This is a genomic window from Nocardia sp. CDC153 (assembly GCF_035818515.1).
GTDB lineage: Bacteria > Actinomycetota > Actinomycetes > Mycobacteriales > Mycobacteriaceae > Nocardia.
On sequence record NZ_JAYKYU010000002.1, the window covers coordinates 1,355,933 to 1,586,618 of the forward strand.

A 230,686-nucleotide genomic window follows, 5' to 3' on the forward strand; every position below is an offset into this window, starting at 1 on the left:
TTCCGCCCGCCGAGTGATTGCCGTCCTCGTCGGTGGCCTGGACGGTGATCTCGATGCGGGGGCGGCCCTCGATCAGCACGCGGTGCGCGCCCGCGCCGCTGGGCGGCTGCGGCCAGTCCGGTGCGCAGCTGGCGTGAATGCGGGTGACGTGTTCGATCACGATGCGCGGGCTGCCGTCGACAATGCCCTGCACCTCGAAGCGGACCGCGCCCTGGGTGCCCGCCTCGAAGGCGCCCATGCGTTCGGTCTCGACGGTGTCGTCGAGGGCGCGCCGCTCGACCACCTCGCGAATATCGGTGAGCGGCACACCGAGCCCGCGGGCGATGAGGCGAATCTGCCCGCCCCACACCATGGTTGGAATGGTGGGCGCGAGCATGGGCGGCTGATAGTCCATGGGCTGGCCCATGCCGACCAGGTAGCGCACCGAATCGGGCTGGTCGTAGGTGGTGTAGTCGAAGATCTCCTGGCAGCGCAGGACGTCGATGGTGCTGCCGAGTCCGCTCATGAGCAGCGGCATGATGTCGTTGCCCCACCCCGGGTCGATGCCGGAGACGAACAGTGCGCCGCCGCTGTCCAGGGCGGCCTTCTCGACGCGGTCGCGCAGTTCGGCTGGGGCGCTGCGGTGGTCGTAGAGCGCGTAGAGGGCGGGGGTGACGACGACGGCTCCCGCGCTCAGGGCGCGTTCGATATCGGCGAGGGCGTCGTCGGGGCGGATGTCACCGGAGGCGGCGTAGACGACCGCGCGCGGGCCCGCGGCCAAGGCCGCGTCGATGTCGGCGGTGGCGGTGATTCCCAATTCGGTGTCCAGACCGGCCAATTCACCGGCATCGCGCCCGACCTTGGCCGGATTGTGGACCAGGACGCCGGTCAGCGCCAGCCCGGGATGGGCGGCGACGGCCCGGATAGCGGCACGGCCGACATTGCCCGTACCCCAGACCAGGGTGGAAATCATGCCGCGAACGTAGCAAATGCTTGGTAGGTACGGGTCCGATTCGGTTACATTGCGGTGATGGATTTCGAAGCACTCGAGGCGATTCGCCAACTCAAGCACCGCTACCTGCGGGGCCTGGACCTCAAGCAGTGGGACGTCTACGGCGACACCATGTGCGAGGACATCGTCGGCAAGTACGGCTCGCCCTCGGGTGGACTGCCCGCCGAGTTCCACGGCCGCGATCAGATCGTCGACTTCATGCGCAATTCGCTGGACGGCAAGAACATCATCAGCGTGCACGTCGCCAACCACCCCGAGATCACCGTCGACGGCGACACCGCAAGCGGCAGTTGGTGTCTCGAGGACACCATCATCGCCGCGGACTACGGGCTGCTGATTCGGGGCGCGGCGTACTACAACGACACCTATCGTCGCGAGGACGGCGTGTGGCGCATTGCCACCACCGGCTACGAGCGCCTGTACGAATACACCATGTCCACCGCCGACCTGCCCAGCTTCCAGCTGACCGCCAACCGGTGGGCCGATCTCGCCGCCGGTTCCGCGCACTGAGCAGGGCGATCGGAAGTTCCTGCGCCCCAGCGGATCCCCACGGTTAACGCGTTGCCGAAACCTGTCGATCATGAGTGCGACAACGGCGCTTGCACCTAAACCCTGACGGGTGCGCGCGCCATTTCGCTCAACGCTAGGAACAACATGCGCAAGACTCTGTTCGCCCTGACCGGCCTCGCCTTCGCCACCGCCGCCGCGGTGCTGCCCACCGCCCCGGCGCAGGCCGCGCCCGCGTCGTGGGGCGCGATCGCGGTGTCGGACAACGGCGATCTGGGCTGGGCCTGGAACTACGACACCGAGGGCGAGGCCAGCCAGGCCGCCGTCGACAAGTGCGGCCGCGCCAGCTGCTCCACCATCACCACCTTCACCGGCTGCGGTGCGGCGGCATTCTCGAACTCGATGAACAAGTACACCGGCGGCTACGGCGCGACCCCGTCCGAGGCGGAGAGCTCCGCGCTGTGGTACCCCGACTCGTACCTGGTGCGCGCCGCCATCTGCAACGACTGACGAGACGGGCCGGGCGACGGCCCTGACACCATCGCCCGGCCCGAATATCTCTGCCCCGCAATCTCTTCAGAAGATGATTCAGCGTTCGGCGGACTCGACCAGTTTGCGGATGGTGTCGGCGTTGACCGGTGCGCCGTCGTGTTCGTAGAACGGTTCGGCGGCACCGTATGGGGTGGCGTAGACCGGGGTGTTGGGTTGGGTGCGCCAGCTGTCGGCGAGTGCGCCGATATCGACGGTGTCGTAGCCGAGGGCGTTGATCAGTTCCGCCGCGGCCTTTTTCGCCTCGGTGTCATCGCCCGCGATGGGCAGGGCGGTGCGGTCGGCGGCACCGGCCGGACGGCCCAGGGTGGCCAGGTGCTTGAAGAAGATGTTGTTGAACGCCTTCACGACCCGGGAGCGCGGCAAATGCCGTTGCAGCAGTTCGGAACTCGTGACACCGCCCGCTTCCAGCTCACCGATCTCGCCGTCGCGCCCCGGATAGTAGTTGTTGGTGTCGATGACCACCTTGCCGACCAACGGCTCGACCGGCACCTGCTGATACGCCTTCAACGGCACGGTCACCACGACGATGTCGCCCGCCGCGGCGGCCTCGGCGGGCGTAGCTGCCCGGGCCCTGTCCCCCAGCTCGGCCACCAGGTCCGCCAATGTCTCCGGCCCGCGCGAGTTGCTGAGCACCACATCGATCCCCGCGGCGACGGCCAATCTGGCCAGCGTGCCGCCGATATTCCCACTCCCGATCAATCCAAGCGTCGTCATGCCCGCTCCCAACACGATGCGGCCAACCGATGTTCCCGGCGTCGGACCGACAGGGGGCGAATTCAGGTCAGGGTGAAGGAGAGACCCGGCACCCGAGGCGTCATACCCCCTGAGGCAGGGCCGAGGCGGCGCTCAGGGCGGCGTCGAGGACGCCGGGGAAGCGGGTGTTCAGGTCGTCGCGGCGGAGGCTGACGAAGCGGTTGCGACCGTCCTGGCGGGTGGAGATGAGGCCGGATTCGCGCAGGACCCGGAAGTGGTGGGACATGGTGGATTTGTGGACTTCGATGCCCTCGGCCGCCGCGGCGCAGGCGTGTTCCTGGTCGTCGGAGAGGCGGTCCAGCAGGCGCAGGCGCACCTGGTCGGACAGGGCGTGCATGACGGCGACGAATTCGATGTCGCCGGTGGCGGGTTGGGGCAGGTACCGCATGGCATCACCGTAGCAACTGTTGGATTGTTTGACATCTATCGAACCGTCTTCATAGTATGACGATCGTCAAACCAATGCGGATTCCCGCTCACCCTCCACGAGGAGACTCGGGTGAACTCTCGACTGATTACCTTGGCGCTGGGGACATTTACCATCGGTATCGACGCCTTCGTCACCGCCGGACTGGTCACGCCCGTGTCCAAAGACCTCGGCGTATCGACCTCGGCGGCCGGGCAACTCGTCACCGTCTTCGCGCTGTCCTACGCGATCCTGTCGCCGGTCCTGGCCACCGCGACCGCCCGGCTGTCCCGGAAAAGGGTGCTGCTCATCGCGCTTTCGCTGTTCGTGCTCGGCAATGTGGTGACCGCGCTGGCCGGGGCCTTCGGGCTGGTGCTGGCCTCGCGGGTGATCGCGGCCGCGGGCGCGTCGATGTACACGCCGAACGCCACGGCCGTGGCCGCCGCGCTCACTGCGCCCGAGCGGCGCGGGCGGGCCATCTCGGTGGTGATCGGCGGACTCACCGTGGCCACCGCCCTGGGCGTGCCCATCGGCTCCTGGATCGGCGGCTCCTTCAGCTGGCGGGCCACCCTGTGGCTGGTGGCGGCGCTGGGCGCGGTGGCGTTGATCAGCGTCGCGGCGATCGTCCCGGCGGTCCACCTGCCCGCTCCGGCACGCCTGCGCGATCGCTTGATGCCCTTGCGCGACACGACGATTGCCACCGGCCTGCTCCACGCGGTCCTGCTCTTCGGCGGCATGTTCACCGTCTACACCTATCTCGCGGCGGCCATGCACCCCGCCACCGGTGACAGCACGGGCCGCTTCACCATCCTGCTGTGGGTCTACGGCTTCACCGCGGTGGTCGGCAGCACCCTCGGCGGCCGTCTCGTCGACCGCCTGGGTTCCCGAAAGATCATGCCTTTCACCCTGATCGGCGCGATCGTCGTGCTGGCCCTGGTCCAAGCGTCCGGCCAGCACTTCCCCACCGCCATCGCCTGGTGCATCGCCTTCGGCATCCCCGGTTGGATCTGGGCCGTGGCACAGCAGCACCGCCTGGTGGAACTCTCACCCCAGGGTTCCCCACTCCTGTTGGGCCTCAACGCCTCCGCCCAGTACTTCGGCATCGCCCTCGGCGGCGCGGCGGGCGGCCTCGGCGTGCAGTGGTGGGGAGCGGGCTCACTGGGCTGGATCGGCGCGATCCTGGTGGTCGTGTCCCTCGGCCTCCTCACCCTCAGCTTCCACGACTCGGCGCGTGGAACCGCGGGTGCCGCAGCGGATATCGCGCTGACCCGCGCTGAGGCCGCCTAGCCGCCGCGACCGACTCCCCGACCGCCGGACCCACGCTTTTCGTCATTCCGGCATGCTTTTGGCCGGAATTCGCTGCCGGGGGGTGGATCCCGGTCAAAAGCACGCCGGGATGACGAGGGGCACTGCCGGGATTGGCGAGGAGATCGCCCCCACGGCCGCCGATGCTACGACGGCCGTGGGAACTCGCCCGGTGGACTGGGGGTCGCCAGACTTGTTGGCGAGGTTGATGTTTCAGCCGAGGGTGATGGCGTCGAGGCGGGTGCGGAGGAAGTCGGCGGAGATGACCGGGGGGAGGTTCTCGACGCGGCCGATGGGTGGGGCGAGGGGTGTCACCTGGGCGTCGTGGTCGAGTTCGTAGAAGTAGATGAGGGAGACGAGGTCTTCCTCAGGGGCGGATTCCTGGGGCGGGAGGACGCGGTGGCGGCCCGCGGGCCAGCGTTGGGCGCTCCAATAGGCCAGCAGGTCACCGATATTGACGGTGAGGGCGGCGGGGTCGTAGGGAGCGTCCTCCCAGCCGCCGTCGTCGGTGTAGACCTGCAGGCCGCCCGCGCCGGGTTCGCGGTCGAGGATGGTCACCGTGCCGAAGTCGGTGTGGGGACCGATGCGGAACTGGCCGGGCTCGGGTGGGCCCACCTCGGTCAGGGGTGGGTACCAGTTGATGTTGCAGGTCCAGGTGGGGCGGCTCGCCAAGCCTTGGAAAGGGTTGTGGGGCAGGGCCAATGCCGCGGCGAACAGGGCCAGCAGTTCGTCGGAGAGCACGCGCATGGCGTCGGTGTAGGTGAGGAACAGCTCGCGCAGTTCGGTCACCTCGGCGGGCCAGACATTGTCGAGGAACCAGACGTCGTCGACGAGGGCGTCGCCGGTGCGGGTGTCCGCGCCGATGGCGAAGGTCTCCTTGAGATCCGGTGGGGTTTCGGTGCCTTCGGCGTAGCCGTTGGCCTCGAGCCCGGGTCCGATCCACCCGCGCCCGCCCACCGACACCGCGTAGCGCTGTTTGACCGCCTCCGGCAGCGCGAAGAACCGGCGGGCCGCCGCACGCAGGGCGGCCGGAAGTCCTTCGGGCACACCGTGTCCGCGCACCAGCAGGAATCCGGCCCGCTGCATGCCCTCGTCCACCTCGCGCAGCACGGCCGCGGCGGACTCGCCGCCCGCGCGCCAGCGGTCCAGGTCCACGGTCGCGATCGGGGTCATTCCGCCACTCCAATATCCTCGTTCCATAGCTCCGGCCGTTCCGCGATGAAGCGGGTCATCATGTCCACGCATTCCGCGTCGTCCAGCACGGTGACCGAAACCCCGTGCGCGGCAAGCCAATCGTGTCCACCGGTGAAGGTGCGCGATTCGCCCACGATCACCGCGCCGATCCCGAACTGCCGCACCAGACCGCTGCAATACCAGCAGGGCGAGAGCGTCGTGACCATGATGGTGTCGCGGTAATCGCGCCGTCGCCCCGCATTGCGGAAGGCGTCGGTCTCGGCGTGCACGCTCGGATCGTCGTTCTGGACGCGCCGATTGTGCCCGCGGCCGAGCAGGTTCCCGCTCGCGTCGAACAGCGCCGCGCCGATGGGAATCCCGCCCTCGCGCAGTCCGAGCTGTGCCTCTTCATAGGCGGTGACCAGCAGATCCTGTGCATTGATCATGCCGATCATGCTGCCACCGCGGCGCGGGAAATCCGGGAGCGCACCAGGATCAGATAGGCCGCGCCGGAGAGCAGGAAGCCGACGAAGAACGTGATGTCGCCCAGCTGCGGCACCGCCTTGGCGATGGGTCCGACGAATTTCTCCTGGTTGGAGAACAGCACCACCGACACGACCAGCCCGATCAGGAATGCCGCCACCCCGCCCCAGTTGGCGTAGGACCGGTCGTAGAGCAGATGGTCGATGCGCTGGCCGCGCCGCAGGTACTCGTCGGCGAACACCACACCCAGCCACGGCCCGATCCAGTACGCCACGATCAGCAGGAAGCCCTCGTAGCTGGCCGCCGCGTCCGGCAGCGCCCACCAGGCGACCAGGAATCCGATCACGCCGAACGCCACCGACACCACCGCCCGCTGCGCGCGCACCGAGAACCTGAAGCCCATGGTGACGAAAGCCATTGCGCCCGAATACACATTGAGCGCGTTGGCCGCCACCGCGCCGACCGCGATGGCCAGCAGCGTCAGATCCTTCAGGAAGGGGGGCAGGTTGGCGGTGAACACATCGGTGGGGCTGCCCTGCGCGGTGCTCGCCACGGTAGCCGACGCCGCGCCGACCACGGACAGCCAGAAGCAGGACAGGAACAGTCCGGCCGAGGCATAGCCGCCGGTCGCGGTCTTGGAGGCCGAGGCGGGCAGGTAGCGGGAGTAGTCCGCCGCGTAGGGATTCCAGCCCGCGCCGTAGCCGAAGGCGGTGCCGACGGTCAGCAGGAAGCCACCCATGCCGCCCATGCCCCCGGCGGGTGCGGGTGCGCCCAGCGATGCCTTGCTGAAGATCACCACGGTCACCAGCGCGAACACGATGGCCAACAGCGGGAAGGCGATTCGCTCGAAGGCCTGCACCAGATTGTGGCCGAAGAACGCGAAGGCCGTCTGCGCCACCACGATCACCAGCAGCGCGGGCACCTTCGGCAGCCCGGTCAGCGAGTTGAGTGCGAACGCGCCGCTCACCGAGTTGGTGGCGAACCAGCCGACACCGCACATGATCGACATGAACGCGGCCGGAAGGGTATTGCCGCGGTATCCGAAGGCCAAGCGGCCCAACACCATTTGCGGAACCCCGTGCAGCGGACCGCGCACCGACAGCAAATAGTGCGCCGCCGCGCCGAGCCCCAACCCGATCGCCAGGCCCAGGCTCGCCTGCCAGAAGTTCATGCCGTAGGCGGTGACGGCGAGCACGCCGACGAACACCGTCGCGAATTCCATGTTCGGAGACATCCACGTCCAGAACAGTTTTCGCGGCGTGCCGTGCCGGGCATCCTCGGGAATGTAATCGTCGCCGCCGGGCTCTACGGCGATCACCTTGTCACCGTAGGCCGACCGGGCTTGCGTGTCGGTCATGGGAGGAATTGTGCGGTTTCGATTGTTGCCTCGATATGAATTGGGGTTACCAGCAGATACCAACCATCCTGGCTTCAGTTCGCTGAACTCAGTCGCTAGGGTGGGCGTATGGACAACGCGTTCGCCCGCGACATGTGGCGCGTGCTGGAGCCGCTGCATGCCGTCTCCTATTTCGCCGCCGACTGCATTGCCGCCAACAAGGCCGTCGGGCTCCGGGGATTCTGGATGGGGTATTTCGCATCGCGTTCGGCGCCTTTGGGCACGGTCGGTCCGTCGGTGGTGGAGGCCACGTTCTACAACTTCCATCCGGCCATGGTTCGGCGGGCCATTCCGGACGCCTGGGGTTTCGCCACACCGGACGCGGTGATCGCGACCCGGACCATCGCGGCGGCCGCGGTGCTGCGCAACGTGGTGCCCGACATCACCACCATTGCCGCCCGCGCGGTCCCCCACCTGTACGAGGCGATTGCCGCCGCGCCCGCGCCGGGCCGCCCGCTCTTCGCCGCCAATCGTGATCTGCCGACACCGGGCGATGCGGTGCACGCGCTCTGGCAGGCGGCCACGGCGCTGCGTGAGCATCGCGGTGACGGGCATGTGGCGTGTCTGTTGAGCGAGGGCATCGACGGGTGCGAGGCGCATGCGCTGTTCTCGGCGGCGACCGGGACGCCCGAGCAGCTGTGGCGCGACAATCGGGGCTGGAGCGAAACCGATTGGCAGGCAGCGCGAGAGCGGCTGCGGGGACGTGGGCTCCTGGACGCCGATGGCATCACCGACGCCGGGCGGGCGCTGCGGCAGCACATCGAGGCCCGCACCGACGCCCTGGCCATGACGGCCTATCGCGACGTCCCCGGCATGGTCGAAACCCTCTCGGTGCTGACCCCCGCCGCTCGCGCGGTCGTGCGCAGCGGCGAGGTGCCCTACCCGAATCCGATGGGGGCCGATCCCGCCTAGTACACGCCGGGGACCAGGCGCTTGGTGGCCATGCGGTAGGTCTCGTACGGTGCGCCGAGCGTCGCGACGAGGGTCTTCTCCTCCAGATTTATGCGGCGGAGGAAGGCGTAGGTGGGGACGACTGCGGTCAGCAGTAGCGACGGGAAGGTCGCGGTGGCGATGCCGAAGCCGACGGTGATGAGCAGCACGCCGGTATAGGAGGGGTGACGGACCCAGCGATAGGGCCCGTGGCTGATGACCGGCTGGTCGGCGTCGACCTCGACGGTGGTGCGGAAGTGCTTGCCCAGCACCGCGATTGCCCACGTCCGAATCACCAGGCCGAGCCACATGAGGGCGACGCCGAGCACCTGCCACGGTACGGCGGGGCCCGGGAAACGCAGCGGGCTGTCGGACGGCAGGAAGATGGCCACCACGTTCGCGAGCGTCATGGCCGCCGCCACCAGCAGCATGATGGCCAGGCGGGTATGACCGTCACCGGCCGTGGATCCGGTCCCGCGCACGCGATCCCGCACGCGCAGGGCGATTTCGAAGGCCAGCCACACCCAGGTGGTCACTACGGCGATGTTCACGGGCGACGGTCCTTTCGCGGTTCGAGCCGAATGTCTCGAGAGTCCCATCGAACGGCATTCGCGCACATCGGGGATCCACCCGGAGACCGAAAACCCCCGACCCCGGGTACGACCCGGGGTCGACCTCGGGGGTCGCTCAGTACGTCCGCAGTCGAACGGCGTTGGCGGCCTTCTCGATCGGCTTGATGATGGGGCGCAGCGCCAGACCCTTCCACGGCAGGTAGCGCAGCATCTTCAACATGGTGGTCTGCATGCGCAGGGCCTTGGCGTCACCGGCGACCATCTGGGTGGCATTGTTCCAGCCCAGGGTCAGGTTGGCGTCGATGTATTCGCGCAGCCGGTCCTGGTAGGCGGCGAAGGCGACGCGGTGATCGCCCGCGGCGGCCCGCAGTTCACCGGCGAGCACGTACGCGCCGACCAGCGCCATGCTGGTGCCCTGCCCCGACAGCGGGGACGGGCAATAGGCGGCGTCACCGAGGAGGGCGACGCGGCCGCGCGACCAGTGCTCCAGGTGGATCTGGCTCACCGTATCGAAGTAGAAGTCCGGCGAATCCGGCATGGCGCGCAGGAGATTCGCGACCTCCCAGCCGCCGTCGGCGAACACCTCGGCCACCAGGCGCTGCTGGGCGGCGATATCGCGGCGGTCGGGCAGCTGCTCGGGGGCGGGGAAGATGAACTGCGCCTTGGCCGATGCCTGCTGGGTGCTGTAGACCTGCACCATCTTGCCGGGTGTCGCGTGCAGCAACTCCCAGTGATCGAGGTCGAGGTAGTTGGGCACCGAGATGACGCAGGCGGCCATGCCGGTGTGGCGGGCGAACCGCTCCTCCGGGCCGAAAACGCTGCGGCGCACGGTGGAATGCATGCCGTCCGCGCCGATCACCAGATCGAAGACGCGGGGCGCGGCAGTGCGGAAGTGCACCTCGACGCCGTCGGCGTGCTCGACCAGCCCGGTGATGGAATCCCCGAAGCGGTATTCGACGCCATTCTTGCTGGCGTCGAACAGGATTCGCGCCAGGTCCCCGCGCAGCACCTCGTCGTCACCGGGCGAGCGCAGGCCGATCAGATCTGGGCCGAGGGTGGCCAGCGGCTTCCCGTTCGCATCGACCCAGGCCCCGCCCCGCATATCGGTCGAGGCCTTGCGGATCTCGTTCGACAGCCCCATCCGGTCGATGACCTCCATGGCGACACCACGAATATCGACCTTGTACCCGCCCTCCCGCAGCGCGGGAGCCTGCTCCACGACGGTCACGGTGAACCCGTACTCCCGCAGCCAGAAGGCAAGCGCCGGGCCGGCGACGCTGGCCCCGGAGATCAGAACGGTCTTGTTGGCGAACTGCTGTGTGTTGGTCATGCACAAACCTTCGCCAACACCCCTCACCAAACCTTCACCATCGCCTCACCGCCCCTCACCAACCGCCTGACTTGCGATTACACGAAGCCCGCGACCGCTGATCACGCCTCGTCGAGTAGGGCGAGTCCGCGGCGTGCGGCCTCGTGCGCCGCGGCGAGGGTGGGCGAGCCGTCGACCGGGATGTCCAGTACGGCCGCGTAATACGTGTGCGCGGCGGGGGAATGCTGGATTCGGGCCGCATCGCCCAAGCCGCGCAGGGCGTTGGCGTGCATGTCGGTCGCGCCGTGGGTGCGGGCCAGTTCGGCCGCACGCTCGTAGTCCGCCCGGGCCGCCTCGATATCGCGGTGCTCGCCCTCGCCGCCGAGGCGGATATCGCCGCGCTGGGTCAGGAGCTCGGCCGTGTCGGCGACCCAACCCAGTTCGGTGTTCACCGCGATCGCCTCGTCGATCAATGCCAGTGCGGTCGTTCGGTCGCCCTGCCGCTCGGCTACCGCGGCCAGTTTGTCGAGGCTCGCGGCGATGGCCCACCGGTCCCCCGTCGCCCGGAAACCCGCTAGCGCCGCGGCGAATTCGGGTTCGGACTCCACGATCTTGCCCGACATGAACAGGCCGAGGCCGTCGCCCAACCGCAGGAAGGCCTGCGACCAGGCGTCGGATCCGAACAACCGCCGCAGCGTCGCGGGCTCGCCGGGCACCATGCCACCGGCCAGGGCGAGCAGGAGGATCACATGCGGTTGCCGCAGTGGCTCTTTCAGCGCCGCGAGCCCCGCTGCGGCGCGCTCGACCTCCGAACCGAAATCCACCCGGCCCCGCGCCGCGACCGCGACGCACAACGCATACCGCTCCACGTCGAGCTCGACCTGGCGCGCCGCGTCGGTCTCGACTTGGCACTCAGGTCCGCCGAAACTCGAATCCAGTTGGGGCAGTATCTTCCTGGCCAATTCGGGACCGTCTCCGGGGCGGCCGGTGAGCCACCAGAACCAGGCCTGGGCGGCGATGAGGCGCGCGGCGAGGGCGGGGTCGGCCGCGGCGGACCAGTGCAGGGCCGATTGGAGGTTGTCGTGGTCGGCGGCCAGGCGGGTGAGGTGGTCGAGTTGGGATGGGCCGCGCAGCAAGGGATCCGAGGTCTCGGCGAGGGTTGTGAAGTATTCGGCGTGGGCGCGCTGAGTGCGTTCGTGGTCGCCGGATTCGAGGGACCGCCGCCGGGCGAATTCGCGAATGGTTTCGAGCATTCGGTAGCGTCCCTGGCCGACGTTCAGCAGCGATTTGTCGACCAGGTCGGCCAACAGGTCGTCGATATCGTCGAGACCGCAGACTTGCCGGGCGGCCGCCGCGGTCGCACCGCCCGCGAACACCGAGAAGCGTTGAGCCAGTTGCCGTTCACTCGAATCCAGCAGGTCCCAGCTCCAGGCGACCACGGCCTGCAGGGTCTGATGGCGGGGTTCGGCGGTGCGGTCGCCCCGGGCGAGCAGGCGGAAGCGATCGGACAGCCGCGCATCGATCTCCGGAAGCTCGAGGGTCCGCAGCCGCGCGGCCGCCAGTTCGATCGCCAGCGGCAAACCGTCCAGGCGGGCACAGATTCTGGCGACCATGCCGATGGTGCCCGCGTCAACGGTGAAGCCGGGACGAACGGCGGACGCGCGATCCGCGAACAGCCGCACGGCCGGTCCGGAAAGCTGATCGGCCAGTGGCGAATCCGGTTTGGCGAGCGGCAACTGCGGTACGACGAACACGGATTCGCCGGTAATCCGCAAGGCCTCGCGACTGGTGGCCAGCACCCGTACCCCCGGACAGTCCACCAGCAGCCGATGAACGAACCGCGCCGCCTCCAGCACCACCTGCTCACAGTTGTCCAGAATGAGCACGATCCGCCGATCGGCCAGCATGGTCCGCAACCGCCGCTCGACCTCGCCGCCGGCGGTCGCGCCGAGGGCGGCGGCTACGGCCTGGGGGATCTGGTGTCCGTCGGTGAGAGGGGCCAAGTCGATGAAGCGGACTTCGCCGCGTAGGCGGGAGGCCGCCGCGAGAGCCAGGCGGGTTTTGCCGGTGCCGCCGGGGCCCACCAGGGTGACGAGGCGGGATTGAGCCAGGAGGGGAAGTAGTTCGGAGAGTTCGGTTTCGCGGCCTATGAAGCTGGTGAGCGGGGTGGGGAGGCGGCGGTCCGAGGCCGGGGCGAGCTCGTCCGCGCGAAGGATCGCGAGGTGAGCGGCCATGAGTTCGGCGGAGGGGTCGGTGCCGAGTTCGTCGGCGAGCAGGCGGCGGCCGCGTTCGAAGCAGTCCAGGGCTTCGGCCTGGCGACCCGCCGCGTAGAGGGCCCGCATGAGCAGGGCGCGGGCCCGTTCCCGAAGTGGATGGGCGGCAACCAATTCCGATAGCGCACCCAGGACGGCGTCCGGCTCACCGACGGCCAGGGCGGCCTCGGCCCGGTCCTCCTCGGCGGCCAATCGCGCCTCGTCCAGGCGGGCGGCCTGCGCCTGCGCGAACGGCGCATCACGCACATCGGCCAGAGCGGGCCCGCGCCACAACGCCAATGCCTGCTCCAGCAGCGGCAGCGCGGCGGCGGGATCATTGTCCCGCAACGCTTTCCGACCCAGCCCCGCCAACCGGGCGAAGCGGTGCGCATCAACCGCCTCCGCCGGGGCGGCCAATCGATAACCCGCACCGGCCGATTCGACGAACTCCCCCTCCCCCAGCCCACTCCTCAGCGCCCGCCGCAACCGAGAGACCTGCGACTGCAACGCATGCCCCACATCCCCCGCCGCCTGCTCCCCATACAGCTCGTCGATCAGCCGCTCCCGCCCTACGACCCGCCCGGCCTCCAACGCCAGCACCGCCAATAGCGCCCGCACCTGCGGCCCCCCAATCGGAAACGGCGTCCCATCCCCCCGCCAAGCCTCCACCGCCCCCAAAATCCCGAACTCCACGCCAGCAGTATGCCCCGCCCCCACTCTCACCCCACGAGCATGCAATTCGGCAGGGGTCTTCTCGGCCGATGCCTGCTGGATTGCATGCTCGTGGGTCAGCGGGGGGCGGGGAGGAGGTCGCGGATGAGGAGGGCGGTGTGGAGGGAGGTGCGGGTTTCGCCGTTGTCCAGGTCTATGGCGAGGATTCGTTCTATGCGGGAGAGACGGTCGTAGAGGGTGGGGCGGCTGATGTTGAGGCGTTTGGCTAGTTCGGTTTTGTTGCCGGCCAGGTCCAGGAAGTTGCGGAGGGTGGAGGTCAGGTCGGTGGAGTTGCGGATGTCGTGGCGGAGGAGGGCGGAGAGTTCGGTTTCGGCGAAGCGTTGGACGCCGGGCTCGTCGCGGATGAGGGAGAGCAGGCCGCGCAGGCGGATGTCGCCGCTGCGGTAGAAGGGGCGGGGGGTCGAGGGGGCCAGGGAGAGGGCGACTTCGGCGACGTGGGCGGCCTGGGCCAGTTCGCGCGCGGTGTCGAGGAGGGAGTCGGATTCGGCGGCCGTGCCGATGACGGCGCGGTCCACGCCGGGGACGCGGCGGATTTCGGCGAGGATGGCGGAACAGGCCGCGGTGAGGGCGGTGTCGAGGTCGCCGCTGCGAGAGATGGCCAGTACCAGGGTGATTCGCGTGCCGTGGTCGGGGGCGGCGAGGGCGGTCGCCTTCGCGAGGGCGACACCGTGCAGGGTGGCGTCGAGCAGGGCGGCCGTACGGCGTTGCTGGGCAACGGGATCCGATTCCGCGGTCGCGGCGATATCCACGGCGAGCGGGACATAACGGGCACGACGGGACAGACCGAGAGCCGCGGCCAGCGCGATCGCGTCGCGCTCATCGGTGATGCGGCCGGTGACCATATCGTCGATGAGCCCGGTCTGCGCCTGGCGGTGCAGGCCGAAGCGATCGCGTTCGACCATGCGGTGCAGAGTCAGCGTCTGGGCGGCACGTTCGAGGACCATGCGAGCGCGGGCATCGGCACCTTCGGGAGCGCGGAGGATGAGGCGGCCCCAGGCCTGCGTATGTGGCCCCACCGGAACGACATTGGGGTCGGTGTCGGGGAGGAGGCGGGAGGTGGTTTCCCAGTGGTCGAGGAGGGCGGGGGTGTTGGTGTGGCGGGCGGTCAGGGCGAGGACGCGGTGGGTGAGGTCTTCGAGGACGACCGAGGCGTCCAGCATTTCGGCAGCTGTCTTCACGATTTCGGCCAGGGCGGCGCGGCGGACGCTGAGGGCGGTGAAGGTTTCGTGGACGGTGCGGGCGAATTCCAGTTCGGCGTATTGGTCGGCCACGATCACCCGGTGCACCGCCTCGGTGATCTCCACGAAGCGCACCACGCCGTGCAGCGCGATCACCGGCAGGCCCAGGCGATCGGCCGTGCGCACCACCACCGGCGGCAATCTCCGCACGTAAGTGCCCAATTCGACGACCAGCCCCGAAACCCCGGCGGCCGCCAGGGATTCCAGATAGGCCACGGTCGCCGCGTCGGATCCGGCCAGCGCCTGCCCGGTCGTGAGAATCAATTCCCGCCCGACCAAGAGCTCGGCCACCTCCGGCAGCTCGCTCACGTGCACCCACCGCACCGGCCGGTCCAGGCTCCCGCCGCCCGCGTGCTCGGGCTGCCCGGCCTGGACAACGGGCATGGCTACGACGTCGGCAACGGTGAGGTGCATCGACGAAGTGTAAAACGAAACGGGAAACCACGGACATTATGTCGGGCATCAACCGGCGGGTAATGCCGCAGAGTAGGGACGGCAGCACAGCATCAGAGGAATCGAGGACACATGCAGACCATCGCCCACTGGCTCGACGGCAAACCCTTCGCCGGTTCCTCCACGGCGAGCGCGCCCGTCACCAATCCCGCGACCGGCGTGGTGACCGGACAGGTCGCCCTGGCCTCCGCCGCCGACGTCCGCACGGTGGTCGACGCCGCCGTGGCCGCCTTCCCGGCCTGGCGCGACGCCTCCCTGGCCAAGCGCACCCAGGTCCTGTTCCGCTTCCGCGAACTGCTCAACGAGCGCAAGGAAGAGCTGGCCGCGTTGATCACCGCCGAACACGGCAAGGTGCTCAGCGACGCCCTCGGCGAGGTGACCCGCGGCCTGGAGATCGTCGAATTCGCCTGCGGCATACCGCATCTGCTCAAGGGCGGCTACACCGAGAACGCCTCCACCAAGGTCGACATCTTCTCGGTGCGCCAGGCCCTGGGCCCGGTGGCGATCATCTCGCCGTTCAACTTCCCGGCCATGGTGCCCATGTGGTTCTTCCCCGTCGCCATCGCGGCCGGGAACACGGTGGTGCTCAAGCCCAGCGAGAAGGACCCGTCACCGTCGCTGTGGATGGCGGAGCTGTGGCAGGAGGCCGGACTGCCCGACGGCGTGTTCAATGTGGTGCAGGGCGACAAGGTGGCCGTGGACGAGCTGCTGGAAAACCCTGCCATCAAGGCGATCTCGTTCGTCGGATCCACCCCGATCGCCAAGTACGTCTACCAGAACGGCACCGCCAACGGGAAGCGCGTGCAGGCGCTCGGCGGGGCCAAGAACCACATGGTGGTGCTGCCCGACGCCGATCTGGACCTGGCCGCCGACGCCGCGGTGAACGCGGGCTTCGGCTCGGCCGGTGAGCGCTGCATGGCGATCAGCGCATTGGTGGCGGTCGGCTCCATCGCCGACGACCTGGTGTCCCGAATCGCCGAGCGCGCCAAGACGATTCGCACCGGCGACGGCACCCGCGGCACCGACATGGGCCCGCTGGTGACCCAGGCGCACCGCGACAAGGTGGCCTCCTACGTGGCGGCGGGCGAATCCGCCGGGGCCACGGTCGTGCTCGACGGCCGCGCGGTGGACGCCGACGGCGCGGCCGAGGGATTCTGGCTCGGCCCAACGATTCTCGACCACGTCACCACCGATATGACCGTCTACACCGACGAGATCTTCGGCCCCGTCCTGTCGGTGGTCCGCGTCGAGAGCTACGACGACGCCCTGGCCCTCATCAACGCCAACCCCTACGGCAATGGCACCGCCCTGTTCACCAATGACGGCGGCGCGGCCCGGCGCTTCCACAACGAGGTGGAGGTCGGCATGGTCGGCATCAATGTCCCGATCCCGGTTCCCATGGCCTACTACAGTTTCGGCGGCTGGAAGAACTCCCTGTTCGGCGACTCGCACGCGCACGGCACCGACGGCGTGCACTTCTTCACCCGCACCAAGGCGGTCACCACCCGCTGGCTCGACCCCAGCCACGGCGGCCTGAACCTCGGCTTCCCCCAGAACCACTGACGCTGACTCCTCGAAGGACATCGCCATGACACTGCCCAATGGCTTGACCCCCGACGCGGCGCGGGAAAAAGCCGCCCGCGCCTATGAATTGGATCGCGCGCACGTCTTCCATTCGTGGTCGGCGCAGAAGTCGTTGAATCCCATGGTGATCACCGCCGCCCAAGGCTGTTACGTATGGGACGGCGAGGGGAATCGACTCCTGGATTTCTCCTCGCAAATGGTGAATACCAATATCGGACACCAGCATCCGAAGGTGGTGGCCGCGATTCAGGAGCAGGCGGCCACGCTGTGCACCATCGGCCCGGCCTTCGTGAACGACGCCCGCTCCGAGGCCGCGCGGCTCATCGCCGAACGCACACCGGGCGAGCTGAACCGGATCTTCTTCACCAATGGCGGGGCGGACGCGGTCGAGCACGCGGTGCGCATGGCACGGCTGCACACCGGCCGCTACAAGGTGCTCTCGCGCTACCGGTCCTATCACGGCGGCACCGAGACCGCGGTGAACCTCACCGGCGACCCCCGGCGCTGGCCCAATGACCACGGCAATGCCGGGGTCGTGCACTTCTTCGGACCGTTCCTGTACCGCTCGCAATTCCATGCCGGCACCGAGGCCGAGGAAACCGAACGCGCGCTGCAGCACCTCGAGCAGACCATCGTGTTCGAGGGACCGAGCACCATCGCGGCCATCATTCTCGAATCCATTCCGGGCACGGCCGGAATCATGGTTCCGCCACCGGGATACCTGGCCGGGGTTCGCGAACTGTGCGACCGCTACGGCATCGTGTTCATCGCCGACGAGGTGATGTCCGGATTCGGGCGCACCGGCAAATGGTTCGCCATCGAGCACGCGGGCGATGTCGTGCCGGATCTGCTGACCTTCGCCAAGGGCGTCAACTCCGGGTATGTGCCGCTCGGCGGCGTGGCCATCGCGCCGCACATCGCGGCCACCTTCGATGATCGGCCGTATCCGGGCGGGCTCACCTACTCCGGGCATCCGCTCGCCACGGCCGCCGCGGTCGCGACCATCAACGCCATGCGGGACGAGGGGATCGTCGAGAACGCGGCCGATATCGGCGAGCGGGTCATCGGCCCGACCCTGCGCGAATTGGCCGGGCGGCACCCGAGCATCGGCGAGGTCCGCGGCAAGGGCGTGTTCTGGGCGGTCGAGCTGGTCCTCGATCGCGCCACCCGCGAACCGCTGGCACCCTACGGCGGCAGCAGCCCGGCCATGGCCGAGACCGTGGCCGCCGCCAAGGCCGCCGGACTGCTGCTGTTCGTGAATTTCAATCGCCTGCACGTGGTCCCGCCGTGCATCATTTCCGAAGCCGAGGCCAAGGAGGGACTCGCGATTCTCGACCAGGCACTGACCATCGCCGACGGGCACACCGTCTGATGGCATAACGGCGGCGACACGGTTACGCCCGCTGCGCGTAATCGCTTCGGGTTTGCGCTATCCTCACGGCACACATCACATTCCGAGGTGGTCGACCGTGGAAACCCGCACCGCCGGGTTGGACCCGAGGCTGCGACACGCAGCCATGAATATCGCCGGGCAGCTGCGCATGCGCCGCCGCTGCGACGATCGCGCCGCCACCAGCTGAATTCTTCGAAGGCCGCCGACTGGTCACCTCGCGTGACCATCGGCGGCTTTCGCGCATCCCGAACCGCCCGTCGACCCGACGCATCGCGGTTCCGGACAGCCCCCAATCCATCCTCGAGAGTCGAGGTGTGCCGTCGCGTACGGCAGGAACGAAGGAGTTGATCGGCCATGTCGGCCAAAGGAAGCAAACTGTGGGCGTCGGCCCTGAAAGACGCAGCGCCGACGCCGTACTGGACCGACCGGCCCGAGCGGCCGGCCCCCACCGACCCTCTCACCACCGCGACCGACGCGGATCTGGCCGTCATCGGCGGCGGCTACAGCGGGCTCTGGACCGCGCTGCTGGCCAAGGAACGCAATCCCGGCACCGATGTGGTGCTGCTGGAATCCGGTCTCTGCGGACACGCGGCCTCGGGCCGCAATGGCGGATTCTGTTCCGCCAGCCTGACTCACGGCCTCGCCAATGGCATGGAACGCTTCCCCGACGAGATCGGGGAGCTGGAACGCCTCGGCCGCTCCAACCTCGACGATATCGAGAAGGCGATCCTGCGCTACGGCATCGACTGCGATTTCGAACGCACCGGTGAGATGGAGGTCGCCACCGCGCCGCACGAGGTCGAATGGCTGCGGGAAAGCCACGACGCGGCCGAATCCCTTGGCTACCGCACCGAATTGCTGGACGCGGCGCAGGTGCAGGGCATGGTGCACTCGCCCACCTACCTGGGCGGCTGGTGGGATCGCGACGGTGTCGCCATGCTGGATCCGGCGCGGCTGGCCTGGGGATTGCGGCGCGCCTGCCTGGAATCGGGGGTGCGGATCTACGAAGGCACTCCCGTGCAACGGATTTCGAAATCCTGCGGCGGGACGTTGACGCTGCACACCCCGCACGGGGAAGTGCGCGCACCCCGAGTTGCCTTGTGCACCAGTGCGTTCGCGGGACCGGTGCCCAAGGTGTCACGGCATGTGGTGCCGGTCTACGACTACGCGCTGATGACCGAACCGCTCACCCGTGAACAGCTCGACAGCATCGGCTGGCACACCCGCATGGGCCTGGGCGACGCCTCCTACCGCTTCCACTACTACCGCCTGACCAGCGACAACCGCATTCTGTTCGGCGGCTATGACGCCATCTACCACTTCGGCAACCGCATCGCGCCGAACCTGGAATACAACGAGGCCACCTTCGAAACCCTGGCCCAACACTTCTTCCAGACCTTCCCCCAACTCGACGGCCTGCGCTTCACCCACCGGTGGGGCGGCGTCATCGACACCTGCGGCCGCTTCTGCGCCTTCTTCGGCTCCGCCTACAAGGGCAAACTCGTCTACGCCGCGGGCTACACCGGCCTGGGCGTCGGCGCGACCCGCTTCGGCGCGGAAGTCATGCTCGACCAACTCTGGAACGAGGACACCGAACGCACCCGCCTCCGCCTGGTCCGCTCCCGCCCCCTCCCCCTCCCCCCAGAACCCTTGCGCTCCGCCGGAATCCACCTCACCCGCTGGTCCCTGGCAAGAGCCGACTCCCACCAGGGCCGCCGCAACCTGTGGCTCAAAACCCTCGACTACACGGGCTTGGGCTTCGACAGCTGAGCGCCGCGGCCGCCCCACCCACCGAGGCGCGGTGGCCGCAACCCCCCGTCATCCCGGCGCGCTTTTGGCCGGAATCCACCACGGCAGGATGGATCCCGGCCAAGAACATGCCGGGATGACGAGGGGGCTCGGGCCGGATTGAGGGGCTCAGGCCGGATTGCCGAGAGGCTCGGGCCGGGAGGACGAGGCGGCGATGTCGAATCAGGAGGGTAGTGCTGCCGGTTGTATCGGGGTGCGGAGGATAAGGACGGTGATTTCGCTGGGGGCGAAGAGGCGGAGTTGGGGGCCCCAGAAGCCGGTGCCTCGGCTGGTGTAGAGCTGGGTGTGGGTGCCGTGTCGGGAGAGGCCCGAGACGACCGGCTGGTCGAGGCGGACCAGGTAGCGGAAGGGCCAGATCTGGCCGCCGTGGGTGTGGCCCGAAATCTGGAGGGCCACACCGGCGGACACGGCGTCGGTGACCTGCTTCGGCTGATGGGCCAGCAGGATCACCGGGAGCGCGGGGTCGGCTCCTGTCAAGGCGGTCTTGATGTCGGGGCCGTGGCCGGGGAGCGAAACACCGGTCGGGTCGTCGATGCCCGCGAGGACGAGGCTGTCGCCATTGCGGGTGATGATCTCGTGCGCGTTGCGCAGGGGCTGCCAGCCCAGGCCGGACATGTGGTCGATCCACCCCGGTGCGTCGCCGAAGTACTCGTGGTTGCCGGTGATGTAGAAACGCCCGTACTCGGCTTCGACCTTGCCCAGCGGGTCGACCTGCGCCCGGCGCGCGGCCACCGAGCCGTCGGCGAGATCGCCCGCATGGCAGGCGATATCGGGGCGCTGCGCGTTCACCTCCTCGACCACCCGCTCCGACCAGCGCAGGCGGTCGGTGGCCGCGTAGTGGGTGTCGGTGACGACCACCATTCGCAGACCGTCCAAACCCGCACCGAGACCGGGGATCTCGACCTCCAGGGTCCGCACCCGCGGCACGCGCCGCGCCTCGTAGATCGCCCAGGCGCTCAATCCGATCCAGATCGCGAGCACGCCGAGCGCCACGATCCGCGACCGCGCCGGATCGTCCACACCCGCCACCCCCAGCCCGGCCCGCACGACCGCGCCGATCACCGACCAGGTGAACAGGACCCACATCACACCCAGCAGCGTGTCGCCGACCAGCGACGCCGCATCCGACTGCCGGGGTCCGTGGCCGAGCAGCATGCCCGCGGGCAGCGCCAGATAGCCGAGCAGGAAAGCCGCCGAGCCCAGCCAGAACCCGGGCCCGGATAGGGTGGTGTAAACCAGCAGCCACCACGGCAGGGCGAACAGAAGCGCGGGAATGCCGAGGAACAGAACCGCGCGCGGAACGTACTTCACGGGAGATCATCCTTGTCGGACCGAAGGCCGCCGGATCCGGCGTGCTATCCAACGTACCGTGCGCATCGGGAAGGATGATCTCGCGTGACCGACCAGACCTCCGGCCGGGGAGCTCCGCACCTCGACGACATCTCCAAGCGGATCATCGCCCAACTCCAGGAGGACGGCCGCCGCGCCTACGCCTCCATCGGCAAGGCGGTCGGCCTCTCCGAGGCGGCCGTGCGCCAGCGCGTGCAGAAACTGGCCGACGCCGGGGTGATCCAGATCGTCGCCGTCACCGACCCCCTCCAGGTCGGGCTGTTCCGCCAGGCCATGATCGCCATCACCGTCGACGGCCCGGTCCAACCGGTCGCCGACACCCTGGCCGCCATCGAGGAAATCAACTACGTGGTGGTCTGCGCGGGCCGCTACGACATCCTCTGCGAAGCCGTCTGCCCCGACGACGAAGCCCTCCTCGACCTCGTCTCCAACCGCATCCGCGCCCTGGCGGGCGTCCGCCACGCGGAAATCATGATGTACCTGAAACTCCGCAAGCAGACCTACAAATACGGCACCCGCTGACCTAATCGCTTGTGAGCGTTGCCAATTCGGCGGCCAGATTGGCTCGGGCGGCGGATTCGTAGCGGGTGCGGGCGGTGGGGGTGCGGAAGAGGGCGGGTTGGTCGGCCAGGGCGGTGAGGACGGCGGCGCGGCCCGTGCGGAAGAGTTCGTCGGGGACGTGGGCGTATTCGGCTCGGACCGCCGCGGTGTAGGCGGCGTAGGTCTCGGGGTCGGCGGCGAGGATGGCCAGGTCGGCGTCGCAGAGGACGGCCCCGTTGCGGTCGGTGGGGTCGGGGTGGTGGCCGCCGGTGAGACGGACCAGGCGGGCCACCTCGGCGACGGTGTCCGGGTCGACTCCCAGTGCGGGGAGGGTGGTTTCGGCGAGGCGGGCGCTGGCCTCCTCGTTGTCGCCGCCGTCCATGGCGTAGACGGCGTCGTGGAAGAAGGCGGCGTAGCGGACCGCGTCCAGGTCGGCGGCGTCGGCGGCCAGATCGTCGATGACGGCCAGCATGGCGGCCAGATGCTCGACCGTGTGATAGCGGCGGTGCGGCTCGCTGTAGCGGCGGACCAGGTCCTCCCCCACCGCCCGCGCCCGCGGTCCGGCCAATTTCGTCCAGCGGTCCAGCAGATCCGCGTGCGGGCTCATCCCCATCGAGGCAGTGTGACCGAAGTTCCGCGCGGAGAAAAGGCCTCGGGCACGGTGGTTTTCACCACTGCGCGAATGGGTTCACCGCTGGCCGAGGGTGAGGTAACGCTGCACGGTCGGACCGATGTCGGCGACGATCTGCTCATGGGTCAGCGCCACCACCGGCGGCAGCTTCAGCACATAACGGCACAGGGCGAGGCCCAGAATTTGCGTGGCGATCAAGCCCGCGCGATGCGGTGCATCCGACGGATCGCCGAACCGCAGGACCGCGGGCATGAGCTGCTGGGCGAAGATCCGCTGCGTGCGCTCGACCACCATGTCGTCGCCGAGCGCCGATCGCATGAGGGTGAGCAGGATTTCACTGGTCGGCGGCTGCTCCCACAGCTCGAGAAAGCGGCCCGCGACCAGCGCCCCGAGCGAATCCGGTGCGGCCGCGGCCAGATCCGGCAGCTCCAGGTCGATATCCAGTGCGGCGTCGAACAATCCGTCCTTGTTGCCGTAGTACCGCATGACCATCGAGGGATCGATCCCGGCATCGGCGGCAATCGCGCGAATGGTTGCCTTCCGATAGCCGTCCTCGGCGAAGCGGCGCCGCGCGGCCTCCAGAATGGCGGCCTTGGTGGCGTCCGAGCGCCGGGGAGTCGTCTCCACATTCATGCCCACAAGTGTAGGCCAACATCTGTTGACACCCAAGTGTCGCCCGTCCCGGGGTTGAATGAGGCCATGTCTCTACAGCCTCGGCGCTGGCAGCCTCCCAAGGCCACGCCACGCGCGCGCGAAAACCACAGCGAACCACCGATGCCCGCGCTACAGCGGCTCGAAGTGCCCGGCGAGGGGCCGGAGGATGTGGTGGTCGCGGCCGACGGCAGAGTGGTCGCGGGGCTCGCGGACGGTGCGCTGGTGGCGGTGGACCCGGGCACCGGGACGGTGGAGAGGATCGGGCACACCGGCGGCCGGCCGTTGGGACTACACGCCAATTCCGATGGTTCGCTGTTGATTTGCGATGCCGAACGCGGACTGCTGCGGCTCGACAAGCCCGGCGGGCAGATCGAGGTGCTGGTCGACGAGATCGGGGGCGTGCCCTTGAACTTCACCAGCAATGTGTTCGCCGACGGGGACACCGTCTACTTCACCGAATCCACCCGGCACTGGAAACTCGACGAGTACATGGGCGACATGCTCGAGCACTCCGAAACTGGGCGGCTGCTGCGCCGCCATCCGGACGGCCGCGTCGAAACCCTGGTCGGCGAGCTGAAATTCGCGAACGGCATTGTGCTGGCCCCGGACCGCTCGTGCGTCCTGGTCGCCGAGACGGGTGGGTACAGCATCACCCGCTACTGGTTGTCCGGAGACAAGGTGGGCACGCACGACTACTTCGTGGAGAACCTGCCCGGCTTCCCCGACAATATGGGACTGGGCAGCGACGGACTGGTCTGGGTCGCTCTCGTCACGCCGCGAAATCCACTGCTGGACATGCTGCTTCCGCTGCCCGGCCTGCTACGGCGGCTGGTGTGGGCGATTCCCCAACGCCTGCAACCGAAACCGGCGCGCACGGTGTGGGTGCAGGCGTTCGACTTCGAGGGGAACCTGGTGCACGATCTGCAGCGGGAGGGCACCGACTACGCCATGGTCACCGGGGTCGCGGAACAGGACGGGGTGATCTACCTCGGCAGTCTCACCGAGACCGCCATCGGCGTGACGCGCGTGCCCTGATTCGCCTGCGCGTCAGTTCTTCTGCGCCTCGTCCTGCGCGTGCTGCGCCTGCGCCAACTGCGCGGGCGTGTAGCGCAGCGTCAAGGCGAGCAAACCCATGATCGCGGTGCCGATGGCGCACACCAGCAGGACGAAGGTGTACCCGTTGCCCAGCGCGTCGATCTGATGCTGCGACATCTCGCTCACCTTGCCCGTCGCGCCCTTGTCCAACGACAGGGTGCGTGACAGGGCGACCGGGCTCAGCACGCCCACCGCGAACGGCGTACCCATGTTCATGAACATCTGCCCGACCGCCGACAGCGGGCCGATATGCGCCATGTCCACGCCGACCAGCACACACAGCGGCAGAATCACGATGGCCATGCCGATGCAGAAGCCCACGATGGACATCATGACCAGCAGCGTCGGGAAGTAGTCGGCCGAACTGTCCAGCGTGGAGCCGAAATACAGCGCACCGGCCAGCACCGCCGCGGCGCCCAGCAGCAGCCAGCGCGCCCGAATGTACATGCACGCCTTGGACGCCACCGCCGTGCCGACACCCGCGCCGAGGGTGAACGGGATGCTGGCCAGACCGGCCTGCAAAGGGCTGTAGCGCAAGACGTTCTGCAGGAACTGGGCGACGAAGAAGGTGGTCGCGCCGAGCACGCCGGAGGCCAGGAAGATGGCGGCGAAGGTGATCACGCGGTCGCGGCTGTCGAACAGCGACCACGGCAGCAGCGGATTCTCCACGTCGCGCTCGGCGAAGACGAACACGATCAGCAGCACGAAGCCGCCGATGAGCGTGCCGAGGATGACCGGTGAGTTCCAACCCATTTCGGGGCCCTCGGTCGCGCCGAACACGATCGACACACACGCCAGCGTCCCCAGGATCGCGCCGCGCACGTCCATGGACATGCGGTGGTGCTCGGTGTCGCGCAGCTGGTAGATCGCGCCCCACACAATGAGCAGACCGATCGGCACATTGATCCAGAAGATCCAGCGCCAGTCCACCTGGGTCAGCGCGCCACCGATCACCAGACCACCGACCGAGCCGACACCGACCATGGAACCGAAGATGGCGATCGCTTGATTTCGGGCGGGCCCGGGCGCGTAGGTGCTGGCGACCAGCGCGAACGCGGTCGGCGCGGCAATCGCGGCACCCGTGCCCTGCAGGGCGCGGGCCGCGATCAGCCACGCCTCGTTCTGCGCGGTACCGCAGAGCGCCGAGGCGATCGTGAACAGGGTGACGCCGAGAATCAGCATCCGCTTGCGGCCGAACGAGTCACCGAGCCGTCCGCCCAACAGCATCAATCCCGCGAAGGGCAGTCCGTAGGCGGTCACCGTCCAGGCACTGCCCGCACTGGACAGCCCGAGCTGCTCTTGTAGTCGCGGTAGCGCCAGGATCATGACGGTGCCGTCCAGCACCACCATCAGCTGCAGCCCGCTCAACACGAGAATGGCGAGCCCGAACGCCCGCTTGGTCACCGGATACTGCATCGTCGCAGCGGGGTTATCGAGCACGTGGCCACTGTAATAGATGCGTGGATGAGCATCAGCCTTCGTCAGGCGCGCCCGCGGTGAAACCGGCGGTCGGGCCAATCACGATGATGGCGGGCGGGCGGATGCCTTCGGCGCGGACGCGTTCGGCGATGGTGGCCAGGTCGGCGCGCAGGACGCGCTGGGTGCGCAGGCTGCCCTCCTGGATGACGGTGGCGGGGGTATCGGCGGGGCGGCCGCCCGCCATGAGCGCGTCGGCGAATTTCTCGATGCGCTCGACGGCCATGAGCAGGACGATCGTGCCGCGCAGCCGGGCCAGGGCGGGCCAATCGACCAGGGAATCGGGGTGGTCGGGGGCGACGTGGCCGCTGACGACCACGAATTCGTGGGTGACGCCGCGATGGGTGACCGGGATACCGGCCAGGGCGGGCACCGAGATCGCGCTGGTGACGCCGGGGACCACCGTCACCGGGATGCCCGCGTCGACGCAGGCCTCGAGTTCCTCGTAGCCGCGGCCGAAGACATAGTTGTCGCCGCCCTTGAGCCGGACCACGAACTTGCCCGCCTTCGCGCCCTCGATGAGCGCGGCATTGATGTGCTCCTGCGCCATCGCCCGGCCGTAGGGGATCTTGGCCGCGTCGATGACCTCGACGTCCGGTCCGAGCTCGGCCAGCAACTCCGGCGGCGCGAGCCGGTCGGCGACAACGAGATTCGCGCGGGCCAGCAGGCGGCGGCCGCGCACGGTGATCAGATCCGGATCGCCGGGACCACCGCCGACCAGCGCGACACCGGGGGCGACGGGGGCCGAATCATCGGTCACCACACCGGATTGCAGGGCCTCGAGCAGGGCATTGCGGACCGCCGCCGAACGGCGATGCTGGCCGCCCGCGAGCACACCGAGGGTCATGCCGTCATAGCGGGCGGTCGCCGGGGTGACCGCGGTGCCGAGGCGGGCGGTGTCGGCGCGCACGCAGAACACCCGGCGGCGAGTGGCCTCGGCGACCACGGCCGCATTGGTCTCGGGCTCGTCGGTGCAGGCCATGGCGTACCACGCGCCGTCCAGATCACCGTCGGCGTACGCGCGCAATTCGATGCTGATCTGACCGGAGGTGCCCATGCCCTCGACCGCGGGCGTCACCTCGCGACTGATCACGTGGACATCGGCACCGGAGGCGATGAGCAGTCCGAGCCGCCGCTGCGCCACCGTGCCGCCGCCGACCACGACCACGCGGCGACCGTTCAGATCGAGGCCGACCAGGTAGTTCGGGTCACCGGTCGGGGCTTGCGAATCCGGAACCGGCTGGTCATCGGGGGTGGGTGAGGCGTTCTGCACAAGGATTCAGCGTACGGCGTGCCACCCGACAGGAAACACTCGCCCGGCTGCCGTCCGGCAATCGATACGAAGCTCACCGTGACGGGGCCATCTTGCGTCGGAACCGGTCGGGCGATTCTATGCTTGATGGCTATGACCCGCTGCGCCGTGTTGATTCGCAGTTGTGTGTTGGCAGCATTGTTGGCTTTGGGGGTGCGGTATCCGATCGGACACGCGGATTCGACGGCAGCGGCCGAATCGGCGGCGGGAGCGGTGGAATCGACGTATTCGCAACCGGGGCCGTGGGCGGTGACGGCGGAGCATGCGTTCACCTGTTGCGACTCCACGGGCGCGGCCTACGACATCTGGTATCCGACGAGCCTGGGAGCCAATGGGTTTCGGCATCCCATCATCACCTGGGGTGACGGGACCAATGCGCATCCGAGCCAATACGACTATCTGCTGCGGCATTTCGCGTCCTGGGGCTTCGTGGTGATCGCCACCGAGAACGCGGCCACCGGATCCGGGGTCGATATCGCCGGGGCGGTGGACAGGCTCTTGGCGCTGGCCGCCGACCCGGGCAGCGTGTTCCACGGTCGGCTGGACCCGGATGCGATTGGCGCGGTGGGGCATTCACAGGGCGCTACCGGGGTGTTGAACGCCATGATGAACTCCGGCGGGCGGATCGAGACCGCGGTGCCGATCGAGCTTCCGGCACAGATGTGGTGCTTCGCGGGCGGGTGCCCGGACACCCACCGCATGACCGAGGGATCGGTGTTCTTCGTGAACGGGTCGGCGGACACCATCATCTCGCCGTCGGACCAGGCATTGCCGCCGCAGATCGCCGGATTGCAGTCCGTGCGTGCCTATTACGACGCGGTGCCGGGCACGGTGCCGAAGGCATGGGGGACACTGGTGGGCCCGAATCACAATGACGTGCAGGGCCAACCGGATTGCGCGGAGGCGGCCTGGCCCTGCACATCGGGTGTGTTCGGGTATCTGGGCTACCCGACCGCCTGGTTGGCCGCGCGGCTACTCGGGGACGCCTCCGCGCAGCGGGCCTTCGTCACCGGAACCGGCGAGTTTCTCACTCCGAATCCGCGGTGGGCCAGTCAGATCAGCGACATCACCGGTTCATGACCCGATATCACTAACCCATGACCTTCCCGAAGTTCGCGTAATCCTGGACGAGATGCAGGCCGCGGGCTTGCCGGAGCGGAAGTTGCGCGAGATCGACCTGGTCTAGCGCGATGGCGACCGCGTGACCGTCCAGCTGACCAGTGAGCACCAGGCGATTCGGTGCGGGACGCTCGTAGGACAGGTCCGCCAGCTCCGCACCCTGCTCCGAGCGCAGCGCCAGCCGGTGTGCGCCGGTGTCGATCTGGGCGGCGACGGGGGCCAGCTCGTCGTCCATGCGCTGGACCACCGCCAGCTGCGGCTGATCGAAAACCATTCGCCGCCAGCGGGTCTCGTCTGTGAGAAGTGGTGGCACCGACTGGCCGTCGCGGGTGAAGTCGGTGACCGTCCAGATTCCGTAGAGCTCGGACTTCTGCCTGCCGGGACCGATCTCGCGCCAGTTGTCCAACTCCAGCCAGACGTATCCCACCGTCAGCCACACCGCGAGCAGCACCTGCACTGACGCCGCCCAGCGCACCGCCCGGCGGGTACGGAACGGTTGCGGCGTGGCTGCCCGTCCGGCGGCGCGGCCGGTCAGTACCGCGGTGAGCCGAGGCAGTTCGGGTGCCAGCAGGACCAGGCAGAACAGCATCATGTGAAACGACAGCAGCTTCACCGGGACGTCGAAGGTCATATTCAGCACCCACACCTGCGCCATGCCCACGAGGCTGAGCAAGATGCCCGCAAGCTGCGTGCGGGGCAACAGCAGGAGCAGGCCGCCCAGTAATTCGGCGGTGCCGAGCAGGGTCTCGTAGACCGGGGACACACCGACCTGGTTCCACAGCACGCTCATGGGCGCGAAGTCACCGTAGGGGGTGAGCAGGGTGGCGAGCGCGGGCTCGGGCATCTGCAGCGGAAACACCTTGGCGAAGCCGTACCCCAGCATCTGACCGGCCAGACAGACGCGCAGGAAGAGCAAGAACCAGGCGGATAGGCGACGGTAGTCGCTCCGGTTTCGGTCCAGGACGGTCCAAAGCACGGTGCCGACCGCGGCGATGACCAGTAAGCAGAACAGCAACACCCAGAGGGCCGTCTGATCGCCACTGCCCGAATCGTGCAGTGTGGCATCGGTATGGAAGAGGCTGCTGCCCACCCACTTCACGACAGGCAGCGACGGCGCCATCCAGTAGCGGGCCCAGTCGGCGGGGAGCAGGCGTTGGAACGGTCCGATGAAGTCGATCAGCAACTGCGGGTAGAAGACACAGAACTGGACCAAGTACAGGAATCCGAAACGGAAAACAATGCGGCTCATCGGATTCCAGGACCGGGTCGATTCGGCGTTCGTCGCGTCCCGGTCGGTCGCGGATTCTGCAGCGGTATCGATTGTCTGCACATATCGACGGTAGGTACGGCAACACACCGCACGCCTCCGGAATCACCCTGAGTCGACCCGGAATATGCCTGATAGGAACTACTTCCCGAGGCGTACGTACCAGCACGACCGCGCGGTGGCGACCAACCCGCATCCCGGTCACCGGTACTGGTGAAACAGGTCTGTCCGATCCCCTTACGGACACATTTAGAACGGGTTACATTTCCCTCAACGTGCCACGCGGGGGCTTACCACACGTCGACACGCGCCGCTACACCCGTGCAGGGAGGACCTCATGACTTCGGCCAACGCCGATCCCAACCAGCGGATGGAACTCACCGTCTCCGACCAGAATCTCGATGAACTCGCGGACGAACTCGCGCAGTGGCTCGGGACCAAGGTCGAGTCCGATGAGCCGCCGCGGGTCACCTCGATCACCCGTCCCCAGGCGGGCGGCATGTCGAGCACGACGCTGCTCTTCGATGCCGAGTGGACCGACAAGGGTGAGGCTGCGGGCGGCTCCTTCGTGGCTCGGCTCGCGCCCGACGCGAACTCGTTCCCGGTATTCGAGAACTATGATCTGGCTACGCAATTCGCGGTGATCAAGGGCGTCGCCGAGGCCACCGATCTGCCGGTGCCGCCGCTGTGCTGGCTCGAGACCGGCACCGACAATGTGTTGGGTGCGCCGTTCTTCGTCATGCGACGGGTGAACGGCCGTGTGCCCGAGGACAATCCGCCCTACGTGTTCATCGGCTGGCTGCACGAGGCGACGCCGGAGCAGCGGTATCAGGTCACCCGGCACACCGTCGAGATCATCGCCAAGGTGCACTCGATTCCCGATCCGGCGCAACGGTTCCCAATGTTCGACGGGGAGGGCTCGGCGCTGCGGCGGCATTTCGAGGCGCAGAAAGCGTGGTACGACTGGGCGCTGGCCCGGGACGGCTACCGGATTCCCTTGCTGGAGCGCACCTTCGACTGGCTGGAGCAGAACTTCCCCACCGATACCGGGCCGGATGTGCTCAGCTGGGGCGACGCCCGGCCGGGCAATGTGATGTTCGACGGGTTCGAGCCGGTCGCGGTGTTGGACTGGGAGATGGCCGCCATCGGACCGCGCGAACTCGATATCGCGTGGACCATTTTCATCCACCGCTTCTTCCAGGACATCGCCACCCGCTTCGATCAGCCGGGTCTGGCGGACTACATGCGGCGCGCCGATGTGGAGAAGCTCTACGAGGATGCCACCGGGCACGCGCCGCGCGATATGGACTGGTACCTCATGTATTCCGCGCTGCGGCACGGCATCGTGATGGCCCGGATTCGGCGGCGGATGATCCACTTCGGCGAGGCGGCCGACAACGACGACCGCGACGACTACGTGATGCACCGGCCACTACTGGAAGCAATGCTCGACGGCACCTACTCGTGGGATTGAGAATGACGCAGAATCAGATCAACTCGCTCGACGAATATCCGATCCACCAGACCCCGCTGTCCATGTCGCGGGTCGGGACCAGCGATCGGAACTTCTACGACCGCAACTACTTCAACGCTCTCGACAAGGGCAGCGACACCTTTCTGGTAACCGGCTTCGGCGTGTACCCGAACCTCGGGGTGACCGACGCCTTCGCGACCGTGCGCCGTGGGGACACGCAGCGGGCGGTGCGGTTCTCCGACGCGCTCGGTGAGCGGAGTCTGGAACCGAAGGTCGGCGGATATCGCATCGAGATCGTGGAACCGCTGCAGAAGATTCGGGTGCTGTGCGAGCACGAGGATCTCTCGTTCGACCTCACGTGGGAGGGGTCGTTCCCGGCGGTGGCCGAGCAGCCGCACACCATTCTGACCGGGGTGCATCGGCCCATCATCGACGCGCAGCGCTTCGCTCAGGTCGGAACCTGGTCGGGGACATTGAGTGTGGATGGCACCGATATCGCCGTGGATCCGTCGGCGTGGTGTGGCACCCGGGACCGGTCGTGGGGTATTCGTCCGGTCGGCGAATCCGATCATCCGGGTCGGCTGGCCTCCGAACCGTCCGAGGGCTTCTGGTGGCTGTACGTGCCGCTGCTGTTCGACGAGTTCTCGATCATCGTCATCGTGCAGGAGGAGCCCAACGGCTTCCGCACCCTGAACGACGCCACCCGCATCTGGAAGGACGGGCGAATCGAGCAACTCGGTTGGCCGCGTGTGCATTTGACCTACAAGCCCGGCACCCGGATCCCGACCAAGGTGCGCCTGGACCTCACCACCGGCGAAGGCAAGCCCCTCGAGCTGGAAGTCGAGGCGGGAACCTTCATGGCCCTCAATGTCGGCTGCGGATACGGCGGCGACCCCGACTGGCAGCACGGTCAGTGGAAGGGCCGCGAATGGGTCGAGAGCAAGCTCTACGACCTCACCGACCCCGCCATCGCGGGCCGAATCCCGTTCGGCGTCATCGACCACGTGGGTAAGGCCCGCTGCGGCGACGCCGAAGGCTGGGGACTCTTCGAACACGGCACCATGGGCCGCCACGATCCCACCGGCATGGTCGACTGGGGCTCGGTCGCGCCCTGACCTCGCCTGATCACGAGTTGGGCCACCAGTAATCCGCCACCAGATAGAGGCTGAGAAGCACGCCGGGGACGAACACCAACCCGCCGACCACGATCCCCCAAGCCGCCCTCCGGCCTCTATCCAGTGCCATCCGGCCCAACTTCCAGGCGATCCCGCCGGCCCCCGCCCACACGTAAAGCGGGAGCATTCCAAGGCTTCCGAGGATGATCGGCGAACAGGGGTGCCGCCACCCGCAGAAGGCCGGGACCCCATCCATATCGCTGATGATGAGGAACGAAAGAAACCCCGTCACGCAGAACCCGACGAACCCCCAGAACACCCACCAGGTCAGATAGGTGCGCCACCGGTCGTCCTGCGCGAAGGTCGGATCTGCCACAAGACAAAACCCTAAAGATCAAAACCCAAAGAGCCAAAGACAAAAAGAGAGAAAAGACAAAAGACGCCAGGAGGAGGGAGAGAGGGTGGCCGAGCTTGCGAGGCCCTCTCACCCACCAGCCCCCTCCCGCAAAAACCGCACCTACCAGCCGCCTCACCTACCGAACCTCACTCACCTCCCAGCCCACTCGCCGAAAGACAAAAACCAAAAGACGCCTGGAGGAGGGAGAGAGGGTGGCCGAGCTTGCGAGGCCCTCTCACCTACCAGCCCCCTCACGGCTCGGCCGTTCTTCGTCTCTGTGGAATTGTCAAAGAGCTTGAAGCCGTGGGGCTGTCGAACGGTTCGAGATGGTGTTTCTTGGGTTGTCTCGAGTAGGTGATGCGTGCAGTCCGTGGGCTGGGAGGTGAGGTGGCGGCTCCCAACCCGGCGTCAGCCCAAGTCCGGTAGGGCAGGCGAGGCGACCACACTTCCCGTTGTTTTGCGTACGCCAGCCGGGCACGAGCAGCCGGGTTTCACGCTGCCCGTGAACCCCACTTCCGGCAACTGGAATCGACTGCCGTGGCGACCCGCTCCCCGAGGTGATGTTTGTCGTTGACGTGCGGGGTGTGGGAGGGGTCCAACGCCGCTGGAGCAATCCAGCCCACCCGACCCGGGTGGGCGGTGTCCTTTCCCAACATCACTGTCTTCCAGCCGTTCTCGCTGTCGTTGACCATGGCGTGGTGGTGATCGCAGACCAGGGCGAGGTTGTTGAGGTCGGTGGGTCCGCCCTTGGCCCAATCGATCACATGATGCGCGGCGCACATGCTCGCGGGTACATCGCAGCCGGGGTGGGTGCAGCCGCGATCGCGGGCGATCAACGCCAACCGCTGCCCCGAGCTGGCGAGGCGTTCGCCGTGGGCGAGGTAGAGCGGGATCTCGTCCTTGTCGAGGATCGCGAGGACCGGGCGAGGGTTCTTGGCCAACTTGAGCGCTTCGTTGATGGACAGGTGCCCACCCGAAGCGGTGGTGGCCACGCCCGCACCCTTTTCGAGGTCGGCCAGGCTCATCGTGACAACGACTTCGACGGGCAGGCCACGGTGCTTACCCAACTTCACCGGCTTACCGGCCTTGGCCGCAGCGACACCAGCGGTACCCGCAGTAACGCCCGCGTCGGTAACGGCACCATCGGTACCGGCGTGCAGAGCAGACACGAGCGCGAACAACGCGTCGTGGGTGCGCTGCCCTGCGTCGCGACGATCCCGGCGCGCGGCCGCTTCCAACACCTTCGACTCGACGTGCGCGGTGGCGGCGAGGATCTCGGCATCAGCATCATCGAGGTTGCACATACCGGGCCGCGCCAGCTTGGCGAAGATCGCATCCAACAACGCCCGCAGTTCGGGGGTGAGCCAGCCTTCGATCTTCGACATCCCATCCACCCCGGGACGGCTGATCGTGATGCCGCGACGGCGACGACGATCGGCATCAGAGATCACCGTGCCCTCCGGATCCAGGCGCGCGAGGATCTCGCGCCCGATCTTCGGCAGGTCGTCGGGGTGACCGGTCACGCAGTGCTCCACCAGCAGTGCCTCGGTCTCGACCCGCGCCGGAGCGGGCACCTCGGCGGGCAGATGCGTCATGATGTCGACGATGCCGCGCACGTGATCACGCGAAATCACCCCCGCTTCAAACGCGTTCGCGGTCGCCTCCAAAGCAACCGGGCGCGGCGTGCCGTCGACTCCGAGGAATTCCCCACAGGCTGCGGCGATCTTCACCCGCATCGCCGCGTCATAGCGCGACAGGCCCAGGGTTTGACGCAGGAACGGCACCACATCCTTCACCCCGGCCTTGCGCGGCAGGTCCCGCTCCGCGATCTCGATGACGAGCGCCGAATCCAGGGCGGCCAGTTGGCGCTTGCAGATCTCCAGATCGCGCAGGAATTCCACGGCATCGATATCTGTCCGAGCCTTGAGTTTGCCATGCAGGACGGTATCGGCGACGTTGGTGATCGCGGTCATCAGCGCGCCGATGCCGGTGCTGTCGAGTGTTTCCCCCTTCGAATTCATACCTCAATTCTACCGCCGAATTGATCATAATAGAAGGCGAATTCCGTTGTGATATAAGGGATTTCAGACTATTCGGCGTTTCGAAATGGCGCTGCGGCGATAACCACACCGGAGACTATCGTCTTCGGTGTAATCAATTCCTTTTCGCCACTAACCGAAAGCGCTGCGGCCTCAGCGACACTCGATGTGCCCAAGGCCGCTGTTACTCGCGCCGAGGGGTTTTGGACCTGCACCACTTGCAGGTCCACGACGGGGACCGATACCACTTCGGCTCCCAAATGCTCTGCCGCCGTGCGGAAACCCGGCTCGTCCGCGCGGCGGTCGATCGTGGCCAGCTGGCGGATTATCGCGTCGCCCAGGACTTCCCGCACTGCCGCGACGATCTCGTCAGCCGGGGTTCCAGGCCGTAGTCCGACACCCACGACCAGCTCAAGCCGGGGCATGGGTTCGGGCAAAGTCGGCTGCGGCGGCTACGAATCGGCCTATGGCGGTGGGGTTTCCGGCGGGGTGGGTGTGGAGATAGGAGGCGTGGACTCGGTACGGGGTTGCGCCTTCTCGGATGGTTTCGCCGGATGGGGAGCGCCAGGCCCAGGCGGGGGCGGCCGAGCTGGGGGCGGTGAGGCGGGTGCGGTGGAATTCGTGGCCGCGGACTCGTTCACCGGCACTCCAGAGGGGAGAATCCGTGAGGGCCACCGCGTCTCGGTAGCCGAGGGTGAGGCGGGGGCTGAATTCGGCTTCGGCGTCGATGACTCCGGCCATGCGGTGGCCGTCGAGAGTGCGGGTCAGGTAGAGCAGGCCCGCGCATTCGGCGTGGATCGGGAGGCCGCGCGCGGCGAGGTCGGCGATCGAGGTGAGCAGGGCGGTGTTCGCGGCGAGTTCGGCGGCATGTTCTTCCGGGAATCCACCCGGAATGACCAACCCGGCTGTACCGGAGGGCAATTCATCACGCAGCGGGTCGAAAACTCGGACCTCGGCACCCGCCGCCGCCAGCAGTTCACGGTGTTCCGCGTAGCCGAATGTGAATGCCGGTCCACCGGCGATCGCCACCACCGGGCCGGACTCCTCGGAAGTTACCTCGGCCGAAGGATCCCACACAGATCCACCAGCGTTCGAAGCCGCCGATGCCGCCACGGCATTCAAATCGATATGTGCCGCAACGAGGTCCGTCATGGCGTCCACCGCAGCCTGCGCGGCCGAACCGTGCTCGACCGCCGGAATCAACCCCAGATGCCGTGAGGGAACAGCCAATTCGGCCATACGCGGCAATGCGCCCAGCACCGGCAGACCCACACGCGCACAGGCCGCCCGCAGCACCTGCTCGTGCCGCTCGCTGCCGACGCGGTTGAGAATCACTCCGCCGAGCCGGATTCCGCTGTCGTACGTGGCGAATCCGTGCAGCAGGGCCGCCAAACTCTGGCTGTGGCCACGTGCGTCGACGACCAGGATCACCGGTGCGCCCAGCATGGCGGCGATCTGAGCGGTCGAGCCTTCCGCGATGGGCTCGGTGTTGTGTTCGTCGATGCGGCCGTCGAACAGGCCCATCACGCCCTCGACCACGGCGAGGTCGCAGTCGCGGCTGCCGTGGAGATACAGCGGCACCACCCTGTCGGCCCCGACCAGGACCGGGTCCAGGTTGCGGCCCGGGCGGCCGGCGGCCAGACCGTGGTAGCCGGGATCGATGTAGTCCGGGCCCACCTTGAACGGCGCGACGCGGTGCCCGGCGCGGCGCAGTGCGCCGATCAATCCGGTGGCGACCGTGGTCTTTCCGCTCCCCGAGGCGGGTGCGGCGATGACCACCGCGGGTGTGCTCACCATTCGATGCCGCGCTGGCCCTTGCGGCCCGCGTCCATCGGATGCTTCACCTTGGTCATCTCGGTGACCAGGTCCGCGGCGTCGATCAACGCCTGCGGGGCATCCCGGCCGGTGATCACCACGTGCTGGTTGCCGGGTCGATCGCGCAGCGTCTCGACGACCTCGTCCACATCGACCCATCCCCACTTGAGCGGATAGGTGAACTCGTCGAGCACATAGAAGCGATGCTCCTCGGCCCCCAACCGCCGCTGGATTTCCTTCCACCCGGCCAGGGCGGCGGCCGCGTGGTCCTCATCGCTGCCCTGCTTGCGAGTCCACGACCAGCCCTCGCCCATCTTGTGCCACTCCACCGCACCGCCGACGCCGGTCTCGTCGTGCAGCTGCCCGAGGGTCCGGAAAGCGGCCTCCTCCCCCACCTTCCACTTGGCGCTCTTCACGAACTGGAACACCGCGACATCGAAGCCCTGGTTCCACGCCCGCAACGCCATCCCGAACGCCGCGGTCGACTTCCCCTTCCCCGGCCCGGTGTGCACCGCTAACACGGGCAGGTTCCGACGCTGCCGCGTCGTCAGCCCGTCATCCGGAATGCTCTCCGGCAGCGGCACACCCTTCGGCATCGACCCCAGCTCCTTCCACGACAACCAAGTCCGGGAATCACGGTGCCATACGCCTACGACACGACGACCCCCGGCCCGGACCGCGGTCACTAGAGGTTGTCGAAGAAGCCTTTGATCGCGCCCCAGATACCACCGACGACGATGCCCGGGACGGGTGTCGGGCCGAGCAGTGCCGCTCCCGTCTGGATGATCGCCTCGCCGTAATCGCGCCGACCGGTAGCACGACCACCCGTGGCGTAATGAGCCGACTGCCCGGCCCTGGTCGCAACAGATTCGTCGGAAACGCCCCGCCCGCGCCTCGCTGCCTTGGCCGCCTTCGCCGCAGCGACGACATCGGAAATGTCACGCTGAGATTCGGCCCAGCCGTGCGTGTAATAGCCCATGTTCTCGCCCCCGGTGACTCTGGTCGATCCGGTGCTGGAGTCTCCGGCCCGACTCACCCAATCGTAAGCCGCCGCCACACATTTCAGCGAGGGCCAGGTCCACGCGAGGACAACGGGTTACGCGGCGCGGGTGGCGCGGACGATGCCCGCGACGGAATCGCCGGTGAGGTCGGTCAATTGGAGGTAGCCGGCGCGTAGTTCGGTGGCGATGTCGCGGGCGAGGGCGAGGCGGATCATGCCGCGTTCGCAGTCGACGACCATGGCGGTGACGGCGTCGTGGGCGAGCATGCGGGCGGCGGCGCGGGCGCGCGGGACCGGGTCGGTGCCGCCGGTGGCGCGGCCGTCGGTGAGCAGGACCAGCAGCGGGCGGCGGTGGGGGTCGCGCAGGCGTTCGCGGCGGATCAGGTCGCGGGCCTTCAGGAGGCCTTGGGCCAGTGGGGTTTTGCCGCCGGTGCGCAGGTCGGCGAGGCGGCGGACGGCGATGTCGACCGAGGAGGTCGGGGGGAGGACCAGCTCCGCCTGCTGGCCGCGCATGGTGATGACGGCGACCTTGTCGCGGCGCTGGTAGGCGTCGCGGAGCAGGGCCACCACCGCGTTGGTGACGGCCGAGAGGCGGTCGCGGGCGGCCATGGAGCCGGAGGTGTCGACCACGAAGACGACCAGATTGCCTTCCCGGCCTTCGCGATACGCCCCGCGCAGATCCCCGGGAGCGAACGCGAGCGGGCCGGTCAGGCGGCCGCGCTCGAACTGGTGCGGGGCCGCGGCGAAGATCGTGCCGAGCAGGTGCAGGCCGGTGGAGGTGTCGTCGGTGGCCTGGACGACCCGGCCCTGGCGAGTGCGGGCGCGCGAACGGCGGCCGGGCGCGCCTTCACCGACACCGGGAACCTCCCAGCGCGGGGGCTTGGGCAGGGTGGCGGTGGGAGCCGCGACGCGGCCCTCGCGAGCGGGACGGTCACCGGAACTCTTCCGGTCATCACGGCCGTCGCCACTCGGGCCAGCGGGCGGATTCTGGCCTCCCCCAGGGGAATCCGGCCCGCCGTCCGGAGAGTCCGGGCCCTCGTCCGAGTCCGAATCACTCAGCGGGGAATTCGAATCATTCCTCGGGGAGTCCGATCCACCGGCCGGATCCGAGTCCTCGGCCGCACCCCGATCACGTGAATCCGGCTGGGCGGCAGCGGAATCCTTCGGGTTCGGCCCATCGGTCGGATCCTGCGGTCCCGCATCGTCATTCGGCGGGACCGCTTCACCTTTTCCCAGGCGGTCATCCCCTTCGGCGCGCGCGGCTTCCTCCGCCGCCCGATCCATGGCCTCGTCGAGTTGCTCCTCGCTGATCCCGGGTTCGTCGAACGGATCGCGGCGACGGCGATGCGGCAGAGCCAATTCCGCGGCGACACGCACATCGGCCTCGGTGACCGCAGTGGCCCCGCGCCAGGCGGCGTGGGCGGTGGCGGTGCGGGCGACCACCAGGTCCGCGCGCATGCCGTCGACATCGAACGCCGCGCACAGGGCGGCGATGCGGCGCAGCTCGACATTGTCCAGCGCCACCTCGCCCAGCCGGTCGCGGGCGGTCAGAATGCGTTCGGCCACTTCACGATCCGCGGCACGATAACGCTCGGCGAAGGCGTTCGGGTCGGCCTCGTAGTCGAGGCGGCGGCGGACCACGGCCATGCGGACGTCCACGTCCCGGGAGGCGACCACGTCGACGGTCAGGCCGAAGCGGTCCAGCAGCTGCGGGCGCAGCTCACCCTCTTCGGGATTCATGGTGCCCACCAAGACGAATCGCGCGGGATGGGTGTGGGAGACGCCGTCGCGCTCGATGTGCACCCGCCCCATGGCGGCCGCGTCCAGCAGCACGTCCACCAGATGATCGTGCAGCAGGTTCACCTCGTCGACGTAGAGCACGCCGTGATGCGCGGCGGCCAACAGCCCCGGCTTGAACGCCTGCTCCCCGTCCCGCAGCACCCGCTCCAAATCCAGCGAGCCGACCACCCGATCCTCGGTCGCCCCCACCGGCAACTCCACCAGCCGCGCGGGCCGCGCCCCCGACTCGTCCACCACCGGCGGCAGCAATTGCGCCAGCGCCCGCACCACGGTCGATTTCGCGGTCCCCTTCTCCCCCCGCACCAGCACCCCACCGATCCCCGGATGCACCGCGCACAGAATCAACGCCAGCTGCAGCCGCTCCTGCCCCACCACAGCGGAGAACGGAAACCCGGCCTCATCACCGGCCGCACGAACACTTTCGGAGTAAGCCACAGGAGAAACGGACACGCCCCAACTCTATGCGCGCCCCCACACCCCAACCCCACCACCCTCGGGTGAATGGCCGAGCGCCCGCCGTGGGTCGCACGGCGGGCGCTCGAGGTTGTCCTATGAAGGTTGGGTCAGCCGCGGCGCATCGGGATGTGGGGGATGCCGTCCTCGATGTATTCCTCGCCGTCGACCTTGAAGCCGTGCTTGGTGTACATGTCGACGAGGTAGGTCTGCGCGTTCAGGCGGACCGTGGCCGAACCGGCCTCGGCGAGCGCCGCCTGCAGCAGGCGGGTGGTGTAGCCGTGTCCGCGCGCCTCGGGGGTGGTGCAGAGGCGGCCGATGCGGAAGGACTTCACGCCGTCCTCGTGCTCCTCCATGAGACGCAGGGTGCAAATGACCTCGCCCTCATCGTCGAGCCAGAAGTGACGGGTTTCCGGCAGCAGGTCGAACCCGTCCAGTTCCGGGTAGGCGCACTTCTGCTCGACGACGAACACCTCGACGCGAAGTTTCAACAGCTTGTACAGCGTCGCGGTGTCCAGGTCTTGGGACCACGACCGTTTGAGAGCAACCGTTGACATCATCGCGTCTTGCTATCACATCTAGGCGTGAGAAGCGATACCGGCGTGCTTTGGCGTGTTGGCGGAATCGAGCTGCAGGGCCTTGCTCGACCAGTCCCAGACCTCGCGGAACAGGGCCTGATTCTCCGACAGCTTGACGCCCAGCGACGGCACCATTTCCTTGAGTTTCGGCTCCCACGTGGAGAATTCGCGCGGGAAGCAACGCTTCATGACGTCCAGCATGGCGCTCACGCAGGTGGACGCGCCCGGCGAGGCGCCCAGCAGACCGGCTATGGTGCCGTCCTCGGCCGCGACGACCGCGGTGCCCAGCTCCAGCACGCCGCCGATGCCCTTGCGGCGAATCATCTGCACGCGCTGACCGGCGATGATCAGCTCCCAATCGCCCAACTCGGCGCGCGGGATGAACTCCTCCATGGAGTCGATGCGGCCGTTCTGTGACTTCAGCAACTCCGAGACCAGGTAGTTGACCAGACCCATCTCGGTGACGCCGACGCCCAGCATGGAGAACAGGTTGTTCGGCTTCACCGACTTGATGAGGTCGGTCAGCTTGCCGTCCTTGAGGAACTTCGGCGTCCACCCGGCGTAGGGACCGAACAGCAGACCCTTCTCGCCATTGATGACGCGAGTGTCCAAGTGCGGCACCGACATCGGCGGCGCGCCGACCGACGCCTGGCCGTACACCTTCGCCTCGTGCGCGGCGACGAGATCCGGGTTGGTGGCACGCAGGAACAGACCCGACACCGGGAAGCCGCCGAATCCGGCGATCTCCTTGATGCCCGACTTCTGCAGCAGCGGCAGCGCGCCGCCGCCCGCGCCCACGAACACGAACTTGGCGTTGATCACCCGCACCTTGCGGCTGCGCAGATTGCGCACCTTGACCAGCCACGAGCCGTCGGACTGCTTGGTCAGGTTGAGCACCTCGTGACCGAAGGCGATGTCCGCGCCCGACGCGCCCAGGTAGGCCAGCAGTTCCTTGGTGAGCTCACCGAAGTCGATGTCGGTGCCGTACTGGGTCCAGTTCAGGGCGACCGGGTCGGAGAAGTCGCGGCCCTTGGCCATCAGCGGTAGTCGCCGACTGAATTCGGCTGCGTCGTCGATGAATTCCATGCCCTCGAACAGCGGATGCCGCGACAGCGCCTCGTAGCGCTTGCGCAGGTATTCGACGCCGTCGGTGCCGTGGGTGAAGCTCACGTGCGGGATGGGGTTGATGAAGTTCGACGGGTTGGCCAGGACGCCGTTCTCCACCGCGTAGGACCAGAACTGCCGCGAGACCTGGAAGCGCTCGTTGATGTCGATGGCCTTGGTGATCTCCACCGAGCCGTCGGCGTTGCGCGGCGTGTAGTTCAGCTCGCAGAGCGCGGAGTGACCGGTGCCCGCGTTGTTCCAGGGATCGCTGCTCTCTCCGGCCGCCTCGTCCAGGCGCTCGAACATATTGATCGACCAGTCCGGCTGCACCTGTCGGAGCAAGGCACCGAGGGTGGCACTCATGATGCCTGCGCCGATCAGTACTACATCGGTCTTTTCAATCGTGGCAGCGTTCGACACGGCGTTCGTCGACTTCCTTGTCCTTGAATGGGTCACCAGGTGGGAGTTAGGTTACCCGTCGTTCACTTGAGCCTAATTCTGCCCCTGAGCATTCCCGAATCCCCCTTCGAAAACCCCGAATGTGAGAGATCCCTCCCAAATGGACATCGTTGTGGCGCGGTCTATCTTGGGCTTGTGACCTCCGATACGTCATCCACCACCTCGTCGCCCGACACCACGCTGCCCGACACCACCCGGCCCGGCGCCTGGCAGCCCGACGTGCTGGGTGACGACTACCAGCAGCTGACGATCCCGCTGGGACCCGATCCGGACGGCGAGGGCGACGTGGTCGCCACGCTGGTCCGCTACACCCCGGCCGACGCCCCGGTCGCCACCCGGGCCGTGCTGTACGTGCACGGATTCACCGACTACTTCTTCCAGGAACACCTGGCCCAGCACCTGGCCGCGCAGGGCTATGCCTTCTACGCGCTGGACCTGCGCAAATGCGGGCGTTCGCAGCGCAGCGGGCAGACGCCGCACTTCGTGTCCGACCTGGCGCTCTACGACGTGGAGTTGAATCGCGCGCTGAAGATCATGCGCGCGGAGACCGGGCTGCCGGTCCTGGTCATGGCGCATTCGACCGGCGGTCTGGTCACCTCGCTGTGGCTGAACCGCCTGCAGGCCGCGGGAGGCACTGCGGCGCAAGGGATTACGGGTCTGGTACTGAACAGCCCGTGGTTCGATCTGCAGGGGCCGGGTTACTACCGCTCGATCGGCACGCCGCTGCTGGAGGGCCTGGGTCGACTGCGCGCGTTCGCCAAGATTCCGCTGGGCGTGTCCACCGCCTACGGCGACAGCCTGCACAAGAGCGTGTCCGGCGAGTGGGACTACAACCTGGACTGGAAACCGTTGAGCGGCTACGCGGTTCACGCGGGCTGGTTGCGGGCCATCCGGCGCGGGCAGTTCCGGCTGCACAAGGGCCTCGATATCGGCGTCCCCGCGCTGATCCTGCGCTCCAAGCTGACCAAGTTCATGCGCGAGTACGGGCCCGCCGCCGATCTGGCCGATCTGGTGCTGGACGTCAAACAGATTCAGCGCTGGTCGGGCTGCCTGGGCGACCGGACCAACATCGTGCCGATCGAGGGCGCGCGGCACGATGTGTTCCTGTCCGCGGAGAAGCCACGCGCCCAGGCCTTCGCCGAGCTCGATTCCTGGCTGGAGTGGCTGGCGAAATCACCAGAAGCTGGTGCGTAGCACCACTTCGGTGGCCAGTTCGTGGCCCGCTTCGGCGGCCACATCGGTGACATCCATGGGGACCAGCCGGAATTCGCCGTAGACGAACCGGCTGGAGCCCTCGGCCACCGCGCGCGGCAGGCGCTTGGTGGCCAGCAGGGTGGTGGGGATCTCCACCGGCGGGCAGGAGGCGTCCTTGACGGTGCCGTCATTGCCGGGCGCGGCCGGGTGACCGCCGCCCGCCACGATCAGGCTCATGAAGCGGCCGAAGCCGCGGGCGGCCAACTGCCAGGCCAGTTCCGCGCCCGCGCCGCTGCCGACCAGGTTGGCCCACGGGACCTTCAGCTGGTCGAGGATGGCGAACACCGCGGTGGCGTCGAGACCGTCGATCGATTCGATCGCGATGGTGTGCAGGTCCGAGGTCTGCAGCCGGGCGCAGACCTGGTCGTAAACATCGGCCGGATCACCCGCATCGGGTAGCAGCAGGACGTGGTGCCGTGTTTCGGGTCCGCCGACTCGCACCGCCCACTCGCGGTCACCGACCGTGATCCGCCGAGATTCCATGGTCAATCACGCTACAGGAGGCACGGTGGGGTCGACTGCGACTCGGGCGGATTGCTGTGACGCCGGTCACTTGCCGACGGTGAGGACGGGGAGATTCGCGGGGGCTCCGGCGGTGATGAGGCGGTCGAGAAGGTCTGCGTCGAGGTGCTTTTCCATGAGGTCGGCGAGCAGGTCGAGCTGGCTCGCGCGGACCTGGGCGACCGAAACGTCCTCGGCGACAACGAAACCGGTGCGGCCCGCCCGCTCGGCGACGCGGCGCAGCCAGGCGCGGCGAAATTCGTCCGACTCCAAGGCGCCGTGGAGGTGGGTGCCCCAGATCGATTCGCGCACACTGCCTTCCGGGAGACCGTCCAGTTCGAACCAGGGGGCGTCGCCGGAGTGGGTGACGCGGCCGTGGTGGATCTCATAGCCGTGCACGGGGAGATCGTTATTACCCCCGGCGGTCGCATGATCCCGCACACGACCGCTGGAGCGGCGCAACACCTTCGGGTCGGCGAATTCGATCTCCAGGTCGAGCAGACCCAGGCCCGCGACGGTGCCCGCGGCGGATTCGACCGGGTCGACGATGGTGCGGGCCAGCATCTGGTAGCCGCCGCAGATACCGAGGATGGGCGCGCCCGCCGCCGCGCGGGCGGCGAGGGCATCGGCAATGCCGGTGCGCCGCAACCATTCCAGATCGCCGACGGTGGATTTGCTGCCCGGCACCACGACCAGGTCGGCTCCCGCCATGCGGGATGGATCGCTCACCCAGCGGACCGAAACGCCGGGTTCGCAGGCCAATGCCTCGACGTCGGTGGAGTTGGAGATGCGCGGTAGCCGGATGGCGGCGACGGTCAGCCATTCGGTGCCCAGCGGCGGGCGCGGTCGCCCGACCGGGGCGTCCGCCACGGTGCCGAGGGAGTCCTCCGCGTCGATCCAGAGGTCCTCCGCGAACGGAATCACCCCCAGGGTGGGCCGCCCGGTGAGCGCCGTGAGCTGATCCAGCCCCGGCCGCAACAAATCCACATCGCCCCGGAATTTATTGACGATGAACCCGGAAATCAGCCGCTGGTCTTCGGGTTCCAGAATCGCGACCGTCCCGAACAAATGCGCCAGCACTCCCCCGCGATCGATGTCCCCCACCACCACGACCGGAACGTCCGCGGCCCGGGCCAATCCCATGTTCGCCAAATCCGTTGCCCGCAAGTTGATCTCGGCAGGCGATCCGGCCCCCTCGCAAATCACCACATCGAATTCGTCCCGCAGCGAAGCCAATTCCTCGGCCACGATCGCCCGCAACGCGGTCCGATGCCGAAAGTAATCCTTGGCCCCCACGGTGTCGATCGCCTTGCCCCGCACCACGAGCTGCGATCGCCGATCACTACCGGGCTTCAACAAGATCGGATTGAACCGCACGCTCGGCTCGAGCCCAGCGGCCCGAGCCTGCAACGCCTGCGCCCGCCCGATCTCCCCGCCGTCGAGCGTCACCACGGAGTTGTTCGACATGTTCTGCGCCTTGAACGGCGCGACACGAATGCCGCGCCGCGCCAACATGCGGCAAAGTCCCGCTACGACAACGCTTTTCCCCGCGTCGGAGGTAGTTCCGGCGACGAGCAGAGCGCCCTTCACCGGGTGCTGTACTCCGCTCGGGGGCGGTAGACGTAGTGGTCGCGACCGCTGCCGCGGTAGGCGTCGCGGTCGACGTAGGCGTCGCCGCTGTCGGTGGTGACGTCCTCGGGCCTTTCGGGGTCGTCGACCGGACGGCCCGCGGCGAGTTCGACGTGGCGGCGCATGGTGGCGCGCATGGCGCTCAGGCCGTCGTCGCGGGGGTTCGGGGGCAGGACGCGGGTGGGCTTGCGCCGGGGGCCGCGGGAGCCGAGGGCGCGAGTTCTGGTGCCCCGCTGGGGCATTGCGATGTTCACGGGAGAGTAAGAATTTCTGCGCCTTCGTCGGTGACGACGAGTGTGTGTTCGAATTGGGCGGTCCACTTGCGGTCCTTGGTGACCACGGTCCAGCCGTCGTCCCAGATCTCGTAGTCGATACCGCCCAGATTGATCATGGGTTCGATGGTGAAGGTCATGCCGGGCTCGATGACCGACTCCACGGCGGGCTGGTCGTAGTGCAGGATGACCAGACCGGAGTGGAAGGTGGGACCCACACCGTGGCCGGTGAAGTCGCGGACCACGCCGTAGCCGAAGCGGTTGGCGTAGGCCTCGATCACCCGGCCGATGACATTGAGCGCGCGACCGGGCTTGACCGCCTTGATGGCCCGCATGGTCGCCTCCTCGGTGCGCTCGACCAGCAGGCGCACCTCCTCGTCCACGTCACCGGCGAGGAAGGTCTTGTTGGTGTCGCCGTGCACGCCATTGATGTAGGCGGTCACGTCGATATTGACGATGTCGCCGTCCTCGATGACCGTCGAGTCCGGGATGCCGTGGCAGATGACCTCGTTCAGCGAGGTGCAGCAGGACTTGGGAAAACCCTTGTAGCCCAAGGTCGACGGGTATGCGCCGTGGTCGCACATGTACTCGTGCGCGATGCGGTCCAGCTCGTCGGTGGTCACCCCCGGCGCGACGGCCTTACCGGCTTCCTCCAGGGCCTGCGCCGCGATCTTGCCCGCGATCCGCATCTTCTCGATGGTCTCCGGAGTCTGCACCCAGGGCTCGGAGCCTTCCTTGGCGGTCTTCTTCCAGACGTACTCGGGGCGCTCGATGTTCTTGGGGACCTCGCGGATGGGCGACTGCGTGCCGGGTACGAGGGGCTTGCGGGTGCGCACAGACATGGCTACCAGAGTATCTGCCGGTCCGAATCGTGGGATTCCCAGGTCCGGGGCACCGGGGAATCTTTCCGGACCATGGTCCGTTTATGCTTCCAGTTGGCGTGGAAACGAGACTCGAGAGGGGCTGCGGCCGTGGAATTGGGACTGACGACATTCGCGGAAACGCATCCCGTCGGCGGTGACGGGCCGGTGCCCACCGCGGGCGAGCGGTTGCGGCAGGTGGTCGAGGAAGCGGTGGCCACCGAGCGCGCCGGGCTGGACGTGTACGGCGTGGGCGAGCACCACCGCAAGGATTTCGCGGCCTCCTCGCCCGCCATGGTGCTGGCCGCCATCGCCTCGCGCACCGAGCGGATTCAGCTCACCAGCGCGGTGACGGTGCTCAGCTCCGATGATCCGGTGCGGGTGTTCCAGGACTTCTCGACCCTCGACGGGCTCTCGAACGGCCGGGCCGAATTGATGGCGGGCCGTGGGTCGTTCATCGAGTCGTTCCCGCTGTTCGGGTACGACCTCAACGACTACGACGAGCTGTTCGAGGAGAAGCTGGCGCTGCTGTTGAAGATTCGGGAGGAGGGGCCGGTCACCTGGTCGGGCAAGTTCCGCGCGCCTTTGACCGACGCGATCGTCTATCCGCGCACCGAGAACCGGCCGCTGCCGGTGTGGATCGCGGTCGGCGGCAGTCCCGAATCCGTGGTGCGCGCCGGGCTTTTGGGCCTGCCGTTGGCCATCGCCATCATCGGCGGGCAGCCCGCGCGGTTCAAGCCGCTGGTGGATCTGTACCACCGCGCGCTGGACGAGGGTGGGCACGAGCCGCAGCCGGTGGCGGTACACGCGCACGGGTACATCGCCGAGACCGACGAGGCGGCGGTGTCGGACTTCTACGCCTCCTACGCGCGGGCCATGTCCGGTATCGGGCGTGAGCGCGGGTGGGGGCCGATGACCCGGCAGCAGTTCGACGCGCTGCGCTCGCAGAGCGGCTCGCTGTTCGTGGGCACGCCGGATTACGTGGCCGAGAAGATCGCGAATGTTCGCGACACGCTCGGGCTGGATCGGTTCATGCTGCACAGCAGCGTGGGCACGCTGCCGCACGAGAAGGTGCTCGCCAATATCGAGCTGCTCGGCGCGAAGGTGGCACCGCAGGTGCGTTGAGTGACAATGGATTCGGCCCGGTCGAAACGACCGGGCCGAATCTGTTTCACGGTCCCTTCAGGGCGTGGTCGCGCCGAAGGCCGTCAGCAGCATGTCGGTGAGTTGGTCGAGATAAGTGGGGGTCGTCGGGTCGCCGCCGAGCATGACGCGTAGGAACAGGGGTGCGCCCAGGAAGTCCAGGGCCAGTTCGATGTTCAGCGTCTCGGGGAGTTCGCCGCGGGCGATGGCGCGGTGCAGAATCTGGGCGACCTTGGCTCGGCGCGAGCGGCCGATGCCCGACTGCATGACCTCGCGCAGGGCGGGTACGCGCACAGCCTGCGCCAGCAGGTCCGGAATGATGCGTGCCACAAGGGGATTCGTCAGCGCGTGGGCCGAGAATTCGAGGAAGGCGCGGATGTCGCCGCGCAGGGTGCCGGTGTCCGGGGAGTCGGCGGCGTCGATGGCGACCTCGGAGATGAGCGCGGTCACCAGTTCTTCCTTGCTCGACCAGCGGCGGTACAGCGTCGGCTTGCTCACGCCCGCGCGCCGGGCCACCGCCTCCATGGAGAGCTTGCCGTACCCGGCCTCGGCCAGTTCCTCGAAGGCCGCCGCGCGGATGGCCGCGGTCACCTGCGGTTGCATGACCGCCGCACCCGCGGGTTTGCGGGTGCGGGAACCGGATTCGTCGCTCATGCGCTGCAGTCTAGCAACGACGATACGGTTGCGTTTCGTCGTAGACCGGTCTACCGTTCCACTCATACGACGAAACGGTGTCGTATCGACGTTAAGAGCGAGGTAGAAGCCATGAAATTCCTCTTCGACGATGAATCCTTCGCCTACGAGACCCTGCGCGCCGCCGGGTTCGCCTGCTACGGCGGCGCGGAACTGGGCGAGGTGCTCGCCACCGCCGCCCGCATCCCGGAGGGCGATGAGGACGCCTGGCTGCGCGAGTGGGAGGCCACCGCCCGCCGCGCCCAGGCCATCGGCGAGGCCAGCGCGAGCGCGGGTCGCCGGGTGAGCGCCCGCGAGGCGCTGCTGCGGGCCTCGAACTACTACCGCACCGCGGAGTTCTACCGCCGCGACGATCCGGCGCACGATCCGAAGGCGCGCGAGCTGTCCCGGCTGTCCCGCGAAACCTTCTGGGCCGCAGCACAACTCATGGATACCCCCGTACTGCCGGTCGAGATTCCGTACGAGGACACCACACTGCCGGGCTACCTGTACCTGGCCGACGACTCGGGCACGCCGCGCCCGACCGTCATCTTCACCAGCGGCTTCGATTCCACCCTCGAGGAGTCGTACTTCGCGCTCGCGGCCGGGGCCATCGCGCGCGGCTATCACGTGCTGGCCTTCGACGGACCCGGCCAGGGCGCGGTGATTCGCGAACAGGGCCTGACCTTCCGCCACGACTGGGAGGCCGTCATCACCCCCGTCGTCGACTTCGCGCTCACCCGGCCGGAGATCGATCCGGCGCGAATCTCATTGTTCGGCTACAGCCTCGGCGGCTATCTCACCGCCCGCGCGGCGGCCTTCGAGCATCGCCTCGCCGCGCTCATCCTCGACGACGGCCTGTTCGACTACCACTACGCGCACGAGCGGATGATGCCGCCGTTCCTGGCCGAGTGGATCGCGCGGGGCCGCGACGCGGAGGCGAATGCCGTTGCGGCGCTGATGATGACGCAGAGCACCACCCTGCGCTGGGCGCTGCGCAATGGCGTGTGGACCTTCGGCGCGGCCTCACCCGCCGAGTACGTGCGCATGACCGCCGACTACACCCTCGCCGGTATCGCCGACAAGATCCAATGCCCCACACTGGTTTTCGACGCCGAGAACGACCTGTTCTTCCAGGGTGAGGCCGCGCGCGTCTACGAGGCGCTCACCTGCAAGAAGGAATTGATCACCGGCACCGAGCCGGAGGGCGCGGGCGAACACTGCCACACCGGGGCGGTCCTGCTCACCCTGCAGCGCCTGTTCGATTGGCTCGACGCCACTCTCGCCGGGCAGTAGGCCTCAGTAATCGCGCAGGGTGGCCTGAAATGCGATGCGGTCGCCGCGATACAGCGACCGCACGAGTTCGATCGGCGAGCCCTCCGCGTCGACGCTGCGCCGGTGCAGCAGCAGCATCGGCAGGGCCGTCGTGCATTCCAGCAGGGCGGCCTCGCGCGGTGAGGCCAGCATGGTCTCGATGCGCTCGGTCGCGGACACGTAGACCACGCCGCGCGAGCGGGTCGCGGCGTACAGGGAGGTGGTGGGGTCGTAGAACTCGCGCAGGAAGGCGAAGCGCGGCAAGGGCATCCAGGTGCTCTCCAGCCCGATGCGTTCGCCGTCGGCGAGCAGGATCCGTTCCAGATGCGTCACCACGGTGCCCGGCGCGACACCCAGATCCCGGGCCACGTCCGAATCGGCGGGCACATCGTTCCAGCCGACCAGCAGACGCCCCGGCGTGCGGCCGAACTTCAACGCCCCCTCGGTGTAGGAGCGAAGCGACAAGGGCTGCACCATCTTCGGCCGCGAGACCACGGTGCCGCGCCCCTGACGGCGAATCCGCCCCTCCACCAGGAGTTCTCGCACCGCCTGGCGGACGGTTTCCCGGGCGACACCGCAGCGCAGGGCGAGTTCACGTTCCGAGGGCAGCGGATCGCCCTCGGACAGTTCGGCCAACAGCTCCTCGAGTTCCGCGCGCACGCGGTAGGACTTGGGCAGGCGCGCGTCGCCGGTGAGCACGGAATCGGCACTCGCACCGGGCATTTCGCCCGACCCTCGACCCGCCTCCGAGTGGTTTTCCGGCCCAGCAGCCCGACCTTCCACCCCGGCGGCCTCCCTCGTCTCCATGCCCCCAGCGTACACAAGATTGGTCTATACCAATTATTAACCCAGCGTTTCCACACGAAACACTCCTAGGTCTAGACCATTGCCCAGGATGTTGGTCATGCGATTGGTCATCATCGGCGGAGGGATCCTCGGTACCGCCCACGCTCTCGCCGCCATCGGGCGCGGCCACGAAGTCGTCCACCTCGAACGGGAGGTGGAGGCGCGCGGCGCGACCGTGCGCAACTTCGGTCTGGTGTGGGTGTCCGGGCGCAGCGCGGGCGAACTGGAACTCACACTGCGGTCCCGGCAGCTGTGGGAGGAGATCGGCGGCAAGGTGCCGGGCGTGGGCTTCCGGCCCGCGGGCTCGATCACCCTGGTGCGCACCGACAATGAGCTCGCGGTGGCCGAGGCCGCCATGGCGAGCCCGTCGGCCGCCGAGCGCGGCTTCGAACTGCTCGACCCCGAGCAGGTGCGCGCGATCAACCCGGCGCTGCGCGGCAAATTCCGTGCGGGCCTGCACTGTTCGACCGATGCCGCCGTGGAGTCGCGCCAGGCGCTGCCCGCCCTGCGCCGCTATCTGGAGGCCAGCGAGCGCTACACGTTCTACGCCGGAACCGAGGCGCGCGCCGTCACCGGCACCACCGTCGTCGACGATCGCGGCCGCCGCCACGAGGGCGATCTGGTCCTGGTCTGCCCGGGCGCGGCGCACTCCGGCCTGACTCGTGAACTGGTGGGCGACATTCCGGTGCGGCGCGTGCGCCTGCAGATGATGCAGACCGCTCCGCTGGGCGAACCGCTCACCACCGCCATCGCCGACGGTGACAGCTTCCGCTACTACCCCGCCTTCGCGGGCCCGGAGCTGGACAAGCTGAATCGTGAAGAGGCGCAGCCGTTCACGGCCGCCCAGCACAAGATGCAGCTGCTGGCCGTGCAGCGCCTGCACGGCGGGCTCACCATCGGCGACACCCACGAGTACGACGAGCCGTTCACCTTCGATGTGGACGAGGCCCCGTACGAGCACCTCACCGGGGTGATGGAGGAGCTGCTGGGCCGCAAGCTGCCGCCGATTGTGCGGCGCTGGGCGGGCGTGTACAGCCAGTCCATCGATCCGGGGACCATCGTGACCCGCGCGCAGGCCTCCGACGGCGTATGGGTCGTCACCGGGCCGGGTGGGCGCGGCATGACGCTGGGCCCCGCGATCGGCGAACAGACCGCCGATCTCCTCAATCTCTGACTCGACCAGCGAAGGAATCAGCGTGTCCGACAAGCAGATCGATCTCGCGGTGCTCGATATGGCGGGCACCACCGTCTCCGACGACGGCCTGGTGCTCCGCGCCTTCGAACGGGCCGCCACCGCGGCGGGCATTCCCGAGCAGGGCCCCGAGCGCGAGGCCGCGCGCCAGTACGTGATCGACACCATGGGTCAGTCCAAGATCGTCGTCTTCCGCGCGCTCACCGGCGGTGACGAGGACCGGGCCCGGCGGGCCAACGCCGAATTCGAGACTGCCTACGCCGAACTCGCCAGCGAGACCGGTGTCGCCCCGATTCCCGGTGCCGCCGAAGCTATTTCGGCATTGCGGGCGGCGGGGATCAAGGTGGCGCTCACCACCGGATTCAGCCGCGAGACCCAGGACAAGCTGCTGGATGCCCTGGGCTGGAACGAGATCGCCGACCTCACCCTCGCTCCGTCCGACGCCGGTCGCGGCCGCCCGTACCCGGACATGGTGCTCACCGCCGTGCTGCGGCTGGGCATCGACGCCGTGGATCGCGTTGCGGTGCTGGGCGATACGGCCAGCGATATCGGCACCGGGCTGTCCGCCGGGGCCCGCATCGTGGCCGGGACCCTGACCGGCGCGCACGACGAGGAGCAGCTGCGGGCCGCCGGCGCGACCCACGTGGTGGCTTCCGTCACCGAGTTCGCGCAGCTGCTGCTGGCCGAGCGCGGCTAGAGAATTCCGCCGCCCCGGCGGAGTACCCACCGTCCCTACGACTCGACCGTCCCCTGAACTGAAAGTGCAGTCACCGTGCGTAATTCGAACAACCGCCTCGCACGCACCATCGCCCGATCCGCTCTGATTGTCGCCTCCGCCACCGCGGTCGCTCTCGGCCTCACCGCCTGCGGCGGCACCGGCAGCGACGCCAAGGACGGCAAGACGGTCACCGTCTACTCCGCCGATGGTCTCGGCGACTGGTACAAGCCCGTCTTCGAGAAGTTCAAGACGCAGACCGGCATTTCGGTCAACTATGTCGAAGCCGGTTCCGGCGAGGTCGTCTCCCGCGTCGAGAAGGAGCAGTCCAATCCGCAGGCCGACCTGATGGTCGCGCTGCCGCCGTTCATCCAGAAGGCCGACAAGTCCGGGCTGCTGCAGGCCAGCGGCGTGGACACCGGCGCGGTCGCCGCGGCCGACAAGGACGCGAACGGCAAGTGGGTGTCGCTGGCCGGGAACTACCTGTGCTTCATCGCCAACCCCTCGGTCGACACCACCAAGGTCACCTGGGACGACCTGCTCAAGCCCGACTACAAGGGCAAGATCCAGTACTCCACCCCCGGCCAGGCCGGTGACGGCACCGCGGTGCTGGTGCTGCTGCAGCAGCTGCTGGGCAAGCAGGGCGCGCTCGACTACCTGGCCAAACTGCAGGCCAACAATGTCGGCCCGTCGTCCTCGACCGGCAAGCTGCAGGCCAAGGTCGACAAGGGTGAGCTGCTGGTCGCCAATGGCGACGTGCAGATGAACCTGGACAGCGTCAAGGGCGGCTCCAAGTTCAACGTCTTCTTCCCGGCCTCCGCCGACGGCAAGCGCTCGACCGTCTCGCTGCCGTACCTGATGGGCATGGCCAAGGGCGCGCCGCACGCCGACGCCGCCAAGAAGCTGTTCGAGTTCCTGCTCTCGGCCGACGTGCAGAAGTCGCTGCCCGACGTGTTCGCGATCCCCTCGCGCACCGATCTGGCCAATGCCCCGGCCACCGGCACCGGTCCCTCCCCGGCCACGACCATCAAGGACGTGACCGTCCTGCACCCCGACTGGACCACCGTGCTCGACAACCTCGACGCCGACGTGGCGGCCTACACCAAGGCCACCGGTAGCTAACGTCTCACCACCCCAGGAGCAGCGCACCATGTCCTCCCCGACGACGACATCCGCGGTGGTCGCCGACCCGACCGCCGAACCCGCCATCGTGTTCGACCGGGTCGGTGTCACCTACGGCCGTGGCAAGAAAACCACTGTCGCACTGGCCGATTTCAACCTGCGGGTCGCCGCCGGGGAGACGGTCGCACTCCTGGGGCCCAGCGGCTCCGGCAAGTCCACCGCGCTCAAGGCACTGGCCGGATTCGTCCGGCCCACCTCCGGCGCGGTGCGGCTGGCCGGGCGCGACGTCACCGACCTGTCCCCCGCCAAGCGCGGGATCGGGGTGGTGGTGCAGTCCTACGCGCTGTTCCCGCACATGCGGGTGCACGACAATGTGGCCTTCGGGCTCAAGGCACATCGCGTGGCGCGCAATGAAATCGACGCCCGGGTGCGCGAGGCCCTCGACATGGTCGGCATGGGCGCCTACGCCAAGCGGCTGCCACGAGAGCTGTCCGGCGGACAGCAGCAGCGCGTGGCCATCGCGCGTGCGCTGGCCATTCGCCCCAAGGTGCTGCTGCTCGACGAGCCCCTCGCGGCGCTGGACGCCCAGCTGCGCCAGAACATGCTGGGCGAGCTCCAGCAGCTGCGAAAGGCATTGCCCGACACGGCAATGCTGTATGTGACCCACGATCAGGCCGAGGCGCTGGCGCTGGCCGACCGGATCGCCGTCATGCGCGACGCGCGACTGGTCGATATCGACACCGCCCACACGCTGTGGCAGCAGCCCGCCACCGAATTCACCGCCTCCTTCCTGGGCGGCGCGAATCTGCTGGCCTGCGAGGTGAAGCACGTCTCCGGCACCGCCGCCCTGGTGAAGGTCGGCGAACGCACCCTGCGCGCCGAGGCCCCGCGCCCGGGCGTCGGCCGCCCCGACTGGGTGCCGAACGCCGAGGCGCAGCTGTGCATTCGCCCGCACACCATCGCGGTCGTGCCGCTCACCGAGCGAGACGCCCTGCGCGCCACCGTGATCACCAGCGTCTGGAAGGGCGCTTCCACCCGCCTCCACCTCGAGGTGGCGGGCCTGCCCGACGAATTGACCGCGGACGTCCTGGGCCACACCGACATCGCCCCCGGCGACCACATCGGCATCCGCTTCCCCGATCCGGCCGGTGTGCTCATTCCCCCGGGCATCGGCACCGAAGCGGCCGCGGACGGCGAGGCCCGCGCATGACCGCGCTCCTCGAAACCCCTTCCGCGCCCGAGGCTCCCGAAGCACGGGAGGCGGGTCGGTCGTGGCGGCCCGTGCTGTGGACGCTGCCGCCGGTGTTGATGGTGATCGGCATGGCGGTGTATCCGATCGTGCGGGTGCTGTCCGAGTCGACCAAGACCAAGTCCGGGCGAGGGGTCCAGACCTGGTCGAATGTGTTGCAGGAGGAGTCGTTTCGGAATGCGTTGTGGCGGACCGTGATGATCGCGGTCGGTTCGACGCTCGGGTGCCTGGTGTTGGGGACGTTCCTCGCGATCGTCTTGGCGTTCGTGCCGTTTCCCGGCTCGCAGGTGGTGGGGCGGCTCATCGACTCGGTGCTGACCCTGCCGTCTTTCCTTGTGACACTGGCGTTCACGTTCCTCTACGGGACGGCGGGCGCGGTGAACGCGCTGATTCATCAGATCACCGGCGGGGACCAGCCGGCGGTGAACTTCCTCAGTACCCAGTGGGGTGTGATTCTCGCCGAGGTCACGTTCTTCACGCCGTTCGTCGTCCGCCCGCTGCTGGCGGCGTTCGCCCAATTGCCGCGCGAGCAACTGGATGTCGCGTCGAGCCTGGGCGCTTCGCCGTGGCGGGTGCTGCGGCAGGTGGTCATGCCCGAGGCGTGGCCCGCGCTCGCGGCGGGCGGCAGCCTCACCTTGCTGTTGACCCTCAACGAATTCGGCATCGTGTTGTTCACCGGCGCGAAGGGCGTGCTCACGCTGCCCGCGCTGATCTACACCCGCGGCATCGTCACCTTCGACCTGCCGGGGGCCGCGGTGCTGGCCTCGGTGCAGGTGCTGCTGTCGCTGAGCCTGTATCTCGGATACCGACTGCTGTTCGCGCGCTTGACCGGTGCGCGGAAGGAGAGCTGACCCATGCTGGTGTGGACGCGACGCGGGCGGGCCATCGTGCTCGCGGTGTTCGGGGTCGTGGTCACCGTGGTGTTCGTCGCGCCCATCGCCACCGTGGTGGCCGCGGCGCTGGCCGGACGGTGGACCGGGCCGCTGCCCTCGCATCTGGGCTTCGCGAATTTCGATCGGGCGCTCTCGGGTGAGGAATCCGCGAGCCTGTCGGTGAGTTTGCAGACCGCTCTGCTGGCGGGGCTGTTCTCGCTGGTGCTCGGCACCTGGGCGGCGCTGGCCTCGAGGGAGGCTCCGGCCTGGCTGCGGCGGATCACCGACGCGGTCTTCCATGTGCCGGTCGCCGTGCCGTCGGTGGCCATCGGTCTGGGTGTGCTGATCGCCTTCAACGAGAAACCGCTGCTGCTCGGCGGCACCAAATGGATTGTGATTCTGGCCCATACGGTGCTGGTGCTGGCCTACGCGTTCAGCGGCGTCTCGGCGGCGCTGGACCGGCTCGACCCCGGGTACCGGCAGGCCGCCGAATCCCTCGGCGCGGGGCCGGCCCGGGTCCTGTTCCGCATCACGCTGCCGCTGCTGCTGCCCGCGCTGGGCGCGGCGGCGGGCCTGGCCATTGCGCTGTCGATGGGTGAGCTCGGCGCGACCATCATGGTCTACCCCGCCACCTGGAAGACCTTGCCCGTGACCATCTTCGCGGCCACCGACCGCGGCGCGGTCTTCGACGCCGCCGCCAGCACCACGCTGCTGGTGCTGGTCACCTTGATCGCCCTGGTCATCCTGGGCCGCTTGAAAGGTCGTGCGGCGCTGCGCTGACCCCCGGGTCGGTATCGGTTTCACCGCACCACACCGCTGACCGTGCGTGAGGGGACGGTCAGCGGTGTCTTGCGTTCATGGCCGGGCGTGGCGGAGAGCGGCTCGGTATGCTCGGCTCATTGCTGGTGTCATGAATCGGGCGGGGGAAGTTCGATGGTGGTCGTAGCAGGTCTGTCGGGTGAGTCCTATGACGTGGACGCCGAACCCTTCTACGCGGCGGGCAGCCGCTCGGTGCAGTACCTGTGCCGCGATCCACGCGGCCAGCAGCGGCTCTTCAAACAGTTCCGCGCCCCGCTGACCTCGCCCACCGAGATCGAATGGGCGCGCCAGGCAATGCTTTTCGGACGGCAGACGGTACTGGCCGCCGAGGCCGCGGGCGGATCCACCGGCAATGCCGCCGAGGCGATCAACTGGCCCATCGATCTGGTTGTGCAGGACGGGACGCCGCCGGGGGTGGTGCTGCCGCTGATCCCGATGGACTACCTCCAGCCCGACGGACGGCCGCGCACGCTGGACGCACTGTGGGCGACGCCGGGGCAAGTGCAGGCGTATTTCCGTGCGGGACTTGCCATTCGGCTGTGCGATATCGTGCGGGTGTTCGAGGATCGGCAGCTGATCCACGGGGACCTGTCGCCGAAGAACGTGCTCTGGCACGGAGCCGCGCCGCTGGCGTACGTGATCGATACCGCCGGGCTGCGGCCCGTGGACGCCGCCTACGACCGGTACCAGGATCGCTACGACCTGGCGGTGCTGCTGTACCGCATCCTGTTCCTGGATCCCGGCGTGGCCGCCGTGCCGGGTGCGCCGTGGCAGCCCGCGGTCGGGTATCCACCGGATCTGGATCCGCGGGTGCGGGCGCTGTTCGATCGGGCGTTCGGCAATGGCGGATTCGGGCCGGACGCACGGCCTTCCGCGCTGGAGTGGGGCGACGCGCTGCGGGCGACGTACCTGACACCGGACGGGGCGAACTACGTGCCGGAGAGTCTGGCCGTGTTGGATCGCCACGCCGGGCAGCGGCCCGCGAGCGCGCCCGCCCTGCCGACCGTGGCGCTGACCGCACCGGTTCCCTCACCGACCGGTTGGTCGCAACCGCAGCCGCAGGTCGCGTATTCCGGTGCGCCGCAAGGCAACAGCCCCAATACGGCATTGAAGGTCATCCTCGGTGTGCTGCTGGTGGTGCTGGTCATCGCCATCGCCGTCGGCGCGGTCGTGCTCTCCGGCAAGGATTCCAAGCCCACCGCCTCCCCGACCACACCGCCCACCACTACCACCACCGCCCCGCCGACCACGACGACCGCGGCCTTCGACAAGTCCACCCTCAACCAGCAGGCCACCGACAAGACGCCGTTCACCGCCGACGCCCTGCTGCCCTCGACCTTCACCGACAGCAAGGGCGTGGTCTACAACCGCACCTCCTCCGGCGCGAAGGACTGCGTCTCGCAGAACATGTCCGACAACGTGAAAACCGCGTTGCAGAACAACAAGTGCCAGCAGATGATGACCGGCGTCTACCTCAACCCGGATCAGACCATCCTGGTCTCCATCGAGGTCTTCGCCTTCCCCTCCAACACCGAGGCCGACACCACCTACACCGGCCTCAAGGGCCAGGACCAGACCTGGGACGTCTGGTGCCCCACCCAGGGCGTCGGCAGCTCCGTCTGCCAGGCCAACCTCAAGACCATGTTCGCCGCCACCTACTCCAGCTGGGGCCGCCAGCAATACCGCTACCTCTACGAGTCCTACGCCCTCTACATCAACCTCACCCAGGACTCCTCCCTCGAACCCAATGTCGACGCCCCCGCCCACACCGTCATCCAGGTGGTGGGCCCCGACAACTACTGGAAGACACGCTGATGGTGCCGCTGTCGCATGTGGTCGCCTTCGGGGTGGCCGCGCTGATCCTGATCGTCATTCCCGGGCCGAACGTGATGTTCACGGTGGGGCGGGCATTGGCGTTGGGGCGGCGGGCCGCCGTGCTGTCGGTGGTGGGGACGGGGATGGGGACGACGGTGTGTTTGATCGGGGCGTCGCTGGGGCTGGGGGCGCTGCTGATGGCCTGGGCGATGTTGTTCTTGGCGGTGAAGATCGCGGGGGCGGTGTATTTGATCTTCTTGGGGGCCATGGCGATTCGGGAGCGGCGGAAGTTGTCGGAGGCACTGCGGGGGCCGCTGCCGGACGGAACGGCGCGGCGCGTGGTGCGGCAGGGGTTCCTGGTGGGGGTGACCAATCCGAAGACCGTGGTGTTCTTCGCGGCGGTGCTGCCTCAGTTCGCGGTGCCCTCGGCGGGATGGCTGCCGGTGCAGTTCCTGATCATCGGGGCGTGTTTCCCTGTGTTGCAGGTGCTTTCGGACGCGGTGTGGGCCGTCGGGGCGGCCTCGGCGCGGGAGTGGTTCGCGCGGTCGCCGAAGCGGGTGGAGGCGGTGGGGGCCACCGGCGGGGTGATGATCATCGGGGTGGGGACGACCATGGCGTTCTCCGGGAACGGTTGAGCGCTCCTCGGCCGGAAACCGAGAGTTGGGCCGGTACCTGGGGATTCAGGTACCGGCCCAACTGTTCTCCGGGTGAGGGATCAGAACCCCGAAGTCGGTGGGCACCCGGGCAGCTCTGCGGTGGCCGCGAGCAGGGTGCGGGAATGGGTGTCGTCGGTGGTCTGGATCAGGCCCGCCGCCAGGAGGTAGGCGGCGGCCATGTCCAGGGCCGAGTCCTGCAGCGCGGTCAGGACCGCGGTGAGGTCGCGGCCCTTGTGCTCGAATCCGCGGCGGAGCTGGTGGGCGGAATCGAAATCGCCGAAGCCGGTGAGGGAGTGCGTGTCACGGCTGCGCTCGAGTTGCGGGTCCAGCGCATCTGCGAACCGCAGGAAGTTTGCGGCACACTTGCGCGCCGTCGCAACTTCCAGGCGGAACGTGCCGTCACCGGCCCGCCGATACAGGTCCTGGGCAGAGGCCTCGCCCGCGTTCATGAATGAACTCCGTCCCTCGCGGTGGGAAATGCCGATTACACCCGCACGTGTGTGGTCGCGCCTTCGTGAAAAGGACACAGTGCGAATGAGGTTGCGGCACCCCGCAATGGAAAGCTCGGGACGGGCGTGCCGCGCCAGTCGACCACGCGGCACGCCGGGCGGGGCGCCCCGTTGCGCCCGCCGTCTTGGGGCGGGCGACGTCTCACGGTTCGAGCGAGCTATTGGTCCGATAGCGCTACTCGGTTGACGTCACCGCTGACGATCAATGGTTCGCTAGCAATACATCAATTGTGTCAATGCATTTAGAATCATTGTTCTGGTAAACGGCGACGGCCACCGGCCACGTCGATTACGAGATCAGTGTAGCCGTCAACCAGTTCGGCAAGATGGTACCAGTGTTTATGGGTGTTATCACTGGCCGCGCCTTCATGATCTATCACCTGATTGGCTTCCACCCAGCTCCGGGCCATGCGGTCCACCACCGCGCCCAGACTCTCGGTGTGCAACGCGGCGCCGTTGCGGTGTTGTGGCAGTTCCTGCTCCACCCAATCGTTGATATCGTCAACGAGTTCGCCGCGGCGACAATCGATCTCACTGACCATCATGGGATCCCGCACTTGGGCACGACGTTCGTGCAGTTCGGCGAGAGCGTGCGCCGACCGCAACAAAACTCGATCTTGAAATCGCCTGCCCTGGAAGGCGCAGAGCAATTGCGGAGCGGTCGGCAGGACACCGGCTATGGACATGGTCATCGCGACTCCCAAAACGCACCCGACAGCATCACTAATCGCACCAACATGATTGGTCTCCGGATTCAGCTATACCGGTCATCGGATCGGCCGTACACGAATAGGCTAGCTGGATCATGCTCTTACAAATGCAAGAACGCAAGAATGCGTTCTTGCTTGTGCGCCAAGCGAAAGGGTTGTCATGGCAGGCAAGCGCACCGTGCTTACCGTCCGTTTGCGGCGGCTCGCCGCGATGCTCCACGAGATGCGCGAGAGCGCGGGGCTCAGCAAAGAGGTGGTCAGCGCCAAGACCGGCATCAATGTGACCACGCTCTACCGCATCGAGACCGCTCAGGCCAGGCCACAGCGCCGCACCCTGACCGCGATGCTGGATCTGTACGGCATCGGCGAGCCGCAGCGTTCAGATGCCTTGCAGTTGCTGGTGGATGCGCTGCGCCCCGGCATGGCGCGCTCCTTCGAGGACGCCGTCTCCGAGGTCTACGGCGCGTACATCAACTTCGAGGCCGAGGCGCTCTCGGCGCGGTTCTTCCAGTCCACCTATGTCCCCGGCCTGCTGCAGACCGAGGCGTACGCCAACGCGGTCTATCAGACCACCATGCCCAAGGTCTCGGATCAGGTTATCGAGCAACGGATTCGGGCGCGGCAGGAGCGGGCCAAGGTGCTCACCAAGGACGATCCGCTAGAGCTGTGGGTGGTGCTCGACGAGGCCGTCATCCGCCGCCTGGTGGGTGGCCCGGGGGTGATGGGCCAGCAGTTCAGCCTGCTGCTCGAGCACACCGAGAAGCGCAATGTGATCCTGCAGATCCTGCCCTTCGACGCGGGCGCGCACCCGGGCATGCTGGGCTCGTTCACGCTGCTGGACTTCCCGGATCCCGCCGACCCGGAGCTGGTCTACGTGGAGGGCATCGCCAGCGATGAGCTGATCGAGGGTCATCCGGAGGTGCGGCGCTACGGGGTGATGTTCGACCAGTTGCGCGCCATGGCGCTGAGCCCGCGCGATTCGATCACCATGATCCAGCAGACCATGATCGACCTGGACAAACGGTCATGATCGACACGCTCATGATCGATTCCAGCGGTTGATCTTCCACCCACCCCAGGGTGGGTGAACCCGCACCCTCGGAGCGGAAATGCGCAGCACTGTGGTCGCTATCGACCACCGCGCGCGGAGGCGACAGTGGATACATCCCGAACACCACCGCAAGCGCCCCCTTCGAGAGGATGATGTTCGATGTGCAAGCCGGTCGAATCGCCCGCTTCCGTGTCTCCCAAGGGCAGCACCGCTGCGTCTCCCACGGGTATCGCGGTGTCCGCCGCCGACTGCGACCTGAACAACGCCGAACTGGACCGCTGGAGCAATCGCCTGGCGCGCATGCTGCTGCGCCTCGGAGCCCACCCCGGCGCCCGCATCGCGATCGCGGAGACCCCGCGGCTCGAGGCCGTGGTGGCCCGCATGGCCATTGCCAAGACCGGCGCGACGCCGGTGCCGCTGACCACCGAAACCACCCTGGCGCGTGCCGATTTCGGCATCACCACCAAGGCCGGGCGGGGGCTGATCACCGACGCCAGCCGCTGGCTGGTGCTCGACGACCGCTCCACGCTGGTGCAGTACCTCACCGGCTCGGACGCGCCGCTCACCGAGGCGGAACTCCACCTGGCGCGCAAGGCTTCCTGAGCGCCCTCGGTCCGCCCGAAACTTCATAGGCCGCAGAAGGTTTCAGCAGCATGGCTTCTCCCAGCACCCTGTCCGCCACCACCTCCGATGCCGCCGCGGCCTTCCCCCTCTCGGCGGCCCAGCGCGGCATCTGGTTCGCCCAGCAGCTGGCCGGGGACACGCCCGTCTCCATCGCGCAGTATGTGGAGCTCAGCGGGGCGGTGGACATCGAGTCGCTCGCGGACGCGGCGCGGCGGGCCGGGCGCGAGTTCGGCACCGGCTATCTGCGGCTGATCGAAATCGATGAACTGCCAATGCAGCTCGTCGACACCACACTCGACGACCGCATCGACACCGTGGATCTGAGCGGCGCCCCCGATCCGGAGGCGGCCGCCCGGGCGTGGATGTACGCCGAGTACACCGCGCCGCTGGATCTGACCCGCGACCGCCTGTGCAAGGTCGCCATGCTGCGGCTGGCCCCGGATCGCTTCTACTGGTATTCGCGGTTTCACCACATCCTGCTCGACGGCGTCGGCGCGCTCACCATGCTGCAGCGCACCTCGGAGATCTACAACACCGCCCGTACCGGCGGCGAGATCCCGCCCGGCAAGGCCGAGCCGTTGCAGCGGATCGTGGAAGCCGATGCGGCGTACCGTAATTCGGACAAGCTCCAGGCCGATCGCGACTATTGGCGCGAACACCTGGCGGGCCTGCCCGAACCGGCCATGCTGGGTCGGCGCACCGGCGCGGTGGACGCCCACCCGCGGCTGCTCAGCGGTGAGCTGCCGGAATCGACGGCGGCCCTGCTGGATTCGCTGACCTCGGCCCTCTCCACCAGTCCGGCCCCCGTCGTGGTCGCCGCCTTCGCCGCCTTCGTCGGCGCGATGACCGGTGCGGGCGAGATCGTGCTGAGCCTGCCGGTGTCCGGTCGCACCACCGCGACGCTGCGTCGCTCCGGCGGCATGGTCGCCAATGTGGTTCCGCTGCGCCTGCGTCCCGCCCCCACCGCCACCGTCGGCGACCTGATTCGCGGCACCCAGGGTGAGCTCACCGCGGCCCTGCGCCGCCAGCGGTATCGGCAGGAGGACATCATTCGCGACCTCGGCTGGGCCATGGACGAGGTGGCCGGGTTCGGTCCGACGGTGAATCTCATGCTCGCCGACACCCGCATTCGCCTGGGCGAGGTCACCGGGCGGCTGCACGTGCTGACCTCGGGACTCATCGACGACCTGTTCGTGAACGTGTATCCCGGTGGCGGCGGCGAACGCACCCACATCGACTTCCAGGCCAATCCGAACCGCTACGGCGACACCGAACTGGCGGGCCTGCACGCCCGGTTCCTCGAGTTCCTGCACCGCTTCCTCGCCGAGGGCCCCGAGCAGCGCTTGGCCGCGGTGACGGCCGTCTCCGCGGAGGAGCACGCCGAGTTGGTGCCCGCGCACGGCCGCAATGGCAGTCGCCCGCACACCCTGCCCGAGATTCTCGCCGCCGGGGCCGAGCGCGCGCCCGCCGCCATCGCCATGCGGGTCGACGGGACCGCCTACACCTATAGGGAGCTCACCGAGTACGCCAACCGGCTGGCCCGGGTCCTGATCGCGGCGGGCGCGGGACCCGAACGCGCCGTGGCCATCTCGATCCCGCGGTCGGCGGAGTCGGTGCTGGCCATGTGCGCGGTGGCGCAGACCGGCGCGGCCTTCGTGCCCATCGATCCCGGCTATCCGGTCGACCGCATCGAGCACATGATCACCGACAGCGGGGTGGTCGCGGGCGTGACGGTGGCGGGGTCGCGGGCCGCGCTGCCGGATCGGGTGGCGTGGCTGGTGCTCGATGCGCCCGAGACCGAGAAACGGCTGGCCGCAGCCGATTCCGGCCCCATCACCGACGCCGACCGCCACGCGCCCGTGCACGTGGACCAGGTCGCCTATCTGATCTACACCTCCGGTTCGACCGGTCTGCCCAAGGGCGTCGCGGTCACCCATCGCGGGCTGACCAATCTGGTCACCGGCTCCGGGGCCGCGTTCGGGGTCGGCTCGGATGCCGTGGTGGCGCACGCGGTCTCGCCGAGCTTCGACATCTCGATCGAGGAACTGCTGGTCGCCTTCGCCGTGGGCGCGACGGTGGCGGTGGTCCCGCCCGCCGCCTACGCGGGCGACGACCTCGCGCGGGTGCTGCGCAAGCTCGAGGTCACGCACCTGAATGTGACTCCGGCCGTCGCGGGTTCGCTGGAGCCGGATACGCTGCCGCGGCTGCGGACGGTCGTGGTCGGCGGCGACTCCTGCCCGCCGGAGCTGCCGGTGCGGTGGGCCGGGCGGTGTGTGATCAATGGCTACGGGCCGACCGAGACCACGATCACCGCGACGCTGAGCGCACCGCTGGCACCCGGTGACCCCATCACCATCGGCGCGCCTTCGCGCGGTGTCTCGGCCATCGTGCTCGACCCGTGGCTGCGCCCGGTCCCGCCCGGTGTGATCGGCGAACTGTATTTGAGCGGCGCGGGTTTGGCGCGCGGCTACCACCGGCGCATCGGGCTGAGCGCCGAGCGGTTCGTGGCCAGCCCGTTCGCGCCCGGGGAGCGCATGTACCGGACCGGGGACCTGGTGCGGTGGCGGCGGCGCAGCGGGCGCTGGGAACTGGAGTACCTGGGGCGCGGCGACACCCAGGTGAAGGTGCGCGGTTTCCGCATCGAACTCGGTGAGGTGGACGCGGCGGTCGCGCGGCATCCCGGCGTCGAGATGGCGATCACGGTCGGCGCGACCACGCCCGGCGGGGCGACCGCCCTGGTGTCGTATGTCTTGGCCGCCGATGCCGCGGTCAGCTCGGAGAGCGTGAAAGAGACGGTGGCCCAGCAGCTTCCGGCGCACATGGTGCCGTCGGTGGTGATGGTGCTGGATGCGCTGCCGCTGACCCCGGCTGGAAAGGTGGATCGCCGCGCGCTGCCCCGCCCCGATTTCGGGACGCGCGCCCGGGTCGGCCGCGCACCCGCCACCGAGCGTGAGCGCCTGCTCGCGGAGGTGTTCGCGGCGGTGCTGGGCGTGGAATCGGTTGCGGCGGACGACAATTTCTTCGCGCTCGGCGGTGACAGCATTGTCGCCATTCAACTGGTGGCCCGCGCCAAGGCCGCCGGACTGGGGTTGCGGGCCCGGGATGTGTTCGAGCACAAGACGGTCGCGGGCTTGGCGGCGGTGGCGACCGAGGTGACCGCGCCGGTGGTGCGGGAGCTGCCCGGCGGCCCGGTCGGGACGGTGCCGCTCACCCCGATCGTGCACGACATGCTCGAGCAGGGCGACACCTGGCCCAGATTCGCTCAGGCCGTGCTGATTCCGCTCCCGCACGACATCGACCGCACCAAGCTGACCGCGGCCGTCCAGGCCCTGCTGGACCGGCACGACCTGTTGCGCAGCACCCTCACCCACACCTCGGCCGATGGCACCCACGCGTGGGAATGGCGGGTCGGCGCGGTGGGCGCGGTCGAGGCCGGTGCTCTCATCGAGACCGTCACCACCACCGCCGCCAGCGACGGCGAGGACGAATTGCAGCGCGCGGCCGACCTTTTGGATCCGGCCGCGGGGATCGTGGCCCGCTTCGTGCTGATCGACCGCGGCGAGGCGCTGCCGCTGCTGTGGGTGGTGCTGCACCACCTGGTCACCGACGGCGTGTCCTGGCGCATTCTGCTGCCGGACCTGGCCACCGCCTGGGCGGGCGGCACGCTCGCACCGGTCGGCACCTCCTTCCGGCGGTGGGCGCACGGCCAGGTGGAGCAGACCCGGGCCCGCGCGGACGAACTCCCGATGTGGCGCAGGATCCTCACGACACCGGACCCGCGACTGGGCACCCGCGCCCTCGATCGCCGGGTCGACACCGTGGCCACCATGGGTCGCCTGCGCACCGTGATCGACGCCGGAACCGCTGCGGCCGCACAGGAATTCATTCCGGCGCGCTTCCACTGCGGACTCGACGACGCCCTGCTGACCGCGCTCGCCCTGGCCGTCGGACAGTTGCGCCGCACCCACCGCACCCTGCTCACGGTCGAGGGCCACGGCCGCGAGGAGTCGATCCTGCCGGGCGCGGACATCTCCCGCACTATCGGCTGGTTCACCAGCGTGTACCCGGTGGCGCTCGATCTCGCCGGCATCGATCTCGACGACGCCTTCCGCGGCGGCCCGGCCGCGGGGGCGGCGCTCAAGGCGGTCAAGGAACAACTGCGCGCGATTCCGGACAAGGGCGTCGGATTCGGCATGCTGCGCTATCTCGACGCCGAGACGGCCGCCGAACTCGCCGGCGCGCCGACGCCGCAGCTGAGCTTCAACTATCTCGGTCGCACCGGGGCGGGCGTGGAGAGCGCGGGCGGCTCCGAAACCCCTTGGGTGCCCTCGCGATTCGCGTCCACCCAGGACGACGACGCACCCCTGGCGGCGGTCGTCGACATCAATGCCTTCCACACCGACGCCGGTCTCGAGGTGACCTGGGCCTACGCCTCCCGCGTGCTCGGCGCGAGCCAGGTCAGGGAACTGGCCCAGCTGTGGGGCCGGGCGGTGACCGCCCTGGTCGGGCATGCCCGCCACGCCGGTGCGGGCGGGTTCACGCCGTCGGACTTCCCCCTGGTTCCGGTGTCGCAACGCCAGATCGAGGAGTGGGAGCGGGCCTATCCGAATCTCGCCGACGTCTGGCCCTTGTCGCCGCTGCAATACGGATTGCTCTTCCACGCGCGCTACGACACCGACACCGCCGACGGGTACACGGTCCAGACCCAGTTGCAGCTGGCCGGACGGGTCGATGCCGCGCGACTGCGGACCTCGGCCGCGGCGCTGCTGGATCGACACGAGGTGCTGCGGGTGGCCTACGTCGAGACCACCGACGGTCCGCGCCAGCTCGTCCTCGGTGAGGCCGAACTCCCTTGGCAGGACGTCGATCTCACCACCATCGCCGAACCCGCCGAGCGGCAGCGGGAACTCGCCCGCCTGATCGCCGTGGACGCGGGCACCCGCTTCGATCTGACCCGCCCGCCGCTGCTGCGCTTCAGCCTCGTCCGCACCGAGCCCGAGGCGTACACGCTGCTCATGACCAATCACCATCTGGCACTGGATGGTTGGTCCACGCCGCTGGTGGTGCGCGAACTGCTGGCCGGGTACCTGGCCGCGGTCACCGGGCACGAGCTGCCGCAGACACCGGCGCACTCGTATCGCGAATTCCTGTCCTGGTTGGGCGAACAGGACGACGCGGCCTCGATCGCGGTGTGGACCGAGGCGCTGGCCGGGGTCGACTCACCGACCCGCGCGATACCGACCCTCGCGGGCATCACCTCCACCGAATCCGGCATGGTCTCGGTCGAATTCGGCACCGTCCGACTGGACCGGCTGACCGCCACCGTGCGCGGCAGCGGGGCCACGGTGAACACGGCGGTGCAGGCCGCCTGGGCGCTACTGCTGGCCATGCTGACCGGCCGCACCGATGTGGTGTTCGGCGGGACCGTCTCCGGGCGGCCGCCGCAGCTGGCCGGGGTCGAGGACATGGTGGGGCTGTTCATCAATACCCTGCCGGTGCGGGTGCGGCTGGATCCGGCCGAGCGCGTGGGCGATCTGCTGGCCCGGGTGCAGGACGAGCAGGCCAAGCTGTTGGATCACCAGCATGTCGGGCTGGCGGCCATCCACCGGGCGGTCGGGCTGCCCGAACTGTTCGACACTCTGACCGTGTTCGAGTCGTATCCGATCGACCGCGAAACCCTCTCGCGCGCACTCGATATCGCGGGCATGCGGATTCTCGACGTGTCCGGCACAGATGCCACGCCGTATCCGCTGAATCTCATGGTGATCCCGCAGCGCGCCGCCGACGGCAGCGAAAGCCTGTGTCTCACCATCAAATTCATGGCCGACGAACTGCCCGAGGCGGCCGCGCGGCGACTGCTCGACCGGTTCGCGCTGCTGCTCGACCAGATCGCCGATCACCCCGGGTGGCGCACCGCCCAACTGCAGCACTGCGATCCGATCGAGCGCAAGCGGCTGCTGCCCGTGCGCGGCGGTGAACCCACGCCCCTGCGCACCCTGCCCGACATTCTGGCCGCGGGAGCGCGGGCAAATCCGGACGGCATCGCGGTCAGCTCCGGCAGCCTGTCCATGACCTACCGCGATCTCGACGCCTGGTCCAACCGCTTCGCGCGAGTCCTGTTGCGGCGCGGGGTCGGTCGCGAGACCTTCGTGGTGCTGGCCCTGACCCGCTCGGTGGAATCCGTCGTGGCGGTGTGGGCGCTGGCCAAGACCGGTGCGGCGTTCCTGCCGCTGGATCCCAACTATCCGGTGGAGCGCATCGAGCACATTCTCACCGACTCCCGCGCGCCCATCGGCGTGACCGTGTGCGATGTGGGTGAGACCTTGCCCGGCAGCATCGACTGGCTGTTGCTCGACGACCTCAACACCATTCGCCGGGTCATGACGGTGTCGGACGCGCACATCACCGACGCCGAACGCGGCGGGCCCATCAACCTGGCCCAGACCGCGTATCTGATCTACACCTCCGGATCCACGGGCAAGCCGAAGGCGGTGCTGCTCAGCCACCGCGGTCTGGCCAATCTGGTTGCCTCCCAGCAGAGTCTGCTGGATCTGGACGAGACCACCAGCGCCCTGCAGGTGGCCTCGCCCAGCTTCGACGCCTCGGTGCACGAGCTGCTCATGGCGCACGGCGCGGGCGGACGGCTGGTCATCTCGCCGCCGGACGTGTACGGCGGCAGCGCGCTCGAGGAGCTGCTGCGTACCGAGGGCGTCACGCACGCGGTCATCACCCCGTCGGTGCTGGCCACCATGAATCCCGAAGGGCTGGACGAACTCAGCTGCCTGTCGGTGGCCGGTGAGGCGGCCGGGCCCGAACTGGTGGCGGCCTGGTCGGCCGGTCGGCGCATGGTGAATCTGTACGGCCCCACCGAATTCAGCGTGTGGGCGACCGGGCCGGGCGAGCTGCTGCCCGGGGAGCCCATCACCATCGGCGCGCCCATTCGCGGGGCCGCCGCACTGGTGCTCGACACCTGGTTGCGGCCGGTGCCGGTCGGGGTGACCGGGGAGCTGTATCTGGCCGGGCCCGCCCTGGCGCGCGGCTACTTCAACCGGTTCGGGCTGACCGCCGCGCGTTTCGTGGCCAACCCCTACGCCGGGCCGGGCGCGCGGATGTACCGCACCGGGGACATGGTGCGCTGGGTGGAGGTCAAGACCGCCGAGGGCGCGGAGCTGGAACTGGAGTACCAGGGGCGCAGCGACTTCCAGGTCAAGATCCGCGGCCTGCGTATCGAACTCGGCGAGATCGACGCGGTGCTCGCCGCCGACGAGCAGGTCGACTACGCGGCCACCCTCGGCTGCCCCGGGCCCGGCGGCCAGACCGTGCTGGTCTCCTACGTGGTCGCCGCACCCGGCGAAACCCTCGACACCGAACTGCTGCGCACCCGCATCGCCGCCGCGCTGCCGGGCTACATGGTGCCCAGCTACCTCATCGAACTCGAGGACGTCCCGCTCACCCCGGTCGGCAAGCTGGACCGGAACGCGCTGCCCGCACCGGATTTCGCCACCCTCGACCAGCGGTACCTGGCCCCGCGCACACCGGTCGAGACCGCCGTCGCCAAGGTCTTCGCCGACGTGCTCGAGACCGAGCGGGTCAGTATCGACCGCTCCTTCTTCGAACTCGGCGGCAACTCGCTGACCGCCACCCGCGTGGTGGCGCGTGTCAATGCCGCCCTCGGTGCGACCATCGCCCTGCGCGACCTGTTCGATGCCCCGACCGTCGCCCAACTCTCCTCTCGCATCGTCCCCGGCTCCGAGATCCCGGGCCTGCCCACCCTGGCCCCGCGCATCCGGCCGGACCGAATTCCGTTGTCCCCGGCCCAACAACGCATGTGGGTCCTCAACCGCCTCGATCCGGCCTCCGCCGCCTACAACATCACCGCCGCCCTGCGGCTCACCGGCGAGCTGGACGTGGACGCGCTGCGCGGTGCCGTCGCCGACGTGGTGGCGCGCCACGAGACCCTGCGCACCATCTACCCGGCCGATGCCGAGGGCCCGCGCCAGGTGGTGCTCGGCGCGGATGCCGCCGCACCCGATATCGCCCTCGCCGATGTCGAAGACGGTGCGCCACTGCGCAAACGGATCGAGGAGCTGACCGGCGGCGGCTACGACCTGACCCGGGAAGCGCCGCTGCGGGTCGGACTGTTCCGGGTGCTCCCGGGCAGCGATGTGCACGTCGTGGTGTTGGTCGTGCACCACATCAGCGCGGACGGCACCTCCATGGCACCGCTGGCCACCGATCTCATGGCGGCCTATCTCGCGCGGACTTCCGGCGTGGGGGCCGAGCGGCCGCCGTTGCGGGTGCAGTACGCGGATTACGCGCTGTGGCAGCGGGAGCTGCTCGGGGACGAGCAGGACGCGGAATCCCGGGCGGCACAGCAGATTCGGTACTGGTCACAGCGGTTGGCGGCGACGCCGGACGTGTTGGAGTTGCCGACGGATCGGCCGCGGCCCGCGGTGCAGTCCATGGGGAGTGCCGACCTGGGTTTCCGGCTGGACGGCGAATTGCATTCGGCGCTCACGGAATTGGCGACCGCGACCGATACCAGCCTGTTCATGGTGTTGCATGCCGCGTTGGCGGTGCTGCTGTCGCGCCTGGCCGGGACGCACGACGTGTTGATCGGGACCGCGGTCGCCGGGCGCGGGGCGGCCGCGCTGGACGACCTGGTCGGGATGTTCGTCAATACGCTGGCACTGCGCACGATCGTCGACCCGGCCACCGGGTTCGGGGAGTTCCTCGGCGAGGTGCGGGCCACCGACCTGGACGCCTTCGCGCACGCCGAGGTGCCGTTCGAACGGCTGGTGCAGGTGCTGGATCCGCCGCGCTCGACCGCACAGCATCCGCTGTTCCAGGTGTCGCTGTCGCTGCAGAACTTCACCACGCCCGCCGTGGAATTCCCGGGGCTGCGGGTGGAGGTCGAGCCCCTCGCACGCGATGCCTCGCAATTCGATCTGACCTTCGATCTGCGCTCGCCGCTGCCGGGCACCGAACAGGCCGGGCTGGAGGGCACGCTCACCTTCGCGACCGATCTGTTCGACGAGGCCACGGCGGCACGGCTGGTGACGCGCTGGCAGCGGATACTCACCGCCGTCACCGCCGATCCGAGCGTGCGGCTGTCGGACATCGACCTGCTCGACGAGGCCGAGCGGGCCGCGCTGGTGCCGCTGCGCGGACCCGGGAACGTCGAACTCACCACGCTGGCACAGGTTTTCCGGGCCGCCGCCACGGCACACCGGCTGTGCCCGGCCATCATCGCCGACGGGCGGACGGTGTCCTACCGGGAGCTCGACACCGCCTCGCAGCGGCTGGCCATGCAGCTGTCGGCCGCCGGGGCCGGGTCGGAAACCGTGGTGGCGCTCGCGCTGTCCCGGGGCGCGGAACTGATCACCGCGATCTGGGCGTGCGCCAAGGCCGGAGCCGCGTTCCTGCCGATCGATCCGCGCCATCCGATGGAGCGCATCGATCACATGCTCGGCGATTCCGGCGCGCTGCTCGGGCTCACCACCAGCGCGCACCGGGGCGTGCTGCCCGACAGCATCGGCTGGCTCGTGCTGGACGACCCCGCCGCGTCCAGTGTGCGAATCGAGCTGGGGCGCGGGCGGGTTCGCGCCATGCCCACCCATCCGGACCAGCCCGCCTGGTTGATCTACACCTCCGGATCCACCGGGACGCCCAAGGGCGTGTCCGTCTCGCATCGCGGGCTCGCCGATCTGGTCCGGGCGCAACGCGAACTGCTCGCCCTAGGCGAGCACTGCCGCGTGCTGCAGGTCGCCTCACCGAGTTTCGACGCCTCGGCCTTCGAGGCACTCATGGCGTTCGGGTCCGGCGGGACGGCGGTGGTCGCGCCGCCGGAGGTGTTCGGCGGACAGCCGCTCACCGATCTCATCGCCGCGCAGGGGGTCACCCACCTGGTGATCACGCCGTCGGCGCTGGCGACCCTCGATCCGGACGCCGTGTCGAGCGTGCGGGTACTGGCCGTCGCGGGTGAGGCCATCGGCCCGGATCTGGTGGCGCGCTGGGCCACCGGGCGCACGCTGATCAACCTCTACGGTCCGACCGAATTCACCATCTGGGCAACGGCTTCCGAGCCCTTGGTGGCCGGGCAGCCCGTCACCATCGGCATGCCCATTCGCGGCGCGGGCACCCTGGTCCTCGACGACCGGCTGCGTCCCGTACCCATGGGCGTCGCCGGTGAGCTGTATCTGGCCGGGCCCGCGCTGGCCCGTGGTTACCATGGACGGCCCGGGCTCACCGCCGCCCGCTTCGTCGCCGACCCCTACGGTCGCCCCGGTGAACGGCTCTATCGCACCGGCGATCTGGTGCGCTGGACCGGCTACCTGGACGAACCTCGCCTGGAATACCTGGGCCGCACCGACTTCCAGGTCAAAGTGCGCGGCCAGCGCATCGAACTGGGCGAGATCGACGCGGCGCTGTCGGCGGCCGACGGCGTCGAATTCGCGGTCACGCTGGGCGTTTCCGGCCCGGGCGGCGGCACCGCCCTGGCCGCCTACCTGCTGGCCGAACCCGGCCGCGAGGTCGACATAGCCGCCGTCCGCGCCCATGCCGCCGACCGGCTGCCCGGCTACATGGTGCCCTCGGCGTTCGTGGTGCTCGACGCCATCCCGCTCAATGCCGTCGGCAAGCTCGACCGCAAGGCGCTGCCCGCGCCGGTCTTCGAGGCCGAGACCGAATACCGCGCGCCGACCACCGATCTCGAAACCGTCCTGGCGGAGATCATCGCCGAACTGCTGGGCCGGGACCGGGTCGGCGTGCACGACTCGTTCTTCGCCCTCGGCGGCGACAGCATTCTCGCCATCCAACTGGTGTCCCGGGCCCGGTTGCGCGGCATCGAACTCACTCCGCTGCAGGTGTTCGAGCATCGCACCGTGGCCGCGCTGGCCGCGCTCGCGGCCGCGGCGGGCGAGACCGTCGTCCTCGCGGAGCTGCCCGGCGGCGGAGTCGGCGAGATACCGCTCACCCCGATCGTTCGTTGGATGCTCGAACGCGGCGGCGATCACCGCGGATTCGCGCAGACGGCGGTGCTGGAGCTGCCGCGCGGCATCGAGCGGGAGCAACTCGTCGCCACCGTGACCGCCGTGGTCGACCAGCACGACATGCTGCGCGCGCAACTGGCGTTCATCGACGGCGAGTGGCGGCTGCGCACCCGGCCGCCCGGCGCGGTGGCGGTCGACGGGCTGCTGCACCGCATCGAGTTCGATACCGCCGACAGCGTCGAGCTGCGGGAATACGCTGTCACCGAACTGAATTCGGCGCTGGACCGCCTCGATCCGGACGCCGGGACCGTGCTGCAACTCGTCTGGCTCGATCCCGCGCCGGACAGCCCGCCCGATCGGCGCGGCCGTCTCATCCTGGTGGCACACCACCTGGTCATCGACGGCGTGTCCTGGCGCATCCTCATCCCGGATCTCATCGCGGCCTGGGCGCAGATCAGCGGCGGCCAGCCACCGATCCTGGCCGAGACCGGAACGTCCATGCGGCGCTGGGCCTACGCGCTCACCGACGCGGCCCAGCAGCCGCGGCGGACCGCCGAGCTCGACTACTGGCGTGAGGTCGCCGCGACGCCGGACCCGCGCCTGGGTTCACGCGAACTCGACCCGGCCGTCGACACCGTATCGGCCGTGCGGTCCGTCGAAGTGGAAATCGACGCCGAGACCACCACGACGCTGCTGACCACCCTGCCCGCGTTGTTCGACGGCACCGTCGAGGACGCCCTGCTGGCGAGTCTGGCGCTGGCCATCCAGCGGTGGCGCATGGAGCCGCTCGAAGCCGTGCTGGTGCGGATGGAAGGCCATGGGCGGCAACAGGAGATCGTTGCGGGAGCCGACCTGTCGCGCACCCTCGGCTGGTTCACCACCGTCTACCCGGTCCGACTGGCCCTGTCCGACATACCGATTCGCGACGCGCTCGCGGGCGGACCGGCCATGGGCGAGGCCATTCGCGCGGTGAAGCATCAGCTGGCGGCGGTGCCGGACAAGGGCATCGGCTACGGCATGCTGCGCTACCTGAACTCCGACACCGGCACCCGGCTGCCCGCGCGGGTGCCCGGCCGCATCGGATTCAACTACCTCGGCCGCTACGCCACCGCCGACATTCCGGCCGGGCTGGAGGATCTCGGCTGGCTGCCCACCGACGAATTCGGCGACCTGCACGCCACCGAGCGTCCCGACGTGCCCGTCACCGCCGAGATCGAGATCAACGCGGTCGTGGTCGGGGATCGGCTGCAGGCCAGTTTCACCTTCCCCGAAACCCTGTTGCCCCGCCACGAAGTCACGATGCTGGCCCACCAGTGGACCGACGCGCTGTCCGCCGCGGCCTATTTCGCGACCTCCCCCGCCGCCGAACTCGCCGCCGAGGCCGAACGCCAATTCATGGTCGAACTGCGCGAACAGCAGGCCGCCGCCGAACTCGCCGCCGCCCGGGCGGATTCGGCACCCGGCCTTGGCCTGGACGTGGTGCTGCCCATTCGGCCCGACGGCGAGCGGGCACCCCTGTTCTGCATCCACCCGTCCTCGGGCATCGCCTGGACCTACCTCGGTCTGGCCGACGCCCTCGCCCCCGGCCGACCCATCTACGGGCTCCAGGCCCCCGACCTGTCCGGCGAACCCCACGCCCGCAGCATCGAGGACTTCGCGCGACGCTACGCGGCCGAAATCCGCCGACTGCAGGCGCACGGCCCCTATCATCTGCTCGGATGGTCCTTCGGCGGCCTGATCGCCCACGCCGTCGCCGCCCAGTTCGAGGCAACCGGAGACGAGGTCGCCACCCTGGCCCTGCTCGACGCGGACAGCACCGATATCGACGGCGGCAGCATCGACAAGCTCACCGCCGGATCGTTCGTCGCCACCTTCGGATCGGTCTTCGGCATCAGCGACATTCCCGCCGACACCAGCGCCGAACAGGCGGCCGCCCTGATCAACGAACGCATGGGCGGGGTTTCACTCGTCGACGCGCAGACCCTGGAACGCATGGCCGCCTCCTACAATGCCTCCGCCGACACCCGCACCGGCTATCGGCGGCCCGTATTCCACGGCGACGCACTGTATTTCAGCGCCACCGTGCACACCTCCGACATCTTCGGGCCCGACGGCTGGCGGCCCTGGATCACCGGGACCATCAGCAATCACGACATCGACGTCAGCCATGACGAACTGACCGCACCGCACGCGCTCGCGGCCATCGCGCGGGTACTCGACGAGCACTGGGCCCGCAATCTCGACGCATCTCCGGGAGGGACGCCGTGAACACCGACAGTGGCAAACCCGATACAACCAATGTGGAAACCAGTACGGTCGCCCCCGCCACGCCCGCCGCCACCGGCCTCGACGGTGTGGTCGTGGAGGGCGTCGAGAAATCCTTCGGCTCGGTCCAGGCGCTGCGCGGGATCACCTTCCAGGCCGCGCCCGGCGAGGTGCTCGGCATCCTCGGACCCAATGGGGCGGGCAAGACCACCACGGTCAATATCCTGTCCACGCTCATCGCACCGGACGCCGGACGCGCCACCGTCGCCGGGCACGATGTGGTCTCGCAGGCCGCCGCGGTCCGCCGGTCCATCATGTTGACCGGGCAGTTCGCGGCCCTCGACGACGCGCTGTCCGGGTACGAGAACCTCGTCATGTTCGGACGATTGATGGGCCTGCGCAAACGCGCCGCCCGCGCCCGCGCCGACGAACTCGTCGAGGAATTCGACCTGGTCCAGGCCGCCGGACGCCGGGTCGGCACCTACTCCGGCGGCATGCGGCGGCGCATCGACATCGCGTGCGGGCTCGTGGTGCGGCCCGAGGTGGTGTTCCTCGACGAACCCACCACCGGCCTGGATCCCCGCAGCCGCCAAGGGGTTTGGGACCTGGTCGGCGGATTCCGCAAGCACGGCATCACCACGCTGCTCACCACGCAGTACCTGGAAGAGGCCGACGCGCTGTGCGATCGGATCATCGTCATCGACCACGGGGTGGTCATCGCCGACGGCACCGCCGACGAGCTGAAAGCCCGCACCGGTGGAAGTTATTGCGAGATCGTGCCTTTGCGCATGGAGGAGCTGCCGATCATCGCCAAGGCGCTCGGGGATCTGCTGCCCACCGCGAACCGGGACGCGATGACCGTGGATTCGGACCGGGTCACCATTCCCGCGCCCGAGGGGGCCAAGACGCTCGCCGAGGCGCTGCGGCGGCTCGACGCGGCCGGACTCGAGCTGGTCGACATCGCGCTGCGGCGTCCCTCGCTCGACGACGTGTTCCTCGAACTCACCGGGCACATCGCCAAAGTCGAGGAACCCGAGGAGGATTCGCCGTCGTTCCGGCTGCGGACCGCGGACGGGCGATTCACCTCCGAGGATCGGACCCGGGCATGACCGCGGTCGCGGGCACCGCTTCCAACGGGTGGCTCACCGACGCGCGCGCGACGCAATCCACGCTCGCGCAGTGGTGGGTGCTCACGGTGCGGCTCATCGTGCCGTCGGTGCAGACCGGGGAGATCGTCACCGCCATCCTCGCGCCCATCACCTTCACCGTCAGCTTCTACATCCCGCTCAATCGCGTGATGACCTTCGCGGGACTGGGATTCAGTAGCTACGCGCAGTTCATGGCACCCATCGTCATCCTGCAGGCCGCCGCGTTCACCGCCGTCTCGGCCGCCTTCCGCGCCGCCACCGACGCGGTCTCCGGACTCGACCGACGCTTCGACTCCATGCCCATGCACCCCCTGGTCCCGGCCGCGGCCCGCATGTCCTCCAATGTCTTTCGGCTGCTCATCGGGCTCGCCTCGGCCGTGGCCAGCATCTACGTGATCGGCTTCCGCTTCGACGGCGGCACCGCCCACACCCTCGGGTTCCTGGCCCTGGGACTGCTCATCGGCATCGCCTTCTGCCTCGGCGCGGACGCCATCGGCACCTTCACCCGCAGCCCCGAGGCCACCACCCAGATGCTGGTGCTGCCGCCGCTCATCCTCGGCATGCTCTCCACCGGTCTGGCCCCCGCCCACCAATTCCCGCACTGGGTCCAGCTTTTCGTGCGCAATCAGCCGGTGTCGCAATTCGCGGAGGGGCTGCGCGCGCTCGGCGGCGACTCGCTCGGCAAGTCCGCGCCGGTGACCTGGTCGCTCATGACACCGCCACTGCTGTGGATCGCGGCCATCGTCGCGGTGTCGTGCTTCTTCATCGCCCGGCAGAACCTGAAGAGGTCGTGATGGCAACCCTCGACCGACCCGACGTCTCCGACACCCTCGTCTTCGGCGAGGCCTCCGCCCCGGCGCTGTTGCGCCACACCTGGATTCAGACTCAGCGACTGCTGCTGCGGTGGGTGCGCGACCCGATCACACTGCTGGAAACGCTGATCGTGCCGTGCCTGCTGCTGCTCATGCTCGACATCGTGGTGGGGTCGCAGATCCAGAAGTTCTCCGGGCACAGCGCGCTGTACGGGTCCACGCCCATGGTGACTCTCGTCGGGGCGCTGTCGGGAACGGTGGCCAGCGGCGTCATGCTCGGGCGAGAACGCGAGGCGGGCATCCTGTCTCGGTTCTGGGTGCTGCCCGTGCACCGCGCCTCCGGGTTGGCCGCGCGCATTCTCGCCGAGGGCTGCCGCATCTTCTGCGGAACCGTCGTCATCATTCTGTTCGGCATGGCCTTGGGCTTCCGCTTCCGGCAGGGGCCGTTGCAGGCCTTTGCGTTCCTGTGGGTGCCGGTCCTGTTCGGGCTGGCCTTCGCCACCATGGTCACCGCCATCGCCGTGTTCACCGCCAAGTCGACACTGGTCGAAGCGGTCGCGCTGCTGTCGTCGCTGCTCATGTTCTTCAGCACCGGATTCGTCCCACTTGCCGCCTATCCCAAGTGGATTCAACCGGTCGTGCGGCATCAGCCCATGTCGGTGGCCGTCGACACCATGCGCGCGCTCGCCGAGGGCGGACCGGTGGCCACCCCGCTCACCCTCACCATCGCCTGGTCGCTGGGCCTGATCGTCGTGTTCGCCGTCCCCGCCGCCTACGGATACCGCCGCGCCAGCCGCCGCTGACCCGACCATCCAGGCCCCTTTCCGTAAATACCGGGCGGCGGGCGCGTCGACGGGCCGCCGAGATCGGGTGGGCGCATTAAGCTGACCGCCGTGCTCGAACCCGAAACCGCCGTCGCGCCCCATCCCGATATCGCCCACCTCGCCCCCTTGCTGGGGACCTGGCGCGGACGCGGACAGGGGGAATACCCGACCATCGAGTCGTTCGAGTACCTCGAGGAAGTGCACTTCGGGCACGTCGGCCGCCCCTTCCTCACCTACCGGCAGCGCACCCGGGCCGCCGACGGCAGTCGACCCATGCACAGCGAGACCGGATACCTGCGCGCCACCGGACCCGACCGCATCGAGCTGATCCTGGCCCACCCCACCGGGATCACCGAGATCTGCGAGGGCCGGCTGGTGAACGAGGACGGCGAACTGCGGCTCGAACTCGACTCCACCTCGATCGGTCTGAGCAGCAGCGCCAAATCGGTGACCGCACTCGGCCGCACCATCACCGTCACCGGTGACACCCTCGAATACTCCCTGCGCATGGCGGCCGTCGAGCAGCCGCTCACGCATCACCTCGCGGCCACCATGCAGCGGGCCAACTGATCCGGCGACGCGCGACCCGACGGTAAACATCCGATACCGATTTGGTCAGATCCCGGCAACATGCCCCGTGAGCGGCCGGTTCGCCGGTCACCGGCGGGTTGCCCCGAGATAAGTGACCGATTACCGTTTCGGGCATTGGCTAACAGTCAGCCAACCCTAAGAGCACCGGAGCCCCGAACGACCATTCGGGTCTCCTCAACTCATCCCCAAACAAGGGAGAGGGATATGAAGCGCTCGGCCCTATTGCTCTTGACCACCGCCGGAATGATTCTCGCGGGCGCGGGTGTCACCGAGATCATCGGCGACGCCTCCGCCGACGGACCGCCCGCGCGAACCCTCGCCCAGCAGCGCTTCATCAGCGATTCCATCGGCGGACTGCATCCCGCCACCGCCTGCCTGCGCAACGATTCCCAGTCCGGCGACCGCTGATTCATCCCCGGATCAATAGCCCGGCGGCAGCGCCGATCAATAGCCTGGTGGCAGCGCCGCGAGCATGTCCCGCGTCACCGCCACCGCATTGTCCGAACTTCCGCCGCGCACCAGCAGCGTGGCCCAGGCCAGATCACCGCGGTAGCCGATGAACCACGCGTGCGAACCGCCGTCCACCTCGGCCTCACCGGTCTTGCCGTACACCTCACCCTGATCGACGATGCGCTCGGCCGTACCGCCGAGCACCACCTTGCGCATCATCAGCCGCAGACCGTCGATCACCTCCGGTGCCAGCTTGGACCGATCACCGGAAATCTGGGTCGGATGGCCCGCGATCAAATACGGCATCGGGGTCGAACCGTGTGCGACCGTAGCCGCCACCAACGCCATGCCGAACGGGCTGGCCAACACCTTGCCCTGGCCGATGCCGTCCTCGGCGCGCTGCACCAGATCGTCGTCGGTGGGCACCGAACCCGACACCGTGGGCAGGCCCACCACCGTGTAATCGGGCCCAAGGCCCAAAGCCGAAGCGGCCGTGCGCAAATCCTGACCGCCCAACTCCGAGGCGAGCTTGGCGAAGGAGGTGTTGCAGGAGCGCTCGTAGGCGGTGGCCATGGAGACCGTGCCGACACTGAAGAGGTTGTAGTTCGGAATCGTGCGCTCCCCCACCACGATCTGGCTCGGGCATGGGACCGAGGTGTCGGGGGTGGCGTGACCGGCGGTCATGGACGCGGCGGCGGTCACCGTCTTGAAGGTCGAGCCGGGCGGATACAGGCCCGTGGCGGCGACGGGGCCGTCCGCGTCGGCCGCCTCGTTCTGGGCAATGGCCAGGATCGCACCCGTGGAGGGCTGCAACACCACCATCATGGTCTGCTCGGTGCGCGCGTCCACCGCGCTCTGGGCGGCGTTCTGCACGAAACGGTCGACGCTCAGGGAGAAGGACGGTGAGGTCTCGGGGGCAACCTCTTTGAGCACATCGGTGTCCACGCCGTTCGCGTTGACGGTGACCACGCTCCAGCCCGCCTTGCCGTCGACCTCGTCGATGACTGTCTTGCGCACCTGGGTCATGAGGTCCGGGGCGAATCGGCGATCGGTGGGGACCAGATCGAATTCCTTGCTGAAGGTGACCCCGGACAGGCCCAGCAGCTGCGTATCGACCTCGCCGAACTCCCATTCCGTGATCAGCGCGACGGTGTACGCGCCGTCGGCCTTGCGGGCCGCGGCCAGCAGCGAATCGGGGGCCAGGTGTTCGTCGAAGGGGTGCAACGCATTCGCCAGCGTGGCCGCGACGGCGCGCGGGTCCGAGGAGGCGGACGGCTTGAACAGCACCCGGTACAGCGAGCCCGGCACCAGGACGTCGCCGCCGCCGCGTTCGTTCACGCGGGCGCGCGGGGCGGGGATCGAACGCAGTTGCAGCGTCTGGGTATTGCCGAGTTGGGGGTGCACGTCGGCGGAGGACCAGCGGACCTCCCAGCGGCCCTCGGTGCGGCCCATCTGCAACTGGCCCTGGTAGGTCCAGACGCGGTCCTTGGGCAGATGCCATTCGTAGGTGTAGTCGACGATGGCGGTGTCGCCGGTGATGCGGGCGTCGCCGGTGGTGGCGATCAGCTGCTCGGCCTGCAACTGGTCCCAGGCCGAAGCCAGTGCGGCACGGGCCTTTTCGGGTTGGCTGGTGCGGTCGGCGGCCGCCTGCACATCGTGGTCGGCGAAGGCGGAGACGAACGCCTCGGCGGTTTGCGCCGGGCCCTGCGGACCCGACGAGCAACCGGCCGCGAGCACGGCGACCGGCAGGGTGACCGCGGTGGCGATCAGTGTGGAGAAGACCCGTGTCGACATCGGGTCAGATGCTAGAGCCAACTATCGGCAAACCGGCGCGACACACTGCACCGGAACGGATTTCACGACTAGATCACAGAAAGGCGCTCAGTCCAGCAGCACGGTCGCGAACGTGGCGATTTGCCGGAATCCGACCTTGTTGTAGGCGCGGCGCGCAACGCTGTTGTAGCAGTTGACATACAGGCTGGCGGTGCGACCGGAGGAGACCACGACATTCGCGACGGCCGCGGTGCCGGAGGTGCCGTAGCCCTGCGCACGCCGGTCCGGGTGCACCCACACGCCCTGAATCTGCCCGGTGCGCCGCGACAGCGCGCCCACCTCGGCCTTGAAGACGACCTCGCCGTCCTCGAATCGCGCCCAGGCCCGGCCGGATTCGATGAGACCCGCCACCCGGCGGCGGTAGCTGCGCCCGCCATCGCCCAGGCGCGGATCGACGCCGATCTCCTCGGTGAACATGGCGACCGCGGCGATCATGTAGCGGTCGAGCTCCTCGGGGCGCACGCGGCGCACCCGCAAATCCGGGGACACACTCGCGGGGCGTTCCAGCGCGAGCAGCGGCTGGTCCTCGCGCAATTCGCGCGGCGGGCCCCAGTGTTCGCTCAGCAACTCCCACAGCGGCAGCGCCAACTCCCGTCGGCCCACCACCGACGAGCACAATCGCGGACCCTTGACCGCGCGGTCGGCGAAGGCCTTCAGGGCATCGCGACCGCCGCGCAGCGGAACCAGATTCGCGCCGGAGAAGCACAGCGACTCCGCCGGACCGCCGCGACTCCACAGTTCCCCGTAGGTTCCCCGCGGATCCAGCCCGAACTCCTGCAGCCGCGCGGCGACCATGCAGGTCGCCACCGGATCGTCGTCCAGTACGCGCAAAACCTGCGTCAGATCGCGGTTCGCGAGCTGACGGGCCCCGGACACCCGGCCCCGGCGAGTCGGCTCCAGCACACTCCGCACGCTCACAGCCTGCCAGAACTTCCGCCCCCACGCCGCCCGATTGCCCCCAACCGCCCAGTAACCAGCGAAAACCCCAACCCACCCAACCCCAACCGACCAGTTTCCGCGCCTTCGTATCGTGCACCCGAATCGAAAAGCTCGCTGGCAAGGCTCCGGTAAACGGCGAACGGCCCGGTCCTGTAGGACCGGGCCGTGATTGGTGGGTTGCTCAGCCCGCGGTGACGACCGGAGCGCCGCTGCCTGCCTCGTCGCCCATCTCCTCGGCGAGGCGCATGGCCTCCTCGATGAGGGTTTCGACGATGAGGTGTTCGGGGACGGTCTTGATGACCTCGCCCTTGACGAAGATCTGGCCCTTGCCGTTGCCGGAGGCGACACCCAGGTCGGCCTCGCGGGCCTCGCCGGGGCCGTTCACGACGCAGCCCATGACGGCAACGCGCAGCGGCACTTCCATGCCCTCGAGACCGGCGGTGACGGCATTGGCCAGGGTGTAGACGTCGACCTGGGCGCGGCCGCAGGACGGGCAGGAGACGATCTCCAGCTTGCGGGGGCGCAGATTGAGCGACTGCAGGATCTGGGTGCCGACCTTGATCTCCTCGGCCGGCGGGGCCGAGAGCGAGACGCGGATGGTGTCGCCGATGCCCTCGCTCAGCAGCGCGCCGAAGGCGACGGCCGACTTGATGGTGCCCTGGAAGGCCGGACCGGCCTCGGTCACACCTAGGTGCAGCGGGTAGTCGCACTGCGCGGCCAGCTGGCGGTAGGCCTCGACCATGACGACCGGGTCATTGTGCTTGACCGAGATCTTGATGTCGCCGAACCCGTGCTCCTCGAACAGCGAGGCCTCCCACAGCGCGGACTCCACCAGCGCCTCGGGGGTGGCCTTGCCGTACTTCTCGAGCATCCGCTTGTCCAGCGAACCCGCGTTGACGCCGATGCGGATCGGGATGCCCGCGTCCCCGGCCGCCTTGGCGACCTCCTTGACGCGGCCGTCGAATTCCTTGATATTGCCCGGATTCACGCGCACCGCGGCACATCCCGCGTCGATGGCGGCGAAGATGTAGCGCGGTTGGAAGTGGATGTCGGCGATCACCGGGATCTGAGACTTCTTGGCGATGGTGGCCAGGGCGTCCGCGTCCTCCTGACGCGGGCAGGCCACGCGCACGATGTCGCAGCCGGACGCGGTCAGCTCCGCGATCTGCTGCAGGGTGGCGTTGACGTCATGGGTCTTGGTGGTGGTCATGGACTGGACCGAGACGGGGAACTCGCTCCCCACTCCGACATTGCCCACCATCAGCTGGCGCGTCTTGCGCCGCGGTGCGAGGACGGCCGCCGGTGCGGCCGGCATCCCCAAAGCGATGGCACTGCTCACGATCGGCTGCCTACTTTCGACTAAGTCCTCACCCTTACCGGTTCCGAGCTTACCGAGGCTCGATATCCGGTCGCCCTGTGACGGCGGCGACAAGGGTACCCGGGTCGGAGGTGGGGCTCGGAATCGGCCGGGGCCTACAACTCTTATTCGTCGCAAGTGACGCGAAGGTTTACGGTCTGAATTGTGAAGGTAGCGAAACCGGATTCGTGGCCCGCCGACCCCGAAGCGGCTGCGGCACTACAGGATCACCTGCGCTCCCGGGTGATCGCGGAGAATCCCCGGCCACCGCGTTTCCGGACGGTAGCGGGCCTCGACTCGGCCTACGACGAGGACGGCAATGTCGCGGCCGCGATCGTGGTGCTCGACGCCACAACCTTGGAAACCGTCGAGGTCGCCACCGCCCGCGGCACCACCGATTTCCCCTACGTCCCGGGCCTGCTGGCCTTCCGGGAACTCCCGACCACCCTCACCGCGCTCGAAAACCTCACCGTCACACCGGATCTGCTGATCTGCGACGCCCAGGGCCTGGCCCATCCCCGCCGCTTCGGCTTCGCCTGCCACATCGGCCTGCTGACCGGCGTTCCGACCATCGGCGTGGCCAAGAACGCCTGGGGTGACTACACCGAACCCGGCCGTGAGCGCGGCTGTTCCAGCGTCATCACCATCGACGGCGACCCGGTGGGCGCGGCGCTGCGCACCCGCACCGACGTCAAACCGGTCTTCGTCTCGGTGGGACACCTGATCGACCTGGAAACCGCCTGCGCCCAGGTGCTTTCGCTGACCCCGGAATACCGTCAGCCCGAAACCACCCGCCGCGCGGACCGGCTCTGCCGAACCCTGCTACGCGACATGGCGGTGCCGAGCGCGCCACCCGCTAGTGGAACAACTTGATCGGATTCACGATGTCGGCGACCAACGTGAGAACCATGTACGCGCCACCGATGACCACGACCACGTAGGTCGCGGGAAGGAGCTTCATGTAGTCGACCGGAGCGCCGTCGGGCAGACCCTTGCGGTTGCGGAACAGGTTGCGCAGCTTCTCGAAAAGGACCACCGCGATGTGGCCGCCGTCGAGCGGGAGCAGGGGCAGCAGGTTGAAGGCTCCGAGGAAGAAGTTGAGGCTGGCGAGAGTCAGGATGAACGCCGACCACAGGCCCTTTTCGGCGGTTTCGCCGCCGATCCGGCTCGCGCCGTAGACGCTGACGGGGGTCTCGGGATCGCGGTCGCCGCCGGTGACGGCGTGCCACAGATTGACGACCTTGCTCGGCATCTTGGCCAGGGATTCGACGGTGAGGACCGCGAAGTGGCCGGTGAACGCACCGGACGCCGGAATCGCCGCGAGCACACCGTATTTCACCGGACCGTACAGGTCGCGCTGCACACCGACCTTGGCGACGGTCTTCGGCTTGCCGTCCTTGTCGTAGATCACAGCCATCTGCGGAGTGATCGGAAGGTCGAGGGTCTGGCCGTCACGGTCGACGGTGTAGGTGAAGGTACCGGTCTGCTTCTGGGTCTCCTTGGTGAAGTCGTCCCAGTCCTTGATCTTCACGCCATTGACCGCGGTCACCTTGTCACCCGGTCGCAGGCCCGCCGCCTCGGCCGGTCCGGAACCGGTGCAGTCCTTGGTGCCGCCGTCCGGGGTCGTATCGGCGACACACGTCAGCTTGCTGATCACCGCGGGCGGCGTATCGAGCCTGGGCAGCCCCCAACCCACCGCGAGCACCACGATGAGCAGAAAGCCGATGAGGAAGTTCATCAGGATGCCGCCGGACATGACCAGCAGCCGCTTCCAGGTGGCCTGCCGGTACATGGCCCGGTCGAGTTCCTCGGGCTCGAGCTCGTCGAGCGCGGTCATGCCCGCGATATCGCAGAACCCGCCCAGCGGCAAGGCCTTCAGACCGTATTCGGTCTCGCCGCGCCGCCACGAGAACACCTTGGGTCCGAAACCGATGAAGTAGCGCCGCACCTTCATGCCGGTGGCCTGCGCGGTCCACATGTGGCCGCATTCGTGCAAGGCGACCGAGGCGGTGATGCCGAGGGCGAACAGTACGAAGCCGATCGCGTAGCCCATTCGGTTTCCGAACCCTCCTGCTGTCAGCGCCGCACGATCGTGCGTGCGGTCTCCCGCGCCCACGTGTCGGCCGCGAGCACCTCGTCCAAGCTACCGGGTTCGGCGGCCCAGCGGTCCGCGGACTCCACGACGCGCGCGACGGTGCGCACGATGTCGGGGAATCGAATGAGTCCGTCCAGGAAGGCCTGCACCGCGATCTCGTTGGCGGCGTTGTACACCGCGGTCACACAGCCACCGGCCTTACCGGCCTGGCGGGCCAGTTCCACGGCCGGGAAGACGGTGTTGTCGACCGGTTCGAAGGTCCAGGTGGCGGCGGTGGAGAAGTCGCAGGCGGCGGCCGCGCCCGGGACCCGGTCGGGCCAGCCGAGGGCCAGGGCGATGGGCAGCTTCATATCCGGCGGGCTGGCCTGGGCCAGGGTCGAGCCGTCGACGAAGGTGACCATGGAGTGCACGATCGACTGCGGGTGCACGGTCACGTCGATGCGGTCGTAGGGGACGCCGAACAGCAGGTGCGTCTCGATCAGCTCGAGGCCCTTGTTCACCAGCGAGGCCGAGTTGAGCGTGTTCATCGGACCCATGGACCAGGTCGGATGTGTCTTGGCCTCGGCCGGATTCACCGACTCGAGCATCTCGGTGGTCCAGCCGCGGAACGGCCCGCCCGAGGCGGTGAGCACCAGCTTGGCGACCTCGTCGGCGCGCCCGCCGCGCAGGCACTGCGCCAGCGCGGAGTGCTCGGAGTCGACCGGCACGATCTGGCCGGGCTTGGCCGCCCGCGTCACCAGCGAGCCGCCCGCCACCAGAGATTCCTTGTTGGCCAAGGCAAGCCGACGCCCCGACTCCAGGGTGGCCAGGGTCGGCTCCAGCCCGAGCGAACCGACCAGCGCGTTGAGCACCACATCGGCGTCGGTGCGGCGGACCAGTTCGGTCGCCGCGTCCGGACCCGCCAGCGCCACACCGAGTTTCGCCGCCACGGCCGCGTCGGCCACCGCCACGTTGCTGGTCCCGGTGGCCGCGATCTGCGCCGCCAAGAGCTCCGTGTTTCCCCCGCGCGCGGCCAGACCCACCACCTCGAACCGGTCGGGGTTGGCCGCGATCACCTCCAGTGCCTGCGTACCAATGGAACCGGTGCTGCCCAGCAGCAGAACTCTCACAACGTCGGACACGGGGCCATTGTCCCTTGACCTGATCGGAGTGTTGTCAGCCCCCTGGTCGCTACGACGCCGGGTCGTATGTCACGATATTGCCCAGCAATCGATTCGAGCCGTAAAGGAGCCAAAGTGGCCGCCACGGAACTGGAACCCGCGCACCCGAAGGATGTCGTCACCAAGGTCGACACCGCCGAGGTTCCGTCCGCCGCGTGGGGCTGGAGCGGTGAATCGCGCCGGACCGCCCGCGCCGCGGGTTGGGTCGTCGTCGTGATCCTGCTGGCCATGCTGTTCGAGAACCAGCAGGGCAGCTCGTCGGGCACCGGCAATGTCGGTTACATCTTCCTGATCCTGTTCGCGGTCGGCATCGCCGGCATTCTGATCCGCGACTCGATCCTCTCGCGCCGCCCGCGCTAGTTCCCCACACCTACGCATCAGGGCCGGATCGCCCCCGACGATCCGGCCCTGATTGTGTTCTCGATCAGTCGATTACGAGGCGTCCGGCGCGTTCAGACGGTTGAACAGGCCGATGCCGATGGCGACGGCCGCGACCCCGCCGGTCAGCACCAGACCGGCCGCCGCGCCCAGCGGAATGCCGACGCCCGCACCCATGAGGCAGCCGCCGACCCAGCCCGGCAGCAGCACCGGGGTGCCGAGGAACGCGCCCAGCACACAGCCGCCGACGCCGCCGATGAGGGTGCCGATCAGGGTGCCCATGCCGGTGGCGATGCCGAACTGCGACGACGCGTTGGACCACGCGGCATCCTGATCGGCCTGGCTGGCCACGTTGTGCAGCAGCGGGGCCGGGGTGGCGGCGGACGGATCCATGTTCGGGGTGAAAGTGGCGGTGTTGCCGTCGATCTGGGCGGCCACCGGGTGCGCCAGTCCGTCCATCTGGAACGAGAGCGGGAACGCGGTCACCAGCGCGCCCTGGTCGTCACGCACCTCGAACCGGCCGTCCTGGGTGTCCAGGGAGCCCAGATCGGTCTTCAGCACGACCGACGCGCCCTCGATCTTGGCGTCCCAGTGGATGGCCGACGCCTCGGGGGCGGGGGCCGGGTCGGCGTAGGCGGTACCGGCGCTGATGCCGAGTGCCGCGATGGCCAGAGCCGAGGTGGCGGCGAACTTCTTCAATCGCATTGGTTCTCGTCGCTTTCTTGAACGGGCGCTTCCCTCCTTGGGAGCGAGGTCCTCATCGAGCACCCGAGACAAGAATCGTCAGCAAATGTTGCCTAATTGTTGCTATGTCGTAGCGAAAAGGATTCTTGACGTATGTTTCCGGTAAAGACCATGTTCCATGGCAGTCAGGGCTGCCCTCGAGCAAGTTTCGAGTAGACGAAAAGACCCGCTCTCTTCCACAGCGAGAGCGGGCCTTTTTCTTCGCGAACTACCGGCTACTGCTCGGCCGGGTTGTTGATGCGGTTGAAGAAGACGATGCCGACCACGATCGCGGCGGGCACACCGACCAGCACCAGACCGGCGGCGGCACCCAGGGTGATACCGACCGCGGCACCGGCCATGCAGCCACCGATCCAGCCGGGCACCAGACCCGGGGTACCGACGGCGGCGCCGACGACACAGCCGAGCGAGCCGCCGATGACGGTGCCGACCAGGGTGCCGATGGCGGTGGCCAGGCCGAACTGGGTGGCGGCCGCGCCGACGGCATCGTCGAAGCTCTTCTGGCGATCGCTGGTCACCTCGTGCAGCAGCGGGTTGCTCGGGCGCGCGGCGGCCGGGTCCGTATTGGGAACCAGGGTGGCGCGCAGGCCTTCGACGGTCGCCTGGATCGGGTGGTCCAGGTCGTCCAGGGTGTAGGACAGCGGAACCGCGGTGACCACGTTGCCAGCATTGTCGCGGACCTGGAGCTGGCCGTTGTCGGTGCTGAGCGAACCCTGGTCGATATCGACCACGACCGCGTTGCCGTCGACCTTGGCGTTCCAGTGGATGCCCGGGGCGACCTGGTCGATGCCCTGGTTGATGCCGTCGATCAGGGACGGGATGACCGGAACGGGGGCCGGGGCGGGATCCGCGTGGACGGTACCGGCGGTGACGCCGAGTGCCGCAATGACCATCGCCGAGGTGGCGGCGAGTTTGCTGAACTGCATGACACTTGCTTTCGTACGGGGGTGGACCTTCCTCTGGGTTCTCCCGAGAGCGAAGTGGACGTGGTTTTCGGGCGTCCTAGTCAAGTGTCCATTAAGAATCAGCTGAGAAATAGCTACAAATGTCCTTTCATAGCAAGACTCACTAACTGCCACAGTCGTGAGCCAGGCCACAATCGGACTCGGTTCAGCGCCGGAAGCGGTCCCTGAGCTGTGGATCGTTCTCCCACCACAGTCCGGTCGAGACCGGCTCGTCGTCCTCCTCGACCGGAGCCGCCGTGCGCGACACCGTCTTCCGCCGGGCCCGTCGCTCCTCGGCGGCGTCGAGTTCGGCGTCCATCTCGCTCGCCTTGCGCTTCTCGTCCGCGGCGAACGCGCGCATGACGACCAGCGAGTAGATGAGCCCGAGCAGATCGCCGAGCAGCCAGAGGATGCCCGCGCCGATGGTCTGATCCAGACGCGCGTCCGGTCCCCACGTGCGCCCCAGCGAGGAGTAGTAGCCGGTGGCGATGAGCGGACCCAGCCACAGCACGATGCCGAGAATGCCGTCGGCGAGCGATTCGGCGATGGTGATGAGCAGCGACAGGCCCTGGGTGAAGTGCTTGGGCACCGGGTCGATCTGCAGCCGCGAGTAGAAGTACAGGAACCCGATGGCCACCACCAGAATCCGGGTGACCGCGTCCACTCCCCCGTGCCGCAGCACCGCCTCGTACCAGGGCGAGAGGAACAGCGCCCAGGGCAGCAGCAGGATCAGCATGGAGGCCGTGGCCGGATGGGTGAGCAGCCGGGCCACGCTCCCGGAAAGCATGGCGTCCAGTCGCTTCCGGCCCGGCGGACCCAGCGCCGCGCGCAGCACGGTGAGCGGACCGCCCGCGGCGAGCGCGAACGGCACCAGGTAGAGCAGCAGGAGCACCTGCAGGGCGCGCACCCAGAACAGGGTGTCGGAGTAGACGCCGATCATGCCGAGCCCGCAGTACAGCCACACGCCGAGCCCGCCGAGCAGGAAGGTGACCAGGCGTCCGGTCGAAAGCCGTTCGCCGCGTTGGCGTCCCTTGGCGAAGCAGTAGCCGTATGCCAGCCCGAGCAGGGCGACGACCAGCACGGTCGAGGTGTCCCACCGCCACGCGCTCACCAAACCGCTCATGTGCAGCGGTGTTTCGATCCCAACCACGGCGTCAAGTATGCGCCGCGCCGCACGGGCCGCTCATCCGGCCACCAGGACGCGGCGCAACCGGTCATCGTGACGCGGCGCATCCGCCTAGCGCGAGACCAGGCGACGGTAGGTGACCTTGTCGAATTCGCGCCCGAATTCGTCGACGGCGACCACGTCCATCTCGCTGGAGAACACGCCCGGCCGCACATCCACGCGAATGAACGAGTACCGACTGAACCGCACCCGCGACCACGCGGCGGCCTCCTTGCCCTCCTTGCCGTCCGCGCCCCACAGGGTGCTCTCGGGCACGAAGGTGTCGGGCTTCTCGTTGCCGCGGTAGGTGTCGCCCGCCGCGAAGGTGCCGTGGGCCGCGCCGCCGCCACCGACCACGTAGTAGACGGTGCCGTCGGTGTCCGGGTAGACGATCGAGTTGTCGGGCGCGGCCTTGGTGGGCTGCCCGCCGCGCAGCGGATCGGTGCGCTCGAAATTGTGGTTGTGGCCCTGCAGCACCAGATCGACCCGGTATTTGTCGAACAGGTCGGCCCAGGCTCCGCGCACGCCGCCGTCGCTGGCCCCGCCGATGCCGGTGGCGTAGGCGCATTCGTGGAAGAAGCAGACGATGAAGTCGATGTCCGGGTTCGACCGGTAGGCGGCGAGCGTGGATTCCACCCAGCTGTTCTGCGCCCCACCGGAATACCCGAGGTTGGCGCGCACCTGCCAGCTCACCTCGTTGGCGTCCAGCGACAGCACCGCCACATTGCCGTAGGTGAAGGAGTACACCGAGGGGCAGCCCGCGGGCCCGTTGTCGGGGAAGTCCATGCGCGCGGTGAGCCCGCCGTACCCGTGGTTGCCGTAGACGGCTTCCATATCGTGGTTGCCGGTGGCGAACATCCAGGGGACGTGTCCCGCACTGGATTCGATGGCCTGCAGGTAGGTGTCCCACACGAACGGGTTGTAGGCGTCGATGTCCTCGCGGTCGGCCTTGCCATTGGGCACGAACCAGTCCGGGCCGCCGCCGTGCGAGGTGTCGGCGTAGCAGATGTCGCCGGCGAGAATGTGGAATTCCGGGTTGCTGGCGACGATTTGGCGCTGGATGTTCTCGGCATTGCGGGAACTCGGGGCGTCGCCCTCGCCGTATTTGTTGCGGTAGGCCCCGGCGGGCATGCCGGTGGGCTGCGCGGGGGTGTCGTCGATGCCCTGATCGCCCATCATGGTGAACCGGAACGGCAGCAGCGCCGCACGGGAACTGGGCATGGCGGTATTGGCCGAGAGCACATCGCCGAGGTAGCCGTCGGCGGTGCGCCAGCGGTAGAAGTGCGGCATGCGGCCGGGCAGGCCGTCCACGGGCGCGTGCACGTAGAACTGTTCGGCCGACAGCACGCCCCCGTCGGTGCGCGGGAGCTGGGTGACCAGGTTGCGTACCTCGGCCTCGAGCGTGCCGCCCAGCGCGGGGGTCGGCCCGTGATCGAGAAACACCTTGGTGGCGCCGGGATTTCGCGAGAGCTGGGCCGAGAAGCGCAGCTGGCTGGCGGCATCGGTGCCGTAGCCGACGCGGCGGCCGCCGACGGTCAGCGGCGCGTCCTCGGCATAGGCGACGCCGCGTCCGCCGAAGGCCGCGCCGAGTCCGGCCGCCATGGCCGCGGCGGTGCTGCCGCGCAGGAAGTTCCGGCGGCTGACCCGATGTCGTCGCAGGTACGACCGATGCCACTCGTACTGCTCGTCCATGGTCAGTTGCGCGGTCAGGCGCGCGGGAATGCCCGTGCGCGGCACCGAGCCGGGAGGATTCAACATCCAGGACACCTTGTCACCGTGAGTCTGTTAGCGACGACATCAAAACGCCGCCAGCTTACGGACGCGCGACATGCCGGTGAACACGGGGCGATTCGTGGGGAGTGTCGCCGGATTCAGGCGGGCAGAGCGATATTCGGGTCGGTCGAGCGGTACGGCTCGGCGTCAGGTCCGGTGGCGAAACCGCGCAGCACGGTGGCGATGGCGTGCTGGATGGCGGCCTCGCGGTCGGCGGCCTCGGCGTCGACCAGTGGGCCGTCCACGAGGAGGGTGGCCAGTCCGTGGATGGCCGCCCAGGCGGTGAACTCCGCGCCCGGACGCTGCCGCGGATCCATGTAGCCGACCGCGACCAGGGCGTCGAGCCCGACGCCGATGAGCTGGAAGATGGGGTCTTCGAAGACGTCCTTGTCCAGATGGGCGTCGATATCGCTGCCGCAGAACGCGGTTCGGAACAGGCCGCGCTCACGGACGGCGTATTCGATGTAGGCGCGCCCGGCGGTGGCCAGCCGGGCGATCGCGGTGGTGGTCGGATCACCCTGGTCCGCAACACCGTTCATGGAGGTGGCGAGCGCCTCGAACAGGGCCGCCTCGGCCTGTTCGTGGACCGCGGCGAGCAGCTCCTCGTGCCCGCTGAAGTGCCGGTAGGCGGCGGTGGCGGTGACGCCCACCGCGCGGGCCGCGGCGCGGACGGTGACCGCGGCCGGGCCGCCGATCTCGGCGAGCTGCGCGGAGGCCCGCACGAGCGCATTGCGCAGGTCCCCGTGGTGATAGGGGGCCTCGCGCGCCGGTTTGGCGGCTGTCTCGTCGGTGACGTCCACAACATTGATGTTGACACCTGTACAGATTCCCGGGCAAGTTAACACCCATAAAGTTCACACCCGTAAACATCGCTCTCGTCCGGGAGGAATCACCCATGAGCGCACTACTCGGGCGGATCGGCGACTTCGCCTTCCGACGCCGGGGCCTGGTCGTCTCGATCTGGGCCCTGGTGCTGATCGCCGTGATCGCCGCGGCGGCCCTCGCGGGCGGCCGACTCGACGACCGCTTCACCGTGCCGGGGGCCGAATCCCAGCACGCCCTCGACACGCTGTCCGAGACCGCGCCCGAGACCGCGGGCGCGACCGCGCAGGTCGTCTTCACCGCGCCCGAAGGGCACCTCATCACCGAAGCGCCCTATCGCGCGGCCATCGCGCACACCCTCGAGGTGGCCGGGACCGCGCCGGGCGCGATCGGGGTGACGACACCGCAGCAGGCGGGGACGGTGTCGCCGGATCAGCGCACCGCCGTGGGCGTGGTGCACTTCGACGGGGATCGCTCGAAGGTCACAGCCGCGGCGCGCGAGGCGGTGGAGAACTCCGGCGACTCGGCACGCGCTGCGGGACTGGAGGTTTCGGTCGGCGGTTCCGCGTTCGGGGCCGGCGAGATGCATCCGGGCATGACCGAGATCCTCGGTCTCGCGGTGGCGGTGCTGGTGCTGCTGATCACCTTCGGTTCGCTGCTGGCGGCCGGAATGCCTTTGCTGTCGGCGGTTTTCGGCGTCGCGGTGACGGTCGGCGGGTTGCTCGCCGCATCCTCGGTGGTGTCGGTGTCCTCGACGGCATTGACGCTGGCGCTCATGCTGGGGCTGGCGGTCGGGATCGACTACGCGCTGTTCATTCTGTCGCGGCATCGCTCGCAACTGGCGGCGGGATTGTCGCCTCGGGAATCGGTGGTGCGGGCAAACCAGACCGCGGGCGGCGCAGTGGTTTTCGCCGGTACGACCGTGATCATCGCGCTGGCCGCGCTGAGCGTGATCGGCATTCCGTTCCTGACCGTCATGGGCCTGGCCGCGTCGGGCGCGGTGCTGGTCGCCGTGGCGGTGGCGCTGACGCTGCTGCCCGCATTGGCCGGATTCGCCGGTGGCCGTTTGGCTCCCAGGCCCGGGTCGCGGGCGCATCGCCGGGCCACGGCCTCCGGGACGGACAGCATGGGCGCGCGATGGGCGCGGCTGGTCACCGCGCGGCCCTGGGTCACCGTGGCCGCCGTGGCCGGGTCACTGATCCTGCTCGCGCTGCCCGTCGGGTCGATGCGAACAGCATTGCCCGACAACGGTTCCGCCGCCGTGAACTCCACTCAGCGTCAGGCCTACGACACGATCGCCGACAAGTTCGGCCCGGGATTCAACGGCCCACTGGTGGTGGTCGTCGACGCGCCGCAGGGTGATACGACCGCGGCCGCGCGCGTCGCGAACGAGGTGGGCAAGCTCGCGAACGTCGCCTATGTCGCGCCGCCGCAGCCGACCCAGCGGGCCGGCCAGTCGCTGGTCCTGGTGGTCCCGAAGACCGCACCCGAGTCCCAGCAGACCGCCGATCTCGTGCACGCCATTCGCGGTCAGGTACCCGACACGGTGCCCACCACCACGATCGCGGTCACCGGTGACACCGCCGTCACCATCGATGTGTCGCAACGGCTTTCCGCGTCGCTGCTGCCGTTCCTGGCCATTGTCGTGGGCATGAGTCTGGTGCTGTTGATCGTGGTCTTCCGGTCGATCGCCGTGCCGGTGAAGGCGACGGTCACGTTCCTGCTGTCGGTCGCGGCGGCGCTGGGCACCACCGTGGCGGTGTTCCAATGGGGTTGGGCCGCGGACCTGTTCGGGGTCTCACGCGTGGGTCCGGTGGTGAGCGTGCTGCCGATCATCCTGGTCGGTGTGCTGTTCGGCCTGGCCATGGACTACGAGGTGTTCCTGGTGTCCGGCATTCGCGAGGAGTGGCTGCGCGAGGGTGACGCGCCGCGGTCGATCGTCGCGGGCACCCGCCACAATGCCCGGGTGGTGACGGCGGCGGCGACCATCATGGTGGTGGTCTTCGCGTCGTTCGTGCCCACCGACGACGCCCTGGTCAAGCCGATCGCCTTCGCGCTCGCGGTGGGAGTCCTGGTGGACGCCTTCGCCGTTCGCCTCACCCTGGTGCCCGCGGTGCTGGCGCTGCTCGGCCGGGCCGCGTGGTGGCTGCCGCGCCGTCTCGACCGGGTGCTGCCCACGATCGATATCGAGGGCGAGGAGGTCACTCCGCCTCGTGCGCCGCTTCGTACTCCGCCTCGAACGCCTTCTCGCGACGCCGTTCCCGCAGCTTCCACACGATGAGCGCGAGCACGACGATGACCGCGACACCGATGGCCATATCGCGGCCGACGGCCTTGGCCACCCGCTCGTAGGACTGCCCGGCCACATAGCCGAGCACCACGAACGTTGTGCCCCAGACGATTCCGCCCGCCGCGTTGAAGATCAGGAAGCGGCGGTAGGGCATGCGGGAGGTGCCCGCGAGGGCGGGCATCATGGCGCGGAAGAAGGCGGTGAACCGGCCCAGGAACACCGCCCAGCCGCCGCGCCGGGCCAGATAGTCCTGGGCCTTGTCGAGGCGGCCGCGGTGCCGGTCCAGCATTTTGGCCTGCAGTAGTCGGGGTCCCACGTGTTTGCCGACCTCGTACCCCACGCTGTCACCGATGATGGCGGCCGCCACCACGAGCACGATCATCACCCCGAGCACCACGTGCCCCTGGCTGGCGGCCACGCCGCCCAGCACCGCCGCGGTCTCACCGGGGATCACGAATCCGACGAAGATGGCGTCCTCGGCGAACACCAGCAGCGTGACGACCAGGTACACCCAGATCGGGGCGATATCCAGGATCCGGTGCAGCAGCGAGTTCATGTCCGCCACCGTACCCAGGCGGGGCCGGGTCAGCCCTCGGGATCGCTGTCGGGGCGTCGCCGCAGTAGCCACCACAGGCCCACGGCGCAGCCCGTGGCGAGGGCGGTGGCCATCCAGCCGGGTGCGAAGGAGGTGAAATCGCTCAGGGTGCAGGGTTTTCCGGAGTCGGTGAGCAGGCAGTGGCCGCGGCGGGCGAAATCGCGCAGGGCCAGGACCGGGGAGGGCACGTAGATCAGGGCGATGCCGAGCACGCGGGTGGAACCGTAGCGCGGGGTGACCGCGCCGAAGCCGTATCCGGCCAGCAGGCACAGCAGCACGTGCCCGAGCCCGGTGAGCACGGCGGCGTGCCCGGCCGCCACCACCAGCACCGAGTACGCCGCCAGGCCGATGATGCCGACGGCCGCGACCCGCACCCCGGGCCAGCGGGTTCCGGCCAGCAGCCCGATTCCGAGCAGTAGCAGCAGGATCGGCAGCGACCAGGCCGGAATGTCGGTCGCCAGAATCGAACTGCCCGCACCGGCCAGGGCCACCGCCAGCAGTACCTGGGTGCCGTCGCGGTCGGGCAGCAGCAGCGCGGCGAGCACCGCCGCGGCGATGGCGGCCGCCGTGGTGGCCGCGATGGCGGGCAGACTGTCGCCGTGCCGGGCCAGCACGCCCGAGCACAGCAGGCTCACCCCGATCACGAGCCCGCCCGCGATGATCGGCACGATCGGCAGCTGAATCGAATACGGTTCGGCCGGTTGGGCGCCCGGCTCGCGCAGGAATCGCAGCCCGATCAGCAGCAGGGCGACGGTGATGAGCCATAGCGGCGGATTGTCGAGGGCGGGCCAGTTCTGCGGGAAGTGCTGATCGACGCCCGTGGCGCGGATCTCCGGTGCGAACTCGTCGCCCATGACCCCGCTGATCGCGCCCAGCAGCCACGCCAAAACCGTCCAGGAGTACCGGGATTCGATGCGCGAGCGCGACAGCACCGCCGCACCCGAGCCGCCCAGGATCAGGCCACCGGCAATGGTGTCCAGGAAGTTCAGGGTCGCCAGCGAGGTGCCCAGCACGGCGTGCCGACCCAGCAGATGGTTGATGAACAGCAGCACGGCGCCGCCCAGCGCCACACCCCAGCGCAGACTCTGCCCGCCCAGCGCGGTCGCCAGCACGGCGGCCACCACGGCGATCAGCGCACCCGCCGCAATCGCTTGCGGGAGACTGAAAACGAGCAGATTCAGATGCAGGGCCGAACTCCGCGAGGTCCAGGCGAAGTCGATCGGCACCATGAGCGAGAGGCCCGCGATCAGCGCGGCCACAAACGCGGTGAGCGTCTCCACCGCCTCCCGGCTCCACCGGATCGTCACGGGAACCCGGCGGGTCGCGATCGGCATACGGGTCGCGATCGGCATAGTCGCTGGTCTGCACCCATGGCGTCACATTAGCAATCAGTTAGCTATCAATACGGGACGTGACCGCTAGCTCGCGGGCGGGTCAGGGGCGACCGTGTACCACCCGACCGCCCAGGACGGTGTGGGTGGGGTTCAGGCCGTGCAGTCGGTCGGGGGTGGCGACGGTGGGATCGACGTCCCAGAGCGTCAGATCCGCCAGGCGGCCGGGGGTGAGCAGACCGCGCACGTCGGATTCGCCCAGCAGGGCAACGGCATTGGTGGTGTGCAGGGCGATGGCCTCGGCGGCGGTGATGGCGTGTTCGGGGCCGCGCACGCCGGTCACGGTCTCGCGGGTGACCATGCCCCAGACCGAGCGCATCGCCCCGTACGCGCCGACCGGATAGTCGGAGCCGCCGGTGACCAGCGCGCCCGCGTCGAGCCAACCGCGCGCCGGGAACAGGCGATTCACCCGTTCGGGACCCCAGTAGGTGTCTTCGATCCGCGCGATGTCGTGCAGCAGCGGCTGCTGAATGGTGACCGGGATGCCCAGCTCGACCGCGCGGGTCCGCAGTTGCGCGTCGGCCAGGCCGCCGTGTTCCATGACCAGCGCACCGGCGGGCAGGCCGGGATGCCGGGCCTGAAGTTCGGCGTAGATGTCGAGCAGCTGCTCGACGGCGCGATCGCCGTAGGCGTGGGTGCCGATGCGCCAGCCGCGCCGCAGCACGTGGTCCATGGCCTCGGTCAAAACCTTTGGCTCCCAGGTCAGGTAGCCGTGGAAGCCGTGGTCGCAGGCGTACGGTTCGCGGGTGGCCCCGGCCTCGATGCCGCCGTCGAGGCCGAACTTCACACCCCACACGCGCAGCCACGGGCCGGGGAGGTAGCGCCATTCCTCGAGGCGGTCGAGCAGGTCGTCGACGGCGTCGACGGTGCGCAATCCCAAGGCGGAGGCCATGACTCGCACCCGCACCCGCAGGGCGTCGGCCGCCAGGGCGGCGCGCAGCACGGGCAGGTCGCTCACCGGGACCATGGCGTCGCGGACCGTGCCGATGCCCTTGGCCGCGTAATCCTGTGTGGCGGTGCGGAATCCGTCGATGCGCTGGGTCAGGGTGGCCTCGGGCAGCAGGCGCGCGACGAGGGGGATCGCATTGTCCTGCAGCCAGCCGTTCAGGGTGCCGTCGGCGTCGCGCCCGATGTGGCCACCGGCGGGGACCGGCGTCTGGGCGGTGATGCCCGCCAATTCCAGAGCGGCGCTGTTGACCACGATATTGTGGCCGCCGCGCATGACCAGGACGGGATGCTTGTCGGTGGCCGAATCCAGTTCCCGTGCCGTGGGAAACCGTCGCTCGGGCAGGTTGATCTCCTGCCAGTTGGCGGTGGTGCGGATCCACTGTCCGGGCGGGGTCCGTTGGGCGCGTTCGCGAATCAGCTCCAGCAACTCCGGGAGATCGCGGGCGGTGTGGACGGGCACGTCGTGGGCGCTGTTGGCGGCGATCATGAGGTGGGTGTGGGTGTCGTCGAAGGCCGGGAGCACGGTGGCGTCGGGGCGGTCGATCACCACCGTGTCGCCGGAGGCCCAGGCGTCGAGCCCGTTCCGGTCCGGCGACACGGCCGCGATGCGATCCCCGCGCACCGCGAGCGCCCGCTGCGGGGGCTGGCCCGGCACCAGCGTGTGGATGGCTCCCGCCCGAATCAGCAGATCCGCCTTCGACATGCGATCACTCCTCACCGAATTCCTTACTCACAGTAACCATGGCGTGGATTCGGGTGTCGGAGGGCGGAAGTCAACGATTTCGGTGCCGGTCCTCGGAGAGGAAGGCGTCGAGGACCTTGGCGGTGGCCTCGGCGGGGATGCCGTGGTCGGCTCCCCCGGGCACGTCGACGTAGCGGGCGTGGGCCAGGTGCGACGGGAGCGCCTCGGCGGCGGTCCGGACGCCGGGCCAGGATTCGGGGCTGCTGATCACCAGGGTTTCGAGGTCCAGGCGGGCCATGTCCGGGGTGGGGACATTGGGCGGGCGGCAGATGGCCGCGTCGTAGACCACCGTCTGCGCGATGGCCTCGAGCTGCGGCCAGATCGGCGACCGCTTGGCCTGGGCGATCAATTCCGCGGGGAGCCCGATGCCTTCGAGCTGCATGAGCTCCACGGCCGCGCCGCGTTCACCGCGGGCGATCAGTTCGGCCAGGCGTTCGGGGAGGCGTTGCGGGAGGTGGCCGGACAGGCCCGCGAGCGCGAAGGGCGGTTCGTAGAGGGCGAGTCGGGTGATGTGCGAGCCCGCCACGGCGGCCCGGAGGGCCAGGATGCCGCCGGAGGAGAAGCCGAAAACCGCTGCGCTGCCGCCGATATCGGCGATCACGGCGTCGAGGTCCTCGATCTCGCGGCGAATGTCGTAGGTGATCGCCGCGGTCGGGCCGATGGCGTCGGTGCTCTCGCCGCGACCGCGGCGGTCGGGGCGGATGACGGTGTAGCGGTCCTGGAGTTGCTCGGCCAGGGGCGCGCAGGTGGTGCTGTCGTTGAAGGCGCCGGGCAGGAACACGATGGCCGGGCCGGTACCGGCGCGGTGGTAGGCGATGACGGTGCCATCGGCGGATTTCACGGTGCTGATGTCTGCGGTGGGCATGTCGGGTCTCCATCGATCGGGTGCTGACACCGGAACGACGAACGGGAATCCCGGCGATGGACAGCGGAGATCGGCATAGTGATGTCCATCCCCGTCCCGCTCGTTCGTCGTGGGGGTGAAAGGAGACGACCATGCGATATCTCTTGCTGATCAGCGCCGACGAATCCCGGATCGACGACGAGGTGTCCGAGGACGGGATACGCGAGTTCCGGGCCTGGATGGACGACCTGCTGGCCCGCGGCGTGCTCACCGCCCACGAGGGCCTGCATCCCAGCCACACCGCCACCACGGTCCGGGTGCGCGGCGACGAGGTGCTGCTCACCGACGGGCCGTTCCTCGAGGCCAAGGATCAGATCGGCGGATTCGCGCTGATCGAGGTCGAGGATCTCGACGCGGCCATCGAGATCGCGGCCCGGCATCCGGCGTGCCGGTTCGGACAGGTCGAGATCCGCCCGGTCCGCACGTGACCGAGGTCGACGACGCCATCACCGCCGCCTTCCATACCGAGTGGGGGCGGCTGGTGGCCACCCTCATCGGCGGGCTGGGCGATTGGGATCTGGCCGAGGAGTGCGCGCAGGAGGCGTTCACGCTGGCCGCGCGCACCTGGCCGCGCGACGGCGTTCCGGAGCGGCCGGGCGCGTGGCTGCTCACCGCCGCCCGCCGCCGCGCCCTGGACCGGCTGCGCCGCGAGCGGGTCGGGGCCGAGAAGCTGCGGGCGCTGGCACCGCTGGAGAGTCCGGGAGAGTCCGTGGGCGACAACACCATTCCCGACGACCGGCTGCGGCTCATCTTCACCTGCTGCCATCCGGCGCTGGCCTTCGAGGCCCAGGTGGCGCTGGCGCTGCGCACGCTGACCGGGCTCACGACCGCCGAAATCGCCCGCGCCTTCGGCGTTCCCGAACCGACCATGGCCAAGCGGCTGGTGCGGGCCAAGCAGAAGATCCGCGACGCCGGGATTCCGTACCGGGTGCCGCCCGCGCATCTGCTGCCCGAACGCACGCGCGCGGTGCTCGGGGTGATCTATCTGCTGTTCAACGAGGGCTATCTGGCCAGTGCCGGGCCGCGGTTGCAGCGGGCCGATCTGGCGGCCGAGGCGCAGCGGCTGGCGGCGCTGGTGGTGGAACTGATGCCGGACGATCCGGAGGCGGGCGGTTTGAATGCGCTTGTGCTGCTGCAACAGTCGCGGGCCCGTACGCGTGCCGATGCCGACGGTGCGCTGATTCCCCTCGAGGAGCAGGATCGCACCCGCTGGGATCGCGAGCTGATCGCGGTGGGGATGGCCGAGCTGCGCCGCACCGCGCGCCGGGAACGGTTGGGGCCGTATCAGTTACAGGCCATGATCGTGGCCTGCCACGTCGCGGCGGAGACGCCGGAGCAGACCGACTGGGCGGCCATCGTCTCGCTCTACGATGCCCTGTTCGCCCAAGTGCCCTCCCCCACCGTGGCATTGAATCGAGCCATCGCCGTGGCCATGCGCTCCGGCCCCGAGGTCGGGCTGAAACTCTTGGACGAGTTGCCCGCCCCCGGTCCCGACCAGGCGCACGCGCTCGCCGCCACCCGCGCCGACCTGCTTCGTCGCCTCGGCCGAAACGATGCCGCCGCACGGGAGTACCGGATCGCGCTCGACCTCACGGCCAATGACGCCGAGCGCGCCTACCTGACCCGCCGCCTCAGCGAGGTCGCTCGATCGGAAAAATGATGGGGCTCAACAGATATTGGTCGCGGCCCGGTTCGGCCTGATTGGCCAGTCGCGGCGCGATCACCGCGCGCAGTTCCGCGATCATCTGCTCGAGTTCGGCGCGGTTCAGCCACAGCGCGTGCTGGCGAAAACCCACGAGATCGGCTGCCGGATCGGCCTTCTCGCCGTCGAGATAGCCGTTGAACTCCGCCATCAGCACGGCCATGGCGACCGCGAAAACGGAGCGGTAGGCGTCGGCGGGCAGCTCGGCCGCGGCCTCGGCAGGAATGGACGCCTTGTCCTGGCGCAGCCGGTAGAGCCGTTCCACCGCGCCGCGCACGCGCCGCTCCTCGGCCACCTCCAGCACGCCCGCGGCGGTGAGGGTGTCGACGTGGCGGTACACCGTCGCCTTCGAGGTGTCGGGCAGCCGGGCGCACAGTTCACCCGTGGTCAGGGTCCGGTCGCCGCGCAGGGCGTGAACGATGCGGAGGCGGGCCGGATTCGCCAGCAGCTCGAAGGTTTCCACTACCAAACCTTCTCACATACTGCTACCTTTCTCAATTGTAAGAATGATTGCACTGATTAAGAAAGGTTGGGGGCATGAGCGTTGACATGGATTCCGCGACCGTGGCATCGAAGGTTGTCGAGCTGCTGCGTGACGAACGCTTCGACGAGCTGGCGACCTTGTTCGCGCCGCGGTTGGCCGAGGTGGTGTCGGCCGACACCGTGCGGGTCGGATGGACCGGTGAGATCGCCAAGGTCGGTGCGGTTCGCACGGTCGGGACGCCCGCCGGGGAAGCCGCGGACGCGGGGCTGACGCGGGTGCGGGTCGCGCTCACCTGCGAACGCGGCGGGATCGTGGTGCACATGGCCGTGGACGGACGGGGTGAGCTGCACGGGTTGCGGCTGGCGGCGCCCGACGAATCCGCCTGGACCCCACCGGATTACGCCGATCCGCGCCGGTTCACCGAGCGGGAGATCACGCTGGGTGGCGGTGAGACCGCGGTGTCCGGCACGCTGACCATGCCGAAAGGCCGTGGGGCTCGACCCGCCGTGGTGCTGGTGGCGTCCGGGGCGGTCGATCGGGATGTCACGATCGGGCCGAACAAGCCGTTCAAGGACCTGGCCTGGGGGCTCGCGAGTCGGGGTGCGGCCGTGGTGCGGTTCGACAAATTGACCTACGCGCACAGTGGATTCGAGAGCGCGCCGGGTTTCACCATGGTCGAGGAGTACCTTCCGCATGCCCTCGCCGCGGTGGAGTCGCTGCGCCGCGAACCCGGTGTGGATCCCGCGCGCGTCTACGTGGTCGGCCACAGTGGCGGCGGTAAGGCTGCCCCGCGTATCGCGGCCGCCGATTCCGCCATCGCGGGCGTGGGAATCCTTGCCGGAGACACGATTCCACTCACCCGCTCGATCCTCCGCGCCCTCGCGCACATTGCCGAAGTGCAGCCCGACACCGACATGACCGAGACCGTGGAATCCACTCGCCTGCAGGTGGCTCGCACCGAAAGCCCAACGCTCTCACCGGAAACGCCGACCGCGGAGCTGCTGTTCAACTGGCCCGCCTCCTACTGGTTGGACCTGCGCGACTACGACCAGGTCGCCACGGCCGCCGCGTTGAACCGCCCGATTCTCCTCGTGCAGGGCGGGCGCGACTACCAGGTCACCGTCGAGGAGGACCTCCGACTCTGGCGAAACGGGTTGTCCGGCTCGCCCGACGTCACCATTCGCGTCCATGCCGCCGATGACCACCTGCTCTTCCCCGGCACCGGACCGTCCACGCCGGGCGACTATGTCGAGCCGAATCACGTTGACCCCGAGGTGATCACCGATATCGCCGACTGGCTGGGCGCGGAGCCCGTCCGCACGACGCTGCGCGATCGCCTCGCCCGGCTGCTGGGCTAACGCGCGCGCAGCGGGTTGCGCAGGAGCAGCAGCGGGCGGCCGGTCGCGACGACCCAGTGCTCGAAGACATTGAGCCCGGCCAGGATCGCGGTCGTCAGCGCGAGAACGGCGATCTGCGGCAGCACGGGCGCGGCCAGGGTGAGGATGGCCAGCAGGACGGTCGTGATGAGTCGGCCCAGGGTGGCCGCGCCGAACATGCGCCAGCGGGTGAACAGGAACGCGGCCACGAACAGCGTCGCGCCCAGGGGCAGCAGGTATCCGGTCGCGCCGTGCGCCACCGCGGTCGGATGCTCGACCAGGGTCCGGGATCCCACCGCGACCAGTACCAGTCCGACGACCAGCAGCATGTGACCGTAGCTGAGCACGTCCCGCACCACGGTGCCGCGAATCTGGTTGGTGCGCAGGGAATGTTCGACCGCCGAGAACCCGTACGCGAAGTACAGCCACCACAGGCCGCACCCGAGCGCGAAGATCAGCACCACGGCAATCCAGGACACGACGCCCAGATGTGCTTCGGCCGCTTCGGAACCCACCGAGGCGACGGTCTCGCCGAGCGCGATGATCACGAAGGTGGCGAACCGTTCCGGCAGATGCGTCGCGCCGAACTGCACGGTCTCCAGCTTGCGGGCCAGCAGCGCCGGACCGCCGAAGGCCAGCGCGACCGCGATGATCCAGAGCCCGTTGCGGATTCCCCCGGGGGGCACCAGTCCCGCCACCACCAGGATCACGGCCGCGATGACCGTGACGGTGAAGGGGTTGAACCAGTTCCCGAATGCCCCCGCCTGCGCGAACGCCCGCTTGCGCTGCATTTCCGCCCACAGCAGTACGCGCAGCACCAGGTGCGCGCCCGCCAGGAGGAGCGGCTGCGCGTGTCCGGTGAAGGCGTGCGGCGCGGTGATCGCCACCACGAACATGCACAGCCCGCAGGCGAACAGGAACAGGCGCTGTCGAGTGGAATCCTCGACCCCGTGCACGGCCAAGGTGGTGCCCACCCAGGACCACCACATGATCGCCAACAACAGGACCGTCTGTCCGACCGCTCCCCAACTCTGCCCGGCGAACGCCACATGCGCGGCCTGCGTCACCGCGAACACCAACACCAGATCGAAGAACAGCTCGGCCCAGCTGGCCCGCTCGTGCGCCTCGTGCACAGGTTCGGTCACACTCATTTTCCCGCCTAACGCCACCGCCCAGCCGGCTCACTCTAACCGCGCGCGACTCTCCCGAACCCGGCGAACAGTGCAGCCCTGAGCGAACGACCGTTCAGATCGTTTGGGCGGCGTGGGCGTCCACCAGGGCACGCAGGAAGTCGGGCGGGACCTCGGGCCAGTCCGGATGCCAGCGCCCCGCCATTTGGTCGGCGTGCAGGGCGGCGAGGGTGGCGACCACGTAGGGGCCGCCGTCGAGGATGTAGCGGACCGAACCGTGTTCGGCGCATTGGGCGGTGACGGTGGCCAACAGGGCCTTGGCGGCGTCGATGCGGCCGCTGGCGGCCAGGCAGGCGATGAGCAGGCGGCGGGCCTTGAGGAGTTCGCGCGGGCGGTGGACGGCGGCCAGGCGGTCGACCCATTCCTGGGCCCAGACGCACGCGAGTTCCAGGCTGTCGCGGGTGGATTCGGCCAGCAGCAGGCGGATCGCGGTGAACTCCTCGTAGAGGATGGTGAATTCGTCGATGGGGTCGGTCGGGATGCGGCGGTGGGCGTAATCGACGACCGGCAGGGGACCGAACTCGGGGTGCGGCGGCAGACCCAGACGCAGGCGTTCGTTCTCGACCTCGGCGCGCAGCCGGGGCAGCGACATCGACATCGCCACGCGGGCACCCTCGTTCAGGCGGCGAATGGCGGCGGCGCGATCGCCGCGCAGCGCCTTCACGCGAGCGCCCACCACGTAGCGCGCCAGCTTGAAATCGACCACACCGGCGTCGGGACCGAGCTTGTAGCCCTCGTCGAGCAGGCGTTCCGCCTCGGCGAGTTCCCCGCGCTCGTAGAGCAGTTCACCGAGCAGGGAACCGGCCAGGCGGGTGCCGTAGGAGTGGGTGCCGCCGGACTGCTTGGCGATCTTCAACGCGCTGCGGAAATACTGTTCGGCGCGGGCGATGTCGAGTTGCAGGCTGGCAGCCAGACCCAGGAAGCACAGGCCGTGAATATTGTTGTACTGGCCCTTGTTTCGGCGCATGTAGGGAGCCGACCACTCCTGGATTCGCACGGCCTCCTCGAAGTCGTAGCGGTAGCCCGCCGCGAAGCTGGCGACATTGGCGGCAATGGCCACCACATACGGCGACAGCTCGTCGGCCAGCATGAAACACGCGGTGAGCCGTTCCTCCACGCCGGTCAGCACATCGGCGCGGACGGTGATCACCGAATGCACCACGCCCGCCTCGGCGCGCAGCAGATCCACGGTGTGCCGGTCGAGTTCACCGGTCTCGAGGGTCGATTCGGCCAGTTGCAGCGCGCGTTCGGCCGGACCGGCCCGGTGCAGCAGGATATTCGCCCATGCCAGATCCAGTTGCAGCCGCGGATGGGTCTCGATGACCGCGGGCGGCAGCTTGTTCACCAGCCCGATGAGGCTGGCCATCTGCCCGTACTCGAGCAGCGACATGCCATCGCGCTCAACGATTTCCACGGCCCGCTGTTCGTCCCCGGCCAGCAGCGCGTGGTCGACGGCCTCGCTCACGTGCCGGTGCTCGGCGAACCATGCCGAGGCCGCGCGGTGCAGCTCGTCGAGCTCCTCGGCGTGGTCGTGTTCGAGGCGTTGGCGCAGGAAATCCTGGAACAGCTGGTGGTATTGGAACCACTGGCCGCCGTCGAGTCGGCGCAGGAACAGATCCTGCTGCTCGATCTGCTCGAGCAGGGCCTTGCCGTCCGCGACACCGGTGAGCGCGGAAGCCAGGTCGCCGCAGGTGCGTTCGGTGAGCGAGGTCGTCACCATGAAGTCGAGCACGCCGGGTTCCAGGGTCTCGAGCACGTTCTCCGCCAGGAATTCGCCGATGGCGTGGTGGCGGCCGGTGAGCTGGCCGATCAGCATGCCGGGATCGGAGCTGCCGCGCAGCGAAAGGGCCGCGAGTTGCAGGGCCGCGGCCCAGCCGCCGGTGGATTCGACGAGGTCCTCCACGTCACCGCGATCCAGATCCAGCCCACCCAGGTCGACCAGCAGCGCGTAGGCCTCGTCGGCGGTGAATCGCAGTGCGGCGGTGTCGATTTCGACCAAATCGCCGCGGGCGCGCATCGAGCTCATGGGCAGGCCGGTCTGGCGGCGGCTGGTCACCAGGATGCGCAGGGCGGGGCTGCAACTCTCGATCAGGAAGCGCAGCGCGGCCTGGGTGCCGGTGTCGGCCACGCGATGCCAGTCGTCGATGACCACGGTGAGATGCTCACCGCGACGGTCGATCTCATTGATCAGGGAGGTCAGCACGAAGCGTCCAGCCTCGTCGCCGTGCTCCTCGAGCAGGTCGCCGAGTTCGCGGGCCAGGGCGGGGCGGGTCGCGCGGATGGCCTCGATCAGATGGGAGAGGAACCAGACCACATTGTCGTCGTCGCTGTCGACGGTCAGCCACGCCACCGAACCGCCCTGTGCGGTGACGGCGGCGCACCACTGCGCGGCCAGGGTGGTCTTGCCGAATCCGGTGGGGCCGTGGACGACCGCGAGACGGCGATCGTGGCCCGAGCGCAGGGCGTCCAACAGCCGGGGGCGTTCGACCAGCGCGCGACTGACGGTGGGCGGACGCAGGCGGGTGGCGGGGACGGGTGGGGTCGCGGCGGTCGTGCGCCCGGTGCGGCGGCGGCCCGTGGTCGGGGTCCGACCGGTCGGTGCGCCGACGCTCGTGGTGCCCGATGTCGCCCGCTGCTCCCCCAGGTCCGCCGCGGGCAGCGGAATCGCCATCTCGTCCAGCGGAAGTCCGTGCCGCTCTTGAATTTCCCGCAGCGCCGACCCGAATTCGGCCGCCGACGCGGGCCGGTCACCGCGCTCGCGCGCCATGGCGGATTCGATCACCGCGGTCAGATCCGGCGGCAGTCCCGCACCCGCCAGGTCCGGCATCGGCTGCTTGGTGATCCGCACGAACTGCGCGACCAACTGCTCGCCGCTGCGCCGCTCGAACACCGCGTGCCCGGTTCCCGCGCAGAACAGCGTGGCCGCCAGACCGTAGACATCGGCCGTCACATCCGGGGCCTGCCCCTGCAGCACCTCGGGCGCGGTGTACGCGGGCGACCCGGTGACCGTTCCGGCCGCGGTCTCGAAACCGCCTGTCAGCCGCGCGATCCCGAAGTCGGCGAGCTGCGGTTCCCCGTATTCGGTCAGCAGGATATTGGCCGGTTTCACATCCCGATGCAGCAGCCCCCGCCGATGCGCGGTCTCCAACGCCCCCGACAGCTTCACCCCGAAACACAGCAGGTCCTGCCATCCGACGGGCCCGCGCTCCTGAATCCGGCCGTCCAGCGACCCGTGCGCGTGATACGGCATGACGATGAACGGCCGACCGGTATCGGTCGATCCCACCTCGAACACCGTCACGATATTCGGATGCCCGCTCAGCTTCCCCATGGCCAGCTGCTCGCGCACGAACCGTTCGAGGGCCTCGGACTCCAAATCCGCCGTCAACACCTTGATGGCCACGGTCCGCTCCAACGCGGCCTGAAAACACCGATATACCACCCCGAACCCACCCCGCCCGATCTCGGTGGGCTCCCCGAACCCGGCAGCCTCCAACTCCGCCGCGAACCCATTGGTCACTTCGCGGCGCGTGGAGAACGGATCGACATGCGCCATAGCGACCCCGATACGAAAACGAGCCTTTCACCCCGAGCATAAGCCGATCACGGGGTCCAACGCAGGCGGAAAAACTCTTCCGAGGCGGGGGTCGGCAAATCCCCTCCCCCGCACCGTGATCAAGATCGGGGTCGGCCCCGGTCGGTACGGCACCCCTCGACGGCCGGGCCGACCGGGTTCGGCCGTCGGCCGACGTCGGTGACCACTGTTCCGGGCGGGCATTTCAGATGACTTACAGGTGTGTCCGGCTGCCTCCGGGTTCGGGGGCGGGCTCGTCGGTTGCTTGTCGGCTACCGTGGCGAGGTGTTGGTGTGTCGAGATCTCGGTCCGGTGGAGATCGAGGTGGACGGTGTCGCCCGGGAGGTCGGTGGGGCGATGCCGCGGCGGCTGTTGGCCGCGCTGGCTACCGGGGGTGGGGGTGCGGTCGAGGATTCGGTGCTGGCGGAACTGGTTTGGGGGGTGGGGCTCACCGACGAGGTGAAGAACATGATGCGGGTGGTGGTGCATCGGGTGCGGGTGGCGGTGGGGCGGGCGGCCGTGGCGCGCACGGCGCGGGGGTACGCGTTGGCGGCGCGGTTCGATCACGAGGTGTTCGCGGAACGGGTGGAGGCGGGGCTGGGGCGGCTGGCGGCCGGTGATGCCGCCGGAGCGGCCGAAGCGTTGGAGGCGGCCTTGGGGCTGTGGCGTGGCGAGCCGTTCACCGAACTCGGGGATTCGCTGCATGTTTCGGGGATGCGGACACGGCTGACCGAGCTGCGGGGTGTGGCGTTCGAGGAGTTGCAGGCCGCGCGGCTGGCGAGCGGGGAGACCGCGCGGGTCATCGCGGCCGCGAGCGAGGCGGTCGTCGAGACGCCGTTTCGGGAACGGCTGTGGGAACTACTGGCCTTGGGGCTGTATCGCGGCGGGCGTCAGGCGCAGGCGCTGGCCGAGCTGCGGCGGGTGCGCGGGCTGTTCATCGACGAGTTGGGGGTGGAACCTGGACCGGCGCTGCGGGAGTTGGAGCGCCGGATGCTCGCGCAGGATCCGGAGCTGCTGCCCGCGGCCGCGCCGGTGTCGATCGAGGCGGTGCCGGAGGCGGTCGCTCCGGCCATTGTTCGGCCGTCGACTCGATTCATCGGCCGGGCAAGGGAATCGGCGCTTTTGACGGAGCTGCTGGAGCGGTCCCGCCTGGTGACCGTCACCGGCCCGGGCGGGGTGGGCAAGACCCGGCTCGTCATCGAATACGCCGCCGATCGGGACGACACCCGGCTGGTTCGGCTGGCCGATGTGCGCGAGGCCGGCGCGCTCGTGTCCATGACCGCGGCGGCGCTGGGTCTGAGCGGACCGGCCGCGGCGTCCCCGGACACGATCGGGCGGGCGATCGCGGACCGGACCGAGCTGCTCGTTCTCGACAACTGCGAACACCTGGTCGACGATCTGCCCGAGCTCGTGCTGCCGCTGCTGGCGCGGAGTCCCGGGCTGCGCATTCTCGCCACCGGTCGCCGACCCACCGGAATCGAAGGCGAGCAGGTCCTTCCGCTCGCCCCGCTCGCGATCGGGGATGCCTCTCTGGAACTCTTCCTCGACCGTGCCCGAGCCCATCGCCCCGACTGGCGGCCGAGCGCCGCGGACACCGCGACCGCCCTCGAAATCTGCACCGTGCTGGACGGTCTCCCCTTGGCGATCGAGTTGGCCGCGGCCCGGGTCCGCTCCATCGGCCTGCACGATCTCGCGGAACGTCTGCGCGAGCGACTCGACGTCCTCGGTGCCACCCCGCGCGGGTCGATCTCACCGCACCCGTCGCTCGCAGCCGCGATCGGCTGGAGCATCGACCAACTGCCCGACACCGACCGCGCGCTACTGCACCGACTCTGGCCCTTCGAGGGCGGATTCGATTGGCGGGCAGCCGAATCCGTTCGCGACGAGACCGCCACCGCCGCCGTGTTCGCGAGCCTGGCCGATCTGGTGGACCGATCCGTCCTCACCGTCGATCTGACCTCCGGGCACGGCCGCTACCGACTGCTCGAGACCATCCGCCGCTACTGCCGCCAGCTCGATCCGGATCCAACGACATCCCTTGCCGCCCACGCCGAGTGGGCTCGCGCGCTCATCGCCGATCAGGTGGCACTGTTCGCCGGGCCGCGCTTCACCGACGCGGTGCGCACCCTGGTGCGGGAACTGCCGAACCTGCGCGCGGCCATCGCCCACGATCTGGAACACGCTCCGCTGCAAGCGCTTCGGAGTACCGGCGCGCTCACCTATTTCTGGGTGACCGCGGGTGTGGTGCCGGAGGGCATCCGGCTGTTGCGCGCGGCGCTGGCCGCCTGCCCGTCCGCACCCGCCGCCGACCGGGCCCGCGCCCTGATCGCGCTCTCGCTGACCTCGGCGCACATCGGGGCGACCCAGTCCGCGCTGGAATACGCCGAGGACGCCCTCGCTCTGCTCGACGACACCGACCCGGACCACGACCTGCTGCTGCTCGAGGCGCATCTGCGGCGCTGCAATGCCCTGGCGGACCTGGGCGACACCACCGCGCTGCCGGCCGCCGCGAGCACCTTCGCCGCCGCCTGCGATCAGCGCGACGCCCCCGACTATCTGCGGGCCACCGCGCTGTGGGGCATCGGCATCGTGGAATTCCAGGACGGCAAACACGAGCAGGCCATCGAAACCCTCACCCGGGCACACGAACTCAGCGCGCGCGGCGGATTCGTCTCGGGCGCGGGCATCACCGACCTCTTGGTCGCCTGGTGTCTGCTCGCCGATCCGGCGGCCGATCGAGCTGTGCTGCGTCGCGCCCTGGATCTCCTGCAGCGCGCGGTGCGGTCCTTCGAACAGCAGCCGCACTTCTCCGACGAACTGGCCGCCGTCTACGCCGGAAGCTACGCCCTCGCCCAACTCGGCCACGCCGACACCGCGATTCGACTCCATGCCGCGGCGCTCGCGCACGCCGACCGGCTCGGCACCGATCCCAGCCGCTACCTCGGTTTCGCGGGTCCCGACCTGATCGATCGCGTCCGCCGCGCCTTCGACACCGTGACCGCCGATCCGACCCTGTCCTGGACCGACATGATTGCCCTGTTCACCGGCACCGCCGAGCTGTAATTGTGGTGAAACAGGTCCCGAATACGGTCGAAGGTCATTGCGATCCACCAGAAAGGGGACTCCCATGACGCACACCTATTCGGGTGTTCACGGGATCGCCGTGCGCTGCATCCGCATGATGGGCGACGGCACCCGCGAGGAATTCGACGCACTCGTCCACCCCGACTCCATCAACCGCGAGGCCAAGGCCGAGCCTCCCGCCGCCCGCGGCCGCGGCCCCGCCGCCGTATGGGCCAGCGCCCAATGGCTGCGCGGCGCGTTCGCCGACCTGCACTGGGAAATCCACGACATTGTCGGCACCGGCGACCTCGTCGCCGTCCACACCACCATGTCCGGCCGCCAGATCGGCCCGTTCATCGTCTACGACGACAACGCCCGCCCCGTCCAAGCCTTCCCCTCCACCGGCAAGACCTTCGCCGTCACCCAATCCCACTGGTGCCGCATCGTCGACGGCCAGCTCATCGAACACTGGGCCAACCGCGACGACCTCGGCCAGGCCACCCAATTGGGTTGGGTCCCACCCACTCCCCTCTACATCGCCCGCATGCAAGCCGCCCTCCGCCGCGCCCGCCGCGAGGCCGCCTCCTAGCTGCTGTCGGCACCTCGCAGGCTCGGTCAGCAGTGGCTGCTCTTCCACGCGACCAGCTTGTCGAGCAGCAGGCCCACCGCGGCACTGTTGATCTGGTCCTGTCCCTTGTGCTCGAGGTGCCCGTAGATCACGGAATCCACCTGCGAGTAAGCCGCGATGATCTCGGTGGGCACATGCGGCTGAAACGTCCCGAGCCGCTTCTCGGCCCCCTGCCGATCACTCGGCTCCTGCCCCTGCTGCAACGCATGCGCGAGATCGATCTCATACTGCACCTCGGTGCAGGCATCCCCGCTACCCTCCGCCTGCACCGAACTGGGCGCGGCCGCCGAAGTCTTCCCCGCGGCAACAGAACTCGTCGTCACACCCCCCTGCGGCGCGGCAACGGTCGTCGACGACGCCGAATGATCACTGCCGCAACCACTCAACACGGCGACGGCGGCACCCAAAACAAGGCAGGCACTAACGCTGCGGTACAAAACATCTCCCAAGAGTCCGAACGAGCCACATCGACCCGCCCATCCTGAACCCCCGCGATTACACCCGCCTTACAACGCCGCGAACCGCCAGCATCCGTCCGCTCAGCCCTCGGCGGCGAGTTGGCCGCAGGCGGCGGCGATTTCTTGGCCTCGGGTGTCGCGGACGGTGCAGGTGACGCCCTGGGCCTGGACTCGGCGGACGAATTCGTCTTGGACCGCTTTGGGGCTGGCGTCCCATTTGCTGCCGGGGGTGGGGTTGAGGGGGATGAGGTTGACGTGGACCAGGGGGCCCAGGGCCTTGTGGAGTTTCTTGCCGAGCATGTCGGCTCGCCAACCGTGGTCGTTGATGTCGCGGATCAGGGCGTACTCGATCGAGACTCGGCGGCCGGACTTGTCGGCGTAATACCGTGCGGCGTCGAGGACTTCGGCGACCGGCCAGCGATTGTTGACCGGTACCAAGGTGTCTCGGAGTTCGTCGTCCGGGGTGTGCAGGGAGACAGCGAGTCGCACCGACATGTTCTCGTCGGCCAGCTTGCGGATGGCGGGGGCCAGCCCGACGGTGGAGACCGTCACCGAGCGCTGGGAGATGCCGAAACCCTCCGGCGACGGGGAGGTGATGCGGCGGACGGCGTTCACCACGCGCTTGTAGTTGGCGAGGGGCTCGCCCATGCCCATGAAGACGATGTTGGACAGGCGGCCGGGGCCGCCCGCGACCTCGCCGTCGCGCAGGGCGGCCGCGGCGGCGCGGACCTGGTCGACGATCTCTGCGGTGGACAGGTTGCGGTTGAGGCCGCCCTGGCCGGTGGCGCAGAAGGGGCAGGCCATGCCGCAGCCGGCCTGCGAGGAGATGCACAGGGTGTTGCGGTCGGGATAGCGCATGAGGACGGACTCGAGCAGGGTGCCGTCGTTCGCCTTCCACAGCGACTTGCGGGTGGTGCCGTCATCGCACTCGATGTGGCGGATCTCGGTGAGCAGGCGCGGGAACAGCGCCTCGGCGACCTTGGCGCGCATGGCCTCCGGCAGATCGGTCATCTGCTCCGGGTCGGCGACCAGCCGCCCGTAGTACTGGCGCGCGATCTGGTCGGCACGGAACTTGGGGAGCCCGAGCTCCTCGACCACCGCCTTGCGCTCCTGCGCATCGAGGTCGGCGAGATGCCGCGGCGGCATACCGCGACGCGGGGCATCGAAAACGAGGGGCAAGGGGGTAGTCATAACCCGTCCAGTGTACGTACCGACATTGTCCGGATTCGCTACCGGCCGGATCGGCACCGCTGACATAGGGTTGCGATCCGTGCCCGACATCCGACGTATAGGCGTTCTGCTGGGCGGCACCGCGCTGCTGATCGCCCTCGGTGTGAGCGTCTCGCCCGCGCGGCCCCAGCCCGTCGCGCCCGACGACGACCCGTTCTATTCGGCACCCTCCGATATCGCCGAGCACGCGCCGGGGTCGGTCCTGAACCACCGCGAGATCTCGATCTTCGGTCTGCCGATTCGGGTTTCGACCTGGCACCTGCAATACCGGACCACCGGCCCCGAGGGGCGGCCGATCGCCACGGTCGCCACGGTCATCGTGTCCGCAACGCCGTGGCCCGGCCCCGGCGCTCGACCGCTGCTGTCCTATCAGGTCGCCGAGGACAGTCTGGGCACCCGCTGCGCCCCGTCGTTCGCCCTGCACGGCGGCCGGGATTCGGCGGTCTCGAGCACCGCGATCGAGACGCCGTTCATCGTCGACGCCCTGCGGCGCGGGTGGGCCGTGGTCGTGCCGGACTACCAGGGCCCGGAGTCGCGATTCCTCGACGGTGTGAGTTCGGGCCGCGCCGTGCTGGACGGCATCCGCGCCGCCCGCACCTTCGCACCCGCCGGTCTGAGCACCGCGAGCCCGATCGGCGCGTGGGGCTATTCCGGTGGCGCGTTCGCCACCCTGTGGGCGGCCCAGTTGCGCCGCGCCTACGCGCCGGAACTGCCCATCGCCGGTGTCACCGCGGGCGGAATTCCGACCGATCTCGCGACCATGGCGCGCAATGCGGACGGCGGTGCGCAGGCGGGCTTGAGCATGCTGATCGTCCTGGCCCTGATTCGCAACGCGCCGGGCTCCGAGCTGGCGGGCCTGCTGAACGACCGCGGCCGGGCCGCCCTGTCCGAGGCGGCGGGCTCCTGCGGACTGGATCTGCTGACCCGGTATTCGGACACACATCTCGACGAGTACTCGAAAACGCCCGAGCTGCTGTCGCAGTCGGCCTTCGCCGCGGCCGCGCGCCAGCAGGAACTCGGCGACGACGCCCCCGATATGCCGCTGTACCTGTACCACAGCACCACCGACGAGACCATTCCCATCGCCGGGTTCGACACCCTGACGCAGCGCTACTGCGGCCCGAAATCCACGGTGCTGGCGCATCGTTCGCCCGCGGGCGGACACAAGGCCACCGCGATCGTGGAGGCGCCCGGGGGCATGGCCTTCATGGCCGACCGTTTCGCGGGCGCACCCCTGACGCCCGGATGCTCGGTGTCCTAGCCCGCGTCACATACGATCTTGCTATGACTACCGCCGTGCCAGACGCCGGGGCGGATCCGACCCCGAGCAAGGGAAGTTCGAAGCACAAGGGCGCGCTCAAGACCCGCGCCGGTTACGCGTGGATCGGGCTGGTCATCGCCGCCCTGATCGGCATCGCACTGCTGGTCTTCATCCTCCAGAATCTCGAACAGGTCAGTGTGACCGTCTTCGCCTGGGAGTGGAATCTGCCGCTGGGCGTGCTGGTCCTGCTGTCGGTGATCGCGGGTGCGCTGGTGACCGCGCTCATCGGCGGATACCGCATATTCCAGCTCCGCCGAGTCGCGAAAAAGGCCCAGTAGCGCTCAGAGCAGGGCGGTCAGCACCAGCCAGGACACGAAGGCCGACGGCAGCATGGAGTCCAGTCGATCCATGATGCCGCCGTGGCCGGGCAGCAACGTGCCCATGTCCTTGATGCCCAGCTCCCGCTTGATCTGCGATTCGATCAGATCGCCGCTGGTGGCCACCAGCACCAAACCCACGCCCAGCAGCACGCCGATCATCGAATTCGCCTGCAGCAGCAGCGTCACCGTGAGCAGCCCGCCGATCACGCAGAACACCAGCGAGCCGCCGAAGCCCTCCCAGGACTTCTTCGGGCTGATGTGCGGCACCATCGGATGCTTGCCGAACAGCACCCCGGCCACATACCCGCCGACGTCCGAGCAGACCACCAGGATCATGAAGGTCAGGACCCGCAGATTGCCCTTGTCCTCGGAGAGCATGAGCACCGCGAACGCCGCCAGCAGCGGAATCCAGACCAGTGTGAACACCGAGATCGCGGTGTCGCGCAAGTAGTTTCGCGGCGTCGCGCGCAGGCCGTGGTCGAACAGCCGCCATACCATGAGCGTCAGCGCCGTCGCCCCGAACGCGCCCAGTACACCCTGCGGACCGACCGGCCAGGCCAGCCACACCACCGCCTGCCCGCCGACCAGCAGCGGAATCCGCGGCACCAGCACATCGGCCTCGCGCAGCCGCTTGGCCACCTCCCAGGTGGCCACCGCGACCGCCACCGCGATCACGCCGACGAGCACCTTGGGCGCCCACAGCAGAATCGCGATGAGCGACAACCCGAGTCCGAATCCGACCGCCAGCGCTGCCGGAAGATTGCGTCCCGCCTTCGACTTCGGCGCGCTCGGCTGCCCCGCGGCGGGCGCACCGCCCCGACCCGAGTCGATGTCACTACCCGACTCGCCACTACCCGAGTCGACGCCATTGCCGGACTCACCGCCCGGCGTGGCCGAATGGGTGCCCGACCCGGCCGCGGCCGTGGCCGCCGCGGATGCGGTCGGCACGGTGGCTTCCTCCGGCTTCTCGCCGGTGGCGGCGATCTCTTCGGCCACGATTGTCCCGTCGCTCAACTTTGTCGTCCGTTCGTCCCTACCCCCGGCCGAAACTCGGCCGTCTCAGCACTCGCAACAACGAGCACTAGACCTCGAGCAGTTCGCTTTCCTTGTGCTTCACCAGCTCGTCGACCTGTGCCACGTACTTGTCGGTGGTCTTCTGCAGTTCCTTCTCCGCGCGGCTGACCTCGTCCTCGCCCGCCTCGCCGTCCTTCTGGATGCGGTTGAGCTCGTCCATGGCCTTGCGGCGGACATTGCGGATGGCGACCTTGGCGTCCTCGCCCTTGGACTTGGCCTGCTTCACCATCTCCCGACGCCGCTCCTCGGTGAGCTGCGGGATGGCGACCCGAATGATGTCACCGTTGTTGGTGGGGTTCACCCCCAGATCCGAATTGCGGATCGCGGTCTCGATGGGCTGCATCTGCGCCTGCTCGTACGGCTTGATCACCACCATGCGCGGTTCGGGCACGGTGATCGAGGAGATCTGGGTGATCGGTGTCATCGAGCCGTAGTACTCGACCACGATCCGGGAGAACATGCCCGGATTCGCGCGACCGGTCCGAATAGAACCGAGATCGTCCTTCACCACCGAGACGGCCTTCTCGAACTTTTCCTCGGCGTCGAAGAGCGCTTCTTCAATCACGGCGTTTCCTCCACTGCGTCATGGTTCTTGTCGTCGGTCACGACCGGACCCTGGTCCACGGTCACGACCTGACCAGGGTGCCGATCTTCTCACCGGCGACAGCGCGGGCGATATTTCCCTTGGTCAACAAATTGAACACCAGCATCGGCATCTGGTTGTCCATACAGAGGCTGAAGGCGGTGGCATCGGCGACCTTCAGGCCGCGCTCCAACGCCTCCTTGTGGGTGATCTCGGTGAACATGGTGGCGTCCGGGTCCTCACGCGGGTCCGCGGTGTAGACGCCGTCCACGGCCTTGGCCATCAGCACCACTTCCGCGCCGATCTCCAGCGCGCGCTGGGCCGCGGTGGTGTCGGTCGAGAAGTAGGGCATGCCCATGCCCGCGCCGAAGATCACGACGCGGCCCTTCTCCAGGTGCCGCTTGGCGCGCAGCGGCAGGTACGGCTCGGCGACCTGGCCCATGGTGATGGCGGTTTGCACCCGGGTGTCGATGCCCTGCTTCTGCAGGAAGTCCTGCAGCGCAAGGGAATTCATGACGGTGCCGAGCATGCCCATGTAGTCCGAGCGGGCGCGTTCCATGCCGCGCTCCTCGAGTTCCGCGCCGCGGAAGAAGTTGCCGCCGCCGATGACGACCGCGACCTGGACGCCCTCCGAGACGACCTCGGCGATCTGCTCGGCGACCATCTGCACCACATCGGGATCGAGACCCACCCGGCCACCGCCGAACATCTCGCCACCCAGCTTGAGGAGAACTCGGCGATAGCCCTTGCGGTCGGGGGCGGTATCCGGGTCCGTCATCGGTCTCCTTGTCTTCGCGGTCGAGCGTGCGCAGGCACATGAAAAGACCATCCCGGCCGACGAATTGCACGGGACGGCAACAAAGCTTCATCTATCCTGCCTCACGCACGGTCACGACGGTGAGCCGACCCTCGATACCGGCTCCCGATTCGTGACAATTCGACCCGTCATTCCGCAGCCAGCAGCGCGGCGATTCGCTCGGCGGCCACCGGCGTGGCGGGAACCTGTACCACCATGAGCAAGAACGGATTCTCGACCGGGCGCACCTGGAACACCTCCAGTTCGATCAGACCCGCGCGCGGATGCCGCACCCCGATGGTGGCCGGACGAAACCGGCGCACCGGGTATTCCGACCACCAGCGGCGGAACTCCGGACTCTCGGCGATCAAACCGGCCACCAGGTCGGTCAGGCGCGGATCGCTCGGGCGGCGGCCCAGCGCATCGCGCAACTGGCTCAACACCGCCAGCGCCGCGCCCTCCCAATGCGCCATGCGCATGCGATTGGTCTTGTCGGTGAACATCATCCAGAGCAGATTGCGTCGGCCCGGCGGCAGGTCGAGAGGATCGTCGCGAACCCGCACATAGGCGCGATTCCACACCAGATAGTCGAAGTCCTCGCCGTAGATGCTGGCCGGATTGGGCATGACGGCGTCCACGAGTCGTTGCAGGCGAGCCCGGTCGGCGGTGGCGCGCCGCTCCTCGGGTTCGGCCAGCCCGGCCAGGAACCGCAGATGCCGATGCTGATCCGCGTCCAGCCGCAGGGTCCGGGCCAGGGCGTCGATGACCTGCCGGCTGGCCTCCACCTCGCGCCCCTGCTCGAGCCAGGTGTACCAGGTCAAACCCACGCCCGAGAGCTCGGCGACCTCCTCGCGCCGCAATCCCGGCGTGCGCCGACGGGCCGGATCGCCGTAGGGCGTCAAACCCACGTCCTCGGGCCGCAACCGGGCCCGCTGCGCCCGCAGGAATTCGCCCAGTTGCGCGTGCCGGTTCGGCGGTCCACCGGAAGTGCCATTGCCGCTTACCATTTCGGCGTCCCCCTGTACAGATGCCTGACTAGCAGTATGGCCACCAGGACAGGGGCGCGCCCGGATTCCTACCGTCGAAGCGAGATCGACGAGCAGGAGTTGAACCATGAACGCAGAGCGCGGGCCGGTGCTGGTCATCGGGGCCACCGGACGGCAGGGCACCGCCACGGTGACGGCATTACTCGAAAAGGGCTGGCCGGTACGGGCTTTCGTGCGCGACTCGGAGGCGCCCAAGGCGCGGGCGCTCCGGGACGCCGGTGCGGAGCTGGCCGTCGGCGATCTGGACGACGAGGAATCGCTGCGCGCGGCCATGGACGGCGTGCACGGCATCTTCCTCATGCTGACGATGATGGACGGCGTCCACATCAGCCTCGAGGCGGTCGCGGCCGAGGAGCGTCGCGGCAAGGCCGTCGCCGACCTGGCGGCCAAAGCCGGTGTCGCGCACCTGGTCTACAGCTCGCTCAACGGGGTCGGCATGGGCTCGGGCATCGAATACTATGACGCCAAGGAGCACATCGAGGACCACATCCGCGCCCTCGGCCTGCCCGCGACCATGCTGCGGCCGGTGTCGTTCATGGACAACTTCGCCACCTACAGCAAGCCGACCCGCGACGGCGACGATCTGGTGCTGGCCCTGGCGGTGCCGCCGGACGCGCCGATGCCGCTGATCGCCATCGAGGACATCGGCCGCTTCGCCGCGCTGGTCTTCGACCGGCCCGAGGAGTACCTCGGCCGTGTGGTGGGCCTGGCCGGGGACAGCCCCACGCCCCGGCAAATCGCCGAAACCCTCGCCCGCGCGGCCGGACTGATCCCGCGTGTGGTCCAGGTCCCGGTCGAGCAGATCCGCGCCTTCGACGAACAGGTGGGCAAGATGTTCGCCTTCTTCAACACCCACCCCACCCCCGCCGCCGATATCCCCGCCCTGCGCGCCGCCTTGCCCGAGCTGATGACGCTCGAGGACTGGGTGCGCCACACCGACTGGAAACTCTGAGGAGCACACCATGACCGACGGACTCCTGGCCGCAGACGGCCTACTGCTCCCGCCCGGCGCGGGCGAAAAGGTGCAGCCCACCATGACCATGAAGGTGGGAGCCGACCGCTCCGACGCCTGGTCGGCCTTCGAGGCCACGGTCCCACCGGGTTTCGACGTCGGCGCCCACTGGCACGGCCACGCCGAGGAGATCTTCTACGTCGTCGAGGGCGAATTGAACCTGCTGGCCTTCCACCCGCAGGCCAAGGCCGTCGGCGACTGGCTCACATGGGAGGCCGAGGACGGCACCACCGTCTACCGCGGCGGCCCGGGCAGTTTCATGTACGTCCCCGCAGGCTGCCCCCACGCCTTCTACAACCCCGGAACCATCACGGCCACAATGCTTTTCATGGTCACCCCCTCCGGCCACGAGAAGTACCTGGCCGAACTGAGCGAACTCCTGCTCTCCGGCGAGGCCACCCCCGACCTCATCGCCGAGCTTCGCCTGAAGCACGACATCCACCAGCTGACCCCGCTCCAGAACCGCCCCCTCGACTGATCGGCACCTCGACGGCATCACACTGCTGCCCCAGCAATTCGGGCCGCGAATCATGTTTGAACCACGATTATTTCAAATATGATCCGCATCCATGATCTCGAAATACCGGTTGATCCGAACAGGATTCGCCACCCTCACCCTCGTAGCGGGTCTCGTCGCCGTCGCGGGTCCGGCCACGGCCGACACCATGCTCACCCCGGTCTCCGCACCACCCGTCCTCGATACCGGCAGCGCTGCCATCGACACCGGCAGCTCCAACATCTACCAGCTCTTCAACCCCGAGACCGGCAGCGCTCTCATCGACACCGGCAGCTCCTGGCTCGGGCGGTTGGTCTACCCGTTCTACAAAAAGCCCGTCCTGCATCGGACTCCGATGCAGGACGGGCATTTCTGAATGTGTCAGGCGATTACGCCTGGCCGACCTCGAAGCGGGCGAAGCGGGTGATGGTGACACCGGCCTCGTCCAGCTGGGCCTTGACGGTCTTCTTGGAGTCGGTGACCGAAGCCTGCTCCAGGAGGACGACGTCCTTGTAGAAACCGTTGACGCGGCCTTCGACGATCTTCGGCAGCGCGGCCTCCGGCTTGCCCTCTTCGCGGGCGGTGGCCTCGGCGATCTCGCGCTCCTTGGCGACCAGCTCGGCCGGGACGTCCTCGCGGGTCAGGTACTTGGCCTTGAGGGCCGCGACCTGCATACCGGCGGCGCGGGCGGCCTCGGCGTTGTCACCGGTGTACTCGACCAGGACGCCCACGGCGGGCGGCAGGTCGGTGGCACGCTTGTGCAGGTAGACGGTGGTCTGGCCGTCGAAGGTGGCGACGCGGCGCAGCTCGAGCTTCTCGCCGATCTTGGCGGCCAGCTCCTGCAGCACCTGGTCGGCGGTCTTGCCGTCGACCTCGACCGCCTTCAGGGCGTCCAGGTCGGCCGGGCGGGCCTTGGCGGCCGCCGCGACGATCGCGTTCGCGACGTCCTGGAACTCCTGGTTCTTGGCCACGAAGTCGGTCTCGGAGTTGATCTCGATCAGCACGCCGTCCTGCGCGGCGACCAGGCCCTCGGCGGTGGCGCGCTCGGCGCGCTTGCCAACGTCCTTGGCGCCCTTGATGCGCAGGAACTCGACGGCCTTGTCGAAGTCGCCCGCGTTCTCCTCGAGCGCCTTCTTGCAGTCCATCATGCCGGAGCCGGTGAGCTCGCGGAGCCGCTTCACATCGGCGGCGGTGTAGTTCGCCATCTCGGGCGAGCCTCCCTTTGTGAGTGAAAGTCTGTGGTGGTCAACCTTGCCGACCGTTTTCGACCGAGAACGGTCGGCAAGGTGAACAGATGCCTCGCGGCGGGAAAATCAGGCCTCGGCCGGAGCCGCGGCCGACTCCTCGGCCGGGGCGGCCTCGGCGGCCGGGGCAGCCTGCGCGAGCAGCTCCTGCTCCCACTCGGCGAGCGGCTCGCCCGCGCCGGCCTCCGGCTTCGAGTCACCGGCGGCACGCGAGGCACGAGCCTGCACACCCTCGGCGACGGCGGAAGCGACGACCTTGGTCAGCAGCGCGGCCGAACGGATGGCGTCGTCGTTACCCGGGATCGGGTAGTCGACCAGGTCGGGATCGCAGTTGGTGTCCAGGATCGCGATGACCGGGATGTTCAGCTTGCGCGCCTCGCCGACGGCGATGTGCTCCTTGTTGGTGTCGACAACCCAGATGGCCGAGGGAACCTTGGCCATGTCCCGGATGCCGCCCAGGGTGCGCTCGAGCTTGTTCTTCTCACGCGTCAGCATGAGGATTTCCTTCTTGGTGCGACCCTCGAAACCGCCGGTCTGCTCCATCGACTCCAGCTCCTTCAGGCGCTGCAGCCGCTTGTGGACGGTCGAGAAGTTGGTGAGCATGCCGCCCAGCCAGCGCTGGTTCACGTAGGGCATGCCGACACGGGTCGCCTCGGAGGCGATCGACTCCTGGGCCTGCTTCTTGGTGCCGACGAAGAGAACGGTGCCGCCGTGGGCAACGGTCTCCTTGACGAACTCGTAGGCCTTGTCGATGTAGGTCAGCGTCTGCTGCAGATCGATGATGTAGATGCCGTTGCGGTCGGTGAAGATGAACCGCTTCATCTTCGGGTTCCACCGGCGGGTCTGGTGACCGAAGTGCGCGCCGCTGTCGAGCAGCTGCTTCATTGTTACGACAGCCATGGCTCCGTAACTTCCTCTCGTTGCTGGTTGACACAGGAATCGGCGATTCCTGCCCTGGCGCCCACGGCCGCCGGAACCTCCGAAAACGAATTCAGGGGACCAGCCGGCGACGCTCACAGTGGGCGCGCGAAGTCGGTTCGCGTTCACGCAAACCGCTGGACCAGTTTACGCAGCGCGGGCCGCAGACCGAAATCGGCCCCGGGACGAGCGAAATGCGGATGCGGAACCGCAGGTCAGCGGCATAGTGTGGGCTGATGCTGCGAACCGGGCGACTGCTGCTGTCGCCACTGCATCCCGATGACCGCGACGAGTTGCGCGGGCTGTGGCGACGGGCGGAAGTTCGTGCGTTCCTCTTCGACGGGGAGACGTTGTCGGACGAGCGGATAGTGGAGCTCATCACAAATTCCGAAAAGGATTTCGCCACCGAGAATTTCGGATTCTGGGCGGTGCGGGAGATCGGCGGGGACGGGTCGCTGATCGGGACGGCCGGGCTGCGCAGGCTCGATGACGGGCCCGATGTGGAGGTCGTCTACAACCTGGATCCGGCCTGGTGGGGGCGTGGGCTGGCGAGCGAGGCGGCCGCGGCGGTGGTGGATTACGCCTTCGAGGTGCTGGGGGTGGATCGGGTGCTCGCGGAGATCGACGAGGGCAATACGGCGTCCATCGCGGTCGTGGAGCGGCTGGGCATGCGGCCGTTCGAGACGGTGCCCGGCGTGCTCGGGCCGATGATCCACTTCGCCCTCGCGAACCCGGGTCAGGTCGCCGAGACCGAATAGGCGATCGAGATCGCCAGGGCCGTCGCCACCACCGCGAAAATCGCGATCGCGAAGGCGGTGATGGAGCGTTTTCCATTGCTCCAGTTGCCTTTTCGATGCGAATGCAGCACGGCGCTGCGGCGGACGCAGATGACCGTCACGACGGCCGACGCCAGCATGGCGACAAGGGCGAGGATGACGACCGGCCGGTAATCGCTACTGGCGGCGACGCGCACGAACAACAGCAGATTGGCCATGCACCCGATAGCGGTGCGACGCCACGCCAGCGCGGTCCGCTCGGCGGCCAGCCCCGCCTCCGGGCTCGTCACGAGAGGAGCAGGCCGACGCTGGCCAATGCCGCGATGACGGCGATACCGAACGCGAGAATCGGCACCATCACCGTTCGCGGCAACCTGCCCCCGCGCTCCATGACCGCCTGCACATGCCGCCAACGCCCGTACGCGCCGACCGCGATGATCGCCGCCAACACAATGCAACTCATCGCCACGGCACTGCGCAGCCCGTGCTGCCGAAACGGCCTGACCAGTTCGTGCACGGCCACCCCACCCGCGAGCAGCCCGAGCGCGGTCCGCATCCACGCCAGAAACGTCCGCTCATTGGCCAGCGTGAACCGGTAATCGATCGGCGGTGCTTCCTCTTCCTTGGAGCTAGTCCCCAATATCCCTCCAACCCCCAAGTGACGTCGCCGCTATTCACAACGAGTCGTGTCATCCACACTCGCCGACAACGCTATCCCGCCCGCGCCCCCACAAGCGCACCCTGATCCCATGCCCCCACACCCATCACCCACGCACCAGTCAGGAGCCTCGGGCAGACCAGCCCTGGGCATACCGGCTATTCCGTTTCCAATCGGACGGGTCGTCCCGGTTCTCGCCGCGTGGGCTGCCGTGATGTTGGCGGTGGTGGCGACAATCGGGCTGCCTGCGGCCGCGGCCGCGGCGGGCGACTTCGACTGGCCGTTGCGGCCGCGTCCGGCTGTGGTGCGGGCGTTCGACAAGCCGGAGCACGATTGGCTTCCCGGGCATCGGGGCGTGGATCTGGCGGGCGGGCAGGGGCAATCGGTACTGGCGGCGGGTGATGGGGTGGTGGTTTTCGCCGGAACCGTCGCCGACAAGCCGGTCGTTTCCCTCGACCATCCGGGCGGACTGCGCACCACCTACGAACCGGTCACCGCCACAATCCCGGTGGGCCGCAGGGTAACTCGCGGCTCCCCCATCGGCACCCTCCAACCCGGCCACCACCCCTGCTCCCCCTGCCTGCACTGGGGCGCCCGCCGCGACCGCGAATACCTGAACCCACTGGGCCTGCTCCACCACGCGCCCATCCGCCTGAAACCCCTCACCCCGGACGGCCCCGATGCCTGAGTATCCGCCCGGAGTCTGGGCATCCGACATCCAAGAGGCCGACGAAACTGTCGTGGTCGGGCGAGGGTTCGCACCCGATCGCGCGGTGATCCGAACAACTCGGCAATCCCGCGAACCGAGGAATCCGGAAGGATGAAGTCATGTCTCAGTCCGCTGCTCCCGCGCCCTTCACCTACCCCGACGTGGGCGCGACCCGGGGTGAGTTCCCGCCGGGCTATCACCACTTTCGCCTTCGCCTTCGAATCGGCTCCGGCCGAGCGTTTTTCGAGCGAGCGGGGGAACAGATCCGCGCCTACGGCATGCAGCGCGGCACCGGGATTTTCCAGCACGCCACCACCCCCACCGCCGAGCCCGGCACCGAACTGACGGTCCGCCTCGGCCTCGGTCCGCTAGGTATCAACGCACCCTGCCGAGTCGTCTACGTGCTCGACGAACCCGACCGCCGCGGCTTCGCCTACGGCACCCTCCCCGGCCATCCGGAAATCGGGGAGGAACTCTTCGCCGTCGAATACGACCCGACCGACGACTCCGTCTACGGCATCGTCGTAGCCTTCTCGAAGCCAGGCGTCTGGTACGTCCGCCTGGGCGGCCCCATCGTCCGCCTCATCCAACGCTGGTTCGCCCACCGCTACATCGCCACCCTCCGCCCCAACTGACCGAACCTACCTGCCTCACACCGCATTCCGGCGCACCGACAGAAGCTGCGAGGCGCATCAGCCGTGCGTGTTCGACGACGCTCGGTCGCTCGAATACGCGGCCAGGTCGCGGGCTTCGCCCCGCCGCGCACACGCTCTGCCCGCACCGAGGCGGTAGCGCGCAGGCACTCGACGTCGCCAGCGCAAGGCTGATCGCGGCCCGGCAGGGCCCGAGTTGACCGGCGACCAGCCAGCCCAGGCCGAGATGACCGGCCCGGGCAGACCGGCTGCCGGTCAGGGCAGGTCGAGGTGGGTGGCTAGGGCGGTGGCTTCGGCTCGGAGGGTGGCGGCGCGGTCGGTGCCGTTGGGGTGGGAGTCGTATTCCTTTGCGGCGGTGAGGCGGTCGTCGATTTCGCGGCGGACGATGGCGGTGATGTCGGGTTCGGTGAGGTGGCGGCGGGCCACTTCGGCGGTGCCGAGGCCGACGGGGCTGGATTCGATGGCCCCAGCGCGCACGTCGGATCCGTCTACCGCTTCGGCGTTGTCGATGGCAGCCAGGGCGGAGCGCAGGGCCGCGACGGCGGCGCGGTCGCGGGCCTTCATGGCGGTGGGGAGAGCGGCACGCAATCGCTCACGCAGGGGCGTGTTCTGGGCTGTCATGGTCGCGACCGTACGGCGGCAAACCTCCCGCGTCGAGTGTTTTTCGCGGGCGATTCGCTCAAACGCCTGCGGGAGTGGACTTCTCACGCTCGGCGAGTTCGGACTTCCAGCGGCGGAAGCCTTCCTCGGTGCGACCGCGACGCCAGTAGCCGGAGATGGAGGCGGCCCATTCGGCGGGGATGCCGCGTTCCTTGCGGATGTAGGGGCGCAGGTCGTGCATGACGGCCTGGGCTTCGCCGTGAATGAAGACCTGGACCTGACCGTCGAGCCACGGCGCGGACCGGACGGCCGCGGCGAGGCGCTCGCCCGGTTCGGCCTCACCACGGTGAATCCAGGTGAGCTCCAGACCTTCCGGATGGACGAAGGTGAGCTCGTCGGCCGGACCGGCGACCTCCACGAACACCTGCCCCACGGCATCGCCGGGCAGGGCCGCACACGCGGCGGCTATGGCGGGGAGGGCGGATTCGTCACCGGCCAGCAGATGCCAGTCGGCGTCGGGGCGCGGGGCGTACCCGCCGCCGGGTCCCATCAGCTCGATGCTGTCGCCCGGTTCGGCCGCGGCGGCCCAGGGCCCGGCCACGCCCTCGTCCCCGTGGTAGACGAAATCGATCGCGATTTCCTGGGCGGCCCGATCCACCTCCCGCACGGTGTAGGTGCGAACGGTGTCGCCGTCCGGGCCGGGGAAGACGAGTTTGACGTAGGCGTCGGTGAATTCGTTGGGCTGGAAGGTCGCGAAACCGGGACCGCCGAGGCGGACCCGGATCAGGTGGTCGGTCAGTCGAATCGTGTTCTGGACCACCAGTGTCGTGCGTGTGCGTGCCAAGGGGCCACCTCCATTATTAGGATTACCTAAGTGACGCTAGCACGAATTCCGATAGGTCGTCGATAGTGTTTCGATAAATCGTCGGTCATGAGATCGCGGCGATGAGCGATGCCAGCGCCGCCGCCAGCTGATCTATTCCCGCGCCGGGCGGCCCACCGGGCTCGGCCATATACGTGTCGCGGCGGATTTCCACCATCAGCGCGGCGACCCGCGCCTCCCGGCCGTAGAAGTCGAGCGGCACATAGGTTCCCGCGAACGGACTGTTGACGCCCACACCGCCGAACTCCACGAACGCGCCCGCGGCGCGAGTCAGCAGTTCGGGCGGGGTGTGAAGGGTGTCCACCCCCAGGCAGATCGGCGGGCGGAGACCGTCGCCGTGCAGTTCGTAGGGCAGCCGCTCGCTCGGGTAGGAGTGCAGATCGATGATCACGGCACGGTCCAGCGCCGCGAGCCGATCGGCAACCACCTCGGTCATGGCGCGCGCGTAGGGATGGAAATACCGGTCCAGCAAGGGATTCGGGTCGAACTCCGGTGCGCGCAAGGGCCGTCGATCCGTGGTGGCCGTATAGACCGCGCCCATGCCTACCGCGTTCATCTCCTCCCGCTCGTCGGGAAAGCGCTCGGGGTCGACGACCAGCCGCGAGAGCCGATTCACGAATCGCCACGGACGCACCGCCGCCAGATCCGCCGCGTGTTCGGCCAGCCGCGCGGTGTGCGCATCGGTGATCGCGTCGAGTTCCCGCTCCAGCGCCGCATCGTCGAGCAGCAGATCGGCGCGCACCGCGGGCGGTATCGCGCGGGCGGAATGCGGAACGTGCAGCAGCACCGGCGAATCGGCCGCACCCGGGAGCAGTTCGACCGATTCGGGGATGAGCATTGTCGAGACCTCGGCGTTCAGGCGCGCGGATGAGCTTGGTCGTGAACCTTTTTCAGCCGCTCGATGGATACGTGCGTGTACAGCTGCGTCGTCGCCATACTCGCGTGTCCCAGGATCTCCTGCACCACCCGCAGATCGGCGCCGCCCTCGAGCAGATGGGTGGCGGCGGTGTGGCGGAATCCGTGCGGACCGATATCGGGTGCCCCGGGAATCGCGGAAACCACCTCGTGCACAACGGTTCTCGCCTGACGCGGATCGATGCGCCGCCCCTTGCGGCCGAGCAGCAGCGCCCGTCCCGACTCGGGCGTCGCGAGCGCCGATCGCCCGTACCGCAGCCACGCCTCCAACGCCTGTTCGGCCGGCCCACCGAAGGGCACGGCCCGCTCCTTGTTCCCCTTCCCGAGCACCCGCACCAGCCGCCGTTCCCGATCCACGTCCTCGATGTCCAGCCCGCACAGCTCGCTGACCCGAATCCCGGTGGCGTACAACATCTCCACGATCAGTCGATCCCGCAGCGCCATCGGATCCCGCTGCTCCGCCCCCAATTGCGCCGCCTCCATGGCCGCCCGGGCCTGCTCCTTCCCCAACACCGACGGCAGCACCCGATGCGCCCGCGCCGACCCCAGCCGCGGCCCCGGATCCACCGCCAGCCGCCCGGTATGGGTCAGCCACGCGGTGAACGTCCGCGCCGAGGACGCCCGCCGCGCCATGGTCGTGCGCGCCGCCCCCGCCGCCGACTGCGCCGCCAGCCACGACCGCAACAACGCCAGATCCACTTCCCCCACACCGGAATCCACCGCCCGGTTCAACAGATGCTCCAACAGCCCCCGCGCATCCCCCACATACGCCCGCACCGTGTGCTCCGACCGATTCCGCCCCAACCGCAAATGCCGCCCATACTCGGCCAGCAGCGCCTCCAAATCCTCGGGCAGCTCACTCATCCCCCCACGCTGTCGCGAATCCGCCCCCAAGGCAAGCACCCTCGCCGACGACGACGCCGCGGTCCCCGCCCCGACGCTGTCCCAGCCGGCCCGGTCTACGAAACCGGTGCTGCCGGAACCCACCGCTCGCACCACTGGCGCGCCACAGTAGTCGAATGTGCGCAGCGAGCGGCGGGTTGCCGATCGAGCGCCGCGCGGAGCGGTGGGCGTTCGCACCGTGGATTCCGGCGGTCCGGTCCTCGAAGCAGGTGACCGGCCGGTGGGATCGGGGTGTCAGGTGTCGATGCGGGCGAGGGTTTCGGCTACGCGCTCGAGGTGTTCGGTCATGGCGAGGCGGGCCTGCTCGGGGGAGCGGGCTTGGATGGCGCGGACGATCGCCTCGTGTTCGCGGTCGGAGTCGGCTCGGCGGTCCTGGGTCAGGTTGAGGAACTCCGACTGGACGTCGAGGGCGCGGCGGGTGTCGGCGACCATCGAGGTCAGCATCTTGTTTCCGCTGGCCGCGGCGATGGCGGTGTGCAGTTCGCCGTCGTGGCGGACCCATTCGCGGGCGTCCGTGGCCGCGGCGAGGGTGTCGAGGAGGGTGAACAGGTGCTCGAGCTGTTCGGGAGTGTGACGTTCGGCGGCGAAGCCCGCGGCCGGAATCTCCACCAGGCGACGGGCCTCGATGAGATCCGCGGCGGCGATACCGGCGAAGGTCAGCCGCTCCTTCTCCTCGGTCGAGATGACGAAAGTGCCTCGGCCGGTGCGTGTTTCGGTGAGTCCGAGAATGGCGCAGGCCTGCAGCGCCTCACGCAGCACGGGGCGGCTCACCCCGAATTCCTTGGCCAGCGCGATCTCCCCCGGCATGCGGTCGCCGACCGCGTACTCACCGCTGGTGATCAGGCTCTTGAGTCGACGAAAGACCGCTTCCGTAGCGCCGATGCGCTGCACACGTCCCTCTTCGACAGTCACGCGACCAGTATGGGCGACCCGGCTCGAGCCGCGCAAAACGCTCGCCACGGCGTTTCCCGGTGAGCCACCCGGCCGTTGACAGCCCGTGTGACGCCACTTACAGTTCACCTGTCTTACAGCCTGACAGCCTTACTGCCTGAGCGCACATCCACGCTCGCAAAGGCTGGATGCGGCCCCCCAGGAGGGTTTTCCATGCAGCTCGACCAACCGCCGTCCGCGGCGCCCACCACCGCGCCGACGGCCCCCGCCGCGCGCGTCGACGCCGGTGACCTCGGCTATCAGAAGCAGTTGCGCAAGCGACACATGCGCATGATCGCCATCGGCGGATCCATCGGCACCGGCCTGTTCCTCGGCGCCAGCGGCCGCATGGCCCTGGCCGGACCATCGCTGGCCATCGTCTACATCGTCTGCGGCGTGTTCACCTTCATGGTGGTGCGCGCGCTCGGCGAACTGGTCATGTACCGCCCCTCGTCCGGAGCGTTCGTCTCCTACGCCCGCGAATTCCTCGGCGAGCGCGGCGCGTACTCGGTCGGGTGGCTGTACTTCCTGAACTGGTCGACGACCTTGGTCGCCGACATCACCGCGGTCGCGTTGTACGTGCACTACTGGTCGTTCTTCGTGCCGGTGCCGCAGTGGGTGCTGGCGCTGGTCGCGCTGGGCATCGTGGTCGGGCTGAATGTGTTGTCCGTCAAGCTGTTCGGCGAACTGGAATTCTGGTTCGCGCTGGTCAAGGTCGGCACCATTGTCGTATTCATGCTGGTGGCCATCGGTTTCATCGTCACCGGCACCGACCTCGGCGGCCACACCCCGGGCCTGTCGACCATCACCGACAACGGCGGCGTCTTCCCGCGCGGTCTGGCCCCGATGCTGACCATCGCCCTGGGCGTGGTGTTCGCCTTCGGCGGCACCGAGATGATCGGTGTCGCCGCGGGCGAATCCGATGATCCGCGCGCCGTGGTGCCGAAGGCCGTCAACTCCATCATGTGGCGGATCGTGCTGTTCTACGCCGGATCGGTCGTGCTGTTCACGCTGCTGCTGCCGTGGACCGCCTACTCCGCCGGGGAGAGCCCGTTCGTGACGGTCATGGGCAAGATCGGCATTCCGCACGCCGGTGACGTCATGAACCTGGTGGTGCTCACCGCCGCCATGTCCAGCCTCAATGCCGGTCTCTACGCGACCGGGCGGACGCTGCGTTCGATGGCGGTCGCCGGTACCGCACCGCGGTTCGCGGCGCGGATGAACGGCCGCGGCGTGCCCTACGGCGGCATCCTGCTCACCAGCGCGGTGGGCATCGCCGGTGTGGTGCTGAATCTCGTTGTGCCGCAGAAGGCCTTCGAGATCGTGTTGAACCTGGCCGGACTCGGCATCGTCGGCACCTGGGCCTCGATCATGATCTGCCACTGGATCTTCGTGCGCCGCGCCGAACGGGGCGAGTACGCGCGACCGGAATTCCGGCTGCCGTACGCACCCGTGCTCAATGTCCTCACCCTCGGGTTCCTGCTCGCGGTGGTGGTGCTGATGTTCTTCGACACCGAGATCGGGCGCATCACGCTGGTGACGTTCCTCGGCGTGGTGGTGGCCATGGTGATCGGCTGGTACCGGGTGCGCGGGCGGTTGAACACCGAGGTGCTCGCGCCCGTCGACTCCGCCGCTGGCGAAGGGAAGTCCGCCCTATGACCCGCGCGGCAGCCGATCTCGCTGTGCCGGAAGTCTCGGTGCTGAGGGTCGAAATCCTGTACACCGGGGGCACTTTCGGCATGGTCGAGGGCGGCGGCGGTCTGCGTCCGCGCGCGGGAATGGGCGGTGAGGTCGCCGACCTGGTCGACGCCTACACCGACCGGTTCGGGATTCCGGTCGAGTTCCGCTACACCGAACTCGACCGCGTCATCGACAGCGCCAATGCCGATCCCGAGACCGCCTGCCGCATTGCCCGCCGGGTACGCGCCGCGATCGCGACCACCGGGCCCGACGGTGTCACCACCGGGCCCGACGGTGTCACCACCGGGCCCGACGGTGTCACCACCGGGCCCGACGGTGTCACCACCGGGCCCGACGGTGTGATCGTCATTCACGGCACCGACACCATGGCCTACACCGGCGCGCGCCTGGCATTCGAACTGCACGACATCGCCGTCCCCGTGGTCCTGACGGGTGCGCAGATCCCGCTGGGCCGACCGGCCAGCGATGCCGCCGACAATCTGATGCTGGCGCTGAATTCGATTGCCACCCAACCCGCTCCGGGGACCTTCATCGCCTTCGGGTCGTCCCTGCATCCGGCGGTGCGGGCCAGCAAGCGCAGCAGCGACGGCTACGACGGGTTCACCACGGTCCGCCCACTCACCCCGCCGTCGATGCCACCCGCCCGTCCGGCGGCTTCCCCCGGGGTCGAAACCCCCGGTCCGGTCGGGCTTTTCACCGTCTTCCCGGGCATGGACTCCACCCTGCTGGATGCCGCCCTGCGGATCTACCACGGCGGCGTGGTGCTGGAGTGCTACGGCGCGGGAACCATGCCGACCTCCGACGACACGGTCACCGCGATCCGCCGGGCGACCGAGCGCGGGACGCCCGTCGTCGTGATCACCCACTGCGACAGCGGAACCGTCGACCTGGGCCTGTATGAGCCCGGGCGCGCCCTGCTGGCCGCGGGCGCGATCGGGGGCGGCGATCTGACGCGGGAGGCCGCGCTGGCCAAACTCGCCCATCTCGCCGGACTCGGGCTCGACGCGGACGAGGTGCGGCGGTGGATGACAACCAATCTGGTCGGCGAACTCGCCGATCCCACTTCGCACCAATGACTTTCCCCTTTCCTTCCTGCCAGCCACAAGCCGAACGCATGGAGACGACAATGACCGGTAACCACACCGAATCGACCGACACCCACACCGAGTCGACCGAGACCCGCACCGAACAGGATTCGCTGGGCACGTTCGAGGTGCCCCGGGACGCCTACTGGGGCGTCCATACCGCCCGCGCCCTCGACAATTTCGCCATTTCCGGCGAGCGCATCGGCCACTACCCCGCGCTGATCACCGCGCTCGCCGCGGTCAAACAGGCCGCCTGCCAGGCCAATCGCGAACTCGGCCTGCTCGATGAGCGGCGGGCCGAGGCCATCGAGGCGGCCTGCGCCGAAATCCGCGGCGGCGCACTGCACGAGCAGTTCCCCATCGACCCGATCCAGGGCGGCGCGGGCACCTCGACGAATATGAACGCCAACGAGGTCATCGCCAATCGGGCGCTGGAGCTGCTCGGCTACGAGCGCGGCGACTACGCCGAGCTCGACCCGCTCGACCACGTCAATCTCGGCCAGTCCACCAATGACGTCTACCCGACCGCCGTGAAACTCGCCGTCATCGCGCATATTCGGCGGCTGGTCGCGGCGCTGGAGCGGCTCGCGGACGAATTCGCCCGCAAGTCGGCCGAATTCGCCGATGTCATCAAAATGGGTCGCACCCAGCTGCAGGATGCCGTGCCCATGACCCTCGGGCAGGAGTTCGCCACCTTCGCGATCATGCTGCGCGAGGACTGCGCCCGGCTCGAGGAGGGCACCGCGCTGCTGCGCGAGGTCAATCTCGGTGGCACCGCCATCGGCACGGGCATCAACGGGCATCCGCTGTATCCGGCGCTGGCCTGCGCGCGGCTGGGCGAGATCACCGGGGAGAACGTCGTTCCGGCCGAGAATCTCATCGAGGCCACCCAGGACTGCGGCGCGTTCGTCCAGGTGTCGGGCATTCTCAAGCGGGTCGCGGTGAAGCTGTCCAAGACGTGTAACGACCTGCGGCTCATGTCCTCCGGACCGATCACCGGCCTGCGCGAGATCACCCTGCCACCGGTGCAGGCGGGCTCCTCGATCATGCCCGGCAAGGTCAACCCGGTGATCCCGGAAACGGTCAACCAGATCGCCTTCGAGGCCATCGGCGCCGACCTGACGGTGACCATGGCCGCCGAGGGCGGCCAATTCCAGTTGAACGCCTTCGAGCCGATCATCGCCCACAGCCTGCTCCGCATCACCGCGCACCTCACCGCCGCCGCCGACACCCTCGCCACCAAGTGCGTCAACGGCATCACCGCCCACCGCGACCACCTCGAATCCGGGGTCAACCGCTCCATCGGCATCGTCACCGCCCTGACCCCCCACATCGGCTACGCCGCCAGCGCCCGAATCGCCAAGCACGCCTTGCAAACCGGTCAGTCCGTCGCCACCGTCGCCACCAAACTCGGCCTCCTCACCGCCGAAACCGTCGCCGAACTCCTCGCCCCCCACCGCCTGGCGGGCCTGCCCGACTGACGGTCCGGTGGGCCCCGACCGGGTCGCTCGCTCGTGCGCGGTCATCGGTGTCGCTCGTGGGCGGCGGCGATGGTGGTGGCCGATGACGACGGTGGGGTCAGGCGGTACCAGCCGTCGCCGTCGCAGCCGACCAAGCCCGCGATCTCCAAGGCCGACAAGGCCGCTCGGATCGCGGGCACCGGCAGGCCGGTGTCGGCCGCGACGCCTCGGGGCAGGCGGGAGCCGGTGCTCGGGAGGGCGGCGAGGACCAGTGCCTCGTCGCCGGAGAGGTTGTCTTCCGGGCTGGGCGGCACCGCGCCCGGCAGCGAGAGTCGCAGTGGTCCGGCCTCATCGAGAATGTCCTCGGCGCGCGTCACGATGAACGCCTCGCCCTCGCGGATCATGCGGTGGCAGCCGATCGAGGCGGCCGAGGTGATGGGGCCGGGGACCGCCATGGCCGGGCGGCCGAGGCGGCGGCACCATTTCACGGTGTTGCGCGCGCCGCTGCGAATTCCAGCCTCCACCACCACAACTCCATCCGCCAGGGCCGCGATCAGCCGATTGCGCGCCAGAAAATAGTGCTTTCGCGCGGATGTGCCCGGCGGGTACTCGGTGACGACGAGTCCGGTATCGGCGATCTCGGCCAGGAGTTGGTCGTGCTGAACGGGATACGGGCGATCCGGACCACAGGCGAGCACCGCGATCGTCATGCCGCCGACGCCGAGAGCGGCACGATGCGCCATACCGTCTATGCCAAAAGCCGCCCCGGACACAATGGTCCACCCGCGAACGGCCAGTTCGCCCGCGATCTCCCCGGTCGCGTGGTTCCCGTACCCGGTACTGCACCGGGCACCCACCACGGCGATCGCCTTCTCGGTGGATTCCAGCAGCGACCGCTTACCCCGCACCCACAGCACCAAGGGCATCGCCGCGTCCGGATCCTGTTCCGGGTCCAACTGCCCCAGCCCCAGCATCCGCCAAGCGGGCCACTCCGCATCGTCCGGCGTCACCACCCGCCCACCCAACCGCTCGATATGCGCCAAATCCCGTTCCGCCCTCTCGATCCCCCGCCGCAACTCGGTAGGCCCCCGCAGCACCTCCGGCAGCTCGCACTCCCGCACGGCCCGCGCCGCCTCCATCACCCCCACCGACTCGATCAACGCCGACAGCGCCGCACACGGCCCTTCGACCACCCGCGACAAATACACCCAGGCCAACCTCCGCTCATCCGCCGACCCACCCCCAATCGGCTCGCCGCCACCGCTTTTCGCCCCGTGCATCGCTCCCGTCCACCCGGAGCCCCGACCGAATTCCGAGAGTCGCTCCGACGGCGCATGCGTTGTCGCCGAATCGAATTCCGCAGGAGAACCGGTGTTCTGATCCAAGGTCATATCGGGCTCGCTCATGCTCCACCTCGCTGTCGGAAACTCAAGGCCTGCAGGACGTCCTGGGCATTGGGCAGTTCGCCACCGCGAAGGTCGCAAACAGTCCAGGCGACCCTTATCGCGCGATCGGCTCCGCGGGCGGACATTCGCCCGTGGCGGAGTGCGTTTTCCACCGGTGCCAGCGCCTCGTGTGGGAGGCGGAAGCGTTGGCGGAGAACGTGACCCGGGACCTCGGCATTTGTCGACATGCCGAGTTCCGCCCACCGTTTCGCCGCCGCTTCGCGGGCCGCGGCCACCCGGGCTCGGACTGTCTCGCTGCTCTCGACCTCATCACCCGTGAAGGCCCCGGCGGCTTGGGCGTGCATCTGCACCGAGAGGTCGATGCGGTCCATCAGTGGGCCCGACAGCTTGCCGAGGTAGCGGCGGCGCGCCAAAGGGGCGCAGATGCAATCGATATCGCGGGCCGGGGCGCAGGGGCAGGGGTTCGCGGCCAGGACCAGTTGAAAGCGAGCCGGGAAGCGACTCACACCGTCACGGCGTGCGATCCGAACCTCGCCCTCCTCCAAGGGAGTCCGCAGGGCTTCCAAGACTTTCGTGCCGATCTCGGCACATTCGTCCAGAAACAGCACCCCCCGATGGGCGCAACTGACCGCGCCCGGCCGCGCTGTTCCGGAACCGCCGCCGATCATGGCGGTCACCGAGGACGAATGATGCGGAGCCACGAACGGCGGCGCGGTGACCAGCGGCGCATCATCCGAGAGGGTGCCCGCCACCGAGTGAATCGCGGTGACCTCCAGCGAATCCCGCTCCCGCAGCGGCGGCAGCAACCCCGGAAGACGCTGCGCCAGCATCGTTTTGCCAATGCCGGGCGGCCCGGTCAGGAGCAGATGGTGACCACCGGCGGCCGCGACCTCCAACGCCCAGCGCGCCTCGTCCTGGCCGACCACCTCCCGCAAATCGCCGATCGACGGGGCGACCGGCGGCACGATCGGGTCCGGCGGCGTCAGCTCACCGCCACCTCGCAGCCAATCCAACAATTCGATCAGCGTGGCCGCGCCGAGCACACGGACACCGTCCACCAGACCCGCCTCCGGCAGCGCGGCCGTCGGTACGATCACCGCGCGACGGCCGGCGGTCCGAGCCGCCAACACCGCCGGGAGGATGCCGCGCACCCGCCGCACCCGACCGTCCAGGGCCAACTCCCCCAACAGCACCGCCTCGGACAGCCGGTTCGAGGGGATCGCCCCGGCCGCATCGAGCACGGCCCCGGCCAAGGCCAGGTCGTACACGCTGCCCACCTTGGGCAACGTCGCCGGGGACAAGGCCAGGATGACGCGCCCGTCCGGCCATTTCTCCCCCGAGTTCGTGACCGCCGCCCGCACCCGGTCCCGGGATTCCTGCAGCGTGGTGTCCGGGCGGCCCACCAGATGCACCGACGGCAGCCCCTGGCCGATATCGGCCTCGATCTCCACGAGTTGGCCCTCGACGCCGTTGACCGCGACGGAATAGGCCCTTCCCAGCGGCATCAGAACACCGCCTTGAGATGCCGGATCTCCGGGGCCCGCCCGTGCGGGAGCACGATCGCGACGACATCGAAGCGCACATCGCGCCAAGGCCCCTTGTGCTCGCGCAGCCACACGTGCGCCGCATTCCGTATGCGCTGCTGCTTGAGCGGGGTGACCGCTTCCTCCGGCCGCCCGCAGGACAGCCCGCGACGCGTCTTGACCTCGACGAACGCGGTCATCCCGCCGTCTTCGGCGATGACGTCGATCTCGCCGGACTTACATCGCCAGTTGCGGGCGATGATCGCCATACCGGCGGCGCTGAGAAAGCTCGCCGCCAGTTCCTCCCCCTGCGCTCCGAGCGCCAGATGCTGTGCCATTCAGCCAGCATGGCCGGACCCGTGACGGGACCGGCCAAGCCGAACTGGGAAAACGGTGAAGCTGTGGATAACTCGCGGGCTGTGGATTACTCCGGAAGCCGCAGGTCGGTCTTCTCCAGCTCCTCGATATTCACGTCCTTGAAGGTGATGACGCGAACGTGCTTCACGAAGCGCGCGGGCCGGTACATGTCCCATACCCATGCATCCGACATCCGCACCTCGAAATACACCTCGCCATCCGCGTTCTGCGGACGCAGTTCGACGGAATTGGCGAGGTAGAAGCGGCGCTCGGTCTCCACCACGTACGAGAATTGCCCGACGATGTCCTTGTACTCGCGGTACAGGGATAGCTCCATCTCGGTTTCGTACTTCTCGAGGTCCTCGGCGCTCATCGGGTGGAACGTCCTCCTTGTCGCCCAACTGCTGGGTGTAGAGACATCATCCCGCATACGCCGTATCGGTAGCCACTCGGCCGGTCTCCCGGACGTTTCGCCAGGAGCGACGGTGCTCGGGGGTGATGCCGAGGCGGGTCAACGCCTCATTGTGCTCGGGGGTGTTGTAACCCTTGTGCGCGGCGAAACCATACCCCGGGTACTGCTCGTCCATCCGCACCATCATGCGATCCCTGGTCACCTTGGCCAGCACACTGGCCGCGGCAATGCAGGCCGCGGAGGCATCGCCGCCGATCACGGGCAGGTTCGGCACCGGAATGCCGGGCACCCGGAAGCCGTCGGTGAGGACGTAGCCGGGCACCGGATCGAGCCCGGCCACGGCCCGGCGCATGCCCTCGATATTGGCCACGTGAATGCCGATGGCGTCGATCTCCCAGGCCGGGATCACCACCACCTGCCAGGCCAGGGCGATCCGCTTGATGACCGGGAACAGCTGTTCGCGGACGTTCTCGGTGAGCTTCTTGGAGTCGTCGAGACCGGCCAGCGAGGCGTAGGCCTTGGGCGGCAGCAAACACGAGGCCACCACCAGCGGCCCGGCCGCGCAGCCGCGTCCGGCCTCGTCCACGCCCGCCACCGGACCCAGCCCGCCGCGAATCAGCGCGGCCTCGAGCGTGCGCAGGCCACCGGCCGACCGCATGACCACGCGCGGCGGCCAGTCACCGCGTTCGATCCGCTGAATCTTCTTGCCGCCGCGCTCTTTCCGGTTCGCAGCGGCACCGCTCGCCATCTTCCCCACCGGTCGATTATCCCGCGATTCTCAGTTCGTCTGGGGATCCACCGCGCGGACCGGACCGATCCGGCTCGGCGGCCAGATCTTGAACACGGCCTTGCCGCGCACATCCTTCACCGGCACGGTGCCCTGCAGCTCGTCGGTCATGTGGTAGCGGGAGTCGGCGGACTCGGCGCGGTTGTCGCCCATCACCCACAGGTTCCCGTCCGGCACCTTGACCTCCGGGAACGCCCGCCCGCCCGCATTGAACTGCACGTCGGGGTGGGCCGGATCGAACGGGTTGTTGAACTTCACGTACGGCTCGTCCAGCGGCTTCCAGTCCGACCCGGGAGTGTTGTCCTTCACCAGGATTCGGCCCTGCGCGTCACAGCATTTGACCGATTGCCCGCCGGTGGCGATGACCCGCTTCACCAGATCGTTCTCGTCCGGCGGCACCAGGCCGAAGAAGGACAGGAAGTTCTGCACGCCGCGCACCACCGTGTTCGACGAGCGGATCGACTTGTAGTGGTTGTTCCAGCTATTGGTGGGTCCGACGAAGACCACCACGTCACCCGGCTCGGGATCGCCGAAGTAGTAGCTCAGCTTCTCCACGTAGATGCGGTCGCCGGTGCAGCCCGCACACCCGTGCAGCGTCGGTTCCATGGACTGCGACGGGATGACGTAGGGACGTCCGATGAAGGTCACCAGCAGGGCCACGATGAGCGCCGCGAAACCGACCAGGATGGGAAGCTCCTGCCAGAACGGGCGCTGCTTCTTCTTCGGCTTCGGCTGGGGGGTCTCGGGGGTGCCGTGGATCTCGGCCCCGTTGTCGTCGCCCGAACCAGACATCGTCACCGACTCGCTCTCGTCTGCCACCGGAACAGAGTAGCCCGGCACCGCGAAGAACCATGCGGTGCCGGGCTACTCGGCGTTTGAAGAACCTCCCCGACGGGTCGGGGCAGGTTGCTACCTCAGCGCTTTTCCTTGATCTTGGCGGCCTTGCCGCGCAGATCGCGCAGGTAGTACAGCTTGGCGCGACGCACGTCACCGCGGGTCACGACCTCGATCTTGTCGAGGTTGGGGCTGTGCACCGGGAAGGTGCGCTCCACGCCGACACCGAAGGAGACCTTGCGCACGGTGAAGGTCTCGCGGATGCCACCGTTCTGGCGGCGGATGACGACGCCCTTGAAGACCTGGATGCGCTCCTTGTTGCCTTCGATAACCTTCACGTGCACGTTGACCGTGTCACCCGGGCGGAAGTCCGGGATGTCGCTGCGCAGCGAGCTTGCGTCGACGAAGTCGAGGGTGTTCATTTCCGTCCTTATTGGAGTTCGCGCGAACAGAGGAACCTGGCGGCCAACCCCCACGAGTGGGGTGCTCGACCGGTTCGTGCTCCGGATATTTGGGCGGTGCCCGGGCATGACTGCGCCCAAGGCAACCCGAGTATTGTGCCAGACCCCGCGATGCGGCTGTTAATCGGCCCCTACGTGCCCTTATTGGCCCGAGTCAGCGCCGAGGCGATGTCGGAGACGAGCGGCGGGTAGTCGGTGGTTCCGGTCACCACCTGCAGAAAGACCAATCGGTCCGGCTCGTCGGTGGCGGCTTTCAGACATTGTTGCAGTTCACCGGCCGTCGTGGCGCGCAGACTCAGGACGGAGTCGGCGTCGCCGCCGAAGGCGTGCGGGAGTTCGGACCAGCGCCACGGGGCGATGTCGTTGTACGGCGCGTCGGGTCCGTGGATGGCGCGCTCGATGGCGTAGCCGTTGTTGTCGACGAGAATGATCACGCCGGTGAGCTGTTCGCGAATCCAGATGCCGAGCTCCTGAATGGACAGCTGCGCCGCGCCGTCGCCGATGACGAGGACCGCACGCCGATCGGGGCAGGCGATGCCCGCACCCAGCGCGGCGGGCAGGGCGTAGCCGATGGAACCCCACAGCGGCTGGCCCAGGAAGGTGATGCCGGTCGGCATGCGCAGGGTCGCCAGCCCGAAGAAGGCCGAGCCCTGGTCGGCCACGACAATATTGTTGTTGCCCAAGGCCTCCGCGACCATCGGCCAGAGAATCGCCTGGGTGAGCGGGGCGTCGGCGGCGGGCGATTCGAGACCGACGGTGCCGTCGTGGGCCGGAAAAGGTGCGGGCGGGGCGAATTCGGCGGCCAGATCGATGAGGATCTCCAGCGCGGCGGGCAGCGACAGCGGCGCGAAGGCGTCCACTCCCCCGATGACCGTGCGCTCCGGGCCGATGTCGATGGTCCGGCGCGGGTCGATGCGCTGACTGAATCCGGCGGTGATGCTGTCGGTGTATTGCACGCCGACGGTCACCAGGCGATCGGCGTCCTCGACCGCGGCGCGGACCTCGGGCGGTGAGGCCGCACCGGTGTAGATGCCCAGGAAGTTGTGCGCGGATTCGTCGACAAGGGTCTTGCCCCAGGCCAGGGTGGCGTGCGGCAGACCCTGCGGCTGATCGGCGGACGGCCCGACCAGCGTGCGCAACCGACCGGTCGCTCCGACACGGTCGACGACGATATCGGCCAGCACGGTCACGCGATGGCCGGCGAGGAATTCGCGAGCCGCCCGTTCGAAGGCCGCCCGGGCTCCGGCACTGCTGAAATCGGCGGGCGGGGCCAGCGGCGTCGTGGGCGGGGACACCTCCACGCGGGCGGTGTCGGTGGCCAGCATCAGATAGCCGGGCCGCCGGTGCACGCGCACCGAGTTCAGCACCCGGTCGATCTCGGCGCAGGCGTCGGCCGCGCCGAGATCGGCCTGGGCGCAGGTCACTTCGGCGGCGATGCGGCGGAAGTGGTGGAAGTCACCGTCGCCGAGGGTGTGGTGGATGACGCGGTGATGGGCCTGGATGTCCTTGGCCGGGACGCCCACGATGTGCACGACGGGGACGTGCTCGGCATAGCTGCCCGCGATGGCATTGACGGCGCTGAGCTCGCCCACGCCGTAGGTGGTGACGACCGCGCCGATGCCGCGCAGGCGGGCGTAGCCGTCGGCGGCGTAGCCCGCGTTCAGCTCGTTGGCGCTGCCGATCCAGCGGATGTCGGGGTGCGCGATGACGTGGTCGAGGAATTGGAGGTTGAAATCGCCCGGCACACCGAAGATCTCGGTGACGCCGAGCTGTTGGAGCCGATCGAGCAGGTAGTCACCCACGACGTAGCCCATGGGTCAACACTGGCACGCCGAACGAGCATCAGCAACCTATTGGCTATCGACAGATTCGGGTGGGCGTTCGACCGGTCGGGTCTCGGGATGTCGGTCCGTGGGCTTGCGGCCGGTGATCAGGTGCAGATGGGCCGAGGGCGGCGGGGCGGGCGGGGCCGGCACCACGGTGCGGCTCAGCTCCTCCTCGGCGGCGCGCAGCACGTGGGCGGCGTCGGGCTTACCGGCGAGCAGGTCCTGGACGAAGATCTTGGCGCGAATGACCGGGCGGCGGTAGCGGCGCTCGCGGCGCATGGCCCGGCGCATGAGGCCCTCGCCGTAGCGCCAGCGCGCCCAGGGCGCGCCCGGACGGCTCAGCCGCAGTGCGCCGATGACCAGCAGCGGCGGGAAGAACATGCCGAACAGACCGGTCCAAATCTTGCCCTTGGCAATGACAATGGCGGCCAGCAGCAGATTCACCAGCGCGAAGGTGACGGTGAACAATCGCTCGGGCACATTCGGGTCGGAGCGGAAGTCGCGCACATTGCCGATGTCGAGCAGCCACAGCGGATGAAAACCCAACAGCAGCAAGCCCGTCACCGCGATGGCCACGAACACCGCGTCCACCGAGGTGCGGCCCTGCTCCTCCCAGTACACGTCGCGCAGGTAGTAGATGAGGGCGAACTCGTCGAGCACGAGCGCCGCGCCGACGCCGAAAACCGCGGCCAGCGAACTGATCACGCCGACGCTGCTCTGATACAGCGCGACCAGTCCCATGCCGGAGCCCAGCACCAGGACCACGCCGAACACCATGTGGTGAATGTGGACGTCGCCCGCACGCACATTGCCCGGCCACCAGCGGACCCGTTTGCGAATGAGCCGCACGCTGATTCGAATCAGCAGGAAACCCACGATGAACCCGAGCAGCAGGCATGCCAGCGGCAATCGGCCGTGCGCCACCACGACATCTTCCCACCACCGATGCACATGCATGCCCGTGTCGTCTCCCGGAATCCTCGCGCGAACACCAACCCCAGCCACGCTACCCGCGCCGGAGCCAGGCGGGCAGAGATCACAAACGCCGACGCGGTGAGATAGCAATCGGCCAGCCAACGGCCTGACCGGCTCCGCGACTAGGCTCACGCCTATGAAACTCAGCACACGAAACCAACTCGACGGAACCGTCACCCAGGTCACCAAGGGTGAGGCCATGGCCGTAGTGCGCGTCCGCCTCACCGGTGGCGACGAGATCACCTCCTCCATCACCCGCGAAGCCGCCGAAGAACTCGGCCTGACCGACGGCCGCCCGGTCAAGGTCCTCATCAAGTCCACCGAGGTCTCCCTCGGCGTCGAATAGCCCCACGCCGAAGCGGCCGAGGTGAATCCCCGGATTCCCCTCGGCCGCTTCGTTTTCGGCACCGACCGGACCCGACCGCGCGCCGCATGCCGGTGAGATGGGCTGCCATGAAGGCGAGCGCCGTGTGGCGGCGGTCCCCGACCGCGCCTGGCTCCCTGGAGCGCCCAGGCTCCTCGGGGCCGCCGGTCAGCGGTGGTGCCCTGCTCCCGATGGCGGCATGCTCGCCCGTGGCGCGCGATTCCCTCGCTCCTCGTGGAGGCCGTTGCCGGAGGGGCGATGTCGGTGGGCGGCTGTACCGTCAGGGGTGAGTCGCTGCCGATGAAGGGGAGAAACGTGTCGGACGAGATCGTCTTCGAGAGCGCCGCACCCGTAATTCCGGTCTTGGATCTGGACGCCGCCCTGGACCGCTATCGCCGCCTCGGCTTCACCGCCTACGCCTACGAGGGTCGGGCCCGCTACGGCTTCGCCGACCGCGGCGGCGTCGCCCTGCACCTGACCGAGTGGCCCGAGCACGATCCCAAGCGCACCGCGTCCGCAGTCTATTTCTACGTCTCCGACGCCGACGCCGTGTACGCCGAGTGGCGGGCCGCAGCCCTCCCCGGCCGCCTCGTCCCACCCACCGACACCGACTACGGCCTACGCGAATTCGCCTACGTCGACCCCGACGGCACCCTCCACCGAGTCGGCTCCTCCCTGCCCATCTGACCGCACCGACCCGGTAATCAGCTACTACGAGCTGGAGCGCTGGTTGTGGGCTGCGAATGTGGTTGGGGCCGAGGGATAACGGGGGCCACCGGAAGGGCAGCGCATAAGCAATCGGGTGATTCCACGGCGGCCTCGAATCGCGGCGGCGGACTCCGGAAACGACGCGGGCCCCGGGGTTCCCGGGGCCCGCTCGCGCGTGGTCTTGCTACTTGCCGAATCCGGCGCGGCGGAGGGCGTCCGCCATGGAGCCGCTGGGGGCGGATTGGTTGCGGCGGTCGTTGTTTCGGTTGCCGCCGCCCTGGCCGCCCTGGCGGTTGCCGCCCTGACGGTTGTCACGGTTGCCGCCACGCTGGCCGCCGCCCTGGTTGTTGCGCGGGCCGCGGTCGCCGCGGTCCTGCTTGGGCTTGCCGGGCTCGTCGTCCAAGCGCAGGGACAGGCCGATGCGCTGGCGCTGGACGTCGACCTCGAGCACCTTGACCTTCACCACGTCGCCGGACTTCACGACCTCGCGCGGATCCTTGACGAAGTTGTGGGACAGGGCCGACACGTGGACCAGGCCGTCCTGGTGCACGCCCACGTCGACGAACGCGCCGAAGGCCGCCACATTGGTGACGACGCCTTCGAGCACCATGCCCGGCTTCAGATCGGCGACCTTCTCGATGCCCGCGGCGAATTCGGCGGTCTTGAACTCGGGGCGCGGGTCACGGCCGGGCTTCTCGAGCTCGGCGATGATGTCGGTGACGGTCGGAACACCGAACTGCTCGTCGGTGAAATCGGCGGGCCGCAGCGCACGCAGGGCGCTGGTGTTGCCGATGATCTCCTTGATGCTCTTGCCGCTGGCGTCGAGGATGCGCCGGACCACCGGGTAGGCCTCGGGGTGCACGCCCGAGGTGTCGAGCGGGTTGTCGCCCTCGCGAATGCGGAGGAAGCCCGCGCACTGCTCGAAGGCCTTGGGGCCCAGGCGCGGAACATCCTTGAGAGCCGTGCGACTGCGGAACGGGCCATTGGCGTCGCGGTGGGCCACAATGCTTTCCGCGATCGAGTTGGAAATGCCCGACACGCGCGAGAGCAGCGGCACCGAGGCGATGTTCACGTCCACGCCGACGGCGTTCACCGCGTCCTCGACGACCGCGCCCAGCGAGCGGGCCAGCAGGGTCTCGGACACGTCGTGCTGGTACTGGCCGACGCCGATGGACTTGGGATCGATCTTCACCAGTTCGGCGAGCGGGTCCTGCAGGCGGCGGGCAATGGACACCGCGCCGCGCAGCGACACATCCATATCGGGCAATTCGGCCGAGGCGTAGGCCGATGCCGAGTACACCGACGCGCCCGCCTCAGAGACGACGACCTTGGTGGGCTTGTTCTCCGGGATGCGCGAAATCAGCTCGGCGGCAAGCGCGTCGGTCTCGCGCGAGGCGGTGCCATTGCCGATGGCGATGAGCTCCACCTTGAACCGCGCGACCAGTGCGCCCAGCACGGCGAGCGACTTCTCGGTCTGGCCCTGCGGCTTGTGCGGGTAGATGACCTCGGTGGCGACCACCTTGCCGGTGGCGTCCACGACCGCGACCTTCACACCGGTCCGGTAGCCCGGATCCAGGCCCATGGTGGTGCGGGTTCCGGCCGGGGCGGCCAGCAGCAGGTCGCGCAGATTGGCCGCGAACACGTCCACGGCGTCGCGTTCGGCGGACTGCCGCAACCGCATTCGGGTATCGATGCCCAGGCTCACCTGCAGCTTGGTGCGCCATGCCCAGCGCACGGTGTCCAGCAGCCACGCGTCGGCGGCGCGGCCCTGGTCGGCGATGCCGAACTTGATGGCGATGCGGCCCTCGTAGATCGAACGCTGGCCTTCCTCGAGCTCCTCGGTGTCGGGTTCGAGGTGCAGGTTGAGCACCTCTTCCTTCTCACCGCGCAGCAGCGCCAGAATCCGGTGCGAGGGCAGCTTGTTGAACGGCTCGGAGAATTCGAAGTAGTCGGCGAACTTCGCGCCCGCCTCTTCCTTGCCCGGGCGCACCGACGAGGTGATCTGACCGCGTTCCCACATGAGTTCGCGCAGTTCACCGACCAGGTCGGCGTCTTCGGCGAAGCGCTCCACCAGGATCGCCCGCGCGCCGTCGAGCTGTTCGGCGTTGTACTGCGCGGGATCGGTGGTCGGATCGTTGAGCAGGGCGTCGGCCACGGGCTCGTGCCCGGCCTCGCGCGCGATCTGTGCCTTGGTGCGCCGCTTGGGCTTGAACGGCAGGTAGATGTCCTCGAGGCGGGCCTTGGTGTCGGCGAGCATGATCTGCGCGTGCAGCGCCTCATCCAATTTGCCCTGGCCGCGAATGGATTCGATGATCGAGCTCCGGCGCTCGTCGAGTTCGCGCAGGTAGTGCAGGCGCTCGTCGAGGGTGCGTAGCTGCGCGTCGTCGAGCCCGCCGGTGACTTCCTTGCGGTAGCGGGCGATGAACGGCACGGTCGACCCGGCATCGAGGAGTTCGACGGCGGCGCGCACCTGGTGCTCGCCCACACCCAACTCGTCGGCGATGCGCCTGCCGACGCTGGCGAGGCGGACTGTGCTTTCGGCACCCGTGGATGCTGCGCTGACGGTTTCGGAGGCTGTCGTCACGCCCGCAGACACTACCGCCGCCACCTGACAGCCCGTGCAACCCCCACACACGATTCCGTCACCATTTCGCGCGAAACGGACACGCTCAGCCGAAATTCCTTGGGGAGGCCTTGAATTCGGGGCAGTAGACAGCGACGGCTGCTTGGATCAAGCGCTGCTCGTAACCCCACTGGTCGGTCGCTATGACCGGGATCCCCGCGTGCAGGCGGGCGCAGACGTCCTTGCCCTCGGCGATGAGGTGTTGGCCGTCCTCGGTGTTCTCGTAGCCCGGGGAGGTGACGGTTGTGTCGCCCAGCTTGCTCAAGAACAGCGAGTCGAGGTTGTCGGCGACGGCCTTGCCGCCGCCGAAGATGGCGGTGAACAGGGCCAGGCCGGTCAGGGTCGCACCGAGAAAACCGTTGGGTTTGCGCATGATTACTCCTTCGCGCCGTTCTCCGGCAGGAGATCGGGGCGGCGTTCGGCGGTGCGGCGCAGGGATTGTTCGTGCCGCCAGGCCTCGATCTTGGCGTGATTGCCCGACAGCAGGATCTCGGGGACGTCGAGGCCGCGCCAGCTCACGGGCCGGGTGTAGGACGGCCCTTCGAGCAGGCCGTCGGAGAACGAATCCTGTTCGTGGGACTGCTGATTGCCGAGCACGCCCGGAATCAGCCGCACGAACGCCTCCGTCATGACCAGCACCGCGGCCTCGCCGCCGATCAGTACGTAGTCGCCGATGCTGACCTCCTCCACGCGCACCCGGCGCGCGGCGTCATCGAAGACCCGCTGATCGATGCCCTCGTAGCGCCCGCACGCGAACACGATGTGCTGCTCGCCCGACCACCGCTGCGCCGTCTCCTGGGTGAACGGCACGCCCGCGGGCGTGGGCACCACCAGCAGTGCGTCGTCCGGACACACCGCGTCCAGCGCGTCGCCCCACACGGTCGGTTTCATGACCATGCCGGGCCCGCCGCCGTACGGGGTGTCGTCCACCGACTTGTGCACGTCGTGCGTCCACTGCCGCAGGTCGTGCACCTCCACCTCGAGTAGCCCCTTGTCGATGGCCTTGCCCAGCAAGGCCGCTCGCATGGGCTCGAGGTATTCGGGGAAGATCGTCACTACGTCGATACGCATGGCGCTACTCCGGGTCCAGCAGGCCCTCGGGCGGGTCGATGACGATCAGCCCGTCCGCGACGGACACGGTCGGGACCATGGCGAGCACGAACGGCACCAGGATCTCCCGGCCCGCGGGCGGGAACGCGTCCCCGGCCTTGATCGAAAGCAGTTCTCCCGCAGCCGAATGCAGCACCTCGTTGACGGTGCCGACTTCGGTCCCGTCGCCGAGTTCGACGCGCAGGCCCTCGAGTTCGTGGTCGTAGTACTCGTCCGGGTCTTCCGAGGGCGGCAGGTCGGCGGTGTCCACCACGAAGACCATGCCCCGCAACGCATCCGCGGCCGTGCGGTCGGCGATGCCGTCCAGACGCAAGAGAAGCCGGCCCGAGTGCTCCCGGACCGACTCCACTTCGAATTCCCGCGTCTGGTTGGCGCGCGGCAGCTTCCCCTTCAGGAGGCTGCCGGGCGCGAACCGCAGTTCCGGCTCGTCGGTGCGGACTTCTACGACGAGTTCGCCACGCACACCGTGCGATTTGGCGACCCGCCCGACGACGAGTTCCATCTATTGATCCGTGTCGACCACGTCGACGCGAATGCCCTTACCGCCGATCCCGGCGACCAGGGTGCGCAGCGCGGTCGCGGTACGACCGCCGCGACCGATCACCTTGCCCAGATCGTCCGGGTGCACGTGCACCTCGACGGTCCGGCCACGACGGCTGGTGATCAGCTCGACGTGGACGTCGTCGGGATTGGCGACGATGCCGCGAACCAGGTGCTCGACGGCATCGGCGACGACGGCGCTCATGATTATTCGGCGGCTTCGGTGGTGGCCTCAGCGGCCTCGGCCTCGGCGGCCTCGTCCTTCTTGGCGGCCTTCTTCTTGGGGGTGACGGCCTCGGTGACCGGCTCGTTCTCGGCGGCGGCCAGCGCGGCGTTGAACAGGTCCAGCTTGGACGGCTTGGGGGCCTTGACCTTCAGGGTGCCCTCGGCGCCCGGCAGACCCTTGAACTTCTGCCAGTCGCCGGTGATCTCCAGCAGCCGCTTCACGGGCTCGGTCGGCTGCGCGCCGACACCCAGCCAGTACTGGGCGCGCTCGGAATCGATCTGGATGAGCGAGGGCTCTTCCTTGGGCTGGTAGATGCCGATGGCCTCGATGGCGCGGCCGTCACGACGGGTACGGGCGTCGGCGACGACGACACGGTACTGCGGGTTGCGGATCTTGCCCATACGGGTCAGCTTGATACGAACAGCCATGAGCTGATGCCTTTCAAATGGTTGGTCACGTCGCAATTCAGCGGTCCGCGCGAGGCGGACCCGGTTTTGCGTCAAGTGCTGTGACCGCCGCGCGGTACGGAACCGGGGACGGGCTGACACTGTCCTCGACGAGGACGGTCGTTCATTCTGCCAGAACCCCCGCGCCCCGAAGAAATCGCCCCGAACCACCCCCTGAAACGGCGACAGCCCACCGGGTCGACCCCGATGGGCTGCGTCCGGCGACGAACCTACGGCTGCACCGGCCCCGGGCTCGAGCTCCCGGACGTGAGCAGCTTCACGATCAAACCGGCCAACACGCTGATAGCCAGGGTTTCAATGGACCCCACGGTCATCTCCTCATCAGGTAGAGATTCAAACGTCTGAAGCATGACCGATTCACTTTTATCGCGCAGCCGAATCACAGAGAACGCGTAGCGGTCACGATCCGGCTCGCGACCCACGGACCGCCCCACCACATCCGCCAGCCGACCGACCGGTCCTCCACCTCCAGCGCGCCGAACTCCTCGAGCGCCCGCTGATACTCGGAGGTCTTGAAGATGTCGACGAGGACCAGTCGGCCACCCGGCCGCACCACGCGCAGCGCCTCCCGCACCGCGGCCCGGCGCAGCGCGGCGGAGGGGATGTTGTGAATGGCCAGGCTCGACACCACCACGTCGAACTCCCCCGCACCGAACGGCAGCTCCGTCATATCCGCGGTATGCAGCTCGACCCGATCGGCCACCCCCTCGGCCTCCGCATTGCGCTCGGTGACGTCCTGGGCGTTCCCGGACTGATCCACCGTGCGCCACAGGTCCACACCCACGGCCCGCCCGTTCGGCAACCGCCGCGCCGCGGCCAACAGCACGGCCCCGCGCCCGCACCCCATATCGAGGAGCCGCTCGTCCCCGCGCAGCCCCATCTCATCGAGCAGCCGATCCCACACCACGAACTTCCCCCACCGCGTGGCATGCAGGTACAGCCCGAACTGCACCGCGAACAGCGCCGCGAGAACCAATAGATACCAAGGGATTCCGAGCCCCAGCGCCGGATAGACCGCCAAGGCCACGACCAGTAATGCGACAACGACCGCGCCCATCCAGTACAGCTGCGCCGGGGCATCCAATCCGTACGCGCCCCGCCGCGGAGCCGACACCGTCCTCACGACCCGCCCTCCTCGATGAGTTCTCGCCGCGGATCACCAATCCCCCAGCGGCCCAATCCGATCGCCATTGTCCCACGCCCGCCCGCTCACGCGGTGAGCAACAAGCGCGCAGCGGCCACCGGCTCCAGGACACGGCACTCGGGCCGGGGAATCCGCTAGCGATTCGCGGTGACCGGGGAGCGGCGGTGGTAGACGCGGCCACGCAGGACGACCAGGGCCGGGGTGGCGACGGCGGCCGGGTTCTCGCGCGGATCTTCCTGGTAGACAACGAAATCGGCGGGGGCGCCGGGTTCGATGCCGGGGTGACCGAGCCAGGTGCGGGCGTGCCAGGAGGAGGCGGCGACGGCGGCGTGCGGGGTGAAGCCGGCTTCGGTGAGGGCGCGGATCTCGTCGGCTATGCGGCCGTGGTGGATGCCGCCGCCGGCGTCGGTGCCGGTGTAGATGGGGACGCCCGCCTCGTGGGCCTTGGCGACCGTCTCGCGGGAGCGGCGGTGCAGGTCGCGCATGTGGGCGGCGTAGGTGGGGAATTTGGTTGCGCCGTCGGCTATTCCGGGGAAGGTGTCGATATTGATGAGGGTGGGGACGAGGGCGGTGCCGTGGGCGGCCATGAGGGCGATGGTGTCGTCGGTGAGGCCGGTGCCGTGCTCGATGCAGTCGATGCCCGCGTTCAGCAGGCCGGGCAGGGCGTCCTCGCCGAAAACGTGGGCGGTGACGCGCGCGCCCGCGTCGTGGGCGGCGTCGATGGCGGCCTTCAGGATGGCGTCGGACCACAGCGGGGCGAGATCGCCGACCGAGCGGTCGATCCAATCGCCGACCAGCTTGACCCAGCCGTCGCCGCGCCGCGCCTGCTCGGCCACGATGTCGGGCAGCTCGCGTTCGTCGTCGACCTCGATGCCGAGTTCGCGAATGTAGCGCTTGGGTCGGGCGATGTGGCGACCCGCGCGAATGATGCGCGGCAGATCGTCGCGGTCGTCGATGAAGCGGGTGTCGATCGGTGAGCCCGCATCACGCAGCAGCAGCGCACCCGCGTCCCGCTCCACCTCCGCCTGAGCCACCGCACCGGCCGAATCCTCGTGCCCGCCACCGTGTTTGATGCCGACATGACAGTGCGCGTCGACCAGCCCCGGCAGGATCCAGCCGCCGGTGTGCACGGTCTCGGCGTCACGGATCGGCTCGTCGGAGATCAGCCCGTCACGCACCCAGAGGTCGCGGACCTCGCCCTCCGGTAGCACCACACCACGGAAATGCAGCCGCATCCGGCCTCCTCGCCTGGACGGAATGTCTCGACACCCGGGTCCACTATCGCATCAGTCGTCCAGCACGGTGATATCGGTCCGCGCCGCGCACACCTGTCGAATGGCGTGCAGCCCGGCCGCGATCACCGGATGCTCGGCGCTCCCCCGCCGCACCGCCGAAAGGTGACGGCGCACCGGGGCCGGATCATCACGCAACGGGACGCGCACCACCGCCGACTCGGGCGGCAGGAAGGCGAGCCGGGGCACCAGGGAAACCCCGAAACCGTGCGACACCATGGCCGCCACACCCGGGAAATCGACTGCCTGCCCGGCGATTCGGGGCGTGAACCCGGCCGCCGCGCAGGCGGCCGACACCACGAGGTGATGGGTGATCCGCGCCCGCCCGGTGATCCACGGCTCGTGCGCCGCATCCGCCAGCGTGACCGTCTCGCGTCCGGCGAACGGATGCCCCACCGGCACAAGCAAATCCAGTGGCTCCGTCAACAGCGGACGCTGCTCGAAGCGCGGGTCATCGGGTGCGGGGCTGCCGGGGGCGGGCAGCACGATCGCGATATCGCTGTCCCCGGCCAGCAGCGTCTCGAAGCAGTGCTGGCTCTCGTCCTCGATCAATTCCACTGTCAGACCGGGATTCTCGTCACGAAGGCGCGCGGCGGCCGCGACCACCAGTGCCGCGAGCGCGGTGGGCATCGCGCTGATCCGCAGCACGCCCGCGATCCCCGCCCGATGCGCGGCCAGCTCGGCCCGCGCGCTCTCCGCCTGCGCCGCAAGCAGATCCGCGTGCCGCAACAGCGCGTACCCGGCCGCGGTCAACTGCACCCGCCGCCCCACCTGCGCGAGCAACTCCACATCCAGTTCCCTGGCCAGCCCCCGCAACTGCTGCGACACCGTGGACGGCGTCAGATGCAGCGCCGCCGCGGCTGCGGTCACCGTCCCGTGCTCACGCAACACCCGCAGGGCCTGCAACCGAGGATCGATCATGTGGAAATTCCATACGATTGGCTACGAAAACTTTCGATGGACCCAGCCTACCGCCGCCGCGAACACTGTTCTCATGACCGCATCAGACAAACCCTGCACCCACTGCGGCTGGCCCACAACCCAACCCTTCCAAGTACTTTCGTGCCACCACACCTCCGAGGGCCTGGTCACCTATACCCGTTGCGCCTGCGGCGCCCTCGGTATCCACCTCACCCCCGCCTTCACCCGCGGGCGAATTCACTGATCAGTCGCGGCAGGTCCTGCCGGATCGGCGCGCCGTGCCCGGGAACGAGAATCCCAGCCTCGACGCCGCTGAGCGCGCGAGCGCTTTCGAGCGTGCCCGCCTGGTCGTGATTGAAGAACCCAGGCAGCAACTGCAACCCCGTCTCCGCGACCAGCTTGTGCCCGGTAACCAGCGCATCCCCGGAAAACAGCACCCCCTCCGACGGCATCAGATACGCGGTATGCCCATTGGTATGCCCCGGCGTAGGAATCGCGACCAGCCCACCCGGCAGCGCAGCCAACGTCTCGGCGTCCCCCTCCGTGGCTGTGGGCACACTCATCCCGATATGCCCGATCACCGCCCGCACGGTCTGCCCCACCCACACGATCCCCCGCCGACTCCCCAACCGCTGCACCATCTGCAGCGGCGTAATCTGCTGCAGGTACTCCCTTTTCGCATGCCGCACTTCCTCGGCCCCGGTATAAACCGGCACCCCGAGCTTCTCGACCAATGTGGGAATGGCCCCGATGTGATCCAAATGCGCATGCGTCACCACCACCGCGCGAACGTCGGCGAGGTCATTCCCGATCTCCCGCACCGACTTCAGCACATCCCCGGTATCCACCGGATACCCGGCATCGACCAGAGTCACGCCCCGCTCATCACTGACCACCGCCCAATTGACGTTGGTCCCCGCCACCACGTAGACGGACTCGGATACCTGCTCGATCTTCACGCGCAAACCGTACCGACAATCCCCACGGATGTCGTTCCCCTCCCCTTTCCACTGTATACACGAATTCGGGGCCTCATGCGGCCCCGGATCTTGGGCCATAATCGCTCGCGAAATGCCGAAACACCAGGTGAGGAGTTGCGGGATGGGTTTTGTGCTGGGCTTCGGGGAGATCGATCGGACACAGGTCGCGAGCGTGGGCGGGAAGGGCGCGAATCTGGGTGAGTTGGCTCGGATCGAGGGTGTCGCGGTGCCGGACGGGTTCTGTGTGACGACGGAGGCCTTCGCGCGGGCGGTGGCAGCGGCGCCGGGGCTGGCGGCCCTGCTCGATGAGCTCGCCCGGACGGCGGCGGAGGATCAGGCCGCCATCCGGACGTTGAGTGGGGAGATCCGGGACGCGATCGAACGGCTGCCCGTTCCGGAGGAAGTGGCAGCCGAGATCGTCGGTGCGCACCAGCGGCTCGGGGTGGCGGGGGCGTACGCGGTGCGGTCGAGCGCGACGGCCGAGGATCTGCCGTCGGCATCGTTCGCCGGACAGCAGGACACGTACCTCAACGTGGTGGGAGCCGCGGCGATTCTCGAGCACGTGAGCCGGTGCTGGGGCTCGCTGTTCACCGAGCGGGCGGTGACCTACCGGCTGCGAAATGGCTTCGGGCACAGTGCGGTTCGGATGGCTGTCGTCGTCCAGCGGATGGTGTTCCCGCGCGCCTCGGGCATCCTGATGACCGCCGACCCCGTCACCTCCGATCGGACGGTGGTGTCCATCGATGCCGGTTTCGGGCTGGGTGAGGCGCTCGTCTCCGGGCTGGTGAACGCCGATGTGTACCAGGTGCGCGACAACGCGATCGTCGCCCGGACGATCGCCAGCAAGAAGCTCGCCATCGAGCCGGTGGCCGCGGGCGGCACCGAGGTGCGGGAGATCGCGGCGGAGCAGCGTGACGCGCCGGTGCTCACCGACGCCGAGGCGCTGGGGCTGGCGCGGCTCGGGCGTCGCATCGAAGCGCATTTCGGCAGCCCGCAGGACATCGAATGGTGCCTCGACGGTGACGATTTCCGCATCGTGCAGAGTCGGCCGATCACCACGCTGTTCCCGATTCCCGAAGCCGACGATGACGAGAACCACGTCTACGTGTCGGTCGGACACCAGCAGATGATGACCGATGCCATGAAGCCCCTGGGCATTTCGCTGTGGCAGCTCACCAGCCGCGGGCCCATGCGAGACGCGGGCGGGCGGTTGTTCGTGGACGTCACCAAGCCGCTGTCGTCCCCGGAAACCCGCGACGCCTTGATCGCGGGGCTGGGCAGCTCCGATCCGCTGATCGGTGACGCCCTGCGAACCGTGATCGACAGCGGCTTCGTTCCCGTTGCTCCGCAATCGGATTCCGCCGCGCCGACCGCGATGCGCGCCGCCGCGGCCCCGCCCCTGGATGCCGACCCCGCGCTCGTCGCCGAGGTGATCGCCGACGCCGAGGCCTCTCTCGCCACCTTGAAGCGCGATATCGCGCCCCTGTCGGGCCCGGCGCTGCTCGACTTCATCCGCGCGGATATCCCTGAGCTGCAACGGGTCCTGTTCACCCCGCGCGGTCTGCAGATGATCACCACGGCGATGAACGCCTCGGCCTGGCTCAATGACCGGCTGCGAGATTGGTTGGGCGAGAAGAACTCCGCCGACGCGCTGACCCAGTCGGTGCCCGGCAACGTGACCTCCGAGATGGGCCTGGCGCTGCTGGACGTCGCCGACGCCATCCGGCCGTACCCGGAGGTGATCGCCTACCTGCGGCAGGTCGAGCAGGCGCAGCCCGCGGGAACCGCCTTCCTGGAAGAACTTTCGGCCCATCCGGGCGGTCCGGAGGCGCGGGCGGCGATCGACGGCTTCCTCGACAAGTACGGCATGCGCTGCGCCGGCGAGATCGACATCACCCGGCCGCGCTGGAGCGAAAGCCCCGCCACCCTGGTGCCGACGCTGCTCGGCAATATCGAGCACTTCGAGCCGGGCGCGGGCGCACGGCGTTTCGCCGACGGCCTGCGCGAGGCCGAGCAGACCGCCGCGCGCCTGCTCGAACGCCTGCGCGCCCTGCCCGACGGGGAGCAGAAGGCCGCCGAGACCGAGCGGATGATCGCGCGGGTCCGCACCTTCTCCGGCTATCGCGAATACCCGAAATACCGCATGGTCAGCCGCTATTTCGTCTACAAGCAAGCCCTGCTGGCCGAGGCGCGGCGGCTGGTGGACGCGGGTGTGCTGGCCGACGCCGAGGACATCTTCTTTCTGCGCTTCGACGAACTCGCGCAGGTCGTCCGCACCCGGTCCGCGGACGCCGGGCTCATCGCCGAGCGCCGGGAGGCCTTCCGCACGTATCGGACGCTCACCGCGCCCCGGGTGCTCACCTCCGACGGCCGCGCCCTCACCGGCGCCTACCGCCGCGCGGACCTGCCGCCCGGCGCGCTACCCGGCATGGCGGTGTCCACCGGGACCATCGAGGGCCGCGCCCGCGTCGTCACCGACATCGGACAGGCCGATCTCGCACCCGGCGACATCCTCGTCACCGCCTACACCGACCCGAGCTGGACCCCGCTGTTCGTCGCGATCGCGGGCCTGGTGACCGAGGTCGGCGGCCTGATGACGCACGGCGCGGTGATCGCCCGCGAATACGGACTGCCCGCCGTCGTAGGCGTCGAGCACGCCACCGCCTTGATCCGCGACGGCCAGCGCATCCGCGTGAACGGCACCGACGGCTACGTCGAAATCCTCTCGCAGCCAACGGACTAGCCGCCGCGGCCCGCGACCGGGAACGCGATTCGGCCCCGCCCGGAGAGGCTGGGCCGAATCAGGCTCGGGGAACTCAGTTCTTGGGGAACTTCAGCTTCGACAGGTCGAAACCCTCCAGGCCCGGCGGGAGTTCGTTGAGGCCGGCGGGGAGGTTGGAGATGTCGGGCATGCCGGCGGGCAGGCCGGGCATGCCCGGGAAGCCGCCGCGCACCTTCGGCGGCGTCGGGCCGCGGCCGCCCTTCTTGCCCTTCTTGCCTTTGCCCTTGCCCTTGTTGGCGCGGGCTCCGGGCATGCCGAATTGGCGGCTCATCGCGCCCATCATCTTCTTGGCCTCGAAGAAGCGGTCGACGAGTTGGTTGACGTCGGAGACCGAGACACCGGAGCCGTTGGCGATGCGCAGGCGGCGGGAGGCGTTGATGATCTTGGGGTTCGCGCGCTCGGCGGGGGTCATGCCGCGGATGATGGCCTGGACGCGGTCGAGCTGCTTGTCGTCGACCTGAGCCAGGACGTCCTTCATCTGGCCCGCACCCGGGAGCATGCCGAGCAGGTTGCCGATGGGGCCCATCTTGCGGATGGCCAGCATCTGCTCGAGGAAGTCCTCCAAAGTCAGCTCGCCCGAGCCGATCTTGCGGGCGGCCTCCTCGGCCTGCTTGGCGTCGTAGACCTGTTCGGCCTGCTCGATCAGGGTGAGCAGGTCGCCCATGCCGAGGATGCGCGAGGCCATGCGGTCGGGGTGGAAGACGTCGAAGTCCTCGAGCTTCTCGCCGGTGGAGGCGAAAAGGATGGGCTGGCCGGTGATCTCGCGCACCGACAGCGCCGCACCACCGCGGGCGTCGCCGTCGAGCTTGGTGAGCACGACACCGGTGAAGCCCACGCCGTCGCGGAAGGCCTCGGCGGTGGAGACCGCGTCCTGACCGATCATGGCGTCGAGCACGAACAGCGTCTCGTCCGGGTTGACGGCGTCGCGGATGCCCGCGGCCTGCCGCATGAGCTCCTCGTCGATGCCGAGGCGACCGGCGGTGTCGACGATGACCACGTCGTACTGCTTGGTCTTGGCCTCTTCGATACCGGCGCGGGCGACATCGACCGGATCCGACGCCGAGACGCCCAGCGGGTTCTCGCCGCCGCCGATGGAGGTGCCCGGGTGCGGCGCGAAGACCGGCACGCCCGCGCGCTCACCGACCACCTGCAGCTGGGTCACCGCGCCGGGACGCTGGAGGTCACAGGCCACCAGCAGCGGCGTATGCCCCTGTCCCTTCAGGTATTTGGCGAGCTTGCCCGCGAGGGTGGTCTTACCGGCACCCTGCAGACCGGCCAGCATGATGACCGTGGGCGGGTTCTTGGCCAGCCGCAGCCGCCGCGTCTCGCCGCCGAGGATACTGATGAGCTCCTCGTTGACGATCTTGACGACCTGCTGGGCCGGATTCAGCGCGGCGGAGACCTCCGCGCCCTTGGCCCGCTCCTTGATCTTGGCGATGAAGCCGCGCACGACGGGCAGCGCCACGTCGGCCTCGAGCAGGGCCAATCGGATCTCGCGCGCGGTCGCGTCGATGTCCGACGGCGAGAGGCGTCCCTTGCCACGCAGATCCTTGAGGGCACCGGCCAACCGGTCGGAAAGGGATTCGAACACCGATGCTCTCCTGAATCTCGAGGGACTGTCACTCGAGATACCAGGGTAGTGGGCTATTCGAGTGAGCGTGGCCGTGGCCCCGGCCTGCGCAGGTCGTGCTTCTCCGTCGTCACCATGCCGACGGCCTCACGGGCGGTGAGCCCCAATTCGAGGGCGAGCCCGTCGAGCATCGCCCATTCGACCTCACCGAGTTCGGTCTCGGCGACCGTCGAGGCGATGGTCATGGCGGTCACCGCCTGCTGACCGGTGAGGGTACGACCGGGCAGCCAGGAGACGACCCAGCGGTCGCCGCCGACGCAGCGTGCGATGTGAGAGGTCAAATCACTCGTCATCATCGACGCGGATACGACTTCGATTGCCACCGACCTGCTCCCCTCATTCCGCGGACAGCCGTGCCCAATTCCGGAGCTCGTGATCGAGACCTGCACGCGAATACTAGGGTGTGACACCGGTCACTCGACCGGTATTTCAGCAAATTGCCTGCAACATTCTTATTAACTGGCAATCGTACGGTTTGCCAGCTAATTCCGATACCTGGCGATTAATCAGAAAACCGCCGGAAGATCCAATTCAGCTGTCCGATTCGGGAGGATTCTTCGGTTGCTGCGGCGGCACCACCGCGAGCACCGCCGCCGTGATCTCGGCGCGCCGCTCCGGCGTGTCGGTGGCGCCCAGATCCAGGCAGAACGAGTCGATGACCGCCGAACCCATGGTCACCACCTTCGCCCAGCAGACATTCACCCCCGCGTCGGCGAAGGCCGCGGCCAAACGGCTGAGCAGGCCGATCCGGTCCTCGGCGCGCAATTCCAGCAGCACCCGGCCCGGCTCGGCGGTCTCGTGCCAGAACACCCGCGGCTGCGCCTGCGCGAACGGACTCGGGCCCGTGCCCGCGGCATCGCGCTCCTTGCGGGCCAGCACCGAGGCCAGATCCAGATCGCCATTGATGGCCCGGATCAATTCCTGGCGCAGCAGACCCGGATCCGGCGGATCACCGAAACGCGGGGCCACCACGAAGGTGTCGATGGCCGACTTCCCGACACTGGCCAATTCGGCCGAGAGCACCCGCAGCGAATGCACCGCGAGCACGCCCGCCGCATCCGAGAGCAGTCCCGGATTGTCCGGCGCGACCACGGTGACCACGTGGTGATAGCGGCCCTCCCCCGGCTGCAGATCCACGTGCACGCCACCGGCTTCGGCGCGTTTGCGCAACTCCTCGGGAATCGGGGTCGGCTCGGCCGGTTCCTCCCCGGCCATGGCGCGGCGGCAATTGCGCACCAGTTCGCCGATGAGCGAGGCCTTCCAGTCGTTCCACACGCCCGGCCCGGTGGCCAGCGCGTCGGCCTCGGCCAGGGCGTGCAGCAGCTCCAACAGGTGCGGGTCGCCGTCGAGGGCGTCGATCACCATCTTCACGGTGTCGGAATCGGTGATGTCGCGGCGCGTGGCGGTATCGGGCAGCAGCAGGTGATGGCGCACCATGGCCGAGAGCGTCTGCACGTCGGAAGGCCAGAGCCCCAACCGTTTTCCGATCGACACCGCCAGTTCCGCACCGACCACGCTGTGATCCTCGGTGCGCCCCTTGCCGATGTCGTGCAGCAGCGCGCCCAACAGCAGCAGGTCCGGTCGCGCGACCCGGGTGGACAGCGCACCGGCCTGCGCGACCGCCTCCATCAGGTGACGATCCACGGTCCAGGTGTGCATGGCGTCGCGCGGCGGCAGGTCACGCACCACGCCCCACTCCGGAAAGAGCCTGCCCCACAGGCCCGTCCGATCCAGCGCCTCGATGGCGTCCACGGTCCCGCGGCCCGCCCCCAGCAGCACCAGCAGGTCGTTGAGCGCGTCCTTGGGCCACGGCTCGCGCAGTTCCGGCGCGTCCTCACCGAGCCGGTTGAGCGTGGTCGCCGACATGGGCAGCCCGGTCTGCGCCGAGGCCGCGGCCACCCGCAGGACCAGTCCCGGATCGCGCTGTGGCCGCGCGTCACGCGCCAACACCACCTCCCCGGAATGCTCGACCACCCCCTCATCGAGTGGTCGGCGCACCGGGACGCGGCGCAGGCGGGCGAGCCCGCGCCGAGGCAGTGCGTTGCCCGCGGTCCGCAGCCCCACATCGGTGGAGTAGCTGACCGTGCGGGCCGCATCGCTCAAGGTCCGCGCCAGATCGAAGCGATCCCCCAGCCGCAGGGCCGCCCCGATCTCGTCGGCGTCCTGGGCGCGCAGCTGGTCGCGGGCCCGGCCCGCCACCCGGTGCAGTTCGGTCCGCACGTCCAGCAGTCGGCGATGCGCCTGCTTCAGCCCGCCGCCCGGCACATCCGGACCGAGCCCCGGCATGGCGTCGGTCAGTTGTGCGATGGCGAGGGCGTCGAGCAACTGAATGTCGCGCAGCCCGCCGCGGCCGTTCTTGAGATCGGGTTCGGCGCGGTGGGCGACGTCTCCGCTTCGGCGCCAACGGGTGTGGGCCTGCTCGATCAGGGTGTCGAAACGGGACCGGATTCCGGCACGCCAGTCCCGTCGGACCCCGCTGATCAGCAGACTGCTCAGGCCCTCGTCGCCGACGATGTGCCGGGCCTCGAGCAGGCCGAGGGCGGCGGTCATATCGTCGGCGGCCACGCGCAGCGCCTGCGGGACGGTGCGCACACTGTGATCGAGCTTGATGTGGGCGTCCCAGAGCGGATACCAGAGCTGATCGGCGACCTCGGCGACCCGCTTGGGGTCGATCCCGTCGTAGAGCAGCACCAGATCCAGATCGGAGTAGGGCAGCATTTCCCGCCGGCCCAATCCGCCCACCGCGACGATGGCGAGCCCGCTGTCGGCGGTGATGCCGACCTCGTGGCCCTTGGTGGTCAACCACAGTTCGAACAGGTCCACCAGCGCCTCGCGCAGCGCCTCGGCGTCGAGACGGGAGGAGCGGCCGTTGGCGCTGTGCTCACTCAGCAGTTGGTCGCGGGCCCTCACCAGATCCGAAGCGCCATTGGAAACCTTGTCGGCCCCGGCCTTCTCGTCGCGTGCTTGCTGAAAACCCACAACCCACCACCCATCTCAATTCAGTTCGTCACCCACGTGGTGCGTCTCCCACATGGGGGCGGCCCCGCCTCCCGCCGGTTCGACACCGACGGGGGCCGGGGCCGCCACTGGATCCGCTTCGAGTCAGCGCATCGCGAATTACAGAGCGTCGGCTCCGCGTTCGCCGGTGCGCACCCGGATGATCGCGTCGACCGGGGTCACCCAGACCTTGCCGTCACCGATCTTGCCGGTGCGGGCGGCCTCGACGATGACCTCGACGACCTTGTCGACGGAGGCATCGTCCACGACCACCTCGACCCGAACCTTCGGGACGAAGTCGACCGAGTACTCGGCACCGCGGTAGACCTCGGTGTGGCCCTTCTGGCGGCCGTAGCCCTGAACCTCGCTGACGGTCATGCCGAGCACGCCCGCCTGCTCCAGGCCGGTCTTCACGTCCTCCAGGGTGAACGGCTTCACGATCGCAGTGATCAGTTTCATTTTCGTCATGCCTCCTTGACGGCGGCGGTGCGCGCCGCACCACCCACAGCAGCGAAATCGTATGCGGTTTCCGCGTGCTCCGACTCATCCAAGCCCACGAACTCATCTTCCTCGGAGGAGCGCAGGCCGATGGTGTACTTGATGGCGAAGGCGATGATCAGCGTGACGATGAACGAGAACGCAAGCACCACACCGGCACCCACGGCCTGACGCCACAGCTGGTTGAAGCCGCCGCCGTAGAACAGACCCTGGACACCGGCCGGAGCCTCCTTGGTGGCGACCAGACCGATCATCAGGGTGCCGATGATGCCGCCGACGAGGTGGACGCCGACCACGTCGAGCGAGTCGTCGAAGCCCAGCTTGAACTTCAGGCCCACGGCCAGGGCGCAGGCGACACCCGCGATCAGACCGATGGCCAGCGCGCCGAGGACGTTCACCGAGGAGCAGGACGGGGTGATGGCGACCAGACCCGCGACGATGCCGGACGCGGCGCCCAGCGAGGTGGCGTGGCCGTCACGCAGCTTCTCCACGAGCAGCCAGCCGAGCATGGCCGAGCAGGTGGCGAAGGTGGTGGTCAGGAAGGTGGAACCCGCGGTGCCGTTGGAGGACAGCGCCGAACCGGCGTTGAAGCCGAACCAGCCGAACCACAGCAGACCGGCGCCGAGCATGACGAAGGGCAGGTTGTGCGGACGCATCGGGGTCTTGGGCCAGCCCTTGCGCTTGCCGAGGACCAGGCACAGCGCCAGACCCGCGGCACCGGCGTTGATGTGGACGGCGGTACCACCGGCGAAGTCGATCACCTTGAGCTTGTTGGCGATCCAGCCGCCGGCGTGAATGATGTTGCCGCTCGAGTCGGTGGCGTTGAAGTCGAAGACCCAGTGCGCGACGGGGAAGTAGACGACCGTGGCCCAGATCGCGGCGAACAGCGCCCAGGCGCCGAACTTGAGGCGGTCGGCGACCGCGCCCGAGATCAGGGCGACGGTGATGATCGCGAACATCAGCTGGAACGCGACGAACACGGTCATGGGGATGCCGGTGTTACCCGCCAGCGGGATGCCGATCGCGTCGGCGGCCTGAATGCCCTTGGACGGGTCGGCGGCCACCGCCGGATGGGCGTCCGAGCCGATCAGACCCTTGAGTCCGAAGAACTGGGTCGGATCACCGATCAGTCCGAATTTATTGTTGCCGAACGCCGTCGAGAATCCGAAGATTGCCCATAGGACGCCGACGATGCCCATGGCACTGATGCTCATCATGATCATGTTGAGCACGTTCTTGCTACGGACCATGCCGCCGTAGAAGAACGCGAGCCCAGGGGTCATCAACAGCACCAATGCCGAGCTCGCGAGCATCCATGCCGTGTCGCCGGTGTTCGGCACATCAACGATGGGATACGCCACCTTTTTGTCCTCCTCATCTACGGCCCCGCAGCAACCTGCGAATAAGCCTGCAATGAGATTCGTCAGTCGGTGTTTCCTCCGTGATCCTGCGGCGTTTCGCGTAGGTGAACGGATGAGATTGCAGTGTTGCGGTCACGTTTCCGAAACCGCGCCACTGTTACGACGACATTGTGAGGATGATGTTGAATTCGGTATCGGCGCAGGTCAGTACGGATTATCCGAGCAGCGCGTCGACGAAGGCACCGGGTTCGAAGGGAGCGAGATCATCCGCGCCCTCTCCCAAACCGACCAGTTTGACCGGTACGCCGAGCTCGTGCTGCACCTGGAAGACGATGCCGCCCTTCGCGGTTCCGTCCAACTTGGTCAGCGCGACACCGGTGATGTCCACGACGTCGGCGAAGACGCGCGCCTGCATGAGGCCGTTCTGGCCGACCGTGGAGTCGAGCACCAGGATCACCTCGTCCACCGCGGCCTTCTTCTCGACCACGCGCTTGACCTTGCCCAGCTCGTCCATCAGACCGGTCTTGGTGTGCAGGCGGCCCGCGGTGTCGATGAGCACCACGTCCACGCCGCGATCGATACCGGCCGACACCGCGTCGAATGCGACGGCCGCCGGATCCGCGCCCTCCCTGCCGCGCACGGTCTCCGCGCCCACGCGCTCACCCCAGGTCTGCAGCTGATCGGCGGCCGCGGCACGGAAGGTGTCGGCCGCACCGAGTAGCACCCGACGCCCGTCGGCCACCAGCACGCGCGCCAATTTGCCGGTGGTGGTGGTCTTTCCGGTGCCGTTCACACCGACGACCAGCAGGATCGACGGGTGATCGTCGTGCGGCAGCGCCCGAATCGACCGATCCAGCTCCGGCCGCAGCGCCTCGATCAGCACCTCGCGCAACAGCGCCCGCGCCTCGGCGGCGGTACGCACGGTGCGGGCGGCCATCTCCTCGCGCAGGCGCTCGACAATGGCGGCCGTGCTGGCGGTACCGAGATCCGCCATGACGAGCGTGTCCTCGATCTCCTCCCACGAGTCCTCGTCCAGATCGCCACCACCCAACAGACCCAGCAGCGACTTGCCGACCGCGTTCTGCGAGCGGGACAGACGACCGCGCAGACGGGTCAGACGGCCCGCGGTGGGCTCGATCTCGGCGACGGCCGGGGCGGAAGTCTCGGCCGGAACGGCGGTCTCGGGCGTGGCGCTCGGCGCACCGGCACGAGCCGCGACAGCGGCCTCCGCCCCCGCGGCCACCTCAGCGGCGGCGACAGCGGCCTCGGCGGCTTCCTCGGCCGCGGCCTCTTCCGAAACAGGCTGCTCGGCAACCTCACCCGCACCCTGGTCGGCGGCGGCTTCACCTGCCTGCCCGGCCTCCTCGACGGCCTCCGCCCGCGCCTCGGCCTCGGTCGCAGCGGCGCGTTGCGACGCGGCGGATTCATCCGCGGTCGCATTCCGGTCGGCCGCGCCGGCAGTCCCCTTCGCGGCGGTGGATCCGCCGGCGGCAGGGGTTCCATCCTGCGCGGCGGTGCCGGAATTGGCCTGACCAGCAGCGGTCGGCGTGGTCTTACCAGTTGCATCCGCCTTGTCGGCGGCGGTGGAATCGGTGGAGGTGACGGACTTTTCGGCGGACTCTTCGGTCGGGGCGGGTTCGGGGCCCTGGACCGGGTCGGGGAGGCGGACGTTGGTGATGCTGCGTTTGGCGGCGTCGCGGGGGATGGCGGCGTCGTCGCCGATGTGGGGCTGGCCCTCGTCGTCGGTGCGCTCGGGCGGGAGGGGCTTGGGCTTCGGCTTGGCGGCCGGGACCTTTTCCCTCTCCGCGGTGGAGCCCTGGCTGAAGCTGAATCCGCTCGAGGCCTGATATCCGCCCGACCGGTCGGTGATCTCCTTGGTTTCGGTGGTCTCCGGGGTCAGCGAGATACGGCGGCGCTTGTTCAGGGCATATCCGGCAACCAGCGCCACGAGCAGCACCGCGGCGATCGCGGCGATGAGGATCCAAGCTTCTGCAGTCGTCACGCCCCCATCCTTTCAGAGGCAGTTGTATTGCCGGTTTCACATACCTACCGACGCGTCGACGGGCAGTGTCGTGTATCACACGGCCATGCCGTGCGCGCCGTCGACACGCCGGGGTGGGGCTTGGAAATCCCAACAACTACCGACCGGTCTGCTCGTCTACGTGCCACAGTGCGGAAGGAGCGGCGAATGCGACACCGAGACAATAGGATCGGCGACGTGACCGATCGAAATGTGCTTGGGGGACCGCTGGAGGAGTGTGGCACCGATCCTCTCACCGGCTTCTACCGGGACGGATGCTGCAGCACCGGCCCCGAGGATTTGGGCAGCCACACCGTCTGCACGGTGGTGACCGCGGAGTTCCTGGAGCACCAGAAGTCGATCGGCAACGACCTCATCACCCCGCGTCCGGAGAACAACTTCCCCGGCCTGCAACCCGGCGACCGCTGGTGCGTGGTGGCCGTGCGCTGGCTGCACGCCCACGAGGACGGCGTGGCCGCGCCCGTGGTGTTGGCCGCGACGCACGAGAACGCGCTCGAGGTCGTTCCGATGGAGACTCTGCGCAAATACGCCGTCGACGTCCCCGACGACGTCAGCGACCTGCTCTGACCCCGCGTCCGCTCATGCCCTGACCCGACCGGTCAGGGCATGTCCCCGGCTTTGCGCAGGAGAGCGTCGGTGGCGCTGCGCAATTCGACCCGGGCCGCCACCAATTGCGGGTCGGAGGCGAAGGCCAGGCGATCGGCGCCGGCGTGGAACTGGCCATTGAGCACCTGCAGCGAGATGGCGGCGGCGACGGCCCCGAAGAACAGGGCCACCAGGGCGGGCCGCTCCCCCGCCAGGGTCAGCGCCAGCGCGGCCTGGCCGCCGAATACGGCGGCGGTGGCCGCGGAGACCAGCAGCGAGTGAATCATGGCCGCGCGCAGCGATTCTCCCTCGTCGTAGGCGTCCACCACGGCGATGCCCAGGCCCAGCACCACCAGGTCGGCGGCCAGCACCGAGAGCATGGCGGTCTGTGGAAGCACATTGAGGCCCAACAGGATCAGCGCCGCGCTCAGACCCAGCAGCAGCGCGCCGACGGTGAGCAGTCCGGCCGCCGAACGCCGCGAGTCCTCCGACCATTCGGCGTGCTGGCCCAGCATGCCGAGCATGGTGCCCAGCAGCGCCAGCAGGGTGATCGCGCCGAGAAGGTAACCGGCGGGCAGGAATCCGCCCGCGGCGGGCATGGCCAGCACCGCGCACAGCGGTATCAGCCCGACCCGCCACACGCGGTCCACCCGCGCGACCGCCCGCTCCGGCAGCAGTTGGACGAACACCCCGCTGAAGGCCAGCACCGGTGCGCACACCAAGACGATCCGAACCCCGTCGAACCAGGGATGGGCCCCGGCCAGTCGATCGGCCACCACCGCCGCCGCGTATACCAGCAAACCGCTGGCAGCCCTGCGTAACAAGGGCTTTCGCGGATCCCGCGCCAGCAGATACAAACCGAGCCACCATGCGACACCGAACGCCGCGGCCGACACCCATACCACGCAGGGAGCGTACTTCCCCACTGCCGGTTTGCGGGTTGATACCGTGACGCCGTATATGCCGTTCTACCAGCATTTTTCGCCATTCGAGAGGGCTCGTCACACCTTCGCGTCGGTTCGGACACACGCAGGTCACGAAGGGCCCCAACGGGTTTCACAATCGACCCCGTGGAGGGGCCGAAATTCAGGCGGTCCGCGGTGCGTGGCGGCGACGGTGCGCCTTCTGACGGCAGGCGGGTGAGCAGTAGCGAGCCGGGCGGCCGGTTCCATTGGGGTGCAAGGGCGTCGCGCAGATCGGGCAGTGTGGTGTAGGGGTTCCGTTACGCATGGCGGTTTCGTCACGGAGCGGAGTCGTCCTCCGACGTTTCGTTACGGGTCCGGGTGCCACGCGTGGGCGCATCGAGTCCAACACCAGGGCGGCCGGGTGGGCCAGTTCGGAGCCGGGCGACAGCCGTTGGATGGCAACGCATCCCGTGAACAGGGCCAGCACATCCGACAGTGACAGATCCGGCCGCACCGAGCCGTGCCGCTGGGCGGCGGTGAGGAGATCATCGAGCGCGGTGTGAAAGCGGTCCCCCGCGCCCCGCACGAGCTCGCGCGGCCACCCGTCATTGCTGACCATGTCGCAGACCGCCTGATTGCGATGCGCGGAGGTGATCACCTCGGTACAGAACGAGAAGAAGGCCGCTCCGGGATCCGCGGCGTCCCGCAACCGATGCGCGAGCCCGGTCAATCGATCGATCCGCTGCTGCATAACCGCTTCCACCAGCGCGGTCTTGGTCGGGAAGTGCCGATACACGGTGCCCGCACCCACACCGGCCCGGCGAGCCACCTCCGCCAACGAGACCGAGGTGCCGCCCTCCGCGAGGGCGCGATGCGCCGCGGCCAGGACCAGGGCGCGATTGCGCCGCGCATCGGCGCGCGCATGGTCCGCGGGGCGCGATCGCGCGTCCGAAGAGCGCGCTCCGACAACCGATTCGATTGCGTCCGTGCCCGATTCGCGGGACCGTCCGGCAGACTCCTCGGCCAGCCCGTCCGCTCGGGCCCGCCGAGGGGACGATCCCGCGGGTCGGGCAATGGCTCCGGGCGTGGACTGGTCGTGGGGCAGGGTGGGGGCGGACATTTCGTTACGCCGGTCCTTTCCGGTGGTGGCCAACCGGAAACGGGTGGTTCTAGTTTCGGATACGGGTCGACCGACCCGAATACTACCGAACGAACGGGTGACCATGTCTTCTCGTAGTGATCTGGTTCTGGTGACGGGTGCGACCGGCAAGCAGGGCGGGGTGACGGCGCGGCGGTTGCTGGCCGTGGGGCGGCCGGTGCGTGTACTGGTGCGTGATCCGGAATCGACTGCCGCACAGGAACTCGCGGCGGCGGGGGCGGAAGTGGCCGTGGGGGATTTCGATTCTCCCGAGACGGTGGCGGCGGCGCTGTCGGGGGTGGGCGCGGCATTCCTGGTGCCGCCGGCGACCTTCGGACCGAACGGGTGGGACACCGATCTGGAGGTCGAGCGGGGCGTGCGGTTCATCGAAGCGGCCCGCGCCGCTGGGGTCGAGTTCATCGTGTTCACCACCGTCGCCTCGCTGACGCAGGACGGGAAGTGGGGTGCGCAGGGGAAGCGGCGGGTGGAGGAGGCGCTGCGAAACAGCGGGCTGCACTGGACGATTCTGCGTCCGGCGCGCTTCATGGAGAACTACTTCATGCAGGGCCATCCGGTGGACGGCATCAATGACGGTGTGCAGAAGCATCTGTTCCCCACCGACCGGCCGGTCCAATCCATCGCGATCGAGGACATCGCCGTGTTCGCGCAGCTGGCCTTCGACGATCCGGCCCGATTCCACGGCCAGATCCTGGAATTGGCGGGTGACGCCCTCACCATGCCCGAGGCCGCGGCCGCCATCTCCGCCGCCACCGGTCATGAGATCCGGTACGTGGAGGCCACCGAGGCCGAGGCCGACGCGATGGGTCCGGAGGTCGGAGCGGCGTGGCGGTTGTCGCGCCAGGGCGAGGGCTGGCACGCGGACATCCCCGCCCTACGCGAAATCCATCCCGGCCTGCGGACCTTCGACGCGTGGCTCGCCGAATCCGGTGCGGCGCGGTTGAAGTCGCTGCTGGATTGGCGAGCCGTCGTGCGACGGTGAACTACTGCAGTGCCCCGTTGTAATCGGGCAGTTTGAAGGTCTGCTGGGCGTGCCCGCCGGACAGGTCCGAGGCGCTGTTGCCGATATTGGCGACGATCGTGTACCCCTGGGCCTCGATCGAGGCGCGAGTGGCGGTCTTGTAGTCGGCGAGCGCGGCCGCCCCGCTGGACCCGGTGGTCAGTCCGCCGCCGTAGAGCCCGTCCACCGAGTAGCCGACGGACGACAGGTTGATCTGGGTGTAGAAGTTGATGACCGAGGGCCGCCCGGTCACGAAGATGAGGGACGCGCCTTGGCTTTTCGCCCACTGCGCCAGTTTCAGGATGGGCGGGATGGCGGGCGTGATCGGGCCCGGGTGGTAGGTCGTCTCCAGCACCGTGTTGTCGACGTCGAAGACGATGGCGGGCTTGGTGGCTCCCGGCAGCGCGGTGGTCAGGTAGGTCTGGGCGGCGGTGGCGACCGTGGTGACATCGCTGATCCACTGGCTGTACGGGGGCAGGTTGCCGCCGCCGCCCGAGCCGGACAGCGATCCGGTGCCGGACCCCGAGGCCGATCCGGAGCCGAGTCCGGAGGATCCGGAATCGGCCAGGGCGACGGGGAGCGGGGCGGCGAGGCCGACGGCGAGTCCGGCGGCCACTACGGCGAGGGAGCGTCTCATGGGGCGGGACGCTAGCGCCCCACCCGTGCGACGCGCAGGCGTTTCACTTTGGCGTTGACCAGAATTCCCGCTCAGCGGGATGGCCGGTCATCGTGTCGTCGTGGTGAATTAGGTTGTCGCGCCGACCAGGTTCTCTCCGCGCATGCGCTGCGAAATCACCTGGGTGATGCCGTCGCCGCGCATGCTGACACCGTAGAGGGCGTCGGCGATCTCCATGGTCGGCTTCTGGTGGGTGATGACGATCAGCTGGCTCTTCTCGCGCAGCTGCTCGAACAGGCCGATGAGGCGGCGCAGGTTGGTGTCGTCCAGCGCGGCTTCGACCTCGTCCATGACATAGAACGGGGAGGGGCGGGCGCGGAAGATCGACACCAGGAAAGCGACTGCCGCCAGGGACTTCTCACCGCCGGAGAGCAGCGAGAGCCGCTTGACCTTCTTGCCCGGCGGGCGCGCCTCCACCTCGACGCCGGTGGTGAGCATATTGGCCGGATCGGTGAGCAGCAGCCGCCCCTCGCCGCCGGGGAACAGCCGCGAGAACACGCCCTCGAATTCGCGCTCGACGTCCTCGTAGGCCTCGGTGAAGACCTGCAGGATGCGCTCGTCCACCTCGGCGACCACGTCGAGCAGATCCTGGCGGGCCTTCTTGACGTCCTCGAGCTGGGTGTTGAGGAAGGTGTAGCGCTCCTCGAGGGCCGCGAACTCCTCCAGCGCAAGGGGATTCACCTTGCCGAGGGTGGTGAGGTCCTTCTCGGCGCGCTTGGCCCGGCGCTCCTGGGTGGCGCGGTCGTAGGGCATGGGCTGCGGTTCGCTGACGGATTCGCCGCGTTCGCGGGCCGCCTCGTACTCCATCATCTCCAGCGCGGTGGGCGGCATGGGGACGTCCGGGCCGTATTCGGCGATGAGGTCGTCGAGGCTGAGGCCGAACTGTTCGGCAATGTTCTGCTCGACCTGTTCGATGCGCAGCGCGGCCTGGGCGCGGGCCACCTCGTCGCGGTGCACGGCGTCGGTGAGCTGGGACAGCTGGGTGGCCAGGGCGCGCGAGCGCTCCTTGGTCTGATCCACCTGGGCGGCGAATTCGGTGCGGCGGCGCACCAATTCGTCACGGCGGGTGGCGGCCTGGGCGACCACCTGCTCGAGTTCGGCGGCCACCTTCTCAGCGGACTGCGCGACCACGGCGGCGACGGCGGCGGCCTGGCGGCGGGCGGCCTGGGCGCGTTCGGCGCGCTGCCGGTTCTCACGTTCGGCGCGGGCGGCGCGACGCAGCGAATCCGCCTTGCCGCGCACCGATTCCGCGCGCTCCTCGGCGGTGCGGACGGCCAGCCGGGCCTCGACCTCCATGGATCGCGCCTCGGCGAGGGCGGCGGCGGCCTCCTCGCGGGCGTATCCGGCGGTCTCGGTGCCCGCGGCCTCCGGATCCATATCGGCCTGTTCGGATTCGGCGTGGCGCAGCCGGTCCTCGAGTTCGGCCAGTTTGGCCAGCGTCTCCTCGCGGCCGGTTTCGGCGTCGGCGCGCTGGGCGAGCAGGCGATCGCATTCCTTCTGCGCGGTGCGCGCGGAATGCCCGAGGCGGCCGAGCCGGTCGTAGATGGCGACGAGGGCCTGATCGGATTCGTGCAGGGCGAGCAGCGCGTGGTCGACGGCCTCCTTGCGATCGGTCTGCTCGGCGAGGGCCCCGGCCAGCGCGGCCTCCAACTCCTCGGCCTGCCGCTGCCAGGACTCCAATTCCTGCTTGGCGGAATCGATCTCGGCCTGCACCTCGAGCTGGCTGGGGGCCCGGTCGGAGCCGCCGAGCACCCATCCGGTGCCGGTCAGATCGCCGTCGCGGGTGACGACGCGCAGTTCCGGGCGCGCGGCGATGACCTGGGCCGCGGTGGCCAGATCATCGGCGACGGCAATGCCCGCGGTGAGCGCGGCGATGGCGGCGCGCAGGTTCGCCGGGCAGTCCACGACCTCGCTCAGCCAGCGCGCCCCACCGGGTAGTCGCGAATCCGCCTGCCCGGCAGCGGACATCGCACCGCCGGTGGCGTCGGCGAAGACCAGGGCGGCGCGGCCGCCGTCGGCTTCCTTGAGCGCGCGGACGGCGGCGTGGGCCGAGGGGCCGGTATCGGCGGCCACCGCGTCGGCCAGCGGGCCGAGGGCGGCGGCGACGGCGGATTCGAAACCGCCGTGCACGCGGATCAATCCGGACAGCGGGCCGAGCAGGCCGTCGGCGCGATGCTCGAGCAGCCAGGCCGCGCCGTCCTTGCGGCGCAGGCCCATGGTGAGGGCCTCGATGCGGGCGGTGAGGGAGGCGACGCGTTTGCCTGCCTCCCGGTCCTTTTCGCGCAGTTCGGTGACGCGCTGGTCGGCCAGGGCGAGGGCCTGGGCGGCGTGTTCGTAGGCGGTGTCGAGGCCTTCCTCGCCCGCGTCGAGTTCGGTGAGTTCGCCCTGGACGGCCTCGAATTCGGCATTGGCCTCCTCGCCGCGGCGGCGGGCCTCGGCGATGGCGGTGGACATGCGGGCGATCTCGCCGTCCACGGATTGGGCGCGGGTGCGCAGGGTGTCGACCTGACCGGACAGTCGGGCCAGGCCCTCGCGGCGGTCGGCGATGGCGCGCACGGCGGCCAAGTGGGCCTGTTCGGCGGCCTTGGCGGCCTGCTCTCGTTCGTGCAGTTGCTCGCGCGCGGCTTCCAGGGTCTCCGTAGCCATTTCGACCGCTTCGCGCAGTTCGGCCTCTTCGGCCTCGACGCGATCGGCCTCGCGTTCCAGTTGTTCCGGATCGCGGCCGGTGCCGGTCGGTTGCTCGATGGTGAGGTTGCGAGCACGATCACGCGCGATCCGGATAGTGGCATTGACGCGTTCGGTCAAAGCGGACAGCTGGAACCAGGTCTGGGCGGCCGCCTCGGCGCTCGGGGTCAGCTTGGAGAGCTCGAATTCCTGCTGTGCCAGGGCGGCATTCGCGGCATCCAGCTCGGCCTGGACGTTCACGTGCTGTTCGCGCGCGTACGCCTCCTTGCTCTGCTGGCTCTCCAGCTCGCGGCGGCGGGTCACCAGATCGTCGGCGGCGAGGCGCAATCGGGCATCGCGGAGTTCGGACTGGACGGTCGCCGCGCGCCGGGCGACCTCGGCCTGCCGTCCGAGGGGCTTCAACTGCCTGCGCAGTTCGGTGGTGAGGTCGGTGAGGCGGGCCAGATTGGCCTGCATGGCGTCCAGCTTGCGGACGGCCTTCTCCTTGCGCCGCCGATGCTTGAGCACGCCCGCGGCCTCTTCGATGAAGGCGCGCCGATCCTCCGGCCGCGACTCCAGAATCGCCGACAGCTGCCCCTGACCCACGATGACGTGCATCTCGCGCCCGATGCCGGAGTCGCTGAGCAGCTCTTGGACATCCATGAGGCGGCACGAGTTCCCATTGATCTCGTACTCGCCCGCGCCGTCACGGAACATTCGGCGCGTAATGGACACTTCGGAGTACTCGATGGGCAGCACCCCGTCGGAATTGTCGATGGTCAGCGTGACCTCGGCACGACCGAGCGGCGCGCGGCCGGCGGTGCCGGCGAAGATGACGTCCTGCATCTTCCCGCCCCGCAGCGCCTTCGCGCCCTGCTCACCCATCACCCAGGTGAGCGCGTCGACGACATTGCTCTTCCCCGACCCGTTGGGCCCGACCACACACGTGATCCCGGGTTCGAATCGCAACGTCGTCGCGGACGCGAAGGACTTGAACCCCTTCAGCGTCAGACTCTTCAGGTGCACAGCGGCCCAGACTACCCCCTCCCCCACGATTGCCCCGAGTATGCCGGAATGCCGAGTCCCCAGATCGGACCAGCGCGGGCCCGGTTCGGAAAAGTCAGGCCGCGATCGGTATGCGGAGGTGGCGACGCCACAGTTCGAGCAAAGGCAGAGCCACAAAGGTTGGGCCGAGCCAGGCTATGAGCTCGGACGGGCCGTAGAGGGGGCCGTTGAGGGCGAAGGCTACGACGAGGGTGGCGGTCCAGAGGGCGATGTAGGAGCCGCCCAGGCCGTGGACGTAGGCGTGGGTCCACGCGCCGCGGCGGTAGCGGGCTCTATGGCCCAGGTCGGCCAGGGCGTAGGTGAGGGCCGAGACAGGGATCAGCCACCAGAGGTCGGGGCGGTGCCAGAGGACCATCACGGTGGCTGTGATGCAAATGGCGGCAAGGGTTTTCAGGTACCAGGGCCACCCGTTGAGGGGGTGCCTCGCCGCCGGGGGTGCGGACCAGATCGGCTGGGGCGGCGGGGATTTGACGTCGGTCCAGGCGACGACGGGGCCCAGGAGTAGACCGAGGGTGCCGACGGTGATGTGCAGGGCCAGGAGGGCTGTGTATGTGGGCATGGCCCACCTCCACGGGTTGTGAGCGGGGCGGCCGCCGGGCTCAACGGGTGCGGTAGCGGTTCCAGGCCGCGGATTCCCAACCCATGACGACGCGGAAGACGAGGACCGCGCCCCAGGGAACGGTGACCCAGATGGGCCAGAAGTAGGTGAATTCGCCTGCGGCCAAGGAGATCGCGGCCCAGATGAACAGGCACAGGAGGCTGACGCCCAGCCAGGCGCTGCCTTCGATTTGCTGCCAGATCGGCAAGCGTGCGCGCGAAGTGGACTGGGATGCAATGGTCTTGGGCAGCTTCGGGAGGTCCTGGAGGACGAGTTGGAGGTCCTCGCGGGTGGTGGTCGCGTAGACGCGGGTCAGGCGGTCGTTGTATTCGGCGAGGTCGAGACGGCCGTCGGTGAGGTGGCGACCGAGCAGGTCGGCGACGTGGGCGCGTTCGGTGTCGGAGGCGCGGGTGCCGGTGGTGATGTCCATGTCGATCCTCAACGGTCGAGAGGCGGTAGATATTCCATTGTGGAACATTGGTAGGTCCAGGATAAAACTCCACAGTGGAATGTCAAGCACTTCAAAGTGAGGGCGGGTGCCAGCACATTTGCCAGCAGGGGTTATAGGATGCGATCGTTAGTGGCAGTTCTCGGACAAGGAGTCATCGTGGACCTCGAATGGTCGGCTGCCGATCTGGCGTTTCGTGATGAAGTGCGCAGCTTTCTCGACGAAAAGTTAACCGACGATCTTCGCCGCGCCGGGCGGTTGGCGACCAGCGTCTATCCCGACCACGAAGCCAGCATGAAGTGGCAGCACATCCTGCACGAGCGGGGCTGGGCCGCCCCGGCGTGGCCGGTGAAATACGGCGGCTGCGACTGGAGCCTGACCCAGCACTACATCTTCGGTCGCGAATGCACCCTCGCGGGCGCGCCGAACCTGTCCCCCATGGGGATTCGCATGGTCTCGCACGCCATCATGGCCTTCGGCACCCCGGAGCAGAAGGACTACTTCCTGCCCCGCATCCTCACCGGCGAAGTCTTCTTCTGCCAGGGCTATTCGGAGCCCGAGGCGGGTTCGGACCTGGCCTCGCTGTCCATGGCCGCGGTCGCCGACGGCGAGGATCTGATCGTCACCGGCTCCAAGATCTGGACCACCCACGCCACCGCGGCCAACTGGATCTTCGCCCTGGTCCGCACCTCCAAGCAGGCCAAGAAGCAGCAGGGCATCACCTTCCTGCTCATCGACATGCGCACCCCGGGCATCGAGATCCGGCCGCTGGTCATGACCTCCGGCGAGCAGGTGCAGAACCAGGTCTTCTTCGATCAGGTCCGGGTGCCCAAGGCCAATATGCTCGGACAGATCGACGACGGCTGGACCGTCGCCAAGTTCCTGCTCAACTTCGAGCGCGGCGGCGGCGCGGCGGCCCCGATGCTCCAGGTCATGGCCGAGGAGCTGGCGCAGGCCGCCAAGGATCAGGTCGGACCGAACGGCGGTGCGCTGCTGGACGATCCGGCCTTCGCCCACCGGCTGGCCGATGCCCGTCTGCGCGCGGACGTGCTGGAGATTCTCGAATACCGCACGCTCGCACTGGTTTCCAGCGGCAAGGACCCGGGTCCGGCCGCCTCCACCATCAAGATCCTGGGCACCGAGCTGAGCCAGACGCTCACCGAGTTGGCCCTCGAGGCCGCGGGTCCGCGCGGTCGCGCGTATCAGCCGCACGCCACCATGCCCGGCGGCCCCATCGCCGATTTCACCCCGCCCGCCGACGGTTTCGTCACCGGCGAGGAGTGGCAGGCGGTCGCCCCGCTGCGGTACTTCAACGACCGCGCCGGTTCGATCTACGCCGGTAGCAACGAGATTCAGCGCAATATCATCGCCAAAGCCACCCTGGGACTGTAGCCATGGACTTCTCTTTCACCGCCGAGCAGGAACTGCTCCGCGACACCGTCACCGAATTCCTCACGGCCCGTTACCCGCTGGAGGCGAGCCGGGCCGCGGCCCGCACCGGGGCCGGGTGGCAGCCGGAGATCTGGCGCGGACTGGCCGAGGAGGTCGGGATTCTCGGCGCGAGCCTGCCGGAGTCGGTGGGCGGCATCGGGGGCGGGCCGGTCGAGACCATGATCATCGCCGAGGCGCTGGGCGCGGCGCTGGTGCTGGAACCGTATGTGGACACCGTGGTGGTCGGCGGCGGTCTGCTGCGCCGCAGCACCGGCAAGCGGGCCGAGGATCTGCTGGCGGGCATTGCCGCCGGTGAGGTGGTGACCGGATTCGCCGCGCTGGAACCGCAATCGGGCTACGACTACACCAATGTCGCCACCACCGCCGTCCGCGACGGCGACGACTGGCTGCTGTCCGGCGAGAAGACGGTGGTCACCTCCGCGCCGCTGGCCACCCACCTGCTGGTGACCGCGGCCGTGGACGGCGATATCGCGCTGTTCGTGGTGGATTTCGACGCCGCCAACCCGCCCGCCGGTCTCACCGCGCGCTCGTATCGCACCATCGACGAGCGTCAGGCCGCCGATCTGAGCTTCGCGAATCTGCGCCTGCCCGCGGACGCGCTGCTGCTGGCGCAGGCGGGCGCGGCCATTGCCGCCACCCTCGACGAGGCCATCGCGGCGGTCTGCGCGGAAACGGTCGGGGCCATGCGCAAGGTCCTCGCCGACACCGTCGCCTACACCAAGCAGCGCCAGCAGTTCGGCGTCCCGATCGCCAGCTTCCAGGCCTTGCAGCACCGCATGGTGGACATGCTGTTGGAGCTCGAACAGGCCGTGGCCGCAACCTATCTGGTGACGCTCAAGCTGGATGCGCCCGCGCCCGAGCGGGCCCGCGCCGCCTCGGCCGCCAAGGCCACCATCGGCCGCGCCGCGCGTCGCATCGGCCAGGAGTCGGTGCAGCTGCACGGTGCCATGGGGATGACCGAGGAGCTGGCCATCGGCCATTTCTTCAAGCGCCTCACGGCCGTTCAGTACGAGTTCGGCACCACCGATCAGCACATCGCCCGCTACGCCGCCCTGACGCGGCCGTAGCGGTTCCCGCGCACCGGTTTCAGGGGTGATCCGGTGCCAGGCCGGGGTTCCGGCGGATCATGTGCCAGATCCGCCGGGACCCGGCCACTAACGCCGCTGTCCGTAATTGCTGCTGACCGGTATCCGTTCGGCATCGCGCGCGGCGGATTCTCGCGTAGTGGCGGCCCCACGGGCCGAACCACGCACGGCGAGCACGATAACCAGCGCCAATGCGGGCCCTGTGACAAAACACAGCAGACCCAGCGCGATCAGCAGAACTGTTCCCACGTGCGGATTATTGTCCGCCATGCCGCATTTCGCACAATTACGGCAAACGTGGCTCTTCGGGCGGGTATTCGGTCGACGACGGGTGTGACCGGGCTCATAGTCGCCCACCCGTCACGTTTCCCCGGCCTGTCTCGTCCAAGGGGTGCATTCGAACCGAGGAAAGGACGCACCCATGGCCCGCATGAACCTGCAGAAGTCCGCCCCCGAGATCTACCAGGCGTGGATCGATGCCGAGCTCGCCATTCGCCGTGGCCCGCTCGACGCGACGGTGCGGGAACTGGTGAAGCTGCGGGTCTCCCAGATCAACGGCTGCCTGTTCTGCATCGACATGCACGCCACCGAGGCCCGCAAGGAGGGCGAGACCGAACGCCGGGTCTGGCATCTCAACGCCTGGCGCGAGTCGGCCCTGTTCACCGAGGCCGAGCGGGCGGCGCTGGAATACGCCGAGGCCGCAACCACACTCGGCCCGCACGGGGTGAGCGATGAGATCTGGGCCGCGGTGGAGAAGCACTTCGACGAGGGCCAGCGGGCCGGACTGGTCGCGGTGACCGCGCAGATCAATCTGTGGAACCGGATCGGCGTGCCGATGCGGCTGGAACCGCCGGAGCACTGAGCCGACCCACCTCGCCGGAATCTCGTTGACAGGCCGCGCGGTCTGTGGCTGATTGACGGTATGAGCAGCCGTGTCGGCGGGGCCGAGGTGAACAGCGTGCGGATCGCGGCGGTGGGCGATCTGCACATGCGGGAGAGCATGCGCGGACGATTCCGTCCCGCGCTGCTCGCCCTCGGCGCGCACGCCGACGTCCTGCTGCTGGCGGGCGATCTCACCAATGGCGGCACCCTGCGCGACACCGACGCCCTGTGCGCGGAGATCGAGGACCTGCCGGTGCCGGTGGTGGCGGTGCTCGGCAATCACGACCACGATCGACGACTCGGCTTCCGAATCTCGGCCAAGCTCAACGACATCGGCGTGCACATGCTCGACGGCACGGCGATCACCCTGCCCCTCAACGGCATTCGCCTCGGCATCGCCGGTGTGATGGGCGGCAGCGGCGGTTTCCCCGGCCACCCCGGCAATCCCGCCGAGGGCAGCATGGAGCACCGGCAGCGCTTTCTGCGCGGTCCCGCCGACGCCGTGCGGCTGCGCGCCGCCCTGGAATCCCTCGACTGCGACATGCGCGTCGCCCTCATGCATTTCGCGCCCGTGGTCGACACCCTGGTCGGCGAGAACCCCAAGATCTACCCGGGCCTGGGCTGTCAGCAGCTCGCCGATGCCGTCGACGCGGGCGGCGCGGTGCTGGCCATTCACGGACACGCCCACGGCGGCACCGAATTCGGCCGCACGCCCGGCGGTGTCGAGGTCCGCAATGTCTCCTACGCGGTCATCCGTAGCGCCTACCGCGTCTACACACCGACACGCCCGGCCGACGCGTGAAACCGCTTTCGCTATCCTTTAACGGAATCTCTACCGACGGCGTGCCGGGAAGTCTGGTCGGCCGGTCCGAAACCTCGGGCCGTAGGGTCCGACCTGGGAGTTTCTATGCGGCCGCCATTTTCGATCTTGACGTATTCTGCTGCCGTGAACGCTCGGCTATCCGTCGTATCCTGCACATATGCATGCCGCTCAGATGGCCGAGGAATATCCGGTGATCGATTTGGACTCCGACGCGATCGATGCGGCGAAGTTGCTGGCCGAGCATCGGCTCCCGGGGATCCTGGTGCTCGACGCGAACGGGAAGCCGCACTCGGTGCTGCCCGCCTCCCAGGTGGTGCTGTTCATCGTGCCGAAGTACGTGCAGGACGATTCGACGCTGGCCGGGGTGCTCAACGAATCCATGTGCGGCCAGGTGGTGAAGCGGTTGCGGGGCAAGAAGGTTCGCGACGTGATTCCGGAGCGGCTCACCAAGATCCCGGCCGCCAAGGCCGACGACAATATCGTCGAGGTGGCGGCGCTCATGGCGAAGTACAAGTCGCCACTGGTGGCGGTGCAGGACGGCGACACGGTGCTCGGTGTGATCACGTCCTCGCGGCTGCTGGAAGTGGCGCTCGCGAACTGAGCCCGCCGGGGCGGTGCCCCGATGTGCCGCGGCGGTGGCGGCCATGACCGTCGCCATCTCGGTCGCGGTCTTCACGATCGCCTACATCCTCATCGCGTCCGAACGCGTGCACAAGACGGTCGCCGCGCTGGTCGGCGGCGGCGTGGTCATCGTGTGCGGCATCGTCGACTCCGACGACGTCTTCTACTCGCACGAGACCGGCATCGACTGGAACGTCATCTACCTGCTGCTCGGCATGATGATCATCGTCGGCGTGTTGCGCCAGACCGGCATCTTCGAATACGTCGCGATCTGGGCGGCCAAGCGCGCCAAGGGATCCGCGCTGCGGGTGATGATCCTGCTGGTCCTCATCACCGCCACCGCCTCGGGCTTTCTCGACAATGTCACCACCGTGCTGCTCATCGCCCCGGTGACCATGCTGGTGTGCGAGCGCCTGGAGATCTCGCCGACGCCGTTCCTTATCGCCGAGGTGCTGGCCTCCAATATCGGCGGCGCGGCCACCCTGATCGGCGATCCGCCCAACATCATCATCGGCAGCCGGGCGGGGCTGTCGTTCAACGACTTCTTCCTGAACATGACCCCGATCGTGCTGATCGAGCTGGCGGTGTTCACGCTGCTGCTGCCGCGACTGTTCCGGGGCTCGTTCGAGGTGGACCCCGAGCGGGCCGCCGACATCATGCAGCTGCACGAGCGCGAGGCCATCCAGGACCCGAAGCTGCTCATCAAGTGCGGAATTGTGCTCGCGGCGGTTTTCGCGGGATTTTTCGGCCACCCGATTTTCCAGCTCGAACCGTCGCTGGTGGCTTTGCTCGGCGCGGGCGTGCTGGTGTTGATTTCCGGTCTGCCGCAACGCGATTACCTGTCCGCGGTGGAATGGGAGACGCTGCTGTTCTTCGCCGGATTGTTCGTGATGATCGGGGCGCTGGTGAAAACCGGCGTGATCGGCCGACTGGCGAAATACGCCACCGAACTCACCGGCGGAAACGCCCTTGTGGCAACCATGCTGATACTCGTCGTCTCAGCGGTGCTCTCGGGCGTCATCGACAACATCCCGTACGTGGCGACCATGGCCCCACTGGTGGCGGAGCTGGCCGACCACGTCGACAGCCCGGTGCAGTCGGACGCGCTGTGGTGGGCGCTGGCATTGGGCGCGGATTTCGGTGGCAACCTCACAGCAGTCGGGGCCAGCGCAAACGTAGTTATGCTCGGGATCGCCAGGCGGTCGGACCATCCGATCTCGTTCTGGGAATTCACCCGCAAGGGCATTCTGGTGACCGCGGTCACCGTCGCGGTGGCCGCCCCGTATCTGTGGCTACGCTATTTCGTATTCGCCTGACCTGCGACAAAGGGCACAACACGGACACCTTCTGTGTGGCGATTGGCTATTTTTGCGAAGGCTGACCGACAATGGCAGCCGCCATGTCCATATCCAGCACCGATCACCCGACCGCGCCGGACAGCGACCGCCAGGACGCACCGGACGCCCCCGCGATCCCCGGCAGCTACCGGCTGGATCTGGATGGCCTGCGGGGTGTGGCTATCGCGCTGGTGGTCGCCTTCCATATCTGGGCCGGGCGGGTGTCCGGCGGTGTGGACGTGTTCCTGGTGCTGTCGGGATTCTTCTTCACCGGCATGCTCATCCGGCGCGCCGACGGCGGTCCGGTGGGTGTGGTGACCACCGTGCGGCGCACGCTGCGGCGGTTGCTGCCCGCCATGGTGGTGGTGTTGGCCGCGGTGGTCGTCGCCACGGTGACGCTGCTGCCGCACACGCGGTGGTCGGATATCGCGGGACAGACGATCGCTTCGCTGTTCTACTACCAGAACTGGTATCTGGCGCTGTCGTGGTCGGATTATCTGGCCGCCGACCCGTCGGTGAGTCCGCTGCAACACCTGTGGTCGATGTCGGTGCAAGGGCAGATGTATCTGGCGCTGCTGGTCGTGGTCGCATCGGTCGCGTTCGCGCTACGCCGGGTGCTCGATGCGGGCGCGTGGAAACTGGCCGCGCGACGTCCGTTCCTACGTCGCGCCGGACGGCACGGCATGCTGCGGATGACGCTGGCGGCGATCTTCGCCGTCGTGGCGATCACGTCGTTCTGCTATGCGACCGAAGGGGTTTCGACCCAGCAGGGCTGGAACTACTACGACACCTTCGCGCGCGCGTGGGAGCCGCTCGCCGGTGCGCTGCTGGCGATTCTCGCGCCGCTGATCCGGCTGCCGAAGCCGACGCGAGAAGTGTTCGCTTGGACGGGAATCGCCGCGATCGCGTGCTGCGGCTGGATCGTCAACGGCGTCTTGGTCTTTCCCGGGCCCGCCGCGCTGATTCCCGTACTCGCCACGGTCGCACTGATTCTCGCGGGCGCGGGGCGCAACACCGCCGATCAGCCGCTGGTCAACCGGCTGCTGGCCGCGGGGCCGATCGTGCAGCTGGGCGGCTTCGCGTATGCCCTATACCTATGGCACTGGCCGATTCTCATCTTCTACCTGGGTGAGACCCATCAGCGGCGGGCGGGCGCGATCGGCGGGCTGGGGATCATCCTGGTCTCGCTGCTGCTGGCCTACCTCACCCACCATCTGGTGGAGGAGCCATTGCGCCTGCGCTCCAAGCCTTCCGCCACCCCCGCCCGCGCCCGCGTGCTCACCGGTGTGGCCGTCTCCACGGTGGGCGTGCTGCTGCTGGGTTCGACGCTGGCGTGGCAGTGGAGCATGGGCGCGCGGGCGCACGCGGTCGGCGAGCTGGATCCGTCGAAATACCCTGGCGCGGCGGCCCTGACCGACCACGCGCTGGTGCCGCGCGCACCCATGCGGCCCACCACCGAGGAAGCCCCCGCCGACATCGCCTACCCGACCCGCGACGGCTGCATCTCCGACTTCGACACCCGGGCCGTGACCACCTGTACCTACGGCGATCCGAATGCCCACCGCACCATCGCGGTCGTCGGCAATTCCCATGCCGAGCACTGGATTCCGGCGTTCCAGATCCTCGGCGAGGAGTACCACTTCCGCGTCGTGGTCTACCTGAAGATGGGGTGCCCGCTGACGGTCGCCGAGGAGCCCATGTACAAGGGCCAACACAATCCGGACTGCCGCGACTGGTCGGCCGAGGTGATCGACCGGCTCGGCGTCGAGCACCCCGATTTCGTCTTCACCACCGCCACCCGCCCCAGCGACGGTGGCGGCGACGAGACGCCCCAGGACTACGTCGATGTCTGGACCGCGCTGACCGAACGCAACCTGCGGCTCATCGGCATTCGCGACACCCCGTGGCTGCGCAAGAACGGCATTCGCTACCGGGCCATCGACTGCCTGGCCGGGGGCGGCAATCGAATCAGCTGCGGCATCAAGCGAACCGACGCGCTCTCCCCCGAGAACCCCGCCGCCGCACCGGCCGCGGCCTTTCCGAACATGCACCTCATCGACCTGAACGACGCCGTCTGCGAGCCGGACGTGTGTGCCGTCGTCGAGGGCAATATCCTCGTCTACCACGACGAACATCATTTGACCGCAAGCTATTCGCGCTCCTTGGCCCCCGAGCTGGGCCGGCAACTCCAGCCCATCCTCGACTGGTGGTGAATCAGTGCGCTCCCGGGCGCACGATCATGAGCACGACCACCACCGCCCACAGCAGGTTGTAGATCCCGGCCAGCATCGACAGGCGCCGCAGCAGCCGCCCATCGTCGGGCTGATCGAGGGCCTTGCGCTGGTCGGGGTGGATGAAGACCGCCAGCAGGCCGCCCGCCAGGAAGGTGAGCGCCATGGCGAGGGTGACCCAGATTTCGCCCATCCGGCCCTGGAGGTCCGCCAGCAGGATGCCTACGACGGGCACGCTCAGGGCCAGCACCGCGTAGACACCGGTGATGCGGTGAAATGCCTTCGCCACCGCGATGTTCCGCTCCGGAGCTGCGGATCCGGCGACGGGCGCGTAGCGCGGAAACAGGCTCGCGGCGACGGCCGAGCCGCCCACGAAGATGATCCCGGCCAGCACGTGCAGCGAGAGCAGTGCCTTCTGCATTGCGATTCCTCCAACCTTCAGTCAGGCTGAAGCATAGCTCTGGGCTTCAGTCTGATTGAAGGTTGTGTGAAAGGTCACCGCCGTCACGAAAGCTGGATGCTCAGCGCGCGTTTCGGGCGTTGAACGCGGCCACGAGGCTCGCGCCGACCTGCCGCTGATGCGGCTCGGCGGCGGTCCCGAACAGCCGCTCGTCCACCTCGGCGACCACCGCTTCCGCCGCCCGCAACAGCCGCCGCCCCTTGGCCGTGAGCTCGATCGTGGACGCCGATCCGGCCCGTGCCGTCCGATCCCGCACCCATCCCCCGGCCACCATGGCCTTCACCGCCGTGTGCACGCTCTGCACGCTGATCCCACCCATGCGGGCCAGATCGCTGAAGGAGGCCCCGGGCACACTCGCGATATGCCCGAGCAGCGCCAGCCGGGCGACGGTCAGATTCAGCTCCGCCAGCCCCGCGGCCAGTTCCGCCTCCACCCGGTGCGCCAAGGTCAGCAGGATGATCGAAGCGCTGGGAGGCGGCGGCGCGGGCCGATCGGTCTCGGTGCTCACCGCCCCATCCTCCCGCATGTACGGGGGCCGATTTCCGCCGGTGGCCGCGAGGGCGGGTGGCGGGCCTAGCATCGGATTCATGACGATCGACGACCTGGTGGGGCGGTGGCGGTTGACGGCATGGACGGCGACCGATGAAACCGGCGCGGTCACAATGCCCTTCGGGGCGCAGCCCCAAGGCGGCGTGATCTACACGGCGGGCGGGTGGATGAGCGGCCAACTCGCCGCCGACCCCCGCCCGAACCTCGCCACCCCGATCGCCCTGGCCGGCAGCGAAGCCGAACGCGCACAGGCATATTCGACCTACATCGCCTACAGCGGCGAATACCGTGTGGAGGGCGACACCGTCATCCACACCCTGCGCATGAGCCTGTTCCCGAACTGGGTCGGCACCGAACAGCGCCGCACAGTGGAGCTTTCCGGCGACCGCCTGGTGCTGAGCACCCCGCCGACACCGGTCGGCGACCGGGTGTTGGTCAACGCCCTGCACTGGATCCGCGCCGAGTAGGGGCCGGGCACCGCCGTGCGCGCCGACTGAGAATCGCTGCCGTCGCCAAGATTTCGTCAAGAGGTCACTGGAATTCCGTCAGGGGCACGTTAATTCGCCAAGCAGGTCATTCTCAGCGGGCTCACAGCGTGCGACCGTCGACATTCCGTCGACGAGTGAAGGGGTGTGCGGGTGGCGCTGAAGGTTGGAGTGACGCCGGAGCAGTTGTGCGGGGCCGCGGGACAGATGGCGGATCTGCGCGACCGGGTGCGCGGCATCCTCGGCACGCTGGAGAACTCGCTGTCGGCCAAGGGAAACGCCTGGGGCGGCGACGGATACGGCAGCACCTTCGCCGACGGCGATCAGGGCTACCTCGCCGCGCACCGGAACCTCGTCGAGGGCATCGCCAATACCGCCACCACCCTCGGCTCCTACGCCGACGGCCAGCACCGGGCCGCGGATCTGCTGGCGCACACCGACCATCGCAGCGGCAACGGCTTCCGGCGGTAGCGCGCACCGGTGTCGATCAATATTCCCGGTGAGCTGCAATGGCTCGGCTGGATCGCCGGCTCCGACTGGCCCGACGGCGACGAAGACTCGATGTGGGACATCGGCGAGGACTGGCGTGCCGCCGCGAGCGCCCTGCGCGAGCTGCTGCCCGACCTGGCGGCCGCCAAGCGGGCCACCATCGAGGCCTACCCCTGGGGTGACGGCATCGAGGCCATGACCAAGGCCCTCGACCAGCTCGACCACGGCGACCAATCGCTGCGCCACCTCGCCGAAATCCTCGACGCCGTCGCCGAATCCGCCGACGGCCTGGGCACCGAGATCGAATACACCAAGATCCTCATCATCTCCTCGCTCGGCATGCTGGCCATCGAGATCGCCGCGGCCTGGCTGTGGCCGCCCACCGCACCCCTCACCGAAGCGCTCGCGACGACGGCCACCCGGGTGGCGGTGCGTCTGCTCGGCGAGCGCGCGGTGGCCGCCATCGCCCGCTTCGCCGCCAAAACCGGTCTCGCCGCGCTGGCCAAGTTCGCGGCCGAGCACATGGTCGTGTCGACGGTGCTCGGCGCGGGCCAGGATCTGGCGATCCAGGCCTACCAGGCCGGCGCGGGCCACCGCGACGGCATCGACTGGGACCGCGTCGGCACCACCGCCTACACCGCCGCCGCGGCCGGTGCCGTCGGCGGCCCGGCGGGCTCGCTACTCGGCAAAGCCGCCACCCACATCCACCTGCCGGGCGGCCGAATCGGCGACGCCTTCAAGGGCGCGGTAGTCGGCGCGGGCTCCGGCATGGCGGGCGGCGTCGGCGCCTGGGGCATAGGCGGTTTCGCCAACGGCTGGACCTGGGACCCCCGCATCCTCACCAGCGCCAGCGCTTACGGCGTCACAGTCGGCGGCTCCAAGGGCTTCCGCCACAGCCCCAATGCCGGTGGTCCCGAAGCCCGGCCCTTCAACGCGGCCGACCCCGCACCCGGCGGACGTCCGCACGTGCCGGGCGAGGCCACGACCCCACCCGGCCGCGGCGGCGACGGAAGCACACCCGCACCGGAGCCGTCCTCCTCGCCGTCCCCGCAGTCCGCCCACAGCATGGGCGGCGACGGCAGCACCGAGCACCCGCAGAACCGGGTCGGCGGTCCGAGCGGCGTGCCCGAGGGGCGCGCGACGATTCCGGAGGGCCGGACCGGTGCGCCCCAGGGGCGCGCGGGCGGAAGCGAAGGCCGCCCGGGAGTTTCGGAAGCACCGGGCAGAGGCACGGAGAACCGTGCCGCTCCGGCGGGCAATGGTGCGCGAACGCCGGAGTCGCCGCAGAAGTCCGGTGGGTCGAACGGCCAGCGGGGCGGCGCGAGCGAGAGCCGTACCGCCGGTGCCGAATCCCGCGCGGGCGCGGGTGACCCCCACGCCGCGAAGGGCACCGGCCAGCCGGTCGCGGCACCCCAACCCCACCCGCAATCGGAGGCCACCCCCAAGCCGGAATCCAAGGCCGAGCCCAACGCCCAGACGGAGACCGGGGCCGAGGCCGCGCCGGAGACGAAGCCGGAGGTTCGGCAGCCGTCCGTGGGTGGGGATTCGCTGGACCCGGCGCGGGAGAAGCTGCGGCAGTTGGGCGTTGATCCGGATGGCATGAGTCCGCAGCGGTTGCGCCAGGCGGCGGAAGACGCGTTCGCGAAGAAGGCCGACGAGTTCGCAAACCGGACCGCCGCCCTCGAGGGCGCGGGCCTGCGCCCCCACGAATTCCGGGTCCAGCGGATGGAACTACAGAAGCAAATCGACGAATTCCTCGGCCTCCGCCGGGACCTGCGCGCCGACCTCGCCGATGTCGCCGACCCCGCCGTCCCGCAGCCCCCTCTGACCACGCCCGACCCCCGGCAAACCGTTCCGGACCCGGTCACGCCCCCGGACCCTGTGACCACCCCCGACCCACAGACCCCGGCTCCGCAGCCGCAGGCACCGCAAACCAGAGGCGAGGAAGAGCCCAGCCCGCGCCCGGACAACGACGAGTGGCCCGACACCACCTCGAAAACCCCCTACACCCCACGCTATTTCACCCTGCCCCCAATCCCCCACTTCGACCCCGCACCCCCGCCCCCCGACTCGATCTGGCACCCACAACCCGAACCACAGCCACAGCCCGAACCCCAGCCGCAGCCGCAGCCCGAACCCAAACCGACCCCGGATCCCACCCCGGACCCAGCGCCGACACCTGACCCGATACCCGCGCCTACCCCTGATCCAACGCCAACGCCAACGCCAACGCCGACCCCGACTCCTACACCCACACCCGACCCCACACCCGACCCCACACCCACGCCTACCCCAGATCCCACACCGGACCCCACCCCTACGCCCGATCCGACACCGACGCCAGTTCCAACACCCTCGCCCACGCCGGATCCAACACCCACGCCCACTCCCGACCCCAAACCCACTCCTACGCCCGACCCGACACCAGTTCCAACACCCACGCCTACCCCCGACCCCACACCCACTCCAGATCCCACACCTACCCCTGACCCAACGCCGGACCCCCCGTCGCCGCCCACTGGCCACGTGGATGGCGGTGGTCGGTCCAATGGCGGGATCGATGCCGGCGGTGGCGATTCGAGGAATTCACTGTGACAAACGAACGTGCCAAGGCCGAGATGGCGGATCTGCTCGACGAAATGCGGTGGCAGATGGCGGAAGTCGCGCGGATTCAACGTGAGCGAGCCGGGATCGTCGGCCGCGCCACCATCCGCAAGCGGGTGACGGTGACCACCGACGCCAATGGTGTCGTCACTGACGTCCGATTCTCTTCGGGCATACAGGATCTCGACTATCCGGAGATCGCGGACGCTGTCGTCCGTGCCGCGGCCGAGGCGGCGGCCGACGCCGCTCGCCAGGTCCGCGAGCTGATGGCGGACTTCCAGCGACGCCGCACCGGCCTACCTACTTTGAGCGACCTGGTTCCCGGCGCGCCCGACGTCCGCACCGTACTCCCGCCGATCACCGGAACCCTTCCGCGCCAATCTGATTCGCCACAGCCGCTGCAGGAGGACGCCCACCGCGACCCGCGGCACTTCTACGGCGAAGCCGGCTGGTGACCGCGCTCACATCCACCGCAAGGGAACCGGAAATCCGGCCCGCACCGCGGTAATGGAACCGTAAATGCCGAACCGGCCGCCACTGCCACGGTGTTGAATCGAGATCCCGATCCACCACCCCCGTAGAAGAGGCAACAATCATGGGCATCATCGACACGGATGTCTGCCTGTCGTCTGTCCAGGTGCATTGGTCCACCTCCGACGCCGCGTTCATCGCCCGATCGGACCTCTACCCGGGATTGGTGGCCCGCAACGAATGGTCCTCCCTCGCCGCCATCGACACCCTGATCGATCTGATCGACGGCCAACGCCGCCACGGTCGTTCCGCCGACCGCCCGGCTGCGTGAGGCGCAGGCCACCCAGGTCCGATCTCGAATTCGACCGCCGCCGCGAGGCTTTGCGCACGAACCTGTGGTTCGTCCCGACACTCGAAGTCCTGGCGGCGGTGGGTTTGTTCGCGGTGACCTACGCTCTCGATCGCGCGATATACCGTGGCGCACTGGCGATTCCGTCATGGATCATCGGCGGCACCCCCGATGCCGCGCGGCAGGTCCTGACCGCGATCGCCGCGGCGATCATCACCGTGGTCGGGGTGGTCTTCTCCATCACTATCGTCGCCTTGACCTTGGCGTCGACCCAGTTCGGTCCGCGCATGCTGCGCAACTTCATTCGCGATCGCGGCACTCAGCTCACGCTCGGGACATTCGTGGCGAGCTTCGTCTACGCGATCGCGGCACTGGTCTCGGTCGGCTCGGACTTCGTCCCGCACATCTCGACCACCGTCGCGATCGCCTCGATGGTCGTCGATCTGGCAATGCTGATCTATTTCATCAACCACATCGCGATGGCGATCCAGCTGCCCAATGTGATCGCGGGTATCGCCGCGGAAGTGGCGATCGCGGCCGACCGCGGCCGGGCCACCTCGGCGCAGTTGCCAGAGAACGGACCCTCGGCGGAGGAACTGCTGGCGGTACTGCGCGATTCGGGCGGCCAGGTGCGGGTGACGGGAAGCGGGTACCTGCAGTACATCCGGCACGAGAAGCTGGTCCGGCTGGCGGCGGCGGAGAACGCGGTCATCCATCTGCCGTACCGGCCCGGCCACTTCCTCACCCAGGGTCAGGTCGTGGCGCACGTGTGGCCACCGGAGGCGGCCGAACGGATCGCCGAGAACTTCGACCGCGGTCATGTCGCCGGCCCGACCCGGACGCTGACGCAGGACATTTCCTTCGGCATCGACCAGATCGTCGAAATCGCCCTGCGCGCACTGTCTCCCGCCGTGAACGACACGTTCACGGCGCTGACCTGCATCGACTGGCTCGGCGACTGTCTGTCCCGGATCGCGGTCGCCTGGCATCCCGTGCCGGTCCACCGGGATCGCCACGGTTACGTGCGGGTCATCGCCACCCAGGTGAGTTACGAACGCCTGGTCCAACGCGCGTTCGAGAAGATTCGCCAGGCCGGACAGGGCATGCCCGCGATCCAGATTCGCCAGCTCGACGCCCTGACCGAGATCGCCGAGCACACCCACGACCCCGATCGGCGTCAGGTACTGCTCGAGCAGGCGGCGATGATCGAGCGCTCGGTCCGCCAGTACGTGGCCGAAGAATCCGACCGCGACGACGTACTGCGCCGCCACGCCGCGCTGCTCGCCCGCATCGGATCGACACGGGTGTGACGTCGAATTCGCGCACCGGCGAAGCTTTCCGGGACCATCCGGGTTTGGCCAATGCCATCGTGGCGCGGTTCAGGCCGATCGGGAGACAGCTGGGCCGTCAAGGATCCATCAAATCGGGCCGGAACATCTTGTCCGCGGTCACCGGATGCGGTGATATCGCTCTTGTGATCGCATTCGCCGGACCTCGTCGCGCCCTGCGCGTCGTCGTCGGTGGTGCCCGGCACCGATTCGAGTGCACGCCGTCGGCTTTGGAGCTCTTCGGGTTCCAGAGTGAGGACGAGCCGCCGAGTCGGGCCTAGCCGAACTCACATCCCTTCCCGCGCAGCGTGATCCGCGCGCGGTGCCGCCGGTTCTCGGGCGGCGGTCCATCACATCCCGCGAGTTCTTTCGCGGAGTTTCTCGTGCGCGCCCGCATCTGGGCGGGGCGCACGCCATCTGATTGGAGAGCTATGTCCGCAGCCCTGTCCAGCACCCGCGTCGTTCTCGTGACCGGAGCCGATACGCGGCTCGGTTTCGCGACGGCGCAGCGGGTGATCGCCGACGGCGACACCGTCATCGCGCACATCCTGGACAAGAACCACGCCGACGAGACGACCCAGCGACTGCAGGCCACCGCCCGGCCGGGCCAGGTCCGGATGGTGCAGGCCGACTTCGCGCGACTGGCCGAGGTCGACGAACTCGGCCGCACCCTGGCCGCCGAGCTCACCGGGTTGGACGCCTTGATCCATGTCGCGTCGATCGCGGCACCCGACGCGCGCACCCACACCGAGGACGGCCACGAATTGACCCTCCAGGTCAACTATCTCGCGCCGCAACGGCTGACCATGGCGCTGCTGCCCGCCCTGGCGGCGGCGCGGGGCCGGGTCGTCTCGGTCACCTCGAAGCTGCATTCCGCCGGGAGCATCGACTACTCGGACCTGGACCGCCGTCGCGGCATCTACACCCCGCTGGCGATCTACGCCCAGTCCAAGCTGGCCCTGACCATGTTCAGCCGCTCCCTGGCCGAGACCGGCCCCGAAGGACTGACCTCGATCAGCGTGCAGCCCACCGATTTCGAGATCGACCTGCCCCGGCTGCGCAGCCACCGCACCGCGCCGCTCGACCCCGCCGCCGCGACCCTCACCGAACTGGCCGCACCGACCACAGCGGTGCGCAACGGCGGCTACTACCAAGGCACCGAACCCGCGAACCCCGCAGCGCTGGTCCGCAATTCGCGGGCCCGCACCCGCCTGGCCGCGTGGAGCAACCAGCTCGCGCACACGGCCTGACCACTAGGAGAGACATGTCCAAACGAGCCAGCAAGAAGCGCGCACGCCGCAAGAAGAAGGCGAACCACGGCCACAAGCCGAACCAGCGCTGAAGACCTACGGCACGGCCGTCACCGGCATGTCACGGCCCGCGCCGAGGAACCGGAGCCGCCGCGCACCCCCACAGGGTCGCGGCGGCTTCGCCGTTGGCGGGCTACACCTCGATCTGGGAACCCATGATCACCGTGTGTTCGCGGGGGAGGGCGAAGTATTCGGCGGCGTCGGCGGTGATGTGGGAGGTGGCTATGAAGAGGCGTTTGCGCCACATGGCCATGGTGGGGGCGTCGCCGCGAAGCAGTTCGATCTTCGACAGGAAGTAGGACGGGCGGTCCAGGTCGAGCACGCCCTCGGTGTCGGCGGGGTCCAGGAGGCGAAGGGCCGCTGGGACATTCGGGGTTTCCATGTAGCCGTAGCGGGAGGTGACGTGGATGATGCCGTCGTCGGCGTAACCGAGGTGATCCACCGAGATCCGTTCCGCCACAGGAATACGCGGCACCATTTCGGTGTGAATGGTCAGGATCACGACCTGGCGGTGGCGGACGTGGTTGTGTTCCACGTTCGCCCGCATGGCCAGGGGCGCGGTCTCCTTGCCGCGATTGAGGAAGATCGCGGTGCCCGGGACCGTCACCACCTGCGACGGATCGGCGCGCAGGCCATCCACGAATTCCCGCAGCGACCCTTCGGTGTGTTCCCGTTCGGCGGTGACGATTTCGCGTCCGCGCTGCCAGGTGGTCATGATCGTGAACGCGAGGACGGCGATGAGCAGCGGCAGCCACGCGCCGTGCACGAGCTTGGTCAGGTTCGCGGCGAAGAAGAGCAGGTCCACGGTGAGCAGCGGGATCGCGCCGAGCAGCACCAGCCACATCGGCGTCTGCCAGCGCGCCCGCGCGACGTAGAAGAACAGCAGCGTGGTGATGCTGATCGTGCCGGTCACCGCCATGCCGAACGCGTAGGCCAGCGCCTCGGAGCTGCGGAAGGCGAAGACCAGGGTCAGCACCGAGACCATGAGCAGCCAGTTGATCCACGGCACATAGATCTGTCCGACCGTGGTCTCGGAGGTGTGCGCGACCCGCAGCCGTGGCAAATAGCCGAGTTGCGCCGCCTGCGCCGCGACCGAGAACGCGCCGGTGATCACCGCCTGCGACGCGATGACCGTTGCGGCCGTGGCCAAGAGCACGATGGCCAGCCGTCCCCAGCCGGGAGTGAGCAGGAAGAACGGCGCACTGATATTGGCCGGGTTGTCGAGGATCAACGCGCCCTGGCCCAGGTAGCTGAGCACGCACGCGGGAAAGACGAGCAGCAGCCACGCCCGGGTGATCGCGCTGCGACCGAAGTGCCCCATATCGGCGTAGAGGGCTTCCGCGCCGGTCACCGCCAGCACGATGGCGGCGAGCGCGAAGAACGCGATCCCGAAGTGCCCGAACAGGAATCCGAGCGCGTAGGTCGGCGAGAGCGCCTGCAGAATGTCCGGATTCTTGGTGATGCCCCCGATCCCGCAGGCCCCGATCACCAGGAACCAGGCGATCATGATCGGCCCGAAAACCCGTCCGACCGCGGCCGTCCCGCGCCGCTGCACCAGGAACAGCACCAGGATGATCACCGCGGTGATCGGCACGACGAAATCGCCCATCGAGGACGAGACGGTCTTGGCGCCCTCCACCGCCGAGAGCACCGAGATGGCCGGGGTGATCATGCTGTCGCCGAGAAACAGTGAGGCCCCGAAGATTCCGAGCGCCGCCAGCATCACGGCGGTCCGCCGCCCACCCGGCAGGGTCCAACGGCGCAGCAGCGTGATCAACGCCATGATGCCGCCCTCGCCCTCGTTGTCGGCGCGCATGGCGAGCAGCACGTAGGTGACGGTCACGATGATCATGACCGACCAGAACACCAGCGAGACGACGCCGAAGATATTGTCCCGACTCACCGGAACCGGGTGCGGGTCATCGGGATTGAAGACGGTTTGCAAGGTGTAGATCGGGCTGGTGCCGATGTCCCCGAACACCACCCCGAGCGCCCCGACCGTCAGCGCGACCCGTGATCCCGTATGCCCGGAAGGCGCTTGCGCGACCATCTCACCCGCCGACCCGCTCGCCGACATCGCCACACCGTCCTCCTCCGCACGGACTCGACCGGTTGCCCGCGCATCGCCCGGACGATACCGGTCGATCGTGCGCATTCGGTCGGGGCATGCCGGGCGGCGGCCGAGGATCGGTCGGGGGGTCTCGACGGCTCAGCGGTCCAGGGTCGAATCCGTGTGCTCGTAGAGCGCTTCCCAGACCGCGAAGCTGGCGAGCAATTCGACGGTGCGCCAACCGCTGGGGGTCAGGCGGATCGGGGTGGTGAGGTCGAGGAGGTCGTCCCAGCTGCCGATGCCGTCGGCGGTCACCAGGCCGTAGGCGGCGACCACGCGCAGGACGCGGGAGACGCCGGGGCGGCGCAGTCCCAGAACCGAACGGAGTTCGCGAACCGTGCGCGGGCCCTGGGCCAGCTGATCGAGCAGTTCCACCACGCCCCGGTGATTCACCAACATGCGCAATGCGGACAGCTCATCCGCACGGTCGTTCATGGCCTCGACGCTAGAGCGCGGCCAGTACTGGACGGCCGATCTTGACGGCACCTGTTCGCAACGCCCCGGCTTCTTTACCGATTCCTAACGGCCGAATCGCCGGGTGATCGGCATGGCGGTGACCGAATTGTCGGATGACGCCATGGGCGACAGTCTGAAGCCCGGCACCGGCATCGGCACCCGGGAGGACGCCCAACGCGTGCTCGGTGACGACCAGCCCCCTGCGCCGGCCGCCACCAGCTGCCGCACCCTCGCGGCCACCAACCCGTCGGGAGCCTCCTTCTGCGAGGTCCCGCTCACCAACGACATGCTGAAAACCATTGCGGACCTGCCGGGTTCGATCGGCTACAGCGAATACTCCTACGCCGCAGGAAATTCCGGCGTCAAAACGGTGACAATCGATTGATACGCGGCCACCCGCGAACAGGTCCTCGGCCACACCTACCCGTTCTGGAGTGTCGAATACGCCTACAGCAATGGGGAACTCCCCGCCGATTCCCCGGCTGCCGCCTTCCTGCGCTTCCTGACGAGCGGCACGGGCAAGGACGTCCTGCGCGCGCACGGCAATACCCCGTGTGGCGAACTACCGAACCCGACCGCCTGCACACCCTGAATTGCCAAGGGCCCCGGTCACTCTCGTGAGCACTGTGGAGAACTCCAAGAGCGGACCGGGGCCCGAGCGGCGAGCGAGGATCAGCCCTTGAACGGGTACTTGCTGTCCAAGTCGTAGTTCAGCTCGACGACATTGACCGTGGGCTCACCCATGAAGCCGAGCGCCCGGCCGCTCTTGTGGGCATCCACCAGCGCCTTGATCTGGTCGACGGACACGTTGCGCGCCTTGGCGACTCGCGCCACCTGGATGGCCGCGTACTCCGGGGAGATCTGCGGGTCCAGGCCGGAGGCCGAGGCGGTCACCGCATCGGTCGGCACCGGGGTGTCGGCCGAGGCGTCGCCGCGGATGGGCACGATCTGACCGGCGGAGTAGTCCTCGCCACGCTTGGCGCACTCCACCGTCACACCCTCGTACGCCTGCTGGAACGGCACCGTCGGATTCTTCGCATCGGTCGAGCAGGCCTCGTTGACGCTGATCACCTGGGTCGGGTGGGTGACCAGGCCGTGCGAATCACGGTCGCCCATCACCGCCAGCACCGCGCCGACCCCGCCGGAGGTGCAGTACGGGCGGCTACCGTCCACGCCCTCGAGGGTGGCGACCGCCTGGCTGCGCGAGCAGACGGTGCTGAGCAGACTCAGCTTGTCCTTCTTCGGATCGGTGGCGTCGAGGGTGTCGACCACCGACTCCGGGCCCATGTTTCCGAAGGAGGAGTTCAGCGGGTTGTAGCCGTCGGGGCTCGGGTTGTCTCCGTCGGTCCACGCCGCGTTGGACGGACGCGTCTGGAAGTACTGCACCAGCGCGTTGCCCTTGCCGTCGGTAAAGGCCTGACCGATCAGGCTGGACCCGACGATCTTGCCGTCCTGCTTGATCAGCGACCCGTCGGCCTTGTCCTTGAGCCCCGGCAGCTGCGAGATGCCGAGAACGACGGCGGGATAGATGATTCCGGTGATCACCGTGAGCACCAGCAGCGCTCGCAGCGCCGCGATGTGCTGGCGAATCCAAGCTGACATACGCATTAGGACATCCCCGGGAAGAATTGAATGACAAGGTCGATGAGCTTGATCCCGATGAACGGCGCGATGATGCCACCGAGGCCGTAGATGTACAGGTTGCGGCTCAACAGCTTCGACGCGCTCGACGGACGGTAGTTCACACCGCGCAGCGCCAGCGGGATCAGACCCACGATGACGAGCGCGTTGAAGATGACCGCCGAGAGGATCGCCGACTGCGGCGAGTGCAGTCGCATGATGTTCAGGACATCCAGGCCCGGGAACAGCACCACGAACATCGCGGGAATGATCGCGAAGTACTTGGCGATGTCGTTGGCGATCGAGAACGTGGTGAGCGCACCGCGGGTGATCAGCAACTGCTTGCCGATCTCCACGATTTCGATCAGCTTGGTCGGGTCGGAGTCCAGGTCGACCATGTTGCCCGCCTCTTTCGCGGCGGACGTACCGGTGTTCATGGCCACACCCACGTCGGCCTGCGCGAGCGCGGGCGCGTCGTTGGTGCCGTCACCGGTCATGGCGACCATGCGGCCACCGGCCTGCTCCTTCTTGATGAGCGCGAGCTTGTCCTCCGGAGTCGCCTCCGCGAGGAAGTCGTCCACGCCCGCCTCGTCGGCAATCGCCTTGGCGGTCAACGGATTGTCGCCGGTGATCATGACGGTGCGGATGCCCATCTTGCGCATCTCGTCGAAGCGCTCCCGCATGCCCTGCTTGACGACGTCCTTGAGGTGGATGACGCCCAGCAGCTTGGCGGTGCCCTTCTTGATCTCCGCCACCACCAGCGGGGTGCCGCCGGAGGCCGAGATGCCGTCGACGGTCTCGCCGACCTGAGCCGGGACCTCGCCGCCATTGGAGCGAACCCATTCGGTGACGGCACTGGCCGCGCCCTTGCGCAACTGATGACCGTCGGCCATGTCCACACCCGACATGCGGGTCTGAGCGGTGAATTCCACCCAGGTCGCGCCGACCAGCTCGCCGGGGGTGCGCTCGCGCTTGTTGTACGCGGTCTTGGCGTACACCACGATGGAGCGGCCCTCGGGGGTCTCGTCCGCGAGGCTGGAAAGCTGTGCGGCGTCGGCCAATTCGTCGGAGGTGACGCCCGGCATCGGCACGAAGTCCGCGGCCTGACGGTTACCGAGGGTGATGGTGCCGGTCTTGTCCAGCAGCAGTGTGTTCACGTCACCGGCGGCCTCCACGGCACGACCGGACATGGCGAGCACATTGCGTTGCACCAAGCGGTCCATACCGGCGATGCCGATGGCGGACAGCAGCGCGCCGATCGTGGTCGGGATGAGACAGACCAGCAGCGAGACCATCACGATGCCGGTGACACCGTTCATGTCGAGTGCCTGGTTGTCGCTCACGCCCGGGTTGTTGACCTTGGAGAAGATGGCCAGCGGCTGCAGGGTCGCCACCGCGAACACGAAGATGATCGTGAGGGCGGCCAGCAGGATGTTCAGCGCGATCTCGTTCGGCGTCTTCTGCCGCGAGGCGCCCTCGACCAGCGCGATCATCTTGTCGATGAACGAGCCGCCCGGCTCCTGCGTGATCTTGACGACGATGCGGTCCGACAGCACCGTGGTGCCGCCGGTGACCGCGGAACGGTCGCCGCCGGACTCCCGGATGACGGGCGCGGACTCGCCGGTAATGGCCGATTCGTCCACGGAGGCAATGCCTTCCACGACATCACCGTCACCGGGGATGACCTGTCCGGCCTCGACGACGACGAAGTCGCCGCGCTGCAGTTCCGGAGCCGCGACCTTCTCCTCGACCACACGAGCGCCCGGGGACCAGTTCACGAGACGGCGGGCGATGGTGTCTGTCTTGGCCTTGCGCAGCGTGTCGGCCTGCGCCTTGCCGCGGCCCTCGGCCACGGCCTCGGCCAGGTTGGCGAAGATGACCGTGAGCCACAGCCAGGCCACGATCGCCCACGCGAAGAAGGTCGGCTTGGCGACCGCGAGAATGGTGCTCCAGACTGCGCCGATCTCCACGATCAGCATGACCGGATTGCGCCACATGACACGCGGATCCAGCTTCTTCACCGCGTCCGGCAGGGACTTGACCAGCATCTTGGGGTCGAACAACCCCGCCGTGACGCCGCCGCGCTTGGGCTTGCCGTGCGCCTTCTTGTCCGGCGCGGAATCGATTACGGGAGTGCTCATGAGTGGATTCCTTCAGCGAGCGGGCCGAGCGCCAGCATGGGCAGGAAGGTGAGCGCGACCAGGATGACGGTCACGCCCGCGACCATGCCGACGAATTGCGGCCGATGCGTCGGCAGCGTGCCCTCGGAGGCGGGGGTATGACCCTGCGCCGCCAGCGAACCGGCCAGTGCCAGCACGAAGATCATGGGGATGAAGCGGCCGAACGCCATGGCCAGGCCGAGCGCGGTGTTCCACCAGACGGTATTGCCGCTCAGACCGGCGAAGGCCGAACCGTTGTTGTTGGCCGCGGAGGTGAAGGCGTACAACACCTCCGAGAGTCCGTGCGGACCCGAGTTGGCCATGCCGGCTCGTTCGCCCGGCAGTGCCATGGCGATGGCGGTACCGGTCAGCACGATCAGCGGCGTCACCAGGAAATACGAAGCGGCGAGCTTGATTTCCTTCGGGGTGATCTTCTTGCCCAGGTACTCCGGGGTGCGGCCGACCATCAGGCCCGCCACGAACACGGTGATGACCGCGAGGATCAGCATGCCGTACAGACCGGAACCGGTACCACCGGGCGCGACCTCACCGAGCTGCATGTTGAACATGGTCATCATGCCGCCGAGGCTGGTGTACGAGTCGTGCGCGGAGTCCACCGCACCGGTCGAGGTGAGCGTGGTCGCCGTGGCGAAGGTCGCCGAATTCGATACGCCGAAGCGGGTTTCCACGCCCTCCATGGACGCGCCGATCGCCGACGGCACCGTGCCGTGATGCTGCAGCTGGAAGACGTTCATCGCCGTCAGGCTCAGCAGTGCCAGGGTCGCCATGACCGCGGCGATGGCCGCGCCCTGCTTCTTGGAGCCGACCATGCGCCCGAAGGTGCGCGGCAGCGAGAAGCTGATCACCAGCAGCAGGAAGATCTCGATCCAGTTGGTCCACGCGGTCGGGTTCTCGAACGGGTGCGCGGAGTTCACGTTGTAGAAGCCGCCACCGTTGGTGCCCAGTTCCTTGATGACTTCCTGGGAAGCGACCAGTCCGCCCGGCAGGTTTTGCGAACCGGTGTTGCCCACGGTCGTCGCGACCTGGTCGTAGACGTGCAGATTCTGGATGACACCACCCGCGACCAGCACGACCGCGAAAATAATGGCGAACGGCAACAGAATCCGGATGGTTCCCCTCACCAGATCCACCCAGAAGTTGCCGAGTTCGCCGGTGTGACGGCGGGCGAAACCGCGCACCAGCGCGACCGCCACGGCCATACCCACGGCCGCCGAGACGAAGTTCTGCACGCCCAGGCCCACGGCCTGCACGACGTGACCCATCGTCGACTCACCGGCATAGTTCTGCCAGTTCGTATTGGTGACGAAGCTGATGGCGGTGTTCCACGCCAGATCCGCGGTCATCTTGGTGCCCGGATCGTTCAGGTGCAACGGCAGTTTGCCCTGAATCAGCTGCAGGAAGAACAGGAACAGCACGCTGACGGCCGAGAAGGCCAGCACACTGCGCGCGTAGATGGCCCAGGTCATCTCGACGCCCGGCTGCACGCCGATCAGTCGGTAGATGCCCTTTTCGGCCTTGGAGTGCTTCTCACCGCTGTACACCCGGTACATGTAGTCGCCCAGGGGCACATGCACCGCGGCCAGCGCGATGACAAGGGATACCGCGAACAGGATCCCCGCTGTTGTAGTGCTCACTTAGAACCTCTCCGGATACAGCAGCGCCGCCACGAGATAGATGGCGATACCGATGGCAAGGACCAGACCGATAATGTTCTGCGTCACAGCCGTTCCACCCCGCGTTGGATCAAGCCGAACAGGGCGAAGAGCGCCACCGTCAGCACCGTGAACACCACGACGAGCATGTCTCGAAACCTCTCTCTACTTGGCACGTCCCGAGACGCGCCGGAGTGAGTCAAGCGCCCGAAATGCATGGATTCGAGGTCCTTTACGCCTTCTTAGCGTGCCAGACCTCCGCATTGACGCTCCGCTTACAGGGTGACGTGGCGTGGCGCACAATTGTCGTCGACATCCCGCGCGTAGGCGTCAAGAAACCGTCAGGACCAGCTATTTCGCGTAAACCCGGAGGATGGTGCCGTCAAGGGCGGCGGATACGTAGCCGCCGTCGCCGTATGCGGTGGAGAGGTAGACGCGCAGCACCTGCTGGCCGTTGGTGAAGGTTCCGGCGGTGTCGACGATGATGTAGCGGCTCGTCGGGTTGGGGACCTTCAGCTGCTCGGCGGCGGTGGCCAGGAGGGTGGGCAGGATGTCCCAGTTGACGGAGCTGAGATCGATGGTGGGGTCGGTGAGTCGGCCGCCGATGCCGTCATGGGTGGCCGCGCCATTGCGGTAGGTGAACTTGTCGTAGTGCTTGGGCTCGTTCGGCACCGGTGCACCGGTGATGACGTATTCGGGGTAGATGGTGGTCTCGGTGAATTGTTTTCCGCCCGCTACCTTCTCAAGGGCGGCGACGGCCGTGCGCATGCCGTCGGGGGTCAGCAGATCGACGGTGGCGGCGCTCTTGGCGGTCGTGGGGGCGATGACCGTCGGCGGGATGACGCCGCTGGGCAGCGCGATGCCGGAGGGCTGAGCCCGGCCGGGCGGCTGGCCGGCCCCACCCTGGCCGTCCGAGGAAGAAGGCCACAGCGCGATGGCCGCCACGGCGGCGGCAACCAGCACCACCGCACCGCCAGCGAAGATCCACGGGCGCGAATTGCGTTGCGGCGCATCGGTGACCGGGTCCGGCGGAATCGGCGGATACGCCAGCGGCGCGTGGAATCCTTGCGGCGGCGGTTGCGGAGAGTAGGGCCGAGGAGGCGGTGTCGCCAGGAATTCCCGCGGCGCGGTCACCGTCCGGTTCGGGCCCGAAAGCTGGTGGAAAGCGGGTGGTTCCGCGGGGTTTTCACCGGTGACCTGGGCGAGCATACGGTCGACCTGGTCGGCGGGTGGGCGGTGGCCGGGGTTGGGGACCAACAGGGCGTTGAGGACCGGGGTCAGGGGTCCGGCCTGGCGGGGTGGCGGGACCGAGCCCATGAGGACGGCTGCGAGGGTGGCGACGTCGGTGTCCCGGCGCATCGGCTGGTAGCCCTCGACGGCGGCGAACAGCACCAGGCCCAGCGACCAGAGGTCGGAGGCCGGGTTACCCTCGTGCCCCTGAAGACGCTCGGGGGCGACATACGGCAGCGAGCCCACCACGCTGCCGGTGGAGGTGAGGCCGGTCAGGTCGTTGACGGCGGCGATGCCGAAATCGGTGAGAACGGGCGAACCGTCGGTGCGCAGCAACACATTCGGCGGCTTCACATCGCGGTGCAGGACGCCGACGGCGTGCGCGGCGCGCAGTCCGGCGAGAATCCCCCGGCCGACCCACGCGGCGTGGGCGGGAGGCATGGGTCCCTCGGCCAGTTTGTCGGCGAGCGAGCCGCCCGCGACCAACTCCATGACGATCCACGGATGTTTCTCGGCGGGCGTGTCGACGATGTGGTGGATGGCGACCACATTCGGGTGGGTGATGCGGGCCAGGGCGCGGGCCTCGCGCAGCACCCGTTCGCGCTGCTGTTCGGCCGAACCGGTATCGCCCTGGGCCGATCCGGTATCGCCCTCGGCGCGCACTTCCTTCAGCGCCACCTCACGATGCAGCGCGATGTCGTAGGCCCGCCACACCGTGCCCATGCCGCCGCTACCGAGGGGCTCGAGCAACTCGAAACGCCCGTCGACCATTGCCCGCCCGGAACTCACGTGCGACAGCTTAGGGTCGGCTCCCCCGCCGCGCGAGATCTCGTACCGGGCGGTCCGGTGCGGTCCGCTCGGATCCTGTCAACAACTCGACACGCGAGCGTAAAGAAACCGTCAGGAACGGTGATCTGACCAGCACAGAATGTATGAAGTGGAGAGTCCGGCCGCGCCCACGAACGCGCGGCCGGGCACCGACCTCGGGCATATGTAAGGAGAAGCCGTGCCGCACGTCGCCGTCACCTTGATGGTGATCTTCGGGTTCATCGCTTGCGCACTGGTGTTGCGCGCACTCGCCGCCGCCGAAGGCACTCGCGAACCCCTCCGCACGGCGCAACAGGGCATCCGCGCACCGCGCGCGATGATGGACGAGTGAAACGCGGCCAACTACGCATTTATCTCGGCGCTGCCCCCGGTGTGGGCAAGACCTACGCGATGCTCTCCGAAGCGCATCGGCGGCTCGAGCGTGGGCGCGATGTGGTGGCCGCCGTCGTGGAGACCCACGGGCGCTCGAAAACGGCGGGTCTGCTCGGCGGGATCGAGCGCATTCCGCCGAAACTGATCGAATACCGCGGCACGACAATGCCGGAACTGGATGTCGAGGCCGTGCTGCGGCGACGCCCGGCCGTGGTGTTGGTCGACGAGCTGGCGCACACCAACGTCCCGGGCAGCAAGCACGAGAAGCGTTGGCAGGACGTGCAGGAACTGCTGGACGCGGGCATCGACGTGGTGTCCACGGTCAATGTGCAGCACCTCGAGAGCCTCAACGACGTGGTCGAGCAGATCACCGGGGTGGTGCAGCGAGAAACCGTGCCGGACTGGGTGGTTCGCTCCGCCGACCAGGTGGAGCTGGTCGACATCACCCCGGAAGCCCTGCGCCGCAGGATGTCCCACGGCAATGTCTACGCCGCCGAGAAGGTCGACGCGGCCCTGCGCAACTACTTCCGCCCCGGCAATCTGACCGCCCTGCGCGAACTGGCGCTGCTGTGGCTGGCCGATCAGGTCGATGCCGCGCTCGCCAAATACCGTGCGGACCACAAGATCACCACCACCTGGGAGGCCCGCGAGCGCGTGGTGGTGGCCGTGACCGGCGGCCCGGAATCCGAGACCATCGTGCGCCGCGCCAGCCGCATCGCGGCCAAGTCCAGCGCCGAGCTGATCGTGGTGCACATCGTGCGCGGTGACGGGCTGGCCGGGGTGTCGGCGCAGCGGCTGGCCCGCCTGCGCGACCTGGCGACCAGTCTCGACGCCAGCCTGCACACCGTCACCGGCGAGGACGTGCCCACGGCCCTCCTGGATTTCGCGCGCCAGGTCAACGCGACCCAGCTGGTGCTGGGCACCTCCCGGCGCTCGCGCTGGGCGCGCATGCTCGACGAGGGCATCGGCGCGACCGTGGTGCAGGAGTCCGGCAAGATCGACGTGCACATGGTGACCCACGAAGAATCCAACAAGGGCGGCAAATTCCGCTGGTCCGCCCTGAGCCGGAACGAACGCAAGGTCACCTCCTGGTCGGCCGCGTTCTTCGTGCCCTCGCTCATCTGCGCGGTCACCTACTTCTGGCTGGATCGCATGCTGGACCTCAGCGGCGAGAGCGCCCTGTTCTTCATCGGCGTCATCGCGGTGTCGCTGCTGGGCGGCATCGCCCCGGCCGCGCTGTCGGCCATCCTGTCCGGTGTCCTGCTGAACTGGTTCTTCACCGAACCCCGCTACAGCCTGACCATCGCCCAGCTCGACAACTTCCTCACCATCGTGGTGCTGCTGTTCGTGGCGGTCGCGGTGGCGGCGCTGGTGGACACCGCGGCCAAGCGAACCCGGGAGGCGCGCAAGGCCTCTCGGCAGGCCGAACTGCTCGCCCTGTTCGCGGGCTCGGTGCTGCACGGCGCGGATCTGCAGGATCTGCTCGAGCGCGCCCGCGAGACCTACGGCCAGGAGGCGGTCAGCCTGATCACCGACCACGAGGTGGTCGCGTCGGCGGGCGAGAACCCGCCCAGCAAGGTCGACGACTCCCTCACCGCATTGGAGGCAGGCGATGACATCCACTGGCTGCTGCTGCGCGGACGCCCCGTGAACTCCGGGGATCGCCTCGTCCTGGGCGCGGTCGCGAATCAGGCAGCCGGACTGGTGCATCAGACGCAACTGCAGGAGGAGGCCACCGCCGCCCAGGCGGTCATGGAGGCCGACAAACTGCGCCGCGCCCTGCTCTCGGCGGTCAGCCACGATCTGCGCACCCCGCTGGCCGCGGCCAAGGCGGCGGTCTCCAGCCTGCGCAGCGAGGACGTGGAGTTCTCCCCCGAGGACACCGCCGAATTGCTGGAAACCATCGAGGAATCGGTGGATCAGCTGACCGCGCTGGTCGGCAACCTGCTCGATTCCTCGCGCCTGGCGGTCGGCGTGATCAAGCCGCAGGTGCGCAAGGTCTACCTGGACGAGGTGGTGCACCACGCACTCATGGGCATGGGCACGCGCGGCATGCGCCGCACCACCATGGACCGGGTGAAGGTCGATGTGGACGCGGTCTCGGTGCGCGCCGATCCGGGCCTGCTGGAACGGGTGCTGGCCAATCTCATCGACAATGCCGCCCGCTATTCGCCCCGGGACTCGGTGGTGCGCGTGGCCGCCGAACAGGTCGGGATGCGGGTGGCGATTACCGTGGTGGATACCGGGCCGGGCGTACCGACCGGCCTCGAGGATCAATTGTTCGAGCCGTTCCAGCGGCTCGGCGACCGCGACAACTCCACCGGCGTGGGTCTGGGACTCTCGGTGGTGCGCGGTTTCGTGGACGCCATGGGCGGCACCGTGCACGCGGAGCCCACCCCCGGCGGTGGCTTGACCATGGTGATCGATCTGCCCGCGGGTGACGAACCCGCCGACACGGATACGAATTCGGACAAGGAGATCGGGTGACGAACGCGGCGGTAGCGCCGACCAAAGTACTCGTGGTCGATGACGAACCACAGATTCTGCGCGCCCTGCGCATCAATCTGTCGGTGCGCGGCTACGACGTGACCACCGCGAGCAATGGGGCCGCAGCATTGCGCGGCGCTGCCGAGAAGCATCCCGACGTCATCATCCTCGACCTCGGCCTGCCGGACATGGACGGCATCGAAGTCCTTGCGGGCCTGCGGGGTTGGTCCACCGCGCCGGTCATCGTGCTGTCCGCGCGCACCGACTCCTCCGACAAGGTGGAGGCCCTGGACGCGGGCGCGGACGACTATGTCACCAAACCCTTCGGCATGGACGAACTGCTCGCCCGCCTGCGCGCGGCCGTCCGCCGCTCGGCCAATACCGCCGCCGACACCGCCGAGCCGATCATCGAAACCGCCTCCTTCACGGTCGATCTCGCCGCGAAGAAGGTGACCCGCCACGGCCACGACGTGCACCTGACCCCCACCGAATGGGGCGTGCTGGAAATGCTGGTCCGCAACCGCGGCAAACTCGTCGGCCGCCGCGAGCTGCTGCGCGAGGTCTGGGGCCCCTCCTACGCGACCGAAACCCATTACCTGCGTGTCTATCTCGCCCAACTACGCCGCAAACTGGAGGACGACCCCTCCCAGCCCAAACACCTGCTCACCGAAGCGGGCATGGGCTACCGCTTCCAGGCGTAATCGGTCGAGAAAAGATCAGGGAGCTCTCAGCGCGGGGAATCGGACAGGATTCCGCGCGGAGAGCTCCCTGATCTGGGTAGGACCCTTTAGCTCGGCAGGGTTGCCGTGTGTTCGAGGTTCACGGCGTCGAGTTTGTGGGGGTCCAGGCCGAGGCGGTCGAGGATGGTGGGTGCCATCTGGGTGAGGGAAACCTGGTCGGGGACTTCGTGCTTGGCGATGCCGGAGCCGACAACCAGCAGCGGGACGTGGCGGTCCTCGGGGCTGGCGCCGCCGTGCTCGGCGATCTTGGACTTGCCGCCGGTGTAGACGGTGCCGTTGGTGCCGGCGAACAGGTCGGGCACGCGCGGGTCGTCGGTGGCCGCGCCGAAGTAGGTGGTGGCGTCCGCGCCCGCGTAGACCTGGTTCTGGTCCACGCCCGAGGCGGTGAACGGCTTCGGGTTGCCGTTGATGTCGGTGCCGGTTCCGTTGGCCTCCAGCAGCTTTCGCTTGGCGAAGGCGGTGGCCTCGGGCGAGCGGTCGGCCAGCCACCACAGGATGGCGGCATCGTCGATGGAGTGCGCGATCAGCTGCGGGGTCTGCGGGTGGGTGGCCGCCCACTCCTTGTTGATCCCGTCGATGATCGGCTTGTCGTCGACCCGGGTCAGCGCGTCCGGCCTGATCGGCGACTGGCCGTGCTTGGCGGTCACCACGATGGTGGTCTTGTCGGTCAGGCCCGCCTTGTCCAGCGCGCCGACGAACCGGCCGATCTGCTGGTCCACGAAGTCCAGCGAATCCGACAGCAGCGCACCGGGTTTGCCGTCCGCGGTGTAGCCCTTGGAGGCGGGCAGCTTCTGGGTGACCGACACCGCCTGGAAGTTCATGCCGAACACCGCGGGCACGCCGACCTGCTTGGCGCCGGAGTGGTCCTTGCCATTGATCTCGTTGACGATGGCGTCGGCCTTGTAGGTGTCGTAGCGCTTGGTCTGGTCCGCGTCCTTGGTCCAGGCGGCGCCTTTGGGCGAGTTGGAGTCGATCTCCGGGGTGAACAGATCGTCGATCGACTTGCCGCCCTTGGCGTTCATCATCTGGTACGCCGGATGCTTGTCCGACCACGCGGTGCGCTGGCCGGCGGCGTGCACCACCGAGAACACGGAATTCACCTTCAGGTAGTCCGACGGCGAGATCGGCTTGCAGGTGGTCGGATCCACCGGCAGTTTGGCCGGATCCAGCACCGCGCTCGGATCGTCGGTCATGGCCATGATGCCGTCCGGCAGCCCAGACAGACCCTGGCCGCCATCCAGGTCCTCGGTCTTCTTGTCGATCTCCTCGGTCAGCGGGACCTGCGCGCCCTTCTTGGCGGTGGCGCAGTCCTTGGTGCCCGCCGGGAACAGGTCCCGGGCGTAGGTGTCGTCGTAGTAGACGCCGGTGGTCTTGGGGCTGCCGCCGGTGATCATGGCGATCGTGCCCGGGAAGGAGTCCGCGGGGGCCAGCACCTGCGCGTTGGTGTACTGCGCGCCGCGCGCGGTCAGCTTGGCCAGCGCCGAATCCGGATGCGCCGCCACGTAATCGGCCAGATCCGACTGATGCATGCCGTCGATCGACAGCAGCAGCACATGCTGATCGTGCTTGACCGAATCGCCGCTCCCACACGCCGCGACCGCCATCCCCATTGCCGCACACGCACCGGCCGCTGCCAGCCGGTAACCCACCTTGCGCACCTGTCTCAACTCCGTTTCCTCACATCCGACACCCTGAACGCGAGTGCCGAGATTCCGGAAAGGGTTGCGGGCGCGGGTAACGGCCGGGCGTCGCGGCGGTGATCGGGCCGCGAACATTGGTCGCTGGTCAGCGGGTCAGGCGCAGCGGCAGCGATTTGAGGCCGTTGTTCAGATTCGAGCGGATGCGGCGGGCGTCGCCGGTCTGCTCCATGCGCGGGAAGCGGGCCAGCAGCTCCTCGAAGAACACGCGGCCCTCCAATCGGGCCAGGTGCACGCCCAGGCAGAAGTGCTGGGCCAGGCCGAACGACAAGTGCGGATTGGGGTTACGGCGGATGTCGAAGGTCTGCGGGTCGGCGAAGACGTCCTCGTCGCGGTTGGCGGAGGTGTACCACATGGCCACCTTGTCGCCCGCCTTGATCGGGACGCCGCGCAATTCGGTGTCGGCGGTGGCCGTGCGGCGGAAGTAGTGGATCGGATTGGCCACGCGCAGAATCTCCTCCACCGCACCGGGAATCAGGGACGGGTCGGCGCGCAGGGCCGCGAGCTGCTCCGGATGTCGCAGCAGCAGCTGCAGACCCGAGGACAGCATGGTCTTGGTGGTGTCGTTGCCCGCCGTCACCAGCTGGGTGAAGAAGCTGCCGAACTCCAAGTCCGACATGGGTTGTCCGCCGAACGCCCCGGCCAGGATGAGCGAGGTGATGTCCGGCTTCGGCTCCTGGGCCCGGCGCGCCATGGCGAACTGGATGGCGTAGACGGCCATATTGGTGAGCTCGGCCGTCACGTCGAAATCGCCGACCAGCTCCGGATCCTGTTGGCTGGTGGACTGTTCGGCCCACCGCCGGATGCTCGGCCAGTCCTGCTCCGGAATCCCGAACAGCCCGCCGATCACCTGGCTGGGCAGCACGCCCGCCACGTCGTGCACGAATTCCACGTCGCCGTCGACGGTGTCGAGCAGGGCGCGGGTCAGCTCCCGGATCCGGTCCTCCAGCTCGCCGACCACCCGGGCCTTGAAATGCTCGGCCAGCGGCTTGCGGTATTCGGTGTGCCGCGGCGGATCCATCATCAACAGCATGTTGCGGGTCTGCTCGAGTCGCTCGGGCGGCAGATTCTCCAGGATCACACCCTCGCGCTCGGCGGAGAACAACCGCGGATTGCGTGCCACGTGCGCCACATCCGCGTGTTTGAGGACCGCCCAGTAGCCCGGCTCCCCCGGCATGTCCTGCCAATGCACGGGATCGGTGCGCCGCAGCTCGGCGAAGATCTCATGGATCGGCCCGGCGACGTACAGCTCGGGATCGTAGATGTCGGTCACCGTACCCACGGCCCACCTCGGTATTCACTTGCGGGTCTGCGTCTCTCGCTTCGGACGCTAACCCCGAGCCGCGGTGGACGGTGCGGTTCGAGGACGCCATCTCATTCAGTGGACACACCCCAGATCGAGTGCGCGAGCCCGGATGAACCACGATGGAGGCCATGGCTGTTGCGGCGATCGTGTTCGACATGGATGGCGTGCTCATCGACACCGAACCCATTTGGGAGCAGGTGCGGCGCGAGTACATCGACGAACTGGGCGGGCGCTGGCTGCCCGACACCCAGGACCGGTTCATGGGGATGAGCACGGCCGAATGGTCGGAGTACACGAGCAAGGACCTGCTCGACGGCCGCCGCACACCCGAACAGGTCGCCGAGGATGTGATCTCGCGCATGGCCGCGCGCTACAGCGACCATTTGCCGCTCATGCCGAACGCCGTCGAGACCGTGCGGCGACTGGGAGCCGACTACACGCTCGGCCTCGCGAGTTCGTCTCCGCGCAGGCTCATCGATGTGGTGCTCGACCACATGGGTGTCACCGAGCTGTTCGCCGCGACGGTGTCCACCGAGGAGGTCGAGCGCGGCAAGCCCGCGCCCGACGGCTACCTCGAGGCCGCGGCCCGGCTCGGCATCGAACCGAACCGCTGTGTGGCCGTCGAGGATTCCAGCAATGGCCTGCGTGCCGCGGCCGCGGCGGGCATGACGGTGATCGCGGTCCCGCACCCGAAATATCCGCCCGCCGCCGACGCCATCGCGCTCGCCGCGGCCGTCGCCGAGAGCCTGAAGGACGTGACGCCCGAACTGGTGGCGGAATTCCGCTGACGGCGCCGGTGTTCCGAACGAGCGGCAACCAGATGGTTGTCCCGGGTGACTCAATGGGAGGATTGTCCCTATGTCCGATCAGACCGCCGCATCGCAGACCGCCGCCGACCTGTCCGCCGAGCCGGTCAAGCTGTGGGCCGAACGCACCGGCACCCGCGCCTACACCGGCCGCAACAACCGCGGCGGTGAGGTGCTCATCGCGTCCGCGGGCGTGCCGGGCGCGTTCACCCCGGGTGAGCTGCTGAAGATCGCGCTCGCGGGCTGCACCGGGCTCAGCGCCGACTTCACCCTCTCGCGCCGCCTGGGCGACACCTTCGACGCCACCGTGCACGTCTCCGGTGACGCCGATCGCGAGAACGAGGTGTATCCCGAGCTCAATGAGGAAGTCGAGCTCGACCTCAGCGAACTCGACGCCGAATCGCGCGAGCGCCTGCTGGTCGCCGCGCAGCGCGCCATCGACAAGGTGTGCACCGTGGGCCGCACCCTGAAGGCGGGCACCACCGTGAACCTCACCTTCCGCGTCGACGAATGAGCGCTGACCCGGTCCGACTCAGCGCCTGGGTGCACGGGTTCGTCCAGGGCGTCGGCTTCCGCTGGTGGACCCGCTCGCGCGCCCTGGAGCTGGGTCTGACCGGCTACGCCCGCAATCACCGCGACGGCCGCGTCCACGTCGTCGCCGAAGGTCCCCGCGATCGCTGCGAAACCCTGCTCGACCTGCTACGTTCCGGTACTACACCGGGCCGGGTAAACCTGGTGGTGGAAGACTGGAACACCGCCCAGGGCGGCATGACAGGATTCGAAGAACGCTAGCGAGCGGCGAGCCCACGGAGTCGACCAATGCCCACAGACCGCCCCCGTGATCCGGACACCCCGGACCACCCCACCCCCGACCCCGCCCACCCCGCCGAACCCGATTCCGCCCGAACCGATCCCACCCGGCCGCTCCACGAGCATCACCCGCTCCCCCCGTACCCGGAGGACGCCGCGGCCCACCCTGGGCTCGAGCGTTACCCCGTACCCCCGAACCCGGACGAGGCCGCAGCGGCGCGCGGTTCCGAGCCCACGATCCGGTTCGCTACGCCCGCCACCGACCAGCCCGCGCCCGATTTGCCCAGTGCGCCCGCCTCGGGCCACCCCGGCAGCCATGAGCCGACGCTCGCGCTACCGAGCGAATCCGACTTCAGCGCGGACCATTTCGAGCACCACCCCGTACCCCCGTATCCGGAGGGCGAGCCCGAGGCACCTGCGCCCGGCGGCGCGGCCGAGACCCCCGGCGGCGGGCAGGACCGGCCGGGTGGCCAGGATCCGGCTCTCGTGCTGCCCGGCGAATCCGGTAGCGGTGCGGGCGAATCCGGCGGCCCGGGTGAGCACCGGCCGACCTTGCCGCTGCCCGCGGATTTCGGGGCGGGCGAGGGTGAGCGACATGAGCCGCATCATCGGTTGGCGGGGGAATCCCACGGTGGGGCCGGGCCTTTCGGGGAGCCCGAGGTCGGGGTGAGTACTCCGCCGACGTTCGATTTGCCGGTGCCGTCGTTGGAGCCGGAAGCGCCGCCGTTGCCAGCGATCGCGACGCCGCCGCGGCGGGGCAAGATCACCACGCAGGAGGCCGGGGTTACGCAGCCGCGGCCGCCGACGGTCGCGGAGGCGCGGGCGCGGGAGAAGGCGCGCAAGCGGGCCGAGGAGGCGGAACGCGCCGCGGCCGAAGCCGAGGAAGCCAAGCGGCGCAAGAAGAAGCGGGTGCTCATCGGCGGCGCGGCGGTGGTCGGCATCGCGGCGCTGGTGGGCGGCGGATACCTGGTCGCCCAGGCGTGGAACGGCCCCGAGGTGACCGCGTATTGCACGGTGGTGGCCAAGAACGGTGAGGTCGTGCCCATTGGGAACGGGCAGACCGTGACCGCCACCCAGGACAATCAGGAGATCACCGTTCCGGACAACTACTGTTCGGACGCGGAGGATCACGGCAACAGCGGCATCAATCCGGGGTTCTTCTTCCTCGCGGGGCATTCGTACCGCTACTACTACGGGGGCACCGGCACCATCGGGCACGCGCCGACCGGGGGCAGCATCAACCCGCCCAGCGGGGCGACGGTGAAAACCAAGAGCGGCAGCACGATTCAACGCGGCGGTCTCGGCGCGAAGCTTCATGGGAAGGGCGGTTCCTAAGTGCGGCGAGTGCGCAGCACTCCGCGGCCGGGCTGGCAGCGGATCATCGAGGGGCAAGGTCTGGTCTACGGGTCGCCGGGGCAGTACGCGAACGGTCAACCCCGGCCGTACTGGGACGAATCGGTGCACTACGAGTTCGACATGGACGAGATCCTGGCCATGGAGGCGCAGGTCGAAGTCCTGCATTCGATGTGCCTGCACGCCGTGGAACAGGTGGTGCTGACCGAGCGTTTCGCGGATTTCGGTCTGCCGCAGTGGAGTTGGGAGCACATCACCAAGTCCTGGCACCGCTCCGACCCGCACATCTACGGCCGTTTCGACCTGCGTTACGACGGCAAGGCCCCCGCGAAACTGTTGGAGTACAACGCCGATACGCCCACCTCCCTGCTGGAGGCGGCAATCGTGCAGTGGCACTGGCTCACCGACACCCATCCGGACGACGACCAGTGGAATTCCCTGCACGAGAAGCTCGTCGAGCGCTGGGGCGAGATGCGCGAGCGCCTGCCGGGCAGCCAGCTGCACTTCAGCTGGTCCAGCGCGGACGGCTCCGGTGAGGACAATGTCACCACCGCCTACATGCAGGAGACCGCCGCCGAGGCCGGTTTCGACACCGTCGCCCTCCCCATCGAGGAGGTCGGATTCGATTCGGAGCTGGACCGTTTCGTGGATCTGGCCGAGGCGCCCATCGAGGCCATCTTCAAGCTCTACCCGTGGGAGTGGGCCCTCGACGACGACTTCGGCAAGCGCGTGGTCGAATCGCTGCCGGAAACCATGTGGATCGAACCGCTCTGGAAGACCCTGCTGTCCAACAAGGCCATCCTGGCCGTGCTGTGGGAGATGTACCCCGGCCACCCCAACCTGCTGCCCGCCTACCTCGACGACCCGCACGAGCTCACCGAGTACATCAAGAAACCCAAGCTCGGTCGTGAGGGCGCGAACATGACCATTGTCGGCGCGGGTCTGGAGACCGCCACCGGCGGCGTCTACGGCGACGAGGGCTACGTCTACCAATTGCTGGACCCGCTCCCCGAATTCGACGGCATGCGACCGGTGCTGGGTGCTTGGATCGTGGGCGACACCTCGGCGGGCCTGGGCATCCGGGAAACCGTCGGTCTCATCACCGATGACAGCTCCACCTTCGTCCCGCACCGAATACCTCAGTAGCCCCCTGATCCACGACCCGGAGGAGCACCGATGACCACCGCACTCGCGCTCGAAGCAGGGTATTGGCATTCCCTCGGCCGCGGCGTAGGCGCGATCGTGCTCTACGCGCTGCTCGGCCTGGTGCTCCTGCTCATCGGCTTCCAGGTCGTGGACTGGACCACGCCCGGCCCGCTGCGCTCGATGGTGGCGCGGGGGCTGCCCAATGCCGTGGTCATCAGTGCCGCCGCCATGCTCAGCACGGCGTTCATCGTGGTGCTGGCCATCTACGCGCAGGCGGGCAAGCTGGCCGAGGGCCTGATCGCCACCGCCGTCTACGGACTGGTCGGCATTGCCGCCCAGGTGATCGCCGTCCGCGCGGTCGAATTCGTCCTGGGCATCAATATCGGTGCGGTGCTGAAAAACCCGGAGTTCAGCATCGAATCCGTGGTGGTCTCGGCCGGGCACCTGGCCATCGGACTGGTCGTGGCGGTGGCGATCCTCTAGCGGATGCGGCCGTATTTGATGAAGGCGACGCCGTCTTCGAAGATGCGGCTGGTGATCACCCGGAACCGGGAGGGTTCGGGGAGGTGGGCGCCCGAGCCGAAGAGCGGTCGCCCGTGCCCGAGGACGATCGGGTAGAGCTTGAGGAAGACCTGGTCGATCTCGGGCATGAGGGTCTGGGCGAGCTCGCCGCCGCCGCACAGCCAGATGCCGAGTCCCTTCTCGCGCTTGAGTTCTCGCACCCGCTCCAGCGCGTTCTCGGAGATCAATTCCACATCGGGGGCGGGATTCTCCGGCAGCGTGGTGGACACCACGAACTGGCGCAGGTGCGCGTACGGGCTGGAAGTGCCGGTGCGGACGCCGAAGTCGTGGGTCTTGCGCCCCATGATCACGGTGTCGAAGTTCTGGCAGGGTTTGTCGACGCCGAGCACCTGACGAACCTTGGTCGGGAGGGTCTCCGGATACTGCGCGATGATCGCGGGCCCGTGGTCACCCCCGACCGGGAAGAAGTCGACCGAACCGTCATCGGTGGCGATGAATCCGTCGATGGTGGCCGCGACGTAGTAAGTCAGTTTGCGCATCTGTTTCCTCCAGGCGACACAACGCATGCCGCTACTGAAAAGGTAGCGCCTGAGTGCCGCCGATAGGGAGGGTCGATCACGACCGATTGGCCGGAAATCGAAGAAAACCTGCTGGTCTCAGCCGCGCGGGCGGGGCTGACAACGCGGGCAGGAGAAAGACGAACGGTTCATGAACTTCTCCCGCCGCATGATCGCGCCGCAGCGCCGGCAGGGCTCGTCCTCGCGTCCGTAGGCATTGAGCGAGCGCTCGAAGTAGCCGGACTCGCCGTTGACGTTCACGTAGAGCGCGTCGAAGGAGGTCCCACCGACCCGCAAGGCCTCGCCCATGACGTTCTGGGTCTCCACGAGCAGGTTGTGCAGCGCGGGCCGGGTCAGCTTGGCCCCGGGCCGCTCACCGTGAATCTTGGCCCGCCACAAGGCTTCGTCGGCATAGATATTGCCGACGCCCGACACCACGGTCTGATCGAGCAATAGCCGTTTGATCTCGGAGTGCTTGCCGCGCAACGTCTTCACGACGGCGTCGGCGTCGAAGAGCGGGTCGAGGGGGTCGCGCGCGATGTGCGCGGCGGCCTCGGGCACCCAGGTCCCGTCCACCTCGACCAGATCCGAGAGCATCCAGCCGCCGAACGTGCGCTGATCCACGAACCGCAGCTCGTTGCCGTCGTCGAGGGCCGCCACGATGTGCGCGTGCTTCTCCAGCGGCGCGGTCGCGGGCTGCACCAGCATCTGCCCGGACATGCCGAGATGCACGACGAGAGAGGTATCGGGCTCATCGAAGGTGAGCCACAGGAATTTGCCCCGCCGCTGCACGCCCTCGACGCGCAGTCCGGCCAAGCGGGCCGCGAGATCGTCCCCGCCGAGCTCGTGGCGGCGCACCGAACGGGGATGCTTGACGGTCACCCGGTCGAGGACGCGGCCCACCACATGCTCGGCGAGCCCGCGCCGGACGACTTCGACCTCGGGAAGTTCGGGCATCTAGCTCTTCGAGCCGTCCGAACCCTCGGGCGCGTTCTCGGCGTGCAACGCCTTGTAGGCCGCGCCCGCGGCCTTCTGCTCCGCTTCCTTCTTGGAGCGGCCCACCCCCTGGCCGTAACCCTTCCCGCCGATCACCGCGGTGGCGGTGAACTCCTTGTCGTGGTCGGGTCCGGTGGAGGTGATCTCGTAACTGGGCACGCCGATGCCGCGCTCGGCGGTCAGCTCCTGCAGGCTGGTCTTCCAGTCGAGCCCGGCCCCCATGCGGGGACCGCGCTCGAGCAGTTCGGCGAACAGCCGCAGCACGACGGTGCGTGCCACATCGATGCCGTGCTGCAGATGCACCGCACCGAGCAGCGATTCCATGCCGTCGGCCAGGATGCTCGGCTTGTCCCGGCCGCCGGTGAGCTCCTCGCCCTTACCGAGCAGGAGATGGCGGCCGAGACCGCCCTCACCGAGACCGCGGGCGACTTCGGCCAGCGCGTGCATGTTGACCACGCTCGCGCGCAGCTTCGCCAGTTCGCCCTCGGACTTGTCCGGGTGCTCCAGGTACAGGCGCTCGGTAATGCTCAGGCCGAGCACCGAATCGCCGAGAAACTCCAGGCGCTCGTTGGTCGGCAGGCCACCGTTCTCGTAGGCGTACGACCGGTGCGTCAGCGCTAGGCGCAAAAGCTCCGGTTGTACGTCCACGCCGAGAGCCTCGAGCAGGCTGGCATGGTCTGCTGCATCACCTACGGCGGGAATATCCGCCGCATCCTTGCTGGCGGTCACGGTCGCTGAACGCGAATCAGATCGCGGAGGTGACCTGACGGCCCTTGTAGGTGCCGCAGGACGGGCACGCGATGTGCGGCAGGGTCTTCTGGCCGCAGGCGCGGTTCGGGCAGGTGATCAGGGTCGGCGCGGTGGCCTTCCACTGGCTGCGACGCGCGTGGGTGTTGGCACGGGACATCCGGCGCTTCGGAACGGCCACGACTAGCTCTCCTCTGTCTTCTTACTCACGGCACCGTTGTGCGCCGCGAGGGTGGAATCGGTTGATGGGTCCGACACCGCATCTGCCCCGGAGGAAACAGTGTCGGCGTCGGTGGACTCAGCGTTGAACTTGGCGAGTCCGGCCCAGCGAGGGTCAAGTATCTCATGACCATGGTCCGAACCTGCAATCGCCATCCTGACCCCGCATTCCGGGCACAAACCGGCGCAATCCGGCTCGCACAGCGGCTGCAGCGGGAGCTCCAGACCGACGGCGTCGATGATCACCGGTTCCAGATCGAGCATGTCGTCGATCAGGCGGTGGATCTCGTCTTCCTCGGTGGTCTGCTCGGTGGCGCTGTCCGGGTAGGCGAACAGCTCGGTGAGCTGCAGCTGGATCTCGTCGGTGAACGGTTCCAGGCAGCGTGAGCATTCACCCTCGATGGGTGCGTCGACCGTTCCCGTCACCAGCACGCCCTCGGAGACCGACTGCAGGGTGAGATCCAACTCGACCTGCGCGCCGACCGGAATCCCGACCATTTCCAGGCCGATTCGTTCCTCGGTGGTGACGGTGCGATGCAACTGCTTCATCGAGCCGGGCTTGCGTCCCAGACTGCGCGTATCCAGCACGAAGCCACCGTCTTTCGGCGTCTGCTGACGTCGAGGACGCGACTCGGAACCGGAATCGGCGGACATTTCGGGGACTTCACCTCGTGCTCGGTGCGGAATGGGCAACCACACAACAATACCGAAAGCCCCGCACGCGGCCCAAACCGGACGGTGCGGGGCTTTCGGCGGGAACTCAGCGGCGGAATTCGGCGGCGTAGTCCGGGACGGACGTACCAGAACGGACCTGGTGCCGGCCGCGGCCGACGATGCGCAGGGTGTTGGAGAGGGTCTCCTCGAAGTCGGCGAGCTTGCCGTCGACGTAGTCGTCGCATTCCTGACGCAGACGGTCGGCGTCGGCCTGGGCGGTGTCGATGAGGCGGGCGGATTCGGCATGGGCGGCGCGGACCACCTCGGTCGCCGACACCAGGCGTTCCTGTTCGGCCTTGCCCTCGGCGACCGAGCGGTCGTAGGAGGCCTGACCGGCGTCGGCCAGCCGGTCGGCCTCGACGCGGGCGCGGCTGGTGAGGGCGTCGTATTCCTTCTGACCGTCGGCGACGGTGCGCTCGGCCTCCTCCTCGGCCGCGGCGACGAGGCGCTCGGCGTGGGCGCGGGCCTCGGCGACCATGCGGTCGGCGTGCGCCTTCGCGTCGGCGAGGATGCGGTCGGCCTCGTCGCGGGCGGAGGTAACCGTGTGGTGCGCTTGCTCATTCGCGGTCCGGATGGTGGTGTCGGCGCCGGTGCGGGCGTCGGTGACGATCTTGTCGCGGTGATCGAGCACGTCCTGGGCGTCGTCGAGCTCGCCGGGCAGGGCCTCGCGGACGTCGTCGAGCAGTTCGAGGACCTCACCGCGCGGCACGATGCAGTTGCGGGTCGGCGGGATGCCGCGGGCCTCTTCGATGATGGCCACCAGTTCGTCGAGCGCTTCGAATACCCGGTACATGCGTTACCCCACTCTCCTGCCAGGACTCACGGCGAGACTCTCCGCTTCCGCCAGTCTGCCAATCTCCGCGCTGTCAACAAGGTCCGACACGGCGTGTCGCGGGTTTTCCGAAACATGGACTGTCTCACAGACCACAAAAACAAGTGGAGGGAGCCACTCCACTTCGTGTTACCTTTGTTAGGCAAGCAGGTGTCGGCCGGTGACCCTCACCCGGGAAACTTCTCGGCGAGAGCAGGCCGACACCACCGTGTTCGGATGGGGAAAGACAATGGCTGTCCACGAGATCCCGGATCGGGCCACCATGCCCGTGCCCGGGCTGGTGAGCACCTATGCCTACGGCACGCAGACCCTCTATGCGGAGTGGGCCCGGTGGCTGGGGCGACTCGGCGTCTGGCTGCGCGGCGAAAAGGCCCTCCCCCAGCTGATTCGGTTCGCTCTGGTCGGCGGTCTCAGCAATGTCGGCTACATCCTGCTGTTCCTGGCGCTCTACGGCGGCGGCCCGCAGCTGGCCAACCTGGCCGGATCGATCGTCAGCACCGCCCTGGCCAATGAGATGCACCGTCGCCTCACCTTCCACGCCACCGACCGAGTCCGCTGGTACACAGCGCAATTGGAGGGCGGCGCGCTGGCCCTGGCGGGTCTTGCCATCACCTCCGGCGGCCTGGCCATCCTCGAGGTGACCGCGCCCGGCCTCGGCGACATCTCCGAAGCCCTTGCCGTGCTGGCCATTACCGCCGCCGTCGGCACCATGCGCTTCCTCACCCTCCGCCTCTGGGTCTTCTGACCCGTACCCCGGAACCCCGCACCGCGCCGCAACCCGGCACGCCGTGCGGGGTTTCGTCGTTTCCGGACGCGAGTGGAACCCCGATCGCCTCCCCATCGTCCAAGTAAGCATCCGATCGACGAGAGGGGTTCGACATGAACCGTTGGCGCGGATGCCTTGGCGGACGCCGAGATTCGGCCACACCCCGGCCGCAACACCCACCGGCACGAGTGTGCGAGTCGTGCGTCCGACACCGACCGATCCGCCCGCCGCGCAAGGAGGGCCGATGAGCGCGCCCACGGCGGGCGACCGGTCCGTAACCCGGCCGGGCACGAAGGACGCCGAGGCGGGCCGGACGAGGCGCGGAAGGCAGTGCGCGGCACGGGAATCGCGACGGGCGCTGCTCGAGGGGTGCGGCGCTCCGCGGTACACCGACCACGGCGGTCCGGCTTCGGAGCGCCGGTGGGGTCGCGGGCAGGCGGTCGAGAGCACGGTCGGGCGGCGGGAGCGGCATCGGCGGATGATCGCGGCGGTGGTGGCGGAGATGGCGGTGGGGACCGTGGTGAGCCATCAGTCGGCGGCGGTGTTGTACGGGACCACGCTGTGGCATGTGCCCTTGGAGCGGGTGTGTGTCACGCGCAATCGGCGCGGGGGTGGGCGGATCAGGCCGTTCGCGAAAATTCATGGCTCGCCGGTGGATTCGGTCGTCGAACTGGACGGCCTGCTGGTCACCACTCCGGCGCGGACGGTGGTGGATCTGGCGTTGGCGCTGCCGTTCGAGGCGGCCGTGGTGGCGGGCGACGCGCTGGTGGGAGCGTTCGGCCTCACCGCGGACCAGCTCGCCGAGGAACTGGCGCGGGCCAAGGGGCGCTACGGGATCAATCAGGCGAAAGAGGTGCTCGCCGTGCTCGACGGGCGCAGTCGAAGCATTGGTGAATCCCTGAGCCGCACCATGATTCACCGCCACGGCCTGCCACTCCCCAGCTCGCAGGGCAATGTCCTCACCCCCGACGGCCGCTTCGTGACCCGCGTCGACTTCTATTACGAATCCGCCGGTCTCCTCTGCGCATTCGACGGCCCCACCGAATACGGCCGCCTCCTGCGCCCCGGCCAAGACCCCGCGGCCCTCGCCCACCGCGAACGCGCCCGCGAAACCTACCTGCGCACTCTCGGTTTCGAGATCATCCGCTGGACCTGGGACGACCTGGTCCGAGGCACCCCCGCCCGCCGCCTCCGCACAGCCCTGACCACCCACCGCCGCCCACCCGACGGCCGAATCGAACCCGCCCCAATACCGGCCCCGCGCCAACTGCCCATCCGCACCCTATGACCCAGCCCCACCCTCGTCATCCCGGCATGCTTTTGGCCGGGATCCAGGCACGACGGGTACCCGCTGGAGCGTAAGGGGTTGTGTTCCAGCGGGTTCGCCGTCAGCGGGGCGCTGTCAGTTCTTGCGTTCGGCGATGCGGGCGAGGAGGCGTTTGTGGACGGATGGGGGCAGGAGGTCGGAGATGTCGCCGCCGTAGGAGGCGACCTCCTTGACCAGGGAGCTGGAGACGTAGCTGTAGGCGGGGTTGGTGGCGATGAAGTAGGTGTCGACGCCCGCGATCTTGCGGTTCATCTGGGCCATCTGGAGTTCGTAGCTGAAGTCGTTGACATCGCGCACGCCCTTGACCATGGCGGTCAGCCCCTGCTGTTTGGCGAAGTCGACGGTCAGGCCGCGCCAGGACTCCACCCGGACATTGGGTAGATGGGCGGTCACCTCGCGAATCAGCTCCATGCGCTCCTCGACGGTGAACATGCCCTGCTTGTTGGGGTTCACCACGACCGTCACGACCACCTCGTCGAATTGCTCGGCGGCGCGCGCGATCACATCGATATGTCCATTGGTCACCGGATCGAACGACCCGGGGATCAGTGCTCCAGCCATGGCCGAACGCTACCGCACCGCCCGAGCATCACCGTCACCCACCTGAATCGGACATTTCAGTCATGCCTGGTCGGCTATGGTTTTGCAACCCAGAAGCTGGCCTTCCCCCGTTCGCATACTGTTCGGTTTGCTCCCGTTGAACGTTTCCTGCGCGGATTGCGAAGCTGCATCGGCAATTTCGCTCGATGAGGAAGTAGTACAACGCATGGCAAGGGCAACGTTGGGTCGGAAGATCGCAGTCACCGTGGCTGCGACCGTGAGCGCGTTCAGCGGCCTGGTGGGCGCGAACGCGTCCGCCGATCCGGGGAACGGCCAGGGAGCGGCTCCCGAGCACATTTTCTACGTGATGATGGAGAACCAGGGCGACGACGACATTCTCGGCAATACCGCCGACGCCCCCTTCATCAACAAGCTGACGAGCGAATACGGCGTCTCCACGGGCTTCCACGGCGTGACCCACCCGTCACTGCCGAACTACCTGTCCATGTTCTCGGGCGACTTCCAGGGCATCTGGGACGACTGCAAGGCCGGGGCCGACTCCAAGTGCGCCCCCGAGGAATTCGTCTCCGACGCCGGTGACGGCACCTCCGGCGCGTCGCTGACCCCCGAGCAGGTCGCCTCCGCGACGAACATGCCGCACATGTTCGCGGGCAAGAACCTGGTGGACCAACTCGAGGCCAAGGGCAAGTCCTGGAAGGCCTATATGGGCGCGATGCCGCAGGCCGGGTACCAGGGCGAATACGCGCCGGGCGTGGTGAACGGCACCCTGGTCAAGCTGTACGCGCAGAAGCACAACCCGTTCATGTACTTCTCGGACGTGAACTCCCCCGGCAATGCCCGGCTGCAGAAGGTCGTGCCGCTGGAGAACAACTTCGACGCCGACCTGAAGAGCGGCAATGTGCCCGCCTTCACCTGGATCAGCCCCGACCAGTGCTCGGACATGCACGGCCTGTCGCACGCGGCCGCGACGCTGATCAACAAGCCGGCCTGCGAGGAACCGGCTTCCGGTGTGGCGCACGGCCCGATCAAGCTCGGTGACGACTACCTGAAGGACACCGTCACCAAGATCATGGACTCGGACACCTGGAAGAAGACCCGCTCCAGCATCGTCGTCGCCTGGGACGAGAACGACTACTCCGGCTTCTCCGGCGGCCCGGGCAGCCCGGTCGGCAAGAACGGCGTGGTCCTCGGCGGTGGCGACGCGCCGCTGCTGGTGATCAACTCCGACAAGGTGCACAAGGAGAAGGGCGAGCACGGCAAGCCCGAACCGCACCACAAGACCTCGACCGACGTCACCGATCACTACTCGGTGCTCTCGGCCATCGAGCAGCTGTGGGATCTGGGCTGCCTGGCCAACACCTGCCAGCACAAGGCCCCGGAGTCGCTGCGGGACCTGTTCGAGAACTGAGGTTTTCGACGCGTCGCAAGCGATGCCCGCCGTGCGATGGCACGGCGGGCATCGCCGCGTTGGTATCAGCCCTCGAATTCGGCCAAGTCGATGCGGGTTTCGCCGTAATCGCGCGACTTCAGGTGCGAATAGCCCTTGGGCCACGTGATTTCGGGCGATCGGGTGGAGCGTTCGACCACGATCAAGGCGTCCTCGTGCAGCCACCCGTTCTCGGCGAGGGCGCGCAGATCGGCTTCCACGTCGGCGACTTCGAGCGCGTAGGGCGGGTCGGAGAACACCAGGTCGTAGCGCTCCGGCGGGGTGCCGGTGAGCACGCTGGTGACGCTGTTCTGGCGTAGTTCGGCCCCCGGCAGACCGAGGTCGCCGATATTGCCGCGAATGATCGCGGCGGCCTTGCGGTCGGATTCGACCAGCAGGGCGTGGGACGCGCCGCGCGACAACGCTTCCAGCGCCAGCGCGCCCGAGCCCGCATAGAGATCCAGGACGTGCAGTCCGTCGAAGTCCATGCGCGCGTGCAGCAGCGAGAACAGCGCCTCGCGCACCCGATCCGAGGTCGGACGGGTGCCCGCCGGGGGCACGCGTAGTCGGCGTCCCCCGGCGGTACCTGCCACGATGCGGGTCATTCGGCCGCGGCCTCGTTGAGGTTGACCTCGACGAGCAGATCGCCACCCTCGACCTGCTGCACCTTGGCGATGGCCACGCGGCGCACCGTTCCGGCGCGCGGTGCGGTGATGGCCGCCTCCATCTTCATGGCCTCGATGGTGCCGATGGTGTCGCCCGCGGACACCGAATCGCCTTCGGAGACAGCGAGGGTCACCACACCGGCGAACGGTGCCGCGATGTGCCCGGCATTGGTCTTGTCGGCCTTCTCCGCGGCCGGGATCTCGCTGGCGATGGACCGGTCACGCACCGTGATCGGGCGCAGCTGCCCGTTGAGGATGCACATGACCGTGCGCATGCCGCGCTCGTCGGGCTCGGAGATGGCTTCCAGGCCGATGAGCAGGGTGACGCCCTTGTCCAGCTGGACGCGGTGTTCCTCGTCGTGGCGCAGGCCGTAGAAGAACTGGTTGGCCGAGAGCCCGGTGGTGTCGCCGAACTTCTCACGGTGCGCGAGGAATTCGGCGGTCGGGCCGGGGAACAGCAGCCGGTTCAACGTCGCCCGGCGTTCGTCGGAGGTGCCGTTCAAACCGGCCTCGTCGGCGGCGGTCAGCTGGGTCTCCGGCTTGGCCGGTCCGCGTCCGGCCAGCGCCCGGCTGCGGAACGGTTCGGGCCAGCCGCCCGCCGGGGTGCCGAGTTCGCCACGCAGGAAGCCGATCACGGAGTCCGGAATGTCGTAGCGGCCGGGGTCATTGGCGAAGTCCTCGACGTCGACGCCGCTGCCGACCAGCGCCAGGGCCAGGTCGCCGACCACTTTCGAGGACGGGGTGACCTTCACCAGACGGCCCAGCAGTCGGTCCGCCGCCGCATATTTGGCCTCGACCTGCTCGAACTGATCGCCGAGCCCCAGCGCGATGGCCTGCTGCCGCAGGTTCGACAGCTGACCGCCCGGGATCTCGTGGTGGTACACGCGCCCGGTCGGCCCCGGCAGCCCGGATTCGAACGGCGCGTACACCTTTCGCAGCGCCTCCCAGTACGGCTCGAGGTCGCACACGTGCTGCAGGTTCAGCCCGGTGTCGTAGGGCGAATTCGCCGCCGCCGCGACAATGGCGGACAGGGCGGGCTGAGAGGTGGTGCCCGCCATGGGGGCCGACGCGCCGTCGACGGCGTCGGCCCCGGCCTGCCAGGCGGCGAGATAGGTGGCCAGCTGGCCGCCCGGGGTGTCGTGGGTGTGCACGTGCACGGGCAGGTCGAACTCCCGGCGCAGCGCGCTGACCAGCGTGTGCGCGGCCGGTGCGCGGAGCAGTCCGGCCATGTCCTTGATGCCGATGACGTGCGCCCCCGCGTCGACGATCTCCTCGGCCAGCTTGAGGTAGTAGTCGAGGGTGTAGAGGTTCTCGTTCGGGTTGGACAGGTCGCCGGTGTAGGACAGCGCGACTTCGGCCAGGGCCGTACCGGTTTCACGCACGGCGTCGATGGCCGGTCGCATCTGGTCGACATTGTTGAGCGCGTCGAAGATGCGGAAGATGTCGATGCCGGTGGCGGTGGCCTCGGAAACGAAAGCGCGCGTGACCTTTTCGGGGTACGGGGTGTAGCCGACGGTATTGCGGCCGCGCAACAGCATCTGCAAGTTGATATTCGGAATCGCCTCGCGCAGCGCGGCGAGCCGCTCCCACGGGTCCTCGTAGAGGAAACGCAGCGCCACGTCGTAGGTCGCGCCGCCCCAGCATTCGATCGACAGCAGCTCCGGCGTCAACCGCGCCACGTGCCCGGCCACATCGAGCAGGCCGTTGGTGCGCACGCGGGTCGCCAGCAGCGACTGGTGCGCGTCACGGAAGGTGGTGTCGGTGACCGCGACGCCCTCGCGGTCGCGCAGCCACCGCGCGAACCCTTCCGGCCCCAGCTCGAGCAGCTTCTGCCGGGTGCCGGGCGGCGGCGGGACGGTCAGATCCAGGGCGGGCAGCTTGTCGTGCGGGTACACCTTGGTCGGCCGCGTGCCGTGCGGCTTGTTCACGGTGACGTCGGCGAGATACTGCAGGATCTTGGTGCCGCGGTCGGCCGAGCTCTTCAGTGTGAGCAGCTGCGGCCGCTCGTCGATGAACGAGGTGGTGACCTTGCCCGCGCGGAAGTCCGGATCGTCGAGCACCGCGAGCAGGAACGGGATATTGGTCGTCACGCCGCGAATGCGGAATTCGGCGACCGCGCGCCGGGCGCGAGCCACCGCGGTGGCGAAATCACGTCCGCGGCAGGTCAGCTTGACCAGCATGGAATCGAAGTAGGCCCCGACCTCCGCGCCGACATTCGCGCCGCCGTCCAGGCGCACGCCCGCGCCGCCGGGCGAGCGGTAGCCGGTGATGCGGCCGGTGTCGGGCCGGAAGCCATTGGCCGGATCCTCGGTGGTGATGCGGCACTGCAGCGCCGCGCCGCGAATCCGAATGGCGTCCTGGCTCAGTCCGAGATCCGCGAGGCTCTCCCCCGCCGCGATGCGCAGCTGCGACTGCACCAGATCGACATCGGTGATCTCCTCGGTCACCGTGTGCTCCACCTGGATTCGCGGATTCATCTCGATGAACACGTGATTGCCGCGCTCGTCGAGCAGGAATTCCACGGTGCCCGCGCAGGAATAGCCGATCTCGCGGGCGAAGGCCACAGCATCGGCGCAAATGCGTTCGCGCAGTGCGGGGTCCAGATTCGGCGCGGGCGCGAGCTCGATCACCTTCTGGTGGCGGCGCTGCAGCGAGCAGTCGCGCTCGAACAGGTGAATCACATTGCCCTGCTGGTCGGCGAGGATCTGCACCTCGATGTGGCGGGGATTGACCACCGCCTGCTCCAGGAACACCGTCGCGTCACCGAAGGCGGATTCGGCCTCGCGGGCGGCGGCCTCGATGGACTCGCGCAGCTGGGCCGGGTCCGACACCCGCCGCATACCGCGCCCGCCGCCACCGGCGACGGCCTTGACGAACAGCGGGAACTCCATACTCTCCGCGGCCGCCATGAGCACGTCCACATCGGCGGACGGTTCGCTCGAGCGCAGCACGGGCAGTCCGGCGGCCTTGGCGGCCGCGATCGCGCGGGCCTTGTTGCCGGTCAGCTCGAGCACGTGCGCGGACGGGCCGATGAAGGTGATGCCCTCCCGCGCGCAGGCGGCGGCCAGGTCCGGGTTCTCCGACAGGAAGCCGTAGCCGGGGTAGATGGCATCCGCGCCCGCGGTCTTGGCGGCCTTGATGATCTCCTCGATCGACAGGTACGCCCGCACCGGGTGGCCGGGCTCGCCGATCTGGTAGGCCTCGTCGGCCTTGAGCCGGTGCACGGAATTGCGGTCCTCGTACGGAAAGACCGCCACGGTTCCGATGCCGAGTTCGTAGGCCGCGCGGAAGGCGCGAATGGCGATCTCGCCGCGGTTGGCGACCAAGACTTTGGAGAACATGCGTAGAAGGTACCTGCCCGTGGATACGGTTCGGGCACCGAAGTCCCGTTCGGTGCAATCTTCACAGTCCCGGCGCGGCGGCTGCGAATTTGTGTTAATCACCGTGATACATGCCTGCCGGTGCGGCGTGCGGGGCTCCGACCACGGAATTCGCCGACTTGCTAAGCAGACCGGCCGAACGGCCCACCGGGCGCGGGGCGCGCGCTCGAGACGTGCCCGCGTCCGGATCGCCGCGAGATCGTGTCCGAGACCACAGCGGCGACCGCGTGCTCGATTCGGAAACTGCGCGAGAAGTGTTGAGCGGCGGTAAAATCCGGCGCGAGGAGGGGGACGTTGAGAGTTTTCGCGTCGCGCGCGTCGGCGATGGCGGTCATCGCGCTCGTGCTCGCCGCCGTGTCCGCCTGCGCCACCACCGTGTCCGGCACGGCCGTGCGCGTGACCACCGATCCGGCGAGTCTGCAGGTCGGCAACTATCAGACGGTGCCGCGGGTGGTGGGAAACGCCAAGACCGAGAAGCAATCCCGGGTGCGCGAGTCGCAGCGGCTCTCCGATTACGTGGCGCTGCCCTTCGAGGCGGACACCGACTACACCTACGAGTGCTCCAACGACGTGCGACCGCACCTGGTGACCAATCACAAGGGCCTGGGCGACATCCTCATCAACGACACCTTCGACGATGTGGCGCACGATCTGCGCGGGGGCTGGGTCGATACCTGGTGCACCGGTTCGGACAACGACGAGAAGCACCGCAAGCTCAGCATCGCGGTGCTCGAACTGCCCGATGCCGGGCGCGCCACCGCGGTGGGGCCGACGCTCGAAAACGACGACTTCACCTACAACACCGACAATCGGCCGCTGACCCTGCCGAAATACCCCGACAGCAAGGCGCATTGGCGGCCGAGCGTGGCGTCCATCGGCTCGTGGACCGTGCACGATCGCTACGTCGTCTTCATCAAGATCGTCGACGAGCTCGCCGCCGCACCGGATTCCGCGGATCTGATCGCGCGCACCGAGCGCATGCTGGACGTGGCATTGCCGCTGCTGGACAAGTTCACGCCCACGCCCGCCGACAAGTTCGCGCACGTGCCGCTGGATCCGGACGGCATTCTCGGGCGCACGCTGCCCACCAATCCCCAAGAGCCGCTGCGGCCGGACCCCGACGGCGTCTACACCGGTCGCGGCGCGCTGCAGAGCCTGGACAGCAGTGACCTGGACTTCCTCACCATCGGCGATGTCGATCTGGTCGGGTACGGCGACGCGCTGGTGTTCCACAGCCGGACCGGCGCGGCGGCGAAGGCGTTGTGGGACAAGTGGAATCCGGCCACCGACCAGCCGGATACGCATCGCACCATCGACCCGCCGCCCGGTTTTCCGGGCGATATCGGCTGCTTCGCGGATCTGGTGAACGGGCAGGTGGTGTTCAACCAGTGCACCTTCCACGTGGACCGGTACAACGTGCAGGTGGGGGCGGGCAATGTGTCGGTGCTATACCAGAAGACCGCGGCCCAGTACGTGCTGGTGACGAGCAGGTGAGGCCGATGCGTCGAATTCTCCGATCACGCAGGTGGCGAATCGGTCTGCCGGTGCTCGTCGTGGTGATCGTGGTGCTGGCGGGCGGTATCGCGATGGCGACCTCCACGGTGCCGGGGCATCCGCTGCCTGGGATGACCGCGCCCGACTGGTCGAAACTGTCCGTGGGGCCCTATCCGTCGGCCCCGACCGATTACAAACCGCTCTACAGCGGTGCGAGCGACGTATACGAGATCGAATCGCGGCGGATGCTCGGCTATCTGGTGAGCCCGGACGAAATCGATCCGGACGTCACGTATTTGGGCGGGGCCCGAACGGTGGACGACTCGGACAGCAATTTCGGTGATGACGCGGGTCTGCTCGCCGAGCCGTTCCCCAAGAGCTGGCAGCCGATCGTTCAGCGGAATCGGTTGATCGCGGGCGCCTACATCTGGCGCAACAACAACAGTGTTCGTGCCCGCAAGCACATCACGCTCGCCATCATGCGATTCCCGTCCGAGCAGGCCGCGCAGGCGGCGGTGGACGGTTTCGCCGACGCCATGGCCGCGCCCGGGCTGCATGCGCTGCCGATCGACGGGCTCGCGGCGCGCGCCTCCTCGGTCTCGGATGACAAGGGACAGATCTTCGCGGCGCACGGCGTGTACGCGATTGTCGGGCACGCGGTGATGCCGAAGGCGGATCCGATCGCGTTGGCCGATCGGTTGACGGCCATGCTGCGGGCGCAGCTGGCGAAGATGTCGGAGTTGAAACCGACTCCGCTGGAGGATATTCCGGATCTGCCGACCGATCCGGGCGGCATCATGCGGATGACGCTGCCGAACAAGTACGACTCCTCCGATGCCGATCTGTTCGGGTTCCGGCAGGGCGGGGTCTACAGTGCCGACGGTGCCGTGCATTTCGAACGCGACGGTGCGGCGGCCCGCAAGGCGTTCGCGGCGGCCGGGGTGGATCTGGTCGCCCGCAATGGCGCGACCGTGTATCGCACCCGGGATCTGGCCGCGGCCTTCGGATTACAGGCGGCGTTGACCACACCGGGCCGTGACGACGACGAGTTCCCGAACCCGCCCGGGCTCACCGACGTGCACTGCGTTCAGCTCGATGAGCCCGAGCCGGTGCGGCAGGCGACGTATCTGTGCGCGGTGGTCTACGGACGCTATGTCGCGGTGATCGGGGCGCAGGCGGAATTCAGTGGCGCGGAGCCCGGGTCGTTCCCGCAGCGGGTGGCGGCGCAGTATTCGATGCTGGCCAAGAGCGGGTAGCGGCCATGAAGGGTTTGTGTCGAATTCTGGTGTCGGCCTTGGCTATCGCGCTGACGGCATGCGGTTCCGATCATGGGCCGCCGGTCTCGCCCGCGTCGAAGGTGCCGGTTGTGGATGTCTCCCAACTGGATCCGGGCAACTATCCGGTGGTGCCGCGGCAGATCGCCAATAGGACTGCCGATATCACGGTGGGTGATCTGATCCAGGAGTCGATTCGGATCGCCGAGCACATGCCGTTGCCGGTCGAGGTCGACGACCGGTTGATCTACGGGCAAGGCGGGCACGCGATCACGGCCGACTACCCGCCGATGGGTGTCGACGATTTCAACGATCGCGCGCCGGGGTTGATCGCGGGTTGGGAGACCGGTGGGCGGCATCGGTCGGATTACTCGCTCGGGCTGAGCGTCGATCTGACGGTGATGCGGTTCACCACGTCCGCGCAGGCGTCGGCGGCCGTGGATTTCCTGGTGGGAGATCACGATCCGCAGTATCCGGACCGGGGGCCGGTGACGGTGGCGGGGTATCCGGGTGCGAAGTCCGTGCTCACCTACTCGGAGTCGGTGAAAACCCTGTTCGCGCAGGACAATTACGTGTACTGGCTGTTCACGAGCGATGACCTGACCGTTCCGGAAGGGCCGGGACTGCTGCTCGACACGACGCGGAAGGTGCTCGACCACACGGTCGATTCGATGAAGGGGTTCCAACCCACGCCGGTCGACAAGCTCGCGGGTCTGGCGACCGATCCCGACGAGTTGTTGGGCCGCACCCTGCCCGCGGGCAAGGGGCAGATCTGGGCCACCGAGGGGCTGTATCCGCCCCATGCCGCGCTCGGTGTCGACGATCGCCCGGCCGCCACCAAGCGCGCATTCGACGAGGCCGGAGTGGATGTGGTGGCGCACGCTCTGAGCGGGCTGTACCGGGCCAAGGACGCGGCGGCGGCGCAGCATCTCACCGGGGCGTTCATCGACCAGCTGACCGATCGGTACAAGCCGATCGATCCGCCGCCCGGGCTGCCCACCGCGCGCTGCCTGCAGACCCGCGACGATGACGCCGTCGGGGCGAGATTCGTCTGCTATCTGCCCTACGAGCGGTATCTGGCCGAGGTGTCCGCCGACCAGTCTCAGGATCTGCGGCAACGGGTTTCGGCGCAGTACGAGTTGCTCGCCTACGGGCATATCTGACGCCGGGCCGGGTGCGGCCGACATTGCTACATTCGAGAAGAGTCGGGTATCCGGCAGTACCGAGGAGGAACTTTCATGCCGTTGCGGCCCGGCACGATCGTGGGCGGCCACCGGGTGATTCGGGTGCTCGGCAGCGGCGGGATGGGCACCGTGTATCTGGTGCAGGACCCGATGTTTCCCCGTCGGCTCGACGCCCTGAAGGTGCTCAGCGCCGATCTCTCGCACGACGAGGTGTATCGCGCGCGCTTCGAGCGGGAGGCGAATCTCGCTGCGGAGCTGGATCATCCGAATATCGTGACCGTCTACGCGCGCGGCGAGGAGGACGGGCACCTGTGGATCGCCATGCAGTACGTGCCCGGCACCGACGCCGCCGTCGAGTTGAAGCGCTATCCCGACGGCATGGATCCGCCGCGCGCGCTGCGGATCATCACCGAGGTCGGCAAGGCCCTCGACTACGCGCATCGGCGCGGACTCCTGCACCGCGACGTGAAGCCCGCCAACTTCCTGCTCTCGCGCGGCGAGGAGGACCGCGCCGAGGATGAGGAGCGGGTGCTGCTCACCGATTTCGGTGTGGCCAAATCGATTTCGGACGGCAAGGAGCTGACCGCCACCGACAGCCTGATGGCCACGGTCGCCTACGCCGCCCCCGAACGCCTGGCGGCCGAGCCGCTGGATCATCGCGGGGATATCTACAGTCTCGGCTGCGCGTTCGTGAAGCTGCTCACCGGGCGCACTCCGTTCCCGATGGATTCGCTGGCACAGGCCATGCTCGGCCACCTCCAGGAGCCGCCACCGCCGCTGAGCACCCTGCGGCCCGGACTCCCACCCGCCCTGGATGCGGTGATCGCCAAGGCCCTGGCCAAGGACCCGGCCCGGCGCTACGCCACCTGCCGCGAATTCACCCGCGACGCCGAACTGGCCCTCCACGGCCAACAACCGCTCGCGCCACCGATCGAAGAGCAGCCCACCGAGCGCATCGACCACCCCACCACCCGCCGCGTCAAACGCCTACGCCTGGCCCTGATAGTCACCACAATCCTTGCCCTGCTGGGCCTTTCGGGCACCGCGATCTACCTCGCCGTAGACCGCAACACCACCGGCGACACCACGATCGTCACCACCCCCCACACCGACTCCCTGGCCCAGGTCCGCTCCGCCCACCCCACCTTCCAAAGCAAAACCATCGGCGTCTACAACTTCGCCGACAACTCCGTCACCGCCGACCTCGACACCAGCCCCCAAGCAAAGTTCCTCCAGGACATCGGCTTCCGCTACGCCACCGACCTCCGCGCCAAACCCGACGAAACCTCCCCCCAACGCCCCTACTCCCTCTCCGACGTCTCCGTCCCCGACGTAGACGTCATCATCGTCGTCCGCACCGACAAACAAGCCGCCAACGGCGGCCTCCGAGGCCTCCCCACCCCCTTCCTCTCCTCCACCCTCACCCACGCCAAACTCGTCATAGTCGACGACCCCCAATCCACCCAAGCCTTCCAATCCTGGACCCCCACCTCCCCCGACACCCTCATCCAGCGAGTAATCCCCGCAATAGCCAAAGTCCTCTAGAACGGGCACCCTTTCGCAGCTTCATAGTCACGGTGTGGAATGGCCAGTGGCCAGACTGCCTCGAACGCCGTGCGGCACAGCCGAATATCTTGCGGGTTGGTCGAAGTCACTTTGGCGGTCCCAGTGCCGTTACCCGCGTAGTGCAGGAAGACCACTAGACGATCATCGAACAGATAGAAATCGGTGCCCGGCACAACGATTGACGACACCAATCGATGTGGCACCCATCGAATAACCTCACCCGCATCGACCATCGGGCCAGCGATGCTTTTCGACCGCCGTCCCGTAGGCGTCTCGCATCTCCAAATGGAGAGCTTCGCGCTCGAATACGGTTAGCAGCCGCTCGAACTCATCATCGTCGATCGCCGCCACCATCTACCTCGCGACCACTTTCGTTGTCACGCGGCATGAACGTCCACAGCACAACCCAACTCAGCTACCGAAGCGTTGCCGGGGTACCGCTTGGCCATGGCCTGATACAGCTCCCCCATGTATCCGACCAGCCTTGATCCCGGCGTCTTCCTCCCGGTCTCCACTACCCGCAACGCCAACGACGCTGCCTTCTCCGGTTCGCCGATACCGGCATACGACCAAGCCAACTCGGCCACGTACCAGGTAGCCCACTCCGACTCCAACGTCTTCCGGTCGAACCCCTGTAGCCCGTGCTCCAAGGCGTCAATAGCCTTGGCCCATTGCCGGGCGTGCCGGTACGCCATACCGCGTTGCATGCGAATGAACGAATCCGAGTAGAAGTACTGGGCGTCGGGCTTGTCCGGGTCACCCAACAGGATCAAATCCGTTGCGGTATCCAGCTTGGATTCCATCCCGTCCATGTCGCCTTCCATGCCTAGGCCGCGTGCTTCCTGCTGCACCGCGAGAGCCAGAACGGTACGGGAAAGGTTCCGCGGATTCCGTTGCGCTGCTTGAGATAATCCGATTGATGCGCTGGTGTCTCCTGCCATCCACGCCACATGCCCACGCATAGCGAGGGTGGTTGAAACCATGTCGGCATTGCCTGCTTCCTCCGCCAGCTCGAGCGCTTCTCGGTAATGGTGGATAGCGGCGTCATGCCGACCGAGTGAGGCGTTGAGCCAGCCGTGGAACTGTGTCCATCCTGCGGCAGCATCCACCAGCGGCTTGCGGGCTTTCGACGTGGCTTCACGAGCCAAAGCTGTAGCGATCTTGGAATGACGAACGGTCACCGGGAGCACGAGCTTGGACCCAATTTCGTCCTCTAGGCGTCTGGTGTCGGCTAGGACGGCTTGCAGGTCGCCTGCTAGCTTTTGGTCCGCGTAGCGACGATTCTGCAGCGCCTCGTGCGGGGTGAACGGGTCCGGCCCGGACAATGATTCGTACAACGCGCACAAGATGCCACCAGCATTCAACGCCGCATCCAGGCGGGTAACGATATCGGCTGGTGGCTTGCGTTTCCCATTCTCGAACCGTGACAGCGCAGACGGGTCGTAAAGGACTTGCTTCCCCAGTTGGCGAACAGACATGCCCTGCTGTTCCCGCAACCGCCGGAGTTCTGTCCCGAATACGGTCCAATCCCCAACTGTCACAACCCTTCCGGTTCCCTTCTCGACCTGTGTTGCACTTGTCACCATCGGTTCGGGCAGCAATCAAGCGAGCCGCTAACGGCGGCTGGATGCTCGCACCTCGCGGAGTACCCCCTTACGGGTGGGTACTGGCGAACCCGGCTGGCGAGATCGCGGCGGAAGGGCCGTTGCCGGAAGTAGAAGCCGAGATCGACGCACAAGGACTCTAGGGCGGGATTTGGCCGGGGGTAAGGGGTCATCGAGTGGCACATCCTGGAGGGGGTTTGTCCGGATTCGCCTCCAGGATGTGCCACTCGGTGGGTGCCGCGGTGGGGATATGCTGGCGATGCATTCGGTTCGCTGCGGCAGGGTGGGGTTGTGACCTCGACTTGTCGTGGGCGTCGAAATCGGTTCTCTCGGAAGAGGGGATCGGTGAGAGGGAACCCGGTGGGAATCCGGGACTGTCCCGCAGCGGTATGCAGGAACGAACGCCGTCATGAGCACTGGGCGAGTACGTCTGGGAAGCGATGGTCAGTAGGGGGCCGGGAGGCTGGGCCTGCGAGTCCGAATACCTGCCGAGTGTGTCGGGTACGCCGTATCCGGCGGTCGGCGCCTCGTGGATTGGGTGGACGGGCCGGTGGCTTCGGCGTGCCGTGGGGACACGGGGCCGGGGTCGAGGTTCGTGTGCGCTTGTGGCGGCGGCCAGTGGACTTGGAGCACTGGAGATGACCCGTGACCAAAAGGAATACGTTCAAGGCGACGGTTCTCGGTTTGCCCCGGATCGGGCCGAAGCGAGAGTTGAAGCAGGCCGTTGAGGCGTACTGGGCGCAGCGGATCGACGCCGATGCCCTGCATGCCGTCGGACGGGAACTGCGTGCGGCGCAACTGACCGCGGCGGCCGCGGCGGGGCTGGATTCGGTGCCGGTGGGCACCTTCTCGTACTACGACCAAATGCTGGATGCCGCAGCGATGTTCGGGGCGCTGCCGTCTCGGGTGGCGGGGATCGATGATCCGTTGGATCGGTATTTCGCGGCCGCTCGGGGGACCTCGACCATCGAACCGCTGGAGATGACCAAGTGGTTCGACACCAACTACCACTACCTGGTGCCGGAGTTGGGGCCGGACACCGAATTCGCCTTGCATCCGGAGAAATTGCTCGATGAGCTGGCCGAGGCGCAGGCGCTCGGGGTGCCCGCGCGGCCGGTCGTGATCGGGCCGCTCACCTTCCTGAAATTGGCCAAGGACGCCGAGGGTGATGCGATGCGGCGGTTGGGCGCGTTGCTGCCGCTTTATCGAGAACTGTTGCGGCGCTTGGCCGATGCTGGCGCGGACTGGGTGCAGATCGATGAGCCGATACTGGTCACGGACCTTTCGGACGCGGAACTCGGTCTGGTTCGGCAGGTGTACGACGAGCTTTCGGCGACGCCCGGCCGTACGGCACTGCTTGTCGCCACCTACTTCGGATACCCCGGTCCGACGTTGCCGATTCTCGCGGAAACCGGAATCGAGGGTGTGGCATTGGATTTCACGTCCGGCACCACCGTCGAAGACGTGACCTCCGTGCCGAGCCTGGCCGGAAGGCTGGTGGTCGCCGGTGTCGTCGACGGCCGCAATGTCTGGCGCACCGACCCGGACCGCGCCCTCGCCACGCTCGCCACCCTGCTGGGATCGACCGGCGACCTGGCGGTCTCGACCTCCAGTTCGCTTCTGCACGTGCCGTATTCGCTCGAAGCCGAAACCGGGATCGACCCGAGTCTGCGATCTTGGCTTGCCTTCGGTGCCGAGAAGATCGCCGAGGTGCGTCTGCTCGCCACCGCCCTGCACGAGGGCATCGAGTCAGTGGCGGCCGATGTGGCCATCGCCCGTGCGGCAATCACCGCCCGCGGCACCGATGCCCGGCTGCGCGACGACACCGTCCGCGCCCGGCTGGACACGCTGAGCCCCAACGCCACTCGCCGCGCCCCGGCCGCGGAACGCCGTGCACTCCAGCGTGACCGCCTCGGTCTCCCTCCGCTGCC

Annotated in this window: 211 protein-coding genes and 1 riboswitch (2 of these 212 cut by a window edge); of the genes, 90 read left to right on the forward strand and 121 right to left on the reverse strand. The window is 68.4% G+C overall.

All coding sequences use genetic code 11. The annotated features are described in order from the left end of the window. On the reverse strand, positions 1–952 hold the 5' portion of the coding sequence (locus tag VMT65_RS14830; RefSeq protein WP_326308775.1) for an NAD(P)H-dependent amine dehydrogenase family protein. The gene continues 116 nt to the left of window position 1, outside the view; the window shows 952 of its 1,068 coding nt (coding positions 1–952); it begins with the start codon at positions 950–952; the stop codon falls past the left edge of the window. Positions 953–1,009: 57 nt separating this feature from the next. On the opposite strand from VMT65_RS14830, the gene VMT65_RS14835 reads away from it, so the two are divergent. Together VMT65_RS14835 and VMT65_RS14840 are read left to right on the forward strand one after the other, a co-directional pair. Next, the gene (locus tag VMT65_RS14835; RefSeq protein WP_326308776.1) at positions 1,010–1,501 is read left to right on the forward strand and encodes a nuclear transport factor 2 family protein; all 492 of its coding nucleotides are present in this window, start codon (positions 1,010–1,012) and stop codon (positions 1,499–1,501) included. Between the two features lie 144 nt (positions 1,502–1,645). Then, positions 1,646–2,008: a DUF4189 domain-containing protein gene (locus VMT65_RS14840; RefSeq protein ID WP_326308777.1), complete on the forward strand. Its 363-nt coding sequence runs from the start codon at positions 1,646–1,648 to the stop codon at positions 2,006–2,008. Positions 2,009–2,086: 78 nt separating this feature from the next. Here the strand turns inward: VMT65_RS14840 and VMT65_RS14845 are convergent, their stop codons facing one another. After that, on the reverse strand, positions 2,087–2,764 hold the full coding sequence (locus VMT65_RS14845; protein ID WP_326308778.1) for an NADPH-dependent F420 reductase: 678 nt from the start codon (positions 2,762–2,764) through the stop codon (positions 2,087–2,089). Positions 2,765–2,864: 100 nt separating this feature from the next. Then, positions 2,865–3,191: an ArsR/SmtB family transcription factor gene (locus VMT65_RS14850; protein ID WP_326308779.1), complete on the reverse strand. Its 327-nt coding sequence runs from the start codon at positions 3,189–3,191 to the stop codon at positions 2,865–2,867. Positions 3,192–3,302: 111 nt separating this feature from the next. Here VMT65_RS14850 and VMT65_RS14855 point away from each other — a divergent pair, with 111 nt between their 5' ends. Further along, positions 3,303–4,496, forward strand: coding sequence for an MFS transporter (locus VMT65_RS14855; RefSeq protein ID WP_326308780.1), 1,194 nt, complete (start codon positions 3,303–3,305; stop codon positions 4,494–4,496). A gap of 231 nt (positions 4,497–4,727) precedes the next feature. Here the strand turns inward: VMT65_RS14855 and VMT65_RS14860 are convergent, their stop codons facing one another. The 3 genes from VMT65_RS14860 to VMT65_RS14870 are packed head-to-tail and all read right to left on the reverse strand — an operon-like array spanning position 4,728 to position 7,527. Continuing rightward, complete coding sequence (locus tag VMT65_RS14860; RefSeq protein WP_326308781.1) at positions 4,728–5,687, reverse strand: isopenicillin N synthase family dioxygenase; 960 nt, start codon at positions 5,685–5,687, stop codon at positions 4,728–4,730. Further along, positions 5,684–6,133 (reverse strand): nucleoside deaminase, encoded by a 450-nt coding sequence (locus tag VMT65_RS14865; protein WP_326308782.1) that lies wholly within the window; start codon positions 6,131–6,133, stop codon positions 5,684–5,686. Before VMT65_RS14865 ends, VMT65_RS14860 begins: the two co-directional genes overlap by 4 nt. Before the next feature lie 5 nt (positions 6,134–6,138). Continuing rightward, positions 6,139–7,527: a purine-cytosine permease family protein gene (locus VMT65_RS14870; protein WP_326308783.1), complete on the reverse strand. Its 1,389-nt coding sequence runs from the start codon at positions 7,525–7,527 to the stop codon at positions 6,139–6,141. Positions 7,528–7,635: 108 nt separating this feature from the next. Here VMT65_RS14870 and VMT65_RS14875 point away from each other — a divergent pair, with 108 nt between their 5' ends. Beyond that, a complete protein-coding gene (locus VMT65_RS14875) occupies positions 7,636–8,478 on the forward strand; it encodes an SCO6745 family protein (RefSeq protein WP_326308784.1) in 843 nt (280 codons plus the stop codon). On the opposite strand, the gene VMT65_RS14880 is transcribed toward VMT65_RS14875, so the two are convergent. The 4 genes from VMT65_RS14880 to VMT65_RS14895 form a co-directional block, all read right to left on the reverse strand. Beyond that, a complete protein-coding gene (locus tag VMT65_RS14880; protein ID WP_326308785.1) occupies positions 8,475–9,047 on the reverse strand; it encodes a methyltransferase family protein in 573 nt (190 codons plus the stop codon). The two genes, VMT65_RS14875 and VMT65_RS14880, sit on opposite strands and share 4 nt — an antisense overlap. Before the next feature lie 136 nt (positions 9,048–9,183). Next, a complete protein-coding gene (locus VMT65_RS14885; protein WP_326308786.1) occupies positions 9,184–10,398 on the reverse strand; it encodes an FAD-dependent monooxygenase in 1,215 nt (404 codons plus the stop codon). 101 nt (positions 10,399–10,499) lie between these two features. Beyond that, entirely contained in the window at positions 10,500–13,322 is a 2,823-nt protein-coding gene (locus VMT65_RS14890; RefSeq protein ID WP_326308787.1) for a BTAD domain-containing putative transcriptional regulator, read from the reverse strand. A gap of 95 nt (positions 13,323–13,417) precedes the next feature. Beyond that, entirely contained in the window at positions 13,418–15,013 is a 1,596-nt protein-coding gene (locus VMT65_RS14895) for a PucR family transcriptional regulator (protein ID WP_326308788.1), read from the reverse strand. Positions 15,014–15,124: 111 nt separating this feature from the next. Here VMT65_RS14895 and VMT65_RS14900 point away from each other — a divergent pair, with 111 nt between their 5' ends. The 3 genes from VMT65_RS14900 (at position 15,125) to VMT65_RS14910 (ending at position 19,799) form a co-directional block, all read left to right on the forward strand. Next, positions 15,125–16,615 (forward strand): CoA-acylating methylmalonate-semialdehyde dehydrogenase, encoded by a 1,491-nt coding sequence (locus tag VMT65_RS14900; RefSeq protein WP_326308789.1) that lies wholly within the window; start codon positions 15,125–15,127, stop codon positions 16,613–16,615. Between the two features lie 25 nt (positions 16,616–16,640). Beyond that, positions 16,641–18,008: an aspartate aminotransferase family protein gene (locus tag VMT65_RS14905; RefSeq protein WP_326308790.1), complete on the forward strand. Its 1,368-nt coding sequence runs from the start codon at positions 16,641–16,643 to the stop codon at positions 18,006–18,008. Positions 18,009–18,383: 375 nt separating this feature from the next. After that, a complete protein-coding gene (locus VMT65_RS14910; RefSeq protein ID WP_326308791.1) occupies positions 18,384–19,799 on the forward strand; it encodes an NAD(P)/FAD-dependent oxidoreductase in 1,416 nt (471 codons plus the stop codon). Between the two features lie 201 nt (positions 19,800–20,000). Here the strand turns inward: VMT65_RS14910 and VMT65_RS14915 are convergent, their stop codons facing one another. Next, positions 20,001–21,149 (reverse strand): metallophosphoesterase, encoded by a 1,149-nt coding sequence (locus VMT65_RS14915; RefSeq protein ID WP_326308792.1) that lies wholly within the window; start codon positions 21,147–21,149, stop codon positions 20,001–20,003. Between the two features lie 84 nt (positions 21,150–21,233). Here VMT65_RS14915 and VMT65_RS14920 point away from each other — a divergent pair, with 84 nt between their 5' ends. Continuing rightward, positions 21,234–21,710 (forward strand): Lrp/AsnC family transcriptional regulator, encoded by a 477-nt coding sequence (locus tag VMT65_RS14920; RefSeq protein ID WP_326308793.1) that lies wholly within the window; start codon positions 21,234–21,236, stop codon positions 21,708–21,710. 1 nt (position 21,711) lies between these two features. Here VMT65_RS14920 and VMT65_RS14925 read toward each other — a convergent pair whose 3' ends face one another. Together VMT65_RS14925 and VMT65_RS14930 are read right to left on the reverse strand one after the other, a co-directional pair. After that, positions 21,712–22,341, reverse strand: a complete 630-nt coding sequence (locus VMT65_RS14925; protein ID WP_326308794.1) for an HD domain-containing protein — start codon at positions 22,339–22,341, stop codon at positions 21,712–21,714. A 75-nt stretch (positions 22,342–22,416) separates the two neighbouring features. Next, positions 22,417–22,992, reverse strand: a complete 576-nt coding sequence (locus VMT65_RS14930; RefSeq protein ID WP_326308795.1) for a TetR/AcrR family transcriptional regulator — start codon at positions 22,990–22,992, stop codon at positions 22,417–22,419. Between the two features lie 141 nt (positions 22,993–23,133). On the opposite strand from VMT65_RS14930, the gene VMT65_RS14935 reads away from it, so the two are divergent. Further along, entirely contained in the window at positions 23,134–24,048 is a 915-nt protein-coding gene (locus VMT65_RS14935) for an SMP-30/gluconolactonase/LRE family protein (RefSeq protein ID WP_326308796.1), read from the forward strand. Positions 24,049–24,060: 12 nt separating this feature from the next. On the opposite strand, the gene VMT65_RS14940 is transcribed toward VMT65_RS14935, so the two are convergent. Both VMT65_RS14940 and cobA read right to left on the reverse strand, forming a co-directional pair. Next, positions 24,061–25,524 carry an MFS transporter gene (locus VMT65_RS14940; protein ID WP_326309183.1) on the reverse strand — a complete coding sequence of 488 codons (1,464 nt, stop codon included), beginning with the start codon at positions 25,522–25,524 and terminating at the stop codon, positions 24,061–24,063. Positions 25,525–25,579: 55 nt separating this feature from the next. Then, positions 25,580–26,782: a uroporphyrinogen-III C-methyltransferase gene (cobA, locus tag VMT65_RS14945; protein ID WP_326309184.1), complete on the reverse strand. Its 1,203-nt coding sequence runs from the start codon at positions 26,780–26,782 to the stop codon at positions 25,580–25,582. A 207-nt stretch (positions 26,783–26,989) separates the two neighbouring features. On the opposite strand from cobA, the gene VMT65_RS14950 reads away from it, so the two are divergent. Then, positions 26,990–27,976 (forward strand): poly(ethylene terephthalate) hydrolase family protein, encoded by a 987-nt coding sequence (locus VMT65_RS14950; protein ID WP_326308797.1) that lies wholly within the window; start codon positions 26,990–26,992, stop codon positions 27,974–27,976. A gap of 10 nt (positions 27,977–27,986) precedes the next feature. Here the strand turns inward: VMT65_RS14950 and VMT65_RS14955 are convergent, their stop codons facing one another. Beyond that, complete coding sequence (locus tag VMT65_RS14955) at positions 27,987–29,345, reverse strand: DoxX family protein (RefSeq protein WP_326308798.1); 1,359 nt, start codon at positions 29,343–29,345, stop codon at positions 27,987–27,989. Positions 29,346–29,619: 274 nt separating this feature from the next. On the opposite strand from VMT65_RS14955, the gene VMT65_RS14960 reads away from it, so the two are divergent. Beyond that, the gene (locus VMT65_RS14960; protein ID WP_326308799.1) at positions 29,620–30,756 is read left to right on the forward strand and encodes a phosphotransferase family protein; all 1,137 of its coding nucleotides are present in this window, start codon (positions 29,620–29,622) and stop codon (positions 30,754–30,756) included. A gap of 2 nt (positions 30,757–30,758) precedes the next feature. Beyond that, the gene (locus tag VMT65_RS14965; protein WP_326308800.1) at positions 30,759–31,871 is read left to right on the forward strand and encodes a hypothetical protein; all 1,113 of its coding nucleotides are present in this window, start codon (positions 30,759–30,761) and stop codon (positions 31,869–31,871) included. Positions 31,872–31,881: 10 nt separating this feature from the next. On the opposite strand, the gene VMT65_RS14970 is transcribed toward VMT65_RS14965, so the two are convergent. The 9 genes from VMT65_RS14970 to mqo form a co-directional block, all read right to left on the reverse strand. Continuing rightward, positions 31,882–32,247 (reverse strand): hypothetical protein, encoded by a 366-nt coding sequence (locus VMT65_RS14970; protein WP_326308801.1) that lies wholly within the window; start codon positions 32,245–32,247, stop codon positions 31,882–31,884. Between the two features lie 512 nt (positions 32,248–32,759). Then, positions 32,760–34,289 (reverse strand): HNH endonuclease signature motif containing protein, encoded by a 1,530-nt coding sequence (locus VMT65_RS14975; protein ID WP_326308802.1) that lies wholly within the window; start codon positions 34,287–34,289, stop codon positions 32,760–32,762. 68 nt (positions 34,290–34,357) lie between these two features. After that, positions 34,358–34,732, reverse strand: coding sequence for a cobalamin biosynthesis protein (locus tag VMT65_RS14980; protein ID WP_326308803.1), 375 nt, complete (start codon positions 34,730–34,732; stop codon positions 34,358–34,360). Next, complete coding sequence (locus VMT65_RS14985; protein WP_326308804.1) at positions 34,719–36,104, reverse strand: cobyrinate a,c-diamide synthase; 1,386 nt, start codon at positions 36,102–36,104, stop codon at positions 34,719–34,721. The genes VMT65_RS14980 and VMT65_RS14985 overlap by 14 nt, the downstream gene beginning before the upstream one ends. Then, the gene (cobO, locus tag VMT65_RS14990; protein WP_040810883.1) at positions 36,098–36,718 is read right to left on the reverse strand and encodes a cob(I)yrinic acid a,c-diamide adenosyltransferase; all 621 of its coding nucleotides are present in this window, start codon (positions 36,716–36,718) and stop codon (positions 36,098–36,100) included. The genes VMT65_RS14985 and cobO overlap by 7 nt, the downstream gene beginning before the upstream one ends. Before the next feature lie 89 nt (positions 36,719–36,807). Then, positions 36,808–37,101, reverse strand: a complete 294-nt coding sequence (locus VMT65_RS14995; RefSeq protein ID WP_326308805.1) for a hypothetical protein — start codon at positions 37,099–37,101, stop codon at positions 36,808–36,810. A gap of 117 nt (positions 37,102–37,218) precedes the next feature. Next, entirely contained in the window at positions 37,219–39,372 is a 2,154-nt protein-coding gene (locus VMT65_RS15000; RefSeq protein ID WP_326308806.1) for a magnesium chelatase subunit D family protein, read from the reverse strand. 113 nt (positions 39,373–39,485) lie between these two features. After that, entirely contained in the window at positions 39,486–39,935 is a 450-nt protein-coding gene (locus tag VMT65_RS15005; protein ID WP_040810874.1) for a GNAT family N-acetyltransferase, read from the reverse strand. A gap of 18 nt (positions 39,936–39,953) precedes the next feature. Further along, on the reverse strand, positions 39,954–41,477 hold the full coding sequence (gene mqo / locus VMT65_RS15010; protein ID WP_326308807.1) for a malate dehydrogenase (quinone): 1,524 nt from the start codon (positions 41,475–41,477) through the stop codon (positions 39,954–39,956). 219 nt (positions 41,478–41,696) lie between these two features. Between mqo and VMT65_RS15015 the strand changes: the two genes are divergently transcribed. After that, complete coding sequence (locus VMT65_RS15015; RefSeq protein WP_326309185.1) at positions 41,697–42,710, forward strand: alpha/beta hydrolase; 1,014 nt, start codon at positions 41,697–41,699, stop codon at positions 42,708–42,710. Here VMT65_RS15015 and VMT65_RS15020 read toward each other — a convergent pair. From VMT65_RS15020 to map, 4 genes are all read right to left on the reverse strand, one after another. Further along, complete coding sequence (locus tag VMT65_RS15020) at positions 42,690–43,253, reverse strand: alpha/beta fold hydrolase (RefSeq protein ID WP_326308808.1); 564 nt, start codon at positions 43,251–43,253, stop codon at positions 42,690–42,692. The genes VMT65_RS15015 and VMT65_RS15020 overlap by 21 nt on opposite strands. 66 nt (positions 43,254–43,319) lie before the next feature. Then, on the reverse strand, positions 43,320–44,861 hold the full coding sequence (locus tag VMT65_RS15025) for a cobyric acid synthase (protein WP_326308809.1): 1,542 nt from the start codon (positions 44,859–44,861) through the stop codon (positions 43,320–43,322). Continuing rightward, the gene (locus tag VMT65_RS15030) at positions 44,858–45,154 is read right to left on the reverse strand and encodes a hypothetical protein (RefSeq protein WP_326308810.1); all 297 of its coding nucleotides are present in this window, start codon (positions 45,152–45,154) and stop codon (positions 44,858–44,860) included. Before VMT65_RS15030 ends, VMT65_RS15025 begins: the two co-directional genes overlap by 4 nt. Next, complete coding sequence (map, locus tag VMT65_RS15035) at positions 45,151–46,014, reverse strand: type I methionyl aminopeptidase (protein WP_326308811.1); 864 nt, start codon at positions 46,012–46,014, stop codon at positions 45,151–45,153. Before map ends, VMT65_RS15030 begins: the two co-directional genes overlap by 4 nt. 129 nt (positions 46,015–46,143) lie before the next feature. On the opposite strand from map, the gene VMT65_RS15040 reads away from it, so the two are divergent. Beyond that, a complete protein-coding gene (locus tag VMT65_RS15040; protein ID WP_326308812.1) occupies positions 46,144–47,157 on the forward strand; it encodes an LLM class flavin-dependent oxidoreductase in 1,014 nt (337 codons plus the stop codon). Between the two features lie 57 nt (positions 47,158–47,214). Here the strand turns inward: VMT65_RS15040 and VMT65_RS15045 are convergent, their stop codons facing one another. Then, a complete protein-coding gene (locus VMT65_RS15045) occupies positions 47,215–47,829 on the reverse strand; it encodes a TetR/AcrR family transcriptional regulator (RefSeq protein ID WP_326308813.1) in 615 nt (204 codons plus the stop codon). A gap of 111 nt (positions 47,830–47,940) precedes the next feature. Here VMT65_RS15045 and VMT65_RS15050 point away from each other — a divergent pair, with 111 nt between their 5' ends. Continuing rightward, complete coding sequence (locus VMT65_RS15050) at positions 47,941–49,143, forward strand: alpha/beta hydrolase family protein (RefSeq protein ID WP_326308814.1); 1,203 nt, start codon at positions 47,941–47,943, stop codon at positions 49,141–49,143. 3 nt (positions 49,144–49,146) lie between these two features. On the opposite strand, the gene VMT65_RS15055 is transcribed toward VMT65_RS15050, so the two are convergent. After that, positions 49,147–49,884 carry a GntR family transcriptional regulator gene (locus VMT65_RS15055; RefSeq protein WP_326308815.1) on the reverse strand — a complete coding sequence of 246 codons (738 nt, stop codon included), beginning with the start codon at positions 49,882–49,884 and terminating at the stop codon, positions 49,147–49,149. Positions 49,885–50,065: 181 nt separating this feature from the next. Here VMT65_RS15055 and VMT65_RS15060 point away from each other — a divergent pair, with 181 nt between their 5' ends. The 8 genes from VMT65_RS15060 (at position 50,066) to VMT65_RS15095 (ending at position 58,426) form a co-directional block, all read left to right on the forward strand. Further along, positions 50,066–51,181 (forward strand): TIGR03364 family FAD-dependent oxidoreductase, encoded by a 1,116-nt coding sequence (locus tag VMT65_RS15060; RefSeq protein ID WP_326308816.1) that lies wholly within the window; start codon positions 50,066–50,068, stop codon positions 51,179–51,181. A gap of 22 nt (positions 51,182–51,203) precedes the next feature. Continuing rightward, complete coding sequence (locus VMT65_RS15065; RefSeq protein WP_326308817.1) at positions 51,204–51,896, forward strand: phosphonatase-like hydrolase; 693 nt, start codon at positions 51,204–51,206, stop codon at positions 51,894–51,896. A 75-nt stretch (positions 51,897–51,971) separates the two neighbouring features. Then, positions 51,972–53,036, forward strand: coding sequence for a 2-aminoethylphosphonate ABC transporter substrate-binding protein (locus VMT65_RS15070; RefSeq protein WP_326308818.1), 1,065 nt, complete (start codon positions 51,972–51,974; stop codon positions 53,034–53,036). Positions 53,037–53,064: 28 nt separating this feature from the next. After that, the gene (locus tag VMT65_RS15075) at positions 53,065–54,246 is read left to right on the forward strand and encodes an ABC transporter ATP-binding protein (protein WP_326308819.1); all 1,182 of its coding nucleotides are present in this window, start codon (positions 53,065–53,067) and stop codon (positions 54,244–54,246) included. Then, complete coding sequence (locus VMT65_RS15080) at positions 54,243–55,136, forward strand: 2-aminoethylphosphonate ABC transporter permease subunit (protein WP_326308820.1); 894 nt, start codon at positions 54,243–54,245, stop codon at positions 55,134–55,136. The genes VMT65_RS15075 and VMT65_RS15080 overlap by 4 nt, the downstream gene beginning before the upstream one ends. A gap of 3 nt (positions 55,137–55,139) precedes the next feature. Continuing rightward, entirely contained in the window at positions 55,140–55,937 is a 798-nt protein-coding gene (locus VMT65_RS15085) for an ABC transporter permease (protein ID WP_326308821.1), read from the forward strand. Positions 55,938–56,090: 153 nt separating this feature from the next. Further along, positions 56,091–57,791: a hypothetical protein gene (locus tag VMT65_RS15090; protein WP_326308822.1), complete on the forward strand. Its 1,701-nt coding sequence runs from the start codon at positions 56,091–56,093 to the stop codon at positions 57,789–57,791. After that, positions 57,791–58,426, forward strand: a complete 636-nt coding sequence (locus tag VMT65_RS15095) for a LysE family translocator (protein ID WP_326308823.1) — start codon at positions 57,791–57,793, stop codon at positions 58,424–58,426. The genes VMT65_RS15090 and VMT65_RS15095 overlap by 1 nt, the downstream gene beginning before the upstream one ends. 80 nt (positions 58,427–58,506) lie before the next feature. Here the strand turns inward: VMT65_RS15095 and VMT65_RS15100 are convergent, their stop codons facing one another. Together VMT65_RS15100 and VMT65_RS15105 are read right to left on the reverse strand one after the other, a co-directional pair. Further along, on the reverse strand, positions 58,507–58,896 hold the full coding sequence (locus VMT65_RS15100) for a hypothetical protein (protein ID WP_326308824.1): 390 nt from the start codon (positions 58,894–58,896) through the stop codon (positions 58,507–58,509). Positions 58,897–59,204: 308 nt separating this feature from the next. Further along, the gene (locus tag VMT65_RS15105) at positions 59,205–59,564 is read right to left on the reverse strand and encodes a DUF4254 domain-containing protein (protein ID WP_442789970.1); all 360 of its coding nucleotides are present in this window, start codon (positions 59,562–59,564) and stop codon (positions 59,205–59,207) included. Between the two features lie 262 nt (positions 59,565–59,826). Here VMT65_RS15105 and VMT65_RS15110 point away from each other — a divergent pair, with 262 nt between their 5' ends. The 8 genes from VMT65_RS15110 to VMT65_RS15145 all read left to right on the forward strand — a co-directional run bounded on the left by VMT65_RS15110 (position 59,827) and on the right by VMT65_RS15145 (position 78,380). Continuing rightward, the gene (locus VMT65_RS15110) at positions 59,827–60,696 is read left to right on the forward strand and encodes a helix-turn-helix domain-containing protein (RefSeq protein ID WP_326308826.1); all 870 of its coding nucleotides are present in this window, start codon (positions 59,827–59,829) and stop codon (positions 60,694–60,696) included. A gap of 180 nt (positions 60,697–60,876) precedes the next feature. Then, positions 60,877–61,320 carry an AMP-binding protein gene (locus VMT65_RS15115; protein WP_326308827.1) on the forward strand — a complete coding sequence of 148 codons (444 nt, stop codon included), beginning with the start codon at positions 60,877–60,879 and terminating at the stop codon, positions 61,318–61,320. A gap of 50 nt (positions 61,321–61,370) precedes the next feature. Next, the gene (locus VMT65_RS15120; protein WP_326308828.1) at positions 61,371–74,600 is read left to right on the forward strand and encodes a non-ribosomal peptide synthetase; all 13,230 of its coding nucleotides are present in this window, start codon (positions 61,371–61,373) and stop codon (positions 74,598–74,600) included. 32 nt (positions 74,601–74,632) lie between these two features. After that, positions 74,633–75,706 carry an ATP-binding cassette domain-containing protein gene (locus VMT65_RS15125; RefSeq protein WP_442790251.1) on the forward strand — a complete coding sequence of 358 codons (1,074 nt, stop codon included), beginning with the start codon at positions 74,633–74,635 and terminating at the stop codon, positions 75,704–75,706. Beyond that, positions 75,703–76,539 (forward strand): antibiotic transporter, encoded by an 837-nt coding sequence (locus VMT65_RS15130; protein ID WP_326308829.1) that lies wholly within the window; start codon positions 75,703–75,705, stop codon positions 76,537–76,539. The genes VMT65_RS15125 and VMT65_RS15130 overlap by 4 nt, the downstream gene beginning before the upstream one ends. Then, positions 76,539–77,360 carry an ABC transporter permease gene (locus VMT65_RS15135; protein ID WP_326308830.1) on the forward strand — a complete coding sequence of 274 codons (822 nt, stop codon included), beginning with the start codon at positions 76,539–76,541 and terminating at the stop codon, positions 77,358–77,360. Before VMT65_RS15130 ends, VMT65_RS15135 begins: the two co-directional genes overlap by 1 nt. An 81-nt stretch (positions 77,361–77,441) precedes the next feature. Further along, on the forward strand, positions 77,442–77,951 hold the full coding sequence (locus VMT65_RS15140; RefSeq protein WP_442790252.1) for a peroxynitrite isomerase: 510 nt from the start codon (positions 77,442–77,444) through the stop codon (positions 77,949–77,951). Between the two features lie 225 nt (positions 77,952–78,176). Beyond that, positions 78,177–78,380, forward strand: a complete 204-nt coding sequence (locus VMT65_RS15145; protein ID WP_326308832.1) for a hypothetical protein — start codon at positions 78,177–78,179, stop codon at positions 78,378–78,380. A gap of 36 nt (positions 78,381–78,416) precedes the next feature. Here VMT65_RS15145 and VMT65_RS15150 read toward each other — a convergent pair whose 3' ends face one another. The 3 genes from VMT65_RS15150 to ispG all read right to left on the reverse strand — a co-directional run bounded on the left by VMT65_RS15150 (position 78,417) and on the right by ispG (position 82,509). Then, complete coding sequence (locus VMT65_RS15150; RefSeq protein ID WP_326308833.1) at positions 78,417–80,216, reverse strand: penicillin-binding transpeptidase domain-containing protein; 1,800 nt, start codon at positions 80,214–80,216, stop codon at positions 78,417–78,419. An 87-nt stretch (positions 80,217–80,303) separates the two neighbouring features. Continuing rightward, entirely contained in the window at positions 80,304–81,167 is an 864-nt protein-coding gene (locus VMT65_RS15155) for a GNAT family N-acetyltransferase (protein ID WP_326308834.1), read from the reverse strand. 208 nt (positions 81,168–81,375) lie between these two features. Continuing rightward, a complete protein-coding gene (gene ispG / locus VMT65_RS15160; RefSeq protein ID WP_442790253.1) occupies positions 81,376–82,509 on the reverse strand; it encodes a flavodoxin-dependent (E)-4-hydroxy-3-methylbut-2-enyl-diphosphate synthase in 1,134 nt (377 codons plus the stop codon). A gap of 207 nt (positions 82,510–82,716) precedes the next feature. On the opposite strand from ispG, the gene VMT65_RS15165 reads away from it, so the two are divergent. Beyond that, complete coding sequence (locus VMT65_RS15165) at positions 82,717–83,424, forward strand: endonuclease V (protein WP_326308836.1); 708 nt, start codon at positions 82,717–82,719, stop codon at positions 83,422–83,424. Here VMT65_RS15165 and VMT65_RS15170 read toward each other — a convergent pair. Next, complete coding sequence (locus VMT65_RS15170) at positions 83,408–84,604, reverse strand: M50 family metallopeptidase (protein WP_326308837.1); 1,197 nt, start codon at positions 84,602–84,604, stop codon at positions 83,408–83,410. The genes VMT65_RS15165 and VMT65_RS15170 overlap by 17 nt on opposite strands. Before the next feature lie 23 nt (positions 84,605–84,627). Continuing rightward, positions 84,628–85,767 (reverse strand): 1-deoxy-D-xylulose-5-phosphate reductoisomerase, encoded by a 1,140-nt coding sequence (dxr, locus tag VMT65_RS15175; RefSeq protein ID WP_326308838.1) that lies wholly within the window; start codon positions 85,765–85,767, stop codon positions 84,628–84,630. Positions 85,768–85,881: 114 nt separating this feature from the next. Here dxr and VMT65_RS15180 point away from each other — a divergent pair, with 114 nt between their 5' ends. After that, the gene (locus tag VMT65_RS15180; protein WP_326308839.1) at positions 85,882–86,166 is read left to right on the forward strand and encodes a DUF2631 domain-containing protein; all 285 of its coding nucleotides are present in this window, start codon (positions 85,882–85,884) and stop codon (positions 86,164–86,166) included. Between the two features lie 72 nt (positions 86,167–86,238). Here VMT65_RS15180 and VMT65_RS15185 read toward each other — a convergent pair whose 3' ends face one another. The 5 genes from VMT65_RS15185 to VMT65_RS15205 form a co-directional block, all read right to left on the reverse strand. Then, positions 86,239–86,889 carry a hypothetical protein gene (locus tag VMT65_RS15185; RefSeq protein WP_326308840.1) on the reverse strand — a complete coding sequence of 217 codons (651 nt, stop codon included), beginning with the start codon at positions 86,887–86,889 and terminating at the stop codon, positions 86,239–86,241. A gap of 254 nt (positions 86,890–87,143) precedes the next feature. Beyond that, positions 87,144–87,854 (reverse strand): hypothetical protein, encoded by a 711-nt coding sequence (locus VMT65_RS15190; protein WP_326308841.1) that lies wholly within the window; start codon positions 87,852–87,854, stop codon positions 87,144–87,146. A gap of 184 nt (positions 87,855–88,038) precedes the next feature. Then, the gene (locus tag VMT65_RS15195; RefSeq protein WP_442790254.1) at positions 88,039–88,995 is read right to left on the reverse strand and encodes a cytochrome c oxidase assembly protein; all 957 of its coding nucleotides are present in this window, start codon (positions 88,993–88,995) and stop codon (positions 88,039–88,041) included. Between the two features lie 114 nt (positions 88,996–89,109). Then, on the reverse strand, positions 89,110–90,795 hold the full coding sequence (locus VMT65_RS15200; protein WP_326308843.1) for a metallophosphoesterase: 1,686 nt from the start codon (positions 90,793–90,795) through the stop codon (positions 89,110–89,112). A 113-nt stretch (positions 90,796–90,908) separates the two neighbouring features. Beyond that, positions 90,909–91,610, reverse strand: a complete 702-nt coding sequence (locus VMT65_RS15205) for a TetR-like C-terminal domain-containing protein (protein ID WP_326308844.1) — start codon at positions 91,608–91,610, stop codon at positions 90,909–90,911. Between the two features lie 95 nt (positions 91,611–91,705). Between VMT65_RS15205 and VMT65_RS15210 the strand changes: the two genes are divergently transcribed. Continuing rightward, complete coding sequence (locus VMT65_RS15210) at positions 91,706–93,913, forward strand: MMPL family transporter (RefSeq protein WP_326308845.1); 2,208 nt, start codon at positions 91,706–91,708, stop codon at positions 93,911–93,913. Here VMT65_RS15210 and VMT65_RS15215 read toward each other — a convergent pair. The 4 genes from VMT65_RS15215 to VMT65_RS15230 all read right to left on the reverse strand — a co-directional run bounded on the left by VMT65_RS15215 (position 93,834) and on the right by VMT65_RS15230 (position 98,463). Continuing rightward, positions 93,834–94,478: a DedA family protein gene (locus VMT65_RS15215; protein WP_326308846.1), complete on the reverse strand. Its 645-nt coding sequence runs from the start codon at positions 94,476–94,478 to the stop codon at positions 93,834–93,836. The genes VMT65_RS15210 and VMT65_RS15215 overlap by 80 nt on opposite strands. A gap of 29 nt (positions 94,479–94,507) precedes the next feature. Beyond that, a complete protein-coding gene (locus VMT65_RS15220; protein ID WP_326308847.1) occupies positions 94,508–95,869 on the reverse strand; it encodes a hypothetical protein in 1,362 nt (453 codons plus the stop codon). Positions 95,870–95,951: 82 nt separating this feature from the next. Beyond that, positions 95,952–97,559, reverse strand: a complete 1,608-nt coding sequence (locus VMT65_RS15225) for an amidohydrolase (RefSeq protein ID WP_326308848.1) — start codon at positions 97,557–97,559, stop codon at positions 95,952–95,954. A gap of 70 nt (positions 97,560–97,629) precedes the next feature. Further along, positions 97,630–98,463, reverse strand: coding sequence for an alpha/beta fold hydrolase (locus tag VMT65_RS15230; protein WP_326308849.1), 834 nt, complete (start codon positions 98,461–98,463; stop codon positions 97,630–97,632). 131 nt (positions 98,464–98,594) lie between these two features. Here VMT65_RS15230 and VMT65_RS15235 point away from each other — a divergent pair, with 131 nt between their 5' ends. Together VMT65_RS15235 and VMT65_RS15240 are read left to right on the forward strand one after the other, a co-directional pair. Then, a complete protein-coding gene (locus tag VMT65_RS15235) occupies positions 98,595–98,930 on the forward strand; it encodes a YciI family protein (protein WP_326308850.1) in 336 nt (111 codons plus the stop codon). Next, complete coding sequence (locus VMT65_RS15240; RefSeq protein WP_326308851.1) at positions 98,927–100,162, forward strand: RNA polymerase sigma factor; 1,236 nt, start codon at positions 98,927–98,929, stop codon at positions 100,160–100,162. Before VMT65_RS15235 ends, VMT65_RS15240 begins: the two co-directional genes overlap by 4 nt. On the opposite strand, the gene VMT65_RS15245 is transcribed toward VMT65_RS15240, so the two are convergent. Then, positions 100,134–100,667, reverse strand: a complete 534-nt coding sequence (locus VMT65_RS15245; protein ID WP_326308852.1) for a helix-turn-helix domain-containing protein — start codon at positions 100,665–100,667, stop codon at positions 100,134–100,136. The two genes, VMT65_RS15240 and VMT65_RS15245, sit on opposite strands and share 29 nt — an antisense overlap. 74 nt (positions 100,668–100,741) lie before the next feature. Between VMT65_RS15245 and VMT65_RS15250 the strand changes: the two genes are divergently transcribed. After that, complete coding sequence (locus VMT65_RS15250) at positions 100,742–102,046, forward strand: alpha/beta hydrolase (RefSeq protein ID WP_326308853.1); 1,305 nt, start codon at positions 100,742–100,744, stop codon at positions 102,044–102,046. On the opposite strand, the gene VMT65_RS15255 is transcribed toward VMT65_RS15250, so the two are convergent. Beyond that, on the reverse strand, positions 102,043–103,215 hold the full coding sequence (locus VMT65_RS15255) for a low temperature requirement protein A (protein ID WP_326308854.1): 1,173 nt from the start codon (positions 103,213–103,215) through the stop codon (positions 102,043–102,045). The genes VMT65_RS15250 and VMT65_RS15255 overlap by 4 nt on opposite strands. A gap of 94 nt (positions 103,216–103,309) precedes the next feature. Beyond that, entirely contained in the window at positions 103,310–106,810 is a 3,501-nt protein-coding gene (locus VMT65_RS15260; RefSeq protein ID WP_326308855.1) for a protein kinase domain-containing protein, read from the reverse strand. Between the two features lie 303 nt (positions 106,811–107,113). Here VMT65_RS15260 and VMT65_RS15265 point away from each other — a divergent pair, with 303 nt between their 5' ends. After that, positions 107,114–109,891 (forward strand): AfsR/SARP family transcriptional regulator, encoded by a 2,778-nt coding sequence (locus tag VMT65_RS15265; RefSeq protein WP_326308856.1) that lies wholly within the window; start codon positions 107,114–107,116, stop codon positions 109,889–109,891. A gap of 64 nt (positions 109,892–109,955) precedes the next feature. Next, complete coding sequence (locus VMT65_RS15270) at positions 109,956–110,480, forward strand: ester cyclase (RefSeq protein WP_326308857.1); 525 nt, start codon at positions 109,956–109,958, stop codon at positions 110,478–110,480. 26 nt (positions 110,481–110,506) lie between these two features. On the opposite strand, the gene VMT65_RS15275 is transcribed toward VMT65_RS15270, so the two are convergent. Next, positions 110,507–110,752 carry a hypothetical protein gene (locus VMT65_RS15275; protein ID WP_326308858.1) on the reverse strand — a complete coding sequence of 82 codons (246 nt, stop codon included), beginning with the start codon at positions 110,750–110,752 and terminating at the stop codon, positions 110,507–110,509. 4 nt (positions 110,753–110,756) lie between these two features. Here VMT65_RS15275 and VMT65_RS15280 point away from each other — a divergent pair, with 4 nt between their 5' ends. After that, positions 110,757–110,885 (forward strand): hypothetical protein, encoded by a 129-nt coding sequence (locus VMT65_RS15280; RefSeq protein WP_326308859.1) that lies wholly within the window; start codon positions 110,757–110,759, stop codon positions 110,883–110,885. A 173-nt stretch (positions 110,886–111,058) separates the two neighbouring features. Here the strand turns inward: VMT65_RS15280 and rlmN are convergent, their stop codons facing one another. Beyond that, on the reverse strand, positions 111,059–112,168 hold the full coding sequence (gene rlmN / locus VMT65_RS15285; protein ID WP_326308860.1) for a 23S rRNA (adenine(2503)-C(2))-methyltransferase RlmN: 1,110 nt from the start codon (positions 112,166–112,168) through the stop codon (positions 111,059–111,061). Positions 112,169–112,247: 79 nt separating this feature from the next. Between rlmN and VMT65_RS15290 the strand changes: the two genes are divergently transcribed. Together VMT65_RS15290 and VMT65_RS15295 are read left to right on the forward strand one after the other, a co-directional pair. After that, positions 112,248–113,468 (forward strand): lipase family protein, encoded by a 1,221-nt coding sequence (locus tag VMT65_RS15290; RefSeq protein WP_326308861.1) that lies wholly within the window; start codon positions 112,248–112,250, stop codon positions 113,466–113,468. 23 nt (positions 113,469–113,491) lie between these two features. Next, entirely contained in the window at positions 113,492–113,806 is a 315-nt protein-coding gene (locus tag VMT65_RS15295; protein WP_326308862.1) for a LapA family protein, read from the forward strand. A 3-nt stretch (positions 113,807–113,809) separates the two neighbouring features. Here the strand turns inward: VMT65_RS15295 and VMT65_RS15300 are convergent, their stop codons facing one another. The 4 genes from VMT65_RS15300 to VMT65_RS15315 all read right to left on the reverse strand — a co-directional run bounded on the left by VMT65_RS15300 (position 113,810) and on the right by VMT65_RS15315 (position 117,308). Further along, positions 113,810–114,679 (reverse strand): phosphatidate cytidylyltransferase, encoded by an 870-nt coding sequence (locus tag VMT65_RS15300; protein ID WP_326309187.1) that lies wholly within the window; start codon positions 114,677–114,679, stop codon positions 113,810–113,812. Between the two features lie 250 nt (positions 114,680–114,929). Further along, positions 114,930–115,487: a ribosome recycling factor gene (frr, locus tag VMT65_RS15305; RefSeq protein WP_326308863.1), complete on the reverse strand. Its 558-nt coding sequence runs from the start codon at positions 115,485–115,487 to the stop codon at positions 114,930–114,932. 61 nt (positions 115,488–115,548) lie between these two features. After that, positions 115,549–116,283 (reverse strand): UMP kinase, encoded by a 735-nt coding sequence (gene pyrH / locus VMT65_RS15310; RefSeq protein ID WP_326308864.1) that lies wholly within the window; start codon positions 116,281–116,283, stop codon positions 115,549–115,551. A 167-nt stretch (positions 116,284–116,450) separates the two neighbouring features. Continuing rightward, entirely contained in the window at positions 116,451–117,308 is an 858-nt protein-coding gene (locus VMT65_RS15315; RefSeq protein WP_326308865.1) for a helix-turn-helix transcriptional regulator, read from the reverse strand. Positions 117,309–117,414: 106 nt separating this feature from the next. Between VMT65_RS15315 and VMT65_RS15320 the strand changes: the two genes are divergently transcribed. From VMT65_RS15320 to VMT65_RS15330, 3 genes are all read left to right on the forward strand, one after another. After that, positions 117,415–118,299, forward strand: a complete 885-nt coding sequence (locus VMT65_RS15320; protein ID WP_326308866.1) for an NmrA/HSCARG family protein — start codon at positions 117,415–117,417, stop codon at positions 118,297–118,299. A 10-nt stretch (positions 118,300–118,309) separates the two neighbouring features. Then, the gene (locus tag VMT65_RS15325) at positions 118,310–118,837 is read left to right on the forward strand and encodes a cupin domain-containing protein (protein ID WP_326308867.1); all 528 of its coding nucleotides are present in this window, start codon (positions 118,310–118,312) and stop codon (positions 118,835–118,837) included. Between the two features lie 91 nt (positions 118,838–118,928). Continuing rightward, positions 118,929–119,231, forward strand: coding sequence for a hypothetical protein (locus VMT65_RS15330; protein WP_326308868.1), 303 nt, complete (start codon positions 118,929–118,931; stop codon positions 119,229–119,231). A 13-nt stretch (positions 119,232–119,244) separates the two neighbouring features. Here the strand turns inward: VMT65_RS15330 and tsf are convergent, their stop codons facing one another. Beyond that, complete coding sequence (gene tsf / locus VMT65_RS15335) at positions 119,245–120,060, reverse strand: translation elongation factor Ts (protein ID WP_326308869.1); 816 nt, start codon at positions 120,058–120,060, stop codon at positions 119,245–119,247. A 108-nt stretch (positions 120,061–120,168) separates the two neighbouring features. Further along, positions 120,169–120,999 carry a 30S ribosomal protein S2 gene (gene rpsB / locus VMT65_RS15340; RefSeq protein ID WP_326308870.1) on the reverse strand — a complete coding sequence of 277 codons (831 nt, stop codon included), beginning with the start codon at positions 120,997–120,999 and terminating at the stop codon, positions 120,169–120,171. Positions 121,000–121,253: 254 nt separating this feature from the next. Between rpsB and VMT65_RS15345 the strand changes: the two genes are divergently transcribed. Further along, positions 121,254–121,775, forward strand: coding sequence for a GNAT family N-acetyltransferase (locus VMT65_RS15345; protein ID WP_326308871.1), 522 nt, complete (start codon positions 121,254–121,256; stop codon positions 121,773–121,775). Here VMT65_RS15345 and VMT65_RS15350 read toward each other — a convergent pair. Both VMT65_RS15350 and VMT65_RS15355 read right to left on the reverse strand, forming a co-directional pair. Next, positions 121,754–122,083, reverse strand: coding sequence for a DUF202 domain-containing protein (locus VMT65_RS15350; protein ID WP_326308872.1), 330 nt, complete (start codon positions 122,081–122,083; stop codon positions 121,754–121,756). The genes VMT65_RS15345 and VMT65_RS15350 overlap by 22 nt on opposite strands. Then, positions 122,080–122,433: a YidH family protein gene (locus VMT65_RS15355; protein ID WP_326308873.1), complete on the reverse strand. Its 354-nt coding sequence runs from the start codon at positions 122,431–122,433 to the stop codon at positions 122,080–122,082. Before VMT65_RS15355 ends, VMT65_RS15350 begins: the two co-directional genes overlap by 4 nt. A 232-nt stretch (positions 122,434–122,665) precedes the next feature. Here VMT65_RS15355 and VMT65_RS15360 point away from each other — a divergent pair, with 232 nt between their 5' ends. Beyond that, positions 122,666–123,139 (forward strand): M23 family metallopeptidase, encoded by a 474-nt coding sequence (locus VMT65_RS15360; RefSeq protein WP_326308874.1) that lies wholly within the window; start codon positions 122,666–122,668, stop codon positions 123,137–123,139. Positions 123,140–123,279: 140 nt separating this feature from the next. Next, a complete protein-coding gene (locus VMT65_RS15365; protein ID WP_326308875.1) occupies positions 123,280–123,795 on the forward strand; it encodes a DUF1990 family protein in 516 nt (171 codons plus the stop codon). A 273-nt stretch (positions 123,796–124,068) separates the two neighbouring features. On the opposite strand, the gene VMT65_RS15370 is transcribed toward VMT65_RS15365, so the two are convergent. From VMT65_RS15370 to VMT65_RS15390, 5 genes are all read right to left on the reverse strand, one after another. After that, positions 124,069–124,434 carry a hypothetical protein gene (locus VMT65_RS15370; RefSeq protein ID WP_326308876.1) on the reverse strand — a complete coding sequence of 122 codons (366 nt, stop codon included), beginning with the start codon at positions 124,432–124,434 and terminating at the stop codon, positions 124,069–124,071. Between the two features lie 58 nt (positions 124,435–124,492). Next, complete coding sequence (locus VMT65_RS15375) at positions 124,493–125,257, reverse strand: siderophore-interacting protein (protein ID WP_326308877.1); 765 nt, start codon at positions 125,255–125,257, stop codon at positions 124,493–124,495. A gap of 85 nt (positions 125,258–125,342) precedes the next feature. Beyond that, entirely contained in the window at positions 125,343–126,134 is a 792-nt protein-coding gene (locus VMT65_RS15380; RefSeq protein WP_326308878.1) for an N-formylglutamate amidohydrolase, read from the reverse strand. A 17-nt stretch (positions 126,135–126,151) separates the two neighbouring features. Beyond that, the gene (locus VMT65_RS15385; protein ID WP_326308879.1) at positions 126,152–127,075 is read right to left on the reverse strand and encodes a tyrosine recombinase XerC; all 924 of its coding nucleotides are present in this window, start codon (positions 127,073–127,075) and stop codon (positions 126,152–126,154) included. Positions 127,076–127,348: 273 nt separating this feature from the next. Then, positions 127,349–128,026 (reverse strand): FadR/GntR family transcriptional regulator, encoded by a 678-nt coding sequence (locus VMT65_RS15390; RefSeq protein WP_326308880.1) that lies wholly within the window; start codon positions 128,024–128,026, stop codon positions 127,349–127,351. A gap of 192 nt (positions 128,027–128,218) precedes the next feature. On the opposite strand from VMT65_RS15390, the gene VMT65_RS15395 reads away from it, so the two are divergent. From VMT65_RS15395 to VMT65_RS15405, 3 genes are read left to right on the forward strand one after another with little or no spacing between them, the layout of a single operon-like run. Further along, complete coding sequence (locus tag VMT65_RS15395) at positions 128,219–129,703, forward strand: amino acid permease (protein WP_326308881.1); 1,485 nt, start codon at positions 128,219–128,221, stop codon at positions 129,701–129,703. Further along, complete coding sequence (locus VMT65_RS15400) at positions 129,700–130,821, forward strand: asparaginase domain-containing protein (protein ID WP_326308882.1); 1,122 nt, start codon at positions 129,700–129,702, stop codon at positions 130,819–130,821. Before VMT65_RS15395 ends, VMT65_RS15400 begins: the two co-directional genes overlap by 4 nt. Positions 130,822–130,871: 50 nt before the next feature. Beyond that, positions 130,872–132,311 (forward strand): aspartate ammonia-lyase, encoded by a 1,440-nt coding sequence (locus VMT65_RS15405; protein WP_326308883.1) that lies wholly within the window; start codon positions 130,872–130,874, stop codon positions 132,309–132,311. Positions 132,312–132,352: 41 nt separating this feature from the next. On the opposite strand, the gene dprA is transcribed toward VMT65_RS15405, so the two are convergent. From dprA to VMT65_RS15450, 9 genes are all read right to left on the reverse strand, one after another. Further along, a complete protein-coding gene (gene dprA, locus VMT65_RS15410; RefSeq protein ID WP_326309188.1) occupies positions 132,353–133,570 on the reverse strand; it encodes a DNA-processing protein DprA in 1,218 nt (405 codons plus the stop codon). 122 nt (positions 133,571–133,692) lie between these two features. After that, complete coding sequence (locus VMT65_RS15415) at positions 133,693–135,201, reverse strand: YifB family Mg chelatase-like AAA ATPase (protein WP_326308884.1); 1,509 nt, start codon at positions 135,199–135,201, stop codon at positions 133,693–133,695. Beyond that, positions 135,201–135,557: a YraN family protein gene (locus tag VMT65_RS15420; protein WP_326308885.1), complete on the reverse strand. Its 357-nt coding sequence runs from the start codon at positions 135,555–135,557 to the stop codon at positions 135,201–135,203. Before VMT65_RS15420 ends, VMT65_RS15415 begins: the two co-directional genes overlap by 1 nt. 86 nt (positions 135,558–135,643) lie before the next feature. Then, positions 135,644–135,949, reverse strand: coding sequence for a DUF2469 domain-containing protein (locus VMT65_RS15425; RefSeq protein ID WP_019929973.1), 306 nt, complete (start codon positions 135,947–135,949; stop codon positions 135,644–135,646). Between the two features lie 46 nt (positions 135,950–135,995). Further along, positions 135,996–136,736: a ribonuclease HII gene (locus tag VMT65_RS15430; protein WP_326309189.1), complete on the reverse strand. Its 741-nt coding sequence runs from the start codon at positions 136,734–136,736 to the stop codon at positions 135,996–135,998. Positions 136,737–136,766: 30 nt separating this feature from the next. Then, complete coding sequence (gene lepB / locus VMT65_RS15435; RefSeq protein WP_326308886.1) at positions 136,767–137,594, reverse strand: signal peptidase I; 828 nt, start codon at positions 137,592–137,594, stop codon at positions 136,767–136,769. A 95-nt stretch (positions 137,595–137,689) separates the two neighbouring features. Continuing rightward, on the reverse strand, positions 137,690–138,031 hold the full coding sequence (gene rplS / locus VMT65_RS15440; protein WP_033086110.1) for a 50S ribosomal protein L19: 342 nt from the start codon (positions 138,029–138,031) through the stop codon (positions 137,690–137,692). Positions 138,032–138,201: 170 nt separating this feature from the next. After that, the gene (locus VMT65_RS15445) at positions 138,202–139,884 is read right to left on the reverse strand and encodes an alpha-keto acid decarboxylase family protein (RefSeq protein WP_326308887.1); all 1,683 of its coding nucleotides are present in this window, start codon (positions 139,882–139,884) and stop codon (positions 138,202–138,204) included. Between the two features lie 36 nt (positions 139,885–139,920). Further along, the gene (locus tag VMT65_RS15450; RefSeq protein ID WP_442790255.1) at positions 139,921–140,847 is read right to left on the reverse strand and encodes a hypothetical protein; all 927 of its coding nucleotides are present in this window, start codon (positions 140,845–140,847) and stop codon (positions 139,921–139,923) included. 160 nt (positions 140,848–141,007) lie between these two features. Between VMT65_RS15450 and VMT65_RS15455 the strand changes: the two genes are divergently transcribed. Continuing rightward, positions 141,008–141,217, forward strand: coding sequence for a TOBE domain-containing protein (locus VMT65_RS15455; protein ID WP_326308889.1), 210 nt, complete (start codon positions 141,008–141,010; stop codon positions 141,215–141,217). Positions 141,218–141,550: 333 nt separating this feature from the next. Continuing rightward, complete coding sequence (locus VMT65_RS15460) at positions 141,551–141,922, forward strand: bleomycin resistance protein (protein ID WP_442790226.1); 372 nt, start codon at positions 141,551–141,553, stop codon at positions 141,920–141,922. A 205-nt stretch (positions 141,923–142,127) separates the two neighbouring features. Here VMT65_RS15460 and VMT65_RS15465 read toward each other — a convergent pair whose 3' ends face one another. The 9 genes from VMT65_RS15465 to VMT65_RS15505 form a co-directional block, all read right to left on the reverse strand. Beyond that, on the reverse strand, positions 142,128–144,527 hold the full coding sequence (locus VMT65_RS15465) for a Tex family protein (protein ID WP_326308890.1): 2,400 nt from the start codon (positions 144,525–144,527) through the stop codon (positions 142,128–142,130). A gap of 85 nt (positions 144,528–144,612) precedes the next feature. After that, positions 144,613–144,939, reverse strand: coding sequence for a DUF732 domain-containing protein (locus VMT65_RS15470; RefSeq protein WP_326308891.1), 327 nt, complete (start codon positions 144,937–144,939; stop codon positions 144,613–144,615). Between the two features lie 2 nt (positions 144,940–144,941). Then, complete coding sequence (gene trmD, locus VMT65_RS15475) at positions 144,942–145,637, reverse strand: tRNA (guanosine(37)-N1)-methyltransferase TrmD (protein ID WP_326308892.1); 696 nt, start codon at positions 145,635–145,637, stop codon at positions 144,942–144,944. A gap of 4 nt (positions 145,638–145,641) precedes the next feature. After that, positions 145,642–146,178, reverse strand: coding sequence for a ribosome maturation factor RimM (gene rimM / locus VMT65_RS15480; RefSeq protein ID WP_326308893.1), 537 nt, complete (start codon positions 146,176–146,178; stop codon positions 145,642–145,644). Next, positions 146,179–146,421 carry an RNA-binding protein gene (locus VMT65_RS15485; RefSeq protein ID WP_029930032.1) on the reverse strand — a complete coding sequence of 81 codons (243 nt, stop codon included), beginning with the start codon at positions 146,419–146,421 and terminating at the stop codon, positions 146,179–146,181. It abuts the gene before it with no gap. 2 nt (positions 146,422–146,423) lie between these two features. Further along, entirely contained in the window at positions 146,424–146,870 is a 447-nt protein-coding gene (rpsP, locus tag VMT65_RS15490; RefSeq protein ID WP_326308894.1) for a 30S ribosomal protein S16, read from the reverse strand. Between the two features lie 418 nt (positions 146,871–147,288). After that, a complete protein-coding gene (locus VMT65_RS15495) occupies positions 147,289–147,966 on the reverse strand; it encodes a class I SAM-dependent methyltransferase (RefSeq protein ID WP_442790256.1) in 678 nt (225 codons plus the stop codon). Between the two features lie 221 nt (positions 147,967–148,187). After that, entirely contained in the window at positions 148,188–149,288 is a 1,101-nt protein-coding gene (locus tag VMT65_RS15500; protein WP_326308896.1) for a metal-dependent hydrolase family protein, read from the reverse strand. Between the two features lie 51 nt (positions 149,289–149,339). After that, a complete protein-coding gene (locus VMT65_RS15505) occupies positions 149,340–150,266 on the reverse strand; it encodes a LysR family transcriptional regulator (RefSeq protein WP_326308897.1) in 927 nt (308 codons plus the stop codon). A gap of 73 nt (positions 150,267–150,339) precedes the next feature. Here VMT65_RS15505 and VMT65_RS15510 point away from each other — a divergent pair, with 73 nt between their 5' ends. Beyond that, entirely contained in the window at positions 150,340–150,510 is a 171-nt protein-coding gene (locus tag VMT65_RS15510; RefSeq protein WP_326308898.1) for a hypothetical protein, read from the forward strand. On the opposite strand, the gene VMT65_RS15515 is transcribed toward VMT65_RS15510, so the two are convergent. After that, on the reverse strand, positions 150,488–151,225 hold the full coding sequence (locus tag VMT65_RS15515; RefSeq protein WP_326308899.1) for an MBL fold metallo-hydrolase: 738 nt from the start codon (positions 151,223–151,225) through the stop codon (positions 150,488–150,490). The genes VMT65_RS15510 and VMT65_RS15515 overlap by 23 nt on opposite strands. 142 nt (positions 151,226–151,367) lie before the next feature. Here VMT65_RS15515 and rph point away from each other — a divergent pair, with 142 nt between their 5' ends. Next, complete coding sequence (rph, locus tag VMT65_RS15520) at positions 151,368–153,989, forward strand: rifamycin-inactivating phosphotransferase (protein WP_326308900.1); 2,622 nt, start codon at positions 151,368–151,370, stop codon at positions 153,987–153,989. A 73-nt stretch (positions 153,990–154,062) separates the two neighbouring features. Here rph and ffh read toward each other — a convergent pair whose 3' ends face one another. The 6 genes from ffh to ftsY all read right to left on the reverse strand — a co-directional run bounded on the left by ffh (position 154,063) and on the right by ftsY (position 162,516). Then, on the reverse strand, positions 154,063–155,619 hold the full coding sequence (ffh, locus tag VMT65_RS15525; protein ID WP_326308901.1) for a signal recognition particle protein: 1,557 nt from the start codon (positions 155,617–155,619) through the stop codon (positions 154,063–154,065). 53 nt (positions 155,620–155,672) lie between these two features. Next, positions 155,673–155,981, reverse strand: coding sequence for a hypothetical protein (locus tag VMT65_RS15530; RefSeq protein ID WP_326308902.1), 309 nt, complete (start codon positions 155,979–155,981; stop codon positions 155,673–155,675). 208 nt (positions 155,982–156,189) lie between these two features. Then, on the reverse strand, positions 156,190–158,637 hold the full coding sequence (locus VMT65_RS15535; RefSeq protein ID WP_326308903.1) for a [protein-PII] uridylyltransferase: 2,448 nt from the start codon (positions 158,635–158,637) through the stop codon (positions 156,190–156,192). Positions 158,638–158,775: 138 nt separating this feature from the next. After that, positions 158,776–159,114, reverse strand: coding sequence for a P-II family nitrogen regulator (locus tag VMT65_RS15540; protein ID WP_326309191.1), 339 nt, complete (start codon positions 159,112–159,114; stop codon positions 158,776–158,778). A gap of 5 nt (positions 159,115–159,119) precedes the next feature. After that, complete coding sequence (locus tag VMT65_RS15545) at positions 159,120–160,466, reverse strand: ammonium transporter (RefSeq protein ID WP_326309192.1); 1,347 nt, start codon at positions 160,464–160,466, stop codon at positions 159,120–159,122. A gap of 262 nt (positions 160,467–160,728) precedes the next feature. Then, on the reverse strand, positions 160,729–162,516 hold the full coding sequence (gene ftsY / locus VMT65_RS15550; RefSeq protein WP_326308904.1) for a signal recognition particle-docking protein FtsY: 1,788 nt from the start codon (positions 162,514–162,516) through the stop codon (positions 160,729–160,731). A 216-nt stretch (positions 162,517–162,732) separates the two neighbouring features. Here ftsY and VMT65_RS15555 point away from each other — a divergent pair, with 216 nt between their 5' ends. Next, positions 162,733–163,122 carry a DUF2237 family protein gene (locus tag VMT65_RS15555; protein ID WP_067711299.1) on the forward strand — a complete coding sequence of 130 codons (390 nt, stop codon included), beginning with the start codon at positions 162,733–162,735 and terminating at the stop codon, positions 163,120–163,122. A 32-nt stretch (positions 163,123–163,154) separates the two neighbouring features. On the opposite strand, the gene VMT65_RS15560 is transcribed toward VMT65_RS15555, so the two are convergent. Next, a complete protein-coding gene (locus tag VMT65_RS15560) occupies positions 163,155–164,045 on the reverse strand; it encodes a hypothetical protein (protein ID WP_326308905.1) in 891 nt (296 codons plus the stop codon). A 181-nt stretch (positions 164,046–164,226) separates the two neighbouring features. Further along, the gene (locus tag VMT65_RS15565) at positions 164,227–165,165 is read right to left on the reverse strand and encodes a TetR/AcrR family transcriptional regulator (protein WP_326308906.1); all 939 of its coding nucleotides are present in this window, start codon (positions 165,163–165,165) and stop codon (positions 164,227–164,229) included. 103 nt (positions 165,166–165,268) lie between these two features. Between VMT65_RS15565 and VMT65_RS15570 the strand changes: the two genes are divergently transcribed. Further along, positions 165,269–166,183, forward strand: a complete 915-nt coding sequence (locus tag VMT65_RS15570; protein ID WP_326308907.1) for an NmrA family NAD(P)-binding protein — start codon at positions 165,269–165,271, stop codon at positions 166,181–166,183. 1 nt (position 166,184) lies between these two features. On the opposite strand, the gene VMT65_RS15575 is transcribed toward VMT65_RS15570, so the two are convergent. From VMT65_RS15575 to VMT65_RS15590, 4 genes are all read right to left on the reverse strand, one after another. Next, positions 166,185–166,838, reverse strand: coding sequence for an HAD family acid phosphatase (locus tag VMT65_RS15575; RefSeq protein WP_326308908.1), 654 nt, complete (start codon positions 166,836–166,838; stop codon positions 166,185–166,187). A gap of 108 nt (positions 166,839–166,946) precedes the next feature. Beyond that, positions 166,947–170,567 (reverse strand): chromosome segregation protein SMC, encoded by a 3,621-nt coding sequence (smc, locus tag VMT65_RS15580; RefSeq protein WP_326308909.1) that lies wholly within the window; start codon positions 170,565–170,567, stop codon positions 166,947–166,949. A 94-nt stretch (positions 170,568–170,661) separates the two neighbouring features. Next, on the reverse strand, positions 170,662–171,165 hold the full coding sequence (locus VMT65_RS15585) for a hypothetical protein (RefSeq protein WP_326308910.1): 504 nt from the start codon (positions 171,163–171,165) through the stop codon (positions 170,662–170,664). A 40-nt stretch (positions 171,166–171,205) separates the two neighbouring features. Next, on the reverse strand, positions 171,206–171,634 hold the full coding sequence (locus VMT65_RS15590) for a DUF1707 SHOCT-like domain-containing protein (RefSeq protein ID WP_326308911.1): 429 nt from the start codon (positions 171,632–171,634) through the stop codon (positions 171,206–171,208). A gap of 177 nt (positions 171,635–171,811) precedes the next feature. On the opposite strand from VMT65_RS15590, the gene VMT65_RS15595 reads away from it, so the two are divergent. Together VMT65_RS15595 and VMT65_RS15600 are read left to right on the forward strand one after the other, a co-directional pair. Further along, positions 171,812–173,044, forward strand: coding sequence for an acyl-CoA dehydrogenase family protein (locus VMT65_RS15595; protein ID WP_326308912.1), 1,233 nt, complete (start codon positions 171,812–171,814; stop codon positions 173,042–173,044). Positions 173,045–173,046: 2 nt separating this feature from the next. After that, a complete protein-coding gene (locus tag VMT65_RS15600; protein ID WP_326308913.1) occupies positions 173,047–174,171 on the forward strand; it encodes an acyl-CoA dehydrogenase family protein in 1,125 nt (374 codons plus the stop codon). 87 nt (positions 174,172–174,258) lie between these two features. Here VMT65_RS15600 and VMT65_RS15605 read toward each other — a convergent pair whose 3' ends face one another. Further along, positions 174,259–174,438: a hypothetical protein gene (locus VMT65_RS15605; RefSeq protein WP_326308914.1), complete on the reverse strand. Its 180-nt coding sequence runs from the start codon at positions 174,436–174,438 to the stop codon at positions 174,259–174,261. Between the two features lie 172 nt (positions 174,439–174,610). On the opposite strand from VMT65_RS15605, the gene VMT65_RS15610 reads away from it, so the two are divergent. The 5 genes from VMT65_RS15610 to VMT65_RS15630 all read left to right on the forward strand — a co-directional run bounded on the left by VMT65_RS15610 (position 174,611) and on the right by VMT65_RS15630 (position 180,065). Then, positions 174,611–175,051 (forward strand): carboxymuconolactone decarboxylase family protein, encoded by a 441-nt coding sequence (locus VMT65_RS15610; RefSeq protein ID WP_326308915.1) that lies wholly within the window; start codon positions 174,611–174,613, stop codon positions 175,049–175,051. 60 nt (positions 175,052–175,111) lie between these two features. Next, entirely contained in the window at positions 175,112–175,873 is a 762-nt protein-coding gene (locus VMT65_RS15615) for a metallophosphoesterase family protein (protein WP_326308916.1), read from the forward strand. A 178-nt stretch (positions 175,874–176,051) separates the two neighbouring features. Then, positions 176,052–176,495 carry a CBS domain-containing protein gene (locus VMT65_RS15620; RefSeq protein ID WP_326308917.1) on the forward strand — a complete coding sequence of 148 codons (444 nt, stop codon included), beginning with the start codon at positions 176,052–176,054 and terminating at the stop codon, positions 176,493–176,495. Between the two features lie 43 nt (positions 176,496–176,538). After that, on the forward strand, positions 176,539–177,831 hold the full coding sequence (locus tag VMT65_RS15625; RefSeq protein WP_326308918.1) for an ArsB/NhaD family transporter: 1,293 nt from the start codon (positions 176,539–176,541) through the stop codon (positions 177,829–177,831). An 83-nt stretch (positions 177,832–177,914) separates the two neighbouring features. Beyond that, positions 177,915–180,065, forward strand: a complete 2,151-nt coding sequence (locus tag VMT65_RS15630) for an acyltransferase family protein (protein WP_326308919.1) — start codon at positions 177,915–177,917, stop codon at positions 180,063–180,065. Position 180,066: 1 nt separating this feature from the next. On the opposite strand, the gene VMT65_RS15635 is transcribed toward VMT65_RS15630, so the two are convergent. Beyond that, positions 180,067–180,504, reverse strand: a complete 438-nt coding sequence (locus tag VMT65_RS15635) for a hypothetical protein (RefSeq protein WP_326308920.1) — start codon at positions 180,502–180,504, stop codon at positions 180,067–180,069. A 100-nt stretch (positions 180,505–180,604) separates the two neighbouring features. After that, on the reverse strand, positions 180,605–181,051 hold the full coding sequence (locus tag VMT65_RS15640; RefSeq protein WP_326308921.1) for a MarR family winged helix-turn-helix transcriptional regulator: 447 nt from the start codon (positions 181,049–181,051) through the stop codon (positions 180,605–180,607). Positions 181,052–181,130: 79 nt separating this feature from the next. Between VMT65_RS15640 and VMT65_RS15645 the strand changes: the two genes are divergently transcribed. The 8 genes from VMT65_RS15645 to VMT65_RS38450 all read left to right on the forward strand — a co-directional run bounded on the left by VMT65_RS15645 (position 181,131) and on the right by VMT65_RS38450 (position 188,160). Then, positions 181,131–181,559 carry a lipocalin-like domain-containing protein gene (locus VMT65_RS15645; protein WP_326308922.1) on the forward strand — a complete coding sequence of 143 codons (429 nt, stop codon included), beginning with the start codon at positions 181,131–181,133 and terminating at the stop codon, positions 181,557–181,559. A gap of 171 nt (positions 181,560–181,730) precedes the next feature. Continuing rightward, complete coding sequence (locus VMT65_RS15650; protein WP_326308923.1) at positions 181,731–182,048, forward strand: WXG100 family type VII secretion target; 318 nt, start codon at positions 181,731–181,733, stop codon at positions 182,046–182,048. 9 nt (positions 182,049–182,057) lie between these two features. Continuing rightward, positions 182,058–184,661, forward strand: coding sequence for a WXG100-like domain-containing protein (locus VMT65_RS15655; RefSeq protein WP_326308924.1), 2,604 nt, complete (start codon positions 182,058–182,060; stop codon positions 184,659–184,661). Continuing rightward, positions 184,658–185,125 carry a YbaB/EbfC family nucleoid-associated protein gene (locus tag VMT65_RS15660; protein ID WP_326308925.1) on the forward strand — a complete coding sequence of 156 codons (468 nt, stop codon included), beginning with the start codon at positions 184,658–184,660 and terminating at the stop codon, positions 185,123–185,125. Before VMT65_RS15655 ends, VMT65_RS15660 begins: the two co-directional genes overlap by 4 nt. A 140-nt stretch (positions 185,126–185,265) precedes the next feature. Beyond that, on the forward strand, positions 185,266–185,472 hold the full coding sequence (locus VMT65_RS15665) for a hypothetical protein (RefSeq protein WP_326308926.1): 207 nt from the start codon (positions 185,266–185,268) through the stop codon (positions 185,470–185,472). After that, positions 185,469–186,800, forward strand: coding sequence for a DUF2254 domain-containing protein (locus VMT65_RS15670; protein ID WP_326308927.1), 1,332 nt, complete (start codon positions 185,469–185,471; stop codon positions 186,798–186,800). The genes VMT65_RS15665 and VMT65_RS15670 overlap by 4 nt, the downstream gene beginning before the upstream one ends. A gap of 449 nt (positions 186,801–187,249) precedes the next feature. Continuing rightward, entirely contained in the window at positions 187,250–188,068 is an 819-nt protein-coding gene (locus VMT65_RS15675) for an SDR family NAD(P)-dependent oxidoreductase (protein ID WP_326308928.1), read from the forward strand. 14 nt (positions 188,069–188,082) lie between these two features. After that, entirely contained in the window at positions 188,083–188,160 is a 78-nt protein-coding gene (locus tag VMT65_RS38450) for a 50S ribosomal protein bL37 (RefSeq protein ID WP_442790257.1), read from the forward strand. Positions 188,161–188,261: 101 nt separating this feature from the next. Here the strand turns inward: VMT65_RS38450 and VMT65_RS15680 are convergent, their stop codons facing one another. Continuing rightward, positions 188,262–190,178, reverse strand: a complete 1,917-nt coding sequence (locus VMT65_RS15680) for a potassium transporter Kup (RefSeq protein ID WP_326309193.1) — start codon at positions 190,176–190,178, stop codon at positions 188,262–188,264. 159 nt (positions 190,179–190,337) lie between these two features. Next, a complete protein-coding gene (locus VMT65_RS15685) occupies positions 190,338–190,673 on the reverse strand; it encodes an ArsR family transcriptional regulator (protein ID WP_326308929.1) in 336 nt (111 codons plus the stop codon). A 112-nt stretch (positions 190,674–190,785) separates the two neighbouring features. Between VMT65_RS15685 and VMT65_RS15690 the strand changes: the two genes are divergently transcribed. Continuing rightward, a complete protein-coding gene (locus VMT65_RS15690; protein WP_326308930.1) occupies positions 190,786–191,079 on the forward strand; it encodes a hypothetical protein in 294 nt (97 codons plus the stop codon). Positions 191,080–191,366: 287 nt separating this feature from the next. Here VMT65_RS15690 and VMT65_RS15695 read toward each other — a convergent pair whose 3' ends face one another. The 6 genes from VMT65_RS15695 to VMT65_RS15720 all read right to left on the reverse strand — a co-directional run bounded on the left by VMT65_RS15695 (position 191,367) and on the right by VMT65_RS15720 (position 198,165). Continuing rightward, complete coding sequence (locus tag VMT65_RS15695; RefSeq protein WP_326308931.1) at positions 191,367–192,302, reverse strand: potassium-transporting ATPase subunit C; 936 nt, start codon at positions 192,300–192,302, stop codon at positions 191,367–191,369. Further along, on the reverse strand, positions 192,302–194,455 hold the full coding sequence (gene kdpB, locus VMT65_RS15700) for a potassium-transporting ATPase subunit KdpB (protein WP_326308932.1): 2,154 nt from the start codon (positions 194,453–194,455) through the stop codon (positions 192,302–192,304). Before kdpB ends, VMT65_RS15695 begins: the two co-directional genes overlap by 1 nt. Further along, positions 194,452–196,128 carry a potassium-transporting ATPase subunit KdpA gene (kdpA, locus tag VMT65_RS15705; protein ID WP_326308933.1) on the reverse strand — a complete coding sequence of 559 codons (1,677 nt, stop codon included), beginning with the start codon at positions 196,126–196,128 and terminating at the stop codon, positions 194,452–194,454. The genes kdpB and kdpA overlap by 4 nt, the downstream gene beginning before the upstream one ends. Next, on the reverse strand, positions 196,129–196,215 hold the full coding sequence (gene kdpF, locus VMT65_RS15710; protein WP_326309194.1) for a K(+)-transporting ATPase subunit F: 87 nt from the start codon (positions 196,213–196,215) through the stop codon (positions 196,129–196,131). Then, positions 196,212–196,322: a potassium-transporting ATPase gene (locus VMT65_RS15715; RefSeq protein WP_326308934.1), complete on the reverse strand. Its 111-nt coding sequence runs from the start codon at positions 196,320–196,322 to the stop codon at positions 196,212–196,214. Before VMT65_RS15715 ends, kdpF begins: the two co-directional genes overlap by 4 nt. Before the next feature lie 175 nt (positions 196,323–196,497). Continuing rightward, the gene (locus VMT65_RS15720) at positions 196,498–198,165 is read right to left on the reverse strand and encodes a serine/threonine-protein kinase (RefSeq protein WP_326308935.1); all 1,668 of its coding nucleotides are present in this window, start codon (positions 198,163–198,165) and stop codon (positions 196,498–196,500) included. A 217-nt stretch (positions 198,166–198,382) separates the two neighbouring features. On the opposite strand from VMT65_RS15720, the gene VMT65_RS15725 reads away from it, so the two are divergent. Genes VMT65_RS15725 through VMT65_RS15735 form a run of 3 tightly spaced genes read left to right on the forward strand, consistent with a single transcriptional unit; the run spans position 198,383 to position 201,764 of the window. Then, a complete protein-coding gene (locus VMT65_RS15725) occupies positions 198,383–198,535 on the forward strand; it encodes a hypothetical protein (RefSeq protein WP_326308936.1) in 153 nt (50 codons plus the stop codon). Next, entirely contained in the window at positions 198,532–201,063 is a 2,532-nt protein-coding gene (locus VMT65_RS15730; RefSeq protein WP_326308937.1) for a sensor histidine kinase KdpD, read from the forward strand. Before VMT65_RS15725 ends, VMT65_RS15730 begins: the two co-directional genes overlap by 4 nt. Further along, positions 201,060–201,764 carry a response regulator gene (locus VMT65_RS15735; RefSeq protein ID WP_326308938.1) on the forward strand — a complete coding sequence of 235 codons (705 nt, stop codon included), beginning with the start codon at positions 201,060–201,062 and terminating at the stop codon, positions 201,762–201,764. The genes VMT65_RS15730 and VMT65_RS15735 overlap by 4 nt, the downstream gene beginning before the upstream one ends. Before the next feature lie 86 nt (positions 201,765–201,850). Here VMT65_RS15735 and VMT65_RS15740 read toward each other — a convergent pair whose 3' ends face one another. After that, entirely contained in the window at positions 201,851–203,461 is a 1,611-nt protein-coding gene (locus tag VMT65_RS15740; protein WP_326309195.1) for an alkaline phosphatase family protein, read from the reverse strand. Positions 203,462–203,588: 127 nt separating this feature from the next. After that, entirely contained in the window at positions 203,589–204,782 is a 1,194-nt protein-coding gene (locus VMT65_RS15745) for a cytochrome P450 (RefSeq protein ID WP_326308939.1), read from the reverse strand. A gap of 152 nt (positions 204,783–204,934) precedes the next feature. Here VMT65_RS15745 and VMT65_RS15750 point away from each other — a divergent pair, with 152 nt between their 5' ends. From VMT65_RS15750 to VMT65_RS15775, 6 genes are all read left to right on the forward strand, one after another. Then, complete coding sequence (locus tag VMT65_RS15750) at positions 204,935–205,594, forward strand: HAD family hydrolase (protein WP_326308940.1); 660 nt, start codon at positions 204,935–204,937, stop codon at positions 205,592–205,594. 70 nt (positions 205,595–205,664) lie between these two features. Continuing rightward, positions 205,665–206,126 (forward strand): OsmC family protein, encoded by a 462-nt coding sequence (locus tag VMT65_RS15755; RefSeq protein WP_326308941.1) that lies wholly within the window; start codon positions 205,665–205,667, stop codon positions 206,124–206,126. Further along, positions 206,123–206,404, forward strand: coding sequence for an acylphosphatase (locus tag VMT65_RS15760; RefSeq protein ID WP_326308942.1), 282 nt, complete (start codon positions 206,123–206,125; stop codon positions 206,402–206,404). The genes VMT65_RS15755 and VMT65_RS15760 overlap by 4 nt, the downstream gene beginning before the upstream one ends. 27 nt (positions 206,405–206,431) lie before the next feature. After that, complete coding sequence (locus tag VMT65_RS15765) at positions 206,432–207,757, forward strand: hypothetical protein (protein ID WP_326308943.1); 1,326 nt, start codon at positions 206,432–206,434, stop codon at positions 207,755–207,757. Then, a complete protein-coding gene (locus tag VMT65_RS15770; RefSeq protein ID WP_326308944.1) occupies positions 207,758–208,921 on the forward strand; it encodes a glutathionylspermidine synthase family protein in 1,164 nt (387 codons plus the stop codon). Between the two features lie 30 nt (positions 208,922–208,951). After that, on the forward strand, positions 208,952–209,404 hold the full coding sequence (locus tag VMT65_RS15775; RefSeq protein ID WP_326308945.1) for a DUF350 domain-containing protein: 453 nt from the start codon (positions 208,952–208,954) through the stop codon (positions 209,402–209,404). Here the strand turns inward: VMT65_RS15775 and VMT65_RS15780 are convergent. The 6 genes from VMT65_RS15780 to VMT65_RS15805 all read right to left on the reverse strand — a co-directional run bounded on the left by VMT65_RS15780 (position 209,401) and on the right by VMT65_RS15805 (position 213,469). Continuing rightward, positions 209,401–209,982, reverse strand: coding sequence for a dihydrofolate reductase family protein (locus VMT65_RS15780; protein ID WP_326308946.1), 582 nt, complete (start codon positions 209,980–209,982; stop codon positions 209,401–209,403). The genes VMT65_RS15775 and VMT65_RS15780 overlap by 4 nt on opposite strands. A gap of 117 nt (positions 209,983–210,099) precedes the next feature. After that, positions 210,100–210,957, reverse strand: a complete 858-nt coding sequence (gene mutM, locus VMT65_RS15785) for a bifunctional DNA-formamidopyrimidine glycosylase/DNA-(apurinic or apyrimidinic site) lyase (RefSeq protein WP_326308947.1) — start codon at positions 210,955–210,957, stop codon at positions 210,100–210,102. Continuing rightward, on the reverse strand, positions 210,958–211,725 hold the full coding sequence (gene rnc / locus VMT65_RS15790) for a ribonuclease III (protein WP_326308948.1): 768 nt from the start codon (positions 211,723–211,725) through the stop codon (positions 210,958–210,960). It abuts the gene before it with no gap. 16 nt (positions 211,726–211,741) lie between these two features. Then, on the reverse strand, positions 211,742–211,924 hold the full coding sequence (gene rpmF / locus VMT65_RS15795) for a 50S ribosomal protein L32 (protein ID WP_120737450.1): 183 nt from the start codon (positions 211,922–211,924) through the stop codon (positions 211,742–211,744). Positions 211,925–211,926: 2 nt separating this feature from the next. Then, entirely contained in the window at positions 211,927–212,616 is a 690-nt protein-coding gene (locus VMT65_RS15800) for a YceD family protein (RefSeq protein ID WP_326308949.1), read from the reverse strand. Between the two features lie 106 nt (positions 212,617–212,722). Further along, positions 212,723–213,469, reverse strand: coding sequence for a DivIVA domain-containing protein (locus VMT65_RS15805; RefSeq protein ID WP_326308950.1), 747 nt, complete (start codon positions 213,467–213,469; stop codon positions 212,723–212,725). 268 nt (positions 213,470–213,737) lie between these two features. On the opposite strand from VMT65_RS15805, the gene VMT65_RS15810 reads away from it, so the two are divergent. Both VMT65_RS15810 and VMT65_RS15815 read left to right on the forward strand, forming a co-directional pair. After that, positions 213,738–214,253 (forward strand): GtrA family protein, encoded by a 516-nt coding sequence (locus tag VMT65_RS15810; RefSeq protein ID WP_326308951.1) that lies wholly within the window; start codon positions 213,738–213,740, stop codon positions 214,251–214,253. A 265-nt stretch (positions 214,254–214,518) separates the two neighbouring features. Beyond that, positions 214,519–215,562: a hypothetical protein gene (locus VMT65_RS15815; RefSeq protein ID WP_326308952.1), complete on the forward strand. Its 1,044-nt coding sequence runs from the start codon at positions 214,519–214,521 to the stop codon at positions 215,560–215,562. Positions 215,563–215,676: 114 nt separating this feature from the next. Here VMT65_RS15815 and coaD read toward each other — a convergent pair whose 3' ends face one another. Then, positions 215,677–216,162, reverse strand: coding sequence for a pantetheine-phosphate adenylyltransferase (coaD, locus tag VMT65_RS15820; RefSeq protein WP_326308953.1), 486 nt, complete (start codon positions 216,160–216,162; stop codon positions 215,677–215,679). A gap of 244 nt (positions 216,163–216,406) precedes the next feature. On the opposite strand from coaD, the gene VMT65_RS15825 reads away from it, so the two are divergent. Then, positions 216,407–217,570 carry an alkaline phosphatase family protein gene (locus VMT65_RS15825; RefSeq protein WP_326308954.1) on the forward strand — a complete coding sequence of 388 codons (1,164 nt, stop codon included), beginning with the start codon at positions 216,407–216,409 and terminating at the stop codon, positions 217,568–217,570. Positions 217,571–217,635: 65 nt separating this feature from the next. Here the strand turns inward: VMT65_RS15825 and rsmD are convergent, their stop codons facing one another. Beyond that, on the reverse strand, positions 217,636–218,193 hold the full coding sequence (rsmD, locus tag VMT65_RS15830) for a 16S rRNA (guanine(966)-N(2))-methyltransferase RsmD (RefSeq protein ID WP_326308955.1): 558 nt from the start codon (positions 218,191–218,193) through the stop codon (positions 217,636–217,638). After that, the gene (locus VMT65_RS15835; protein ID WP_326308956.1) at positions 218,190–221,594 is read right to left on the reverse strand and encodes a pyruvate carboxylase; all 3,405 of its coding nucleotides are present in this window, start codon (positions 221,592–221,594) and stop codon (positions 218,190–218,192) included. The genes rsmD and VMT65_RS15835 overlap by 4 nt, the downstream gene beginning before the upstream one ends. 333 nt (positions 221,595–221,927) lie before the next feature. Here VMT65_RS15835 and VMT65_RS15840 point away from each other — a divergent pair, with 333 nt between their 5' ends. The 4 genes from VMT65_RS15840 (at position 221,928) to VMT65_RS15855 (ending at position 227,130) form a co-directional block, all read left to right on the forward strand. After that, positions 221,928–223,127 carry a DUF7373 family lipoprotein gene (locus tag VMT65_RS15840; RefSeq protein WP_326308957.1) on the forward strand — a complete coding sequence of 400 codons (1,200 nt, stop codon included), beginning with the start codon at positions 221,928–221,930 and terminating at the stop codon, positions 223,125–223,127. Between the two features lie 5 nt (positions 223,128–223,132). Then, positions 223,133–224,383, forward strand: coding sequence for a DUF7373 family lipoprotein (locus VMT65_RS15845; protein WP_326308958.1), 1,251 nt, complete (start codon positions 223,133–223,135; stop codon positions 224,381–224,383). Positions 224,384–224,493: 110 nt separating this feature from the next. Then, positions 224,494–225,564 carry a DUF7373 family lipoprotein gene (locus VMT65_RS15850; protein ID WP_326308959.1) on the forward strand — a complete coding sequence of 357 codons (1,071 nt, stop codon included), beginning with the start codon at positions 224,494–224,496 and terminating at the stop codon, positions 225,562–225,564. Between the two features lie 75 nt (positions 225,565–225,639). Beyond that, positions 225,640–227,130: a serine/threonine-protein kinase gene (locus VMT65_RS15855; protein WP_326308960.1), complete on the forward strand. Its 1,491-nt coding sequence runs from the start codon at positions 225,640–225,642 to the stop codon at positions 227,128–227,130. Here the strand turns inward: VMT65_RS15855 and VMT65_RS38455 are convergent. From VMT65_RS38455 to VMT65_RS15860, 3 genes are read right to left on the reverse strand one after another with little or no spacing between them, the layout of a single operon-like run. Beyond that, complete coding sequence (locus tag VMT65_RS38455; RefSeq protein WP_442790227.1) at positions 227,127–227,384, reverse strand: DUF6879 family protein; 258 nt, start codon at positions 227,382–227,384, stop codon at positions 227,127–227,129. The two genes, VMT65_RS15855 and VMT65_RS38455, sit on opposite strands and share 4 nt — an antisense overlap. Beyond that, on the reverse strand, positions 227,368–227,505 hold the full coding sequence (locus VMT65_RS38460) for a DUF6879 family protein (RefSeq protein WP_442790228.1): 138 nt from the start codon (positions 227,503–227,505) through the stop codon (positions 227,368–227,370). The genes VMT65_RS38455 and VMT65_RS38460 overlap by 17 nt, the downstream gene beginning before the upstream one ends. Positions 227,506–227,528: 23 nt before the next feature. Next, positions 227,529–228,737 (reverse strand): helix-turn-helix transcriptional regulator, encoded by a 1,209-nt coding sequence (locus VMT65_RS15860; protein ID WP_326309196.1) that lies wholly within the window; start codon positions 228,735–228,737, stop codon positions 227,529–227,531. 322 nt (positions 228,738–229,059) lie between these two features. Further along, a riboswitch (cobalamin riboswitch) is annotated at positions 229,060–229,262 on the forward strand. A 138-nt stretch (positions 229,263–229,400) separates the two neighbouring features. Here VMT65_RS15860 and metE point away from each other — a divergent pair. Further along, positions 229,401–230,686 carry the 5' portion of a 5-methyltetrahydropteroyltriglutamate--homocysteine S-methyltransferase gene (gene metE, locus VMT65_RS15865; RefSeq protein ID WP_326308961.1) on the forward strand. 976 nt of this gene lie beyond the right edge of the window, so only the first 1,286 of its 2,262 coding nucleotides appear in the window; its start codon is at positions 229,401–229,403; its stop codon lies beyond the right edge, outside the window.

Bases quoted from the DNA above. Each gene is read 5' to 3' on its own strand.
- VMT65_RS15780 (WP_326308946.1), bottom strand. From the start codon at position 209,982: ATGCGCAAACTGACTTACTACGTCGCGGCCACCATCGACGGATTCATC.
- VMT65_RS15370 (WP_326308876.1), bottom strand. From the start codon at position 124,434: ATGACAGCCCAGAACACGCCCCTGCGTGAGCGATTGCGTGCCGCTCTC.
- VMT65_RS15455 (WP_326308889.1), top strand. From the start codon at position 141,008: ATGAAACTCAGCACACGAAACCAACTCGACGGAACCGTCACCCAGGTC.
- VMT65_RS14900 (WP_326308789.1), top strand. From the start codon at position 15,125: ATGCAGACCATCGCCCACTGGCTCGACGGCAAACCCTTCGCCGGTTCC.
- VMT65_RS38450 (WP_442790257.1), top strand. From the start codon at position 188,083: ATGTCCAAACGAGCCAGCAAGAAGCGCGCACGCCGCAAGAAGAAGGCG.
- trmD (WP_326308892.1), bottom strand. From the start codon at position 145,637: ATGCGTATCGACGTAGTGACGATCTTCCCCGAATACCTCGAGCCCATG.
- VMT65_RS15415 (WP_326308884.1), bottom strand. From the start codon at position 135,201: ATGCCGCTGGGAAGGGCCTATTCCGTCGCGGTCAACGGCGTCGAGGGC.
- VMT65_RS15385 (WP_326308879.1), bottom strand. From the start codon at position 127,075: ATGAGTGAGCTGCCCGAGGATTTGGAGGCGCTGCTGGCCGAGTATGGG.
- ispG (WP_442790253.1), bottom strand. From the start codon at position 82,509: ATGCCGGCCGCACCGGCGGCCGTCCTCGCACCGCGGCGCAAGACGCGC.
- VMT65_RS15495 (WP_442790256.1), bottom strand. From the start codon at position 147,966: ATGGGCGCGGTCGTTGTCGCATTACTGGTCGTGGCCTTGGCGGTCTAT.
- VMT65_RS15665 (WP_326308926.1), top strand. From the start codon at position 185,266: ATGGGCATCATCGACACGGATGTCTGCCTGTCGTCTGTCCAGGTGCAT.
- VMT65_RS14905 (WP_326308790.1), top strand. From the start codon at position 16,641: ATGACACTGCCCAATGGCTTGACCCCCGACGCGGCGCGGGAAAAAGCC.
- VMT65_RS15225 (WP_326308848.1), bottom strand. From the start codon at position 97,559: ATGTCGAAGGCGGATCTGCTGATTCGGGCGGGAGCCATCCACACGCTG.
- VMT65_RS38455 (WP_442790227.1), bottom strand. From the start codon at position 227,384: ATGGTCGATGCGGGTGAGGTTATTCGATGGGTGCCACATCGATTGGTG.
- VMT65_RS14935 (WP_326308796.1), top strand. From the start codon at position 23,134: ATGCCCGCGCTACAGCGGCTCGAAGTGCCCGGCGAGGGGCCGGAGGAT.
- rplS (WP_033086110.1), bottom strand. From the start codon at position 138,031: ATGAACACCCTCGACTTCGTCGACGCAAGCTCGCTGCGCAGCGACATC.
- VMT65_RS14865 (WP_326308782.1), bottom strand. From the start codon at position 6,133: ATGATCAATGCACAGGATCTGCTGGTCACCGCCTATGAAGAGGCACAG.
- VMT65_RS15395 (WP_326308881.1), top strand. From the start codon at position 128,219: ATGCAGCTCGACCAACCGCCGTCCGCGGCGCCCACCACCGCGCCGACG.
- VMT65_RS15445 (WP_326308887.1), bottom strand. From the start codon at position 139,884: ATGGGCTACGTCGTGGGTGACTACCTGCTCGATCGGCTCCAACAGCTC.
- VMT65_RS15430 (WP_326309189.1), bottom strand. From the start codon at position 136,736: ATGGCGAGCGGTGCCGCTGCGAACCGGAAAGAGCGCGGCGGCAAGAAG.
- VMT65_RS15625 (WP_326308918.1), top strand. From the start codon at position 176,539: ATGACCGTCGCCATCTCGGTCGCGGTCTTCACGATCGCCTACATCCTC.
- VMT65_RS15765 (WP_326308943.1), top strand. From the start codon at position 206,432: ATGCCCACAGACCGCCCCCGTGATCCGGACACCCCGGACCACCCCACC.
- VMT65_RS14860 (WP_326308781.1), bottom strand. From the start codon at position 5,687: ATGACCCCGATCGCGACCGTGGACCTGGACCGCTGGCGCGCGGGCGGC.
- VMT65_RS14885 (WP_326308786.1), bottom strand. From the start codon at position 10,398: ATGACCAACACACAGCAGTTCGCCAACAAGACCGTTCTGATCTCCGGG.
- VMT65_RS15260 (WP_326308855.1), bottom strand. From the start codon at position 106,810: ATGGCGCATGTCGATCCGTTCTCCACGCGCCGCGAAGTGACCAATGGG.
- VMT65_RS15505 (WP_326308897.1), bottom strand. From the start codon at position 150,266: ATGATCGATCCTCGGTTGCAGGCCCTGCGGGTGTTGCGTGAGCACGGG.
- VMT65_RS15090 (WP_326308822.1), top strand. From the start codon at position 56,091: ATGGTGGTCGTAGCAGGTCTGTCGGGTGAGTCCTATGACGTGGACGCC.
- VMT65_RS15230 (WP_326308849.1), bottom strand. From the start codon at position 98,463: ATGCCCACCGCAGACATCAGCACCGTGAAATCCGCCGATGGCACCGTC.
- VMT65_RS14840 (WP_326308777.1), top strand. From the start codon at position 1,646: ATGCGCAAGACTCTGTTCGCCCTGACCGGCCTCGCCTTCGCCACCGCC.
- VMT65_RS15220 (WP_326308847.1), bottom strand. From the start codon at position 95,869: ATGCCGATCGCGACCCGTATGCCGATCGCGACCCGCCGGGTTCCCGTG.
- VMT65_RS15380 (WP_326308878.1), bottom strand. From the start codon at position 126,134: ATGCTCATCCCCGAATCGGTCGAACTGCTCCCGGGTGCGGCCGATTCG.
- VMT65_RS15060 (WP_326308816.1), top strand. From the start codon at position 50,066: ATGCGATTGGTCATCATCGGCGGAGGGATCCTCGGTACCGCCCACGCT.
- VMT65_RS15135 (WP_326308830.1), top strand. From the start codon at position 76,539: ATGGCAACCCTCGACCGACCCGACGTCTCCGACACCCTCGTCTTCGGC.
- VMT65_RS15750 (WP_326308940.1), top strand. From the start codon at position 204,935: ATGGCTGTTGCGGCGATCGTGTTCGACATGGATGGCGTGCTCATCGAC.
- rpsP (WP_326308894.1), bottom strand. From the start codon at position 146,870: ATGGCTGTTCGTATCAAGCTGACCCGTATGGGCAAGATCCGCAACCCG.
- VMT65_RS15150 (WP_326308833.1), bottom strand. From the start codon at position 80,216: ATGTCGACACGGGTCTTCTCCACACTGATCGCCACCGCGGTCACCCTG.
- VMT65_RS15575 (WP_326308908.1), bottom strand. From the start codon at position 166,838: ATGAGACGCTCCCTCGCCGTAGTGGCCGCCGGACTCGCCGTCGGCCTC.
- VMT65_RS15185 (WP_326308840.1), bottom strand. From the start codon at position 86,889: ATGCGATTGAAGAAGTTCGCCGCCACCTCGGCTCTGGCCATCGCGGCA.
- VMT65_RS15610 (WP_326308915.1), top strand. From the start codon at position 174,611: ATGGCCCGCATGAACCTGCAGAAGTCCGCCCCCGAGATCTACCAGGCG.
- rimM (WP_326308893.1), bottom strand. From the start codon at position 146,178: ATGGAACTCGTCGTCGGGCGGGTCGCCAAATCGCACGGTGTGCGTGGC.
- VMT65_RS15360 (WP_326308874.1), top strand. From the start codon at position 122,666: ATGTTGGCGGTGGTGGCGACAATCGGGCTGCCTGCGGCCGCGGCCGCG.
- rlmN (WP_326308860.1), bottom strand. From the start codon at position 112,168: ATGACTACCCCCTTGCCCCTCGTTTTCGATGCCCCGCGTCGCGGTATG.
- VMT65_RS15805 (WP_326308950.1), bottom strand. From the start codon at position 213,469: ATGTACCGGGTATTCGAAGCGCTCGACGAACTGGTGGCCATCATCGAA.
- coaD (WP_326308953.1), bottom strand. From the start codon at position 216,162: ATGGCTGGAGCACTGATCCCCGGGTCGTTCGATCCGGTGACCAATGGA.
- VMT65_RS15500 (WP_326308896.1), bottom strand. From the start codon at position 149,288: ATGCGGCTGCATTTCCGTGGTGTGGTGCTACCGGAGGGCGAGGTCCGC.
- VMT65_RS15235 (WP_326308850.1), top strand. From the start codon at position 98,595: ATGCGATATCTCTTGCTGATCAGCGCCGACGAATCCCGGATCGACGAC.
- VMT65_RS14960 (WP_326308799.1), top strand. From the start codon at position 29,620: ATGACTTCGGCCAACGCCGATCCCAACCAGCGGATGGAACTCACCGTC.
- VMT65_RS14975 (WP_326308802.1), bottom strand. From the start codon at position 34,289: ATGAATTCGAAGGGGGAAACACTCGACAGCACCGGCATCGGCGCGCTG.
- VMT65_RS15325 (WP_326308867.1), top strand. From the start codon at position 118,310: ATGACCGACGGACTCCTGGCCGCAGACGGCCTACTGCTCCCGCCCGGC.
- VMT65_RS15845 (WP_326308958.1), top strand. From the start codon at position 223,133: ATGCGTCGAATTCTCCGATCACGCAGGTGGCGAATCGGTCTGCCGGTG.
- VMT65_RS15425 (WP_019929973.1), bottom strand. From the start codon at position 135,949: ATGAGCGCCGAGGACCTCGAGAAGTACGAAACCGAGATGGAGCTATCC.
- VMT65_RS15145 (WP_326308832.1), top strand. From the start codon at position 78,177: ATGAAGCGCTCGGCCCTATTGCTCTTGACCACCGCCGGAATGATTCTC.
- VMT65_RS15050 (WP_326308814.1), top strand. From the start codon at position 47,941: ATGAAATTCCTCTTCGACGATGAATCCTTCGCCTACGAGACCCTGCGC.
- VMT65_RS14850 (WP_326308779.1), bottom strand. From the start codon at position 3,191: ATGCGGTACCTGCCCCAACCCGCCACCGGCGACATCGAATTCGTCGCC.
- VMT65_RS15635 (WP_326308920.1), bottom strand. From the start codon at position 180,504: ATGCAGAAGGCACTGCTCTCGCTGCACGTGCTGGCCGGGATCATCTTC.
- VMT65_RS15815 (WP_326308952.1), top strand. From the start codon at position 214,519: ATGAGCGCGCCCACGGCGGGCGACCGGTCCGTAACCCGGCCGGGCACG.
- VMT65_RS15080 (WP_326308820.1), top strand. From the start codon at position 54,243: ATGACCGCGCTCCTCGAAACCCCTTCCGCGCCCGAGGCTCCCGAAGCA.
- rph (WP_326308900.1), top strand. From the start codon at position 151,368: ATGGGTTTTGTGCTGGGCTTCGGGGAGATCGATCGGACACAGGTCGCG.
- VMT65_RS15020 (WP_326308808.1), bottom strand. From the start codon at position 43,253: ATGGAATCTCGGCGGATCACGGTCGGTGACCGCGAGTGGGCGGTGCGA.
- VMT65_RS15120 (WP_326308828.1), top strand. From the start codon at position 61,371: ATGGCTTCTCCCAGCACCCTGTCCGCCACCACCTCCGATGCCGCCGCG.
- VMT65_RS15685 (WP_326308929.1), bottom strand. From the start codon at position 190,673: ATGAACGACCGTGCGGATGAGCTGTCCGCATTGCGCATGTTGGTGAAT.
- VMT65_RS14875 (WP_326308784.1), top strand. From the start codon at position 7,636: ATGGACAACGCGTTCGCCCGCGACATGTGGCGCGTGCTGGAGCCGCTG.
- VMT65_RS15695 (WP_326308931.1), bottom strand. From the start codon at position 192,302: ATGCGTATGTCAGCTTGGATTCGCCAGCACATCGCGGCGCTGCGAGCG.
- VMT65_RS15330 (WP_326308868.1), top strand. From the start codon at position 118,929: ATGATCTCGAAATACCGGTTGATCCGAACAGGATTCGCCACCCTCACC.
- VMT65_RS15800 (WP_326308949.1), bottom strand. From the start codon at position 212,616: ATGTCCGCCGATTCCGGTTCCGAGTCGCGTCCTCGACGTCAGCAGACG.
- VMT65_RS15485 (WP_029930032.1), bottom strand. From the start codon at position 146,421: ATGAGCGCCGTCGTCGCCGATGCCGTCGAGCACCTGGTTCGCGGCATC.
- VMT65_RS15110 (WP_326308826.1), top strand. From the start codon at position 59,827: ATGGCAGGCAAGCGCACCGTGCTTACCGTCCGTTTGCGGCGGCTCGCC.
- VMT65_RS15570 (WP_326308907.1), top strand. From the start codon at position 165,269: ATGTCTTCTCGTAGTGATCTGGTTCTGGTGACGGGTGCGACCGGCAAG.
- rpsB (WP_326308870.1), bottom strand. From the start codon at position 120,999: ATGGCTGTCGTAACAATGAAGCAGCTGCTCGACAGCGGCGCGCACTTC.
- VMT65_RS15315 (WP_326308865.1), bottom strand. From the start codon at position 117,308: ATGGTAAGCGGCAATGGCACTTCCGGTGGACCGCCGAACCGGCACGCG.
- VMT65_RS15675 (WP_326308928.1), top strand. From the start codon at position 187,250: ATGTCCGCAGCCCTGTCCAGCACCCGCGTCGTTCTCGTGACCGGAGCC.
- VMT65_RS15005 (WP_040810874.1), bottom strand. From the start codon at position 39,935: ATGATGTCAACGGTTGCTCTCAAACGGTCGTGGTCCCAAGACCTGGAC.
- VMT65_RS14845 (WP_326308778.1), bottom strand. From the start codon at position 2,764: ATGACGACGCTTGGATTGATCGGGAGTGGGAATATCGGCGGCACGCTG.
- VMT65_RS15345 (WP_326308871.1), top strand. From the start codon at position 121,254: ATGCTGCGAACCGGGCGACTGCTGCTGTCGCCACTGCATCCCGATGAC.
- VMT65_RS14910 (WP_326308791.1), top strand. From the start codon at position 18,384: ATGTCGGCCAAAGGAAGCAAACTGTGGGCGTCGGCCCTGAAAGACGCA.
- VMT65_RS14985 (WP_326308804.1), bottom strand. From the start codon at position 36,104: ATGGTGAGCACACCCGCGGTGGTCATCGCCGCACCCGCCTCGGGGAGC.
- VMT65_RS15190 (WP_326308841.1), bottom strand. From the start codon at position 87,854: ATGCAGTTCAGCAAACTCGCCGCCACCTCGGCGATGGTCATTGCGGCA.
- VMT65_RS14930 (WP_326308795.1), bottom strand. From the start codon at position 22,992: ATGAATGTGGAGACGACTCCCCGGCGCTCGGACGCCACCAAGGCCGCC.
- VMT65_RS15215 (WP_326308846.1), bottom strand. From the start codon at position 94,478: ATGAACTCGCTGCTGCACCGGATCCTGGATATCGCCCCGATCTGGGTG.
- VMT65_RS38460 (WP_442790228.1), bottom strand. From the start codon at position 227,505: ATGGTGGCGGCGATCGACGATGATGAGTTCGAGCGGCTGCTAACCGTA.
- VMT65_RS15210 (WP_326308845.1), top strand. From the start codon at position 91,706: ATGAGCGCACTACTCGGGCGGATCGGCGACTTCGCCTTCCGACGCCGG.
- VMT65_RS15045 (WP_326308813.1), bottom strand. From the start codon at position 47,829: ATGAGCGACGAATCCGGTTCCCGCACCCGCAAACCCGCGGGTGCGGCG.
- VMT65_RS15270 (WP_326308857.1), top strand. From the start codon at position 109,956: ATGACGCACACCTATTCGGGTGTTCACGGGATCGCCGTGCGCTGCATC.
- VMT65_RS15615 (WP_326308916.1), top strand. From the start codon at position 175,112: ATGAGCAGCCGTGTCGGCGGGGCCGAGGTGAACAGCGTGCGGATCGCG.
- tsf (WP_326308869.1), bottom strand. From the start codon at position 120,060: ATGGCGAACTACACCGCCGCCGATGTGAAGCGGCTCCGCGAGCTCACC.
- VMT65_RS15170 (WP_326308837.1), bottom strand. From the start codon at position 84,604: ATGGGCTACGCGATCGGCTTCGTACTGTTCGCCCTCGGCATCACCGCC.
- VMT65_RS14950 (WP_326308797.1), top strand. From the start codon at position 26,990: ATGACCCGCTGCGCCGTGTTGATTCGCAGTTGTGTGTTGGCAGCATTG.
- VMT65_RS15095 (WP_326308823.1), top strand. From the start codon at position 57,791: ATGGTGCCGCTGTCGCATGTGGTCGCCTTCGGGGTGGCCGCGCTGATC.
- VMT65_RS15620 (WP_326308917.1), top strand. From the start codon at position 176,052: ATGCATGCCGCTCAGATGGCCGAGGAATATCCGGTGATCGATTTGGAC.
- VMT65_RS15755 (WP_326308941.1), top strand. From the start codon at position 205,665: ATGTCCGATCAGACCGCCGCATCGCAGACCGCCGCCGACCTGTCCGCC.
- VMT65_RS14925 (WP_326308794.1), bottom strand. From the start codon at position 22,341: ATGGGGATGAGCCCGCACGCGGATCTGCTGGACCGCTGGACGAAATTG.
- VMT65_RS15860 (WP_326309196.1), bottom strand. From the start codon at position 228,737: ATGGTGACAAGTGCAACACAGGTCGAGAAGGGAACCGGAAGGGTTGTG.
- VMT65_RS15100 (WP_326308824.1), bottom strand. From the start codon at position 58,896: ATGAACGCGGGCGAGGCCTCTGCCCAGGACCTGTATCGGCGGGCCGGT.
- VMT65_RS15130 (WP_326308829.1), top strand. From the start codon at position 75,703: ATGACCGCGGTCGCGGGCACCGCTTCCAACGGGTGGCTCACCGACGCG.
- VMT65_RS15250 (WP_326308853.1), top strand. From the start codon at position 100,742: ATGAGCGTTGACATGGATTCCGCGACCGTGGCATCGAAGGTTGTCGAG.
- VMT65_RS15760 (WP_326308942.1), top strand. From the start codon at position 206,123: ATGAGCGCTGACCCGGTCCGACTCAGCGCCTGGGTGCACGGGTTCGTC.
- VMT65_RS15510 (WP_326308898.1), top strand. From the start codon at position 150,340: ATGACCGCATCAGACAAACCCTGCACCCACTGCGGCTGGCCCACAACC.
- VMT65_RS15470 (WP_326308891.1), bottom strand. From the start codon at position 144,939: ATGCGCAAACCCAACGGTTTTCTCGGTGCGACCCTGACCGGCCTGGCC.
- VMT65_RS15195 (WP_442790254.1), bottom strand. From the start codon at position 88,995: ATGAGCGGTTTGGTGAGCGCGTGGCGGTGGGACACCTCGACCGTGCTG.
- VMT65_RS14940 (WP_326309183.1), bottom strand. From the start codon at position 25,524: ATGCAGTATCCGGTGACCAAGCGGGCGTTCGGGCTCGCCATTCTCGTG.
- VMT65_RS15810 (WP_326308951.1), top strand. From the start codon at position 213,738: ATGGCTGTCCACGAGATCCCGGATCGGGCCACCATGCCCGTGCCCGGG.
- VMT65_RS15600 (WP_326308913.1), top strand. From the start codon at position 173,047: ATGGACTTCTCTTTCACCGCCGAGCAGGAACTGCTCCGCGACACCGTC.
- VMT65_RS15115 (WP_326308827.1), top strand. From the start codon at position 60,877: ATGTGCAAGCCGGTCGAATCGCCCGCTTCCGTGTCTCCCAAGGGCAGC.
- pyrH (WP_326308864.1), bottom strand. From the start codon at position 116,283: ATGACGGACCCGGATACCGCCCCCGACCGCAAGGGCTATCGCCGAGTT.
- VMT65_RS15540 (WP_326309191.1), bottom strand. From the start codon at position 159,114: ATGAAACTGATCACTGCGATCGTGAAGCCGTTCACCCTGGAGGACGTG.
- VMT65_RS15645 (WP_326308922.1), top strand. From the start codon at position 181,131: ATGACGATCGACGACCTGGTGGGGCGGTGGCGGTTGACGGCATGGACG.
- VMT65_RS15085 (WP_326308821.1), top strand. From the start codon at position 55,140: ATGCTGGTGTGGACGCGACGCGGGCGGGCCATCGTGCTCGCGGTGTTC.
- VMT65_RS15295 (WP_326308862.1), top strand. From the start codon at position 113,492: ATGACTACCGCCGTGCCAGACGCCGGGGCGGATCCGACCCCGAGCAAG.
- VMT65_RS15420 (WP_326308885.1), bottom strand. From the start codon at position 135,557: ATGGCACAGCATCTGGCGCTCGGAGCGCAGGGGGAGGAACTGGCGGCG.
- VMT65_RS15630 (WP_326308919.1), top strand. From the start codon at position 177,915: ATGTCCATATCCAGCACCGATCACCCGACCGCGCCGGACAGCGACCGC.
- VMT65_RS15590 (WP_326308911.1), bottom strand. From the start codon at position 171,634: ATGGACATCACCACCGGCACCCGCGCCTCCGACACCGAACGCGCCCAC.
- VMT65_RS15055 (WP_326308815.1), bottom strand. From the start codon at position 49,884: ATGCCCGGTGCGAGTGCCGATTCCGTGCTCACCGGCGACGCGCGCCTG.
- VMT65_RS15545 (WP_326309192.1), bottom strand. From the start codon at position 160,466: ATGCTCGCGAGCTCGGCATTGGTGCTGTTGATGACCCCTGGGCTCGCG.
- VMT65_RS15200 (WP_326308843.1), bottom strand. From the start codon at position 90,795: ATGTTGAATCCTCCCGGCTCGGTGCCGCGCACGGGCATTCCCGCGCGC.
- VMT65_RS15405 (WP_326308883.1), top strand. From the start codon at position 130,872: ATGACCGGTAACCACACCGAATCGACCGACACCCACACCGAGTCGACC.
- VMT65_RS15690 (WP_326308930.1), top strand. From the start codon at position 190,786: ATGGCGGTGACCGAATTGTCGGATGACGCCATGGGCGACAGTCTGAAG.
- VMT65_RS15565 (WP_326308906.1), bottom strand. From the start codon at position 165,165: ATGTCCGCCCCCACCCTGCCCCACGACCAGTCCACGCCCGGAGCCATT.
- map (WP_326308811.1), bottom strand. From the start codon at position 46,014: ATGTCTGTGCGCACCCGCAAGCCCCTCGTACCCGGCACGCAGTCGCCC.
- VMT65_RS14965 (WP_326308800.1), top strand. From the start codon at position 30,759: ATGACGCAGAATCAGATCAACTCGCTCGACGAATATCCGATCCACCAG.
- VMT65_RS14895 (WP_326308788.1), bottom strand. From the start codon at position 15,013: ATGCACCTCACCGTTGCCGACGTCGTAGCCATGCCCGTTGTCCAGGCC.
- mutM (WP_326308947.1), bottom strand. From the start codon at position 210,957: ATGCCCGAACTTCCCGAGGTCGAAGTCGTCCGGCGCGGGCTCGCCGAG.
- VMT65_RS14870 (WP_326308783.1), bottom strand. From the start codon at position 7,527: ATGACCGACACGCAAGCCCGGTCGGCCTACGGTGACAAGGTGATCGCC.
- VMT65_RS15835 (WP_326308956.1), bottom strand. From the start codon at position 221,594: ATGTTCTCCAAAGTCTTGGTCGCCAACCGCGGCGAGATCGCCATTCGC.
- VMT65_RS14835 (WP_326308776.1), top strand. From the start codon at position 1,010: ATGGATTTCGAAGCACTCGAGGCGATTCGCCAACTCAAGCACCGCTAC.
- VMT65_RS15680 (WP_326309193.1), bottom strand. From the start codon at position 190,178: ATGGTCGCGCAAGCGCCTTCCGGGCATACGGGATCACGGGTCGCGCTG.
- VMT65_RS15320 (WP_326308866.1), top strand. From the start codon at position 117,415: ATGAACGCAGAGCGCGGGCCGGTGCTGGTCATCGGGGCCACCGGACGG.
- VMT65_RS15400 (WP_326308882.1), top strand. From the start codon at position 129,700: ATGACCCGCGCGGCAGCCGATCTCGCTGTGCCGGAAGTCTCGGTGCTG.
- VMT65_RS15075 (WP_326308819.1), top strand. From the start codon at position 53,065: ATGTCCTCCCCGACGACGACATCCGCGGTGGTCGCCGACCCGACCGCC.
- VMT65_RS15855 (WP_326308960.1), top strand. From the start codon at position 225,640: ATGCCGTTGCGGCCCGGCACGATCGTGGGCGGCCACCGGGTGATTCGG.
- kdpB (WP_326308932.1), bottom strand. From the start codon at position 194,455: ATGAGCACTCCCGTAATCGATTCCGCGCCGGACAAGAAGGCGCACGGC.
- cobO (WP_040810883.1), bottom strand. From the start codon at position 36,718: ATGCCGAAGGGTGTGCCGCTGCCGGAGAGCATTCCGGATGACGGGCTG.
- VMT65_RS14995 (WP_326308805.1), bottom strand. From the start codon at position 37,101: ATGGGCTATTACACGCACGGCTGGGCCGAATCTCAGCGTGACATTTCC.
- VMT65_RS15775 (WP_326308945.1), top strand. From the start codon at position 208,952: ATGACCACCGCACTCGCGCTCGAAGCAGGGTATTGGCATTCCCTCGGC.
- dprA (WP_326309188.1), bottom strand. From the start codon at position 133,570: ATGCACGGGGCGAAAAGCGGTGGCGGCGAGCCGATTGGGGGTGGGTCG.
- rsmD (WP_326308955.1), bottom strand. From the start codon at position 218,193: ATGACCCGCATCGTGGCAGGTACCGCCGGGGGACGCCGACTACGCGTG.
- VMT65_RS15255 (WP_326308854.1), bottom strand. From the start codon at position 103,215: ATGAGTGTGACCGAACCTGTGCACGAGGCGCACGAGCGGGCCAGCTGG.
- VMT65_RS14980 (WP_326308803.1), bottom strand. From the start codon at position 34,732: ATGCCCCGGCTTGAGCTGGTCGTGGGTGTCGGACTACGGCCTGGAACC.
- VMT65_RS15365 (WP_326308875.1), top strand. From the start codon at position 123,280: ATGTCTCAGTCCGCTGCTCCCGCGCCCTTCACCTACCCCGACGTGGGC.
- VMT65_RS15585 (WP_326308910.1), bottom strand. From the start codon at position 171,165: ATGCCCACATACACAGCCCTCCTGGCCCTGCACATCACCGTCGGCACC.